Source organism: Streptomyces sp. NPDC053541 (assembly GCF_044544705.1).
In the GTDB taxonomy this organism is placed as follows: domain Bacteria; phylum Actinomycetota; class Actinomycetes; order Streptomycetales; family Streptomycetaceae; genus Streptomyces.
Window position 1 is genome coordinate 157,105 of sequence record NZ_JBITXM010000003.1, and the last position, 227,733, is coordinate 384,837.

Sequence of the window (227,733 nt, forward strand, 5' to 3'; positions counted from 1 at the left end):
GCGACCGGCCGCACCGGCGAGACCGGCTATCCCATCTACGAGGGCCACGGGGTGATGGCCGACATCGACCCCGAGACGCGGACGGTGGAGGCACTGCTCGTGGACGGCAGGGAGCTGGACTACGGCCTGACGGCGCTGGTCAGGGGCCCGGAGACGGACGAGCGGGCGGCCGGGGGCAGCCGCTGACCCTCCCTCCGGCGGTCGGTGTCGCGCCGTGCCGAGGGGGCGTTGACAGGAGGCGCGGCCGGGGCGGAGACTCGGGCGGGCGAGGGCGAAGAAGCCTTCACCAGGCGAACGGGCATCGGTGGCGGTGCCCGTCCGTCCGGGCCGACCGGGCCGTTCCGACACAGGGCATGTGGGAGAGAACCGTGAGCATCCGCGACGTCTACATCGTCGACGCCGTCCGCACTCCGATCGGCAAGTTCGGCGGTGCGCTCTCCTCCGTCCGCCCCGACGACCTCGCGGCCCACGTGGTGAGGTCCCTGGTGGCCCGCACCCCGGACCTCGACCCGGTGCTGATCGACGACGTCTACTTCGGCGACGCCAACGGCGCCGGCGAGGACAACCGCGACGTGGCCCGGATGGCCGTGCTCCTCGCCGGACTGCCGGTATCCGTGCCCGGCGTGACCGTCAACCGGCTCTGCGGCTCCGGCCTGGAGGCCGTCATCCAGGCGGCCCGCGCCATCGCGCTCGGCGACGCCTCGGTGGCCGTCGCCGGCGGCGTCGAGTCGATGTCCCGCGCTCCCTGGGTGCTCCAGAAGCCCGAGCGGGCCTTCCCGGCCGGCCACCAGCAGCTGCACTCCACCACGCTCGGCTGGCGCATGACCAACCCGCGGATGCCCGCCGAGTGGACCGTTGCCCTCGGCGAGGGCGCCGAGCTCGTCGCCGACAAGCACGCCATCGGCCGCGAGGAGCAGGACGCCTTCGCGCTCGCCAGCCACCGCAAGGCCGCCGAGGCCTGGGCCGAGGGCCTCTACGACGCCGAGGTCGTGCCGTACGAGGGCGTCGAGCTGGTACGTGACGAGTGCATCCGCGACAGCACCTCGATGGAGGCGCTGGCCAAGCTGAAGCCCTCCTTCCGCCCTGAGGGCGGCACCGTCACGGCCGGCAACGCCTCCCCGCTCAACGACGGGGCCGCCGCCCTGCTGCTCGTCGACGAGGCCGGGCTGCGCGAGACCGGCCGCGAGCCGCTCGCCCGGATCCGCGCCTCGGCCGTCACCGGCATCGAGCCGCAGCTCTTCGGCCTCGGCCCGGTCGAGGCCGTCCGCCGGGCCCTGGGCAAGGCCGGCCGCGGCTTCGGCGACCTGACCACCTTCGAGCTCAACGAGGCCTTCGCCGCCCAGTCCCTCGGCTGCCTCGCCGAATGGCCGGAACTCGACCCCGCCGTGGTCAACCCGCGCGGCGGCGCCATCGCCCTCGGCCACCCGCTCGGCGCCTCCGGCGCCCGCCTGGCCGGCGCGGTCGCCCACCAGCTCGCGGCGGCCGGCTCCGGGACGGGCCTCGCCGCCCTCTGCATCGGCGTCGGCCAGGGCCTGGCGCTGGTCCTGGAGCGCTGACCGGCCCCCCGCAACCCGCTTGCGCGGGCCCGCGCGCGGACCCACGTCCGTACCCGCCGGAGGGGCGGCCCCCGGTCCACCGGGGCCGCCCCTCCGCGCGCACGCGCCTACTTCTGTCCGCCGGCCTGCGCCTCGGCGACGGACTTGCGCACCTCGTCCATGTCCAGCGCGCGGGCCTGCCCGATCACGTCCTCCAGGGCCGCCTCCGGCAGCGCACCCGGCTGCGCGAACACCGCCACCCGGTCCCGGACGATCATCAGCGTCGGGATCGAGCGGATCTCGAAGGCCGCCGCCAGCTCCTGCTGCGCCTCGGTGTCCACCTTCGCGAAGACCAGGTCCCCGTGGCGCTCCGAGGCGGCCTCGAAGACCGGCGCGAACTGACGGCAGGGACCGCACCAGGAAGCCCAGAAGTCGATGAGAACGAAGTCGTTCTCGCTGACGATCTGGTCGAAGTTGTCCTTGGTGAGCTCTACGGTGCTCATGCTGCCTGCCTTCCGTCTCCTGGCGGTTGCCTCACGGTCCCCTGGGGACTCGTCCCGCACAACGGCGGAACGCGCCGCGCTATTCCGCGCCGATCCGGTCCGCCGCCCGCAGACTGGACTGCATGACACGAGCGGCGGAACACGAGCGGGCAGACGACCGGACGCACGAGCGCGCGTACGACGTGGTGGTCCTGGGGGCGGGACCCGTGGGCGAGAACGTCGCCGACCGGGTCCGGGCGGCCGGGCTCAGCGCGGCGGTGGTCGAGACCGAGCTGGTCGGCGGGGAGTGCTCGTACTGGGCCTGCATGCCCAGCAAGGCGCTGCTCCGCCCCGGCATCGTGCGCTCCGAGGCCCGCAGGGTGGCCGGGCTGCGCACCCACGCCTACGGTCCGCTGGACGCCCAGGACGTGCTGGCCCACCGCGACAAGGTGGTCTCCCACTGGCAGGACGACGGACAGGTGTCCTGGGTGCGCTCCGTCGGCGCCGACCTCTACCGAGGGCAGGGCCGCCTGGCCGGCCCGCGCCGGGTGACGGTCGACGGACCCGAGGGCGACCGGCACCTGCTCACCGCCCGGCACGCCGTCGCCGTCTGCACCGGCAGCCGCGCCGTCCTGCCCGACCTGCCGGGCCTGGCCGGCGCCCGCCCCTGGACCAGCCGGGAGGCCACCAGCGCCGAGCGCGTGCCCGGCCGGCTCGTCGTGGTCGGCGGGGGAGTGGTCGGCGTCGAGATGGCGACCGCCTGGCAGGCGCTCGGCGCGCACGTCACCCTGCTCGTCCGGGGCGACCGGCTGCTCCCGCGCATGGAGCCCTTCGCGGGCGAGCACGTGGCCGCCGCGCTCACCGAGCGGGGCGCCGACGTCCGTACCGGAACCTCCGTCTCCGCCGTCGTACGGGACGGGAGCAGCGGCCCCGTCACCGTGGTCCTGGACGGCGGCGACCACGTCGAGGGCGACGAGGTCCTCTTCGCGACCGGCCGCCGGCCGCGCACCGAGGACATCGGCCTGGAGACGATCGGCCTGGAGCCCGGCTCCTGGCTCGCGGTCGACGACAGCCTGCGGGTCGACGGACACGACTGGCTCTACGCGGTCGGTGACGTCAACCACCGGGCGCTGCTGACCCACCAGGGCAAGTACCAGGCGCGGATCGCGGGCGCCGCGATCGCCGCGCGGGCGAAGGACGGCGCGGAAGGGGACGCCACCGACGGCGCGGCGTGGGGGCCGCACCGGGCCACCGCCGACCACGCGGCCGTCCCCCAGGTCGTGTTCACCGACCCGGAGGCGGCGGCGGTCGGCCTGAGCCTGGCCGAGGCCCGGGCGGCCGGGCACCGGGTGCGCGCCGTCGACCTCGACCTGAGCGGGGTGGCCGGGGCGGGGCTCTACGCCCAGGGCTACAAGGGGCACGCCCGGATGGTCGTCGACCTCGACCGCGACGTGCTCCTCGGCGTCACCTTCGTGGGCCCGGGCATCGGGGAACTCCTGCACTCGGCCACCATCGCCGTCACCGGCGAGGTCCCGATCTCCCGTCTCTGGCACGCGGTCCCCGCCTACCCCACCATCAGCGAGGCCTGGCTCAGGCTCCTGGAGGCCTACCGCGACGGAGCGGGCGACGCATGACCCCCGGCGCCGGGGCCGCCGGGGACCGGGCCAACGACTACGACGCCACCTGCGCCCGGTGCGGCGGCCCGGTTCCCGCGGGCGCCGGCCTGCTCCGCCACGAGGCCCGGGGCTGGCGGGTCTACCACCCCGGACACGCCCCGGCCCCGGGCCCGCCCCCGGCGACCGACCACCCCGGCTGGCACCGGCGCCCCCTGCTCGCCCTGGACATCACCACCACCGGCCACCGCTTCGCCGTCGACCGGATCACCGGGGCGGCGCTGCGGGCGAGCGACGGGACGGAGCGGACCTGGACGGTGGACCCGGGCCGGGACTTCGCCCCGGGCCGGGACTTGGCCCCGGGCCGGGACTTGGCCCCGGGCCGGGACTTGGCCCCGGGCCGGGACTTCGCCCCGGGCCGGGACTTCGCCCCGGGCCGGGACTTGGCCCCAGGCCCAGCCCCAGGCCCTGGCCCAGACCCAGGCCCTGGCCCAGACCCAGGCCGTGGACCGGGCCCAGGCCGTGGACCGGGCTCAGGCCCTGGCCCTGGACCGGACCCGGTCCAGGGCCAGGCCGCCGCCCCCGCGCCCACCGGCGCCCCGGGCCTCCCTACCGCCGTGCCCCCGCCCGCGTCCCCGGAGCGGGCCCTGGACGAGCTCGCGGGCCCGGTCGCCGACCACCTCGCCGCCGGCGAGCTCCTCGTCGTCTGGTTCGCCCCCTACGTGCTGAGCACCCTGCACGCCGAACTCCTCCGGCACGGCCTGCCCCCGCTCACCGCCCGGCTCCCGGCCGGCGTCGCCCCGGTCTGCGACCCCCTCGTGCTCGACCGGCACACCGACCGCTACCGCCCGGGCCGCCGATCCCTCCACGCGGTCGCCCAGTGGTACGGCGTCCCGCACGCCACCCCCGGCGACCCCGCGTGCGACGCCGCGGCCGCCCTCGCCCTGGCCCGGGCGATCCCCGCCTCGTACCCCGCCCTGGCCCGCCTCTCGCGCCCCGCCCTGCACACCGAACAGATCCTCTGGTACGCCGAGCAGACGACCCGTCACCCCGACGCCCCCGGCTGGCCGTTCGAGGAGACGCGGCCACTGCCCTGGCAGCCGCCGCCGGAGCCGGAGGACGCCTGAGACGTCCAGGGCGGCGGCCGTCCAGAGGGGGTGCGCGCCACCCGGGGGAGTGAAGCCCGTCATGTCGGGATCACGCGCCCTGTCGCGCACGGCCGGAACGCCCCACCATGGCCCTCGGCGGGACGCGTCCCGGTCTCCGCCCCCACGCGCGCGTTGAACGAGGGCGGAGATGATGAGCGGCAGCCGCAGGGCGCTCGCCAGAGTGCTGACGATGTGTCTGTTCCTGGGCGGAAGCGGGGGCTTGACGGCCGCGGCGGCGAGCCCGACGGCAGCGGCCCCGCCGCCCCGGCCCCCGGCCGCGTCCCCCGCCGCACCCTCCGGCCCGGCCCGGACCGCCGTGTCCCCGCGCGTGGCAGCAGACCAGACCACCATCTCCCACGACACCTTCCGCACCGGCTGGGACCGCGACGAACCGGGCCTCGCACCCGACCAGGTGTCCAGCTCCGACTTCGGGCAGCAGTTCTCGACCACCGTCGACGGACAGGTCTACGCCCAGCCCGTCGTCGTCGGCTCCACCGTCGTCGTCGCCACCGAGAACAACAAGGTGTACGGCCTCGACGCCGCCTCCGGGAAGATCAACTGGACCCGGAGCACCGGCGCACCCTGGCCCGCCGCCGCCATCTCCTGCGGCGACCTCGTCCCGAACATCGGCATCACCTCCACCCCCGTCTACGACCCGGCGAGCGGCGCGCTCTACCTCACCTCCAAGGTGAACGACGGCGCCGACGACCAGCACCCGAACTGGTACGTGCACGCCCTCGACCCCGCCACCGGAGCCGAGCGCGCCGGCTGGCCCGTCAAGATCGCCGGCGCGCCGGTCAACGACCCCGGGCGCTCCTTCAACCCGTACACCGCGATGCAGCGCCCCGGCCTGCTCCTCATGGGCGGCTCCGTCTACGCCGCCTTCGCCTCCCACTGCGACCACGGTCCCTACGTCGGCTACGTCCTCGGCGTGAACACCGCCACCCGCCGCACCACCCTGTGGGCCACCGAGGACTCCTCCGCCAACGGCATGGCCGGCATCTGGATGAGCGGCGGCGGCCTCGTCTCCGACGGCCCCGGCCGCATCATCTTCTCCACCGGCAACGGCGTGACCCCGGCCCCCGGCCCCGGCACCCCGCCGCCCGGACAGCTCTCCGAGTCCGTCGTCCGGCTCGGCGTCAACAGCGACGGCACGATGTCCGCCCAGGACTTCTTCAGCCCCGCCAACGCCAACCAGCTCGACCTCAACGACACCGACCTCGGCTCCGGCGGCCCCGTCGCCCTCCCCGGCGCCCCCTTCGGGACCAGCGCCCACCCGAACCTCCTCGTCCAGATCGGCAAGGACGGGCGCCTCTTCCTCCTCGACCGAGACGACCTCGGCGGCCGCGCCCAGGGCCCGGGCGGCACCGACAAGGTGCTCGGCGCCCTCGGCCCGTACGAGGGCGTCTGGGGCCACCCCGCCGTCTACGGCGGGCAGGGCGGCTACGTCTACACCATCGGCGCGCGCGGCCCGCTGCGCGCCTTCGCCTACGGACTGACCGGCGACGGCCGGCCCACCCTCAGCAACACCGGCCGCAGCCCCGAGACCTTCGGCTACACCTCCGGCTCGCCCGTCCTCACCTCCACCGGCACCAACCCGGGCTCCGCCCTGGTCTGGGCGGTCGCCGCGGACGGCGCCAACGGCGCCAACGGCCAACTCCGCGCGTACGACGCCGTCCCCGTCAACGGCACCCTCAAGCTCCGCTGGTCCGCGCCCATCGGCACCGCCGCCAAGTTCTCCGTCCCCGCCACCGACGGCGGACGCGTCTACGTCGGCACCCGCGACGGGCACGTCCTCGCCTTCGGCCGCCCCGCCAACACCGCGCTCACCAGCAGCCCCGTCGACCTCGGCCAGGTCCCGGTCGGCTCCACCGGCACCGCGACCGCGACCGTCACCGCCACCCGCGACGTCACCATCAGCGCCGTGACCACCCCCGCCGGCAGCGCCTTCACCACCCGCCCGACCGGACTCCCGCGCACCCTGCGCACCGGCGACACCTACTCCGTGCCCGTCACCTTCGCCCCGACCGCGCCCGGCGCCGACAGCTCCGTGCTCACCTTCGCCACCGACCTCGGCGACAGCGCCGTCGGACTCACCGGCTACGGCACCCGGCCCGGCCTCCTCGCCTCGCCCGCCGCCCTCGACTTCGGCACCGTCCCCACCGGCACCACCAAGTCCCTCGGCGTCACCTTCACCAACACCGGCACCGAGTCCGAGACCGTCACGGCGACCGCACCGCCCGGCGCCCCCTTCACCGCCACCGGACTGCCCGCCGGCGGCACCGTCGTCCCGCCCCAGCAGTCCGTCTCCGCGCAGATCGGCTACGCCCCCACCGCCGCCGGCGACCACACCGCGAGCCTCTCCGTGACCTCCACCCGCGGCACGGCCACCGTCACCCTGAAGGCCACCGCCGTCACCGGCCGGGCCCGGCTCACCATCACCCCGACCTCCACCGACTTCGGCACCGTGAAGGTCGGCCAGTCCGTCACCAGGACCTTCGACATCAGCAACACCGGCAACATCCCGCTCACCCTCACCAAGGCCAAGGCGCCCGCGGCTCCCTTCCACGTCACCGACCCGGTCAGCGAGGGCCAGGTCCTCGGCCCCGAGGACGTCATCCACCAGGCCGTCACCTTCTCGCCCACCTCGCTGGGCACCGCGACCGCCGCCTACCAGCTCACCGCCGACGACGGACAGGGCGCCCTCTCCGAGACCCTGACCGGCACCGGAGCCGCCGGCACCGGAGTCACCGTCCCCGGCCCCGACGCCGGCGGCTGGAAGCTCAACGGCGCCGCCCGCGTCTCCGGCACCGACCTCCAGCTCACCCAGGCCACCGCCACCCAGCGCGGCAGCGCCGTCTGGCCCGTGCCCGTGCTCACCGACGGCCTCAGGGCCACCTTCACCACCGTCATCGGCGGCGGCACCGGCGCCGACGGACTCACCTTCGCCCTGCTCGACCCCGCCAGGACCACCCCGACCGCCCTCGGCACCGCCGGCGGCGGCCTCGGCTACAGCGGACTGCCCGGCACCGCCGTCACCCTCGACACCTACGACAACGGCACCGCCGACCCCTCCGCCAACTTCCTCGGCATCGCCACCGGCGGCACCGGCGACACCCTCGCCTACGCCGCCACCACCACGAACGTCCCCGACCTGCGCTCCGGCACCCACACCGTGGCCGTCGCCGTCACCGGCCGCACCCTCACCGTCTCCGTCGACGGCACCCAGCGGCTCAGCACCTCCGTCGCCTCCCTCCCGCCGACCGCCCTGCTCGCCTTCACCGGCGCCACCGGCGGCCGCACCGACATCCACGCCGTCCGCAAGGCCACCGTCACCGCCACCGCCTACGCCGTCCCGCCGCCCGGCCCCAACGGCTGGACCTACAACGGCAGCGCCACCCTCTCCGGCACCACCCTCCACCTGACCCCCGTCCAGACCTTCCAGCGCGGCTCCGCCCTCCACGGCACCGCCGTCCCCACGGCCCGCCTCAAGGCCCGGTTCACCGCGACCATCGGCGGCGGCACCGGCGCCGACGGACTCGCCCTGCTGCTCCTCGACGCCACCCGCGCCACCCCGCAGTCCCTCGGTGCCACGGGCGGCGGCCTCGGTTTCAGCGGGCTCCCCGGCGTCGCCGTCACCCTCGACACGTACGACAACGGGGCGGGCGACCCCTCCGCCAACTTCGTCGGCGTGGCCACCGGCGGCAGCGGCAGCACCCTCCGCTACGCGGCCACCGCCACCAACGTGCCCACCCTGCGCACCGGCAGCCACACCGTGGACGCCGTCGTCACCGGCACCGGACGCCTCCAGGTCAGCGTCGACGGCACCCGCGTCATCGACGTCGCCGTGACCCTGCCCCCCAACGTCCTGGTCGGCTTCTCCGGCGGCACCGGCGGACGCACCGACCGGCACGCCGTCAGCGGCGTGCGGATCGGCTACTGAACACCGGCGGTCGCCACCGGGCCCGGGGGGCGCCACGAGGCCCGGGGGCTACGGGCCCGCGGTCACGGGGCCGGGGCGACCGCCATCCGCCGGGCGAAGGTACGGCCGCCGTCCGCCGACTCGTACACCCCGTCCCGCGTCGCGACCAGCACCCGGTGCGCGTCCACGGCCGTCAGCGCCTGCGGCGGGCCGCCCGGCAGCCGGGACACCCGGGTCCAGGACACCCCGCCGTCCGCGCTGCGCAGCAACGTCCCCTCCGGGGCGGTGCCGAACAGGGCGTCCGGTGCCGCCCAGGAGACGTGCGCCACGACCCGATCGGAAAGCGGCGCGCCGAAGGAGCGCCCGCCGTCGGTGCTGCGCACCACGCCCTGCTCGGTGGTCGCGAGCACGGCCCCGGCCGGTCCGGCGCCGGGCGCCCCGGGCGGGGCGACGGCGATGTCGAGCGCGCGCAGCGCGGCCCCGTCCCGCCAGGCGGCCTTGTCCCGGCTGACCCGCAGACGGCCGTGGGTGGCGTCGTAGCCGTAGACGGTCGCGTCGGCGGCGGTGTCCAGCGCGTGGAAGTCGACCTCGCCTTCGAGGGACCGGGGCGTCCAGGTCACGCCCCGGTCGGTGGACTCGATCAGCCCGAGATCGGCCGGCCCGTCCCCGCCCGGGGCAGGGTGCCCGCTGGCCAGGAAGGTCCCCCGCGGGGTGACGGTGAAGCCCATGAAGTCGTCCCGGCGCTCGCCGACGAGCACCGGCCGCCCCTCGGGCCCGGGGGAGTAGAGGCCGTCGTGGGTGGCGACGTAGAGCGTGCCGTCGAGCACGCCCACGCCGTGGACGTGGCCGGGGGCGCCGGTGTCCGCGCCGTCGGAGTGCGAGGAGCCGCCGGGGTCGTTCGTGCCGCAGGCGGTGAGGGCGAGGGCCAGCGCGAGGACCGCCGCGGCGGACCGGGCGGAGCGTCGAGGTGTCATGGGGGTGTGCCGTTCCGGAGGTACGAGGTACGAGGTGGGGGGCGCGGGGTGCTCGATGTACGGGCCACGCCTTGCGCGGGGTACGGAGAAGGGGGCGGCCCCGCGCGTGAGGCGCGGGGCCGCCGGGCAGTGGGCCGGGAGCCGGCGGCGGCCCGTCCGGGCCGGACGGGGGCTCAGAGCCGGTCGAGGATCTTCTTCAGCTGCGCGATCTCGGCGGCCTGGGTGCGCACCACGTCGTCGGCGACCTTCTTCGCCTCCGGGTCGGCGCCGCTCTTCTGCTCCGTCTTCGCCATGTCCACCGCGCCCTCGTGGTGCGCGATCATCAGCTCGGCGAAGGCGCGGTCGAAGTCCTTGCCCTTCGCCGCGGCGAGCCTCTTCATGTCGGCGTCCGTCATCATCCCGGCCATGGAGTGGCCGGAGTGGCCCGAGCCGCCCGCCATCTCCTCGGGCTTGCCCCACGCCTTCAGCCAGGACCTCATCTTCTGGATCTCGGGGTCCTGGGCCTTCTCGATCGCCGCGACGATCTTCTTGATCTCCGGGTCCTCGGCGCGCCCGTCGGCGAGCTTCGCCATCTCCAGGGCCTGCTCGTGGTGCGGGATCATCATCTGCGCGAACATCACGTCCGCGTCGTTGAAGGTGCCGGCGGAGGCGCTGGACGGGGCCGCGGCGGAGGCGCTCGCGGAGGCGGAGGTCTTCGCGCCGTGGCCGGTGCCGCTCGACGCGTCGTGGCCGCCGTCGGACCCGCCGCAGGCGGCGAGCAGCAGCCCGGCGGCGGCGACGGCGCCGGACACGGCGAGACGGCGGGTGAGGGAGCGGTTGTTCTTCTGGGCACGCATGGGTGTCACACCTCGTGTGATGTCGGTTCCTGGGAAAGGTCGTTCTGCGCGTCTGCGGGCAGCGCGGAGCGCCCGCGGAGCGGTACGGCCTAGATCCGCAGGATCGACAGGGAGGCGAGGTCGGGCGGCCGGGGCGGCGGCGCGTTCGGGCGCAGGGCCGCGAGGAGCCGGGCGAGCAGGGGGAGCGCCCGGTCCGGGCGGGCGCGCCGCAGGGCGGCGCGGACGAGCGCGGCGAGCAGCCAGGCACCGAGGACGGCCACGCACAGCGTGGTCAGGTCCATTCCGCCGCCGGAGTCGTGCGAGGACGCCGGAGCGGGGGAGCCGGGGCCGTCGTGACCGGCGGCCGCGGGCCCGGGGGTGTGGGCCCGGGCGTGGGCGGAATGATGGGCCGTCGCCCCGGCCGTACCACCGCCGGAGGAGCCCTCCGGGTGCCCGACCGAGTGCATCACGAACACGCCGAGCGCGAGCACGACGACGAGCAGCAGATGCGCGAGGGCACCACGAGCGCCGGCGTGACCGCCGGGGCGTCCCCGTCCCGTCCGCACGTCCGCTCCTCCTCCCCCGCACTCGGCCGGCTCGGCCGGACCCCTGGTCCGGCCCGTTCCCCCGACCTTACCGAATACCCCGGCCGGGTACCGTGCAGGGGCCCCGCGCGTCACCCCCTCGGCGTAGCCCGCCGTCGAACGAGGTGGGGCCGGAACGGGTCCGGCGCCGCCCCGTTGCTCGGGGGCGGCGCCGGACACGCTGTGCGCCAAAGGGCTCAGGGAGCCGTCACTCGACGCTCTCGCCGGACATCGCGGCGGCGAGCCGCAGGTGCGGCGTGGCCTCGTCCGACCGGCCCTGCCGCTCCAGGGTGCGGCCCAGCATGAGCCGGGCGTAGTGCTCGACCGGGTCGCGCTCCAGGAGGGCGCGGAGCTCCGCCTCGGCCTTCGAGAGCTGTGCCGAGTGGAAGTACGCCCGGGCGAGGAGCAGCCGCTGGGCCGTCTGGTCCGGGTGCTCGGCCACCAGACCGCGCAGGATCCGCGCCGCCGTCAGGTACTCCTTGGCCTCGAAGAACAGCTGCGCGCGGCTCCAGCGGTCGGCCGGCGTGCCGAACTCGTAGTAGGTCTCGTCGCTCACTGCTCGCTGCCTCCGTGGTCGGGCTCCTGTGTCGTACGGCGGTGACAACACACCCGGGTGGTTGAACATTCCATCAATATTCCGGGCGTGGGTCCGCCTCCCTCCGCGGCCCCGCGGGAATAGGTTGAGCGCCATGAGCAATCTCGACCGCCAGGCCACCCTCCAGGTCTGCGGGGGCCGGGGATTCGTCGTCGCCGAACCGGTGCGCGAGCTCCTCAGCCCCCGCCACGTCCAGCTCGGCGAATCGACCGAGGTCCGCCGACTGCTCCCCAACCTGGGCCGCCGCATGGTCGGCGCCTGGGCCTTCGTCGACCACTACGGACCCGACGACATCGCCGACGAGCCCGGCATGCAGGTCCCGCCCCACCCGCACATGGGGCTCCAGACCGTCAGCTGGCTGCACGAGGGCGAGGTGCTCCACCGCGACTCCACCGGCAGCCTCCAGACCATCCGCCCGCGCGAGCTGGGCCTGATGACCTCGGGCCGGGCCATCTCCCACTCCGAGGAGAGCCCGAAGCCCCACGCCCGCTTCCTGCACGGCGCCCAGCTGTGGGTCGCGCTCCCCGACGCCCACCGGGACGTCGAGCCCCACTTCCAGCACCACGCGGCCCTGCCCCGGGTCACCGCCCCGGGCCTGACCGCGACCGTCATCCTCGGCACCCTCGACGGCACGACCTCCCCGGGCACCACCTACACCCCTCTGATCGGCGCCGACCTCGCCCTCGCCGCCGGCGCCGAGCACCGCCTCCCGCTCGACCCGGACTTCGAGTACGCCGTCCTCTCCATGTCGGGCGAGGCCCACGTCGACGGCGTCCCCGTCCTCCCCGGCTCGATGCTCTACCTCGGCTGCGGCCGCACCGAACTCCCCCTCCGCGCCACCTCCGACGCCGGCCTGATGCTGCTGGGCGGCGAGCCGTTCGAGGAGGAGATCGTCATGTGGTGGAACTTCGTCGGCCGCACGGACGAGGAGATCCGTGTCGCCCGCGAACAGTGGATGACCGGCGACCGCTTCGGCGAGGTCAAGGGCTACGACGGCGCCCGCCTGGACGCCCCGGAGGTCCCGGCGAACCGGCTCAAGGCGCGGGGGAGGGTGCGCTGACCTGGTGTCTTCTCTGCCGAGGCGATGCGGGCTCGGTGCCACGGGCGGCGGCCTCGGTTTCAGCGGGCTCCCCGGCGTCGCCGTCACCCTCGACACGTACGACAACGAGGCGGGCGACCCACTTGGGGAGGCGACGCGGTCATGGCAGGTGCTGCTCGGTCCGGATCGTGTGCGGTTCGCGCTGGTGACACCGCGCGGCTCTCCTCCCTGACCGGTTGTGCGCTGTCGTGCCAACTCCTGGGCGCAGGGGGTCAACTCGGTCGGGCGGGTCGCTCGTAGCGTGAAGAAGTGCCGAGCCGCGGAGGCGGCGGGCACGTTACCGATGGCTTCGAAAGGACCCCTCATGTTGGACATCGACAAGGTGCAGGCCGCTCCGAGCAAGGACCTGCTCACGCCCGACAACTCGGTCATGCTCTTCGTGGACCACCAGCCTCAGATGTTCTTCGGCGCCGGCAGCGGCGACCGCGCCGCGGTCATCAACAGCACCGTGGGTCTCGCCAAGGCTGCCCAGGTGTTCGACGTTCCGACCGTCCTGACGACGGTGGCCGCCGAGTCCTTCTCCGGCCCCCTGCTGCCGCAGCTCGCCGAGGTGTTCCCGAAGCACGAGATCATCGACCGTACGACCATGAACGCCTGGGAGGACGAGGCGCTCGTCGCGGCGGTCAAGGCGACCGGGCGCAAGAAGATCATCCTCTCCGGTCTGTGGACCGAGGTCTGCCTGGTGCTGCCCGCGCTCTCCGCGCTTGAGCAGGGTTACGAGGTGTACGTCGTCGCCGACGCCTCCGCCGGCGTGACCCCGGCCGCCCACGAGCACGCGCTCCAGCGGATGATCGCCGCCGGCGCGGTGCCGGTGACCTGGGTGCAGGTGCTCCTGGAGCTCCAGCGCGACTGGGCGCGCCAGGAGACGTACGTCCCGGTCACGGAGATCGTCAAGGCCCACGCGGGCGCGTACGGGCTTGGTGTCGTGTACGCCCAGAGCGTCATCGGCGCGCACGCGGCCGGCTGACCTGTCGTGGACACCGGCATTCTGATCCTGCGTCTGCTGGTGGGACTGCTGGTCGCCGGGCACGGCGTGCAGAAGGTCAGTTCGCATCTGGGCGGCAGGGGGCTGGAAGGTGGCACGGAGGAGTTCCGCGCCGACGGGTTCCGCGGCGGGGTCCTCACAGCCCTGGCGGCGGGTGGCGGCCAGATCGGCTCCGGCCTGCTGCTCGCCGCGGGCTTCCTGACCCCGCTCGCCGCGACGGGGGCGATCGGGGTCATGACGGTCGCCCTCACCGTGAAGTGGCGCCACGGCCTCTGGGTGCAGAACGACGGGTACGAGTACCCGCTCGTCCTCATCGGCACCGCCGCCGCCCTCGCCGCCACCGGACCCGGTGCCTGGTCCCTCGACGCGGCCCTCGGCCTCACGCCCTACCCCCTGTGGTGGGCCGCCCTCGCGCTCGCGGCCGGTCTCGGCAGCGGACTCCTCACCCGGCTCGTGCTGCACCGGCGCCCCGCCCCGGCGCACGCCGAGCGCTGAGCGCGAGCCACGCAGACCGGGTCCGGCCGTCCGCGTACCCCCGACCGGGCGGCCGGGCCCTGCCCCCTCTCTCTCCCGAACAGGAGCACCCGATGGACACCCTCACGCCTCCGCACGGCGGCGGCCAGCCGCTGCTGCATCAGAAGGGCGCCGAGACCCAGGAGTTCGGCACGCTCAAGCAGCTGCCGATCGGCCTCGGCCACGACACCCGCATGTACGCCTGCCAGCGGCTGAACCGCGTCCTCGCCGACACGCAGATCCTCCACTCCCTCTACAAGAAGCACCACTGGCTCATGCGCGGAGCGACCTTCTACTCGCTCCACCTGATGCTGGACAAGCACGCCGAGGCCCAACTGGCCATCGTGGACGCGCTGGCCGAGCGGGTCCAGAGCCTCGGCGGCGTCGCCGTCGGAGACCCGCGCCACGTCGCGGAGCTGACGTCGATCCCCCGGCCGCCGGACGGCGTCGAGCCGGTGCCCGTCATGCTGTCGCGGCTCCTCGACGCGCACGAGCGGATCCTGATCGATGCCCGGGACGCCGCCGCCCGGCTCTCCGGGGAGGGCGACGAGGGCAGTGCCGACCTGCTCGTCTCCGATGTCATCCGTACCGGCGAAGCGCAGGTGTGGTTCCTGGCCGAGCACCTCGTGGACACCCCTCTGGTGCGCGGCTGATGGACACGTACGACGTCGTCGTGGTCGGCGGCGGACCGGCCGGCGAGGTCGTCGCCGACCGGACCGTCCGGTCGGGGCTGACCGCCGTCGTCGTCGAGGCCGAGGCGGTCGGCGGCGAGTGCTCCTACCGTGCCTGCGTGCCGAGCAAGGCCCTGCTGCGACCCGGCGCCGCCCGAGCGGAGGCCCGATCGGTCGACGGGGCCCGGCAAACGGTCACGGCGGCACTCGACCCGGCGCGCGTGCTCGCCCGCCGCGACCGCTTCACAGGGCGCGGCGACGACACCGGCCAGACCGACTGGCTCGACGGTGCGGGCATCGCGCTCGTACGAGGCCATGGCCGGCTCGCCGGAGAGCGCCGGGTGGAGGTGACCGGGGCCGACGGCACGGTCCGTACCCTGCGCGCCCGGCGCGCGGTCGTGGTCTGCACCGGAACGGAACCCGCTCTTCCGCCGGTCGAGGGGCTCGACCGGATCGGCGCGTGGACCAACCGGCAGGCCACCACGGCCGATGCGGTGCCCGAGCGGCTCGTCGTCATCGGCGGGGGAGTGGTGGCCTGCGAGATGGCCACCGCCTGGCGCTCGCTCGGCTCCTCCGTCACCCTGCTGGTCCGCGATCAGGCCCTGCTGGCCGGCTGGGAGCCGTGTGCCGCCGAAGAGGTCACCCGGGGGCTGATCGATCTGGGCGTCACCATCCGCTTCGGGGCGTCGGCCGTCCGGGTCGCCCGTGACGACGACACCCGCACGGTGACCGTGGACACCGACGACGGCACGACCCTCGTCTGCGACGAGGTCCTCGCCGCCGTCGGCAGGCGCCCGCGCACCGCGGACCTCGGCCTTGACTCCGTCGGACTGCCGGCGGGCGACTGGCTTCCGGTCGACGACACCTGCCGGGTCGCCGCGGCCGAGGGCGACTGGCTCTACGCCGTCGGCGACGTGAACCACCGTGCGCCACTGACCCACATGGCCAAGTACCAGGCCCGTGCCTGCGCGGCGGCGATCGCCGAGCGAGCCGCCGGGCGCCCGGCCGATACCGGCGGCCGGCAGCCGTGGAGCGCGGAAGCCGACCGTTTCGCCGTCCCGCAGACCGTCTTCACCCGCCCCGAGCTCGCGAGCGTCGGGCTCACCGAACGCGCGGCACGCGAAGCGGGTCTCGCCGTACGCACGGTGGAGTACCGCATCGACGACGTCGCCGGTGCCGCGCTCCACGCGGACGACTACCGCGGCTTCGCCAAGCTCGTCGTCGACGAGACCCGAAGGGTCGTCGTCGGCTGCACGCTCACCGGCCCGATGGCGACCGAGCTGCTCCACACCGCCACCGTGGCCATCGTGGGCGAGGTCCCCCTGGAGCGCCTCTGGCACGCCGTGCCCGCCTTCCCGACGGTGAGCGAGGTCTGGCTCCGGCTCCTGGAGGCGTACGGCCTCTGAGGCGGGACCCCGCCCGGCCGGCACGGCGCACCCTCGCGCCCGGCCGGGCGCACCCGAACGTTTCACCTGTCGAAAAGGAAACCCCATGCATCCCACGAGGCGCACCCTCGCCCTCGGCCTCGCCCTGCCCGCGACGCTGGCCGCCCTGGTCGGCGCCGGACCCGCCGCACCCGCGAGCCGCCCGGTCGCCGACGGCACCGACCGGCACGACCCCAAGCCCACGATCGTCCTGGTCCACGGAGCGTTCGCGGACGCCTCCAGCTGGAGCGGCACGATCCGGCGGCTGCAGCACGCCGGCTACCCCGTCCTGGCCCCCGCGAACCCGCTGCGCGGCCTTGCCGAGGACACCGCCTACCTGCGCAGCGTGCTGGCCGCCGTCGACGGACCCGTCGTCCTGGTCGGCCACTCCTACGGCGGCGCCGTCATCAGCGGCGCCGCCGTGGGCAACAGCGGTGTGAAGGCCCTCGTCTACATCGCCGCGTTCACCCCGGACAAGGGCGAGAGCGCGGCCGAGCTCGCCGCCAAGTTCGCCGGCTCCACCCTCGGCGACACCGTGAACCCGCGGTCGTACCCGCTGCCCGGCGGCGGCACCGGTACCGAACTCGTCATCGAACCCGCCAAGTTCCACCGGCAGTTCGCCGCCGACGTCCCCACCGCCGACGCGGCCGTCATGGCCGTGAGCCAGCGACCGGTCGCCACCACCGCGCTGGAGGAGAAGGCCGGCCAGGCGGCCTGGCGGACGATCCCGTCCTGGGCGCTGATCGCCACCGCCGACAAGAACATCCCTCCGGCCGCCCAGCAGTGGATGGCCCGGCGCGCCGGCTCGCACGTCACCGAAGTGGACGCGTCGCACGCCGTGGCCGTCTCCCGCCCGGCCGTGGTCACCCACGTGATCCTCGCCGCGACGCGGGCGGCCCGCTGAGCCCCCGACCTCACCCTCCCGTACATCCCGAAGGAGAGCCCCTCATGAACAGCCGTCCGGTCCTCGAACCCGCCGCCCAGGCGTTCGCCGACGCCACCGCCCAGCCGCCGTACCTCTACCAGATCCCCGTCGCCGAGGGCCGCAAGGCCGTGGACGACGTCCAGAGCGGCGAGGATGTTTCCCTGCTTGAGGTCGACGAGGAGTGGGTCACCGTCCACGGCGGCCCGACCGGCGACGTCCGGGCCCGGATCGTCCGCCCGCGCGGCGTGACCGGCCCGCTCCCCGTCGTCCTCTACCTCCACGGAGCCGGCTGGGTCTTCGGCAACGCCCACACCCACGACCGGCTCGTCCGCGAACTCGCCGTCGGCACGGGGGCGGCCGTCGTCTTCCCCGAGTACGACCTCTCGCCCGAGGCCCGCTACCCCGTCGCGATCGAACAGAACTACAGCGTCGCCCAGTGGGTCGCCCGCGAGGGACACCACAAGGACCTCGACGGCACGCGGATCGCCGTCGCGGGCGACTCGGTCGGCGGCAACATGAGCGCCGCCCTCACCCTCATGGCCAAGCAGCGCGGCGACGTCACGCTCGTCCAGCAGGTCCTCTTCTACCCGGTCACGGACGCGAGCTTCGACACCGACTCGTACCGCCAGTTCAGTGAGGGCTACTTCCTGCGCCGCGACGCCATGAAGTGGTTCTGGGAGCAGTACACGACTGACGAGGCCGAGCGTGCCCAGATCACCGCCTCGCCGCTGCGCGCCTCCACAGAGCAGCTCACCGGCCTGCCGCCGGCCCTGGTCATCACCGCCGAGGCGGACGTCCTGCGCGACGAGGGCGAGGCGTACGCGGCGAAGCTCCGCGCCGCCGGGGTCCCCGTCACCGCCCTGCGCGTCCAGGGCACCATCCACGACTTCGTGATGCTGAACGCGCTCCGGGACACGTGGGCCGCGGACCTCGCCATCGGCCTCGCGGTCGACACCCTCCGCAAGGCCCTCGCATGAACGGGCCGTCGACCAGCATGCCGGTGGCGGGCCTCGTGCCCGCCCCGCGGCGGGAACGCGAGCACGCCGATCTCCTCGTCCGCAACGCCAAGGTGTTCACGGGTGACCCCGACCGTCCCGAGGCCCGAGCCGTCGCGATCCGCGACGGCCGAGTCGCGGCCCTCGGCGACGACCACGACCTCGCCCACCTCGTCGGGCCCGGCACCAAGGTCGTCGACGCTCTGGGCCGCCGCGTGATTCCCGGACTCAACGACTCGCACCTGCACGTCATCCGGGGCGGCCTCAACTACGTCCTGGAGCTGCGCTGGGACGGCGTACGCAGCCTCCGCCAAGCCCTGGCGATGCTGCGCGAGCAGGCGGGCCGCACCCCCAAGGGGCAGTGGATCCGGGTCGTCGGCGGCTGGACCGCGGAACAGTTCGCCGAGCGCAGGATGCCGACCGTCGCCGAGCTGAACGCGGCTGCCCCCGACACACCGGTGTTCGTCCTTCACCTGTACCAGTCGGCGTTGATGAACCGAGCCGCGGTGAAGGCCGCCGGCTTCACCCGTGACACCCCCGATCCGCGCGGCGGGCAGATCGTCCGCGGCAGGGACGGCGAACCCAACGGCGTCCTCCTCGCCGCGCCGAGCGCTCTCGTCCTGTACTCGACCCTGGCCAAGGCACCCGCCCTCGACGAGGCCGACAGGCGGACGTCGACGCGCCACTTCCTGCGCGAGCTGAACCGCTTCGGCCTGACGTCCGCCGTCGACGCCGCCGGAGGGTTCCAGAACTTCCCCGACAACTACGCGACGGTCGTCGACCTCGCCAGGTCGGGGGAGCTGTCCCTGCGGATCGCCTACCACCTCTTCCCGCAGACGGCCGGGCAGGAGCTCGCCGACCTCAAGCGCTGGGCCGAGACGGTCAAGCCCGGGGAGGGGGACGAGTGGCTCCGGCTGAACGGCGCGGGCGAGAACCTGACCTGGGCCGCCGCCGACTTCGAGAACTTCTCCGAGCCCCGTCCCGAGCTCGCCGCCGGGTACGAGAACGAATTCGAGCAGGCCGTACGGCTCCTGCTCGAGAACGGCTGGGGATTCAGGCTCCACGCGACCTACGACGAGACGATCCGCCGCGACCTGGCCGTCTTCGAGAAGCTTGCCGCGGAGGGACTCTTTCCCGGCGGCAACCGCTGGCTCTTCGATCACGCCGAGACGGTCTCGGCCGGCAGCCTCGACCGGATCGCCGCCCTCGGCGGCGCCGTCTCGGTCCAGAACCGGATGTCCTTCCAAGGCGCCGCCTTCCTCGACCGCTATGGCGCCGAGGCCGCCGCCCACACCCCGCCGGTCCGCGCCATGCTCGACCGGGGCCTGACCGTCGCCGCGGGAACCGACGCCACCCGTGTCTCCTCGTACAACCCGTGGGTCGCCCTCCACTGGCTGGTCACCGGGCGCACCGTCGGCGGCACCCAGCTCTACCCGGCCGGGAACCTGATCGACCGGGAGACCGCCCTCGGCCTCTACACCCGGGGCGGAGCGCAGCTCACCGGCGAGCAGGACGTCAAGGGAAGCCTGCGGGAAGGCTGGTACGGCGACCTCGCGATCCTGTCCGACGACTTCCTGACCGTGTCCGAGGGCGTCATTCCCGACATCGAGTCCGTCCTCACCGTCGTCGGCGGCCGGATCGTCTACGCGACCGCGGAGTACGAGGGACTCGACGAGGCCCTCCCGCCGGTGAGCCCCGCATGGAGCCCGGTGGCCCACTTCGGCGGCTACCAGTCGGGCCAAGGAGGCGCTCACCAGGCATCGCTGGTGGCCGAGGCAGTTGCTGAGTCCGAGCAGCACCGCCGGTGGCGCGTCGCGCGCGGCTCCGTCCCCGAGACGACCCCGTCCTTCGCCGACCCCTGCTTCGACCACTGAAGGAGAGCCACCCGATGACTGCCGCCTCCCCGGCCGCTGACGGCGACGAACAGGACCCGGCCGCGCCCCCCGGACGCCGTTTCGAGCCGGACCTCCGGTCGATGACACGGATCAACCTGCGCCCCATAGCCTCACCCATGCCGCTCGGCTTCTTCACGATCGCCATCGCCTCCGTGATGACCGGATGCCTCCAGCTCGGGATCCTCGGGGAGGAGGCCCGTGCCGCCGTCGCCCTCACGGTGCTGCCGGCCTTCGTCCTCCAACTCCTGGTGAGCTTCCTGGCCTTCGGCGCCCGCGACGTGATCGCGGCGACCCTGATGGCGGTTTTCGCCGGCAGCTGGCTGCCCTACTCGCTCATCATGCTCAGTGGCGCGGCCGACGGCCTGAAGGTCCTCGGCGTCCTGAACTTGGCGCTCCTCTGCTTCGGCGCGCTGATGACCGCTGTGACCGGGCCCAAGCGGGCGCTGTGGCTCGTGCTCGCGGCCTCCCTGCCCCGCTGGGCGGCCACCGGCCTCGCGGGCGTCACCGGCGCCGATTGGCTGACGCGCACGTCCGGGGTGCTCGGGTTCGTGGTGGCGCTGGTCGCGATGTACACGGCGTTCGCCCTGATGCTGGAGGACATGCGCAGCGAGCAGGTCCTGCCCCTCGGCCGCAGCGGCCCCGCCCACCTCGCCGTGGAAGGCGACCTCGCCGTCCAGCTCCGCAACCTGGAACGCCAGGCGGGCGTGCGCCGCACCCTCTGACCCCGGCCACCGGCCCCCGTACCACCGCGACCGGACAGGAGCGCCCATGGAACCCCAAGTGACCGACCGGCCCGAGAAGTCCCGGTACGAGATCCTCGCCGAGGCCGAGACCCACGGCGACGGATCCGAGACCGCCGGCTTCGCCGAGTACCACCTCTCCGAGGGCGAGATCGCCTTCATCCACACCGAGATCGATCCCCGCTTCGGCGGCCGGGGTCTTGGCGGGCTGCTCGCCCGCGGCGCCCTCGACGACGCCCGGGCCCGTGGGCTGCGCGTCCTGCCGTACTGCCCCTTCATCCGGGGCTGGATCGGCAAGAACCCCGAGTACGCCGACCTGGTGCCCGAGGAGCGCCGCGCCCGCTTCGGCCTGTGAGTCGACCCACCACCACCCCTTTCCCCTCCATTCACCGCGGAGTTCCCCCATGTCCCGACACGCCCGCCCCACCGTCGTCCTGGTCCACGGCGCCTTCGCCGATGCCTCCAGCTTCTCCCGCGTCATCCCCGAACTGACCGCCGCCGGCCTGCACGTGGTGGCTCCGGCGGTGCCCAACCGCGGCCTCGTCGACGACGCCGCGTACATCGCCTCGGTGGTCCGTGCCGTCGAAGGCCCCGTGATCCTGGTGGGGCACTCCTACGGTGGCGCCGTCATCACCCTCGCCGGTACGGAGGACAACGTCCGCGCCCTGGTGTACCTCGCGGGATACGCGCTGGAGGAGGGCGAGAGCCTGGGCGAACTGCAGGGCGGTTTCCCCGACTCCGGTCTCGCCGACGCGCTCGTCTACACACCGTTCCCGGTGGCCGGCTCCACCGAGACCGGCACCGACGTCTCGGTGGAGATCGAGAAGTTCCCCGCCCTCTTCGCGGCGGACGTCGACCCCGATCTCGCCGCGGTGCTCGCCGTCTCCCAGCGCCCCCTGGCCGCGCAGGCGTTCTCGGAGGCGGCACCGGTCGCCGCGTGGAGGAACAAGCCCTCGTGGGGCCTGGTCGCCTCCTCCGACCGCACGATCAACCCCGATGTGGAGCGGTACGGGTACGAGCGGGCCGGCATGACCACCGTCGAGGTCGACTCCTCCCACCTGGTCATGCTCTCCCGGCCGAAGGCCGTGGCGGAGCTGATCCTGGAGGCGGCGCGGTCCACGGGTCACTGACCGGGCGCTTGAACATCGAACGATTGGTCTATGTCGTGCGAACCCGGTAGCTTTCCGATACGCCCGCCGAGAACACGCGGCGGGCGATCGGAGGAAGCACACCATGAGGTTCGGCGCGAGGCTCGCGCTCGCCGTCATCACCCTCGCCGTCACCGCCACCGCCTGCGGCACCCCGCAGAACAGCGGTTCGCCGTCGCACATCGCCGCGGACTGTGCACCGTACGCCCGTTACGGCAAGCATCCCGGCACCGAGGTCACCGTGTACGCGGAGAACCGGGACCGGGAAGCCGACCTGTTCGAAGAGACGTGGGCGGACTTCGCCGACTGCACGGGAATCGACGTCCAGTACGAGGGCGACGGGGAGTTCGAGGCTCAGATCCAGCTCCGGGTCGACGGCGGGAGCGCCCCGGACGTGGCGTTCTTCCCCCAGCCCGGACTCATGGCACGCTTCGCGCGGGCGGGGAAGCTCAAGCCCGTGAGCGCCGACGTCGCCGCTCTCACGAAGCAGGGCTGGTCGGCGGACTGGAACGGCTACGCGACCGTGGACGGCACCCTCTACGGCACTCCGCTGGTCGCCAACGTGAAGTCGTTCGTCTGGTACTCCCCGAAGTTCTTCCGTGACAAGGGACTGAGCGTTCCCCGCACGTGGACCGAGCTGATGGCCGTCACCGAGAAGGTCGCGGCGTCGGGCGTCAAGCCGTGGTGCGCGGGCATCGAGTCCGCCGAGGCGACCGGCTGGCCCGTGACGGACTGGATCGAGGACGTCCTGCTGCGTCAGCAGGGTACGGACGTCTACGACCGATGGGTCGCCCACGAGATCCCGTTCAACGACCCGCGGGTGATCCAGGCCATGGACACCGTGGGCTCCGTCCTCAAGAACGACCGGTACGCCAACGGCGGTTTCGGCCCGGCCCGGTCGATGGCGTCGATCTCCTTCCAGGAGGCCGGCACCCCCGTCCTCACCGGCGACTGCGCGATGCACCGCCAGGCCTCGTTCTACGCCGACATGTGGCCGAAGGGCACCGAGATCGGACCGGACAAGGACGTCTACGCCTTCCTCCTGCCGGGAGCCGACCCGGCCGGCCGCCCCGTCCTGGGCGGTGGAGTGTTCACCGCGGCATTCGCCGACCGCCCCGAGGTGCGGGCGTTCCAGGAGTACCTGGCCTCCGCCGACTTCGCGAACGCGCGGATGAGGAAGGGCCCGTTCGTCTCGGCGAACAAGGGCGTCGATCCGGCGAACGCCGCGACCCCGGTCGACAGTCTCTCGATCCAACTGCTCCAGGACCCCAGGACCCAGTTCAGGTTCGACGGTTCGGACCTGATGCCGGCGTCGGTCGGCGCCGGGACGTTCTGGAAGGGAGCGGTCGACTGGATCGGCGGCACGAGCACCCGGCAGGTCGCCGACTCGATCGAACGGTCCTGGCCGAGTCACTGATGTCGTTCGACGCCGTCGCCCAGCAGCCCAAACTGCTGTTCCTGCTCCAGGGCGTCGCCGCCTTCGCGGCGGTGGTCTCCCTGATCCTGCTCGCACTGCACCGGGGGCCGGTACGGAGGAGGGCCGCGGCCCTCGTCCTGCTTGCCCCGGCGCTGTTGCTGCTCACGGTCGGTCTCCTCCTGCCCGGTCTGCGCACACTGGCGCTGTCGTTCACCGACAGCGGGGGAGACACGTGGGCCGGCTTCGACAACTACGAGTGGATGTTCACCGACCACCGGGCGCTTGTGGCGCTGCGCAACACCCTGGCCTGGGTGGTCCTCGTGCCGCTGACGTCCACCGCGGTCGGGCTGCTCTACGCGGCGGCCGTCGCACGGTCGCGGTTCAGAACGTTCGCGCTGTCCCTGGTGCTCCTGCCGATGGCGATCTCCTTCGTCGGCGCGGGTGTCGTCTGGAAGTTCGTCTACGCCTACCGTCCCGCGGAAGCCGGGCAGATCGGACTGCTGAACCAGCTCGTCGTCGCGTTCGGCGGCGAACCGAGGCAATGGCTCGTGGACTCTCCCTGGAACGTCCTGTTCCTCATCGTGGCGATGGTGTGGACACAGACGGGCTTCGCGGCCGTCCTGCTGGCCGGCGCGATCAGAGCCGTACCCGGGGAGCTGACCGAGGCCGCCCGGCTCGACGGTGCGTCCCCCGGCCAGATCTTCCGGCGGATCACCCTGCCGTCGATCAGGCCCACGCTGCTCGTCGTCCTCCTCGCCCAGGCGATCGGCACCTTCAAGGCCTTCGACATCGTCAAGACCATGACCGGCGGACAGTTCGACACGGGCGTCATCGCCCACGCCATGTACGACCAGGCCTTCCGCTACGGTGAGACGGGCCGCGGCGCGGCGCTCGCCGTGCTTCTCTTCCTCCTCGTCACCCCCTTCGTCGCCCACCAGGTCCGGGCGCGGCGGAGGACGGGGTGAGCGGCGTCCGGGAGCGTCTGGCCTCCCGCGCCGTCACGTCGATCGCCGTGGTGATCGCGGTCCTTTGGACGACACCGACCCTGGGTCTCCTGTTCTCCTCGTTCCGCCCCGAGGAGGAGATCAAGACGACGGGCTGGTGGACCGTGTTCGGTACGCCGTACCTCACGCTCGACAACTACGGCGAGGTGCTGTCCGGCGGCGGCAACGGCTCGGGGCGGCTCGCGGAGCACTTCGTCAACTCCGTCGTCATCACCGTGCCCTCGGTTCTGTTCCCGCTCGTCCTGGCCTTCTTCGCGGCGTACGCCCTGGCCTGGATCGACTTCAGGGGGCGCGACGCGCTCGTCGTCGGCATCTTCGCGCTCCAGGTCGTGCCGCTCCAGATGGCGCTGGTCCCGCTCCTGAAGCTGTTCTCCCAGGGCTGGCTGTTCCTGCCCGCGTGGCACCTCACCGGCCCGGCGCGGTTCGGTCAGCTCTGGTTCGCCCACACCGTCTTCGCGATGCCGTTCGCGGTGTTCCTCCTGCACAACTTCCTGGCGGGGCTGCCCCGGGACGTGATCGAGGCCGCCCGCGTCGACGGCGCGTCGCACGGGACGCTGGTGCTCCGGATCGTGCTGCCGCTGGCCCGTCCGGCCCTGGTCAGCTTTGCCGTCATCCAGTTCATCTGGGTGTGGAACGACCTCCTCGTGGCACTGACACTGTCGGGCGGAACGGCCGAGACCGCGCCGATGACGGTCAGACTGGCCAGTCTGGCCGGGACCTACGGCAATGAGTGGCAGCGGCTCACCGCGGGAGCCTTCGTCGCCGCGCTCGTCCCGCTGCTCGTCTTCTTCTCCCTCCGGAAGCACTTCGCACGGGGGCTGCTCGCCGGATCGGTCAAGGGATGAGCCCCGACCGGCCCGATGAGCGGAACGTGTCGACGGGACTGAGCCGCCCCGGGCTGCGGGGCCGTGAACGCGAGCTGGAACGGCTGCGCGCCCTGGTCGAGGCGGTGCGCGACGGCGAGGGGGGAACGATCGCGCTGCTCCTGGGCGAGCCTGGTATCGGGAAGACTGCGCTACTCCAGGAGGCCGTCTCGCTCGCACGGGCCCAGGGGTTCCTCGTCAGCCACGGACGCGCCGAGGAACTGCACGAACTGGCGCCGCTCGCCTCCCTGGCCTCGGGCCTCCTGCACGGTGACCCGCCGCTGCTCTCCAGCACGGACTTCGCGGACCTCGCCGGCCACCACGACCAGCGCATCTGGCTCATCGAACGACTGGCCCAGCTGATCGAGGAACGCTCGGCGGGCACGCCGGTACTGATCGCGGTCGACGACGTCCAATGGGCCGACCCGCTCAGTCGTTTCGCCTTGAGCGTCCTGCCGGCACGGCTGCTCAGCTCCCCGGTCCTCTGGCTGCTCACGAGCAGGGAGTACCCGGAGCTGTGGCAGGGGCCGCTGACGACGACCCTCCCCCTGCGGCCGCTGTCCGAGACGGCCCTGGCCGAGCTGGCACGCGACGTCCTCGGCGGGGACGTGCCGGCGCAGGTCGAGGGGCTCCTCGACGGGGCGGGCGGCAACCCCTTCCTCGCGGCCGAGATGCTCTCGGGCATCAGGTCGACGGGTGTGGACGGGCCGGAACCGCCCGAGCGGCTGGTCCTCGGCGTACGCGGACGACTGGCCGGCCTCCGGCCGGACACCCTGCACTTCCTGCGGATCGGCTCGGTCCTCGGCCGCGCGTTCTCGCTCGCCGACGCCGCCGCCCTGTGCGGCCGGCCCGCCTCCGGACTGAGCGCCGAAGTGGACGAGGCGATCGCCTCCGCTCTCCTCCACGACGACGGCGAGCGCCTTCTGTTCCGCCATGACCTGCTCCGCCAGGCGGTGTACGCCGACCTTGCCCCCTCCGTACGCCGGGCGCTGCACCGGGAGGCCGCGAGCCGGCTCGTCGCGACGGGCCGGAGTTCCGGCGACGCGGTCCCGCATCTGCTGAAGAGCGCCGAACCCGGCGACACGGAGGCGATCGGCCTGCTCCGCACAGCCGCCGAGGACGTGATCGCCGTGATGCCCGACCTCGCCGCCGACCTGGCCGTACGCGCCCTGGAACTCGTACCGCCCCGCGCAGCCATGGCGTACGACGTGGGAGAGGGGGCCATCGTCGCGCTGACCCGCGCGGGCCGGTACACGCAGGCACGGGACACCGGCGACACCCTGCTCGCCCGCCAGCCTCCCCTGGAAGTCTTCGCCCGTCTGCAGTCCGTACTCGGCAACGCGCTCTGGCACCTCGACGACGTCCACGAGCTGGCCCGCCGCACGACGACGGCGCTGGCAGCCGTCACCGACCCGGCGATCCGCGCCCGGCTGACCGCCCGGCAGGCTCTGGCCCGGTCGCGGGGGAGCGACCTCGGGGCCGCTCGCGAGACCGGGGAACGGGCGCTCGCCGAGGCGGAGCGGGCTGGTGACCGGGAGGCGCGCGTCCTCGCGCTGTGGGGTCTCGGAGAGATCGCCCTCAACGCGGGTGACTGTGCTGCCGCCGTCGAGCACCACACGGCGCTGAGCGTGTTCGACTCGGCCTTCCTTCCCGAGGAGGCCGTCGCCCTGATCCACATGGACGACTTCGATGCCGTACGGCGACTGCTCCGTTCGGCGGGCGACGTTCCCCTCCGCCCCGCCATGCTGATCTGGGCCCAGGGAACCCTCAACATGGGGCTGGGGCGGCTCGACGACGCGGACGCCGACTTCGTCACCGCCGAGCGTCTCGAAGCGGATCTCCACGTGCCCGGCAACCTGGTCAACATCCGTGTCAACCGAGGCCTCCTCGCGATGCTGCGCGGCGACCGCGAGGCCGCGCGGGAACACCTGGACGTCGTGCGGGCGGCCGTGGCCGACCGGCCGAACACGGGCAACCACGCCGCGCACCGGTACTTCGAGGCCGTGGTCGCCGACGCCGACGGCGACCACGCGGCAGCGGCCGAACGCGTCCGCTCGGTGCAGCGCGATCACCCCTTCCTCCGGTGGCGGCTCCTGCGCCCTCATGTCGTCCAGGCCGTGCGGATCGCCCTGCGCGGCGGGGACCGGGAACTGGCCGAGGACCTCGCTGCCCAGGCCGTCGCACACGCCGCCCGCAACCCCGCCGTGCCGACCGCCCAGGGGACGGCCGCCCACGCGTCCGCCCTGGTGAACGCCGACCACGGACTTCTGCAGCGGGCGGTGGACATCCTCCTGACCGGCCCCCGGCCGCTGCCCCTCGCCGCCGCGTCCGCCGACCTCGGGCGCGCGCTGCTGGCCTCGGGCGACCCCGCCGCGACACCCGCCCTGACCAGGGCGCACGACCTCTACGCCCAGGCCGGGGCCGACGCCGAGGCCGAACGGGTACGGGCCGAACCGGAACGGGCCACGAGCCGCCCCGGCCGGCGCACCGGACGCCTCCGGCCGCGCACCGACCAGGGCTGGGAGGCGCTCACGGCCTCGGAACGCAAGGTGGCCCGGTTGATCGCCGCGGGTCACACCAACCGGTCGGCCGCGGAGGCCCTCGTCGTGTCCCCGCACACGGTCAACACCCATCTGGCGTCGATCTTCCGCAAGCTCGGGGTGCGTTCCAGGGTTCACCTGGCCCGGATCGTCCTCGCGGAGGACGACGCAGGAACGGCCACCGCCGACTGAGCGAACCGTGCGCCCCCGCGCAAGGTGTGGTGCGCGGTGCGGCAACAGGAGGCGAGGGGCCGGTCCTAGCGTGAAGGGCACACCGCGCCGCCCCGACGCGCGGACCCGTCCACTCGAATCGAGGGAACCCCCATGCCGTACATCACCGTGGGCCAGGAGAACACCACCCCCATCGAGCTGTACTTCGAGGACCAGGGCGCCGGGCAGCCCGTCGTCCTCATCCACGGCTTTCCGCTCGACGGCCACTCCTGGGAGCGCCAGAGCGCCGCACTGCTCGACGCCGGCTACCGGGTGATCACGTACGACCGCCGCGGCTTCGGGCAGTCCTCCCAGCCGACCACCGGCTACGACTACGACACCTTCGCCGCGGACCTGAACACGGTGATGGAGACCCTCGACCTGAAGGACGCCGTCCTTGTCGGCTTCTCCATGGGCACCGGCGAGGTCGCCCGCTACGTGGCCACGTACGGCTCCGGCCGCGTCGCCAAGGTCGCCTTCCTGGCCTCCCTGGAGCCGTGCCTGCTCAAGAGCGACGACAACCCGGGCGGCGTCGCCCCGAAGGACTTCTTCGACGGAGTCGTCGCCGCCGTGAAGGCCGACCGGTACGCCTACTACACCGCCTTCTTCAACGACTTCTACAACCTCGACGAGAACCTGGGGACCCGGATCAGCGAGGAAGCCGTCCGCAACAGCTGGGACACCGCAGCCCGTGGCGGCTCCTTCGCCGCCTCCGCCGCCCCGGCCACCTGGTACACCGACTTCCGCGCCGACATCCCCGCCGTCGACGTGCCGGCCCTGATCCTGCACGGCACCGCCGACCGCATTCTCCCGGCCGAGGGCACCGCGCGCCCCTTCCACAAGGCGCTCCCGTCGGCCGACTACGTCGAGATCGAGGGTGCCCCGCACGGTCTGCTGTGGACTCACGCCGAGGAGGTCAACACCGCCCTCCTCGCCTTCCTCGCGAAGTGACGCCCCCACCGTCGACCCGCCGGGGCGACGCCGGATCCGCCGGCGTCACCCCGGCCCCACGGTTCCCCGGCGAGGGAACCGGACGAGCCCGGGAGCGCAGACCCCCGCGCAGTTCGGCATCTTCATCGTCGGGGACGTGACCCCCGTGTTCGCGGCCTCCGAGGACTGGGGCTCGGGCGGAGACGAGTACACCGGCGGCCCGCCCGGCCGGGTCCGCCGCGCGACGTCACCGTCCTCGAACGGCAACTCGCCGACCTGCGCTTCGACTGAGACGGGCCCCCGAGCCGGGCGACGCCGGGGTGGTTCACTGGTTCATACTGTTCCGCCGTATGAACGTGAACAGAGTGACGACAAGGACCGTGCCCGAGGAGCTCGACGGCATACGGACACCCCTCCGAGGCAGGGACGTCGAACTGGCGTTCATCGAGGAGCGGCTCGACGCGCTCGGCCGGGGCGAAGGCGGGATCGTCCGCGTCGAGGGTCCCGCCGGCATCGGCAGGTCCAGGATCCTCGCCGAGGCCGCGGCGGCCGCACGGCGGCGCGGAACGCGGGTGTTCGAAGGGGCGGCGGACCCCGACGAACAGTTCGTACCGCTCGGCCCGCTCCTCGAAGGCGTGCTCTCCGGCAAGGAGCCGCTGTCGGGCACCCAACGCCTCCGGAACCTCGCCACCACACCCGGCCAGCGGTTCTGGCTGCTCCAGGAGCTGGGAGACCGCCTGCGGGAGGCGGCCCGGAACGGACCCCTGCTCATCGTCCTCGACGACCTCCAGTGGTGCGACGACCTGACCCTCCTCACCTTCCACACCCTCGCGGCGGGACTCTCGTCGCACCCGATCCTGTGGCTGGTCGCCGTGCGTGCCGGCAGCGTGCCGTCCGGGGTGCGCACCACCCTGGACCGGATCCGTCAGGCGGGCGCACGCGAGCTGGTCCTCGGTGCGCTGGAGGACCGGGCGGTCGCGCGGATCACCGAGGACGTTCTGGGCGCCCCTCCCGACACCGGCGTCCTCCGTCTCGCCCACCGGGCCGAGGGGGTCCCCCAGCTGCTGGTCGAGCTGCTCGGCTCGCTGCGCGAGGAGGTGGTGACGATCGAGAACGGCACGGCCAGGCTGTCGGCAGGACCCCCCGCACCACGAGAACTCCCCTCTGTCGTGCGCCGCCTCGACCAGCTGTCCGACGAGGCGCGGGAGCTGGTGCAGACCGCGGCCGCCGTGGGCGGCACGGTCACCGTCGGGCTGCTCGCCGAACTGCTCGGCAGGTCCTCGGCTGCGCTCATCACAGCCGTACGGGAATCCCTCGACGCCGATCTGCTCGCCGAGAGCGGTGATCGCCTCGCCTTCCGCCACGACCTGATCCGCGAGGCGGTGGAAGCCGGCCTCCCCCTGCCCCTGCGTCAGGCCCTGCGCCGCCAGGCCGCCGGGCTGCCGCCGGGGACAGCACCGGCTGATGCCGCGGAGGCCGACCGGCTCCGCACCGAAGCGGCGGAACTCGCCGCCACCGCACCAGGACCCGCTGCGGAGCGCAGCCTCAAGGCCCTGGAACTCGTGGGAGCTGACGCTACGGAGCGGCCGCGGATCATCGCTGAGACGATCCCGCTGCTCTGGCAGACGGGCCGGGCCGCGGAGGCGCGTGAGCTGGGCGCCTCCGCCCTGGCGGCCGACGGTCTCGGACCCGAGGACGAGGCGCTCGTACGCCTCGCCCTGGCACGCCTCACCGTACCGTTCGACTTCTCCGAGGCGGTCCGTCAGGCCCGCGCCGGAGCGGTACTGCCCGGGATCTCCGTGACCACACGGGGACGACTGCTCGCCATGCTCGCCGTCGGCCTGTCGATGTCGGGCGAGCACGCGGCGGCCGAACAGGTCGCCGCGGAGGCGTGGGAGACCGCGGCGGCAGCGGGGGACCGCAGCGCCGAGGCCACCCTGACGACGGTCCGCTCGGCCGTGAGTTTCCACCGCATGGACCTGACCGAGGCGTTCCGGCAGGCCGAGCGGTCCGCCGCGCTGGCCGACGCCCTGGGCGTCAGCACCTCGCTGTGGGTTCCGGAGGCCTTGTGGCACGCCCTCCTGTCGAACACCACCGGACGCACCGCGGAAGCGCTCGCCGTCGCGGAGGAGGGCATTCGGATCACCGGGGAGCAGGGCCGGACGGCCGCCACCCGCATGTGGCTGATGACCCGCTCCCGCATCCTGCTGGAAGCCGGCCGGCTGGGGGACGCCCGGGCCGACTGCGAAGCCGCGTCCGCGAAGGACGATCCCGGCCCGGGCAACCTCGCCGACGTCACGCTCCGGTACGTGATGCTGCGCGTCGCCCTCCACGCCGGCGACCGGCGGACCGCACAGGCGTACGCGGCGGAGGCGAGGCGCATGCGCAGCGACGACGCACCCGTCGTCCGGCACTTCGGCTCCTGGATGCTGGCACTGACGGCCGACTTCGAAGGCCGGCCCGACCGTGCCATGGCCGAACTCGACGAGGTGATGACGTCGCCCGCCGAGGACCGGCCCGCGTACGCCGGCCTGATCGACCCCGCCGACGCCCCCGTGCTCGTCCGTCTGGCCCTGCGGGCGGGCGCGCTCGAACGGGCCGCGCAGGCGGTCGCCCAGGCCGAGCGACGAGCCACACTCAATCCCGAACTCACCTTCCTCGCGGCTACCGCCGCGCACGCCCGGGGGCTCCTCGACAACGACCTCGCCCCTCTCGTACGCGCCGTCCGGCTGTACGAGGGCTGCCCTCGCGTACTGGCCTGGGCGTCGGCACTGGAGGACGCCGGACGCAAGCTGGCGGCCACCCGCAAGGCCGAGGCGGTGCCGTACTTCGAGAAGGCCCTCGCGCTCTACACGCGCGCGGGCGCCGAACGGGACGTCGCACGGTTGCGCCGGCGCCTTCGGGCCGTCGGTGTCCGCCGTCGGCCCTCACCGGCCCGACGCGACGGCGAGTGGCCCGAGTTGACGCCGGCGGAGACACGGGTGGTACGGCTCGTGGCCCGAGGACTGACCAACCGGCAGGCGGCCGAGCAGCTCTCCCTCTCGCCGCACACGGTGAGTTCGCACCTGCGTCGGGCCTTCACCAAGCTGGATGTCCCCTCGCGTGCGGAGCTGACCCGGCTGGTGAGGCTCCGCGACTGCGGAGAGTAGCCGCTTCGTATCACACGTGGCGTCATGGCAATGGACGATTCATGCGATGTGCCGACGTCGTCGTTTCCTCAGACTGATCAAGAATCGCGGACTGCGAAAGTCCGCGTGGGCAGTTGATCGAGAGAGGAACAGCGCATGACCGTAAGGCTCCAGCGAGCCCGCCCCGGCCGCTCCGAGCTCCGGGTACTCGTCGATGAGCTCGCCGAGCCGCTGGTCGTGCCCGAGGTGACGCGGGGGGAGGAGGGGATCGCCTCCATCGCCCGGGCGGCGGACGCCATGTCTGTGCACGGGAAGGAGCCCTTCGGCGCCGTTCTGCGTGGCCTGCGGCAGCGAAGCCGTCTGACGATGGAGGAGCTGGCCGAGGCGTCGGGGGTGAGTGTCCGGGCCATCGGTGACATGGAGCGGGGGCGCAGCCTGGTTCCGCAGCGGCGCACGGTGGTGGCGCTTGCGGAAGGGCTCGGACTCACGGACGACGAGCGGGAGGCGCTGCTGACCACGGCGCGGGCGGCGCGTCCGACGCGCGCGGTCGCGGTGGCGGGAACGGTCGTGCCGCCGCGATCGGTGAGGGACTTCACGGGGCGCGAACCGGAGCTGGCCCTCCTGCGGGTGGCCGCCGAACGCGCCCCGGCCGATGGAGGAGCGTCGGTGTGGGTCGTCTCGGGTCCTCCGGGGTGCGGTAAGACGACACTGGCGCTGAAGGCGGCGGCGGATCTGGCGGAGAGGTTTCCCGACGGCTGTTTCGTGGTGGACCTGCACGGGGTGGACGGCCCCGTGGACGCGGGCGAGGCGCTGCTGAAGCTGCTGAAGGCCCTCGGCGTGTCGGACCGCCGGCTGGCAAAGGAGGATCACCGGGGCCGAGCGGGGCTGCTACGGGCGCTGTTGGGTGACCGCCGGTGCCTGGTTGTCCTGGACAACGCCCGCGAGGAGGGGCAGGTCCGTGCGTTGCTGCCCGCGGGCGGGCGGAGTCTGGTGCTGGTCACCAGTCGGCGCCCCTTGGCCGGCCTCGACGACGTCGAACGCCTCCCGCTGGCGGAGATGGCGCAGGACGAGGCGGTCGAGCTGCTGCGCCGGATCCTGGGCGGGGAGCGCGCGGACGCGGAAGCCGGGGCCGTGGCGCGGGTGGCGGAGCTGTGCGGGCGACTGCCGCTGGCCCTGCGGGTGGCGGGGAACTGGCTGGCGGTACGTTCCGGATGGACCGTCGACCACCTCGTCCGGCGGCTGGCCGACGAGGAACGCCGACTGGGCGCGCTCGCCGCCGGCGATGTACGGGTGGAGGCGGCCTTCGAACTGTCCTACCGCCAGCTGACCGGCCAGGCCGCACGGATGCTGCGGCTGCTGAGCCTGGTCCCGGGCCCGGACATGACCGCCGCCTATGGCGCCGCACTGGCGGCCACCGACGTCTTCGAGGCCGAGGAGGTGATGGAGGAACTCGTCGAGGCCGGTCTGCTGCAGGTCACCTTCACCGGCCGCTACCAGGTGCACGACCTGCTGCGGCTGTTCGCCCGCGCTCGGCTCTTCCGTGAGGAGGAACCGGATGAGCGGGAGGCGGCCGAGGACCGCTTGCGCACCTGGCTCCTCGGGACGGCGGTCGTCGCCGGCCGCTGGTACAAGCCCGAGTACGGGGCGCCGCCGCCCTCCTGGCAAGGGCTTGTTCCGCTGGAGAGCGCCGAGGAGGCCCGTGCCTGGCTGCAGAGCGAAGCCCCCTCCTGGCTGGCCGCGCTGCGCGGCGCCGCTCGTCGGGGTGAGCACGCCCAGGTCGTGGAGACCGCCCATGCCATGGAATGGTTCGTCAACCTGTGGGTCCACTGGGGCCACTGGCCGGAGGTGTTCCGCTTGGCCGTCGTGTCCGCCACCGCGCTTGACGACCCCGACATGCGGGCCTTTCACCTCAACATGCGTTCCTGGTCCCTCTCCTGCGAATCCCGGTACAGGGAGGCCCTCGAACAGGCCACCGAGGGGATGCGCTTCGCCCGACTCGCCCAGAACGTTCCCCAACAGGCCTCGGCACTGACGCTGGCGGCATGGGCCCAATCGGAGCTCGGCGAGGTCCAGGAGGCGGCCGACACGTCGCTCGCCGCGATCGGGCTCTACGAAGAGACCGACGACCGCGAGGGCTGGCTCGGTGCCATGTTCACCCACGGCACCGCTCTGCGCCTGCTGGGTCGTGCCGAGGAAGCCCTGATCCAGCACCAGCGTGTCATCGCCTTCCTGGACATGCCCGACTGCCCGGTTCGCGGGCGCATCGCCGACATGAACCGCGCCAACACGACTCGCGCACTCGGTCGCGGCTACGCCGAAGCACGGCGGTGGCGCGAGGCGGCCGACCACTATCGCGACGCTCTGGCCCTGTCCACCCGCATCGGCATTCCCCACATCGAGGGCAGCACGTTCGTGAACCTGGGAGAGGCGCTGATCGAACTGGGAGAAACCGAGGAAGCCCGCTCCTGTCTCCGTCAGGCCGTCGCCCTCGGTGACGCGATCGACGGCAAGGACCTGAGGACCGCGCAGAAGCTCCTGGACACGCTCCCCGCGCAATGAGCGCGGCGGGCTCAGCCGCAGTGCCGGTGCAGGGCGACGTGCACGGTGTCGAGAGCCTGGACGAGGGCGGCGCGGGCGGCGTCCGTGTCGCGGAGCGGATCGAGCACCATGAAGTCGTGGATCGTCCCGTGGTACCGCATGGACACCACCGGTACACCGGCCGCCCGTAGCTTTGTCGCGTACGCCTCACCCTCGTCGCGCACCACGTCGGCCTCGCTGGTGACCACGAGCGCCGGCGGGAGCCCGGTGAGCTGTTCCAAGGATGCCCGCAGCGGCGACGCGGTGGCCTGGCTGCGGAGTCGTACGTCGGGCAGGTACTGGTCCCAGAACCAGCGCATGGTCTCGCGGCCGAGGAAGTAGCCGTCGGCGAACTCCTCGTACGAGGGAGTGTCGAGGCCCGCGTCGGTGACCGGGCAGAGCAGCACCTGCTGGAGTAGCCGCACCCCTCCGCGCTCCTTGGCGAGCAGGGTCAGTGCCGCCACCAGGTTGCCGCCCGTCGAGTCGCCCACGGCGGCCATCCGGCTTCCGTCCAGGCCGATTTCGCCGCCTCGCTCGCAGACCCACTTCGCGACGGCGAAGCACTGCTCGACGGCGACCGGATACCGCGCCTCGGGGGCGCGCTCGAACTCGACGAAGACCACGGCCGCGTCCGCGCCGAGGGCGAACGCACGCACCAGACGTCCATGGGTGTCGGCGTCGCCCAGAACCCAGCCGAGACCGTGCAGGAACAACACGACGGGGATCTCGCCGACGCTGTCGGCAGGCCTGACCACCTGCACCCGCACGTGGCCGGTCGGCCCGCCCGGCAGGGCGAACCACTCCGTGGAGACGGCTTCCTCGTCGCGAGGGGCGGGGGCGTCCGTGCCCTGGAGGCGTGCGAGGACCAGGCGGGCCCGTTCCTGGTCCTGGTCGTGCGCTGGCGGCGGGCAGGTGTGCTGGGACACGAACGCCAGAGTGGGGCGGTCCAGGACCGGTCGAGGGGACGAGGGGACGAAGTCGGTCACACACGGTCTCCTGCCGAGAGAGGCTGAAGCGGAAAGGCGATTCGGCACACAGGTCCCTGCTCGGGCGGCGGAACGCCGTGCGCCGACTGTCGGGGCCGGGCACTGCCGCCGCAGGGACGGGGCCGCGGGAGCAGGACCTCACCTGCTGGACGGCGCGAGGCCCACCCCGTGCCGGTCGGCACCGTGGACACCGGCGGTGTCCGCGGGGGCGGTCCCGGGCGCCGAAGGGACAGCCGGGGCTCCCCCGAGATCCTCCTGGGCGGTACGCAGGTTGCGCCATTCACGGGGGGAGACGCCGTAGGCGGCGCGGAAGGACCGACTGAAGTGGGCCGGGCTGACGAAGCCCCACCGCTGGGCCACGGCGGACACGGTGGGGGCCGTCCCGCCGCGGCGGCCCAGTTCGCGGCCGCACTCCTCCAGGCGCCGTTGCCGGATGAGCTGGCCGACCGTGGTCCCCTCGCCCTCGAACAACCGATGCAGGTACCGGACGGAGATCCGTTGTGCCCGGGCGATGCGCTCCGGAGACAGGTCCGGGTCGCTCAGGTTCCGGTTGATGTGGTCGCGGACCCGCCGCACCAGATGGCTCGGCGCGTCCGTGTCCGTGCCGCCCGGGTGGGCCCGTTCGGCGACCAGGGTGGCGAACAGCTCGACGACATTGCCGGCCAGCCGGTCCGCGACGGCCGGCGGGTAGCCGTCGGCGGGGGAGGAGGCCAGGGTGTCGAGGAACGGGAGCAGCATCGCGCCGAAGCCGTCCCCGGTGCCGATGGCCCTGCCCGTGACCTGTCGGATGTCGCTGTTCGGCACGCCCAGTGTGCGGCACGGAAGTTGGAAGACGTGCGTGGCGAACCGCTGCGGATAGTCGAAGGAGTACGGCCGGGTCGTGTCGTACACCACCAGGTCACCCTCACGCACCTCGGCCCGCCTGCCGTCCTGGAAGAAGGTGGCCGTGCCGGACATCTGGACAGCGACCGCAACCAGCGCCTCGGACGACCTGGCGATAAGCGCCGGCGTGCGGCTGACCCGCTCGGCGTCGGCCTCCACGGTGGAGACCTGGAGATACCCGAGACGGTCGGTGGCGATCCGGCCGTCGAACGGCCCGTCACCCCGAGGGGCGACCTCCATCGGCACCAGCGTCCTGCTCACCGCGTCGTTCCAGTACGCGACCTTGTCCTGGTCCGGCACGGAGGCGGTCGTCAACACCACGCTCAATTTCTCTCCGCTCAGGGGAAGTGACTCCGGGGCTGCCGCGGGCGGGAACAGGACGCTGCACCCACCCGGAAGACGGGCCGGCGCCCGGCAAGGCCGGACGGCTCGTCGTACGGGCAACGACCTCGCTGACGCGCAACCGGACCGCCTCGGCGAGGTCCGGGTTCTCGCCCGCACCGAACAGCCAAGCAGGGTGCCGTTTCCGTCTCCAGGCAGAACCACAGGCAGGAATCGGCAGAACACGACGTCCGCCAGATGCCCGGGACCAGCCGCCGATGTGCGGGCGGATCGGGCTACCCGGAGGCATGTCCATGCTGACTTGCGCTGACTTTACTGACAGGCCGTCAGGTTCCTTGAGGGGATGGCGCAGGGTGACGGCGCACCGGTTTCGGCACCGTAGCCTGTGCCGTTCGTGGGCCGACGAGGCGTCGTGGGAGACGCAGACCCTGTGCGAGCCCCTTGCTGCGCGCCCTGGGCCGCAGCGGAGACGTCCCACTCGACATCGGCGTGATCGGTGACGAACCGCGAGGGACCTGGCCGATCTGGGCTTGCCTATCAGTCTGGGATCGGCCGGTTCCGTCAGCCGGATCCGTAGGGGTCGTGTGGCGGCTCGGGCCGGTTCTGTCCGCGTGGCGAATGGAGCGCCGACGCACGGCTCCGCACTTCGGCCGACTGCCCGAGCACGACCCGCGCGACATCATGGACGCGATCTTGTATGTCGACCGCACCGGGGTTCAGTGGCGCCATCTCCCGCACGACTTCCCGCAATGGACGATGCCGCGGGAAACCGTCGAGCCTGGTGGCCCGCGGCCCGGGCCTGCCCGGCTGCAGGCCCTCGCCCCGACGGCGGGACGCGGGTCTGGCACTCCGCCGGGCCACCTGGCCGGTCCGCTGCGTGAGCGGACGGCACAGCCGCCGGAGCTGCGGACAAGGACGCCCCGGGGGATGGGCCAGGGAAGACGGGCGTGACCAGGGCGGACCTCGCGGCAGGACAGAAGCGGTCCCGTGCGACAAGCTGGAGGAGCCCCTGACCGAGGGCCTCGCGTGATCACCGAGCGGCCCGGATCCTGTCCGCCGCACCGGCCGAGGGACCGGCGTGGGCCGTCTCGTACGCGTCCCGTGGACACGTTCGCCCCGAGGAGAGAAGCCGTGATCCGTGAAGAGAGCAGGTCCCTTGCCGAGCTGCACGTGGACGCGCTGGCCGAGGGCGGCACGCTGACGGTCTACGCCGGCGGTGACGTCCCGGACCAGCAGGACTACACGGCCGACGGCTTCCGGCAGGCGTTCCCCGACATCGACATCAACATGATCGTCGACTACAGCAAGTACCACGACGTCCGCATCGACCGGCAACTGGACGAGGGCCGGCTCGTGCCGGACGTGACGCACCTGCAGACGTCCTTCGACTTCGACCGGTGGAAGGCGCTCGGTGTGCTGGAGGCGTACAAGCCGGCCGGCTTCGAGCAGGTCCATGACCTGTTCAAGGACCCGGACGGTCACTGGTGCGCGATCGGGGTCTTCGCCTTCAGCTACATGCACGGGCCCGGCGGCGGCCCGGCCACCCCGGAAGACCTCGTGGACTCCCGGTGGAAGGGGCAGATCCTGTCCTCCCATCCCGGGGACGACGACGCCACGCTCTTCCTCTACAAGACATACGCCGACCGGTACGGCTGGGACTGGATCAAGCGCCTGGCCGACCAGGACATCGTCTTCCACCGCGGCACCAACAGCCCCGGCGAGGCGGTCGACGCCGGCACCAAGCAGATCGGCCTGGCCGGCGCCGAGACGGGCGGCGCGGACACCACCACCTGGGTCACCCCCCAAGGTGACCACCCCTTCCTGGCCTGGGGCCAGCGCGCGGCCATGTTCAAGAACGCCCGACACCCCGCGGCCGCCAGGCTCTACCTCAACTGGCTGCTCACACCCGAATGGCAGGCCGCCGGTCAGCACGGCTGGGGCGTACGCACCGACGTCACCCCCACCGGGGAGGGGATCTGGGATGTCCCCAACGCCCACACCCGCGAGTTCGTCGACTTCATGGCAGACCGCGCCACCGTCGAACGCTGGCGCCAGACCATGATTCTGTACTTCGGCGAAGTCACCGGACCGCCTACCCCCGGTTGGCTCGGGCTGTCCCCCAGCCACCACGCCTGAACGGCGTCGGCGCACCTGCTGCCCGTCGTCGCCGACGTGATCACCCCGACGGCGAACTGCCCGACGACGCGAAGGTCACCGCGTGCCTGGCAGCCACGGCCCAGCCTCCCCGCAGGGTGGCTGGGCGCTGTGCCGGGCCTCCGATCGGGTGGTGCTCGTTGACAGGCAGGACTACTCGTCTGATGCTTTAATCAGTTATGTGGAGATGGTCAGTAAGTGGAGGTGGTCACCTTCGGAGGCCGCCACGGCATCCCTTGTCTCGCGAATGGGAAATTCCGCGCCGGCTGACCGTGTGAGCGCCCGATCCCGAGGAGAAGTGCCATGAGTGAGAACGATCTGCAGGCCAGGTTCCAGAAGCTGCCCGAGGCCGTCCGGGAGAAGGTCGACTCGGCGCTGGCGGACGCGAAGATCGCGCTGAAGTTGCGCATCGCCGAGCTTCTGGCCGACAAGGAGGAGATGGCCCAGCACGCCGTCACCACGGCCGGCCGGATCGGTGCCAAGAGCGGCGAGGTGTCCGAGCTGACGACCATCCTGCCGCTGAAGCCGGACGGCGCGAAGCAGCTGCGGAAGTTCTTCAAGCTGGTCGGCGGGAACCTGGCGGGCGCGGGTCAGGTCGGCACGCTGCACAACATGCGGTTCGTGTTCCTGGAGAACGACACGAAGCTGCTGTTCGCGACTGCCTTCGACGGCGAGTGGGACCCCTACATCGACGACTTCGCCACCAAGATCCCCGACTTCATGGACTACCTGTTCAGCAACGTCGAGGGATGGCCCGGCATCACCTCGCCGGACGTGAAGGAGTTCATCGTCAAGCACCAGCTCCCGGCGGAGGCGTGGTACGTCGCGCACCCCGACCTCACCGTCGCGGAGGCCGGTCGGCTCAAGCGGCAGGAGGCCGTCGTGCAGCGGTTCCTGTCCGACCTCAACTGACGGCAGGCGCGCCATGCCTTCTCCGCTGCTCCGGCGTCTGCGCCGCCCGCCCACGCTGGATCTCGACGACATCCAGGCGACCCTGCTGCGGGCCCGGCCCGAGCCCTACTTCGGTACCCACGCGATCCTGGAGATCACCGAGGCCGCAGGGGGCAGGGAGCTGCTGCGCCGGCTGGCCCCGCGGGTGACCTCGGCGGCCCGCTGGGACGAGCCGCAGCCGTCCTGGCTGGCCCTCGCCCTCAGCTACCAGGGGCTGGTGGCGCTCGGCGTGCCGCAGGAGTCACTGGCCTCCTTCCCCGCCAACTTCCGTGCCGGCATGGCCGCCCGCGCCGAGCGGCTGCGGGACACCGGCGTGAACGCCCCGGAGCACTGGGAGTTCCCGTTCGGCACCCCGCGCGTGCACGTCGCCGTCACGGTCTACGCCGCGAACGAGGACGACTGGCGCACAGAAGTCGCCGCCTAAGAGAAGGAGTTGGGCGAGGTTCCGGGGGTGCGGCTGCTGTCGCACCAGGACTTCGCGGCCGACGGGTTCAACGTCTTCGGATACCGGGACGGCTTCAGCCAGCCGGTGATCGAGGGCAGCGGCGCCGAACCGCTGCCCGGCGACGGCCGCCCGATCAAGGCGGGCGAGTTCCTGCTCGGCTACCCGAGCGAGACGGGTGTCCCGCTGCCCGTGCCGGCCCCGGACGTCCTGGGCCGCAACGGCACGTACGTCGTCTTCCGTAAGTACCACTCCCGCGTCGCCGCCTTCAACAAGTGGCTGCACGACAACGCCGGCACCGAGGCCGAACGCGAACTGCTGGCCGCCAAGCTCGTCGGGCGCTGGCGCAGTGGCGCACCGCTGGCCCTGGCCCCGGAGCGCGACGACCCGGCCATCGGCGAGGATCCGAACCGGATCAACGACTTCGACTACTCCGCCGATCCGCGCGGTCTGCGGACCCCTCTGGGCTCCCACATCCGCCGGATGAACCCGCGCGACACGAAACTGACGGTTCTCACCGACGTCAACATCCGCCGGATCATCCGGCGGGGCACCTCCTACGGCACCCCGCTTCCCCCGGACCGGCTGAAGGACGACGGCAAGCCGCGCGGCCTGGACTTCATCGCCCTCGGCGCCCGCGCGATCGACAACGTCGAGTTCCTGCAGAGCGAATGGGTCGGCTCCGGCAACTTCATGGGCCTGGGCAAGGAGAAGGACCCGATGATCTCGCTCCAGGACAAGGGCGCCTACTTCACGGTGCCCGGCACCCCGCCCCGCCGGGTGCGGAACATCCAGTCCTTCAACACCCTGCTCGGCGGCGAATACTTCTTCATGCCCGGCCTTTCCGCCATCCGCTGGCTCAGCGGCAGCTGACCCGAACCCTTCACTGAGGCACTCATGACCTCGTACGTCTCCTACCGGCCCGACCTGGAACAGCCGTTTCCGAACGAGGGGGAACTGATCCGCCAGGTCGTCGAGGCCATGGGCGAGGCCAACCGGCAGGTCGCCGACAAACACCGGCACGGCCTGCGCGACGCCCACGCCAAGAGCCACGGCGTCCTCGCCGGTGAACTGCGCGTCCGGCCCGACCTTCCCGCCCACCTCGCTCAGGGCCTCTTCGCCGAACCGGCCGCCTACCCGGTGATCGTCCGCTTCTCCTCCGCCCCCGGCGACCTGCGCTCCGACCGGGTACCCGTGCAGCGCGGCATCGCGATCAAGGTGATCGGCGCACCCGGACCCCGCGCCCTCGACGACGGCTCCACCACCCAGGACTTCCTCCTGGTCAACCACCCCACGCTGCCCTTCGGCAACATCGCCGAGTACGCCAAGCTCCAGGACCTGCTGGAGAAGCAGCCCCGCCAGAGCGATCAGGAGCTGCGGCTCACCGGAGCGGCCGCCCGCGTGGCCGCCAAGGCCCTCACCAGGGCTGGACGCCCGCTCCCGCCGGCCGTCGAGACCCTGGCCGCCGCCAACGACCACATCCTCGGTGAGACCTTCCACTCCATGGCCGCGCTGCGCTACGGCGACCATGTCGCGAAGATCTCCGCCGCGCCCCGCTCGGCGAACGTGAAGGCTCTCACGGGCAGCCGCGTCGGCAGGAAGGCCGGCGAGTCGGCGCTGCGCGACCTCGTCGTCGACTTCTTCGCACACGACAGCGCCGAGTACGACATCCGGGCCCAGCTGTGCACGGACATCGAACGGATGCCTGTGGAGGACGCGTCGGTCCTGTGGCCCGAGGAGCTGTCACCCCACGAGGTCGTGGCCGTGCTCCACCTGCCCGCCCAGGACGCTTACAGCGACGCCCGCCGCCGCTACGCGGACGACGTTCTCTCCTTCAGCCCCTGGCACGCCCTGGAGGCCCACCGTCCCCTGGGTTCCATCATGCGCTCCCGTCGCGCCGCCTATCCCGCCTCCAGCGACTTCCGCCACCGTCTCAATGGCATCGAGCCCGAGGAGCCGTCCGACATCAAGGAGCTTCCCGCCTGATGAGGCAGGCCGGTTCGTGGACGCGGCCGCGGATCGTGCCGGCGGCGCGCGTGCCAGAATGGTGGTGCCCGTTTTCCGTCCGGTCTCATCGAGGTTCCTTCCGTGCCCCAGCCCGTCGGCCGCGTGCCGCAGCGACGCAACGCACGGTCCAACCGGGCGCGCATCCTCGCCACCGCCCGCCAGGAGCTCGGGCGAAACCCCGACACCACCCTGGAGGAGCTGGCACGCGCCGCCGGTGTCGTCAGGCGAACGCTCTTCGGGCACTTCCCGGGACGCGCCGCGCTCCTGGAGGCGCTGGCCGAGGAGGCCGCCGAGGCTCTGCAGGGCGCCGTCGCAGGCGCGGCGGAGGCGAGGGAGCCGGCCGAGCGGGCACTCGCGCGCTTCTCGTTGGTGATGTGGCCGGTGGGAGACCGGTACCGGATGCTCCTGGCGCTCGCCCAGCGCGACCTCGGCGTCGAAAGGGTCGCCGAGATCCTCGAACCCGCCCGTGCCAGAGCGACGGTCGTCGTGGAGCGGGGGCAGCGGGACGGCGTCTTCCACTCCCATCTGCCGCCCGCGGTGCTCAGCGCCGCCCTGGAGGCGATGGCGCTCGCCCTGCTGGAAGAGGTCAACACCGGGGCTCTGGAGGACGACGGCACCCGGGTGGCCGTCACCACGCTCATCGCGGCGGGCGTGCCGGAGGAGCGGGCGCGCGTTGTCGTGGAAGAGGTGGCGGCCTCGGTCGCCCAGGAGGCCGGCGGCGACGGCTGAGTCGCGGCCCGGCCGATGTGGGCGACGGCTGAGTCGGGGCCCGGCTCACTGGGGCGAGTGCGAGCGGACCCGGTGACAAGACGCTGAGTCCGCTCGACTTCCTGCCCGGCGCACCCCTTCCGTCGCACCGGGAAGTCCCCAGCCGAGGGGCCACCGGGGCTTTCCGGTCGGCACCCTGGACGCACGCAGCAAGAGGACGGTGCCGGCTGTCCCTTCCGACACCGTCCGGGGCCGTGCACCGCTCAGGCACGGCCCGTCCTCGGGGGAGGAGGCCGGAAGGAACGCCGTCCGGGCTCCGGTCGGCGGCCACGGGCCGCGGTCATGCCGTGGGGTTCAGGCGGCGCCCACGGTCTCGGTCTGCCTCGCCGTCCCGTCCGTCTGATCCTGACGGTGCTGCGCGACGCGCTTGCGGCCGGGCAGGACGGCGATGACGATCAGCGTGCCGGCGGCCATGATGACGCCGCCGATGAGGCTGGTGTGGGCGATGGAGTGGGCGAAGGACTCGTGCACCGCGCCGAGCAGGGCCTGGGCCTGCTGGGCGCCGCCCTGGGGGTTCAGGGCGACCTGTTCGGCGACCGCGATGCCGCCGCCGACCGAGTCCTGGGCGGTGTCCATCGCGGCGGCCGGAAGGTGGCCGCCGACGAGCTCGGTCAGCTTGTCCTTGTAGGACGTGGCCAGCAGCGAGCCGAGGACGGCGATGCCCAGGGCGCAGCCGAGCTCCAGCGCGGTGTCGTTGGCGCCGCCGCCGACGCCGAGCTCCGATTCGGGGAAGGCGCCCATGATGGTGTCGGTGGCCGGGGACAGGCTCAGGCCGATCGCGAAGCCGAGCAGGAGCAGGGGCGTCAGGAAGTCGGTGTACGTCGAGCCCGACTCGATCTGCGTCAGCAGGAGGACGCCTGCGGTGCCGATGGCCATGCCGGTGCCGACCATCAGCTTCACGCCCAGCTTCGGGGCCAGCTTGCCGGTCACGGCGGCACCGACGAAGACGGCTCCGGCGAGCGGCAGCAGTCGTATGCCGGTCTCCAGCGCGTCGTAGCCGAGGACGAACTGCAGGAACTGGGTGGAGTAGTAGATCGAGCCGAAGGTGCCGAAGAAGAAGAACAGCACCGCGAGCATCGAGCCGCTGAAGGGGCGCTCCTTGAACTTCCGCACATTCAGCATGGGGTTGGGGTGGCGCAGCTCCCAGACGACGAAGGCAGCCAGACCCAGGCCGGCGACCACGGCCGCGGTGATCGGGCCGGCGCCCCAGCCGAAGTGAGGGCCTTCGATGGTGGCGTAGACGAGGCTGCCGACCGAGACGATCGACAGCAGACCGCCGACGTAGTCGATGCGGCCCATGTCCTTCGCCTTGGACGGCGGCACCAGTACCAGCGCTCCGGCGACGCCGAGGACGGCGATGGGCACGTTCATGAGGAAGGTGGAGCCCCAGGCGTGGTCCTGCAGCAGCCAGCCGGCGGCCACCGGTCCGGCGGCGATGGCGAGACCGGAGGTGGCACTCCAGGCCGTGATGGCCTTGGCGCGCTCTGCCCTCGGGAAGATCGCGACCAGCAGGGAGAGGGTGGCCGGCATGACCACGGCGGCGCCCACGCCCATGATCGCGCGGGCGGTGACGACCAGGCCGGTCTCGTCGACCAGGCCGCCCATCACCGAACCGGCCGCGAAGACCAGCAGGCCCAGGATCAGCGCGCCCCGGCGGCTGTACTTGTCGCCGATCGCTCCCAGCACCAGCATCAGCGCCGCGTACGGGACGGTGTAGCCGTCGATGACCCACTGCAGGTCGCTGCTGGAGAGGCCCAGGTCCTTGGTCAGGTCCGGCGCGGCCACGACCAGCGACGTGTTGGCCATCACGACGATCAGCAGGCTGAGGCAGAGCACGAGCAAGGCCCACCAGCGGCGTGGGTAGGGCTCGGTCGTCTTCTCGGCGGGTGTGTGGGCAAAGAGCGGCATCGGGAGCTCCTCGGGGGTGGGGGAAGCGGATGCTTCGGAGCGGGGGATCGGTGCGGGCGGGGCCGTCGGGCCTGCGAGGCACGATCGACAGTTAATTGCCCATCCATGTGCAGGTTAGTTACTTGCTCACGGATGTGCAACTATTGGGGCCGGTCATCGTCGGCCGGCCTCTTGGCCCGCCCTGTACGCGGTCGTGGCGCGTCGCGCGGTGTCCGGGGCATGCCAACGGTCGATCCGACCCGGCCCGCCGGGCTGGGGTGCTGGAGGGGCATCCGCTGGGCCTCGGGGGGTACGGGAACGCCGGGGCTCGGCCCGACGGCGGCACGCCGCAGCGCGACCGCCGCGCTGATCGCGTGGGGTGCGGACGGTGACTGAGCCGCCACCTGCGACCGAGGGCTCGACTGCCGGCCCGAGTGCATCGGCGCCCACGTCTCGGACGCCCTCGTCTCGGACGCCTACTCCGAGAACTTCCTGACCGCCTTCTGGAGAGGGCCCCCATGCACCGGTCCCCGCCCGATGGCGGACGCGCCGGCGAGGCCTATCGCGTCGATCCCTTGTTCATGGGCTCCTCGGCCCCGGGGGGCCTGATCGTCGTCGCCGCTTCCATGGCGGCGCCGGCCGGTGGCGCCGTGGTCGACCGGATCGCGGCGGCCCGTGCGGAGAGCCGTACGGCCGAGGCGTTCCAGGAGGGCAGGGGAACCGTGGATCGGCCGTCGGTGCGCGTCAGCGGCTTCCCCGTGCTCACCCAGCTGGCGAGGGGCAGCCTCCGGCGCGTCGGCCTGGCCGCCCATGACATGCCCGCGCACGGCTCGACGCCGCCTTCACCGGCCGCTCGGTCGCCTTTCGGCGGGGTTCTTCCTCCGCCGGGTGGGAGTGGTCGTCTCAGGCGGGGTCGGGGAGGGGGCGCCGGGCGACCTCGTGGGCGTCGCCCGGTGGTACGCCCAGCATGCGCAGGACCATCTCGGCCAGGTTCACCGCCGCCTCGTCGCCGTCCAGGTCGGGGCGCGCGAACCTCAGCTCCACCAGGGACAGCAGGGTGCCGCCCAGTGCCGACAGGGCCACGGTCGGGTCGGCGACGGTGAAGCGGCCGGAGGCCGTGCCGACCTCGATGTCACGCAGCGCCCGCCGGGCCAGGCCGTTGTCCGAGTGGATGTGACCGAGGCCCCGACGGCGCAGGACCTGCATCAGTTCCGGGTGGGAGTCGGCCATGCGGGCGCTGAGGCGGAAGCCCGCCGCGACGAGCTCCGCAGGGTCGTCGATCTCCGCCAGGCGCTGGTCGAAGTTCCGGCCGTACTCCTCCAGGGCGTCCACCACCGCCGCCTCGAACAGCTCGGCCTTCGACTCGAAGTGGTTGTAGAAGGAGCCGAAGCCCACGTCGGCGCGCTCGGCGATCGCCTGGATGCTGATGCCGGTGTCCCCGCTGTCGGCGAGTATCTGCCGGGCGGCGCGAACGAGCGCGCTACGGGTCTCGGCGCGCCGTCGCTCGAATCGGTTGCTGGGCGGGGCTGACGTAGGCATGCGCCCAAGTCTAACCCCGCAGGCGATGACGACTGCAGTTCTGATGAATCCATCATTTCCAGCCGGGAGCATCTTGACGACGTAACTGTCAAAGTTGATGATTTCCTCATTACGGCAATGTTGCTCGGAGGGCACCATGTCTGAAACCCGCGTCCACGGGCCCGATGCCACGACGGCCCACCAGGACCTGCACAGCGAACGGGGAGCCCTGCGGGGCGAGCGTCCCGGCCGCTCCCGGAATCCCGTGATCAAGGTCGCGGACCTGGCCTGGCTGGAGTTCGAGAAGCCCGACCTGGAGCGAGCCGAGGTCTTCGCCCGGGACTTCGGCTTCCAGATCGCCGCGCGCACCGACAGCGAACTGTGGCTGCGCGGCACGTTCGCCGGCCCGCCGTGCATGGTGATCCGGCGCGGGCGTACGTCCCGCTTCATCGGCCCGGCGTTCCGCGCGGCGGAGCGGCCCGATCTGGACCGGCTGGCGCGCGCCACCGGGACCGACGTGCGTGACGCGGACGTACCCGGCGGCGGAAAGACGGTCGACCTGCTCGATCCGTCCGGCTTCCCGGTGCGGGTGGTGCACTGCGGCGAGCAACTGCCGGCGCTGCCCGAGCAGCCGCCGCTGCTGCTCAACTTCGGCACGGATCACCGCCGTACGAACGCCACGCAGCGCCCGCCGCGCGAGCCGTCCCGGATCCAGCGGCTGGGCCATGTCGTCCTGGAGACCCGCGTGTTCGGCCGGGCCCTGGACTGGTACCTGGACACGCTGGGGATGATCGTGTCCGACTTCCTCTTCCTGGACGGGCAGCGCGACCGTGGCCCGACCATGGCGTTCATCCGCTGCGACCTCGGCAGCGTGCCGGCCGACCACCACACCCTGGCCATGCACCTGGGGCCGGGGACCGGGTATGTCCACTCCGCCTACCAGGTCACCGACCTGGACTCGATCGCCGTCGGCGGCGAATACCTCAAAGAGCGCGGATACCAGCGCAGCTGGGGCGTCGGCCGGCACATCCAGGGCAGCCAGCTCTTCGACTACTGGCGTGACCCCGACCGCTTCATGCTGGAGCACTTCGCCGACGGCGACCTGTTCTCCAGCGACGTCGAGCCCGGGTGGGCGCCCATGTCGACCAGCGGTCTCGCCCAGTGGGGTCCACCGGCCACCCGTGACTTCCTCGGTGCGAGCCCCTCCCCGCAACGGGTCCGCGACGTCATCCAGGCCCTGCGCGGCGACAACGAGATGGACCCGGCGCGCCTGCTGGGCCTGCTCAAAGCCGCCAAGTCCTGAATCCTCAATCCCCTCACGAAGGTACTGACATGAGCACCAACGTCCTGCGCACCGCCGACGGATGGTGGGTCGTCCGTCCCCAAGCTCTCGACTCCGTTCGAGCAGGGGAGCCCCCGATCCACCGGGCCATCCCCGTCGACACCAAGGCCACCACCACCGCCGAGCTGATCGCCGACCGTGACGCCGTACGAGAGGCGGCACGCTCGACCGAGGCGGGCACGCCCGTTGCCGACCTGGCCGTCCTCTCGCCGGTCACCACCCCCTGCCGGGTGGTCGCCCAGATGGTCAACTACCGCAGCCACGCCCGTGACTCGGGCTTCACGGGCGACATCCCGCCCGCCTTCTTCCGCAAGGCGTCCGGCTCGGTCAGCGGGCCCGGCGACACCGTCGTACGGCCCTCGCACGTGAAGTTCCTCGACTACGAGGTCGAACTCGGGCTCGTCATGGGCGCCACCCTGCCCGTCGGCACCACGGTCGACGAGCGGGACCTGCCGTCGTACGTCGCCGGGCTCGTCGTCACCGACGACGTCAGCGCACGCGACGTCCAGCTGACCAAGACGCAGTTCTACGAGAGCAAGTCCTACCCGACCTTCACGCCGACCGGCCCGTACCTCGCCCTGCTGGAGCCGGAGGACTTCGCCCATCTCCTCGACCTCAGGCTGAAGCTGTCCGTCAACGGCGAGCTGCGCCAGGACCGCACCCTCGCCGACATGATCGTCCGCCCGGCGCAGGCGCTGACCCTGCTCGCTCGTTTCCAGACCCTCGACCCCGGCGACCTGCTGCTGACCGGCACGCCCGGCGGCACGGCCCTCAAGGCCCCGCCGAAACCGGTCGAGAAGATCGGCGCGCTGCTGCCGCCCGCCCTGAAGTGGAAGGCGTTCTTCACGTCCCAGGCGAAGAACCCGCACTACCTGCAGGCGGGAGACGTGATCACAGCGACGATCGCGACCCCGGACGGCCGGATCGACCTCGGCGAGCAGCGCACCCCCGTCACGGACGCGAAGTAGGGACCTCAGGTGAGCCGCACCGAACAGCAGGTACCCGTGGTGATCATCGGCGCGGGACCGGTGGGCGTGACCGCCGCCCTCCTCCTCGCCCGGCACGGAGTCCGCACCGTCGTCCTGGAACGCCACCGGGACGTCTACCCGCTCCCGCGCGCCGTCGCCACCGACGACGAGGTCCGCAGGATCCTCCAGGCCGCGGGCGTGGGGGAGGAGTTCGCCGCGATCGCCCGCCCGGCGAACGGACTGCGGCTCCTGGACGCCCGGCACCGGGTGATGGCCGAGTTCCGCCGTACCGAGCACGGCCGTCACGGCTACCCGCAGACCAGCATGTTCGACCAGCCCGAACTGGAACGACTGCTCCGTGACGCACTCGCCCGGAACCCGCGGTGCGCACTGCGCTGCGGCGTGGAGGTCACCGGGGTCGCCCCGGACACCGCCGGCCCCGTGCGCGTGACCTACCGCGACGACGACGGAGAGCACGAACTGTGGGCCGAGGCGGTCCTCGGCTGCGACGGGGCGAACAGCCTCACCCGCGACGCCATCGGCGCCGTGTGGGAGGACCTGCGCTTCGAGGAACGCTGGACCGTCGTCGACGTCCGCACGAACGCCGACGTCCGCTGCTGGGAAGGCGTCGACCAGGTCTGCGACCCACACCGCCCGGCGACCTTCATGCGCGTCGGCGAGGACCGCTACCGCTGGGAGTTCCGGCTCCAGGGCGGCGACGAGCCGGTCCGCGATCTGGTCGCGCCATGGCTGCCGCCCTCCTACGACGGTGACTTCGAGGTCGTCCGCGAGACCCAGTACACCTTCCGGGCGCGCATCGCCGACCGGTGGCGCAGCGGACGGGTCTTCCTCCTCGGCGACGCCGCCCACCTCACCCCGCCGTTCATCGGACAGGGGCTGTGCGCGGGACTGCGGGACGCCCACAACCTCACCTGGAAGCTCGCCCGCGTCCTGGGCCAGGGCGGCGACGAGCGGCTCCTGGACACGTACGAGAACGAACGCAAGCCGCACGCCCGCCACGTCATACGGCTCGCGGTCGCGATGGGGTGGGCCATGACCGGCGGCCAGGACAGCGCCGCGGCACTGCGCCGCAGACTCCTGGCCGCGGCCTGCCGCATACCCGGCCTCACGCAGCTGGCCGGCCGCGACCTCAGCCCGCCCCTGACCGCCGGACCGCTCGTCCGACGCCGCAACCGCAGGGGCCTGGCGGGCACCCACTGCCCACAACCGTGGACCACCACCGACGGACAGCGCACCCGCCTCGACGAGCTGCTCGGCGACTCCTTCACCATCCTCACCGCCACCGAACCCTGGCCCGCACTGAACGCCCTCGCCCACGCGCTCGGCGCCCGGACGATCTCCGCCACCGGCCTCGGCGACGACGGCACCCTCGCGGCCTGGCTGCGCGGTGGCCGGGCGGATGCCGTACTGCTGCGCCCCGACCGCGTCGTCGCGGACGTCGTCCCGGCAGGGGGCAGCGACTTCACCGACACCGCCACCTGGGCGGCCCTCCTGCACACCACGCGCAGCACCCTCCCCCTCCAACAGACCGCCGAGAAGAGCCTGCTGAGGAGCGCCACACGATGACCAGGCCGGACCCCTTCACGACCCCTGACGCCAAGGCCGTCGCGAACAGCCGCATCATGGACTTCGCCCGCCACACCGGAAGGGACGGCACCGACTACACCGCCCTGCACCACTGGTCGGTCACCGACCTGGAAGGCTTCTGGCGCGCGGTGTGGGACTACTTCGACATCGAGTCCGACACCCCGTACGAGCAGGTCCTGGCCGAGGAGCGGATGCCCGGCGCCCGCTGGTTCCCCGGCGCCACCCTCAACTACACCCACCACGCCCTGCGCAACCTCGCCGACGACGACGTGGCGATCATCGCCCTCGACGAGACCGGCTCCTGCTACGAGGTGACCGGGGGCCGCCTGCGCGCCCAGGTCGCCTCGGTGGCCGCGACCCTGCGCGAGCTGGGGGTGGGCCAAGGCGACCGGGTCGTCGGCTACCTGCCCAACACCCCGCACGCGATCGTCGCGTTCCTCGCCGCCGCGAGCCTCGGCGCCGTGTGGTCGGTCTGCGGGCAGGACTACGCGCCCCAGGCGGCCGCCGACCGCTTCGCCCAGCTCGAACCCACCGTCCTGATCGCCGCCGACGGCTACCTCTTCAACGGCACCACCCACGACCGCCGCGCGGCCGTCGGTGAACTGGGCGCGCACCTCCCGACGTTGAAGGCGACGCTGCTGGTGGACCACGTGGGCCTGCCGCGGCCGTCACACGCGTCCCCCTCGGTCGTGGTGCCGTGGGAGGACGCCTCCACCCGCGCCGAGGAACTCACCTGCACCCCGGTGCCGTTCGACCACCCGCTGTGGGTCGTGTTCTCCTCGGGCACCACCGGTCTGCCCAAGGGCATCGTCCACGGCCACGGCGGCGTCCTGCTCGAACACCTCAAGACCCTCGGACTGCACTCGGACCTCGGCCCCGGCGACCGCCTCCTGTGGTACACCACCACCCACTGGATGATGTGGAACCTGGTCGCCTCCACGCTCCTCACCGGCGCCACCACGTGCACCTACGACGGCAGCCCGGCGCCCTTCGCCCAGCTCGACGTCCTGTGGGAGCTGGCCGCGCGCCATCGGGCGACCGTCTTCGGCACCAGCCCCCAGTACCTGCTGGGCATGGCCAAGTACGGCATCGACCCCTCGGCGCACGACCTGTCGTCGATCCGCGTGGTCGGCTGCACCGGCTCCGCCCTGCCGGCCTCCGCCTACCCCTGGGTCCGCGAGCACGTCGGCGACCACGTCCTGCTCGCGTCCATCAGCGGCGGCACGGACGTGGTGTCCGGCTTCGCGGGCAGCGCGCCCACCACTCCCGTCTGGGCCGGGGAGCTGTCCGCACCCCATCTCGGCGTGGCGCTCGCCGCGTACGACGGCGAGGGCCTCCCGGTCGTGGATCAGGTGGGCGAGCTGGTCGTCACCCGTCCGATGCCGTCGATGCCGCTGTACTTCTGGAACGACCCCGACGGCACCCGCTACCGCGACGCCTACTTCTCCTCCTACCCGGGCGTGTGGCGGCACGGTGACTGGATCACGGTCACCGGTCACGGCTCGGTGATCGTCCACGGCCGCTCCGACAGCACCCTGAACCGCAACGGCGTCCGCCTGGGCAGCGCCGACATCCACGACGTCGTCGAACACCTCCCCGAGATCACGGAAGCGCTCGTCATCGGAGCGGAGGAACCCGACGGCGGCTACTGGATGCCCCTGTTCGTGGTCCTCGCCGCCGGGGTGACCCTGGACGACGCCCTCCGCGAGAAGATCAAGGAAGCGATCCGGGCCGGCGCCTCACCCCGCCACGTCCCCGACGAGATCATCGAGGTGCCGGGCATCCCGCACACCCGCACCGGCAAGAAACTCGAAGTCCCCGTCAAACGCCTCCTCCAAGGCGCCCCCGTCGAGCAGGTCGTCGACCCGGCAGGCGTGGACGTCCCCGACCTCATCGACCACTTCGCCCGCCTGAGCGCCGAACGCCGCAGGCGGCCGGCGTGACCACCGCACAGATCGCCCTCGCCGCCGCGTTGTCCCTCGTCTTCCTCCCGCTGGGACTGGGGAAGATCGCCGCGGCGCCGTTCATGCGCCGGGCGGCAGCGCACCTCGGCATGTCACGGGGCCTCTACCGCGTCGTCGGCGCCCTGGAGGTGGCCGGAGCCGTCGGACTGCTGCTCGGACCGGCCTCCGCCCCGCTCGGGGTGGCCGCCGGCATCGGGCTGGCGCTGCTGATGACCGCGGCCGCGGTTGTCCACCTGCGCCACGGCGACCCGCCCGTGCGGGCCCTGCCGGCCGCCGTGGTCGCCCTGACGGCGGCGGCGTACGCCGGGGCGACGGTCGCAGCCGGCTGACGCCACACCATCGGTTCACGCTCGCCGGGAACGCCTTGCCGGTCGATCCGCAGGTCACGCGTCACGCCGCGCTCGGACCCTTCTACCGGGAGTACAACCACCTTTGCGTCCCCGAACGGCACGTCCCCGGCAGGTACGGCTGACAGCGCCACCAGGTCCCGCCCGAGCCCCCGGTTCGCGTCGCCGCCCGTCGCCGACGGCCGGCGACGGGCGGCGCCCGCCTCACCTCGTCCCGGCGGCGGTGCACCCGATCGTCAGACGCAGGTCAGCTTCGGTCCCGGCAGCATGCCGCCGGTGTAGAGGGCCTGGCCGTCCGGCATCCAGTAGCCGAGCTTCGACACCACCGTGGAGCACTCGGGACCCAGGGAGATCCGGACCGTCACCGTCTCGGGGTGGCCGGGCTGGAGCGTGGTGAGGGCGCAGTCGAGGGCGTGGGGGAGGCGGGTCGTGGCCGGGTAGCGGCCGATGAGGGGGTTGACGCAGCGGGGGTCGGTGGTGGAGATCCGTACGCCGGACGTCTCCTCGCCGATCAGTCCGAAGCGCGCGCTGCCGTCCCCGTCGTCGCTGTCGCGCCGCACGGTGTAGGTGACGGTGGTCGTGGTGTCCCGGCGCAGGGTCGTGCGGTCCGCCGTGACGGTGTGGGTGGGCCGGGGCCGGGGAGCCGTCAGCGGCATGGTGGCGCGGACCGTGCCGTGGAGGTCGACGCCTGCCGGTTCCGACCGGACGTGCACGGAGGCGGTGACGTCGTAGCGGCCGGGGCCGGGGTACTCGGCCGGGCCGGGCAGGGTTCCGGCGAGCGTGGTCCCGGCGTGCCGGGCCGTCCAGGTGCCGGTGGTGCGGCAGCCGTAGGGGGTGCGGGATCCGGCGCGCCCGCAGGAGGCCGGGGCCGAGACGGTGAGCCGCGGGCCGCCGCTGTCCGCACAGAGGCCGACCTCCGCGTACGCGCCGTCCGGGCCGCGCAGGGTCCCGGCCGGCACGCAGAGCGTGCCGGGCCCCGCGGCCGCCGGGGCCGGCGGCGCGGCGGGCGGCCGGCCCCAGGAGCCCGGGCCGGCCGGCGCGAGGAGCGGCAGCGCCGCCGCCCCGGCCAGTAGCTTCACGACGGTGGTCGGACGCATCGGCACCGTGTTCCTCCCCGACGGACCGGCCCGGTGCCGGTCACCCGTCCGAGGATGGGGGCTCGGTCCATCCCTGCGCCGGATTCCCCACCGGATGTCCCCCGAGCGCAGTAACCACCGGCCGTCGCCCGCGCGAGGGCGGCGAGCGGGCCGCGGTGCGCGGGTCGTCATCTATGCTTCTCAGCGGCCACGAGGCGATGGCCCGTTCTTCCGGGAGGCGCCCGCGCGGCGGCCTGTGGGGCCGGCCGTGGACGGGCGGCCCGCGTGGGTCGCCCGGCGCTCGCCGCGAGCAGAAGTCCCAGGGAGAAGTGAGGTATGTCAGTGATCTGCGTCGGAGGCATGATCGGGATCGGCAAGACGAGCGTTGCCGAGCTGCTCGCCAAGGAGCTGGGCAGCGACGTCTTCTACGAGAGCGTGGACGACAACCCGATCCTGCCGCTCTTCTACACGGCGAGCCCCGAGGAGATACAGGCGAAGCGCTACCCCTTCCTGCTCCAGCTGTACTTCCTGCAGACGCGGTTCGCCGCGATCAAGGAGGCGTACAAGAGGGGGGACAACGTCCTCGACCGGTCCATCTACGAGGACTGGTACTTCGCCAAGGTCAACCACGACCTGGGCCGCATCAGCTCGCTGGAGATGCAGGTCTACGAGGGCCTGCTGAACGAGATGATGCGCGAGATCGACGGGCTGCCGTACCGCAAGGCGCCCGACCTCATGGTCTACCTGAAGGCGGACTTCGAGACCGTGCTGCACCGCATCGGGCTGCGCGGGCGCGACTTCGAGCAGGACGAGGCGCTCGTCGAGTACTACCGCACGCTGTGGTCCGGTTACGACGACTGGGTGCACAAGCACTACTCGGCCAGCGAGGTCCTGGTCATCGACATGAACCGCACCGACGTGGTGAACAACCCGGCGGACGCGGCCCGCGTGGTCCGGGAGGTCCAGGACGCCCTGGACGCCGCCAGGAGCCGCGCCTAGGACGAGGAGCCGCGGCTAGGGCAGCGGCCGCCCGCCCGTGGCGTTGACGATCTCCCCGGTGATGTACGAGGCCTGGGGCGAGGCCAGGAAGACGTACGCGGGCGCCATCTCCGCCGGCTGGGCGGGGCGACCCAAGGCGGACTGCTCGCCGAACTTCGTCGGGTCCGGCATCGTCGCCGGGATCAGCGGCGTCCAGACCGGTCCGGGGGCCACGGCGTTGACCCGGATGCCCCGCTCGGCGAGCATCTGCGCCAGGCCGTGGGTGAAGGAGATGATCGCGGACTTGGTCATCGCGTAGTCGAGCAGGGGCGGGCTGGGCTGGTAGCCCTGCACCGAGGTGGTGTTGATGACCGAGCCGCCGCGCGGCATGTGGGCCAGCGCGGCGCGGGTCAGCCAGAACATCCCGTACAGGTTGGTCTTCATCACCCGGTCGAACTGCTCCGTGGTGATCGCCTCGATCCCGTCGGGCTGTGCCATCTGGTACGCGGCGTTGTTGACGAGCAGGTCGATCCGGCCCAGTTCGCGCACCGCCTGCTCCACCAGGTCGTCGCACTGCTCCTCGTACCGGATGTCGCACGGGACGGGCACCGCCGTCCGCCCCGCCTCCCGGACCAGGCGGGCGGTCTCCGCCGCCTCGTCCGCCTCCTCCGGCAGATGGGTGAGGACGACGTCGGCGCCTTCCCGGGCGAAGGCCAGGCAGACGGCCCGCCCGATCCCGGAGTCCCCTCCGGTGACGAGCGCCCTGCGGTCGCGCAGCAGGCCGTGGCCGCGGTAGCTCTCCTCGCCGTGGTCGGGGCGCGGCCGCATCTCCTCGGTGTGGCCCGGGTGGTCCTGGTCCTGCTCGGGGAAGGGCGGGGTGGGATGGAGCTCCGCCGGGTCGGTGAGGCGGGGGCCGGGAGCGTCGGGGGACTGCATGGGGATCACCGTCCGTTCGGGGGTCTGCGGCGGCCGTCAGGAAGAGGGTGGGTACGGGGCGGACTTGAGGCGGCGGGCCAGGTGCGCCGTGTTGGCGGCGAGGGTCCGGGTCGTGGCGGCGGTCTTCTCGGGCGTCGATTCCAGGTCCTGGTAGTCGGTGCCCTGCATGGCCTCGCCGACCCAGTAGGTGACGGCGTTCGGGGCGAGGGAGAAGCCGACGTCGTTGAGGCCCTGGTACAGGTCGGCGCTGACCTTGTGCGCGCCGTCCTCGTTGCCGACCACGCAGACCGCGGCGACCTTGCCGTACGTGAGCATCCGGCCCTCGTCGTCGGACTCGGACAGCTCCGCGTCCAGCCGCTCCAGGACGCGCTGGGCGACGCTCGACGGGTGTCCGAGCCAGATCGGGGTGGCGAGGACCAGGATGTCCGCGTCGAGCATCGCCTGCCGGATCTCCGGCCAGGCGTCGCCGTCGCCCAGGTCGGTCTTCACCCCGGGTTTCACGTCGTGGTCGACGACCCGGACGGTCCGTCCGGTGACTCCGTGCTCGGAGAGGGCCGCCATCGTCTGGTCCGCGAGCAGCTGCGAGCTGGACCGCGCCGGGCCGGGGGAGAGGGTGCAGACCAGGGCGAGGGCGCGGAGCGGTGTCGAGGCATCGGTGTCCATGACGTCCGGCTACCCCGAATGCGGCGGAATGTGCCACCTTTCACCCGAATACGGACGCACGCGGTGCGGCCGCCACGGCCGGCGGAGGAACCGCGGGCCGTGGCGGCGCGCGCCGCGGGGTGTCAGGCCTTGACGTTCACCCCCGCCCAGGCGGCGGCCACGGCGCCCGCCTCGGCGCTGCCCGCCCCGTAGAGGTCGGCGGCCGCCTTCAGGGTGCCCTCGCGGGCGCCGTGGTAGTCGGTGGTGGAGGTGAAGTACGTGGTCAGCGCGCGGTACCAGATCTGCACGGCCTTGTCGCGGCCGATGCCCGTGACGGTGGAGCCGTCGACGGTCGGGCTGTCGTAGTGCACGCCGTTGATGTCCTTCGCGCCGCTGCCCTCGGACAGCAGGTAGAAGAAGTGGTTGGCGACGCCGGAGGAGTAGTGCACGTTGAGGTTGCCGACGCCGGCGCTCCAGTAGTCGGCCGAGCCGCGTCCGTCCTTGCTGGGCTGGTCCTGGTAGCGCAGCGGCTTGCCGTTGCCGAAGATGTCGATCTTCTCGCCGAGCAGGTAGTCGCCCGGGTCCTGGGCGTTGTTCGCGTTCCACTCGACCGCGGTGCCGAAGATGTCCGAGGTGGCCTCGTTGAGGCCGCCGGACTCGCCGGAGTACTGCAGGTTCGCGGTGGCGGAGGTGACGCCGTGGCTGAACTCGTGGCCGGCCACGTCGAGCTGGGTCAGCGGGTGCTGGTCGTTCGCGCCGTCGCCGTAGGTGATGGCGAAGGAGCGGTCGTCCCAGAAGGCGTTCTGGTAGGCGTTGCCGTAGTGGACCCGGGAGACGGGGGCGCGGCCGTCGTTCTTGATGCCGTTGCGGTGCAGGACGTCCTTGTAGAAGTCCCAGGTCTCGGCGGCGCCGTAGGCGGCGTCCACGGCGGCGGTCTGGTGGTGGGCGGGGGTGCCGTCGCCCCAGGCGTTGTCGGCGTCGGTGAACAGGACGCCCTTGCCGCCGGTGCGGTGCTGGAGGTCGACGGTGCTCGCGCCGCCGCGCCCGCCGTCGACCAGCTCGTACCCCTTCGACGAGGTGGTGGTGCCGAGGGTGACCGTGCCGCTGTACTGGCCGGCGCCGGTGCCGAGCGCGCCGGCCTGCGGGCTGCCCGGGCGGGCGGCGTCGGCCCCGGCCTTCGCTCCGGTGCCGGCCCGGGCGGTGACGCCGTCGGCTATGCCGTCGATCAGCTGGGCCTCGTAGAGCTTGCGGCCCGTGTCGGCGTCCGTCACCACGCGCAGCAGGCTCGGGGTGACACCGTCGTCCTGGGTGCCGGTGACGAGGGTCTCGTAGGCGAGGACCGGCGTGCCGCCGGCGGCCCAGACGACCTGGCGCGGGGTCTCGCCGGCGGGGGCCGTGGTCTTCGCCGCCTTCGCGGCCCTGACCGCGGCCGACCGGGCGGCGGCCGGCGTCTGCTTCGGAGTGAGGGAGGCGACCCGGATCGCGGCCCGCACGGCCTTGGTGACGTCCTTGACCGTGCCGTTCGGGGCCCGGTGGACGACGAGGTCGCCGCCGAGCACCGGCAGGCCGGCGTAGGTGCGCTCGTAACGGGTGTGGACGCTTCCGTCCGCGTCCCGGACGACGTCCTTGACGACCAGCTCCTCCTGGGCGCCGAGGCCGAGCGCCCGGGCGGTGGCCGCGACGGAGGTGTCGTCCCGGCGCTCCGGGGCGGAGCCCGCCGACGCGGTGGCGGCGGCGGTGGCGAGCAGGGTGCCGGTGAGGACGGCGGCGCCGGAGGTGAGGGCGAGACGGCGCGCCCGGCCGCCGAGCGGGGAGAGCGAGAACATGTGGTTTCTCCTGGGGTTGACGGGGATTCGGGCGGGATCGCCGCCCTTCGCACCGGGGCGCCCCGACGGGACGTCCCGGACGGCCCCGGACACTCCCAGTCCGTCGCGCTCATGTCACGGGGGACATAGGGGGATTCGCCCGCGCGCGTCGGATTCGCCGGGCGGGGCTTCACGTGAACGACAAGCCGGCGATATGCGAGGTCACGGTGGTGCGTGCGGCCGCAACACGCGCGCAAGGAGTGCGGCGGGCGCGGTCGCGCCGGGGTGCGGGCTGTGATGCTCGTCTCCCGTGATAGGGCGATTCGTGATGCTTTGCCCCGTCTCCTGTTGCAAGCGGATGAACGGTGCAACATTCTGGAAAGCGAAGCTCAATTGAGGCGTTGACCTTGGAATCCGAGGCCTTGCGCCGAGCTGATCTTTCGATCTAATGTCCGGGTGTCCGGAGCGGCGACCCCGTCTCCGATCAGAACCAGGGCGCCCCTCCACAGTCGGAGCGCCCGTGACGACCCGGGAGAGCGGTGGCGTGGCAGCGGTATCGGTAGGGGACGCGTTCCGGCGGGACCGGGTCGGGATCGTCTCGCTGTGCGTCGTCGGCCTCTTCGTCCTCCTGGCCGTCGCGGCGCCCCTCGTCACGGCCCTCTACGGCAAGAACCCGACCGAGCACTACGGGCAGAACGCGCCCGGTCTGCTCAGCCCGGAGGGCCTGCCCGTGCTGCCCAACGGCGGCATATCGGCCGAGCACTGGTTCGGCATCGAACCCGGCCTCGGCCGCGACGTCCTCGCCCAGCTCGTGCACGGCATCCGCACCTCCCTGCTGATCGCATTCGCCTCGGCGGCCGTCGTCGCCGTCGTCGGCGTGGCCGTCGGCGTCACCGTCGGATACCTCAGCGGCCTCGTGGACCGGGCGTTCACCTTCCTCTGCGACGTCCTGCTCGCCTTCCCGGCCCTGCTGTTCCTGATCACGCTGGGCCCGATCGTCCAGACCCGCCTGGTCGGGCCGGGCGAGAACGAGCCCGCCTGGATGCAGTTCCTGGTGCTCGTGCTCGTCTTCTCCGCCTTCGGCTGGGTGCCCCTCGCGATGGTGCTGCGCACCCTCGTACGGTCCCTGCGCGAAAGGGAGTTCGTGGCCGCTGCCCGGGCCCTCGGCGCGAGCCGGCGGCACGTCGTCCTCCGGGAACTGCTGCCGAACGTCTGGGCCCCGGTCCTGGTGCACATCACCCTCGCCGTGCCCGCCATGGTCACGACCGAGGCCGCCCTGTCCTTCCTCGGCGTCGGCATCAGCGAACCCGTCCCGGACTGGGGCCGCATGATCTCCCGGGGCGCCGACGTCGTCCACGACGACCCCACCTACATGGTCTTCCCCGGGGTCTCGCTCCTCGTCTTCGTCCTCGCCTTCAACCTCCTCGGCGACGCCGTGCGGGACGCCCTCGACCCGCACACCCTCCGCTGAGCGACCCCGCTCATCTCACTCGTAACCATCAGCAACCCACGCACCACACAACGGAGTTCGTCATGCCCGCAGTCACCCCGCGCGCCGCGGCCCTCCCGGCCCTCGTCACCGCCGCCGCCCTGCTGCTGTGCTCCTGCTCCGCCGGCGCGGGCGCGGACACCGGCACCGGACGCGACAAGAACAGCACCGCGGCACGCAGCGGCCAGCGGCTGACCACCACCCTCGGCACCGCGAAGGACAGCCGGGGCCCCGCCCCCGAGGTCCCCGGCGCCCGCAGGGGCGGCACCGTCACCGTCGCCAACCAGGCCGACTTCCGCCACCTCGACCCGCAGAAGATCTACGCCGGCGAGACCTACAGCACCTCGCTCCTGTGGGGCCGGCAGCTGACGCAGTACCAGCTCGTCGACGGCAGACCCAAGCTGGTCGGCGACCTCGCCACCGACACCGGCACCCCCTCCGACGGCGGCCGCACCTGGACCTACCACCTGAAGGACGGCATCGCCTGGGAGGACGGCAAGCCCGTCACCGCCCAGCAGGTCAAGTACGGCATCGAGCGCACCTTCGCACCCGGCTTCGAAGTCGGCCCCGTCTACTGGCCGCAGTGGCTCACCGGCTCCAAGGACCGCACCGAGGCCGTCAAGAAGTACGGCGGCCCGAAGAAGGACGGCCACCTCGCGGCCATCGAGACGCCCGACGACAAGACGCTCGTCCTGCACTTCCCCGAACCGCAGTCCGACGTCCCGTACATGGCCGCCCAGTCCTCCTCCTCGCCGGTGCGCGAGGACAAGGACACCGGCACCGGCTACGACCTGCGGCCCTTCGCCACCGGCCCGTACCGCATCGTCGAGCACAAGCAGAACCAGAGCCTCACCCTGGAGCGCAACCCGCACTGGAAGCCCGAGACGGACTCCATCCGGCACGCCTACCCGGACCGATTCGAGTTCACCTTCGGCAAGGCCGCCCTCAACACCGCACAGGAGGTCTTCAACGGGCAGGGCGCCGGCGCCACCACCCTCACCACCAAGGACAAGCTGCCGCCGGAACTGATCTCCACCGTCGAACGCGACCCCGCCAAGCGGAAACTGGTCGTCTCCGGCAGCCAGGGCGCCTACACCTCGGACCTCTACATCAGGAACGACCGGGTCACCGACCCCGAGGTCCGCAAGGCCATCCACTACCTCTTCCCGCGCGAGCAGGCCCGCCAGGTCCTCGGCGGCCGGCACGCCGGCGACCTCGCGACCACCCTCTCCTCACCCGCCGTCGTCGGCTGGCGGAAGTACGACCTCTACCCCGTCGCCCCCACCGGCGACATCGCCAAGGCCAAGGAACACCTGGCCCGGGCGAAGACCAAGGTCACCAAGCTGACCTACGCCTACCCCACCGACAGCCCGCAGGACGAACAGGTCGCCCAGGTCCTCGCCGACGCCTTCGCCAGGGCCGGCGTCGAACTCGTCGTCAAGGGTCTGCCGCCCGCCACCTTCTACGACCTGGTCTTCGGCCCGGACAACCCGTACGACCTGTTCCTGTCCACCAACTCCGTGGACTGGCCCACCCCTTCGACCCTGCTGCCGCTCGGCTACGAGAGCCACCTGGACGCGGTGTCCAACCCCATCCACTACGCCAACCCGCTGGTGGACCGGGAACTCGCCCGCATCGCCAGGATCGGCGACGCCCAGCAGAAGGCCGAGGAACTGATCACCCTGGAGGAGACGGTCATGAAGGACGTCCCCCTGGTTCCCTTCCTCTACAAGAGCACCAGCCAGTTCCGCGGCGAGCACATCGGCGGCGCCGCCATCCACCCGATCTACGGCGTCCCGGCCCTGGCCGACGTCTACGTCGCCCGCCCCTGACACCCGACCCCTCCGATGACCCGATACCTCCTCAAGAGGCTCGCGCAGGCCGTGGCGGTGCTCGTCGCGATCACCGCCACCGCCTTCGCGCTCTTCCACGCCGCCCCCGCCGACCCGGCCCGGACCGCCTGCGGCCCCAAGTGCGACTCCGCCCAACTCGCCGCCGTCCGCACCAGCATGGGCCTCGACCGGCCGATCGTCGCCCAGTTCACCGACTACGTCGGCGGCGTCGTCGCCGGCCGCACGATCACCGACGTCGACGGCCTCCCGATCCCCTGCCCCGCACCCTGCCTCGGCTACTCCTACACCCTCCACCAGCCCGTGCTCGCCGCCATCGAGGACCGCCTCCCGGTCACCGTCTCCCTCGCGGCCGGCGCCCTTGCCGTGATCCTCGTCCTCGGCATCGGATCCGGCCTCACGGCGGCGCTGCACCGGGGCAGGCCCACCGACCGCCTGCTGTCCGGCTTCAACCTGCTCGGCGCCAGCGTCCAGATCGCCTTCCTCGGTTATCTGCTCCAGATGCTGCTCGTCTACTCCACGGGCCTGTTCGCACCCCCGCACTACGTGCCCCTCACCGAACACCCGGGCCGGTGGGCGCTCGGCCTGGTGCTGCCCTGGCTGGTCCTGGGCTTCGTCAACGCGGCCGTGTACGCCCGGCTGACCCGCTCCCAAATGCTGGAGACCATGCACCACGGGTACGTCCGCACCGCCCGCGCAAAGGGCCTGGGCACCCTGCGCACCCACCTGAAGTACACCGCGCGCGGCGCGGCCGGCCCGCTGGTGCAACTCCTCGGCCTGGAGACCGGGGCGCTCCTCGGCGGCGCGTTCATCACCGAGACCGTGTTCGGGCTCGGCGGCGTCGGCAAGCTCGCCGTCGACGCCGTGACCGGCAACGACCTGCCCACGGTCGTCGGCACCGTCCTCGTCGCCGCCTTCTTCGTCGTCGTGTTCGTCGCCCTGGCCGACCTCGTCGTGGCCTGGCTGGACCCCCGGGTGAGGCTCGCATGAACGCACCGTCCGCACTGCGCGTCCGTGAGCTCTCGGTCGCCTTCCGCACCGCCCGCGGCACCGTCCCCGCCGTCCGCGACGTCTCCTTCGACCTGGCCCCCGGCGAAGTCCTCGGCCTCGTCGGCGAATCGGGCTCCGGCAAGTCCACCATCGGGCTCGCCGCCCTGGCCCTGCACGACCCGGCCCGCACCCGCGTCCGGGGCAGCATCCGGCTCGGCGCCGACGGCACCGAACTGGTCGACGCGCCCGAGAAGGTCCTGAAGGAGATCAGGGGCTCCCGCGTCGCCATGGTGTTCCAGGACGCCCTGGACGCGCTGTCGCCGTACCACACCATCGGCGCCCAGGTCGCCGAGGCCTACCGCGTCCACCACCCCCGCGCCGGCCGCGCGGAGGCACGCGAACGGGCGGCGGCGATGCTCGAACGCGTCGGCATCCCGGCCGCCCGGGCCTCCGACCACCCCCACCGCCTCTCGGGCGGCATGCGCCAGCGCGTCGTCATCGCCATGGCCCTGGTCAACGACCCCGCCGTACTCGTCGCCGACGAACCCACCACCGCCCTGGACGCCCGCGTCCAGCACCAGGTCCTCGACCTCCTCCACGCACTGCGGGAGGAATCCGGTACGGCCATGCTCCTCGTCACCCACGACGTGGGCGTGGTCGCCCGGACCTGCGACCGCACGCTCGTCCTGCGGCACGGCGAGGTCCTCGAAGAAGGTCCCACCGCCCGCCTCCTGACCGCACCCGCCCACCCCTACACCAAGGCCCTCGTCGGAGCGGCCCCGTCCCTGCGCACCGTGCCCGGCTCCCGGCTGCCCACCGTCGACGACCCCGAGCCGAAGCAGCCCGCCCGGACCCGCCTCCGCCCCGCCCGGGAACCCGGCGTCCTCGCCGAGGTGCGCGCGCTCCGCGTGGACTACCCGGGCCGGCGCCGCGACCGGCCGCACCCGGCGCTCAAGGGAGTGAGCCTGCACGTGGCCCACGGGGAGACCCTCGGCCTGGTGGGCGAGTCCGGTTCGGGCAAGTCCACGCTCGCCCGCGTCCTGACCGGACTGCGCCGCCCCACCGGCGGCGAGGTCCGCTTCGACGGACGCGACGTCTCGGACGCGGCGACGCGCACCCGCCTGCGCCGCGAGCTGAGCCGCGACGTCCAGCTCGTCTTCCAGGACCCGTACGCCTCGCTCAACCCCCGGCACACGGTGGAGCGGATCGTCACCACGCCACTGCGCATCCACACCGACCTGGACCGGCACGCGCGCCGGAGGCGGGCGGCCGAACTCCTGGAACAGGTGGGCCTGTCCGACGCCGATCTCCGGCGCCACCCCCACGAGTTCTCCGGCGGCCAGCGGCAGCGCATCGGCATCGCCCGCGCGCTGGCCGTCCGGCCGCGCCTGGTCATCGCCGACGAGCCGGTCTCCGCGCTCGACGTGTCGGTGCAGGCACAGGTCCTCAACCTGCTGATGGACCTGCGCGACGAGCTCGGCCTGTCGCTGCTCTTCATCTCCCACGACCTCGCGGTCGTACGGCACTTCTGCGACCGCGTCGCGGTCCTGAAGGACGGCGAGCTGGTCGAGACGGGCCCGCGCGACGCCGTCTTCGACGCCCCCGCCGCCCCGTACACGAGGGAACTCCTCGCCGCCTTCCCCCAGCACCACACCCCGCACCCCGCACCGTCCCACTGACCCCCCCGAGACCACAGGAGAGCACCCCATGACGCAGCCACCGACCGGACCCGACGAGATCCCCGCACTGCCCGACAAGCCGACGGGCCGGAGAACCGGCCTGGTCACCGCGGTCTCGATCGCCGCCGTGGCCTTCCTCGTGGCGGCGGCGGTCCTCGTCTCCCACCTGACCGGCACCGGCTCGCGCGCCGACGCGGCCGGGCGGGTCACCGTGAAGATCGGCACCACCGACCAGAGTTCGGACTTCTGGCCCGTGCTCACCCGGCGCGCGGCCGAGGAGGGCATCGACATCGAACTCGTCAACTTCACCGACTACACGCAGGCGAACCCCGCCCTCGCGCAGAAGCAGATCGACCTCAACCTCTTCCAGCACCTGCTGTTCCTGGCCAACCACAACGTCGCCGACCACGACACCCTCACCCCGATCGGGTCGACGGTCGTCGTCCCGCTCAGCCTCTACTCGAAGAAGCACACCGCCGTGGCGCAGATCCCGCGCAACGGCCGGATCGCCATCCCCAACGACCCCACCAACCAGGCCCGGGCGCTGCTGGTGCTCCAGCAGGCCGGCCTGCTGAAGCTGAAGGGCGGCGGGTCGGTGCTCGCGACGCCCGCGGACGTGGACACCGCGGCCTCGAAGGTCCGTGTGACGCCCGTCGACGCCGCCCAGACCGTCGCCTCACTGCCGTCCGTCGACGCGGCCGTGATCAACAACAACTTCGCCCTCGACGCCGCGCTCGACCCGTCCAAGGCCCTGTACGGCGACGACCCGTCGAAGCCCGAGGCCGAGCCGTACATCAACGTCTTCGTCGCCCGCGCGGCCGACAAGGACAACCCCACCTACCGGAAGGTCGCCGCCCTCTACCACGAGGAAGCGGTGAAGAAGGCGGCGATCGACGCCTCCAAGGGAACGGCCGTGGCCGTGGACCGGCCCCGGGCCGACCTGGAACGCATCCTGGCCTCCCTGGAGAAGACCGTCCGCGCCGCACACTGACGACCCCACCCGGAGGGGGCGTCCCCGCGGACGCCCCCTCGCACCCGGGTCCGACCCGAAGCAGGAACCCATGGCACCACTCATCGCACTGCGCGAGGTCAGCAAGAGCTTCACCGCACGCTCCGGCACCGTCACGGCGCTCGACTCGATCGACCTGGACATCGAGGCGGGGGAGATCTTCGCGATCATCGGGCACTCCGGAGCCGGGAAGAGCACCCTGGTCCGACTCATCAACGGACTCGAACACGCCACGTCCGGCACGGTCACGGTCGACGGAGTGGTGATCGGCGAACAGAGCGAACGGGAGATGCGCCGGCTCCGCTCGCGCATCGGCATGATCTTCCAGCAGTTCCACCTCTTCCGCTCCCGCACGGTCTACGGCAACGTCGCCTACCCCCTGAAGCTCGCGGGCCTGCCCAGGGAACGGCAGCGGGACCGGGTCGCCGAACTCCTCGCCTTCGTCGGCCTCACCGACAAGGCGTGGGCCCGTCCCGACCAGCTCAGCGGCGGCCAGAAGCAGCGCGTCGCGATCGCCCGGGCCCTCGCGAACGACCCCGCGATCCTGCTGGCGGACGAGTCCACCAGCGCCCTGGACCCCGAGACCACGCGGGACGTCCTGCGCCTGCTCCGGCGCGTCAACGCCGAACTGGGCGTCACCGTCGTGGTCGTCACCCACGAGATGGACGTGGTGCGGAGCATCGCCGACCGCGTCGCCGTCCTCGAAGCGGGCCGGCTCGTCGAGGTCGGCACCGTCTTCGACGTCTTCTCCGCGCCCCGGACCGAGACCAGCCGCCGCTTCGCCGCGACCGTCCTCAGGAACCGCCCCGGCGCGGACGACCTGACCCGGCTGCGGAAACGGCACGACGGCACGCTCGTCTCCGTCACCGTCGACGACGACGACGTGCTCGGACCGGTCCTCACCGAGGCCGTACGAGAGCACGACCTGCGCTTCGAGATCGTGCACGGCGGCATCGACACCCTGCAGGGCCGCTCGTTCGGCAGCGTCACCCTGGCGCTGACCGGTGCCGAGCGGGACATCGAGACGACGGTGGACCGACTGCGCGCGGTCGCCCCGGTGGAGGTGCACGCATGACCAGCGACTGGAACACCCTCTGGCCGGTCTTCACGGCCTCCGTCGGCCAGACCCTGTGGATGGTCGCCGCGACCATGCTCTGCGGAGGCGTCCTCGGCCTGCTCCTCGGCATCCTGCTCTACACGACGCGGCGCGGCGGACTGCTGCCCAACGCCCCGCTCCACACCGCCCTCAACCTCGTGGTGAACGTCGTCCGGCCCATCCCCTTCATCGTCTTCATCACCGCCGTGGGCCCGCTGACCCTCAAGGTCGTGGGCACCACCATCGGCACCGCCGCCGCGACCTTCCCCCTGGTCCTCGCCGCCACCTTCGGCATCTCCCGCATCGTCGAGCAGAACCTGGTCACCATCGACCCCGGGGTGATCGAGGCGGCCCGCGCCATGGGCGCAGGCCCGCTGCGCATCATCACCACCCTCCTCGTCCCCGAGGCGCTGGGCCCGCTGATCCTCGGCTACACCTTCGTCTTCGTCTCCGTGGTCGACGCCACCGCCATCGCCGGCGCGGTCGGCGGCGGCGGACTCGGCAACTTCGCCATCGCCTACGGCTACCAGCGGTTCGACTGGACCGTGACCTGGACCGCCGTCCTCGCCATCGTGCTCCTCGTGCAACTCGCCCAGTTCCTGGGCAACCGGCTGGCCCGCAGGGCGCTGCGCTCGTGACGGCCCGCGCGCCCCGGCGCGGCTTCATCGGGCGTTCACACGTGAACCCTGGTGCCCCGCGCGGGAGTCGTGGTCTCCTGAAGCCATGAGCCTGCTGGTGACGCGCCGACACGTGGACTACGCGCGCGTCACCACCATGGGCTGTTCCGGCTGACCCCGAGGCCCCGTCCCGGCGTCCGGACACCGACGCGCGACTCCGGCGGCTCCCGCGCGCCCCGCCCCACGACGGCCTCGTTCCCCCGCCCGCGCCCACGGCTTCCCGTGGGCGCAGCACCCGTTCGCAGCACCAGGAGGAGACGACGCATGAGCGTTCACGACATCCCCGGCACCGTCGACGTCCGGGATCCGGCGGTCTTCGCCGCCGAGTGGGAGGAGTGGCACCGGGACAAGGACGCCCGGCTCGCCTCCGAGCACGGCTTCCTCGCGGTGACCGGACTGCACTGGCTGTCCGCCGAGCCCCGGCGGGTTCCCGGCGCGCCCGGCAGCTGGTCGACCGGGCCCGAGGGGGTCCTCGTCGAGCTCGACGAGGGGGAGGAGCTCCTCGTCGACGACGCGCCGGTGCGCGGCCGGCACCTCTTCGGCGTCATCCCGGAGCGCGGCGGAGTCGACGCCGTCTGGGGCGACACCGTGATCGAGGTCGCCAAGCGCGGCGGCAACGACGTTGTGCGCCCGCGCCACCCCGAGCACCCGCTGCGCACCGGATTCACCGGCACGCCCGCGTACGAGCCCGATCCGCGCTGGGTGGTCACGGGCCGCTACGAGGCCTTCGACGCGCCGCGGCCGACCACCGTCGGCGCCTCCGTGGAGGGGCTGCGGCACGTGTACGACGCACCCGGCCGGGTGGTCTTCCACCTGGACGGGCGGGAGCTGAGCCTCACCGCTTTCAACGGGAACGCGCCCGGCACCCTCACGGTGCTGTTCACCGACGCGACCTCGGGCGTCACCACGTACGCGGCCAACCGCCACCTCGCCGTCGCCGCGCCCGGGCCCGACGGCACCGTCGTGCTCGACTTCAATCGCGCGACCAACCTGCCCTGCGCCTACACCGACTTCGCGACCTGCCCGCTGCCGCCTGCCGAGAACCGGCTGCCGGTCGCGATCGAGGCCGGCGAGAAGATCCCCCACGAGCGCGGCCCGGTGTCCTGACCGGACCCGGCGGGGAGCGAACCGGCGGGGGAGCGGCGCCGTCCGTCAGGGACCCGGGTCCTGGCGGACGGCCAGCAGGGCGACGTCGTCGTCGTTGTCCGGCGGGCGCGTGCGGGACAGGACCTCGTCCGCGAAGGACTCCAGGGGGCGGTGCGCCAGGGCCGCGGCGTGCCGGCGCAGGCGCTCCAAGCCCTCGGTGAGGTCGTGGCGCGGGGACTCGACCAGGCCGTCGGTGTAGAGCAGCAGCGTCGCGCCGGGCGGGAACTCCGTCGTCGCGTCCGGACGGTCCTCGTCCGGCGAGACGCCGAGCAGCATGCCGTGGGCCTCGGTCAGGTACCGGGCGATGCCGTCGTGGGTGACCAGCAGCGGCGGCGGATGGCCGGCGTTCGTCCAGGACAGTTCGCAGCGCTCGCCGTGCCGCTTCATCCGGGCGAAGACCAGGGTGGCCATGGACACCTCGGCCACGTCCAGGGTCGCCCGGTCCAGCCACTCGACGATCTTGCTCGCCGGCCTCTCCTGCGACAGCGCGTAGGCGCGCAGCATGTTGCGCAGCTGCGCCATGCCGGCCGCGGCGTCCACGTCGTGCCCGACGACGTCGCCGATGGCCAGCGCCGTCGCGCCGTCCGTGAGCGTGAACGCGTCGTACCAGTCCCCGCCCACCTGGGAGGCGTGCGGCGCGGGCAGGTAGCGGGCCGTCATCGTGTGGCCCGGGGTGTACGGCAGCCGGGGCAGCAGGTGGCGCTGCATGGTCTCGGCGACCTTGCGCTGCCGCTGGTACAGCCGGGCGTTCTCCAGTGCGAAGCCCGCGCGGCGCGCGATGTCCTCCAGGAGGACGCCGTCGGCCGTGGTGAACGGCTGGGGCTGCTCCGCGCGCCCCAGGGTGAGGGCGCCCAGCACCTCGTGCAGGGTGCGCAGCGGCACCATGATCGCCGAGTGCATGCCGGTCTCCTCGAACAGGCGCCGCTGCTCGACCGCCACGCCGGAGTCCGGCGGCCCCTGGTACGTCTCGGGCCCGGCCAGCGAGGACGCCACCCCGCGCAGCGCCCGGGCCAGCGGCATCGAGGACTCCTGTGGCACCGGCGGCATCGGCCCCTGGAGGTCCTCGCGGAAGGTCACGCCCTCCTTCCCGGCACGGGCGACGGCGAAGCGCCACACGTCGCCCCCCTCGCCGATCAGGTCGATGACCGCCCAGTCGGCGAGCCGGGGCACCACGAGGTCGATCAGCCGCCGGAGCGCCTCGTGGATGTCGAGCGTCGAGGTCAGCAGGGTCGTCGTCTCGGCCAGCAGCGCGAGCCGCTCCAGCTCCGAGAGCCCCGCACCGCCGACGGCCCGCCGCGCGGTCCCGCCGGCGGGCGCGGCGGCGTGGAACAGCACGAGCGTGCTGACCGGCAGGGCGTCCACCTGGCAGGACGTGGCCAGCCAGGCCACCGGGAGCAGCGTGCCGTCGCCGCGCTCCAGCCACTCCTCCTCGCCCTGCGCGGTCCGCCCGTCGAGGACGCTCTCGCGCATCCGGCACTGGGCCCGCGGCACGGGATCGCCCGCCCGGGTGCGGTGCAGCAGGTCGTGGGCGTCCTGCCCCAGCAGCTCGGCGACCGGGCGCCCGAGCAGACGCGCGCCGTGGCTGTTCACGGCCAGGATCCGGCCCTGCTCGTCCGCCAGGTAGGCGCCCGAGCCCAGGCCGTCCAGCGTCGCGGTCACGGAACCGTACGGACCGTCCGCACCCGTCATCGCCTGCGCCTTTCGTCGGGGACACGCCTCGTCCCCTGCGAGTGCCCCGCGGGGCACTCGCTGATGCGCGGGGGCGGCCCCGAGGCGCCGTGGGGCCCGTGAACGCCCCGAGGAACGCGGACGGCCGGTGCCGGCGTGTGGAGAGCCCCGAACCCGCCCTCACGACCCGGATCTGCACGTGGTGATGTGCCGTGCGCTGTGCACCTTCACTTGTACGCGGTGCTGGGCTGCGGTGTGTGAGGGGAATCGAACCCCCGCGCTGCCCTTCGCGCGCCAAGAAAGGGGCTGGAAAACCGCCAGCCCTCGGTGTGTGCACGCCTCCGAGGCCGCTACCTGCTCCACACGAGCACCGGCCGGCCGGCCGGCCGGACCCGGTCAGTCCAGCAGATCGACCTCCCAGTTCGTGCGCTGGATCGTCACGTCGACCTCGCGGATCTCGCGGGCGATCAGGTCCGCCTGTCCGCGCAGCTCGGCGACCGGCAGCGCGGACAGCATCATCAGCTCGGACCGCAGCTGCCGCCCGTACCCGCGCTCGTTGCTCCCCGCCGCCGCGTCGGCGGCGGCCGTGATCACGGCGTGCCGCAGCCTGAGGACGTCACGGCGGGCGAGGAGGTCGGTGAGGGTGTGCTCGCCGTCGACGGACACCGAGGCGTTGGTCCGGTTGATCCGCCGGATCAGGGACTCCAGGGAGTCCAGCACCTCGGCGGTCTCGGCCAGCAGCTGTGCCGCGTCCTCGGCGGGCGTCTCGCCCTCCTGGTACCGCGCGCTGCCGACGACCCGCGCCCGCAGCTGCTCCACGCGGCGCGTCGCCTCCGCCCGTTCGGCCAGTGCCTCGGCCAGCTTCATCGTCACTGCCTCCCCTCGTGATCCGGCCCGAGCATACGGCCACGGGCGGGCCCGACCGGCGCCGGGGTCAGGCGCCCGCCCTGCGCTTGTTCCACACGTCGAAGCCGACGGCGGCGAGCAGCACCAGGCCCTTGATGACCTGCTGCCAGTCGGTCCCCACGCCGACCAGGTTCATGCCGTTGTTGAGGACGCCGAGCACGAGTCCGCCGATGATGGCGCCGAGGATGGTGCCGACGCCGCCGCTCATCGACGCCCCGCCGATGAACGCGGCGGCGATGGCCTCCAGTTCGAAGTTCACGCCGGCCTTCGGCGAGGCCGCGTTGAAGCGCGCGGCGAAGACCAGGCCGGCGAGCGCCGCGAGCATCCCCATGTTGAGGAACACCGCGAAGGTCACCTTCCGGTCCTTCACGCCGGACAGCTTCGCGGCCGCCAGGTTGCCGCCGATCGCGTACACGTGCCGCCCGATCACCGCGTTGCGCATCACGTAGCCGAAGCCGACCAGCAGCACGGCCAGGATCAGCAGCACCACGGGCGCGCCCTTGTAGCTGGCCAGCAGCAGGGTGCTGACCAGGACCGCGGCGACCAGCGCCGTCACCTTCAGCGCGAACAGGCCGGTCGGCAGCGTCTCCAGGGCGAACTCCCGCTGCCTGCGACGGTCCCGTACCTCCTGGAACACCACGTACGCGATCAGGCCGAGCCCGAGGAGCAGGGTCAGGTTGTGGTAGTTCGTGTGCGGCCCGACCTCAGGCAGGAAGCCGTTGGCGACCTTCTGCAGACCGCTCGGGAACGGGCCGAGCGTCTGCCCCTTGAGGAAGATCTCGGTGAGCCCGCGGAACAGCAGCATGCCGGCGAGGGTGACGATGAACGACGGTATGCCGACGTACGCGATGAAGAAGCCCTGGAGGGCGCCGGCGACGGCGCCGAGGAGCAGCGTCAGCAGCACGGCGACCGGCCAGGACACCTGGTGCTCGACCATGAGCACCGCCCCGGTGCCGCCGACCAGCGCCATCAGGGAGCCCACCGACAGGTCGATGTGCCCGGAGACGATGACGATCATCATGCCGATGGCCAGGATGAGGATGTAGCTGTTCTGCAGCACCAGGTTGGAGACGTTGCGCGGCAGCAGCAGGTCGCCGCCCGTCCAGACCTGGAACAGCAGCACGATCAGACCGAGCGCGAACAGCATCCCGTACTGGCGCATGTTGCGCCGGATCCCGTCCAGGAGCACCCCGGCCAGCGGTGTGCCGCGCGTCGTCGTGCCGGCGGCGCCCGGGGGAGCCGGGGCGCTCTTGTCCATGCCGATGTCGGTGCTCATGCCTGGTGTCCTTCGTCGGGGTCGGTGCTCGGTGCGCCGGGGCCGGGGCCGGGGCCGGGGCTCGGGGTTCCGGCGGGCGGGATGGGGGAGTCCTGGGTCATGTGCCGCATCAGGAGCTCCTGGGTGGCCTCCGCGCGTCCGACCTCGCCGGTCAGCCGCCCCGCCGCCATGGTGTAGACGCGGTCGCACAGGCCCAGGAGTTCGGGCAGCTCGGAGGAGATGAGGAGGATCGCCCGGCCCTCGGCGGCGAGCCGGTCGATCACGGTGTAGATCTCGAACTTGGCTCCCACGTCGACCCCGCGGGTGGGCTCGTCGAGGACGAGCACCTCCGGGTCGGCGAGGATCCACTTGCTGAGCACGACCTTCTGCTGGTTGCCGCCGGAGAGCCGGCCGACCCGCTCCAGGACGTTCGGCGTCTTGATGTTCATGGTCCGCCGGAAGCGCTCGGCCACCCGGCGCTCCTCGTGCCCGTCGACGATCCCGCGCCGGGCGAGCGCGCCCAGCGAGGTGAGCGAGATGTTCCGGCTGACCGAGTCGTCGAGGTGGAGCCCGTACTGCTTGCGGTCCTCGGTGACGTACGCGATGCCCTGGGCGACCGCCTCGGGCACCGTACGGGTGCGCACCTCGCGTCCGTTCCTGAGCACGGTGCCCCGCTCGTAACGCCCGTACGAGCGCCCGAAGACGCTCATCGCGAGTTCCGTGCGGCCGGCCCCCATGAGGCCGGCGATCCCGACGATCTCGCCGCGGCCGACCCGCAGCGAGACCCCGTCGACCACCTTGCGGGCGCGGTCGAGCGGATGGCGCACGGTCCAGTCGCGGATCTCCAGGACGGGCTCGCCGGCGTCCGGGCCCTCGTACGGGGTGCGGTCCGGGAAGCGGCTGTCGAGGTCACGGCCCACCATGCCGCGGATGATGCGCTCCTCGGTGGTGGCCGGGTCCCGCACGTCCAGCGTCTCGATCGAGCGCCCGTCGCGCAGGATGGTGACCGAGTCGGCGATCCGGGCGATCTCGTTCAGCTTGTGCGAGATCAGGATCGAGGTGATGCCCTCGCCCTTCAGCTCGCCCATCAGCCGCAGCAGCTTCGCGCTGTCCTCGTCGTTGAGCGCCGCGGTCGGCTCGTCGAGGATGAGCAGGCGCACGTTCTTCGCCAGCGCCTTCGCGATCTCCACGAGCTGCTGCTTGCCCACGCCGATGTCGGCGACCCGGGTCTCGGGGTGCTCGTCGAGGCCGACCCGGCGGAGCAGTCCGGCCGCGCGGCGCAGGGCCTCGCGCCAGTCGACGACGCCGCGCCGGGCGGGCTCGTTGCCGAGGAAGATGTTCTCGGCGATCGAGAGGTGGGGTACGAGCGCCAGCTCCTGGTGGATGATGACGATGCCCCGCTCCTCGCTGGCCCTGATGTCCCTGAAGCGGCAGGGCTCGCCGTCGAAGAGGATCTCGCCCTCGTAACTCCCGTGCGGGTGGACGCCGGACAGCACCTTCATCAGGGTGGACTTCCCGGCCCCGTTCTCCCCGCACAGCGCGTGCACCTCCCCGCGCGCCACGGACAGGGTCACGTCGGACAGCGCCCTGACGCCGGGGAAGGTCTTGACGATGGAGCGCATCTGGAGGACGGGGGTCATCGCAGCGCCCCGGCGTCGATGTAGCCGGAGTCGACCAGGACCTTCTGGTAGTTGGACTTGTCGACGCTGACCGGGTCGAGCAGATAGGCCGGGACGACCTTCTTGCCGTTGTCGTAGGTGTGGTCGTCGTTGATCTTCGGCTTCTTGCCGTCGAGGACGGCGGCCACCATGTCCGCGGCGACCTGGGCGAGGGCGCGGGTGTCCTTGTAGACGGTCTGGGTCTGCTCGCCCGCGATGATCGACTTCACGGAGGCGACCTCCGCGTCCTGGCCGGTGACGACCGGCAGCGGCTTGGCCGGGCTGCCGTAGTCGTCGGACTTGAGGGCGGACAGGATGCCGATGGAGATGCCGTCGTAGGGGGAGAGCACGGCGTCCACCCGGGCCGTGGAGTACGCGGACGTCAGCAGGTCGTCCATGCGCTTCTGGGCCGTCCCGCCGTCCCAGCGCAGGGTGGTGACCTGGTTGAGCTGGGTCTGGCCGGAGCGCACGACCAGCTGCTTCTTGTCGAGGTAGGGCTTGAGCACCTTCATGGCGCCGCTGAAGAAGTACCGAGTGTTGTTGTCGTCGTTGGAGCCGGCGAACAGCTCGATGTTGAACGGGCCCTTCTTCGCGCCGCCCTTGAGGCCCAGCTTGTCCACGATGTACGTGGCCTGGAGCTCGCCGACCCGCTCGTTGTCGAAGGAGGCGTAGTAGTCCACGTGCGGGGAGCCCAGGATGAGGCGGTCGTAGGAGATCACCGGGATGTGGGCGTCCGCCGCCTGCTGGAGGACGTTGGACAGGGCCTCGCCGTTGATGGCGGCCACGACGAGGGCGTCCACGCCCTGGGTGATCATGTTCTCGATCTGCGCGACCTGCTGGTCGGGGTCGTCCTCGCCGTACTGCAGGGTGGTGGCGAAGCCGGCCTTCTCCAGGCTGGCGGTCATGTTCCGGCCGTCGGCGATCCACCGCTCGGAGGACTTGGTGGGCATCGCGATGCCGATGGTGAGGTCCTTCTTGTCCTTCGACTCCTGGCTGCCCCCTTCGCTGTTCTGCCCGCAGCCGGTCAGGAGCAGGGCGCAGCCGGTGGTCACGGCCAGGAGGGCGGATGCGGAGCGGAACTTCTTCATGGGCGTTACCCCAATTCCCGTCGTCGAGGGCGGCTCCGACCGGGTTCGGGTTCGACGGCGGCGCGTGTCCTCGCACCACCGGGAGGACTCCGTTCCGGCGGGGTGGGCGGGGCGTCGGCGCCCCGGTCGAGCTAGATTGTTAGCGCTCACAATGGAGTGATACAAGAGGCGCTAAGGTTTTTCTCGCATCGAGGCACAGTCGTGATCACGGGAAGGAGGCAGACGTGGCACATCCCGCCGAGGACGTCCGCCCGCCGACGATGGCCGACGTCGCACGGGAGGCGGGCGTCTCCCACCAGACCGTCTCCCGTGTACTGAGCGGGCACCCCAACGTGCGCGAGGCCACCCGGGAGCAGGTCACCCGGGCCATCGAGCGCCTCGGCTACCGCCGCAACTCCGCCGCGCGCGCCCTGGTCACCCGCCGGACGCGGACACTGGGCGTCATCGCGGTCAACACCACCCTGTACGGCCCCGCCAGCACCCTCACCGGCCTCCAGGAGGCGGCCCGGGAGGAGGGCTACCTCGTCTCCACCGTCAATCTGCGCACCGGCGAGGGGCAGGGCCTCAAGGACGCCATCGACCACCTCGCGGCCTGGGGCGTGGAGGGCGTCGTCGCCATCACCCCGCAGCGCTCCCACGTCCGGGCCCTCGCCGAACTCGACGCGCCCTTCCCCGTGGTCACCGTGGAGGGCGGCCACCGGCTCGACCTGCCCGGCGTCTCCCTCGACCAGGAACTCGGCGCCCGGATGGTCACCGAGCACCTGCTCGCCGCCGGCCACGCCACCGTCTGGCACGTCGCCGGTCCCGAGGACTGGCTGGAGAGCGAGGCCCGCACGGCGGGCTGGCGCGCCGTCCTGGAGGAGAGCGGCATCCGGCCGCCGCGGGTGCTCACCGGAGACTGGAGCCCGCTCTCCGGCTACCACGCAGGACAGGAACTCGCCGGACTCGCCCTGGCCCGCCGCGGCGCCGCCCCCGTGACGGCCGTCTTCGTCGCCAACGACCAGATGGCGCTCGGCGTCCTGCGCGCCCTGCGCGAGGCGGGCATCCGCACCCCCGCCCAGGTCGCGGTCGCCGGCTTCGACGACATCCCGGAGGCCGAGTACTTCCCGCCCCCGCTCACGACGGTCCGTCAGGACTTCGCCGCCATCGGCCGCCGCAGCATCGGCCTCCTCGTCGACCACATCGAGGGCCGCGCCACACGGGTGGAACACCTCCTGGTCGAACCCCAGCTCATCATGCGCGCGAGCACGCGGCCTTCGGGCGAGGCATGAGGGGCGGCCTCGGGCCGGGTTCGAGGCGCGGCGCGGGGGCGGGCCTGATGCCTCGCCGGAGGGGTGGGGCGGGGACCGGGCCTGAGGCGCGGCGCGGGGGCGGGCCTGAGGCGCGCCGCCCTGGTGCCGGGCGCCGCTGACCGGACGGCTCGGCGGGCCCGGCATCGGCGCGGCCCCAGGGCCCGGCGGGCTGCTGAGCGGGCCCGGTGATCGGGCCCGCGGTCGGGTGCGGGCTGATCCGGTGTGCCGACCGGCGCCCGGGTGCCCCTGGGTGCCCGGTGCGGCTGCGGCCTCCGGCGCTTGGCGCCGACCGGCGCGGCCTTCGGGCCGCAGGCGGCCCTGCCCGGCGGGGCCGGGGGGCCTGACGCCGGCCTGCCCGGCCGTTGGCCGGGTCCGTGGTCGGGTGCGGGTTGATGCGGTCTGTGGGCCGGGGTTGTCGCCTGGTCGTGGTCGGCGCGCGCGCCCTGAGGACGGCTGGGGGTCCGGGTGCCCCTGGGTGCCCGGTGCGGCTGCTGCCTCCGAGGCCTGCCGGTGCGGGTTCTCGGCCGGTAGGCGGCCCGCCCGGTGGGCCCGCTGCCGTCGGCGCCCGGTCCGCCGTCCGGGCCCGGCGCCGTCCGCGCTGTCCTGCGGTCGTACGCGGGCCTCGTGCCGTAGCCGCCCGAGGGCTGGTTCGCCGCCGCGCTCCGGGCGGCGCCCGGGCGCGGGCACCCGTGCGCTCGCCGCCCCGCGCTGCCGCTTCCGGGGCCCGGCGCCCACCGGCGCGGCCCCAGGCCCGCCTGCCCCGGTCGCCCGGCACCGCCCCGCCCCCGCCCCCGCGTGAGCGCTCATCTCCGCGCCCACCCCCGTCCCCGAATCTTTCGCAGAAGCGCACGCAGCTCTTGTCGTGCCGCGTTGTTAGCGTTAACAATCAAGCTGCCTCCGCCCGCCCATGAAGAGAGAGAACGCCACCGTGACCGCACACACCCCCTCCGGCTCCGCAGCCCCGCACCACCCCGAGGCCTGCACCATCGGTGTCGACTTCGGCACGCTCTCCGGGCGCGCCGTGGTGGTCAGGGTGCGGGACGGGGCCGAGCTCGGGGCGGCGGTGCATCCGTACCGGCACGGCGTCATCGAGGAGCACCTGCCGTCCACCGGCGCCCCGCTGCCCCCCGACTGGGCCCTGCAGCACCCGGAGGACTGGTGCGAGGTGCTGCGCACGGCCGTGCCGGCGGCGGTCGCCGACGCCGGGATCGACCCCGCCCTCGTCATCGGCATCGGCACCGACTTCACCGCCTGCACCGTCCTGCCGACCACGCCGGACGGCACCCCGCTCGCCCTCACCGACGACTGGGCCGCCCGCCCGCACGCCTGGCCCAAGCTCTGGAAGCACCACGCGGCCCAGGAACAGGCCGACCGCATCAACGCCCTCGCCCGGGCGCGCGGCGAGAAGTGGCTCGCGCGCTACGGCGGGCGGATCTCCGCCGAGTGGCAGTACGCCAAGGCCCTCCAGGTCCTGGAGGAGGACCCCGCCGTCTACGCCGCCTGCGCCCGCTGGATCGAGGCGGCCGACTGGATCGTCTGGCAGCTCACCGGCGCCGAGTCCCGCAACACCTGCACCGCCGGCTACAAGGGCATCCACCAGGACGGCGGCTACCCCTCGCCCGGCTTCCTCGCCGGACTCCACCCGGACTTCGCCGACTTCCCCGCCACCCGCCTGGAGCACCCGCTGTCCCCGCTCGGCTCCCGCGTCGGCTCGCTGAGCAGCCGGGCGGCGGGCTGGACCGGCCTGCCCGAGGGCATCGCCGTCGCCGCCGGCAACGTCGACGCCCACGTCGCCGCGCCCGCGGCCGGCGCCGTCGAGAACGGGCGGATGCTCGCCATCATGGGCACCTCCACCTGCCACGTCCTCAACGGCGCCGCCCTCGCCGAGATCCCCGGCATCTGCGGGGTCGTCGACGGTGGCATCGTCGAGGGCGCCTACGGCTACGAGGCCGGCCAGAGCGCGGTCGGCGACATCTTCGCCTGGTGGCTCCGGCAGGGCGTCCCGGACTCCTACCGCGCCGAGGCCGAGGCGAGCGGCGAGGACCTCCACCAGCTCCTGACCCGCAAGGCCGCCGGCCAGCCGGTCGGCGCGCACGGTCTGGTCGCCCTGGACTGGCTGGGCGGCAACCGTTCTCCGCTGGTCGACCACCACCTCTCCGGCGTCGTCGCCGGCCTCACCCTCGACACCCGGCCCGAGGACGTCTACCGCGCCCTGCTCGAATCCACCGCCTACGGCACCCGGTTGATCGTCGAGGCCTTCGAGGACGGCGGGATCCCGGTCGAGGAGTTCATCGTCACCGGCGGACTGAGGAAGAACGCCCTGCTCATGCAGATCCACGCCGACGTGCTCCGCCGCCCCGTCTCCCTCGGCACCTCCGAACAGGGCCCGGCGCTCGGCTCGGCCATCCACGCCGCCGTCGCCGCCGGCGCCCACCCCGACGTCCGTTCCGCCGCCGCCGTCATGGGCAGCGTCCACCGGCACGCCTATCTGCCCGACCCGGCCCGCGCCGACGCGTACGACGCCCTGTACGCCGAATACCGCGCCCTGCACACGCACTTCGGCACCGGAGCCGACCTCCTCCTGCACCGCCTGCGCCGCATCCGCAACACCGCGCGCCGCACCACCGCCGGCTGACCCGAAGCCCCCCCCAGCCCTCCCCAGCACACCCAAGGAGCACACCGCCATGACGCCCGCCCCGCCCGACCGCGAGATCTGGTTCCTCACCGGCAGCCAGGCCCTCTACGGCGAGGACACCCTGGCCCAGGTCGCCGCGCAGTCCCGCACCCTCTGCGCCATCCTCGCCGACCAGCCGCAGCTGACCGTCCGCCTCGTGTGGCGGCCGGTGCTCACCGACGCCGACGCCATCCGCAGGGTCTGCCTGGAGGCCAACGCCGACGACCGCTGCGTCGGCCTGATCGCCTGGATGCACACGTTCTCCCCGGCCAAGATGTGGATCGCCGGACTGGACGCGCTCACCAAGCCGCTGCTCCACCTGCACACCCAGGCCAACCGCGCACTGCCCTGGTCCACCATCGACATGGACTTCATGAACCTGAACCAGGCCGCCCACGGCGACCGGGAGTTCGGCTTCGTCCAGACCCGCCTCGGCGTCCCGCGCAAGACCGTCGCCGGCCACGTCTCCACCCCCGAGGTCGTCGAGCGGATCGCCGGCTGGGCCCGCGCCGCCGTCGGCCGCGCCGAGCTCGCCGGCCTCCGGCTGGCCCGCTTCGGCGACAACATGCGGGACGTCGCCGTCACCGAGGGCGACAAGGTCGAGGCGCAGCTGCGGTTCGGGGTCTCCGTCAACACCTACGGCGTCAACGACCTCGTCGCCGCGGTCGACGCCGCCCCCGAGGACACCGTCACCGCCCTCGTGAAGGAGTACGAGGACCGCTACGCCCTCGCCCCCGAACTGCGGCCCGGCGGCGAGCGCCACGCCTCCCTGCGCTACGCCGCCCGCATCGAGGCGGGACTGCGCGCCTTCCTCACCGAGGGCGGCTTCCGCGCCTTCACCACCAACTTCGAGGACCTCGGCGGCCTGCGCCAGCTCCCCGGCCTCGCCGTGCAGCGCCTGATGGCCGACGGCTACGGCTTCGGCGGCGAGGGCGACTGGAAGACCGCCACCCTGCTGCGCACCCTGAAGGCGATGGCCGACGGCCGGCCCGGCGGCACCTCCTTCATGGAGGACTACACCTACGACCTCACGCCCGGCCGCGAACTCATCCTCGGCGCCCACATGCTGGAGGTCTGCCCCTCCCTCACGACGGCCACGCCGAGCTGTGAGATCCACCCGCTCGGCATCGGCGGCCGCGAGGCCCCGGTCCGCCTCGTCTTCGACGCCGACCCCGGCCCCGCCGTCGTCGTCGGACTCGCCGACATGGGCGACCGGTTCCGGCTCGTCGCCAACCACATCGACGTCGTCACCCCGCCCGAGCCGCTGCCCAAGCTCCCCGTCGCCCGCGCCGTCTGGCGCCCCCGCCCCGATCTGCGCACCTCCACCGAGGCCTGGCTGACCGCCGGGGCACCGCACCACACCGTCCTCACCACCGCCCTCGGCGGCGAGGAGCTCGACGACCTCGCCGAGATGCTGCGCACCGAACTCGCCGTCATCGACGAGGACACCACCGTCCGGCGCTTCACCCACGAGCTGCGCTGGAACCAGGCCTACCACCGACTGGCCCAGAGCCTGTGAACCCCGGGACGGAACCCGCCGTGAACATGCCCGCCCCCCGGCCCTCGCCCTCGGCCGTGTCGCAGGAGCTGCGCCGCGAGGTCCTCGAAGCCAACCTCCGCATCCCGCGGGCCGGACTCGCCACCCTCACCTGGGGCAATGTCAGCGGGGTGGACCGGCAGGCCGGCGTCTTCGTGATCAAGCCCTCCGGAGTGGCCTACGAGGACCTGCGCGAGGAGGACCTGGTCGTCGTCTCGCTGGCCGACGGAAGCGTCGTGGAGGGCCGGCTGCGCCCCTCCACCGACACGGAGACGCACCGCAGCCTCTACCTCGCCTTCCCCTCCATCGGCGGCGTGACCCACACCCACTCCACCCACGCCGTCGCCTTCGCCCAGGCCCGGCGCCCGATCCCGGTGCTCGGCACCACCCACGCCGACACCTTCAACGGCCCCGTGCCCGTCACCGCGCCGCTCACCGCCGAACAGTGCGCCGCGGACTACGAGTACAACACCGGCCAGGTCATCGTGGACCTGCTGGACCGCGACGACACCCGGGCCCGGGAGGTCCCCGGCGCCCTGGTCGCCCATCACGGCCCCTTCACCTGGGGCGCCGACGCCACCGCCTCCCTGGAGCACGCCGTCATCTGCGAGGCGGTCGCGGAGATGGCCCTGCACACCCTCGCCCTGGGCCCGGTGGACCCCCCGCGGCACCTCCTGGACCGCCACTACACCCGCAAGCACGGCCCGGACGCCTACTACGGCAACCCGCCGGCCCGGTGAGCCCCCGCGCCGGCCCGCCTCTCCGGGGCGGGCCGGCGCGGGAGCCCCGCCGTGGGCGTCAGTTCTGCCCGCCCGGGGCCAGGACGACGAAGTCCGCGTTCGACGGGTCCAGACACACGGCGAGCCGGCCCACGCCCTCCGCGTCCTCCGGGCCCATCTGGACCGTGCCGCCGTTGGCGGTGACGGCGGCGACCGCCGCGTCGCAGTCCTCGACCGCGAACACCGGGTGCCAGTACGGGCGTCCGCCGGTCAGGGCGAGGTCCTCCTTCGACACCTGCATCAGACCGCCCTGCATCCGCTCCTCGGGCAGCCCGGCCGGCGTGATGAGGGTGTACGTGCCCTCACCGCCGCCGCCCGGGAGCGGCATGTCACCGAAGGTCCAGCCGAGGACGGTCCCGTAGAACTCCTTCGCCGCGGCGGCGTCGCTCGTGTACAGCTCGGTCCAGTTCAGCGAGCCCGGCTCGTCCACCAGCTCGACGCCCGTGGTGGCCCCCGGCTGCCAGACCGCGAACTGCCCGCCGAGCGGGTCGCTGTACTGGGCCATCCGGCCCCACTCGCCGAGGTCCCGCGGCGGCACCCGCACCGTGCCGCCGGCACGCTCGACGGCCACGGTGGTCGCGGCGGCGTCGGTGACCGTGTAGTAGATCATCCAGGCGGAGCGGGCCCCCGCCTCGGTGAGCTTGCCCAGCCCGGCGACGGTCCTGCCGTCCTTCCGGAAGACGCCGCCCTCCATCTCGCCGTCGTCCTCGCCGCCCCCCATCGGCTCGTAGTCCCAGCCGAGGACGGCGCCGTAGAAGGCCGCGGCGGCGCCCACGTCCGGCGCGCCCAGGTCGAGCCAGCAGGGGGTGCCGGGATCGAAGTCAGTGGTGATCATGGCCCTTGCCTTTCACGGGGCCCGGCGCGCGAGCCGCGACCGGCGGGCGCACGGGGTCCCCACGGGTGGATTCCGTACCACCCGACAGCCTGACACCCGGCACTGACAGCCGCCGCCCGGCCGCCGGGAAAGGGCGGGCGCACGGGTGACCCGGCGCGATACGGTCCCGGCATGTCCGCCACCACCGCCACAGGCGCCGCGCAGCTCGCCGCCGACGACCTCCACCAGGTCGTACGGCTCGCCGTCAGCACGCTCCGGGAGGCGCCCGAGTCCGCCTGGGAGGGCAGGGCCGGGAGCCTGGAGTGGAACTGCTGGGAGACGGTCGAGCACCTGGCCGACGACCTGTTCGCCTACGCCGTGCAACTGGGCCCCGCCGCACCGCCGACGGACGGCGAGGTGCCGTTCGTCTGGGAGGCCCGGCGTCCCGGCGGGCCCGCCAACGCCGTCCATGCCGACCGCTCCGCCGGCCCCGCCGGTCTGCTCCAGGTCCTGGAGGCCTGTGGCGCGCTGCTCGTCGCCATGGTCCGCACCGCCGCCCCGGAGACCCGCGCCTACCACCCCTACGGGGTGTCCGACCCCGTGGGCTTCGCCGCGATGGGCCTGGTGGAGACCCTGGTGCACACCCACGACCTCGCCGCCGGCCACGGCCTGGCCTGGGAGCCGCCCGCCGGGCCCTGCGCCCGCGCCCTGGCCCGCCTCTTCCCGGAGGCTCCGGCCGGCACGCCGCCCTGGCCCACCCTGCTCTGGGCGACCGGCCGCACGGAGCTGCCCGGCCACCCGCGGCGCACGAGCTGGCGCTGGGACGGCACGGTCCGGGCCGGGGACGCCGCCCTCGGCTGACTGTCAGACCCCCCTCGTACCGTCAAGGGAGACGGGTCCGGCAGGGGCCGGACCCCCGGAGCGAGGGAGCGGGCATGGGTGAGATCAGTGTGGACCGGCGGCGGCTCGACCATCTGCTCGCGGACAGCCGCAGCGGATACGCCGTGCCGTACCAGGAGGCCTTCGCCGGGCTCGCCGACTCCTACCGGGGACGGCCGGTCGAGGTGATCGTGCCGCTCCTGAGAGAGGCGGCCGAGCGGGCGCTGCTCGGCTTCACCGCGGCCGATCTGCTGGACCAGGCCCGGGCGATCAGCAGCGGCGCCCCGTACGAGCTGCGGATCCGGGTGACCGGAAGGTAGCCGCGCGCGCCGCGGCGGCGCCCGCCGGGCGCCGCCGGTTCAGCGGGCGGAACGCAGGCGTTCGCGGTCGATGCCCAGTTCGCGCACCAGCGCCTCGTCCACCCACTCCAGCATGGTGGTCCGGGAGAGCGGTCCAGCGTACGAGGTCATCTGCACGGCGAGCCCGTCGAGCAGGGCGGTGAGCCGCCAGGCGGCGTCCTCGGGGCGCTCGCAGCGGAACTCGCCGGCGGCGACGCCCTCGGTGATCACCTCGGCGATCGCGGCCTTCCACTGCCGGTCGAGGTCATGGGTGACGTCGCGGAGCACCGGCTCGCGCAGCGCCGCCGCCCAGCCCTCGATCCACAGCCGCCAGCCCTTGGCCTGCCCGGTCGGCGCGTACCAGCGCACGGCCGAGCGCAGCCGGCGGGTGGCGCTGCCGCGCGCGCCGAGGAGTTCGCGGAGCCGGGCGAGGTCGCCGCGGGCGGCGTGCGCGAAGGCCTCGGCGACGAGGAGTTCCTTCGTGGAGAAGTGGTAGAGCACCAGGGAGCTGCTGACGCCGAGCTCCTGGGCGACGTCCGCGATGCGCACGTTGCCGACGCCGCGGGCCCCGATCTGTTCCACGGCGACGCGCAGGATCTCCGCGCGCCGCTCCTCCACGCTCAACCGGACTCTGGCCACGGCCTCACCCTATACACAGGCCCGGCAGCCCCCTCGGGAGTGCGCTGTGGCGGGGCTCACAGCCCCACCCGTCACCCGTCACCCCGGCGAGCCGGCCGCGACGGCGACCGCCGGCCGAACGGGGCGGCCGGACTCACGCGTACCAGCCGAAGCGCTCGGAGATCACCGGCAGCCGGTCGGCGACCAGCCGGTGCGCCGCCACCCGCGCCGTGGTCCCGTCCCGCTCGGCCCGGGTCAGCACCTGCTCGACCAGCGCCCGCATCGAGCGCCGGATGTGCGCGAAGGCCTCGTCCGGGTCGGCGCCGATGTCGCCGAACAGCGTCCACCACCACCAGGCGTTGGTGGCCGAGTTGACCACCACGTCCGGCAGCACCGCGATGCCGCGCGCGGCCAGCAGCTCCTCGGCCTCCGGCAGCACCGGCATGTTGGCCGCCTCGACCACCCAGCGGGCCGTGATCCGGGCCTGGTTCCCCGCGTCGACCGCGTACGAGACGGCGGCCGGCACCAGCACGTCCGCGTCCGCCGACAGCCAGGCGTCGCCGGCCAGTTCGAGGTCGCCGGGCCGCAGCGCCGAGCGGTCCACCGTGCCGTACGCGTCCCGCGCGGCGAGCAGCGCCTCCACGTCCAGGCCCTCGGCGTTCGCGACGGTGCCCTTCACGTCGGCCACGGCCACCACCCGCAGCCCGGCCCGGGCCAGGAAGCGGGCCGTCGCGCCGCCCATGGTGCCGAAGCCCTGCACCGCGACCCGGGTGCCGGCGTGCGGCACGCCCGCCCGGTCGAGGGCGGTCAGCACCGACTCGGCGACCCCGCAGCCGCCCGCCAGCTCGTCCAGGCCGATGCCGTCGACCTCGACCGCGAACGCGTCGGCGAGCCGCCGCCGCGCCTCCGCCTCGTCGTCGAGCAGCGGGTACACCGCCTGCACCGAGGACGTCAGTCCGGCCTCCGCGACCGCCCGGTCCACCAGGTCCTGGGTGAGCCCCAGGTCCTCGCCGGTGGTCCAGAACCGCTCGACGTACGGGCGCATCGCGCGCAGATAGCGCACCAGGACGCCGTACGCCTCGGGGTCGCGCGGGTCGCAGTCGATGCCGCCCTTGGCGCCGCCCAGCGGCACGTACCGCGCGCTCGGGTCGTAGTGCAGGGCCTCCTTCATCGTCATCCCGCGGGCGAGTCCGGCCACCTCGTCGAGCGTGCAGCCGGCCCGCATCCGCAGCCCGCCGCTCGCCACCCCGCGCACCAGGCGGTCGATGACCAGATGGCCTTGGCGGCCGGTCACGTGGTCGGTCCAGCTGACCGACACCAGCGGCGCGGGGGAGGCGGAGGCGGGGGGATTCACAGGGGGCATCGGGGGGACTCCTCGGACACGGTGCCTCCGGGCGGGTACGGCAGGGCACGATACTGACTGAACCGTCAGTCAGTATCGGAAGGGTGTCCGGCACTGTCAACGTCCCTGGAGCGGCCCTTCCGGGAGGCGCGCGGCGCGGGCCCGGGGCGCCGGGGCGGTACGGGGGCGCGAGGCGGGGCGCGGACGCGGTCGCCGCACATCCCTTAGGGTCGGAAAATGGCCAAGTACTTCGACGTGCACCCGCAGTCCCCGCAGCCGCGCACCATCGGCACCGTGGTCGAGAGCCTCCGGGCCGGAGCCCTCATCGCCTATCCGACCGACTCCTGCTTCGCGCTGGGCTGCCGGATCGACAACCACGAGGGCGTCGAGCGGATCAAGGCGATCCGCAAGCTCGACGACCGGCACCACTTCACCCTGGTCTGCGAGAACTTCGCCCAGCTCGGGCAGTTCGTCCAGGTCGACAACAACGTCTTCCGCGCGGTGAAGTCGGCGACCCCCGGCAACTACACCTTCATCCTGCCGGCCACCCGCGAGGTCCCGCGCCGCCTGCTGCACCCCAAGAAGAAGACGGTCGGCGTCCGCATCCCGGACCACCCCGTGGCCCGCGCCCTGCTCGCCGAACTCGGCGAACCCCTGCTGTCGAGCACCCTCCTGCTGCCCGACGAGGACGAGCCGCTGACCCAGGGCTGGGAGATCAAGGACCGCCTCGACCACCTCGTCGACGCGGTCGTGGACTCCGGCGACTGCGGCACCGAGCCGACGACGGTCGTCGACTTCTCCGGCGGCGAGCCCGAGATCGTCCGGCGCGGCGCGGGCGACCCGTCCCGCTTCGAGTGACCGGACCGGGTGCCCGTACGCCCCCGGTCCGCCCTCCGGGGCCACCCGACCTGCTGCGATGTCGGTGGGGCGGGTTAGTGTGCCCTGACAGGACCAGTGGATCGACAGGACGACAAGCCGACAAGGCGCCGCGGCAGGCGCCGGCGACACGGAAGAACGGAGGCCGACCATGGGCAGACCCCGTGCCGGCCGGCCGCCGGGCACCCGGATCAACCACGACGGGCTGACCCAGCGCCAGCAGCAGATCCTCGACATCATCCGCACCCACACCCGGCGGCACGGCTTCCCGCCCTCCATGCGGGAGATCGCCGCCGGCGCCGGCCTGCTCAGCACCTCCAGCGTCTCGCACCAGATCCGGGCCCTGGAGAAGAAGGGCTTCCTACGGCAGGACCCACAGCGGCCCCGCGCCTATGTGATCGCCGAGCGGCCCGAGGACGAGTCGGCCGAGGGCGCCCGCGAGCGCCGCCTGGAGCAGGAGGGCGAGCGCCAGGCGGTGACCGTGCCGCTGGTCGGACGCATCGCGGCCGGTGTGCCGATCACCGCCGAGGAGATGGTCGAGGACACCCTGGTGCTGCCCGCCCAGGTGGTCGGCGCGGGCCGGCTGTTCGCCGTGACCGTCGTCGGCGACTCCATGCGCGACGCGCACATCGAGGACGGCGACGTGGTGGTCGTGCGCGCCCAGGACACCGCCGACGACGGGGACATCGTGGCCGCCATGCTGGACGGCGAGGCCACCGTGAAGCGCCTCGCCCACGAGGGCCCGCACGTCTGGCTCAAGCCGGCCAATCCCGACTACGAGCCGATCCCCGGCGACGAGGCGGTCGTCCTCGGCAAGGTGGTCTCCGTCCTGCGCCGCCTCTGAGGCCCCACGCGCCGCCCGCCCCGTGCCGGCGCCGGCGCGGGGCTCAGCCCAGCGCCGCGGTGTCCGGCACCACCACGCCGTACAGGTCGCCGATGGTGGCCAGCGCGCCCAGGTGCAGCTGCTCGGCCGGGACCGTGCCCTCCGGGGCGGGCAGCGCCCGGGTGGCGCAGGCGGCGGCGACGACCGTCGGGCGGTTGCCGCGCAGGAAGGCGCCGGCGGTCGTGAAGGCCACGCACATGTGGGTCATGAAGCCGGCGATCACCACGTCCTGGTGGCCGGCCGCGTCGAGCAGCTCGCCCAGCTCGGTGCCGACGAAGGCGTCCGGGGCGGTCTTCACCACGACCGGCTCGCCCTCCACCGGCGCCACGCGCGGGTGGATCCGCCCGATCTCAGCCCGGATGTCGTACGGGGTGCCCTCGCCGCCGTCGTTGACGACGTGGACGACCTTCGCGCCGGCGGCCCGGGCCTTCCCCAGCAGCTCCTCGGCGGCGTCGAGCGCCGCCTCCCAGCCCTCCAGCTCCATCACGCCCCGGGTGTAGGTGTTCTGGTAGTCGACGAGGACCAGGGTCGAACCGGCCAGCGAGGCCGGCGCCTGCTCGAAGCCGCTGAGCTCGCGCAGGGTGGTGGACGGCGTGGTGGCGGACATGGCGATCCCCTTCTCAGGGTCGTGGACGGAGGCTGTGGTCCAGTCGTGAACGGGGCCGCGCACGCGGCCCGGTGACTGTGCCTCCACGCTACGAACCCCGCCCCGATGGCGGCAATGTCATCCGAGTTGCAGATCCGGACATCGCCGCCGAGGGGGCGGGGTTCGTGCGGCCCGAGCGTGCTCAGCGGCCCCCGGCCGCGCCCTCGCCGACCGGGTCGAGCCGCTCCTCCTGCGGGCCGCCTCCATGGGCCTCCACGGCACCGGACCCGGCCGCCACCGCCGCGGACGTTCCGGCCGCCGGCGAGCGCCGCCGGCGCAGGCCGGTGAGGCGGGTGGCGAGCGGCTCGGTCCAGCGGGCCGTCAGCGGGCCCAGGACGACCAGGATCAGCACGTACGCGGTGGCCAGCGGCCCGAGCGAGGGCTCGATGCCCGCCGTGACCGCGAGTCCCGCGATGACGATGGAGAACTCGCCGCGCGCCACCAGGGTGCCGCCCGCCCGCCAGCGCCCGCGCGCGGAGATCCCGGCCCGGCGGGCCGCCCAGTACCCGGTGGCGATCTTCGTACCGGCCGTGACGACGGCCAGCGCGAGCGCCGGCAGCAGCACCGGCGGGATGCTCGCCGGATTGGTGTGGAGCCCGAAGAACACGAAGAACACCGCGGCGAACAGGTCCCGCAACGGGCTCAGCAGATGGTGCGCGCCCTCCGCGACCTCGCCGGACAGCGCGATGCCGACCAGGAACGCGCCGACGGCGGCGGACACCTGGAGCTGCTGGGCGACGCCCGCGACGAGCAGGGTCAGACCGAGCACCACGAGGAGCAGCTTCTCCGGGTCGTCGCTGGAGACGAAGCGGGAGATCAGGCGTCCGTAACGGAGCGCGAGGAACAGCACGAGCCCGGCCACGCCCAGCGCGATCGCCAGCGTCACGCTGCCGGCCGCCAGCCCGACGCCGGCGAGCAGGGCGGTGACGATCGGCAGGTAGACGGCCATGGCCAGGTCCTCGAGGACCAGGATGCTGAGCACCACCGGCGTCTCGCGGTTGCCGAGCCGGCCGAGGTCGCCGAGCACCTTGGCGATGACGCCCGAGGAGGAGATCCAGGTGACGCCGGCGAGCACCACGGCCGCGACCGGGCCCCAGCCGAGCAGCAGTGCCATGGCGGCGCCGGGCAGGGCGTTGAGGGCGGCGTCGACGAGTCCGGCGGGGTACTGCGTCTTCAGATTGGTGACCAGGTCCGTCGCGGTGTACTCCAGGCCCAGCATCAGCAGGAGCAGGATGACGCCGATCTCGGCGCCGATGGCGACGAACTCCTCGCTGGCGCCGAGCGGGAGCAGCCCGCCCTCGCCGAAGGCGAGGCCGGCGAGCAGATAGAGGGGGATCGGGGAGAACTTCAGCCGTCCGGCGATCCGGCCGAGGAGGCCGAGACCGAGGATGATCGCTCCGAACTCGATGAGGAAGACGGCGGACGAGTGCATGGATCACTCCCTTTCGAGTATCAGGGCGGCGGCGTCGACCCCTTCGCGGGTGCCGATCACGATGAGGGTGTCGCCCCCGGCGAGGCGGAAGTCGGGGCCGGGGGAGGGGATGGCGTCGGCGCGGCGCAGCACGGCCACGATGGAGACGCCGGTCTCGGTCCGCATCCGGGTGTCGCCGAGGTGGCGGCCGTTCCAGTGGGAGCCGGAGGACAGTTCGATCCGCTCGGCGACCAGGCCGAGGTCGGTGGTGGAGAGCAGGCTGGGGCTGTGGTGCGCGGGCATCAGGGCGTCGATGAGGGCCTCCGACTCGGCGGCGGTCAGCCGGACCGACAAGGAGCATTCGTCGGGGTCGTCCCGGTGGTAGGCGCTGAGGGTCCGGCTGCCATCGCGGCCGGCGACCACGGAGAGCCGCCGGTCCTCACGGGTCGTCAGGTCGTAGCGGACGCCGATGCCGGGCAGCGGGGTGCGGCTCATGCGGGTCGCGGTCACGGGGGGAACTCCTCGCAGGGGGACGGGAAGCGGGCACGCGGAAGGAAGGCGTCCGGGGACACGGGCGTCTTGGTAATTACTTTACCCAGGCGACAAAAGGGTCGATCGGCGGCCAAAGGTCACGAGCAGGGGCATCCGCGGCCGGGATCGGGACGAACCGGTACGCTGCCGCGCGTACCAGCGGCAACCGGAGGGAACGATTCGGCTCATGGGGCGTCAGAAGCACAGGCACATATCGGCATTGGCGGCCGCGGCGGCGCTGCTGCTCGGCACCGTCACGGGCTGCGCCGCCCAGGACGGCCCCGGCGGCGGCCCCGGCCGGGACGCCAAGGGAACGGCCACCGCCACCCCCGGCCACGGCGGCGGCACGGAGCGGCCCGGCGGCGCACCCGGCGGCGCGGGCGCCGACGCCGGCACCCTCCCCGGGCTGCCGGGCGCCGCAGAGGCCCGCGCCCGGCTCGCCGCGCTCAAGGTCGCGCCCCGGGGCTCGATGACCGGATACGACCGCGACAAGTTCCCGCACTGGGCCGAACAGGGCGAGAACTGCAACACCCGCGAGACCGTCCTCGAACGCGACGGCACCGGCGTCCGCCGCGACTCCCAGTGCCGCGCCGTCTCCGGCACCTGGTTCAGCGTCTACGACGGAAAGACCGTCACCAAGGCCTCCGGCCTCGACATCGACCACATGGTGCCGCTCGCCAACGCCTGGCGCTCCGGCGCGAGCGCCTGGACCCAGGAGAAGCGCCGGGCCTTCGCCAACGACCTCACCCACCCCCAGCTCCTCGCGGTGTCCGCCGTGACCAACCGCTCCAAGGGAGACCAGGGCCCGGACGAGTGGCAGCCGCCCTCCCGCGGCTACTGGTGCGTCTACGCCCGGGCCTGGACCTCGGTGAAGGCCACCTACGGCCTCACCGTCACCCGCGCGGAGAAGGCCGAACTCGCCACCATGCTGGACACCTGCCGCTCCTGACGGAAACCCGGCCCCCCACCCGGCCGAACCGGACCACGGCCCCCGTCCCCCACCATTCGCGGGGGACGGGGGCCGCCGGATTATGGGGGCGGAACTCCCATGTGCGGGTGCGGCGGATGGCGTTGACTGGCGCATGCCGAACGGCCGGCCGGTACGGACACCACCCACCGTGTGCGCCCAGGCGCACCCGCCACGAAGGAGACGAACCTCATGAGCAGCGTTCTCAAGCTCCAGAACCTCGAGGCCACCGCCGCCACCAACAGCGCCGCCGTGGTCAGCCTCACCAGCTCCAGCAGCACCTGCTGCTCCACCAAGCCCGAGGCCTCCTGACCCAGCGGCCGGCGGTCCGCGCGGGGGTGCACGGGGCACCCCCGCGCGGACCCCGCGCCCCACGGTCCACCCCGATCACTCCCGGTCCTTCCCGGCCGTCGGCGGGCGGCGGCCTCCGGACGAACGCAGAGGCTGAGCTGAGGCTGAGATGCGCAACGAACGATGGGTCAACCGGTTCCTCTTCGCCTGGAACGACACGCTGTTCTTCGATCCCCTCGACGTCGACTACGTCCCGCGCGAGGACCACTTCCTCGCCGGCCTGGACCGGCCGACCCGGGACCGCTTCGTCCGCAGCGGCATCTGGTGGAGCCACCGCCACGACCCCGAACTGCCCGCCCAGGGATGGAAGATCCACGTCTCGGCGGACCACCGCAACGTGCGCGAGATCGCCGCGACCGTGATCGGCTACCTCACCTCCCACGGGCACGACTTCAAGATCGCGCTCGACCTCAACATCTTCGAGATGCTCAACTCCAAGGGCATGGCACGCGGCAGCGGCGGCAAACTCGTCACCGTCTACCCCCGCGACGAGCAGCGCTTCCGCGACTGCCTCGCCGGCCTCGCCCGCCTCCTCGACGGCGCCGAGGGCCCGTACATCCTGTCCGACCTGCGCTACAAGGACTGCAAGGCGCTCTACTTCCGGTACGGACAGTTCCTCGACACCCACACCGTCGACGTCCTCGGCCGCCGCGTCCCGCACATCACCGGGCCCGACGGCACTCCCGTACCCGACGACCGGCGTCCCGGCCGGGCCCACCCCGCGTGGGTGCCGTGGCCCTTCGACGACTGGAAGCCCCAGGACCACGAGGACGACGACCCGGGCGACGGACTGCTCGGCGGGCGCTTCCGGGTGACCGGCGCCATCCAGTTCTCCAACAGCGGCGGCGTCTACACCGCCGAGGACACCGCCGACGGCGACCGCAAGGTGGTCCTCAAGGAGGCCCGCCCGCACACCAACCCCAACCCGCGCCGGGACCACGACGCCGTCGACATCCTCGCCCGCGAGTGGACCTTCCTCAACCGCCTCGCCGGCACCGGCCGCTTCCCCGCCCCCGTCGCCGCCTTCACGCACTGGGAACACCACTACATCGCCGAGTCCTTCGTCGAGGGCTCCGACATCCGCTCGGTGCTCCTGGAGCGCAACCCGCTGGCCCGCCCCGGCTTCGACGTCGAGCAGTCCAAGGACTTCCTGCGGATCTTCCTCACCGTCTTCCGCAGCCTCGCCCACGCCGTCGCGGCCGCCCACGAGCGGCACGTCGTGCTCGGCGACCTCACCGCCGCCAACCTCCTCATCGACCCCGACACCCACGAGGTGACCGTGGTCGACCTGGAGGCCTGCCGGCTCGCCGAGGACGCCCCGGACGCCGACGCCAACGCCCCCGACCAGGGCACCGACGCCGCCAAGCACGGCCTCGCCCAGCCCGTCGAGCTGTTCACCCCGGGCTTCAGCCTGTCCCGGCACATCTACCGGACCTTCGGCTACGAGGGCGACCTCTTCGCCCTCGCCACGACCATGGCCTACTTCGTCTTCCCGGTCGCGGCCATGTCCTATCTGCGCGAGAACGTCCTCGACAGCTACCGGCTGTACCTGGACTCCCTCGGCTGGCCCCGCTCCCTGCACACCCTCATCACCGAGCTGGCCGCCGCCCGGATCGGGCTGCCCGAGGTCCTCGACGCCCTCGCCGACCCCGAGGCCCTGATCGACCAGGTGCGCGCCCCCGCGCCCCGTACCGTCGACCCGGCCCCGCTCGCCGCGGCCGCCGACGGCGTCGCCGCCTTCATCACCGCCGCCGCCGACACCGGCCGCGCCACCCTCTTCCCGACCGACCCCTTCGCCCACGTCACCAACCCGCTCAGCCTCGGCTTCGGGGCGAGCGGCGTGCTGTGGGCCCTGCACGCCTCCGGACACCAGGTGCGGCCCGAGTGGCGCGCCTGGCTGCGCGAGAAACTGGCCGGAATCGACCACCGGGCCTACGCCGACGGGCTGATGAACGGCCTCGCCGGCATCGCCTGGGCCGCCGACACCCTCGGCCTGCACGCCGAGGCGCGCGACCTGCTCGACCAGGCCAACGCACGGGTCCGCGCCGCCGGCCACGAGAACGCCGACCCCACCTACTACTACGGCCTCGCCGGACTCGGCCTCACCAACCTCCGCTTCCACCTGCACGGCTCCGGACCGACCCACCTCGCCGCCGCCCGCGCCTGCGCCGAGGCCCTGCACGCCACCGCCCGGTGGGACGGCCCCCGCGCCCACTGGCTCAGCCCGTCCTCGCCCGGCACGCCGCTCACCGGCCTCGGCTTCGGCCAGGCCGGCCCCGCCCTCTTCCTGCTGCGCATGCACCAGGTCACCGGCGAGGAACGGCACCTGCGGCTCGGCCGGGCCGCCCTCGACCACGAGATGGCCCACGCCCGGCCCCTCGACGACGCCGGCGGCCCGCTCATGTTCGAGCACGAGGGCACCATGGAGCCCTATCTGGAGGTGGGCTCCGCCGGAGTGCTGCGGGTGCTGCTGCGGTACGGCGACCTGGACGCCGCCCGGACCGTGCTGCGCGGCCTCGACGTCGGCCACTCCGTCCTGCCCGGCTACTCCTTCGGCATGAGCGGCATCGCCGACGCCCTGCTCGACGCCGCCGCCTACACCGGCGACCCCACCCACCGCGCCACCGCGCTGCGCCAACTCGACGTCGTCCGCCAGGTGTTCCTCTTCGAACCCGAGCCGCGCTTCAACATCCCGCGCGACCCCGCCGGACCCGCCCCGCTCGGCGTCCCCGGCGAGGGGCTGCTGCGCTGCGCCACCGACTACCTCACCGGCTCGGCCGGCGTGCTGCGCGTCCTGCACCGGGTCCGGCACGGCGGCCCCGCCGACTTCCTCCTGGACGAGGTGGCCCGGTGAACCAGCTCTGGCACACCCTGCGCGGGCACCGCGGCCCCTTCACCGCCCTCCTCGCCGCCGAGGCGCTCACCGGCGGCACCGAGGCCCTGGTGCACCCGCTGCTCCTCAAGGCCCTGTTCGACCAGGCCATCCTCACCGCCGACTTCCGGCGCTTCCTGCTCCTCGGCGGCTGCTACCTCGCCCTCGGCCTCGGCCTCAACCTGGCCGGCTACGGCGCCACCCTGTGGCGCAAGCGCTTCGAGAACGGCTTCGTCCTCGCCCTGGAGACGGAACTCCTCGCCCGCACCCTGGAGTCGGACGGCCGCAGGATCGCCGGGCCGGGCAGCGCCTCGTACGTCAGCCGCATCCACAACGACGTGCGCGAGGGCGTCCTGCCGGCCGTCGACGTCGCCCTGCGCATCGCCCGCCAGGCCGTCGCCTCCGCCGTCTTCCTCGGCGTCCTGCTCTACCTCTCCTGGCAGGCCAGCCTGGTCCTCCTGGTGATCGTGCCGCCGCTGGTCCTCGCCAGCAACCGGCTCGCCCGGCGCATCGCCCGCAACACCGACGCCGAGCGCGAGGCCGAGGCGCACTACGTCCACGTCCTCACCCGCACCCTCGCCGCCTTCCACGCCCTGCGCGGACTGCCCGCCCTGCTGCCCGGCACCCGGTCCGCCAACCGCGAGGCGCTCGGCGGCTTCCTCGGCATCACCTACGCCAACCACCGGCTGACCCAGCGCCAACGCACCCTCAGCGACCTGGTGATGAACCTGTCCGACACCGCGTCCATGGTCATCGGCGCCTTCTTCGTCTTCTCCGGCCGGATGTCCTTCGGCAGCTTCCTCGCCTTCGTCAACTCCCTGTGGCGGGCGGTCACCGGCATCTTCGACCTGGTCAACATGATCCCGCAGACCCGCCGCAGCACCGCCGTCCTGCTCCGCGTCGAGGCCCTGCGCGCCACCCCGCCCGCCCCCGGCCACCAGGAGGACCCGCTCATCCGGGTGCACGAGGCCCGCGTCCGGTACGGCGAGGGGGACGAGCGCCCGGCCCCGCTCGCCCTGCCCGAGCTCGTCCAGCGGCCCGGCGAGCACCTGCTCCTGCGCGGCCCCAACGGCTGCGGCAAGACCACCCTGCTGCACGTCCTGGCCGGCACCCTCGCCGCCGACTCCGGCCAGGTCACCCGGCCCGCCCGGGTCGCCGCCCTCACCGCCCCCGTCGAACTGCCCCCGCTGCCGGTCCGCGAACTCGTCCCCGACCCCGGCCTGCGCACCGCCCTCGACCTCGACGCGCTCGCCGACCGGCTGCCCGCCGACCTCTCCTCCGGGCAGCGCCAACGCGCCGGCCTCGGCGCCCTGCTGTCCGAGGACGCCGAGGCCTACCTCGCCGACGAACCCTTCGCCAACCTCGACGACCACAGCCGCGCCCGCGCCCTGAAGCTCCTCCACGAGCGCACCGCGGGCCGCGCCCTGCTCGTCGTCCACCACGGGGACGAGGCCGTCGACACCACCTTCGACCGGGTCGTACGGGCCGGGGCACCGGCCCAGGAACGGGCCGGCACCCGCTCGGCCTGACCGGCCGGAAGCGGCCTCACGGAGCCGAGCCCGTCACCAGGTCCCGGGCGGCCGACGCGAACGCCGCCCGGTTCGGGTGCCCGGTCTTCTGCAGGAGGCTCGACACGTGCTTCTCCACCGTGCGCGGCGAGATGTGCAGCCGGCCCGCGATGTCCCGGTTGCCGAAGCGCTCCGCGAGCAGCCGGGCCACCTCGAACTCCCGCACCGTGATCCCGCACCGGCGCAGCGGCGCCGGCACCCGGTCCGTGCCCGAGCGCCGCTGCCGCACCGGGACGCCCATCGCGCGCAGCAGGCCCCGGCAGGCACCGGCCACCGCCGGCAGGCCGGTCGCGTGGAAGAACTCCTCGGCCTCCCGCGCCCACTCCGCCGGCGCGCCCCAGCCGTCCTCGTACGCGACGGGCGCCACCAGCCGCATGCCGAGCCGCCCCGCCAGCGGATACGGGGCCGCCGCGACCAGCGCCGCCCCGGCCGCCGCCGTCGCCTCGGCCGCCCGGCCCTCGCGGCCGAGCAGCACCGCGTCGGCGAGCCCGGCGAACGGGCGGTTCCAGCGGGCCGCCGCCGCGCCCGCGGCGAGGGCCAGGTCGTGGTGGCGCCGGCCCGCCCGCCCGGCGAGCACCCCGCACAGCAGCGCCACCCCGTGCCGGCCGAAGTCGCACGCCACCGGGTTCTCCGCGTCGTACGCGAGGGCCTGCGCGAACTCCCGCTCGGCCGCCTCGTGGTCCTCCTGGAGCAGCGAGCAGAAGCCGCGCGCGAGCCCGAACTCCATCGCCCGCAGCCCCGGCGCCGCGTCCAGCACCGGCCCGAGCCGCCCCAGCGCCTCCCGCAGCTCCTCCGGGCGCCCCCGGTGCGCGACCCGCACCGCCTCCGCGAGCCGCCACAGCGCCACCGCCCGGCCCATGCCCCGGTGGGCCGCGTCCCGCTCCCCGTCCCGGATCAGCTCCGCGGCCGGACCGGACCGCCCGCGGCGCACCGCGTCGAGCGCCAGCGCGAACCCCGTCTCGTGCGCCTGCGGGGCGAGCCCCGCGCGCTCCGCCGCCCGCCGGGTCTCCTCCACGGCCGCCGTCAGCCCGTCCCGCCGCATCGCGAACCGCGCCAGACAGCCCTCGGCCGCGATCCGCAGCGCCGGATCCCCCGGCTCGGCCGAGGCCAGTGCCCGCGCCCGGGAGAACCGTTCCGCCGCACCCTGCCCGTCCGCGTCCTGGGTGAGCCGCCCGAGCGCCAGCAGCGCCCACCCGGTGAGCCCCGGCAGCCCCGCGGCGTGCCCGGCGTCCACCGCCCGGCGCGCGGCCGCGGTGGCGGTGCGCAGCCGCTCGGGCGCGAGCCGGGCCGGTTCGACGCGCGCGGCGGCCAGCTCGACCAGGGCGGTGGCGGCCCGGTCGTCCGCCGTGCCCAGCGTCCAGCGCGCCAGGTCGAGACGGCGCAGCGCCTCCTCGGGCCGGCCCGCCAGGGCGTGCACCTGGGCGATCCGGGCGTGCAGCCCGGCCCGCCGGGCCGCCGGAAGTCCGTGCCCGTCGCCCGGCAGCTCCAACGCGTCCGCCGGGAGACCGGCCACCCGGCCGGTCAGCAGCACCGCGTCCAGCAGCCCCTCCCGGCACCGGGCCCGCAACTCGGCCGGAACGGCCGGGGACAGCAGCCCGTGCGCGGTGGTGAGCAGCGCGAGCGCCCGGTCCGGGTCGCCCTCGGCGACGGCCCGCCGCGCCGCCTCCGCGTACCGCCGCAGCGCCCCCGCCGGGTCGCCGGCGCGCTCGTGCAGCCGGGCCGCCCGGGCGCACCAGGGCCCGGGCAGCCCCGGGTGCAGCTCGGCCACCGCCCGCACCGCCCGCCGGGCGGCCCGCAGCCGGTCGGCCGGGGACAGCTCCGCCCCCAGCACCCGGGCCGCGAGGGGATGCCGGAAGACGTACGCGCCGGGGTCCTCCGGGTCCGGCACCACCAGGTGTGCCTCGGCCGCCGCCCGCAGCAGCCCGGCCGTCACCGCCTCCTCGGCGCCCGCGGCGCGCGCCACCTCCGGCACTCCGAACCGCTCGCCGAACAGGGCGGCCGCCCCGAGGAGTCGCCCGGCGTCCGGCCCCAACCGCCCGGCCCGCCGGCGCACATCGGCCGCGACCGCCTCCGGCACCGCCGCCGCGTCGCCCCCGGGCTCGTACGCGCGGACCAGTTCCCGGACGAGGAAGGGCAGTCCGGCCGACTCGGCGAGCACCCGGCGCAGCAGCTCCGGCGGCAGCGCGGCCGATCCGTGCTCGGCTGCCGCGAGGCGCCGCACGTCCTCCGGGCCCAGCGGCGCGAGGTCGATCCGGTGCCGGGCGCGGGCGGCGAGGGCCGCCACCGGGCCGGGACCGGGCGAGACGGTGGCGAGGAGCACCACCGGCAGGGACGGCAGGTGGTCGAGCAGGTGGTCGACCACGGCCAGGGTGCCCGGATCGGCCTCGTGGAGGTCGTCCAGGACCAGCAGGAAGCCCCGCCGGTCGGCGGCCGAGGCGACGGTGCGGAGGACCGCCTCGGCCGCCACCAGGGGCGGCACGCCGCTCCTTCCCCCGACGAGCCGGGCGAGGATCCGCCCGTGGCCGCCCGGTCCCCCCGTCGCGGGCAGCCCCTCGGTCCGGGCCAGCGCGAGCAGCGCCTGGGCCAGCGGGCGGTAGGGGACGGCCGGGCCCACGGTCCCCGTCCGCCCGTGGGCCGCGCCCATCCCCGCCGCCCGCGCCGCGGCGACGGCCGCCGCCGCGAACCGGGTCCTCCCCACGCCCGGTTCGCCGCTGACGAACACCGCCGCGCCCCGCCCCGAGCGGGCCTCCCCGAGGGCCCGGGCGACGCGGCTCGACCCCTCGCCCCGGCCCACGAGTCCGCCGGGTCCCGGATCGGTACAGGCGTGCGGCTCCGTCATCTGCGCCCTCCCCTCGGGCCGCCCGGCGGCGGCGTGCCGGGCACGACGATAGGAAGGGCGGCGGTGCCCCCTGCAGCCGTCCGTTTGGGGGGCTTGTGCCGGGGGTCAGCCGGCGTCGAGGCTGTCCTCGCGGACCCGCCGGGCCAGGTCGATCTTGGTGTAGGCGGGGCGGCCGGCCTGGCGGTACTTGGCCTTGACCCGGTCGAGGTAGTCCTTCGCGGTGTGCACGGTGATCCCGGCGCGCCGGGCGGCGGACTTGAGCGTCATGCCCGACGCGTAGTCGAGCAGGATCTGGCGCTCGCGGGGCGAGAGGCTCGGCCGGGAGGGACTGCTGTCGTGGGCGCAGGCGAAGGCGAGTTCGGGGGAGTGGGCGCCGTGCCCGGCGACGATGTCCCGGACGGCGGCGACCAGGGTGGGCAGGTCGTTGTCCTTGGTCAGATAGCCGTCGGCGCCGGCCCGCACGGACTCGATGATCCGGGTGCGGTCGGGCACCGTGCTGATCACCAGGACCCGGGTGCCGGTGGCGAGCAGCCGCCGGATGTTGTCGGTGGGCGTGGAGCCGTCGCGCAGCAGCAGGTCGAGCAGCACGATGTCCGGGGGCGCGGCGCCGGACGCGGCCTGCCGGGCCAGGAGTCCGTCCACGGTGGACACCGTGGCGACCACCTCGATGCCGGGCGCGCCGCTGAGCCAGGACCGCATGCCGTCGAGCAGCATCCGGTCGTCGTCGACCACGGCCACCCGGATCACGCCGGCCATCGCAGCTCCACCCGTACGCCCTCGCCCGGTGCGGTGTCGACCACGGCCAGGCCGCCGACCTCGCTCATCCGGCTCTGGATCGAGCCGCGCAGCCCGAAGCCGGGCACGTGCGCGGCCGGGTCGAAGCCGGGGCCGCGGTCGACCACGGTGACCACGGCCCCGGGGCCCTCGGTCTCGCCGGTCGCGGTGAGCCAGGCCCGGCCGGTGCCGGCGTGCCGGCGCACGTTGTTGAGGGCCTCGCGGGCGGCGTCGGCGAAGGCGCCGGCGACGGCCGGCGGCACCTCGGGCAGCCGGTGGTACTGCGCGGTGATCCGCAGCCCGAGGCTCTCCACGGAGCCGGCCGCCTCCTCCAGGGCGGCGCCCAGGCCCGGGTGGTGGACCTCCTCGGCGGTCTGCTGCACGAGCCGCCGCAGATAGGCGGCCTCGCGGGCGCAGCGTTCGCGCACCTCGGGGGCGTTGGCGTCGACGCCGCCGGCCGCCAGGGTGGTGAGGGTGGCGAGCACGGTGTCGTGCAGTGCGCGGTGGTGGTCGAGCCGCTCGGCGTAGCGCGCCTTCTGCGTCTCGGCGGCGAGCGCCCGGGCGTTGGCCTCGTCCAGGAGCCGGCCCTGCCGGCGCAGGTACCACCACATCACCCAGGCCATCGCGGCCGAGGAGAGCAGCGAGTTGAGGTGTCCGCCGAGGACCGCGCGGCCGGCGCCGACCAGGTGGTAGCCGGCGAGGTGGGTCGCGACGAGGAGGGCGAGACCGGTCAGGGCCTCGACGCGGGGGAGGGCCACGGCGGCGACGGCGCTGGCCGAGCCGCCCAGCAGCATCGCCCAGCCGATCGCCGGGGTCTGCCGGACCCCGCCCCAGGCGTAGAGCGCGAGCGGCAGCAGGCAGCCGGTGACCAGGACGTCGGCCCGCACGTGCCGCGGGTCGAACCAGCCGCGGCGCAGTCCGCCGCCGTAGGTGAGGACGCTGAGCCCGAGGGCGGCGGCGATGCCCAGGTACGGGAGGGGGTGCCCGTCCCGGCGCTGGGCGACGGCGAGCACGCCGACGGTCAGATGGCTCGCCCGGTAGAGCAGGGTGGTGAGCATCATGAAGGACCGGGCGCGCTGGAGCGCCGAGCCGACGCCCTCCGGTCTGCGCAGCGCGCGCCGCCACCCTGTCGATAAGGACCACTCCGGCAAGACCGTGCCTCCCGTACCACCGTGCCCGACTGCCCCCGTCGCCCCGCATTGTGCCCGAGCGGGGAGCCGTCGGCAGGGCCGCTACCAGCCGTTTCGCAGACGGTGTGAAGGCGCTGTGCGCGCGGTGTGGCGGCGGCCCGTACTCGGGGGTAATAGGGGGCTTCCGAGGGCTTGTTGAGCGCGCCGGGTCCGTGCTTCCCTCGGGAGGTCCGCATCACTTACCGCGGGTAATGCCTGTCCGGAGCCGGAAGAAGGAACCCCCATGCCCTCTCCCCGTGAGCCCCGCCCCCAGCCCCGCCCCGGGTCCCCGCGCGGCCGGGCCCGCCGGCGTCTCGGCGGCTCCCTCGCCGCCGCGCTCGCCCTGCTCGCCGCCGTCGCGGGCTCCGGCGCCACCGCCGCCCCGGCCGCCGCGAGCCCCGCGCCCGCGGCCGCCTCAGAGGGGCTGCGCGAGGTGATGTTCGTCGGCAACAACTGGGACGGCACCGCCGATGTCATCGAGTCCCGGGGCGAGTTCCGCCGGATCGGCCGGGTGAACGTGATACCGGACCGCGAGGAGCGGATGCGCGAGATCTCCCTCGATCCGATCAAGCTCGCCTTCTTCCTCGGCGTGCGCAACGGGCCGGGCGAGGGCCACGACCAGTTCGTCGACGACATGTACGCCACCCCCGACGGCTCCGCCATGGTGGTCTCCCGGCCCAGCTTCGCCGACGTGGTCTCCGTCGACCTGCGCACCGGCCGCGTCAACTGGCGCTTCCCCGTGGCTGGTTACCGCTCCGACCACATGGCGGTCTCGCCCGACGGCACCCGGGTCGCGGTGTCCGCCTCCACCGCGAACACCGTGCACGTCCTCGACGTCGTCACCGGCCGGCAGCTCGGCTCCTTCAAGACCGGCGACAAGCCCCACGAGAACGTCTTCACCTCCGACGGACTGCTGTGGAACATGTCCATCGGCGAGGTCACCACCGCCCTCGACGCGCCCTGGCTCGACTGGACCAAGGGCGACCGCCGGATCACCGTGGTGGACGCCACCACCTTCCGCACCGTCCGCGTGGTCGACATGCGCGAACGGCTCGACGCCTTCGGCCGCGGCGACCTCTCCGACGCCGTGCGCCCGCTCGTCTTCACCCCGGACGAGCGGAAGATCTACTTCCAGGTCTCCTTCTTCAACGGCTTCCTCGAGTACGACGTCGCCACCGACCGGATCACCCGGCTGAAGACCCTGCCCGGCAACCCGGCCACCGACCCCGACCGCACCACCTGGGTCAACGACTCCCGTCACCACGGCCTGTCGATGAGCCCCGACGGGCGCAAGCTGTGCGTCGCCGGGACCATGGACGACTACACCACCGTCGTCGACCGCGCCACCCTCCAGGAGGGCCCGCTGGTCGAGACCGCCAAGCCCTACTGGGCCACCGTCAGCGGTGACGGACGCTCCTGCGTGGTCTCCGAGAGCGGCGCCGACCGGGTCAGCGCCATCGACTTCGGCACCGGGCAGCGGGTCGCCTCCGTGCAGGTCGGCGACCACCCTCAGCGGGTCCGGCTCGCCCGGGTGCCCGCCGACTGGACCGGCCCCACCACCCCCTGACCTCCCTCCCGACCCGAAGGACACCGTGAAGAGAACCCTCCTGGGGGCCGCGCTCGCCGCGGCCCTCCTGGCTACCGGAGCACCGGCCGCCCCCGCCGCCGAGCCCGCTCCCGCGTCCGCCGCCGTGTCCGCCCCGGCGACCGCCACGGACGGCGTCAGCGCGGCCGGCCAGGCCCTCGCCGACAGCTGGCAGCCCCCGCTGAGCACCCGCGGCCGCTACGTCGTGGACGCCCGCGGCAACCGCTTCAAGCTCAGGTCCGGCAACTGGCACGGCGCCCAGGGCTCCTGGACCGGCTCCGGCGACAGCACCGACCCCGCGAACCACCACGACGCCGAGAAGTCCGACCAGCTTCCCCTCGGACTCGACCGCAAACCCCTCGCCGGAATTCTGGCCGACTTCCATGCCCTCGGCCTCAACAGCCTCCGTCTGCCCTTCTCCAACGAGATGCTCCACGACACCCGGCCGGTCCCGGACGCCGCCGTCGCCGCCAATCCCGCCCTGCGCGGCCGCACCCCGCTCCAGGTCTTCGACGCGGTGATCGCCGCCGCCACCGCCGAGGGCTTCGCCGTCATCCTCAACAACCACACCAACACCTCCCGCTGGTGCTGCGGCCTCGACGGCAACGAACGCTGGAACACCAGCCAGTCCACCGCCCAGTGGGAGGCCGACTGGCTCTTCCTCGCCCGGCGCTACCGGGACAACCAGCGGGTCGTCGGCGCCGACCTCTACAACGAGGTCCGCCGCACCGTCACCGACGACGCCAACTGGGGCCTGGGCGACGCCCACGACTGGTGGACCGCCACCCAGCGCCTCGGCGACCGGCTCCTGACCGAGGCCGACCCCGACCTGCTCGTCATCGTCGAGGGCATCAACTGGCAGGGCATCCCCGCCGACGGCTTCTTCCACTGGCGCCCCACCCTGGAACCCGCCCGCACCCTCTCGCACACCCTGGTCGCCTCCGACAAGCTGGTCTACTCGGCCCACTTCTACGGCTACACCGGGCCGAACCACACCGGCGCCACCGGCCTGGGCGAGACCCACGACCTGCGCTACCAGGAGCTCTCCCCCGAGGAGCTCGTCGCCACCCTGAACCGCCAGGCCTTCTTCGTCACCGCCGACACCGCGCGGCACTACACCGCACCCGTCTGGATCAGCGAGTTCGGCATCGGCGCCGACGAGACCGACCCCCAGGCCCGCGCCTGGTTCACCCGCTTCGTCGACCAGCTCGTCGCCACGGACGCCGACTTCGCCTACTGGCCGCTCGTCGGATTCACCGGCCACGGACACTGGAAGCTGCTCGACTACGACCCCGAGGGCCGGCGCACCGGCATCCTCGACGACGCCGACTGGCGCGCCCCCGACTGGCGGCGCCTGGTCACCGCCCCGGCCGCGAGCGGCCCCGTGCCCGTGACCGACACCTGGGACATGCTGAACCTGGACCACGCCGACGCCGTCCAGTCCCTGCGCACCCGGGCCGGCGGCGACTGGGACCCGGGCGCCCGCAAGGGCGTCTGCCCGGACGGACAGCGGCTCATCGGACTGGCCCACCGGGACGGGCGCGGTCTGTGCACCGACAGCGGTGCGCACGGGCTCACCGCCCCCGCCGGCCCGGTCACACAGGTCCGCGACGAACGGTACGTGACGGAGGGCGACTGGGCCGGCGGTTACACCAAACTCCAGTGCCCGCGAGGCCAGTTCGCGATCGGCTACAGCCTCCGCGGCCAGGCCGTCTCCGCCCTGCTGTGCACCGGGGCGAGCCGCGCCCTGCCGGTCGCCGGCCGTACCCTCTGGTTCGACCGCGGCGACAACCGGCCCCCGGGCGCCCCCGGCGGCGAGTACGCCGAGGGTGCCTACAAGGGCCAGTGCGGCACCGGCGAGTACGTCGCCGGCCTCGCCTTCACCGGCGCCTGGCTGAAGGGCAAGACCCCGGACGCGCTCCTCTGCCGCACCCTCTGAACAGCGCGGAAGGGGCCCGCCGGACGCTCTCCGGCGGGCCCCTTCCCGTGCGCGCGGTCAGCCGGTCAGGACCGGGTGACCTTCACCTCGTACAGTGAGTAGCCCCAGCCGGTGCCCCGCTTCTCGCCGTACACCCGCACGTAACGCGCCTGCTGCGAGGGGAACTCGGCGGTGTCGTAGCCGCCGTCCCCGGAGTCCGTGGACCACACGGAGCGCCAGGTGGTGCCGTCGTCGGACAGCTCGATCCGGTAGGCCCGCGCGTAGGCGGCCTCCCAGTCCAGGGTGACCCGGCCGACCCGGCGGGCCTCGCCGAGGTCCACCTGCCACCACTGGTCGTCCGACCACTCGCTGGCCCAGCGGGTGCCGGTGTCGCCGTCGGTGGCGAGACCGGGGGAGTAGTCGACGAACGGGTTCCACCACTGGGTGGTGGAGGCCCTGGTCGGGCCGCCGGCCGCCAGGTTGACGCCCATCTCGTGCCGCTCGGTCGCCTTCCAGGTCCGCAGGTACGACTCCGCTCCCTTCGCCAGCTCGTCCACGACGCCCGGGCCGCCCGGCGTGAGGCGGATCTGCTCGACCCAGTCGGGCACCAGGCCGTTGTGCGCGGCGCCGTCCTTGTTCAGGTCCCAGGTGCGCTCGCCCGTCACCTGCCGGTCGAGGGTGGTGCCGCCGTCGAAGCTCTTGAACGGGTACCGCACCGCGTTCGGCGCGCCCTCGCCGACCGGGCCGGGCCAGCCGCCGACGCCGTTCATGTCGGTGCCGTAGCCGAGGCCGACGCCGTACTTCCGCCGCAGGTCGGCCTTCTGCGCGGCCTCGCCGATGAAGCCCTCGGCGCCGTGCATGTACGCGGCGACGAAGCCGCCCAGGCGGTAGACCCGCTCCGTCCAGTCCAGGTCCATCCAGCTGTGGCTGGAGATGACGCCCGGGTACTCCTCGGCCTCCAGGATGTCGAGCGCCCGGCCCGCCGCCTTCACGCTCATGTGGTCGAGCTCCAGCATCATCCCGCGCTGCATCATGCCCTTCAGGGCGTACTCCCCGAGCCGGGTCAGGCCGCGGGTGTTGCACCGGGCGTCCGCGGCGTACGAGGGCACGGTCACCCCCGGCGGCAGCTTCTCGGCCATCGCGGCGGGCGCCGCCGCGAGCCCGATCGGGTTGTCGTGCTGCGGACCCGCGCACGGCTCGGTCGCCCAGAAGGTGCCGGTCGACAGGAACTGGCCGATGTTCACCGCGACGCCGGTCGTGCCGCTGTCGAAGCGCACGCCGCACAGCGCGTTGTCGAACTTGTGGCACAGGAACATGCTGCGCACCCCGAGCCCGTACAGCTCGTCCAGGCCCTTGTCGATGTCCGCCTGGCCGCACTGCGGCACGTCCAGGATCATCTTGCAGCCGAAGGGCTCGGAGGTCTCCACGCCCAGCACCACCGCGAGCTTGCCCTGCTGGATCACCGAGCGGGCCTGCGCCGCGTCCGTGACGATGCGGAACCAGCCCTTGCCGGGGCCGCCGTACATCCGGTCCACGTAGTCCTGCAGCTCGTAGGACTTGCGGGCCTCCAGCCGGATCGCGTCCATCTCGTCGCAGCCGCGGTCGCGCGGCAGCAGGGAGCAGATCAGACCGTTGGTCACCAGGTCGTTGACCAGCACCCGCTGACCGCCGCGCCAGGCGCGCTCGACCCAGGCGTAGTAGTTCTGCTGGTGGCTCAGCGAGTCGTGGGCGGGCCAGTCCTTGAAGGTGGGCCAGCCGACCGGGTCGTGGGTGCCGTCGTCACCGCCGGTGAGGTGCTCGAAGAGGGCGCCGGAGCCGTCGGGGTAGTGCTCGGGGCAGTCCTTGAGCGCGTCGGCGACACCGGCGGTGGAGAAGGTCTGGCCGCAGATCATGCGCCCGCCGAAGCCCTCGTTGGACATCAGGTGGTTGTGCGCGTCGACGAAGCCGCGCACGTTGCCGGCGGCGTCCGTTCCCGTGAACGGGGTGCCGGTGACGTTGAGCCGGGAGTCGGGGGCCGGCCGGGCGGTGGGCTCCCACCACGGTCCGCCGGCGTCGGCGGCGGGCACCGGACCGGCGCCGAAGAGGAGCGTGGCCAGCGCGATGAACAGGGCCACGAGGGCGAACCGGCCGCCCGCCCCGCGTGTGGATGGTCGAGTCATGGTCAGCGATGCCTTCGGTCATGGGGGATACCGGGCTGAGCCGTCCTGGGTGTATCTGGCGGTAACAGTGGGCTCGCGCCGAGGATCGCGGCGATGCGGCAGTGAGTCAATAGTCCGGGTCAAATGACCTGTTGACGTTTCCGTCCCGCCCCTCAGCCCTCGATCAGCGCCACCAGCTGATCCGCCGTCGCGTCGAGCAGCGCCTCGGCGGCCGGCTCGTCACCGAGCACCAGATACTGCAGCGTGAGCCCGTCGATCGTCGCCGCGAGCACCCGCGCCACCAGCTCCACCGGCACCTTCGGCGTCACCCCGCGCACCGCGCACACCTGCTCCACCAGCACCGTCGCCGAGGCCACGTACCGCTCGTACTGTGCCCGGGCCAGGTGCTCGAAGCCCTCCTCGCGCAGCGCGTACTGGGTCAGCTCGTAGGTCAGCATGTGCTCGGCCGGACGGGCCACCACGTGCTCCCAGTACGTGCCGAGCGCGCCCCGCACCGTCTCGCGCAGCGTCGCCCGCGGCTCGACCGCCGACATCACCCGGGCCACGTAGCTCCCGGTGATCGCGCCGATGGCCGCCTCCAGGAGCTCCTGCTTGGAGTCGAAGCAGTAGTGGAAGACGCTCAGTGACACCTCCGCCTCGGCGCAGATCGCCCGCGTCGTCGCCCGCCCCACGCCGTCCCTGGCCATGACCCGGACCGCCGCCTCCACCAACTGCCGGCGCCGCTCCGCCGACGGCATCCGTGCCATGCTGCCTCCTCGCGTAGAGGCGCCAGGGTATCCGCCCGGCGCGCGCGACAACGGCCACGGCCCCGGGTGCGCCGCCCGCCCGTCCGGCACGGCCGATCAGCGGCGGATCAACTCCGCCACCAGGGCTCGCGGATGACCGGGTCCTCGTCGGCCGCGCAGTGCACACCGTTGACCACGCCTCCCTCCGCGACCGCCCAGCCGACCACGCCGTCGCCCTGCCGCTCCAGCTCGACGAGCCGGGTCCGCGCCGGGCCCGAGCCCGTGTCGACGTCGCAGTCGACCACGCTGGTCCAGGACCGCCCGTCCAGCGCCGCGGCCACCGCGAGCACGGGAAGCACGAGGAGCGCGAGCGCCAGACTCACCGCCCACACCACGTCCGCCCCGCGCTGCAGGGCGCTCTCGGCGCGCTTGCGGCCGGGGTGGCCCGAGGCTCGCGGGACGTAGCGTCCGGTGCGGTGGTCGACGAGGACGCCGAGCCGCATCAGGTACGCGAGGAGACCGGCCCCGAGGCCCCATGCCCAGCCGCTGAAGGCGCCGATGACCAGGGCGAGCGCGCCCGGCACGATGGCGGCGGCGGCCGCGAGCTGCGCGGCGCTGCGGTCCCGGTGGGCGGCCGCGCCTCCGCGGGCGGCGACGAGCGCGTAGGCGGCGCGGACGAGGACCACGCCGAGCACGGTGGACAGCAGCGGCTCGAAGAGGAACATCCCGATCACCACGTCGAGCCAGTTCCTCGGTCCCATGGTGTCCAGCGCGTCCCGCGCCTGGCCGCCTCCGCCGAGCGTCCAGGACAGCTTCAGCATCGGGACCGCGAACAGCACCGCCGTCACCATCACGTGCGCCGCACTGGAACGCCAGTCGGTCTCTTCGCGCTCGCTCACGCGGCGAGCGTAGGCGGCCCCCGGTTCACCCGGCGGTTGCCCCGCCGTGAACTGACGGGTGCACAACCCTTGTCAGTGCAATTTCACATTACTATTTTACTGCTCACGCGGTGAACCCGACATCCGTCAACTCCCCTTTGACCCAGGGGAGTTCACCGTGCGTCAGCCCCCACACTCCAGGAGCCCAGGTGTCCCAGCGCAGACTTGTGCGTACCTCCCTCCTCGCCACCGCCGTCGCGGTGACCCTCCTCGCCACCGCCGGACAGGCCGCCACCCAGGCCGCCGCACCCCCGGCAGCCCCGGCGCCGGCCACCGCCCCGCTCCCCGCCGCCTTCGGCGCGCCCGGGCAGAACCCCTTCGACGAGGTCGAGCACCTCGCCCGCCCCCGGACCGCCAAGCCCGCCCCGGCCCCCGCCCCCGGCGGCACCGGAGCCGCGGCCCGCGTCCCCGGACCCGCGCCCAAGGCCAAGGGCGCCCAGGCCCGTACCGCCTTCGCCGCCGGCGTCCCCTGCACCCTCGACGGCATCACCGGCCTCGCGCCCGAGCGGTTCGCCGACTTCCTCTCCGACCCCGCCGTCACCGCCGACGGCTGTCTGCGCGACCTGATCTGGACCTGGGACGCCCGCCTCGCACCCGTCATGTCCGACGCCCACGTGCAGGCCGTCGCCCGCCGCGTCTCCTCCCTCGCCGCGACCCACGACGGGCGCAACTCCACCCACCTGGAGGAGATGTTCACCTACCTCCACGCGGTCGCCTACCACGACTTCTCGCGCCCCGAGATCGACATCACCGACGCGCCCACCGTCGACGCCGTGCGCCGCGCCATCGCCGACTACGGCAACGCCGCCCGCACCTTCGACGTCACCGCCGCCAACGCCCGCACCCTGCGCGAGGCCCTCTACATCGGCAGCGCCCCCGGGCTGCGCCAGCACCAGCTCGGCCTGATCGTCAAGGTGCTCGCCACCATGGACGCCGCGCACCCCGCGACCAACCAGGACCCCACCTGGGCGGGTGCCGCCCTCGCCGCGCTCTCGGTCAACTACCTCGGCGTCTACCCGGGCAACCAGGACACCGCCTTCCACGCCGCCGTCACGGCCGACCCCGCCTACCGCGCCGCGTTCAAGGCCTTCGCCGGCCACACCCACCTCAAGGGCACCGCCAACGCCTGGGTGGCCCGCGACGCCCTCTCCGAATACGGCCGCTTCGGCCAGATAACCGGCCTCCGGACCGCCGTCGTCGCCGACCTCGGCGCCCTCCTCGGCACGGTCGAGTCCGGCTTCGGTTACGGCAGCCCGCAGTGGGCCAAGATCGTCACCTGGCTGAACTTCTACGAGGCCTGCGCGCCCTACGGCGTCTGCAAGGCCGACATCGAGAAGCGCCTCTTCCCGTACACGTACGGCTACGACAACGGCGGCATCAAGGTCCGCACCGCCCTCGACCGGGCCACCGTCGACCAGCTGTACTACGCGAGCAAGCAGGTCAAGGCGCAGTACCACCGCGTGCTCGGCACCGACACGCCGCTGGCCGGGGACCCCAACAGCACCCTGAACATCGTGCTCTACGCCTCCCGCGCCGACTACGAGAACTACCACCCGCTCCTCACCGGGTACGACACCAACAACGGCGGCATCTACATCGAGAACGGCGCGACCTTCTACACCTACCAGCGCCGCGTCCCGCAGGACTCCACCCTCACCCTCGAAGAGCTCTTCCGGCACGAGTACACCCACTACCTCAACGGGCGCTTCGCCGTCCCCGGCTTCTTCGGCGAGGGCCCCTGGTACCAGGGGGACCGCACCACCGCCATGGACGAGGGCACCGCCGAGTTCTTCGACGGCGCCACCCGCGACGACGGCATCGCCGTCCGCAAGTCCCTGGTCCGCGGCATCATCAACGACACCGCCGGCGGCCGCCCCCGCATGAGCGTCCGGCAGCTCCTGCACGCCACCTACGACGGCGACGGCTTCCGCTTCTACAACTACGCGGGCACCTTCTTCGAGTTCCTGTGGACCGAACGCCCGAGCCTGCTGCGCGAGATGTACGGCCGGCTGCGCGCGAACGACGTCGCCGGCTTCGACGCCTGGCGGGAGCGCCTCAGCGCCGACCCCGGCCTCCAGAGCGCCTACGACCGCTTCCTCGACACCCAGATCGCCCAGGTCGACCGGCTGTTCGTGCCCGACACCGCGTTCACGCCCGACGAGCAGCTCACCTACTCGACCGTCGTCGGCGTGAAGACCGCCTTCGCCAACGCCACCTACAACACCCCCGACTGCGTCGAGAACGGCGACCCCGGCAAGCGGCGCTTCGTCTGCACCGGCCGGATCACCGCGAACCTGTCCAACGCCAACAGCGAGGACCAGGTCTTCAAGGACATGTCCGAGACGGTCGACTACTTCCTCCTCGACCGCGCCGCCGAGTCCCGCCTCAACAACCTGGCCGACATGAACTGCAGCTTCGGGCCGGTCGAGATCTGGTCCACCCGGGTCGCCGGCACGTCGAGCTACCGCTGCGAAGGCCCGCTCCGCAGCTGATCCGCCGCCCGTCCGTGCCCGGGGGCCGAGAACCCCTGGGCACGGCCTGAAGAATGTGACATATTACTGCCGTGCCCAAGAGACACTCCCTGGACGTCGTGATCATCGGCGCCGGCGTGATCGGAGCAGCCTGCGCCCACGCCGCGGCCCGCTCCGGACTCTCCGTCGCCGTCGTCGACCGCGGTCCCGTCGCGGGCGGCACCACCGGTGCCGGGGAAGGGAACCTGCTCGTCTCCGACAAGGGGGCGGGCCCCGAGCTCGACCTCGCGCTGCTGTCCACGAGACTCTGGCGCGAACTGTCCGACGCACTCCCGCCGGACATCGAGTACGAGCCGAAGGGCGGGCTCGTCGTGGCGCGCGACGAGCCCACCCTGAAGGCGCTCCGCGCGTTCGCCGAGTCCCAGCGCGCCTGCGGCGTCACCGCCGAGGAGATCCCGGCCGAGGAACTGCGCGCGCTCGAACCCCATCTGACACCCGACCAGGCCGGTGGATTCCGCTACCCGCAGGACGCCCAGGTCCAGCCCGCCAAGGCGGCCGCACGGCTCCTGGCGGCCGCCCGGGTCCCCGCCTACCTCGGCGAGGAGGTCACCGCGATCCTCCGCGCCCCCGACGGCCGCGTCACCGGCGTCCGCACCCCCCGCCGCGAACTCCTCGCGCCCGCCGTGGTCAACGCGGCCGGCACCTGGGGCGGCGAGGTCGCCGCGCTGGCCGGCGCGCACCTTCCCGTGCTGCCCCGCCGCGGGTTCGTGCTCGTCACCGAACCCCTGCCGCCCCTGGTCCGGCACAAGGTGTACGCCGCCGACTACGTGGCCGACGTGGCCAGCGACTCCGCGGCCCTCCAGTCCTCGGCCGTCGTCGAGGGCACCCCGGCGGGCCCGGTCCTCATCGGCGCCACCCGCGAACGCGTCGGCTTCGACCGCACGCTCTCCACCGAGGCCCTGCGCCGCCTCGCCGCCCAGGCCGCCGCGCTCTTCCCGGTCCTGGCCGACGTGGACGTCCTCCGCGCCTACCACGGCTTCCGCCCCTACCTCCCGGACCACCTGCCGGCCATCGGCCCCGACGCGCGGGTGCCCGGACTCCTCCACGCCTGCGGCCACGAGGGCGCGGGCATCGGACTGGCCCCGGCGACGGCCGCGCTGATCGCGGCCGCGCTCACCGGAGCCGAACCCCCGCTGGACCCGGCCCCTTTCGCCCCGTCCCGGGACTTCGGGGCGCACGACGGGGGAGCGGAATGAGAAACGGGAGCGGGGGCCACCAAAGCGGCCACCACGCACCCACCCCATCGCCCGTCCCCTGTCCCCCCCCCCGGAGCTTCCCCGTGTCCTACACGCTGACCTTTGACGGCCGTGAACTCCCGGCCCGGGAGGGCCAGTCCGTCGCCGCCGTCCTCTGGTCGGCCGGCATCGTCTCCTGGCGCACCACCCGGCACGGAAACGCCCCGCGCGGGGTCTTCTGCGGCATCGGGCAGTGCTACGACTGCCTCGTCACCGTCAACGGCCGCCCGAACCAGCGCGCCTGCCTGCTGCCCGCCCGCCCCGGCGACACCGTCACCACCCAGGAGGGAACGGGCCGTGCCGCACGCGACCACTGACCCCACGGCCCGCCCCGACGCCGCCGCGCCCGCGGACCTCGCCGTCGTCGGCGCCGGCCCGGCCGGCCTCGCCGCCGCCGTCACCGCCGCCGACCTCGGCCTGACCGTGACCCTGCTCGACGCCGGCGCCCGCCCCGGCGGCCAGTACTACCGGCACCCCGCGCCCGCCCTCGACGCCGCCCGCGCGCGGGCCCTGCACCACGACTGGCCCACGTTCGCCGCTCTGCTGCGCCGCCTGCGCGCCCACCAGGCCGCGGGCCGCGTCCACTACGCGCCCCACCGGCACGTCTGGGCGGTCCACCGCGCGGACCGGGCCTGGACCCTGCACGCCCGCACCGTCGAATCCGCCCCGGCCGCGCAGCCGCCCGCCGGCCCCGTCACGGCCCGCGCCCTGCTGCTCGCCACCGGCTCGTACGAGCGCCACCTGCCCTTCCCCGGCTGGACCCTGCCCGGCGTGCTCGGCGCCGGCGGCGCCCAGGCCATGCTGAAGGGCGGCCTGGTGCTCCCCGGCCGGCGGATCGTCGTGGCGGGCAGCGGCCCGCTGCTCCTCGCCGTCGCCGGCTCGCTGGCCGGCGCCGGGGCCCGGGTCCCCGCCGTCGTGGAGGCCGCCTCCTACACCGGATACGCCGGCAGCGCGGCCACCCTGCTCCGCAACCCGGCGAAGCTGGCCGAGGGCGCCCGGCACGGCGCGGCACTCCTGCGCGCGCACACCCGCCTGCTCACCCGGCACGCGGTCGTCGAGGCGCACGGCACCGACCGGGTGACGGCGGTGACGGTCGCCCGCCTGGACCGCGACTGGCGCCCGGTCCCGGGCACCGCCCGGCGCATCCCGTGCGACGCGCTGGCCGTCGGCCACGGCCTGGTGCCCGAACTCTCCCTGGCCACCGCCCTGGGCTGCGCCACCCGCACGGCCCCGGACGGCACGGCCGCCCTCATGCTCGACCAGGAGCTGCGCACCTCGGTGCCGGGCGTCTGGTCGGCGGGGGAGACCGGCGGCATCGGCGGCGCACCATTGGCCCTCGCGGAGGGCGCCCTGGCGGCCCACTCCGTCGCGGCCGTCCCGGCGCCGGCCGCCCTCCGGCGGTCCCGCGCCCGCCTGCGCGCCTTCGCCGACACGATGGGCGCCGCCCACCGCCCCGGTACCGGCTGGCCGGAGTGGCTCCCGGACGCGACCGACGTCTGCCGCTGCGAGGAGGTCCCGGCGGGCCGGGTCCGGGAGGCCCTGGCGGAGCTGGGCGCGCGCGACGCACGGACCGTCAAACTGCTGACCCGCGCGGGCATGGGCTGGTGCCAGGGCCGGATGTGCGGCCCGGCCGTGGCGGCCCTCTGCGCGGGCTCCGCCGGATCCCTCGGCGAGGCCGTGCCCGACCGCCGTCCCCTCGCCTGCCCGGTCCCGCTCCGCGAGTTCGCCGAACTCCCCGAGCACGCCGAGGACTAGCGTCGGACCAGGAGGGCGGACGCCCGTCGTCCGCCCCCTTGTGGCCGCCCCGCGCCCACCAATAAAATGTCACACACTACTAAGGAGAGCTGCTGATGAGCGTCACCACCTCGCACTGGAGCCCCACCCGCCCCTGGCGCGGCATCATGGTCGCCACCACCCTTCCCCTCCGCCCGGACCTCTCCGTCGACTACGACGCCTACGCCGAGCACGTCCGCCGCCTGATCGACAACGGCTGCGACGGCGTCGTCCCCAACGGCTCGCTGGGGGAGTACCAGACCCTCACCCCCGAGGAGCGCGCCCGGGTGGTCCGCACCGCCGTCGAGGCCGCCGGCGACGGGGCCCGGGTCATGCCCGGCGTCGCCGCCTACGGAAGCGCCGAGTCCCGCCGCTGGGCCGAGCAGGCCGCCGAGGCCGGCGCCGGATCCGTCCTCCTCCTGCCGCCGAACGCCTACCGCGCCGACGAGCCGGCCGTGCTCGCGCACTACGCGGAGGTCGCCGGCGTGGGCCTGCCCGTGGTCGCGTACAACAACCCCATCGACACCAAGGTCGACCTGACCCCGCCCCTCCTCGCCGCGCTGCACGCCGCCGGACACATCGTGGCCGTCAAGGAGTTCAGCGGTGACGTCCGCCGGGCCTACGAGATCTCCGAACTCGCCCCGGAACTCGACCTGTTGATCGGCGCCGACGACGTACTGCTCGAACTGGCCCTGGCCGGGGCCGTCGGCTGGGTCGCCGGCTACCCCAACGCCCTGCCCGCCTCCTGCGCCACCCTCTACCGCGCCGCCGTCGCGGGCGACCTCGACACCGCCCTGCCGCTCTACCGGGCGCTCCACCCGCTGCTGCGCTGGGACTCCAAGACCGAGTTCGTCCAGGCCATCAAGGCCTCGATGGACCTCGCCGGACTCCCCGGCGGACCGACCCGGCCGCCGCGGCTCCCGCTCACCGGCGCCACCGCGGCCGCCGTGCGCGCCGCGACCGAGAAGGCCCTGGCCGACGGCCACCACTGAACCGGGGGAAACCGATGCGCACCCGTCACGTCTTCCACGCGGTGGACTCGCACACCGAGGGCATGCCCACCCGCGTCATCACCGGCGGCGTCGGGGTGATCCCCGGCGCCACCATGTCCGAGAAGCGGCAGCACTTCGTCGAGCACCTCGACCACCTCCGCACGCTCCTCGTGTACGAGCCGCGCGGGCACGCCGCCATGAGCGGAGCGATCCTCCAGCCGCCCACCCGCCCCGACGCCGACTACGGAGTCCTCTTCATCGAGGTGTCCGGCCTGCTCCCGATGTGCGGCCACGGCACCATCGGCGTCGCCACCGTGCTCGTCGAGACCGGCATGGTGCCGGTCACCGAACCCGTCACCACCGTCCGCCTCGACACCCCGGCCGGCCTCGTCGCCGTCGACGTGCGCGTGGCGGACGGCGCCGCCACCGCCGTCACCCTCACCAACGTGCCCGCCTTCTGCGTCGGCCTGGACCTCAAGGCCGAGGTCCCCGGCCTCGGCACCGTCACCTACGACCTCGCCTACGGCGGCAACTTCTACGCCTTCGTCGAACTCGACGCCCTCGGCCTGCCCTTCGACCGGGCCCGCAAGCAGGAGCTGCTCGCCGCCGGACTCGCCCTGATGGACGCGGTGAACGCGGGCCCCGACCGCCCGGTGCACCCCGAGGACCCGGCCGTGGCCGGCCTCAAGCACGTCTACCTCGCCGCCCCCGGCTCCGACGCCCGCCGCTCCCGGCACGCGATGGCCATCCACCCCGGCTGGTTCGACCGCTCCCCGTGCGGCACCGGCACCAGCGCCCGGATGGCACAGCTGCACGCGCGCGGACTCCTGCCGCTCGACACGGACTTCGTCAACGAGTCCTTCATCGGCACCGAGTTCACCGGCCGGCTGGTCCGCGAGACCACGGTCGGCGGACGGCCCGCCGTCGTCCCCACCGTCACCGGGCGCGCCTGGCTCACCGGCACCGCCCAGTACTTCCTCGACCCCACCGACCCCTTCCCCGCGGGATTCCTGCTGTGAGCGCCGCCCCCGCCCGCCGCATCCGGGTGCGCACCACCGACTACCACACCGCCGGGGAGCCCTTCCGGATCGTCGACCTCGGCGCCTCCGGCCTGCCGCCGGTGCCCGGCGACACGGTCGCCGAGCGGCGCGCCACCCTCCTCGCCCCGCCCCGGCCGGGCGACGGCGAGGCCGGCGGCGGGGGCACGAACCCCCGCCCCGGCCCGCACGACGAGCTGCGCCGGCTGCTCGTCAACGAACCGCGCGGACACGCGGGGATGTACGGCGGGCTCGTCGTCCCGCCCGACGACGACGGCGCCCACCTGGGCGTCCTCTTCTGGCACAAGGACGGCTGGTCCACCGCCTGCGGGCACGGCACCATCGCGCTCGGCGCCTGGGCCGTCGACTCCGGCCGGGTCCCCGCGCCGGACGACGGCACCGCCCAGGTCCGCATCGACGTGCCGTCCGGCCGGGTCACCGCGCTCGTGCACCGCACGGCGGGCCGCACCACCGGGATCACCTTCCGGAACGTGCCCGCCCGCGTCGCCGCCCGCCGGGTGCGCGTCACCACGAGCCTCGGCACGGTGGAGGTGGACCTCGCGCACGCCGGCGCCTGCTACGCCTCCCTGCCCGCCGCCGCGCTCGGCCTCGCCGTCGCCCCGGACCGGCTCGACGCCCTGATCCGGGTCGGCCGGGAGATCCGCACGGCCCTCGCCGGCCACCCGGCGACCCGCGACCCCGCGGACCCGCGCCTGTCCGGGGTGTACGGCGTGATCCTCCACGAGGACCTGCCCGACACCCCGCGCGGACCGCACCAGCGCAGCGTGACGGTCTTCGCCGACGGCCAGGTCGACCGCTCCCCGTGCGGCTCCGGCACCTCCGCCAGGCTCGTCCTGCTCGCCGACGAGGGCCGCCTGACGGAGGACCGGGAACTGACCCACGCCTCGATCGTGGACACGGTCTTCACCGCCCGCGTCCTCCCGCCCCGCCCGGGCGACACGGCCCGCCCCACCGAGGTCACCGGCACCGCCCATCGCACCGGCGAACACCTCTTCGTCCACGACCCGGACGACACCCTCGGCACGGGGTTCACCCTGTGAGCGGCGAAGTCCCCGTGACGGCAGGGAACTTGGGGTCGGCTCCAGGGGTGGCGCCCGGCCCGGGGCCCGCCCCGGCTCCCGACGCGCCGGCCCGTCCGGCGCCCGGCGGGGCGCCGGGCCCGGCGCTTGGTCCCGCCTTCGGTGCGGCGCCCGGCCCGCCGCCCCACCCCCTCTTCCTGGACGCCGCCGCCGTGTCCCGGCTGCTGTCCCCGGCCGCCGCGGCCGACGCGCTCGCCGCGGTCCTGCGCGAGGGCCTGGACCCGGAGGCCGCCCCGCCGCGCACCGCCGTGCCGGTGCCGGCCGGCGAGCTGCTGCTGATGCCGGCCGCGTCCGCGGCCTGGGCGGGGGTGAAGGTCGCCGGGGTGGCGCCCGGCAATCCGGCCCGGGGCCTGGCCCGGATCACCGGGAGCTATCTGCTCCTGGACGGCCCGAGCCTGTGCCCGGTCGCCGTGCTCGACGGCGCCGCGCTCACCGCGCTGCGCACCCCGGCGGTCTCCGCGCTGGCGATCCGGCTGCTCGTCGGGCCGGGCCGTCCGGTGCGGCGGCTGCTGCTGTTCGGCGCGGGACCGCAGGCGTACGGCCACCTGGCGGCGGTGTGCGCCGAACGGGAGGTCGCCGAGGTCGTGGTGGTGGCCCGCGACCCCGGCCGCGCGGCCGGGCCGGCCGCGTACGCCCGGGACCTGGGCGTGCCGAAGGCCCGTACCGGAACGGTGGCGGACGTGCCGGACGCGGACCTCGTGGTGTGCTGCACCACCGCCCGCACCCCGCTGTTCGACGGGCGGCTGGTCGCGCCCGGCGCCACGGTGGTCGCCGTCGGCTCGCACGAGCCGGACGCCCGTGAGACCGACACGGAGCTGGTGCGCCGGTCCGCCGTCTACGTCGAGTCGCGGGCCGCGGCCGCCCGCGAGGCGGGGGACCTGCTGATCCCCGAGGCGGAGGGCGCGATCGGGCCCGGACACGCGGCCGGCACCCTGGCCGACCTGGTCACCGGCCGGGTGGCGCCCCCCGACACAGCCGTCCCGCGCCTGTTCAAGAGCGTCGGCATGGCCTGGGAGGACCTGGCCGTGGCCGTCGCCGTCCACGAGGCCGCCCGCGCCGCGGGCCTCGGCGGCACCGACGCCGCCCGCACCCTCGGCCTCACTGGCCTCACTGGCGAAACGTGACATTGTACGCTGTCCTCCGGCGATTTCTCGGAGGATCAGCGTGGGTGACCTGAAGCAGCACAGTCTCATCAAGGCCCAGGAGCGGCTTCGCGACCAGGTCGGCCACGCCCTGCGCGCCGCCCTGATAGCGGGCGAGCTGCGCCCGGGCAGCATCTACTCGGCACCGGGCCTCGCCGCCGAACTCGGCGTGTCGGCCACGCCGGTGCGCGAGGCGATGCTCGACCTGGCCCGCGAGGGCCTGGTCGAGCCCGTCCGCAACAAGGGCTTCCGCATCACCGAGGTCAGCGAGCGCGAACTCGACCAGTGCACCGAACTGCGCACCCTGATCGAGGTCCCCACGGTCGGCCGGGTCACCGAGACCGCCGCCCGCGAGGAGCTGGAGGCGCTGCGCCCGCTCGCCGAGGAGATCGTCACCAACGCGCGCGAGCACAACCTCATCGGCTATCTGGAGGCCGACCGCCGCTTCCACCTCACCCTGCTCGGCCTGGCCGGGAACGACCGCCTCGTCGAGACCGTCGGCGACCTGCGCAAGCGCTCCCGGCTCTACGGCCTCACCGGGCTCGACGAGGCCGGCAAGCTGGTCTCCTCGGCCGAGGAGCACGTGGAACTGCTCGACCTGATGATCGCCGGCGACCGCGAGGGCGCCGAGGCGTGCATGCTGCGCCACCTCGGGCACGTGCGCTCGCTGTGGGCCGAGGCCCGCGACGAGCCGGTCGAGCGCCCCGCCGGCCGCCTCGGCCCGGTCCGCAAGAACTGACCGGGCCGGGTCCGGCCGGACCGCCGCGCCCGGGACTCAGCGCAGCGACTGTCCGTACACGTGGTCCACGGACATCCGCATCAGCACCCGGCGGTCGGCGACCATCGCCGCCCGGTACTCCTCCCAGTCCGGGTGCTCCCCGGCGGCCAGCCGGTAGTAGTCGACGAGCGCCTCGACCTCCGGGCCGTACGGATCGGTGCCCGGACCGGTCAGGGTGACCGTGCCCTCCGCGGTCGCCCACGCGCGCCCGTCCGCGCTGGTCACCTCCAGGGCGGCGCGCGGGTCGCGGCGCAGATTGGCCGTCTTCGCGCGGCCCTCGGTCATCGACACGTACAGCGTCTCGGTCTTGGGGTCGTAGAACGGCATCACGGGGGAGAGCTGCGGGCGCCCGTCGGCCTTCAGGGTCGCGAGGACGCCGAGCCGGCTCTCGGCCAGCAGGGTGCGGGTGTCGAACGAAGAGGTCGTCATGTCCTTCTTCAAGTGCGGTCGGGAGCCCGGTTGTTCCCGCGTCGGTTCCCGGGTCCGTCCCGGGTGTGCTCCCCGGTCCGGTCCGGTACGGGGCAGGGCCCGGTCGTTCCGGTCGGCGCCGGTCACCGGGCCGGCGGCAGCAGGGACTCGGTCAGGGCCAGCGAGGTCACCGCGGCGGCCAGACCGAGCACCGAGCCCGCGACCACGTCCCCCGGATAGTGGACGCCCGTGTGGACCCGCGAGTAGCCCACGGCACCCGCGAGCAGTCCCAGCGGCACCGCCGTCGGCGGCAGCACCACGCCCACCGCGGTGGCGAAGGCGACCGCCGAGGCCGTGTGCCCCGACGGGAACGAGGCCGAGGTGGGCATCGGCACGTGCCGCGCCATGACCACCCGGGCCGCCTCCCGGTCCGGCCGCCGGCGCCGTACCAGCCGCTTGCCCAGCAGGTTCGCCGCGACCGAGGCGATCGCGACCGCGCCCGTCCCGGCGATCGCCGCCCGCCGCGCCCGGCCGCCCGCGAGGGCGAGGCCCGTCGCCACCGCGAACGAGACCTTGGAGTGGTCGGCGGCCGAGGACAGCAGCCGCAGCGCCCGGTCCAGGGTCGGCGTGGGGGTCGCCGCGACCGCCGCGTACAGCGCGCCGTCCACCGCGCGCAGATCGGCGAGCACCGCGCGGACGGTCTCGGGGGGAGCGAGGTCAGGCATGGGAGTTCCTTCCTGGGCGCCGGCCGAGGGCGAGCGCGACGACCCGGCGCCAGCTGAGCGGCGGCGCGGCCGGCAGGGTGCCCGGCCGGTCGCGCGGCACCAGCACCCGCAGCGCCCTCGGCCGCAGGGTGCACACGACCGGCGTCGGCAGCGTCAGGGCCTCGCCGTCGACGGCGACCGGGAGTTCGGAGGCGGTGGACGTGACCTCGACCCGGCGGGCCGTCAGCACGTTCAGACCGGCCGACATCGCCCCGCGCACGGCCAGGTCGGCCGCCTGCGCCGGGCCGTCCACCCGGACCGCGACCACGCCGAGCCTGCCGCCGTCGAGCCGGGGCCGCCGGCCACCGCCCAGGGGATCGGGGGAGTTGTAGGGATTGTTGCTGACGAGGAGCGCCTGCTGGTCGGACAGCTCGGTGGTGTCGGCCCGGGCGTCGAGGCGCCGTCCCGCCTCGCCGGTGAGCAGGTCCGGCAGCATGCTCAGCGCCGTCTCCGCCTTGGCGTCGCGGTATTCGGGGTGCTGCACCACGTCCGCGTAGACCCCGAAGGAGACCGTGTTGACGAACGGGCGGCCGGCCACGTCGCCGAGGTCCACCCGCAGTTCCTCGCCGTCCGTCAGCGCGTTCAGACAGCGCGAGGGGTCGGCGCGGTCCAGACCGAGGTCCATCGCGAAGTGGTTCCGGGTGCCCGCGCTGATCACCAGGAACGGCAGGCCGTGCTCGGCGGCCACGGCCGCCACCAGAGCCTGGGTGCCGTCGCCGCCGGCCACCCCCAGCAGGTCCGCGCCCCCGGCGACGGCCTCGCGGGCCAGCGCGGCCGGGTCCGGGAACTCCCCGCCCGGCTCGGCCGGGGCCAGTAGCAGCACCCGCGCGCCCAGCCGCTCCGCCTTCTCGACCAGACCGAACTTCACGACCTTGCCGTCACCGGACTTCGGGTTCATCAGCAGCACCGGCCGCACGGGCCGCCTCGCGGGCCGCGCCCGGTGACCGAGGCCCCGCCGGTGCAGGGCCCGGCGGGCGCAGAACAGCGCCACGGCCCACAGCACGAGCGCGGTCAGCGCCGAGGACCACAGCCCGCTCGCCACGTACAGCAGCAGCACCCCCACCGGCGTGCCGGCCGCGAGCAGCGCGCCCAGCAGCCGCACCGGCCCCCGGTGCGCCAGGAACCACCAGACGCCCGCCGCGGCCAGCGCGAGCCCGGCGAGCCCGCTGAGGACGATCAGCACGCCGCCGTCGCCGAACGGCAGGAACAGCGAGAGCACCGCGGCGACGGCCGCGAGGAGCGCGCAGCGCGCGAGCAGCCGGGACCGGGCGGCGGTCCTGGCCCGCCGCCCGGAAACGTCCGTACTCACCGGCAGCCTCCCCGTGTCGACGGTCCCAGCCTGCGGCGGCCCGGCGGCGCGCACCGCCCCGGTAACCCGTTCGAGTGATGCCTTGGCACGATGCCTCCGCGTGTCCGACCGGATACCGATTGTGGCACGGACGGATAGGCGACAGGATCGCTCGGGTGCGTGATGAAGCCAAGCTCTCGGACGGGGTCGTCACCCTGTCCCCCGCCGGCCCCGACCAGCCGGCCCTGCCCCCCGCCCCCCACCCCTGGGAGCCGTGGCGCGCCCACGGTCCCGTACGGACCTTCGGCATCCGCGCCGGCCGGCTCGTCGGTACCGTCGAACTGCGCCCGTCGGCCGCCGGGTTCGCCCGCGGCGACGTCGACCTGTGCTTCTCCCTCCACCCGGAGGCCCGCGGCCGCGGCCTCGCCACCCGGGCCGTGCTGCTCGCCTGCGCCCACGCCCGCGCGTCCGGAGCCCGCCGCGCGGTGCTCCTCGCCCCCACCGCCACCCCGGCGGCCGGCGCGGTGGCCCGCCGGGCCGGCTTCGTCCGCCGCGGCCAGATCAGCCGCGCCGACGGCACCGTCCTCGACTGGCACGTGAAGCCCCTCGACGCGGACTAGACCGCTCCCGGACCCTGCGGGCCCCGGCCGCCCGGCACCGCTGCGTGGTCCCGGTCGGCGAGGGCTCCCGGGGCTTCGCCCCGGGGTGCCCCGGTGGAGCCTGGGCGAGTACCTCCAGCACCACTCCTTGCCGTGGTGTCGTCGGTCGCCGACGGCCCTTGGGCTTCGTCCGGGCGGGGGTGCCCCCGGGCGGAGCCCAGGGTGAGTGCCCCGCGCATCGCGTCCGCCCCCCCGCCTGGGGCCGGGGAGGCGCCTCTGCCCGGGCGGGTCCTTCCCCCTGGGCCCTGGCGGGCCGGGAGGCCCCGTGCACCGGAGGCCCGCCCACCGCGCACCCCTCCGGGCACGGGAGGTGTCCCTGTAAAACCCCAGCCCTGGCCCTGGCGGGCCCAGAGGCCCACCTCTCGGCCCTGACCGGGCGGTGGGCCACGTGCACCGGACGCCCGCCCACCCCGTAGCCCTCCGAGCACGGGAGGTGCCCCGGAGCCGGCCTGCGGCCCGCCCCGCGGCCCAGCCCCGGCCCCGCCCCGCCGCCTCAGGCCAGGATCCCGCTGCCGTGCGGGGCGTAGAGGTCGAGCAGGCGGACCCGGGTGACCTGGAGGCGGTGGGCGAGGATCTGGCCGACCCAGAACATCACCGAGGAGCCGAACTCCGGGTCCGTGCGGACCATCGACCGGACCGCGGCGCCGTCGAACTCGTGGGCCCGGACCGGGGTCATCGCCTCCGCTCCGGACTGGCAGAGGTACGGCGGGAACAGCCAGGACAGGCCCACCAGCTCGCCGTGGCGCAGCGTCTCGATGACCGGGGCGCCGCGCCCCGGCACCCTCGCGTCCAGGGTGACCGCGCCGGTCTTGACGATCCAGAAGCGGTCGGCCCGGTCCTGCTCCTCGAACAAGCGGTGGCCCGCCTCGAAGTACACGTCCTCGGCGAAGGCCATCAGGCGTTCCCGGTGCTCCGGCGGCAGCGTGCTGACCTTGGGTGCGGCGGTGCTCATGGCGGCCTCCTGTGCGCGGCGGCGTGCGTCCCGCCTCCAGTGTCCGCCGCCCGCGCCCGCCGCGCAGTCACCGGCCCCGCGCCCCGCCCGAAGCCCCCCGAACGGCCGGTGGCGGGCCGGTCACGGCGCGCATACGGTGCGGGCGTCCGCCACCCGGCCCGCCGGACCCGGCCCGGCTCACTCGGACTGCCGCACCAGCTCCCCGTACGCCTCCGCGAGGCGCAGCGTCGTCTTGCCCACCGCGAACGCGCGGGCGTCGACCGCGCGGACCGGCTGCACCTCGTACGCGGTGCCGGTGAGGAACACCTCGTCCGCCAGGGTGAGTTCGGCCGGGTCGATGTCCCGGGTCCGTACCGTCAGGCCCAACTCGGCGGCGAGGGCGATCACCGTCTGGCGGGTGATGCCGTCGAGGAAGGACTCCGGCACCGGGGTGTGCAGCTCGCCGTCGATCACCAGGAAGAGGTTGGCGCCGGTCGCCTCGGCGAGCCGGCCCCGGTGGTCCAGGAGCAGGGCGTCGTCGAAGCCGGCGGCCTCCGCCTCGTCGCGGGCCAGGGTGCCGATCGCGTACAGCGAGGCCGCCTTCGCCCGTACCGGCGCGGTGTCCGGCGAGGGGCGGCGCCAGCGGGAGGTCCGCAGCCGGATGCCGTGCCGCTGCGCGCCGTCCGCGAAGACGTGCGGCCACTCCCAGGCGGCGACGGCGACGTGCACGCTGTTGCCGGTGCCGGAGACGCTGATCTGCTCGGCGCCGCGCCAGGCCACCGGCCGCACATAGCCGTCGGAGATGCCCGCCCGGGCCACCACCTCGCGGGTGACGGCGTCGAGTTCGGCCACCGCGTACGGGATCGTGTAGTTCAGCTCGCGGGCCGAGGCCCGCAGCCGCTCCGCGTGCTCGCGGGACTTGAAGGGCCGTCCGCCGTACACTCGGACGCCCTCGAACACCGCCCCGCCGTAGTGCAGTCCGTGCGACAGGACGTGCAGCCGGGCCTCCCGCCACGGCACGAAGGCGCCGTCCAGCCAGACGGTGCCGTCCCGGTCATCGAAGGGTGCGGCGCTCACGCGGTCTCCTCCTCGGCGTAGTCGACGCGGACCGACCGGTCGAGCAGGGCGTGGAACTCCTCGGCCTCGGCCGTGCCGCCGTGCCGGGAGAGCACGAAGGCCGGATAGCCGGTGAAGTCGGGGTACGGGCGGACCTCGTCGCCCGGGAACAGCATCTGCACCACGTGGTCGACCCGCGGGTCCTCCCGCAGCGCGTCCAGGCCGTGCACGGCGCTGATCCGGCCGTGCCCGCCGCACGGCACGATGTAGTTGGCCGCGGCCCCCACCGGCTCCGCGAGGCCCTCCCCGTACCCGCCGGCCGGCGCGCCGCCCACCGCGATCCGCAGCGCCTCGGCGGCCAGGTCGACCCCGCTCACGTGCGAGGCCACGTAGTGCGAGACCCCCGAGCCGCCGATCCGCGCCCCCATCTCCAGGAGGTACGGGCGGGTGCCGCCGCGCAGCCGCAGCTCGGTGTGGGTGGGGCCGTCGGTGATGCCGAGGGCCGCGTGGGCGGCGGTCACCTCGCGCACCACCGCGTCCCGCACCGCCTCCGGAAGGGCGGCCGGCGCCCGGTAGACGCTCTCCTCGAAGTAGGGGCCCACCGGCTCGCCCTTGTAGCCGACCGACAGGACCCGCACCCTGCCGCCGGACGCCAGGGACTCCACGGCGAACTCGGGTCCGTCCAGATACTCCTCGACCACCAGCGCCGCGTCCGCCGCCCCCAGCTTGGCGGCGCACACCCGGCGCACCTCGGCGACCGTCCCGCGCAGCGCCTCCGGCGAGTCGGCGCGGGTCACGCCCAGGCTGGAGAAGCCGTGCGCGGGCTTCACCACCACCGGGAAGTCCAGCTCGGCGGCGGCCGCGAGGCCCGGCTCCGGGTCCGGGCCGTCGATCCGTACGAACCGCGGCACGTTGAGCCCGGCCGCCGTCAGGCGCTCCCGCATCACCCGCTTGTCCTGCGCGCCGAGTGCGGTGTCCCGGCCGATGCCGGGCAGCCCGAGCAGCTCGGCGGTCTCCGCCGCGAACGGCACCAGCGGGTCGTACAGGGTGGTCACGCCCTGGAACGGGCGGGCCTCGTGGCGCTTGCGCAGCGCTTCGAGCGCCCCGGCGGGGTCGCCCTCCACGTCGAGCGGCAGCAGCTCGACGACGGCCGGCGGCAGCCGGTCTGCGCGCACCTCCTCGTCGGGCCGGGGGACGAGCACCACGTCGATGCCGGCCCGGGCGGCGCCCTCGAAGATCCAGGGGAGCGAGGTCCGCTGGTAGAGCAGGACGACGGTGGGGCGGGGGAGTGCGGTCATGAACGGTTTCCTCGGCTCGGTGCGGGGGTGTCGGTGGCCGGGAGGGGTTTCCCGGCCGGTACGGGGCGGGGCGCGGCGGGCCCGCCGACGGTCAGCCAGACCCCGGCCGCGCAGACCGCGATGAGCGCCACGACCAGCGGCCCGGGCGGCCCGGCGGTGCCGAGCGCCCACTCGCCGAGCCGCACCAGGAACGGCACGGCCAGCGCCACCGCCGAGGTGAACAGCGGCCCCTTGCGCAGGATCAGCTCGTGCGAGATCACGAAGACCGGTGCGGTCAGCACCGCGCCGAGCACCCCGATCCCGGCCCAGTCGGCCGCGTCCACGGAGCCCAGCGGCACGAGCAGGAGGGTCGCGGCGCCCAGCATCACGGTGCCGGCTCCGGTGATCGCGGGCAGCGCGGCCAGCGGCGGCACGTCCGCCATCCGCTGCCGGTACACGTACCCGTACAGCGCGTACGTGAAGGTGCCGCCGAGGGCCATCAGCCCGCCGGTCAGCAGTGCGCCGGTGCCGACCGCCCCGCCGCCGGCCCGCCCGTCGGCAACCGCGTAGCCGCAGGCGGCGGCCACCGCGAGCAGTGTGCCGAGCAGCTTGCGGCGGGTCGACGGCTCGCGGAAGGCGGCGATCCCGATGAGGAAGGTCAGACAGGGCAGCAGGGACACGATCAGACCGACCCGGGACGCCCCGATCCGGCTGGTGCCGAGCAGCGTGCCCGAGTAGTACGCGAAGAAGCCCAGGAAGGCCAGCACGGCGACCGCGCCCGGGCGGGCCGTCGCGGTGCGCACCCCGGCCCAGGTGCGCGGCAGCAGCGCCGCGAGCGCCGTGATGACCACGAAGCTCGCCGCCGTCCGGCCGGCCGCCACCGCGAGGGCGGGCGCGCCGCTCACCAGGTGCCCGGACAGCAGCCAGCCGGTGGCGAGCAGCAGCACCATCAGGGTGGCGAGCACCGGGACGGCGAGTCGCCCGCCCGGCCCGGCCGGCCCGGCGTCCCCGGGCCCCGTCACCACTCCGCCCGCGCGAACTCGAGCGGCGGCAGCCGGTCGAGCCCGCCCTTGGCGCGCCGCAGCACCTCCTGGTCGGCGGTGAAGGCATAGCGCAGGCGGCGCCCGGACGCGTCCCGGTCCGTCTCCGGCGCCGGCAGGTGACGGCGCACCAGTTCCTTGGCCCGGGCCCGGTACTCGGCGTCCGTGGTGACCTCCGCCTCCAGCTTCTCCACGGTGGTGACATAGGCGCGCAGCGCCTCGACCGCCCGGTCCGGGTCGAGCCGCAGCAGTCCGCCGCCGGCCGGGTCGCCGGTGAGCGCGCCGTGCTCGCGGAACCACGCGTAGAGGAACACCCCGGTGCCGGAGTCGAAGTTGCCGGTGGCGTCGTCGGCCTGCGGATAGCGGAAGACCCGCTCCAGGAGGATCATCGCGATCTGCTCGGCGGCGTACGGCACGAGCCCGCTGTCCGCGCAGGCGAGCACGGTCTTCGCGTCGACCTTGATCTCCTCCAGGAGGCCGACGAACCAGTTCATCTTCAGCGCGATGTGCTCGTCGAAGGGCCACAGGCCCTGGTAGTGCATGGCGTCGTGGAGATAGCCCCAGATCGCCCGGGCCTCGAAGCACACGTCGGGGTCGAGCCCGCTCGACGCGCGCGGCAGCGAGTCCGGGGTGAGCACCGCGGCGGCGGCCGGCAGCGCGTACGTCTCGTGGATCTTCCGCATCTTGTTGAAGAAGAACATCGCGTACGGCTGCTCGGTGACCTTGTCGTGGGCGGCCACGTTCTCCGGGAAGAACACGATGCAGTTGCCGTGCGCGAAGCCGGCGCTGCCGGCCAGCAGGACCAGCGACTGGCAGTTGTTCTTGGGGTGCGGGAAGGACTCGGCGAGCACCGGCAGCGCGTCGGGCTCCTTGCGCAGCGCGAAGAAGCAGTCCAGCCGCTTGCCGACCGGCGGGGCGCTGTTCGTGGTCTGCACCGGGGCCAGGAAGAAGGTCGTCTCGCCGTCGGCGGGGGCCGCCAGCGCGTCCCGGGAGCGCCCGAAGTGCGGGCGGCTGTCGAGGCCCGCGGCCAGCCAGCCGGCCACGTCGGCCTCCAGGGCCTCGGCCTGCCCGTCCAGCGCGTGCCGCCGGTACCAGGCCGCGCCCTCGTCCCGTATCCGGGCCAGCAGCTCCCGGTCCTCCGGCCGCGGGTCGGGCACCGTGCCGTCGTCGGCCTGGCGCGTCCGGAAGCGGTTCACCAGCGGGATCAGCGAGTCCGTGAGCACCGTCGCCTCGGCGAGCAGGCACTCCGGTACGGGGGCGGTGGCGGGCCGTCCGGCCGGCGCCGTGCGGGGGCTCATCGGGCGGCCCCCGCGAGCGGGGCGGCGGCGCCGGCCGCCGGGTCCACGGCGCGCACCTGGTGCACGGTGAAGACCATCGGCACCGGGCCGAAGTCCCGCAGCACGCGCAGCCCGTGGCGCTCGGCGGCGACGATGGTGGTGATGCAGCCGTCCACCCGGCCCTCGGCGCAGTCGATGGCGGCCTGCGCGTTGCTCAGCACCTCGCGCACCTCGGCGCTGGCCGGGGCGAGCGCGCCGGGCACCAGACCGCGGGGCGCCGGGTGCGAGGCGACCACGGCCGGGGTGTCCGTACCCCGGCTGGCGAGCACCATGTTGTGGGTCGGCATCACGAAGCTGTCGATCATGTGCAGCCGGTGCAGGTTGGAGAAGACCAGCGTGTGCAGGGCCGGGTAGACGGCGCACGCGGTGAGCGCGTGCCGGCCGTCGTCGGGCACGGCCTCCAGGGCCTCCTCGATGGAGGCGTGCAGGGTCACCGAGCCGCCGGTGACCCCGCGGCGGCGCAGCCACTCGTGGGAGGCGGCCTCCAGGTTGGTCCCGTGCGGGCCGAGGGTGTGCAGGTGGCGTACTTCGTCGGGTCGCGCGTGCATCGGTGTGGGGGAGCCTTTCGGTGGGCTGCGTGTGGGCACCGGACGGATCGTGCGCTGTTCCTGTGAGCGGGCAAGATCCAAGCAACTGGCCACCGGCCGGGGCAAGGAGTTCCGGGCGAGTCCCTCAGGTCGAGATACGGACGTCGTGCCTCCGCAGCACCCCGTTCATCCTCGGCGGGGCGCACCGCGCGGGCCCCGCCCGCCACGCTCCGTGGCCGCCGGGGGCGCGGCCCGGCGTGCGTCTTCCGGGCGGAAGGCGGAGCATGAACGTGGGGAGGAAGCGGCGATACGGGGGCGGTGACCCAGGAGGGTGTCATGGCCGTCCCGGACGGAGACGACGCACTCGTCGTCCTGAAAGACGTCGACAAGCACTTCGGGCCGCTGCACGTGCTCCAGTCGGTCGACCTGACCGTCCACCGCGGCGAGGTGGTGGTCGTCATCGGGCCCTCCGGCTCCGGCAAGTCCACGCTCTGCCGGGCGATCAACCGCCTGGAGACCATCGACTCCGGCGAGATCCTCATCGACGGGCGCCCGCTGCCCGCCGAGGGCAAGGCGCTGGCCGCGCTGCGCGCCGACGTCGGCATGGTCTTCCAGTCGTTCAACCTCTTCGCCCACAAGACGGTGCTCGCCAACGTCACGCTGGGCCAGATCAAGGTCCGCAAGAAGGACCGCAGGAAGGCCGAGGAACGCGCCCGCACGCTCCTGGAGCGGGTCGGCGTCGCCAACCAGGCCGACAAGTACCCGGCGCAGCTCTCCGGCGGGCAGCAGCAGCGCGTGGCCATCGCCCGCGCGCTGGCGATGGACCCGAAGGTGATGCTGTTCGACGAGCCGACCTCGGCGCTCGACCCGGAGATGATCAACGAGGTCCTGGAGGTGATGCGGCAGCTCGCGCGGGACGGCATGACGATGGTGGTGGTCACCCACGAGATGGGCTTCGCCCGCTCCGCGGCCAACCGCGTCGTGTTCATGGCCGACGGCCGGATCGTCGAATCGGCCACCCCCGACACCTTCTTCGCCCACCCGAGCAGCGAGCGCGCCCGGGACTTCCTGTCGAAGATCCTCAAGCACTGACCCACCGACGACCACCCACCCGGTGACGGCCCCGACGGCCCACCGGCCCTTCCGCCCTCCCGTTCCCACCGTGGGGTGATGACCATGAACCCGCTCACGAACCGCAGGATCGTCCTCGCCGCGGCCGCCGCGGTCGTGCTCTCCTTCACGGGCGCGGCCTGCGGCGACGACGACGGCAACGGAAACGGCGGCGGCAACGGCGGATCCGGCGGCGACAAGATCACCGTCGGCATCAAGTTCGACCAGCCCGGCATCGGCCTGAAGACGCCCGACGGCAAGTACACCGGCCTCGACGTCGACGTCGCCACGTACGTCGCGAAGCAACTCGGCCACGACCCCTCCGACATCGTGTGGAAGGAGGCCAAGAGCGCCGACCGCGAGACGCTGCTCCAGCGCGGCGACGTGGACTTCATCGCGGCCTCCTACTCGATCAACGACAAGCGCCTGGAGAAGGTCGACTTCGCCGGTCCCTATCTGCTCGCCCACCAGGACGTGCTGATCCGGGCCGACGACGACTCGATCAAGAAGCCCTCCGACCTCAACAACAAGAAGCTGTGCTCGGTCACCGGCTCGACCTCCGCCCAGAACGTCAAGACGAAGATCGCCCCCAAGGCCCAGCTCCAGGAGTACGGCGGCTATTCCGAGTGCCTGACCGGCCTGGAGAACGGCGTGATCGACGCGCTCACCACCGACGACTCGATCCTGGCCGGCTATGCCGCGCAGCCCGAGTTCAAGGGCAAGTTCAAGCTCGGCGGCTTCAAGCTGAGCAACGAGAACTACGGCATCGGCGTGCAGAAGGGCAGCGAGCTCAAGGCGAAGATCAACAAGGCCCTGGAGAAGATGGTCGCGGACGGCTCCTGGCAGGCCGCCGTCGACAAGAACCTCGGCCCGGCCGGCTACCACAACGAACCGGCGCCGAAGATCGGCGTGGTCGTGCAGTGAGCGGGCCGTCGTGTTCGACTTCCTCGAGGGCTACGACATCCTGGGAGCCTTCTGGACCACCGTCCAGCTGACCGTCTACTCCGCGATCGGCTCCCTGGTCTGGGGGACGCTGCTGGCCGCCATGCGGGTCAGCCCCGTCCCCCTCATGCGGGGCTTCGGCACCGTCTACGTCAACATCGTCCGCAACATCCCGCTCACCGTCATCATCGTCTTCACCTCGCTCGGCCTCTTCCAGACCCTCGGCGTCAGCCTCGGCGCCAAGGACTTCACCACCATCAACTTCCGGCTCGCCGTCCTCGGACTCACCGCCTACACCTCCGCGTTCGTCTGCGAGGCGCTGCGCTCGGGCATCAACACCGTGCCCCTCGGGCAGGTCGAGGCCGCCCGCGCCATCGGCCTCAACTTCACCCAGACGCTGCGGCTCGTCGTGCTGCCCCAGGCCTTCCGCTCGGTCGTCGGCCCCCTCACCAACGTCCTCATCGCCCTCACCAAGAACACCACCGTCGCCGCCGCCATCGGCGTCGCCGAAGCCGCCCTGCTGATGCGGGAGATGATCGAGAACGAGGCACAACTCCTGCTCATCTCCGCGATCTTCGCCTTCGGCTTCATCTGCCTCACCCTGCCCACCGGTCTCCTCCTCGGCTGGATCGCCAAGAAGGTGGCGGTGAAGCGATGAAGACCAGGACCACCGTCCTCTACGACGTCCCCGGGCCGCGCGCCCGCCGCCGCAACCTCATCTACACGGCGGTCTTCCTGCTCGCGCTGGCCGCGGTCGTCTGGTGGGTGGTGCAGAGCCTCGCCGACAAGGACCAGCTCGCCTGGGAGAAGTGGGCCCCCTTCTTCACCGACTCCCGGGTCTGGACCACCTACGTCCTGCCCGCCCTGCAGAACACCGTCATCGGCGCCGCCCTCGCCATGGTCATCGCCCTGCCCCTCGGCGCGCTCTTCGGCATCGCCCGGCTCTCCGACCACACCTGGGTACGGGGCGCGGCCGGCACGGTCGTGGAGTTCTTCCGCGCCATCCCGGTGCTCATCCTCATGCTCTTCGCCAACGCCGCGTACGCGGAGTTCACCGACGTCAGCCCGGAGAACCGCCCGCTGTACGCGGTCGTCACCGGCCTCGTCCTCTACAACTCCTCCGTGCTCGCGGAGGTCGTCCGGGCCGGCATCCTCGCCCTGCCCGCCGGCCAGACCGACGCCGCCAAGGCCATCGGCATGCGCAAGGGCCAGACCATGGCCCACGTGCTGCTCCCGCAGTCCGTCACCGCGATGCTGCCCGCCCTGGTCAGCCAGCTCGTCGTGATCGTCAAGGACACCGCGCTCGGCGGCGCGATGCTCGGCTTCTCCGAGCTCCTCGCCTCGGTCCGCCCGATGAGCGCCAACTACGGCGCGAACACCATCGCCTCCTTCACCGTCGTGGCCGTCATCTTCGTGATCCTCAACTTCCTCCTCACCACCTTCGCCTCCTGGCTGGAGGCCCGGCTGCGCCGCGGCAAGAAGACCACCGGCGCGGTCGTCGGCGCCGACACCGTCGAGGAGCTCGCCGTCCCCGGCGAGCACCCGCCGGGCGGCGACACCGATCGGACCTGAGCCTTACGTCTCCGTGACGTCCCGCCCCGGATGCTCGGCGGGGCCGCCCCTCGTGCCGAGAATCAAGGGCATGACCGCCCACCCGCCCCCGCCCCCGGGACCGCCGTCCGACCGTCCGGACCAGCCCGAGCAGCCCGGCCGTCCCGACCGGCCGGCGAGCTCACGGCCCGGACCCGCGCGCCCCGGACCCACCGTCACCGACCGGCTGCTCGCCGCCCTCGCCGGGATCCTCGCCGGATACGGCGGACTCGCCGTCGCCGCCCTCGTGGCCGTCCTCGTGCGCCCCGAGGCCGGGCCGGTGCCCGCCGTCGGCGACGCCGTCGTCGACCGCACCCCGGCCGCCGTCAAGGACTGGGCGATCCGCACCTTCGGCGAGAGCGACAAGGCCGTCCTGGAGGCCGGCATCCTGGTGCTGCTCGCCCTCCTCGCCGTCGCCCTCGGCCTGCTCGCCCTGCGCCGCAGGGCCGCCGCCCTCACCGGCGTGGCCCTGCTCGGCGCCCTCGGGGCGCTCGCCGCCGTCACCCGCCCCGACTCCACCTCGGCCGCCGACGCGCTGCCCTCACTGCTCGGCGCGGCCACCGCCGCCGCCGTCCTGTACGTCCTCGCCACCCGGCTCACCCGGCCGCGCCCCGCCACCACCGGCACCGCCGCCGTCCGCTCCGACCGGCGCGGCTTCCTGCTCGCCGGGGCCGGCGTGACCGTCGGCGCCACCGCGGCCACCCTCGCCGCGCGCGGCCTCGGCTCCACCCGCTCCGAGCACGCCGCCGCCTCCCGCAGCGCCCTCCGGCTGCCCCGGCCCGCCTCGCCGGCCCCCGCCGTACCGCCCGGCGTCCGGCTCCCCGTCGAGGGCATCAGCCCCTTCGTCACCCCGAACAAGGACTTCTACCGCGTCGACACCGCGCTGGTCGTCCCGCGCGTCGACGCCGACACCTGGCGGCTGCGGATCCACGGCACCGGAGTGCCCGGGGAACGCTCCTTCACCCTGCCCGAGCTGATGCGCCGCCAGGTCGTCGAGCGCGACATCACCCTCGCCTGCGTCTCCAACGAGGTCGGCGGCCCGCTCGTGGGCAACGCCCGCTGGCTCGGCGTCCGCCTCGCCGACCTGCTGCGCGCGTGCGGGGTCCGCCCGCCCTCCGAAGGCGGCCGGGCCGACCAGCTCGTCGCCCGTTCCGTGGACGGCATGACCATCGGCACCCCCGTCGAGGACGTCATGGACGGCCGCGACGCGCTCCTCGCCTTCGGCATGAACGGCGAACCGCTGCCCTTCGCGCACGGCTTCCCCGTCCGCATGGTCGTCCCCGGCCTCTACGGCTACGTCTCCGCCTGCAAGTGGCTCTCCTCCCTGGAGCTCACCACCTTCGCCGCCTACGACGCCTACTGGGTGCCGCGCGGCTGGTCCGCGCGGGCGCCGGTCAAGACCCAGTCCCGGATCGACACCCCCCGCCCCTTCGCCCGGATCGCCGCGGGCCCCCGCCCGGTCGCCGTCGCCGGCGTCGCCTGGGCCCAGCACCGCGGCGTCTCCCGGGTCGAGGTACGGGTCGACGACGGACCCTGGCAGGAGGCCGAGCTCGGCGCCGAGGACAGCCGCGACACCTGGCGCCAGTGGGTCTTCCGCTGGCCCGCCACGCCCGGCCGGCACGTCCTCACCGTGCGGGCCACCGACGGCACCGGCGCCGTGCAGACCGGTCGCCGCGCCGACGTCATGCCGGACGGCGCGACCGGATGGCACGCGGTCGAGGTCACCGTCGCCGCGGACTGAACGACGCCGCCGGGGCCCGGGCGCCCGGGCCCGCCCGGATGCCGCCCCGGCCCCGGCGGCGCACCATGAGAACCATGGAGCGCACCGCCGGACTCGGCGAGGTCAGCGCGCCGGGCCGGGTCGCCGGACCCGACGAGGGGATCAGCACCGCCGAGCTCGCCCTCGCCGCCCGCAACCACGGCCTCCCGCTCGAAGCCCTCCGCCACGACACCAGCCCGCCCGGTCTCCACTACGTCCTGGTGCACTACGACATCCCCGCCGCCGACCCCGACCACTGGCGGCTCGACCTCGACGGGCTCGTCGAGCGCCCGCTCGCGCTCGGCCTCGCCGAGCTGCGCGCCCGCCCCGCCGTCACCCACCGGGTCACCCTGGAGTGCGCCGGGAACGGCCGGGCCCGCCTCACCCCCCGCCCGGTCAGCCAGCCCTGGCTCACCGAGGCCGTCGGCACCGCCGACTGGACCGGCGTCCCGCTGGCCGAGCTGCTCGCCGAGGCCGGCCCGCGCCCCGGCGCCGTCGACACCGTCTTCACCGGCGCCGACCACGGCGTGGAACGCGGCACCGAACAGGACTACCGGCGCAGCCTCCCGCTCGGCCTCGCCGCCGACCCGGCCCACGGCGTCCTCGTCGCGTACGCCATGAACGGCGCCCCGCTGCCGCCCCAGCACGGCCACCCGCTGCGCCTGGTCGTGCCCGGCTGGTACGGCATGGCCTCGGTCAAGTGGCTCCGCTCGGTCACCGTCACCGACACCCCCTTCACCGGCTTCCAGCAGGCTGTCGCCTACCGCTACCGGCGGGCCGGCGACGCCCCGGACGACCCCGGCGAGCCCGTGACCCTGATCGCCCCGCGCGCCCTGATGGTGCCGCCCGGCTTCCCCGACTTCATGACCCGCGCCCGGGTGGTCCGCCCCGGCCCGGTCCCGCTGACCGGCCGCGCCTGGTCCGGGCACGGCCCCGTGGTCCGGGTCGAGCTCAGCACCGACGGCGCGGAGAGCTGGACGGACGCCGAGGTCACCGCCGACCCGGACCGGCCCTGGGCCTGGGCCGCCTGGCGCGCGGACTGGACCGCGCGCCCCGGCACGTACCTGCTGAGCGTCCGCGCCACCGACGCCACCGGCCGCACCCAGCCGCTCACCGCCCCCTGGAACCGCGGCGGCTTCGGGAACAACGAGGTCCAGCGCGTCGAGGTGCACTGCCTGCCGGAGCGAGCCCCTGCCCGGGAGTGACCCGTCCCACCCGGCCGCCGCCCCGGCGACGTCCGGGCGGCCGGATAGAGTCGACCGGGACGCACCGTCACCGCAGGACCGATCGCACGACCGAGGAGCATTCCGTGACCGACCCGGAGACCACCGCCCTGCAGCAGCAGATCGCCCGGGAGCTGGAGGTCGGCGAGACCTTCGACCCGAAGACGGAGATCGAGCGCCGGGTGGCCTTCCTCACCGAGCGGCTCACCTCCACCGGGCTGCGCAGCCTGGTCCTCGGCATCAGCGGCGGCGTGGACTCCACCACCGCGGGCCGGCTCTGCCAGCTCGCCGTCGAGCGCGCCCGGGCCGCCGGCCACGAGGCCACCTTCTACGCGATGCGCCTGCCCTACGGCGTCCAGGCCGACGAGCACGACGCCCAGCTCGCCCTCGGCTTCATCCGCGCCGACCAGGTCCTCACCGTGGACGTGAAGCCGGCCAGCGACGCCGCCCTCGACGCGGCCCTGGCCGCCGGCGTCACCTTCCGCGACGCCCACCACCAGGACTTCGTGCAGGGCAACATCAAGGCCCGCCAGCGCATGATCGCCCAGTACGCGGTGGCCGGCGCCCACGACGGCCTGGTGGTCGGCACCGACCACGCCGCCGAGGCGGTCTCCGGCTTCTTCACCAAGTACGGCGACGGCGCCGCCGACCTCGTCCCGCTCACCGGCCTCACCAAGCGCCGGGTGCGTGCCGTCGCGGCCGAGCTCGGCGCCCCCGCCGAGCTGGTCTGGAAGACCCCGACCGCCGACCTGGAGACCCTGGACCCGGGCAAGCCCGACGAGGACGCGCTCGGCGTGACGTACGACGAGATCGACGACTTCCTGGAGGGCAAGCCGGTCGGCGAGGCCGCCTTCGCCGCCATCGTGCGCCGCTACCGCCTCACCGACCACAAGCGCCGCCTGCCCATCGCGCCCTGAGGCCCGGTCCCGCCCCCGGCCACCGCCGGGTGACAGCCGGGGGACCATCCGGCCGTTTCCGCGTGGCGGGGGCGGCCGGGCACCCGGGCCGTGGTGTGCCCTGAGGGGACGTCAGCAGACGCCCACCGAAGGGAGAAACCCCCGTGTTGTTCGGCAGCACCACGGCATTCAGCAGCTTCTCGGTCGACGACCTCGACGCGGCCCGCGCCTTCTACGGCGACACCCTCGGCCTGCAGGCCGAGGCGGAGGGCTCCGGGGAGATGCGGATGCTGACGCTCACCCTCGCCGGCGGCGCCAAGGTCATGGTCTACCCCAAGGGCGACCGGCACAGCCCGGCCAGCTTCACCGTCCTGAACTTCCAGGTCGACGACATCGAGACGGCCGTCGACGCGCTCACCGACAAGGGCGTCAAGTTCCAGCGCTACCCCGGCTTCGAGTTCGACGCCAAGGGCATCTGCCGGGACGAGCGCGGACCGGCCATCGCCTGGTTCACCGACCCCGCGAAGAACGTCATCGCCGTCATGGAGCGCTGACCCCGCGGCCCCACCACCCTCGCGCCGCACCCTCCGCTCCCTCCTACCGGCCGGTACGGCCCCCGCGCGGTGCGCGCCCCCGCCATGTGATCCACTGTCCTGGCGGGGGCGCACACGAACAGGAGCCGCACGCCGTGTCCACCTACCGTCAGCCGGGACTCGTCCTCACCGACCGCCGCTTCACCGTCCCCCTCGACCACGCCCGCCCGGACGGCGAGACGATCGAGCTGTACGGACGCGAGGTCGTCGCCGGCGACCAGGCCCACCGCACCGACCTGCCCTGGCTGCTCTACCTGGAGGGCGGCCCCGGCTTCGGCGCCCGCCGCTTCATCGGCCCGCAGGCCTGGCTCGGACGCGCCGTCCGCGAGTTCCGCGTACTGCTCCTGGACCAGCGCGGCACCGGCCGCTCCACCCCCGCGAACCGGCAGACCCTGCCGCTCCGCGGCACCCCGCGCGAACAGGCCGACTACCTGGCCCACTTCCGCGCCGACTCCATCGTCAAGGACTGCGAGCTGATCCGCCGCGAGCTGACCGGCGGCGCCCCCTGGACCGTCCTCGGCCAGAGCTTCGGCGGCTTCTGCGCCACCCACTACCTCTCCACCGCGCCCGAGGGCCTCGCCACCGTCCTCATCACCGGCGGCCTGCCCTCCCTGGACGCCCCCGCCGACGAGGTCTACCGGGCCGCGTACCCGCGGATCCTGCGCAAGAACGAGGCGCACTACGCCCGTTACCCCGAGGACGTCGAGCGGGTCCGCGCCGTCGCCGCCCACCTCCAGGAGCGGCCCGCGACCCTGCCCGGCGGCGGCACCCTCACCCCCGAGGCCTTCCAGTCCCTCGGCATCCTGCTCGGCACCGGCCAGGGCACCCACCAGCTCCACCTGCTCCTGGAGGACGCCTTCGTCCCCACCCCCGGCGGACCCGCGCTCTCCGACGCCTTCCTCGAAGCCGTCCAGGCCCAGCTCTCCTTCGCCGGACACCCGCTCTACGCCGTGCTCCACGAGGCCATCTACGCCCAGGGTCCCGGCCTCGGCCACGGACCGACCGCCTGGGCCGCCGAGCGGGTCCGCGCCGAGTTCCCCGACTTCGACGCGGCCAAGGCGCTCGCCGGCTCCGGCCCCGTCGCGCTCACCGGCGAGAGCATCCACCCCTGGCACTTCACCACCGACCCGGCACTGCGCCCGCTGCGCGAGACCGCCGAGCACCTGGCCGCCCGCGCCGACTGGGCGCCGCTCTACGACCCGGCCCGGCTCGCCGCCAACGAGGTGCCGGTCGCCGCCGCCGTCTACCACGACGACATGTACGTGGACACCGCCCACTCACTGCGCACCGCCCGGGCGATCCGGGGCCTGCGCACCTGGGTCACCGACGAGTTCGAGCACGACGGCGTCCGGGCCGGCGGCCCGCGCGTCCTCGACCGGCTCCTCGCCCTGGTCCGCGACGAGATCTGAGCGGCCCCGGGGCAGGCGGCGGAACCGGTCCCTCCGGACCGGGGTCCGCCGCCCGCGCCCGGGGATAGGATGCGCGCGCAATCGGTGAGCAATCGGCGCTCGCCCGCCGCCCGTTCGAGCACCAGGGGGGACCGTTGGCAGCAGGGGGACCGAGGACACCCGGCGGCATGCCCACGCCCTCCTCCGGACGCGAGCTGAAGTTCCGCGCCCTCACCGCCCGCCTGCGCCAGGGCATGCTCGACGGCACCTGGCCGCCCGGCAGCAAACTGCCCACCGAACGCGCCCTCGCCGCCGAGACCGGGGTCTCCGTGACCACCGTCCGCCGGGCCTACGAGGACCTCGTCGCCCTCGGCCTGGTCGAACGCCGCCAGGGCGCGGGCACCTTCGCCGCCGCCCACCCCGAGGAACCGCGCACCGGCCGTACCGCGGTCGGCGTCCTCGTCCCCGACACCGCCTTCTACTACCCCCGGGTCCTGCACGGCATCGAGCAGGAACTCACCGCCGCCGGCGCCCGCCTGCTCCTCGCCTGCTCCCACTACGACCCCGCCGAGGAGGACGCCGCCGTCACCCGGCTGCTCGGCGCAGGCGTCCACGGACTGCTCCTCGTGCCCACCCTGCACACCGCCACCGATCCCGGCCGGCGCGCCGAGGAACTGCTCGCGCTGCCCGTGCCCGCCGTCCTCGTCGAACGGCGGCTCGCCGCCCACGGCCCCGGCGACCCCACCGAGCACGTCTGCACCGACCACGAGGGCGGCGCCTACGACGCCGTGCGCCACCTGCGCGCCCTCGGCCACCGCAGGCTCGGCCTGGTCGTCCGCTCCGACGCCCCCACCACCGCCCCCATCGAGTCCGGCTTCGCCCGCGCCGTCGCCGACCTGGAGCTGCCCCGGCCCCGCCACGAGCGCGAGACCATGGCGGAGTGGGACGCCGCCCGCGCCGACGCCGCCGTCGCCGCGCTGCGCGCCGCCCGGGTCACCGCCGCCCTCTGCTTCGGCGACCGCGAGGCCGCGCTGGTGCTCGCCGCCGCCCGCCGGGCCGGCCTGCGCGTCCCCGACGACCTGGCCCTGATCTCGTACGACAACGAGTTCGCCGACGTCGCCGAGACACCCCTGACCGCCGTCTCCCCGCCCAAGTTCCAGGTCGGCCGGCTCGCCGCGCGGATCCTGCTGCGCCGGCTCGCCGAGGGCGACGCCTCCCCGCTGCACCAGGTGCAGTTGCGGCCCCGGCTCGTGGTCCGCGCCTCCTGCGGAGCCGCGAGCGGACCCGGCCCCGGAGCGGACGCGCACAAAAGTCCAAGCGGTGCTCACTGATTGCTCATGGTGCGCTCCCGTCCGCCGGGATAGAAATCCGTCCGGGCCCCCCGGTCCCTCAGGGGGCGGCTCACCGCGCCGAGAGAGGACGGACATGACCACCCACGTCGAGAACGAGATCGCGAGCCAGCCCGACTGCTGGCGGCGGGCCGCCGCGCTCGCCGCCGAACGGGCCGACCTGCTGCCGCGCACCGGCGAGCGGATCGCCGTCGTCGGCTGCGGCACCTCGTACTTCATCGCCCGGGCCTACGCCGCCCTGCGCGAGTCCCTCGGCGCCGGCGAGACCGACGCCTTCCCGGCCTCCGACCCCACCCCGCTCGGCCGCCGCTACGACCGCGTCGTCGCCCTCACCCGCTCCGGCACCACCACCGAGGTCGCCGAACTCCTCGCCCGCGCCGCCGGACGGGTCCCCACCGTCGCCCTCACCGGCGTCCCCGACAGCCCGGCCGGACACCACGCCGACGCCGTCGTCGACCTCGGCTTCGCCGACGAACGCTCCGTCGTCCAGACCCGGTTCGCCACCACCGCGCTGCAACTCCTGCGCGCCGGGCTCGGCGTCGACCTCGAACCCTCGATCACCGACGCCGAACTCGCCCTGTACGAGCCGCTGCCCACCGCCTGGGAGCAGCACGGGCAGTTCACCTTCCTCGGCACCGGCTGGACCGTCGGCCTCGCCGACGAGGCCGCGCTCAAGCTGCGCGAGGCGGCCCGCGCCTGGACGGAGTCGTACCCGGCGATGGAGTACCGCCACGGCCCCATCAGCATCAGCGACCCCGGCAGCCTGGTCTGGTGCCTCGGCCCGGTCCCGCCGGGCCTCGCCGACGAAGTCAACGCCACCGGAGCCCAGTTCGTCGCCGACGCCGTCGACCCGGTGGCCGCCCTGGTCCGCGCCCAGCGCCTCGCCGTCGCCCTGGCCGGCCGCCGCGGCCTCAACCCCGACCGCCCGCGCAACCTCACCCGCTCGGTGATCCTCGCCGGGGCGCGGTAGGGCGCTTCCTCCGGACCGGGGCCGGACCCGGCTCGTATCCTGCCCGCATGAGCGAGAACACCGAACAGGCCCCGCCGCTGGCCGAGATGCCCGCCGACTGGCAGCGCGCGCTCGCCGTCGTCGCCCACCCCGACGACCTGGAGTACGGCTGCGCCGCCGCCGTCGCGGGCTGGACCGACCAGGGCAAGGAGGTCGCCTATCTGCTCGTCACCCGCGGCGAGGCCGGCATCGACACCCTGGATCCGGCCGCCTGCGCCCCGCTGCGCGAGCGCGAGCAGCGGGAGAGCGCGGCGGTCGTCGGCGTGCGGACCGTGGAGTTCCTCGACCACCGCGACGGCGTGATCGAGTACGGGCTCGGGCTGCGCCGCGACATCGCCGCCGCGATCCGCCGGCACCGCCCGGAGCTCGTCATCACCCTCAACCACCGCGACACCTGGGGCCCGGAGCCCGGCGGCTTCTGGAACACCCCCGACCACCGCGCGGTCGGCCGGGCCACCCTGGACGCGGCGGCGGACGCGGGCAACCGCTGGATCTTCCCCGAGCTCACCGAGCAGGGCCTCGACCCCTGGAACGGCGTCCGCTGGGTCGCCGTCGCCGGCTCGAACCTGCCCACCCACGCCGCCGACGCGAGCCCCGGCCTGGACCGCGCCGTGCGGTCGCTGCGCGCCCACCGCACCTACATCGAGGCGCTCACCGACCAGGACGTCGACTCCTACTGCCGCTCCTTCGTCGCCGAGTCCACCGGCCGCGCCGCGGCCCGCTTCGGCGGCCGCCCGGCGGTCGCCTTCGAGCTGTTCCCGCGCTAGCCGGACGGGACGCGGCGGGACGGGCCCCGCTGGGACGGGTCCTTCCGCCGCACCCGTACGGACCCGCCGGTCCTACATGTCCGGGTCGGGCCGCAGGATCGCGAACGGGGCGCCGAAGGGGTCCGCGAACCAGGCGAGCCGCCCGACCTCCGGCACGTCGGAGGGCGGCAGCAGCACCGAGCCGCCGTTCTCCTGGACCGTCACGGAGGTGCGGTCGGCGTCGGCCACCATGAAGTACGGCACCCACATCGAGCGCTCCATGCCCTCCTGGCGGGGCGCCGCGCCGCCGAAGGAGGCGTCCTTCGGATCGCCCTCGGCGGTCAGCAGCACCCGGTAGGTCATCCCGGCGGTGTCCATCTCCTGCCAGCGCCAGCCGAACAGGCCCTGGTAGAAGCCGAGGACGCGCTCCGGGTCCGGCACGTGCAGTTCGACCCAGACCAGCGTGTCGTTCCGCGAGGTGCGCTCCAGGCCCTTGACCGTGCCCGGCTGCCACACCGCGAACTCGGCGCCCGCCGGGTCGGTGAGCGCCGCCATCCGGCCCGCGTCCATCACGTCGAAGGCCGCCGCCCGCACGGTGCCGCCGGCCTTCTCGGCGGCCTGCGCGGTGGCCTCCGCGTCCGGGGTCTGGAAGTAGACCGTCCAGGCGCTGTGCGCGCCCTCCTCGGTGAGCGGGCCGAGCGCGGCGACGGTCTCGCCGTCCTGCTGGAAGAAGCCGTAGCCGCCGGCGTCGGGCCCCGCCGAGGCGAAGTCCCAGCCGAAGACCCGGCCGTAGAAGCGGGCGGCGGCGTCCGTGTCCGGGCTGCCGAGGTCGAGCCAGTCGGGGGAGCCGGTGATGAAGTCCGTACCGAGCATGGGGTGGATCGTCCTTCCGGGTGGGGAGGCCGTGCCGTCACGGCGGATGCCGGGTGGTGCGCCGCCGGGGGAGCGGTGCGCCACCGGGCCGTCGGGCCCCGGGCGTCCGGGGTCCCGCGGTGGCGGGGCGCCCGACGCCGGACGGTCTCCGGAGCGGATGCCCGGAGCGGGGCACGGCATCGGGTTTCCGGCCACCATGGCCGATCCTCGCCTTCGGGCGGGCCGGGCGCAGCCCCGTCCGGCGGGTTTCATCCGCACGGCGCAGCGCCCGCGCCCGGCGCACGCCCGTTTCTCAGGCCCCCGCCGCAGACGTACCGGCCGCGACCCGGCGGTCCAGGTCCGTCATGAGCAGGTCGCCGTTGACGGCGACCGCCGCCCGGTAGCCGCCGCTCGCCGCGTTCACGACCTGCTCGTGCGCGCCGATGGCGTTGCCGGCGGCCCAGACGCCGGGGACCGAGGTCCGGCCGGTCTCGTCGACCGTCACGAACCGCCCCTGCGGGGTCTGCCGGGTCTCGGCGCCCAGCGCGGTGAGCAGCCCGTCGCGGGGCACGGTCCGGGTGCCGACGAACAGCACCTCGCGCGGCACCACCCGCCCGTCCGCCATCCGTACGCCGGTCAGCCGGTCGTCCTCGGTCACCACCCCGGCGACCTCGCCGGTCACCACCGTGACCCCGGCCGCCGCGAGCCGGGCCCGGTCCTCGGCGCGGGGCTCCGGGGCGGTGTGCAGGAAGAGGGTCACGTCCGGGGACCACTGGGAGACCATCAGGGCCTGGTGGGCGGGCAGCACGGGGTGGGCGAGCACGCCGAAGGCCCGGTCGCGCACCTCCCAGCCGTGGCAGTACGGGCAGTGCAGGACGTCCCGGCCCCAGCGCTCGGCCAGCCCCGCCAGGTCCGGCAGCTCGTCCACCAGACCGGTCGTGACCACGAGGCGCCGCGCGTGCACCCGGCGCCCGTCCGCGAGGTCCAGGACGAAGCCCCCGCCCGCTCCGGGCCCGTTCACCGGCTCCGCTCCCGCCTCGGTCCCGGAATCCGGCTCCGGCCGCGCGGCCGTGACCAGGCCCTCGGTCCACTCCACCCCGTACCCGGCGATCTCCCGCCGCCCGGCCGCCAGCAGATCCGCCGGGCTCGTGCCGTCCAGGCCGAGATAGCCCTGCATGTGGGCGGCGGGAGCGTTGCGCGGCGCCCCCGCGTCGATCACCAGGGTGCGGCGCCGGGCCCGTCCCAGGACCAGGGCCGCGCTCAGGCCGGCCGCGCCGCCGCCGACCACCACCACGTCGAATGCGCTCCGCGAGCTGTGTGCGTTCATACGGCGAGGGTCGCCCGGCCTCCCGCCATTGACAAACGAAGTTGCCGTTTCTGCAATGGATCCATGACGAAGCACCACGCCCACGCCCACTCCGACGGCTCCTCCGGCGACGGCGCGCCCGCCGGGGACGACGACCGGGTCGAGGCCGTCCTCAGCGAGGTCGGACCCCGGCTGCGCCGCATCCGCCGCGAGCGCGGCGCGACCCTGGCGGACCTCTCCGCCTCCACCGGCATCTCGGTGAGCACCCTGTCCCGACTGGAGTCCGGGCAGCGCAAGCCCAGCCTGGAGCTGCTGCTGCCGATCGCCCGCGCCCACCAGGTGCCGCTGGACGAGCTGGTCGGTGCCCCGCCGGCCGGCGACCCCCGGGTGCGGGCCCGCCCGATCCGCCGCCACGGCCGCACCCTCTACCCGCTCACCCGGCAGCCGGGCGGCCTCCAGGCCTACAAGGTGGTCCAGGAGCCCACCGCCGAGGCCCCCGACCCCCGGGTCCACGAGGGATACGAGTGGCTGTACGTGCTGGCCGGGCGGCTGCGCCTGGTGCTCGGCGACCACGACGTGGAGCTGGGCGCCGGGGAGGCGGCCGAGTTCGACACCCGGGTGCCGCACTGGTTCGGCCCGGCGGGGGACCGGCCGGTGGAGTTCCTGAGCCTGTTCGGCCCGCAGGGCGAGCGGATGCACGTACGGGCGAAGCCGAAGCGCTCCTGAGGCCCCGGGCCGCCGCATCCGGCGCCCTCACCGGCGGCCGGGCGGAAGTGGAAGCGCGCGGCAGGTTCCGCTCGTCCAAGCGACCGCTTAGTATGCCGTCGACCGCGCAGGACGCACGACGGCACGTGGAGGCCCCGGATGCAGGCATGGCGAGTGCACGAGAACGGCGAGCCGGGCGAGGTGATGCAGCTCGACGAGGTCCCGGCGCCCGCCCCCGGGCCCGGGCAGGTGCTGCTCAAGGTCCGGGCCACCGGCCTCAACTTCCCCGACGCGCTGCTCTGCCGCGGCCAGTACCAGGTGCGGCCGCCGCTCCCCTTCACCCCCGGCGTGGAGATCTGCGCCGAGACCGAGGACGGGCGCCGGGTCATCGCCACCCCCGCCCTGCCGCACGGCGGCCTCGCCGAGTACGCGGTCGCCGACGCCGCCGCGCTGCTGCCCGCGCCCGAGGCGCTCGACGACGCCGAGGCCGCGGCCCTGCACATCGGCTACCAGACCGGCTGGTTCGGTCTGCACCGCAGGGCCGCCCTGAAGGAGGGCGAGACGCTGCTCGTGCACGCCGCCGCCGGCGGCGTCGGCAGCGCCGCCGTCCAGCTCGGCAAGGCCGCCGGCGCCACCGTCATCGGCGTCGTCGGCGGCCCCGACAAGGCGGCCGCGGCCCGCGCGCTCGGCTGCGACACCGTCGTCGACCGGCACGCCGAGGACGTCATCGCCGCCGTCAAGGAGGCCACCGGCGGCCGCGGCGCCGACGTGATCTACGACCCGGTCGGCGGCGCCGCCTACCAGCAGTCCGCCAAACTCGTCGCCTTCGAGGGCCGGATCGTCGTCGTCGGCTTCGCCAGCGGCACCGTACCCGCCCCCGCCCTCAACCACGCCCTGGTGAAGAACTACTCGATCCTGGGCCTGCACTGGGGCCTCTACAACCTCAAGGACCCGGCGGCCGTGCTGCGCTGCCACGAGACCCTCACCGAGCTCGCCGCCAAGGGCCTGATCAAGCCGTACGTCAGCGAGCGGGTGCCCTTCGCGGGCGCGGCCGACGCCGTGCAGCGGCTCTCCGAGGGCGTCACCACCGGCCGGCTCGTCGTCCTCCCGGAAGGAGCCCGCGCATGACCGGGAACCCCGCCCCCACGCCCGCCGCCGGGGCGCTCGACGCCGCCGGACTGCGCGACCGGGTGCGCCGGCTGCTCGCCGAGCACCCGCCCGCGACCACCGACCGCCTCGACTTCCTGCGCGCCCGCTTCGACGCCGGCCTCGCCTGGGTGCACTACCCGGTGGGCCTCGGCGGGCTCGGCGCACCGCGCGCCCTCCAGGCCGTCGTCGACGCCGAACTCGCCGCCGCCGGCGCCCCCGACAACGACCCGCGGCGGATCGGCATCGGCCTCGGCATGGCCGCCCCCACCCTCCTCGCCTACGGCTCCGAGGAGGTCAAGGAGCGCTTCCTGAAGCCGCTCTGGGTCGGCGAGGAGGTCTGGTGCCAGCTGTTCAGCGAGCCCGGCGCCGGCTCCGACCTGGCCGCGCTCGGCACCCGTGCCGTGCGCGACGGGACGGACTGGGTGGTCAACGGGCAGAAGGTGTGGACCTCCAGCGCCCATGTCGCCCGCTGGGCCATCCTCATCGCCCGCACCGACCCCGACCTGCCCAAGCACCGCGGCATCACCTACTTCGTCTGCGACATGACCGACCCGGGCGTCGAGGTCCGGCCGCTGCGCCAGATCACCGGCGAGGCCGAGTTCAACGAGGTCTTCCTCACGAACGTGCGCATCCCCGACGCCCACCGGCTCGGCGAGGTCGGCGACGGCTGGCGGGTCGCCCAGACCACCCTGATGAACGAGCGGGTCTCCATCGGCGGCGCCCGCATCCCCCGCGAGGGCGGCATGATCGGCAAGGCCGCCACCACCTGGCGGACCCGGCCCGAGCTGCGCACCCACGAGCTGCACCGGCGGCTGCTCGACCTGTGGGTGGACGCCGAGGTCGCCCGGCTGACCGGAGAGCGCCTGCGCCAGCAGCTGGTGGCCGGCCAGCCGGGACCCGAGGGCAGCGCGATGAAGCTCGGCTTCGCCCGGCTCAACCAGGCCATCAGCGCCCTGGAGGTCGAACTCCTCGGCGACGAGGGCCTGTTGTACGGCGACTGGACCATGGTCCGGCCCGAGCGCGTGGACTTCACCGGCCGTGACGCGGGCTACCGCTATCTGCGCTCCAAGGGCAACTCGATCGAGGGCGGCACCACCGAGGTGCTGCTCAACATCGTGGCCGAACGGGTCCTCGGCCTGCCGCCCGAGCCCCGCAACGACAAGGACGTCGCCTGGAAGGACCTCGCCCGATGACCGAGACCCCCGACACGGCGGCCGTGACGCCCGAGGCCACGGACGCGCCGCTGGACCTGCTCTACTCCGAGGCCGAGGAGGACCTGCGTGCCGCCGTCCGCTCGCTGCTCGCCGACCGGGCCGACCCGCAGGCGCTGCTCGCCCGGATCGAGGGCGGGGACCCGTACGTCCCCGGCCTGTGGGACGCCCTCGCGGGCGGCATCGGCGCCGCCGGACTGCTCGTGCCCGAGAAGCTGGGCGGCCAGGGCGCGAGCCACCGCGAGGCCGCGGTGGTCCTGGAGGAGCTGGGCCGGGCCGTGACCCCCGCCCCGTACCTCACGAGCGCCGTCGTCGCGACCGAGACCCTGCTCGCGCTCGGTGCGGACGAGGGCCCGGTCGCGGAACTCCTCGGGGCACTGGCCTCGGGGGAGCGGACCGCCGTGCTCGCCGTGCCGCTGTCCGCCGCCCCGGGCGGCGAGCCGGTGGCCGAGGGCCCGGTGCCCGCCGTCGCCGACGCGGCCGCCGCCGACGTGCTGCTCGTGCCGCGCGCCGACGGGCTGTACGCCGTGCAGGCCGCCGAGGCCCGGATCACCCCGCGGGTGCCGCTCGACCTCACCCGCCCGCTCGCCGTCGTCGACGCCACCGGCGCCCCGGGCACCCGGCTGGCCGGTCCGGAGGAGGGCCGCGCCGCGGTCCGGCGCGGACTGCTCGCCGGCGCCGGGCTGCTCGCCTCCGAGCAGCTGGGGCTGGCCTCCTGGTGCCTGGAGGAGACGGTCCGGCACACCAAGGAGCGCCACCAGTTCAACCGGCCGGTCGGCTCCTTCCAGGCTCTCAAGCACCGGATGGCGCAGCTGTGGCTGGAACTGGTCGGCGCCCGGGCGGCGGCCCGTGCCGCCGCCGACGCCCTGGCCACCGGGGCGCCGGACACCGAGCTGACCGTGGCCGTGGCCCAGGCCTACTGCGCCAGGGTCGCCGTGCACGCCGCCGAGGAGTGCGTCCAGCTGCACGGCGGCATCGGGATGACCTGGGAGCACCCGGCGCACCTCGCGCTGAAGCGGGCCAAGTCCGCGCAGACCGCGCTCGGTTCGCCCGGCCGTCACCAGGACGTGATCGCCGCCCTGGTGGACCTGCCCGCTCCCGCGTAAGGGGCCCCTGCGTCCACACCCCTCTACATCCTGTTTAATTGCGAGGACTTCGCAATAACAGTTGATCATCAAGAGGGGTGTGGACACCATGGCCGTCCGACACGTCCGCCGCGCGACCGCCGCGATCCTCGCGGGGGCGACCGCCCTCGCCGCGGCGGCCTGCTCGAACCCCGGCGCCGCCGGTGCGGGCTCCGGCGGCCCGCGGGACTCCGTCGTCGTCGGCATCGCCGCCGAACCCGACACCCTCAGCCCGCTCCTCGGCTACGGCAAGGACGGCAACTCCAAGATCTTCGACGGACTCCTCGCCCTCGACGCCGACATGCGGCTCACCCCCGCCCTCGCCACCGCACTGCCCCGGGTCAGCGACGACGGCCTCACCTACACGTACACCCTCCGCAAGGGCGTCACCTTCAGCGACGGCCGGCCCTTCACCGCCCGCGACGTCGTCTTCACCTACCGGACGGTGCTCGACCCGCGCACCAACAACCCCTCCCGCAGCGAGCTCGACGCCCTGAAGGACGTCCGCGCCGTCGGCGACCACACCGTCGTCTTCACCCTCAAGTACCCCTACGCGCCCTTCGCCCGGCGCACCGTCCTCGCCATCGCCCCCGAACACGTCGCCGGCACACAGGACGTCAACAGCGGCCCCTTCACCACCCGGCCCGTCGGCACCGGCCCCTACGTCCTCACCGACTGGTCCAAGGGCGAGAAGCTCAGCTTCCGCGCCAACCCCCACTACTGGGGCGGCGCACCGGCCGTGCGGAAGTTCACCATGGCCGTCGTCAAGGACGACGACGTGCGCGCCACCCGGCTGCGCGCCGGCGACCTCGACGCCGCGATCCTGCCGCCCGCGCTCGCCGCCGGATTCAAGGACGACCCGCACCGCACCACGTACACCGCCACCACCTTCGACTACCGCACCGTCACCCTCCCCACCCACCACAAGGTGACCGGCGACATCGCGGTGCGCCGCGCCCTCGACCTCGCCGTCGACCGGCAGACCATGGTCGACACGATCCTCGAAGGCGCCGGCCGCCCCGCCTACGGCCCCGTGCCCACCGACAGCCCCTGGTTCACCCGCGGCACCGAACGCCGCCACGACCCCGCCGGCGCCGCGAAGATCCTCGACGAGGCCGGCTGGAAGCCCGGACCCGACGGCATCCGCGTGAAGAACGGCGTCCGCGCCGCCTTCCCCCTCTGGTACCTCTCCGGCGACAAGCTCCGCCAGGACCACGCCCTCGCCTACGCCTCCGACGCCAAGAAGGCCGGCATCGAGATCACCACCCAGGCCGGCACCTGGGAGGTCATCGAACCCCGGATGAAGACCGACGCCGTCCTCGCCGGCGGCGGCTCGCCCGGCGACCCCGACTTCGACCAGTACCTCCTCCTCAAGTCCGAACTCGCCGGCGACGGCTTCAACAACATGGCGTGGTACGCCGACCCCACCGTCGACCGGGCCCTGGAGGACGGCCGCCGCACCGACGACCCCGCCCGGCGCCGCGCCGCCTACGACACCGTGCAGCGCGCCCTGGTGAGGAACCCCGGCTACACCTTCCTCACCCACGTCGACCACGTCTACGTCGTCGCCGACCGCTGGACCACCGCCGCCGGCCGGCTCACCACCCAGGTCGAACCGCACGAGCACGGACTCGGCTCCGGCCCCTGGTGGAACATCGAGGACTGGACCCCGAAGCAGTGACCCCCGCACCCCGCCGGCGCCTCCCCTGGGGCGCCATGGCCCGCATGAGCGGGCGGCGCGCCCTCGCCGCCCTCCCCGTCCTCCTCTGCGTCACCCTCGCGGTCTTCGCCGTCGCCGCCGCCTCCCCCTTCGACCCCGTCAAGGCCTACGCCGGCGGCGCCGGACTCACCGCCTCCCAGGAGAACCTCGACCAGCTGCGCGCCAACCTCGGCGCCGACCGGCCCTGGTACAGCCGCTGGTGGGACTGGCTCGGCCACGCCCTGCGCGGCGACCTCGGCGACTCCGCGGTGATGCGCCAGCCCGTCGCCGACGTCATCGCCGAACGCATCGGCTGGTCCGTGCTCCTCGCCGCCACCGCCTTCCTCCTCGCGATCACCCTCGGCACCCTCCTCGGCGTCCTCGCCGGCCGCCGCCGCGGCGGCCTCCTCGACCGGACGGTGTCCGCCCTCGCGTACACCCTGGAAGCCGCCCCCGCCTTCTGGCTCGGCCTGCTCGCCCTCTGGTTCCTCTCCCTCGAACTCGGCGCGCTGCCGCCCGGCGGCCTCACCGACACGGCGAGCGACACCGTCACCGCCGGCCAGGTCGCGCACCACCTCGTGCTGCCCGCCCTCGTCCTCGGCCTCTCCCAACTGCCCTGGTTCTTCCTGTACGTACGCCAGGGCGTCGGCGACGCCCTGGACGAGGACCCGGTGCGCGGCGCCCGCGCCCGCGGCCTCGCCGAACGCACCGTGCTCACCGGCCACGCCCTGCGCTCCGGCATGCTCCCGACGCTCACCCTCGTCGGCTCCCGCGTCCCCGAACTCATCACCGGAGCCCTCCTCGTGGAGACCGTCTTCAGCTGGCCCGGCATCGCCGCCGCCACCGTCCAGGCCGCTCTCTCCGTCGACTTCCCGCTGCTCGCCGCGCTCACCGTGCTCGCCACCGCCGCCGTGCTGCTCGGCAACCTCCTCTCCGACCTGCTGTACGGACTCGCCGACCCGAGGGTGGGCTTCGATGGCTGACCCGCGCACCCGGCGCCTGCGCCTGTGGACCTCCGCCCTCACCACCGGCGCCCTCGCCCTCGCCGTCCTCCTCGTGCCACCGCTGGTCCCCCTCGACCAGCAGGCCGTCGACCTCGGCGGCAGACTCCTCGCGCCCTCGTGGCGGCACCCCTTCGGCACCGACGACGTCGGCCGCGACCTGCTTCTGCGCTGCGTCCACGGACTGCGCGTCTCCCTCCTCGTCGGTCTCGTCGCCGCCCTCGTCGCCACGGTCGTCGGCACCGCCGTCGGCGCGGCGGCCGGAGCGCTCGGCGGACGCGCCGACCGCCTCGTCATGCGGATCGTCGACGGCTTCTCCGCCGTGCCGCACCTGCTGCTCGGCATCTTCGTGGTCGCCCTGTTCCGGCCCGGCGTCTGGCCGGTGATCGCCTCCGTGGCCCTCACCCACTGGCTCTCCACCGCCCGCATCGTGCGCTCCGAGGTGCTCTCGCTGCGCTCCCGCCCCTTCGTCGACGCGGCGATCTCCGGCGGCGCCGGACGGTGGCGCGTCGCCGTCCGCCACCTGCTCCCCGCCGTCCTCCCGCAGGCCGGGCTCGCCGCCGTCCTGATGATCCCGCACGCCATGTGGCACGAGTCCGCCCTCTCCTTCCTCGGACTCGGCCTCCCCAGCCACCAGGCCAGCCTCGGCAACCTCGTCCAGACCGCCCGCTCCTCCCTGCTCACCGGCCACTGGTGGCCCACCCTCTTCCCCGGCCTGCTCCTCGTCGTCCCCACCCTCGCGATCGCGGGCCTGGCCGGCGTCTGGCGCGACCGGCTCCACCCGCGCCGCCGATCGGAGCTGATGCTGTGACCGCCGAGAACGTCCTCCGCGCCCTGCGGGCGGTCTCCGCCGAACGGGCCGAGGGCGCCCTGCTCCGCGTGCGCGGGCTCACCGTCCGCTTCCGGCTGCGCGGCGGCCGGACCGTCGCCGCCGTCACCGACGCCGACTTCGACCTCGCGGCGGGGGAGTGCCTCGCCCTGGTCGGCGAGAGCGGCTGCGGCAAGTCCGTCCTCGCCTCCGCCCTCCTCGGACTGCTCCCCGCCAACGCCGAGACCTCCGGCACCGCCCTCCTCGACGGCACCGACCTGCTCGCCGCCGACGAGAAGACCCTCGCCCGCACCGTACGGGGCCGGCGCGTCGGACTCGTCCCGCAGAGCCCCGCCGCCCACCTCACCCCGGTGCGCACCGTCCGCGCCCACCTGGAGGAGACCGTACGGGCCCTCACCCGCACCCCACGGGCCGAGCGGCGCGCCGCGGCCGAGGCCGCGGCCGAGCGGGCCGCGTTCCCCGCCGGACACCTCGACCGCCACCCGCACGAACTGTCCGGCGGCCTCGCCCAGCGCGCCGCCACCGCGCTCGCCCTGATCGGCGACGCGCCCCTGCTGCTCGCCGACGAACCCACCACGGGACTCGACCGCGCGCTCGTCGAGCGCACCGCCGACGAACTGCGCCGGCACACCGACGAGGGCCGCGCCCTGCTCCTCATCACCCACGACCTCGCCGCCGCCCACCGGGTGGCCGACCGCGTCGCCGTCATGTACGCCGGCCGGATCGTCGAAATGGCCCCCGCGACCCGCTTCTTCGGCACGCCCGGACCCCGCCACCCGTATGCGCGCGGACTCCTGAACGCCCTCCCGGAACGGGACTTCACCCCCGTCCCCGGACTGCCGCCCGAACTGTCCGACCTCCCCCCGGGCTGCGCCTTCGCCCCCCGCTGCGCCCGCGCCGCCCAGGAGTGCGCCGAACGCCCCGCCCTCCGGGCCGGCGTCGCCTGCCACCACCCGCACGAAGCCCCGGGAGCCTCCCGTGCTTGAACTCCACCGCGTCACCGCCGGATACGAGCGCCGGGCGCCCGTGGTCCGCGAGGTCTCCCTCACCGTCGCCGCCGGCACCTCCGTCGGCCTGCTCGGCCCCAGCGGCTGCGGCAAGTCCACCCTGGCCCGGGTCGCCGCCCTGCTGCACCGCCCCGACGCCGGCCGGGTCCTGATCGACGGCACCGAGGTGCGCGGCTGGCGCCACCGTGCCCCGCGCGCCCTGCGCACCGCCGTCGGCGTGGTGTTCCAGCAGCCCCGGCTCTCCGCCGACCCGCGGCTCCGGCTCTCCGACCTCATCGCCGAACCGCTGCGCGCGACCGGCCGCCGCGCCGAGATCCCCGACCGGCTCGCCGAGCTGACCCCCGCCGTCGGCCTCACCCCCGACCTCCTCGGCCGCCGCCCCCACGAGGTCAGCGACGGCCAGCTGCAACGCGCCTGCCTGGCCCGGGCCCTGGTGCTCCGCCCGCGCTGGCTGATCTGCGACGAGATGACCGCGATGCTCGACGCCTCGACCACCGCCGCCCTCGTCGCCGCCGTCGAGACCTACCGCGCCCGGACCGGCGCCGGCCTGCTCGCGATCGGCCACGACCGCGTCCTCCTCGAACGCTGGACCGACCGCACGGTGGAATGGGCGGAACTGGGCGCGGGCACGACGACCCGAGCCCTGGCCAAGGGCTGAGGAACGGCCTGCGCCGGAACGTCACCCGGATGGCCGCCACGCCATACCGCCGTCCGGATCGCCCCTTACGTCACACTGTCCGCCGAACGCCGCAATTCCGGCGCGGCGCAAGGAGGGTGATCCCGGTGGCCATTTCCGTATCCGTCGTCCTGCTGCTGCTGATCCTGGCCGTGATCTTCCTCCGCAACGGCGGACTGAAGTTCTCGCACGCCGTCGTCTGCGCCCTGCTCGGCTTCTTCCTGGCCGGCACCAGCATGGCGCCGACCATCCAGAACGGCGTCGCCGCCACCGCCAACGTGGTCTCCAGCCTCAAGCCCTGAGCCCGGCACCGGAGTTCCCGGCCCCCGGCCCCCCGGGTCCCCGGTCCGTCCGTACGTTGCGCGCCCGTGAAACGGGCGTGAAACGGCAAGCGCGCCCCTGTACTTCTCGCGGACGCGGACCTAGCTTCTCGACCGGCGCGACCCGTCCGGACGGATCCGAGGAGCCGCATTGACCACCCCACCCCGCGACCGGCGGGCCCGCGCACGCGCGCTGGCCGCCGTGGCGAGCGCGATCCTGCTCGCGCTCACCGCACCCGTCGCCCTCGCCGACGAGATCCCGCTCGCCCCGGGGCACCGCCTGGTCGACGCCTACACCGGTGCCCCCGCCACCGCCCGGCCGGTGCCCGCCGAGGCCCCGCCCCAGCACCCGTACCTCGCGCCCAACGGGCGCAGCGGCATGCACGCCGACGCCGCCGGCAGCGGCACCCACCCCTACCCGGGGCCGCTCGGCCGCGACCCCGAGGTCTCCAGCGAAAAGATCGCCGCGCTCGGCGGCGAGTGCGCCACCGCCACCTTCGACGCCGGAGGGCGGCTGGTCACCGTGTGCGGCACCTTCAGCGGCTTCCTGCTCAAGCTGCTCGACCCGCGCACCCTCGCCACCCTCGCCGAGTACCGACTGCCGCAGCGCTCCTCCACCGTGGAGGCCATCACCCGCCTCGACTTCGAGAAGATCTTCAAGGACACCTCCGGCGGCGCCTACTTCTACCTCGACCACCGCGACCGGGTCGTCCTCGCCGACTCCCGCCAGCACGTGCTGCGCCTCGCCCACCGGCAACGCGGCGACGGCTCTTGGGAGTTCACGGTCGAGGAGGACTGGGACCTCACCCCGCTCGTCCCGCACGACTGCGTCAGCTGGACCAACCTGTACCCGAGCGGCGTCTGCGACCCGGTCACCTCGGTGATGCCCGACTGGCAGGGCCGCATCTGGTGGGTCACCCGCCTCGGCCGGATCGGCACCCTCGACCCCGCCACCGGCGCCCTGCGGGCGATCCGCCTGGACGGCGAGGAGATCCAGAACTCCTTCTCCGTCGCCGAGGACGGCGTGTCCGTCGTCTCCGACCACGCCCTCTACAGCCTCCGCGCCGACGCCGACGGCACCCCGCTGATCCAGTGGCGGCAGACCTACGACCGCGGCACCGGCACCAAACCCGGCTCCGTGAACCAGGGTTCGGGCACCACCCCCGACCTGTTCGGGCAGAACGGCGCTCGCTACGTCGCCATCACCGACAACGCCGACGACCGCATGAACGTGCTGGTCTACCGGCGCGGCACCGACGTCGCCCCCGCCGACCGCCTGGTCTGCAAGGTGCCCGTCTTCGGCGCCGGCGCCTCCACCACCGACAACTCCCTGATCAGCTGGGGCAACAGCCTCGTCGTCGAGAACAACTACGGCTACGAGAACCCCACCAGCCTCACCTTCGGGCGCAGCGTCGTCGGCGGCGTCACCCGCGTCGACGTGCGCCCCGACGGCAGCGGCTGCGACACCGTCTGGGAGAGCGACGTCCGCTCGCCCTCCACCGTCCCCAAGCTCTCCACCGCCAACGGGCTGCTCTACTTCTACGAGAAGCGGCCGAACGCCCTCGGCGTCGACGCCTGGTACCTGACCGCCGTCGACTTCCGCACCGGCGCCCGGGCCTGGTCCCGGCTCACCGGGACCGGCCCCGGCTACGACAACAACTGGGCGCCGATCACGATCGGCCCCGACGGCACCGCGTACGTCGGCGTCTTCAACGGCATCGTCGCCGTCCGCGACGGCGCCTGACCGCACCCCGCCCGCGGCACGAGGAGCTGCCCGGGACCGCGTCGCTCCGCGGTCCCGGGCAGCCGTCGCGCCACGCGCTCCGTCACTCCATCTCGGGCATCTCGCCGACCGTGGTCCGCACGTCGATCACCGCGAACGCCGCGCCCTGCGGGTCGAGCAGCGCCGCGAACCGCCCGAAGGGGCTGTCCATCGGGCCGAAGACCTTGCGCCCGCCGGCCCGTTCGGCCGCCTCGACGGCCTTGTCGCAGTTGTCCACGGCGAAATAGACCTGGATGTACGAGGGGATCTCCGGCGGGAAGTCCTCCGCCGTCATCACCATCCGGCCGAGCAGCGGATCGCCACCGAGGTCGAAGACCCGGTAGTCCATGTGCTCGTCCTTGATCTTCTTCGAGCGGAAGCCGAACACCGCCGTGTAGAAGGCGTCCGCCTTCTCCGGCTCGCGGGTGAACACCTCCGCCCACACATAGCTGCCCGGCTCGCCCTGCAGCTCGAAGCCCTCGTGGACACCGGCCTGCCAGACGCCGAACACCGTGCCCGTCGGGTCCTGCGCGAGACACATCGAACCGAAGTCGCCGACCTGCATCGGCTCCATCAGCAGCGTGCCGCCCGCACTCTTGATCTTCTCGGCGGTGGCGGCCACGTCGGGCGAGGCGAAGTACAGACACCAGGCCGACTGGGCCTCGCCGTCCTGGCCGGGCATCGGGGGCACCACGGCCGCGACCGCCTTGCCGTTCTTGAGCGCCTGCGTGTAGTTGCCGAACTCCGAGGACGCCTCGCCGAAGGTCCAGCCCAGCACGTCGCCGTAGAACTCCTTGGCTCCCTCGAGATCGGTGAACATCGCGTCGGTCCAGACCGGCGTGCCTTCAGGTCGTGAGGCCATGACGAGACTCTCTCTTCCGCTCGATGACGTCCGCTCGATCGAGGACGTCGTTGTCCCGCCTGCCACGCTAACCAGCTCCGGCCCGGCCCGCTCGGTGACCCACCGTGACCGGATCCGGCGTCCGTGCTCAGCGGCGGGAGAGCACCCCGATGCCGTTCGGCACCGGCCGCTCGACGCCCCCGCTGGGATGGTTGCGCACCGTCACCGCCGGATCTCCCGGCGCCCGCCCCACCAGCGTCGACGAGCCGCCGCCGTCCAGCGAGAACCCCTCGCTCGCCCCCGACGCGGCCAGCAGCCCGGCCACCTCGGCCATCGTCATTCCCGCCCGCAGCCCCGGTGCGCCGTCCAGGGCCATCAGGAGCAGCCCACGCCCGCCGTGGGTGATCCCGGCCGCCGTGCGGACCGCCGCCGTCACCGTGTCCAGACCGGGCAGCGCGGCCCCGTCGCGGAGCACCGGGAACCCGCCCACCGCGAAGCGGTACGGCACCCCCGAGCCCTCCTCGACCAGCCGGTGCCGCACCCGCACCCGGTCGCCGACCGCCAGCTCGCGCAGCCGCCGCGCACCGGCCTCCCGGCCCACGAGGACCTCGGTGCCCTCCGCCACCGGTCCGCGCCCGGGCCGCTCCGCGACCTCGACCACCCGCCCGCCGCGCACCGTCACCTCGTACGTCTCCGAGGCGCACGGAGCCGCCCGGTCGGCGTCCGTCCCGCACACCGCCCGCCCGCGCGAGGCCCCGCCCCAGTCGGCCGTGAACACGCCGACCGCGCCCACCGGCAGCGCGTACTGGTTCAGCCCGCCCAGCGGGAACGAACCCGCCGGGTCCGTCACCGTGCCGTCCAGCGCCAGCCGGCCCATCCGCGCCCGGTGGTCCACACCCACCCCGAACACCTCACGGGTGCCGGTGCCCGGCGGCAGCGCCGGACCGAACCGCTGCCCCGTCGGCACGGCCGCCTTCAGCTCGCGCCCGCCGCCGATCGCCGGACCGACCGGCGCGCCGGTCGCCTCGACGCCCGGGTGCTGGACCTCCGAGATGTTGAAGAAGTCCCCGTTCACCCCGGCTATCGCCCCGCGTGCGTCCGCGAGCCGCGACAACGGCTCCCGCGCCGCCACAGCACCCGGGTACAGCAGGTCCACCTCCACGCCCTCGGCCCGCAGGTCGACCGACACCAGATGCACCCGCACCGGGCCGTGCGAGGCGGTCCTCTCGAAGCTGCGGTACGCCACCCCCGGCGCCAGCTCCTCCCAGACCGCCGGGTCCGTCGCGGCCCCCGCGCCGGGCGCGAGGCCCAGGGCCAGCGCGCACCAGGCGAGCAGCAGCGCCGCCACCGTGCGCGAACGTGCGAGTGGAACCGTCACGGTGCCCCCCCGGGTCCTCTGCCGTCCCCTCAAATGTCCCAAGTCGAAAGCCCGTTGACCAGACACTCGTTCGGGTGAACGATCGGTGGCAGTGCCGGCGGCGGTATCAGCGACGGTGCTCCCGGGCCTGCGGGAACAGCTCCCTCACCAGCGTCCAGAACACCGGGAAGTCGGGGATGTCCTTCGCCTCCCGCGCCCACCGGCCCGCGCCCGCCGTGCGCACCACCACCAGTCCGTCCCCGCGCCACTCGACGTCCCGCACCCGCTCCCACGGCGCCGACCCCGATGGCAGTGCGATCCCCTCCCCGGCGAGTGCCACCTCGCCGAACGCCACCCGCTCGCCGGCCTCAAGAGCGGTCACGGCGGGCGCCAGGGCCCGGCGCACGGTCTCGTCCAGGACGATCTGCGCCAGCTCGCGGATCTGCGAGTCCGCCGGACGCGGCACCGTCTCCTCGTTCAGGAAGCCCCCCACCGTCACTCCCGTCCGCCCCTCCGTCAGCAACCGGTAGGCGTAGTGGGTGCCGGTGTAGCCGCCGTTCACATAGGTGCGCGTGACGTCCTGGTGCATCGCGGTGACGGACCGCCAGGGCACCGCCCGCGCCGCGCCCGCCCCGCCCGGGCACACCAGGCCCCGCTCGTACAGGTACACGTACTCGCCCGGGCGCAGCGGGGCGGCCGGCGGCCGGCGGAAGGAGCGCCGCAGGAACCAGCCGAGCGCCCCGAACGGCACCAGCAGCAGCGGGATCCCCAGTCCCGGCCCCGCCCACCGGGTGACCAGTGCGGGCAGCGCAAGCCCGGCCGCCGCGAGCAGCAGCACCGGCAGGGCGTGCCTGCCCCGCACCCGTAACTCCCGCGTCTCGTCCCCGTGCCGCGCGCGGAGCCCGCGCAGATACACCCCGAGGCCCGCCTCGCGCGCGGCCCGCGTCGCCGCCTCGTCCGGCGGCGGCACCGTCACCCGGTCGATCCGCTCCATCGCGCATCCCCCCGGCGCCATGATGTCAGCGCCCACCGTCCGCTGTCAGGATCCCGGCCACGCTCCGCCGGAAGTCGAGGTCCGCACCGCCGTCCTCACGGGTCCGGAGGCGCTCCCTCTGATCGCCGCCCTCGGGGCCGGGCCGACTCCCGATGCTCCTGGCCACGGGCGCCCGCCCGGTCCGGTCACCACTTCCTCTCGATGTGTGCGCACAATCCTCACACATTCAACAAGATCTGTAGGGTGGGCGAACTCAACGTTCCCTCACCGCTCGGGAGTTCCCCATGGGCATATCGCTCGGCAGCCGTACGAAGGCCGCGAGGAGACGCCACGCCGGCGTCCTCACCGTCATCGCCGCCGCCCTGACGCTCGCCGCCTGCGGTCCGGCCACACCCCCGAGCGCCCCGAGCACCAGCGCCACGCCCGCCGCGAGCACCACCACCGCGGTGACTCCGACCACCACCACCCCGAGCCCGACCGAGACCCCCACCCCCAGCCCCAGCCCCACCACGGAAGCGCCGTCCCCGTCGCCCACCACCAAGGCCCCGGTCCGGTCCACCACCAAGCCCGCCCCCGCCCCGCCGGCGCCCACCCGCACCCGGACCCCGGCCCCCGAGCCGACCACGGCGGCGGCCGCCGACTGCTACCCGCTCTCCAACGCCGGCAACTGCTACCGGGCCGGCCAGATCTGCCGCAAGGCCGACATCGGCACCTCCGGCCGCGACGCCAGGGGCCGCGCGATTTACTGCCGTCAGGACGACGGCGTCGGGCAGCGCTGGGGCTACTAGGCCCTGTCCGGAAAGTTTCGCCTGGCTCGGCGGGGACCTAGGGGGTGTCTCCCGATCATGCCGGGCTCTCGTCGCCCGGCACCGCGCCTCGCCGCGTCGTCGTCGGTCGCCGATGGCCCCCTGGGCTTCGCCCGGGAGGTACCCCCACCGCATCGCTTCCCTCCTCCGCCTTGCGATCCACGGCACCGGACGCCGCTCGCTCGTCCGGCCTGATCGACAGGACACCCCCTAGGCCCGACGCACGGTCAGCACCACCGCGTGTGGCGGCAGAGGTGCCAGCCGTCGCCGTCGCCGTCGCCCGAGCTGCCGCTCGTGGCGTCCGGGATTCCGTTCGGGAACAGGCGCGTGCGGTTGCGGTCGCGGGGATACGGGTCGAGGTAGTCCGGGTCGCCGTCGTCGTCGCGGTCGGGCAGGTAGGCGTCCCGGCCGCGGTCCGGGGCGGGGCAGCCGTGGGCGGGGGAGGAGAGGGCGAGGCGCACGGAGTAGACGTCGTCGGTGAGGGGGTCGCCGCTCGCCGGGTCCTGCCGGCACACGCGCCAGTCCTCGTACTCGCCCTCCTCGGGGAGCCGGTCGTTGAGGTACGCGGCCTCGGCGCGCACGTCCTCCTCGGGCACGCCCGCGGCCGTCACCTTCGGGACGGCGGCGTGCCAGGTCAGCCCCACCACGTCGGGCATCTTCGGCCACGGCACCGTCCTGCCCTCGGCCGCGGGGCACGGCTCCTCGCGGCGGACGACGCCGAAGTCCACGATCGGCTCCTCCGGCGAGCCGCCGGTCACCTGGAAGCAGACCTTCCACAGCGAACGCCCCGTCACCTCGCGCCCCTGGTCCGAGGCGTCGTGCTGGAGGACGGTGAAGCCCTTCCGCCGCGACTTCGGGAAGGCCAGGTCCAGTGAATCGCCCGTGAAGTCGGGCAGCGCGGGCATCGTGGCCTCGGGGGTGGCCCGCGAGGTGGGCGAGCCGCCCGGCCCGGCGGGCGGTTTCACCGCCCCGGCGTTCGCGGCCCGGCCCGGGGTGTCGCGGGGCTGATCGGGGAGCACCGCCCCGAGGAGGGCCATCGCCGCGACCGTGGCGACGATCCGGCCGGCCCTGGGCCAGGGGTTGCGCCACCACAGGAGCACCAGCGCGACGAGGAGCGCCACCCCGCCGAGCCGGTCGTTCACCAGCCCCAGCAGGGGGACGGCGGCGATGGCGCCCACGCGTGCCGCGCCCGTCTGCCACCAGGGGCCGGGCGCGGAGGCGGGGGAGGGCGAGGAATCGTGGCTCTGGGGGCCGGACATGGTGGCGCGGGGCCCTCCCTCTCTACGTGCGGAAGCTGAACGCCCGCATCGTACGCAGAGGCGGAGGCCACCCTTCCGGCGGTACCCCACCGATGCGCGGCCCGGAGGAGACGGCTCGGAGCAGGCGGCCCGCGCCTCAGCTCGCCGGGCTCCCTTCCGCTGCCATCGGGTAGCGGTGGAACGGGCCCTCCGCGAGCGGTACTTCGGGGTACGCGAAGGCGAGGGTCTGGGCCGAGGGGTGGAAGAGCGGGGTGGGGAGGGCGGTCGGGAGGAACCAGGACCAGCGGGCGATCTTGTCCGGTTCGGTGACCGTCGGGGTGCCCCGGTGGCCGCGGACGGCCGTGGCCACCGTCACCCGGGTGAGGGCGGTGGAGCTCGCGGTGTCGAGGACCAGGCCGAGGACGGAGACCTCGGCGGGGTCGGCGACCAGGCCGGTCTCCTCGGCGAGTTCGCGGACCGCCGCGGCCTCCAGGGACTCGCCCGGCTCGACCTTCCCGCCCGGCAGCTCCCAGACGCCGGAGTGGTGCAGTCCGAGCAGCACCCGGCCGTCCGGGTCGGTCACGACGACGCCCGCGCCGAGGGAGGCGTGGGCGGTCGGCGGGGTGGCGTTGCGGTCGGCGGTGCTCTTCGGACCGGTGTTCATCGGACTCCTCGGCCGGGGACGGGTGCGTACGTCCCCAGCCAACACCATGCCCCGGCCACCACCATGCCCCGGCCACCACCATGCCGCCGTCACAGCACGGCGATGCCCAGCGGCCGGGAGCCCGCCGCGAGGCGGTGGGTGTCGCCGGTGCGCAGATCGACGATCGTGAGTCCGTCCCAGGAGCCGTCGCGGGTGAAGCCGCCCGTGACGTACGCGGTGCGCCCGTCCTTCGAGACGGCGACGTCCTCGTGCGGGCCGTCGAGGGGGAAGACCCGCTCGGTGCCGTCGGGAGAGCGGACGGTCAGGGACGGGCCGCGGTCGGTGGCCGGGTCGATCGGACCGGTGCCGACGGTGAGCAGGGTGCCGTCCGGGGTGATCGTGGTGCCGTGCTGGTGGGTGTCGGCCGTCATCCGCTGGATCTCCGAGCGGCCGGTGCGCGGGTCGACCACGACGAGCCGCTCGCCCTCGAAGGGCAGCAGCAGCCGCCCGTCCGACGGGCGCACGGCCGCGTAGTGCGGCTTCAGCCAGGAGCCGAGGCCGCCCTCCGTGCCGTACGGGGCCACCTCGATCCGCCGGGTCGTCAGGTCGCCGGTCCGGACCACGGTGACGTCGAAGGAGTCGTGGTTCGTGGCGTACACCTCGGAGCCGTCCCGCGACACGTCCACGTCGAAGGGCCGCCGGCCGACCGGAACGCGGTCGACGACCTTCAGGGACGCGGTGTCGATCACCTCCAGGGTGCCGTTGCCGCCGGGCACGTTGACGCCCACGTACACCCGGCGCCCGTCGGGGGCGAGTGCGATGCCCATGCCGCCGCCGCGGTACTCGCCGGTGGTGGCCGGGCCGCTCGCGGTGCGGTACGGGACGAGCGCGAGGCGCGTGCGGGCCCTGGTGTCCACCACGGCGACGCCCTCGGCGGTGGCGACCCAGGCGCGCCCGTCGGCGCCGACCGCCAGGCCGTAGGGGGCGGTGCCGACCTCCACCGAGGCGAAGGCGCCGCGGGCCGGGTCGACGAAGCTCACCGTGTCCGCGCCGAAGTCGGCGACGAGCAGGGTGCCGGGCGGTGTGCCCTCCGCGGCGGGCGCCGGGACGGGGGACGGAGCCGTCGTGGCCGGCGCGACCGGAGTGCCGGCCACGGCACCGGCCGGGCGGCTCTCGGCGGACCGGGCGGGCGCGCCGCCGCCCTGCGCGCAGCCGGCGAGCAGGGCGACGGAGGCGGCCAGCACGGCGAGGGCACGGGGTCGGTTCATCGGCGGGCTCCCAGCAGGCAGGGGTCGGACGGACGGGCGCGGTGAGCGGGGGCGGACCGGGCGGACGGTCCGCCCCCACGCCCATGCTCCGTCCGGTCCCGCCCCGCCCGGGTCAACCGATCGGCCGACCCGCCCGTCCGCCGTCGGGCGCCTCCCTGCCGCCGTACGCCACCCCTGCGGCATACTGACGCCGTCTTGATCAACAAACTGTTGAAATCTTGGAAACCGTCGAAGCAACCCGTCGGAACAACCGCCGAAGCAACCGCCGAAGCAACCGTCGAAGGAGAAGTCTTGGCCGCCAGCTTCAGGACCGTCATCGAGGTGGGCCCCGCCCACCGCGCCCAGGCCGAGGGCCTGGCCCGCGCCTTCCAGGACGCGATCGCCCCCGCCACCGTCAACTTCGACTTCGAGCACATCCACACCGCCGCCGCGGCGCTGCCCGACAGCACCGTCGTGCGGATGGTGCGCGGCTGGGGCCTCCAGGAGGAGGCGCCGGTCCTGGTCATGGTGCTCTCCCTGAAGGAAGCCGTTCGCCAGGCGCTGCCGCCGGAGGCGGCCGAGGCCGGGTTCTGGGACACCATCGAGCGCGAGCTGGTGGCCGCCTTCACCGGCCTCGCCGGACAGGAGGGCCTGCCGGGCCTCGCGTACTACGAGGAGGGCCCGGACCGCACCCGCTACTACCGCGACCTGTTCTTCGCCCTCCAGGACGAGGAGACCGGCGCGTACCTCTACGCCGTCGCCTTCTGCGCCGACGTCACCGTCGGCCTCGACAAGGCCCGGGTCGGCACCCTCGCCATGACCGACGTGGTGCCCTTCGCGCTCCGGCTCAACGCCATCGTCGTACGCCAGGAGCTCGCGCTCGCCGCGGCCTGACCCCCGCTTCCGCGGGGACACCTCCGCGTGGCCACCCCCACGTGACCGCCCCCGTCACGGCCCGCCGTCCCGGGCCATGGCCAAGGGTCGTACCGGACGGTAGCCTCCCGCTCCGGGAGACCCGGACGGCAGGCACGGGGCGCAGGGGAGGAGCACGATGAACCAGCGGTTCGGCGACTACCAGAACGAGATCTACCTGAACGGACTCTTCGGCACCCTGCCGAAGCTCCCCATGGACTTCGCCGGACTCGAGGCCCGTGCCGAGGCCGCGCTCCCGCCCTCCGTCCGGTCCTACGTCGCCGGCGGCGCGGGCGACGAGCACACCCAGCGCGCCAACGCCGAGGCCTTCCACCAGTGGGGCCTCGTGCCCCGGATGATGGTCGGCGCCACCGAGCGCGACCTCTCCGTCGACCTCTTCGGAACGACGCTGCCCACCCCGCTGCTCATGGCGCCCATCGGCGTCATCGGCCTGTGCGCCCAGGACGGCCACGGCGACCTCGCCACCGCGCGCGCCGCCGCCCGGACCGGGGTCCCGATGATCGCCTCGACGCTGAGCGTCGACCCCCTGGAGGAGGTCGCCGGCGCCCTCGGCGAGACCCCCGGCTTCTTCCAGCTCTACACCCCGACCGACCGGGCGCTCGCCGAGAGCCTGGTGCGGCGCGCCGAGGAGGCGGGATACCGCGGCATCGTCGTCACCCTCGACACCTGGGTGACCGGCTGGCGGCCCCGGGACCTCGCCACCGGCAACTTCCCCCAGCTGCGCGGCCACTGCCTCGCCAACTACACCTCCGACCCGGTCTTCCGGGCCCGGCTCGCCACGTCCCCCGAGGAGGACCCGCAGGCCGCCGTCCTGGAGTGGACCGGGATCTTCGGCAACCCGCTGACCTGGGACGACCTTCCCTGGCTGCGTTCGCTCACCCGGCTGCCGCTGATCCTCAAGGGCCTCTGCCACCCCGAGGACGTGCGGCGCGCCCGGGACGGCGGAGTCGACGGGATCTACTGCTCCAACCACGGCGGCCGGCAGGCCAACGGCGGTCTGCCGGCCCTGGCCGCGCTCCCCGAGGTGGTCGCCGCCGCCGACGGACTGCCCGTGCTCTTCGACTCCGGCGTCCGCAGCGGCGCCGACGTCGTCAAGGCGCTGGCCCTCGGCGCCACCGCCGTGGCCGTCGGCCGCCCGTACGCCTACGGTCTCGCCCTCGACGGCACCGACGGCATCGTCCACGTGCTGCGCTCCCTGCTCGCCGAGGCCGACCTCGTCATGGCCGTGGACGGCTATCCGTCCCTCGCCGACCTGCGCGCGGAAGGCGCCCTGCGGCGCCTCCCGTGAGCGGAAGAGCGGGGCCGGAGCGGGACCGGGGAAGCGGGGCCGAGGGCCGAGGCGTCAGCGCCGGCCGAGGACCTCGGCGATCCGGGAGAAGCCGTCCGCGCCGTGCCCGAGGGCGACCGTGCGACGGGCCAGACCCTCGGCCGCGCGCATCACGCCCGAGTCGATGCCGTGAGCCTCGGCCGCGTGCACGATGTGCGCCATCGTGGAGACGGCCGAGGTCAGCGGGTTGCCCTCGCCGGTGAAGCCGCCGTCCTGCACGTCTCCGGCCAACTCCTCGAACAGCGGCGGCAGGATCGCGCCGATGCCCTGGGCGAACGGGGCCAGTTCGCGCGGGGTGACGCCCTCCGCGCCCGCCAGCGCGAGGGCGTGCACATAGCCGGCCATCGCGGTCCAGAAGACGTCCAGCAGCGCGATGTCGTACGCGGCGGCCCGGCCGCTGTCCTCGCCCAGGTGGGTGTGGGTGCCGCCGAGCAGGTCGAGCACGGGGCGGTGGGTGCGGTACAGCGCCTCGGGCCCGCTGTGCAGGAACACCGCGTGCGGGGTGCCGATGGTGGGCGTCGGGGTCATGATGGCGCCGTCGAGGTAGTCGATGCCGTGCTCGCCGGCCCAGCGGGCGGTGTCCCGCGCCCGCTGGGGGACGTCGGCGCTCAGATTGACCAGGGTGCGGCCCTTGAGCGCCGCCGTGACGTCCTCCTGGCGCAGCACGGCGTCCGTGGCGTCGTAGTTGACCAGGCAGATCACGGTCAGCGGGCTCGCGGCGACCGCCTCGGCGGCGCTCGCCGCACCCGTGGCGCCCCGCTCGACCAGCTCGCGGTCGCGGCCCGGCGTGCGGTTCCACACGGTCGTGCGCACTCCGGCGGCGAGGAACGCGCCGGCCAGGGCGCGACCCATGGGGCCGAGGCCGAGCACCGTGACGGCGGCGGGGGCGGACGGGGTGGTGGCGGGGGTGGCGGGCTGCGGGGAAGAAGACATGGCGGAACTCCCTTGTAAACATGGAAGGCTGGGAAACGGCACGGTCGTACGACGGAGGGACGGGACGGATGACGCGCGGACGGGCGAGGGACACCGAGGTGTGCGGGGTGACCGCCGCCGTCGCGGTGATCGACGGCAAGTGGAAGACCCTGCTGCTCTGGCTGCTCGAGTCCGGCCCGCGGCGGCCCGGCGAGCTGCGCCGGATGATCCCGGGCATCAGCGAGAAGGTGCTGACCCAGGCGCTGCGCGAGATGGAGTCCGACGAGCTGGTGCACCGCGAGGTGCACGACGTGGTGCCGCCGAAGACGGTCTACTCGCTGACCGGGGAGGGCCGTGCGCTCTCGGAAGCGCTGGCCCCGGTCGCCGCGTGGGGCCACCGCCGGCTCGACCGGCTGGTGGCGGAGGGCGCCGTGCCCTCCTGAGGTCTTTCGGGTGTCGCGGGTGTCCCTTCGTCCGTCCGTCGTCCGGTGCGTTCCCCCGGACTGCTCCCAGCCTCTCCCGGGCGCGGTGGGGCGACAAGTACCCACTTATTGGTGGGTACCTGTCGCCGCGTCACTCCGCTGCCGGGGCCGCCGCGGCGGTTCCGGATCCGGTACGGGTGTCGGTACGGGTTTCGGTACGGGCACGGTTCCGGCGCAGCCACCGGCGGCGGCGCGGCCGGTCCGGCAGCCAGCCGAACGCCAGCGAGCTGCCGACGAGGCCGAGGAGCATGCCGAGGAAGAAGCCGCCCAGGTTCGAGGTGACCCAGGTGGCGAGCGAGGCGAGCACGCCGATCACCGAATAGAACAGCCGCTGGCCCGGGTTGAACACGATGAGCAGCCCGCAGACCAGCATGACGATCGGCAGCACGTAACCCGCCAGGCTGTCGGCGCCGGCGGCGAGGACCACCGAGACGCTGGCCCGCTGGGTCAGCAGGATCTCCGCGCCGCCGAGCGCCAGGGCGAGGCCCGCCCCGAAGGGCCGCCGGTGCCGCCAGCGCCGGAAGGCCCGCCAGGGATGCCGCCGGCCGTCCCCGGCCGGCCCCGTCGGCGTGGGCTGTCCGACGGCCTCGTCCGTGCCCCGTGCCATGGTCAGCAGCCCTCCGAGCTGAAGTTCATGTGCAGGTCGGGCAGGGTGAAGCGGACCGCCGTGGTGGCGTAGTTGGTCTGCCGCAGATCGCGCAGCTTGACCGTGTCCGCCTGCTGGCCGAAGGAGCCCAGCGGACCCTTGACCGGCGGCTTGTCGAAGGTGCTCGCGTCCCCGCCGATCTCGATGTTGTCGAAGTCGGCGAGCTTGCCGGTGATGTCGGTCGAGTCGGTGGTGAGCCCGGAGGCCTTCACCGGGGTGCCCTTGTCGCCGGCGGTGATGTGCAGATAGGTGCCGCCGAGCTCCACGCTCTGGCACAGGTTGGTGAGCTTCGCCTCGCGGATCGCGGTGACGATGGTGAGCACCTGGCCGCCGGTGTCGCCCGCGTTGGGGCTGCCCTCGGGCATGTTGTCGAGCGCGCCGAACTGGCCGAAGCCGGTGCCCTCCAGGGAGTCCGCGGAGACCACGAACGGCATGCCGGAGATGGCGAACTGGGCGGCGAGCGCGCCCTGGGCGGTGAGCACCACCAGGGTGGAGGCGGCGATCAGGGCGGGGACGCCCATGAAGGCGGCGCGGCGGTAGCGCACCCCGCCGCGTCTGTCGGATGAGGTGGCGCGCTCGGGCTGCGCGCCGGTGTCGGTGGTGCCTTCGGGCAGGGCCATGCGTTGCTCCTGACATGGATGAGGAAACGGAGCGCGGCGTCCTGGCGCGGACGGTTCCCCGTCCACCTGGGTCTTCCCGGGTCGTGCGGAGGCGGCGGTGCCGCAGGGAACCGAAACGGACCGTACGCGCCGTTATAAGGCGCGTCAACTACCCAGTAACGAATGCTTGTTGACGATCATTCAGGAGGGTTCGGGGAGCCGGTGAAGCGGTCGGTCGGGCCACCCGAAGGGCGCCACGACCACGTGTACGAGCACGTCGAGCAGCGATCCGACCCCGGCGCCCGACCCGGCGGCCGCGTCCCCGGCGTCCTCCGCCCCGCTCCGCCCCGCGCATCCGAACCGCCCCTCGTCCACCGCCCGCAGCAGCGCCGCGTGCACCGCGCCCACGACCGTGTCCACCAGCTCGTCCCGCGGCACCCCCGGCGGACCCGCCGGCGCGTCGGCGAAGAACCGTCGAAAACTGGCCAGAAGTTCGGCGCGCGCCCGGCGCCCCGCGGGGCCCACCGACTCGATCTCCGCCACCATCGTGGCGAAGGCCGGATTGCGCGCGAGGAGCCCGAGCAGCACTCCGAGGCCGCCCCGCACCGCGCCCGGCCAGTCGACCGCGCCGCCGGTCTCCTCGTACGCCCGCTGCATGGCCCGCAGCACCGTCTCGGTGCCGCCCCGGAAGGCCGCGAGAACGGCGTCCTCCTTGCCGGAGAACAGCTCGTAGAAGACCGGGCGGGTCACTCCGGCGGCCCGGCAGATGTCGCTGATCCGCGCTCCCGTGTAGCCGTTGGCCGCGACCGTGCGCGCCACCCCGTCGAGCAGCCGCTCCCGCTGCCGGGAGGCCACCTGCTCCGGGGTCAGCCGGCGCGGCCCGGGGCGCAGCGAGCGCTCGGGCTCGCGGCCCGTGCGGGCTCCCGGCAGGACCAGTTCCTCCTCGGCGCCCCGAACGCTCGTCATCGGCCACTTCCTCCGGCGGTTGTTGACGTCACATACCCGGCAGGATTACAACCCTCGTGGGTTTTCCTCTCGGTGCTCCGGGCGAACTCCGGTGGGACCGCACCCCCGTGGGACGGGATGCGGCACCGCCGCGCACCGCACACCGAGTATTACGCTCCACCCCGTATCGCGACACCGCTGTCGGAGATCCGTGGCGCCGGATCGTTCCGGCGGCGGCCGTCGACGCTCGACGCCGCCGCGTCACCACGTCCGCGCACCGACGCCCCGCCACGGCCGGGCCCACCCGCGTGCGACGTGATCCCCCGCGCGGCGCGTCCCCTTCGCACCCCCCGGTGCGCACGTCCCCCCGTGCGCCCGGCCCGCGCAGCCACGCAATCCGCCGAGTTCTCACTCACCCTCCGCCTTCGTGCGAAAGGAACCCCCATGGACAAGCGTGCTCTCTCCGCTGCCTTCGGTGCCGCCGTCGCCGCCGTCCTCGCGGTGACCGCCTCCGCCTCCGCGACCGCCTCGGCCGGCGAGGTGCTCACCACCGGCAGCGCCGGCGGACCGGGCGTCGCCGTCGGCGACGTCCTCTCCGCCTCGCTGGCCACGGGCACCCAGGCCCGGATCGCCACCACCTCGGGCGGCAGCACCGGCATCACCTGCAACACCTCGGCCTTCACCGCCACGGCCACCGCCAACCCGGCCGCGCCCGGCACCGCCACCGAGACCGTCACCGCGCACACCCTGAGCAACTGCACCACCAACATCACCGGCGCCACCGGCGTGCAGAGCATCACCGTCAACAACCTGCCCTACAACGCGGCCGTCACCTCCGGCGGCGGCCTCACCGTGACGGCCGGCGCGGCCGGCCCGATCCAGACCACCCTCAAGGTCAGCACGATCCTGGGCACGTCCACCTGCGTCTACCGGGCCGGCAGCCTGTCCGCCACCCCGAACAACGCCGACAACTCCCTCAGCTTCAGCAACCAGCTCTTCACCAAGTACAGCGGCCCCGGCACCTGCCCGGCCAGCGGCTACTTCACCGCCAAGTACGGCCCGGTGCTCGACACCAGCCAGGCCGGCAGCCCGGCCGTGTTCGTGAACTGACCGACCCGGCGCCGCGCCAGGCGCTCCCGCCGAAAGGGGCGGCCCCGGGTCCACGGACCCGGGGCCGCCCCCTCGGCACGCCCGCCCGCCGGGCGTCCGGCGCGCGGCTCCCGTCTACTGCCGGGCGGCGGCCTGCTCGTCCCGGGCCGTCACGGTCGCGGGCCCGCCGTCCTGGAGCTGCTGGAGGCGCTTGAGCGTGGCGGCGAGCACGGCCTGCGTGCCGGAGGGGTCGCCGGCGGTGCCGCCCTCGGTCCGGACCCGGATGTTGACCTTCCCCGAGCGGAGGTAGCCGTAGACGGCGTCCTCGCTGAGCCCGGGGTTCACGACCAGGGTGTTCTCGTCCCCCAGCGGCGTGCGCGGCCGCTGCTCCTTGCTCGGCTCGGTGCCCTTCCAGGCCGTGTACTCGCGGTGGGCGGCCTCGGGCGAGTCGAAGAGGCAGATCATCACGTGCGTCATGTTCACCGTGGAGCCGTCGTACTCGTACGAGGAGTCGCTGCCGCGCACCCAGCCCTTCGGCGCCGAGTCGGCGCCGTCCGCGCCGTTGCAGTACTCCCCGTCCGTCGCCGACTTGTCGCCGTGCAGGGTCCAGCCGGGCAGGGTCTCGCCGTCGCCGAGCAGGGCCTGTGCGAGGTGTGCCTGGCTGAGCTCCTCGGTGATCGGGCGCGGGGCGGGCGCCGGCTTCTCGTCCGTCTTCCGCGCGCTGTCGGTCGGATCGGGCCCGGCGCCGCCGGACGAGCAGGCGGTGAGTGCGGCGATCCCGGCGAGCGCGGTGGCGAGGGTCAAACGTACGCGTGACATGCACACACCCTATCCATGGATGATCATGGAACGCGCCCGTCGCGCCCCTGCACCCCCCGCGCCCGCCGCCCGGATCCTCCGGACGCCCGGACCAACGGCCCTGACCTGCCGTCAGTGGCGGCCGTCAGGTGCCTGCCGTGAGGTGCCGTACGACCGAGCCGGCGGCCCGGAGTACCGCGGCGCGGGTCTCGGGAAGGTCGTCGATCGCCTCGAAACCGTGGTGGCCGAGCGGCACGTCGATCAGCTCGACCGGGGCGCCGGCCCGTCCGGCGGCGGCCAGGAAGGCGTCGACGGTCCCCTGGAACGGCGGATGCTCCAGCCCCGCCCGGGTCAGCACGACCGGCGGGCTCGCCGCCGACAGCACCTGTGCCGGACGGAAACGCGGGTCCACCTGGCGCCAGTCCGGCAGCGGCGCCAGCACCGGGTAGTTCAGCGCCACGCAGCGCAGCCACGGCGGGGGCGCGGCGAGCCAGTCCGCCGCGAGCAGGCCGCCGCCCGAGAAGAACCACAGCGCGATCCGCTCCGGGTCCACGCGCGGGTGCGCCCGGACCAGGTCCAGTGCCCCGGCCACGTCCTCGGCGGCCGCCGGGTAGTCCGCGAGCCCGTGCAGCCGGTGGTCCAGAGTGACGCCCACGACGCCGAGACCCGCCAGATGGGACCCGTACCCCCGGTAGAAGGCGGTGTCGCGGGGCCTCGGCCGCTGGTCCGCCGGTACCGGCCCGCCGTGCACGAACAGGACGGCCGGCCGCGGCCCCGCCTCCTCCGGGGGGTACAGGTCGACCGGACCGCGCCGCTCGTGCGGACGCTCCGGCACGTCGAGCAGGAAGCCCGCGCCCTCGAAGGCCGAATCCCGCTCCGGTGCGGAGAGCCGCACGCCCTCGTCGGCCGCCGCGCGCAGCAGCACCTCGGCGAGCGCACCGGGCGCGGACAGCATCGGCCAGTGACCGGTGGCCAGTTCGAAGAAGCCGACCGTGGGGGAGGCGAGCACCCGGAACCTCGGCGGCCCCGAGGCGAGCAGCAGCTCCACCGACGCGATCCCGGCCCCGCCGGCGGTGCACAGCACCCCGGTCACCGGCCGGTCGAACGGGTCCCGGGCCAGCCGCAGCGGCTCGGTCAGGGTGCGCAGCGGTTGCGGCGCCGCCAGCCCGTCGAGCCGCGCCAGGTCCGCCGCCGAGAGTCCCTCCGTACTGCCCCACCGCTCCCACCCGGCCCCCGCCGGCGGCGGTACGAGCCCGTCGGCGCCGGCCCGCCCGACGGCGGTGGGGTCCGCCAGGAACGCGCTCGCCGGATCCCCGTCACCCGGCAGCCCCGCGTCCAGGTACACCACCCGCACCCCGTCGCCGTCCCACCGGTCGGCGGCCCCGAGCACCGGGTGGATGCCGTAGGCGTGTCCGACCAGGACGACCCCGTCCGCGCCCGCGCCCTCGCGGGCGACGCGGTCCAGCGTCCGCAGCACGTCCGCGACATGGGTCGCGAGGCCGGTCTCCGCGTCGGCCGGCGGTCCGCCGGCCGTGCCGGTCAGCTCCACCGGGTACGCGGCGGCCCCGGCCTTCCGCAGCCGCTCGGCCACCTCCTCCCAGATCCCGCCCCCGGTGAAGGGCCCGGACACCAGCACGAAAGCGGTCATCGCTCTCTCCTCGTCCCGTCTCGCCTCGTCGTCTCGTGGCGTTGCCGCATGGACGGTAGGAACTCCCCCCGGGGGAGGTTCAACACGGGGCCGGGACATCCCCTAGGGTCGGAGCGTGGGGGCCGCGGACGAGGTGTGGAGCATCGGGGAGCTCGCCGAACGGGCGGGCGTCTCCGTCAAGACCGTGCGCTACTACTCCGAGCGCGGACTGCTGCCGGAGGCGGGCCGGACCGGTGGCGGCCACCGGCGGTACGGGCCGGGGGCGCTGGAGCGGCTCCGCTCGATCCGGGCGCTGCGCGCCCTGGAGCTGCCGGTCACCGACGTGGGCCGGGTGCTCGACCAGGGGTCGGCCTGGGAGGACGTCGTCACCGGCCGGCTGCGCGAGGTCGAGCGGCGGATGACCGCGCTGCGCTGGCACGAGGCCTCGCTGCGGCTGCTGCGCGACGCGCCGGCGGCCGAGCGGGCCGAGCGGCTGCGGCTGCTCGGCGGTCTGGCCGCGCCGCCCGACACCACGGTGCTCGCCCGGTTCTGGCGGCGGACCCTGCCCGTACGGTTCCCGGCGCGGCTCGCGGCCGCCGTGGTGGACGCGGCGGTGCCGAGGCCGCCCGCCGATCCGACGCCCGCTCAGGTGCTGGCGTACGCACGGCTGCACGCCCTGGTCGCCGCGGCGCCCGCGCCGCCGGTCCACCTGGCCGGCGTGCCGCACCGGGCGGAGGCGCTGTACGAGGGACTCGCCGAGGCGTACGACCTGGCGGCGACGGGGCCGGGCGACCGGGGCGAGGCACTGGAGCGCTTCGTGGGCGCCTACGCGGACGCGCTCGCGACCCGCGACACCCCGGCCTTCCGGCGCCGGCTCGCCCGGCTCCTGGTGGCCGGCGCGGACCCGGTGATCGGGAGCTACTGGCAGCTCGCCGGCGCCCTGCGCGACCCCGGCGACGGTCCCACGGCCGGCGCCCTGCACGGACGCCTGTGCCTGGCCCTCAAACGCGCGCTCACCGACGGGACGGCGCCCGGGCCGGAGCCGGGGGCCGGGCCCGCCTGGGGAGAGTGAGACCGGCCCGCGCCCCTCACGCGCTCCCCGGCACGCCCCCGACGGCCGCCCGGAGCCGGCGCAGTTCCGCGTCCGCCCGCTCGACCGTTTCCTTGTGGCCGTGGGACAGGCCCAGTTCGCGGGCGAGGGTGAGCGCGGTCTCGGCGGCGGCGTGCTCGCCGAGGTCGAGCAGGGCGGCGCCCATGGTGGCGGTGAGCATGCTGTGACGGACGCCGAGGAGTCCGTTGACGGTGTCGCCGTCGAGGGCGAGACCCCGGCGGGCGCAGTCGAGGGAGCCGGCCGGGTCGCCGGCGGCGAGCAGCTGCTGCGCCCGGTGCTCCAGGGCGAGGAGTTCGGTGATGACGTCGTCGCCGCCCTGGACGAGGGCGATCGCGCGGGCGGTGTGCGCGAGGGACTCCGCGGTGACGCCGGAGGTGGTGTCGAGCGCGATCGCCAGGTTCACCAGGGCGGTCGCCTCGCTGGACGGCTCGCCCGCCCGGGCCGCCAGATCGGGGGCGAGCCGGAGGTGGACCAGCGCCTCGCGCAGGCGCCCGTCCTGGGTGAGGAGCCAGCCGAGCAGCGCGCGGGCCCGGGACTCGGCGTCCGGGTCGTCCTCGCGGGCGGCCGAGTCGACCGCCGACTCCAGGAGCGGCACCCAGCCGTCGTGGCTGTTCCACAGCATGTACGGCCACTGGAGCAGGGCCAGGCGCCAGGCCCGGTCGTGGTGCCCGGCCGCCCGGGCGGCGGCGACCGCCGCGGCGAGGTTGTCCCGCTCGGCCGCGTACCAGAGCAGGGCCGCGTCCCGCCCCGCGAAGTGTGGTGTGGCGGGCGGGCGCCGGGCGCCCTCGGGCAGCGTGCAGCACGGCAGGTCGTCCGGCTCGGCGGTCTTGGTCGCCGCCATCGCGGTGACCATGTAGTGGTCGAGCAGCCGCAGCAGCGCCTCGTCGTCGGGGCGCAGGCCCCGGGCGTAGAGCCGGACCAGGTCGTGCAGGGTGTGCCGGCCGGGCGCGTACTCGGTGAGCAGGTGCGCGTCGCACAGGCGCTCCAGGGCCTCCGCGGCGACCGCGGGCGGGCGTTCCAGGAGCGCCGCCGCCGCGTTGCGGTCCAGGTCCGGGCCCGGCAGCGCGCCGATCTGCCGGAACAGCCGGGCCGCCTCCGGGGGCAGCCCGTGCACGGTGAGGTGCAGCGCGGCGGCCACGCCCTGCCCGTCGGGGCCCGCGCAGCCCACCGAGAGCAGAGCGAGCCGCCGCTGCTCGTCGGCGAGTTCGGCGGCCAGGTCGGCCAGCCGCCAGTGCGGGCGGGCGGCCAGCTGCGCCGCCGTGACCCGCAGCGCGAGCGGCAGCCCGTCGCAGAGGGAGGCGAGCAGCCTCGCCGCCGCAGGTTCGGCGGCCACCCGGTCGGCGCCGACCGCGGCCGCGAGCAGCACGGCCGACTCGTCGACGCCGAGCACGCCCAGCGGCACCGGCCGGGCCAGCTCGCTCACCACCAGGCCGCCGAGCCGCAGCCGCGAGGTCACCACGGCGGCGCTGCGCGCCCCGGCCGGCAGCAGCGGCCCGGCCCGGTCGGCGGCCCGCACGTTGTCGAGGACGACGAGCAGCGCCCGGTCCTCCGTCAGCGAGCGGTACAGCGCGGCGGCGGCGGTCGGCGACTCCGGCACCCGGCCCGGCGGCACGCCGAGGGCGTGCAGGAACTCCCGCAGGACGTCGACGGTGTCCAGGCCCTCGTCGGTGCTGAAGCCGCGCAGGTCGGCGTAGAGCACCCCGTCCGGGTACCGGGGCGCGCTCAGGTGCGCCCACTGGAGGGCCAGCGCCGTCTTGCCGACCCCGGCGGGACCGGTGACGATCGCCACCCGGGCGTCGGCCACGGCCGCGTCCAGCTCGTCGAGTTCGCGCTCGCGGCCGAGGAAGCCGCGCGGGGTGCGGGGGAGCAGGTCCGGAGCGGGCCACTCCGGCGTGCCCCCGCGCGGGAGGCCCGGGCCGATGGCGGTCCCGGCGAAGGGAGGCTCGGCGGCCGGGACGCCGGCCCCCGGGCCCGGGACGCCGGGGTGACCGGCCGCCTCGGCGGCGTCACCGGGCCCGGTGACCGCGGGTCGCCCGGCGGTCCGCGCAGGGCTGGCGCCCGCGCCCCGGCGCGGTGCCGCGGAGGGCGTGAATTCGCCGGTCGGAGCGGTCCCGTCGGTGCCGGCGGCGGGCCGGTCCGACCGTTCGCCCCGGTCCGGGCCCTCGGCGATGGCGACGGTCTGCGGGCCCGCCGTGGGCAGGCCGCGCAGCACCGCCTCGTACGCGGCACGCAGCGCCGGGCCCGGGTCCACGCCGAGTTCGTCGGCGAGCAGGCCGCGGGTGCGGTGGTAGCAGTCGAGCGCGTCCGACTGGTGGCCCGCGCGGTACAGGGACAGCATCAGGGCCGCGGTCAGGGACTCGCGCAGCGGGTTCGCGGCGGCCTCGGCGCGCAGCACGGCGGCGGCTTTGGTGTGCTCGCCGAGCCGCCCGTAGGCCGCGGCGAGCTGCTCGACCGTGACGAGCCGGGTCTCCTCCAGGGCCTGCGCGGCGACGAGCAGCGGCTCGCTGGCCACGGTCCCGGTCAGCGCGGGGCCGCGCCACAGCGCCAGCGCCTCGCGCAGCATCAGGACCGCGTCGCCCGGGTGCTTCTGGTGCCCGGCGAGCTGGACCAGCTCCTCGAAGCGGTGGGTGTCGAGGAGCTGGTCCGGCATGCGCAGCTCGTAGGCCTGGGAGCGGGTGGCGAGCTCCACCCCGTAGTCGTCCGCGCCGCCCTGCTCGAACAGTGCGCGCAGCCGGGAGACGTGGCCCTGGACGACCGTGCGGGCCCGGGCGGGCGGGTCCTCCGCCCACACCGTGTCGATCAGGCGGTCGACGGGCACGACGGAGTTGGCGCGCAGCAGCAGCGCCGCGAGCACGCTTCTGCGCTTGGCGGGGCCGAGCGGCAGCTCACCCGCCTCGGCCGTGATGGACACCGTCCCGAGCAGGCGGAACTCCACCCGGCCCTCCCTGTCGCCTCGATCCCGTGGGCCCACCAGTATCCCCAATGCCGGGAGCGGCCCGTGCGGCAGGCGGCCGGTTTCGGACCCTTCGGTGCGGGTCGGGCGGGTCAGGCGTTCGGGTCGAAGGGGATGCCGGTCGGCTTGGCCCGGGCGAGGGCGGAGGCGAAGTCGGAGTCGCGGATCTTGAGGGTGGCCGACCCGAAGTCGGCGCCGGTCAGCCGGTCCCGGAGCCCGGCCGGGTAGCCGTTCCAGCCGACGAGGCGCGGGTGGAACCAGCTGCCGGTGGAGTTCTCGATCTGGTCGTCGGTGGTGTTGGCGAAGCGGTAGCAGTGGGTCGAGAGGCCGTCCTTGTGGTAGACGATCTTGGGGTGGGTGCCGTCGAAGCGCACGGCCGTGCGGTCGGCGATCTGGTAGCCGCTGTGCTGCGAGACCGAGACGTACTTCACCTGGTTCTCGCTGATCCACACCACCACGTGCTCCCAGTCGTGGGTGTGGCCGATCGCCAGCGGGCCCCACGTCGCCTGGTCCTTCTCGTAGTAGCCGGCGTAGACGATGCCGCACCAGCCGTTGTTGCACTTGGCGCGGGAGTAGCTGTTGGCGGCGGCCAGCTGCGCCGGGTCGTGGCACTGGCCGTTGACGGCGCCGCCGAGCTTGAGGCCGGGGTTGAGCGTGCCGTCGGAACCGATGGCGGCCGTCATGTAGCAGCCGTCGGTGTCGAAGTCGTAGGCCGGGGCGAAGGTCTGGTCGAGGCCGTCGGCGTTCTGCGGGAGCGGCGGGAGCACGGCGGCGTGCGCGGTGGCCGGGACGCCGAGGACGAGGCCGAGGGCGCACAGCAGGCCGGCGAGCGCCGTACGGCGGCGCCCCGGCGCGGAAGTCAGGTGCACGTCAACTCCTTGGGTGGGGGTGGGCCAGACCTTCGCAGCCGCCCGCCCGAGCGTCAACCACCCGGGAAAGAAAGGGGAGTTAATGCTCCGGGTGCGTCGCCCGGGCCCCGTGGGGTTCGCCCGTCCGGCGGGCGCGCGCGGCGGCCCCCGCGGCGTCAAGGCCCGCCCCGGGGCGTCCCCGGATCGGGTGGGAGAGGCCCGTCGATCAAGGAACCGCGCGCCGGGGCGCGGCAGGATCGGAGGCGTCGGGGCCGCTTCCGAACGAGAGCCGTGGGGGCTCTCGGGCCCCGTGCGAGCGTCGTGCGCCGACACCGCCGCTCACCGCCGCCCCCGGACGAGGCTCCGCTCCGGGGGCGGCCCGGCACCCGGGCCGCCTCCACCACCCTGCGACCCGCCGGCCACGTGACCGGCCGGTTCCCGTGACCCCCTGCGCACCCCGCCGCTCTTCGGCATCCTGGTGGCCTGAAGTGCGCCCCGGGCGGGTGCGTCGGGGTGTGACGGGGCGATCCGCGGCGGGGGCCGCGGAGGGGGGAGGGTGCCGCCGTGAGCGTGCACGAGGAGCGGGAAGAGATCCGGGAGGCCGGGGCGGAGTCGCCCGCCGAGGAGCCGAGAAAGCGGCGCGGGCCCAAGGGGCGGACGGTGCTGCTCGGCGCCCTCGCCCTCTTCGTCACGGCGGTGCTGCTGACCGCCGGCGCCGGCTACTGGGCGTACCAGCACTACACCGGCCGGGTGCAGCGCATCCCGCAGACCTTCCCCACGAACGCGCCGGTCCCCGCCGCGTCCAAGGGCGGGCAGAACTTCCTGCTCATGGGCCTCGACTCGCGCTCCGACGTGCCCACCACCGGCAGCGACGCCAAGGGGAAGCTCTGGAGCTACGGCGACCAGCGCAGCGACGCGATGATGCTGGTGCACATCCCGGCCGACCACTCCGCTGCCTACGTCGTCTCGCTGCCCCGCGACTCCTGGGTGGACATCCCCGGCCGGGGCCGGGCGAAGCTCAACGCGGCCTTCTCCTGGGGCGGTCCGCCGCTGCTCATCGACACCGTGCAGCGACTCACCGACGTGCGCGTCGACCACTTCGCCGTCATCGACTGGAACGGCTTCCGCAAGCTCACCGACGCCGTCGGCGGCGTCGACATCATCATGTCGGACGGCGAGCGCCGGCACATGAACGGCGCCCAGGCCCTCGACTACGTGGGGGAGCGCAAGGACCTGCCCAACGGCGACTTCGACCGCACCCACCGGCAGCAGAACTACCTGCGCACCGTCCTGGAGAAGGTGATGGACTCGGCCTCCCTGAAGGATCCGCTCCGGCTGAAGAAGACCCTCGACATCTTCACCGAGACGGTCTCGGTCGACGAGCGCCTCGACGACCACGAACTGCGCGAACTGGTCTGGAACATGCGGGAGGTGCGCTCCGGCGACATGACCTTCATGAACGCCCCCGTGAAGGGCACCGGCACGGAGCGGGGTCAGTCGGTGGTCTACCTCGACCGGGCGCGCTGTGCCGCCCTCTGGCAGGCCTACAAGAGCGACGAGGTCGGTGCCTACGTCGACACCCACCCGATCGACCGCCTGCGCCCCGCACCCAACTAGAAGCATCCGCGCGGGAGTTGTTCGACGGAGGCGCGGGGGCCGTGCGAGGTCCGTCGAGGGGGCGTGGGGCGGGGTGGGGGCTTGACGAACGCATTGGTCCAGTCCAATCTGTGACGCGCTCGTCCTCGCGCCACCCCCCGCACTCCCCGCACGTCCCCGCCCCCCCCACAACTCCCCCTGGAGGTACGGTGCTCGTCCGCAACCGCCTGGTGGCGACGCTCGGCGCGTCGCTCCTCGGCGCGGCGGCCCTGGTCGCCCTGCCCGCCCCCGCCCAGGCCGCCGAACTGCTGGCCAACCCGGGCTTCGAGTCCGGCACCCTGTCCGGCTGGAGCTGCTCCGGCGGCACCGGCTCGATCGTCACCACCCCCGTGCACAGCGGCACCAAGGCCCTGGCCGGCGCCGCGAGCGCCTCCGACACCGCCCGCTGCGCCCAGACCGTCGCCGTCCAGCCCAACACCACCTACACCCTGTCCGGCTGGGTGCGCGGCAGCTACGTCTACCTCGGTGTCGACGGCGGCGCCTCCACCTGGACCCCGTCCGCGTCCGCGTACCAGCGCCTCTCCCTCAGCTTCACCACCGGCGCGAGCCAGACCAGCGCCACCGTCTACACCCACGGCTGGTACGGACAGGGCACCTACTACGCCGACGACATCAGCCTCGACGGCCCCGGCGGCGGGGGCGGCGGCACCGACACCCAGGCGCCGAGCGCACCCACCGGCCTCCAGGCCACCTCCAGGACCTCCTCCTCGGTGACCCTCGCCTGGACCGCGGCCACCGACAACGTCGGCGTCACCGGCTACGAGGTCTACCAGGGCGCCACCAAGGTCAGCACGGTCACCGGCACCACGGCCACCGTCTCCGGACTGGCCGCGAGCACCTCGTACACCTTCACCGTGAAGGCCCGCGACGCCGCCGGGAACGTGTCCGGCGCGTCCAACGGCGTCTCGGTCACCACCGAGGCCGGCGGCGGAGGCGGCGGCACGGGCTTCAAGCAGGCGGCGCCCTACCTCTACCTCGGCTGGGGCAACCCGCCGGCCCCCGCCACCGTCATGAACGCGACCGGGATCAAGACCTTCACCATGGCCTTCATCCTCTCCTCCGGCGGCTGCAACCCGGCCTGGGACGGCCAGCGCCCGCTCACCGGCGGCGTCGACCAGTCCACCATCGCCGCCGTCCGCGCGGCCGGCGGCGACATCGTCCCGTCCGTCGGCGGCTGGTCCGGTAACAAGCTCGGCCCGAACTGCGCCACCCCCGAGGCCCTGGCCGGCGCCTACCAGAAGGTCATCGACGCCTACGGCCTGAAGTCCATCGACGTCGACATCGAGAACACCGACGAGTTCGAGAACGCCGCCGTCCAGGACCGCATCCTCGGCGCCCTGAAGATCGTCAAGGCCAACAACCCCGGCCTGCGCACCATCCTCACCTTCGGCACCTCGACCACCGGCCCCACCTCCTGGGGCAACCGGCTCATCGAGCAGTCCAAGGCGCTGAACGCGAACATCGACGTCTTCACCATCATGCCCTTCGACTTCGGCGGCGGCGCCGACATGTACGGCAACACCGTCAACGCCGCCAACGGCCTGAAGAACAAGCTGAAGGCGGTCTACGGCTGGGACGACGCCACCGCCTACGCCCACATCGGCATCTCCGGCATGAACGGCCTCTCCGACCAGCAGGAGGTCACCACCCAGCAGATCTGGACCCGGATCCGCGACTGGGCCAACGCCAACCACATCGCGCGGCTCGCCTTCTGGTCCGTCAACCGCGACCGCGGCTGTGCGGGCGGCGGCGTGACCGAGACCTGCTCCGGCATCGCGCAGAGCGACTGGGAGTTCACCCGGATCACCGCCGGCTTCACCGGCTGACGGCCACCGCCCCCTCCGTCCCCTCCGACTCCGGGAAGTGGCAGGCCACTTCCCGGACCTCCCCCGCCGCGGCGATCCGCAGCGGGGGAGTCTCCGTACGGCACAGCTCCCGCGCCTTCGGACAGCGCGGATGGAAGGCGCAGCCCGGCGGCGGAGCGGCCGGGCTGGGCGGGTCGCCCCGCAGGGTGATCCGCTCCCGGGCCCGCTCGGCCGCCGGGTCCGGCAGCGGCACCGCCGACAGCAGGGCCCGGGTGTAGGGGTGCGCCGGCGCCCCGTACACCCGCTCCTTCGGCCCGATCTCCACGATCCGGCCCAGATACATCACCGCCACCCGGTCGCAGACCCGCTTCACCACCGACAGGTCGTGCGCCACGAAGAGAAACGCGAGCCCCAGCTCGCGCCGGAGCCGTTCCAGCAGGTTGACGATCTGCGCCTGCACCGACACGTCCAGGGCCGACACCGGCTCGTCGGCCACCACCAGACGCGGCCCCGTCGCCAGCGCCCTGGCGATGCCGATCCGCTGCGCCTGGCCGCCCGAGAACTCGTGCGGATACCGGTCCAGATGCTCCGGGAGCAGCCCCACGAGCTCCATCAGCTCGGCCGCCCGCGCCCGTGCCCCGGCGGCCGAACTCCCCTGGACCAGCAGGGGATCGGCGATGATCCGGGACACCGTGCGGCGCGGGTTGAGCGAGGAGTGCGGATCCTGGAACACCATCTGGATCTCCCGGCGCAGCGGCCCCAGCGCCCGCGGGGACAGCCGGGTGATGTCCCGCCCGTCGTACGTGACGGTGCCGGAGGACGGTTCGAGCAGCCGGACGATCATCCGCCCGGTGGTCGACTTGCCGCAGCCGGACTCCCCGACCAGGCCCAGGGTCTCGCCCGCGGCGATGTCGAAGGAGACCCCGTCCACCGCCCTGATCGGGGCGGCTCGGGACCGCCCGGGGAAGGTCATCGTCAGATCGCGGACGGAGAGGAGGGGGCGAGGAGTGCTCATCGGGCGACGCCTTCGTACGTGGGGAAGTGACAGGCCGTCGGGTGCTCCGCCGGGCCGCCGAGCACCGGTTGCTCCTGACGGCAGCGGGCCCGGGCGTGCGCGCAGCGCGGTGCGAAGGCGCAGCCCGGGGCGGGGGCGAGCAGGGACGGCGGGGAGCCCGGGATCGCCCGGAGCGGGGTGTCGTCCGGGTCGTCGAGCCGGGGCAGCGAGTCCAGCAGGCCCCGGGTGTAGGGGTGCGCGGGCCGCGCGAAGAGGGCGTCCACCGGCGCCCGTTCGACGGCCCGGCCGGCGTACATCACCAGGACCTCGTGGGCCACCCGGGCCACCACCCCCAGATCGTGGGTGATCATGACGACGGCCAGGCCGCGGTCCTGCTGCACCCGCGCGATCAGCTCCAGGATCTGCGCCTGCACGGTGACGTCGAGCGCGGTGGTCGGCTCGTCCGCGATCAGCAGGTCCGGCTCGCACACCAGGGCCGTCGCGATCATCACCCGCTGCCGCATGCCGCCGGAGAACTGGTGCGGGTACTCCCCGGCCCGCCGCCGCGGCTCCGGGATGCCGACCTCGGCGAGCGCGTCGACCGCGAGCCGGCGGGCGACGGCCCGCCGCGAGCCGAAGTGCACCCGGTGGTGCTCGGCGATCTGCTCGCCGACCGTGTAGTACGGGTGCAGGCTGGACAGCGGGTCCTGGAAGATCATCGCCATCCGCCGGCCGCGCAGCCGGTTCAGCTCCCGCTCCGGCCGACCGAGCAGCTCCCGCCCGTCGAGGGCCACGGAACCGGTCACCTCGGCGCCGGTGTGCAGGCCCAGCACGGCCAGCGACGTCACGGACTTCCCGGAGCCGGACTCGCCGACGATGCCGAGCGTCCGCCCGCGCGGCACGTCGAAGGAGAGGCGGTCCACGGCGCGCACCGGTCCGCGCCGGGTCGGGAACACCACCGACAGCTCGCGCACGGACAGCAGGGGCTCCGCCCCGCCGCAGGTCGATGACTGGTCCATCAGTACCTCACTCGCGGGTCGACGACGGCATAGAGCAGGTCGACGCAGAGGTTGGCGACGACGATGAAGACGGCGGCGAGCAGGGTCACTCCGAGGATCACCGGCTGGTCGCCGCCGACCAGCGCCCCGTAGAACAGCCGCCCGACCCCGGGGAGACCGAAGAGGGACTCGGTGATCACCGCCCCGGCGAGCAGTCCGCCCAGGTCCATGCCGAAGATCGTGAGGACCGGGGTCAGTCCGGCCCGCAGACCGTGCTTGACGACCACGGTCCGCCGCGGCAGGCCCTTGGCCCGGGCGGTGCGGATGTACGGCTCCGCCATCGACTCGATCATCGAACTCCGGCTCTGCCGGGCGTACATGGCCGCGTACAGGACCGCGAGCGCCAGCCAGGGCAGCAGCAGGTTGCGCGCCCAGCCGAGCGGGTCCGAGCCGAACGGCACGTACTGCGGATAGGGCAGCAGACCGGTCGCCCGGATCAGGCCGTGGATCAGCAGCACGGAGGTGAAGTAGACGGGCAGCGACGCGGCGGCGACCGCGCCGACCATCAGCGCCCGGTCGGTGAGCGTGTCCTTGCGCAGGGCGGCGGTGACCCCCGCGCCCAGGCCGAGCACCAGCCAGATCACGGCCGCGCCCACGGCGAGCGAGGCGGAGACCGGCAACCGGTCGACGAGCAGGTCCCAGACGGGCTGGCTGTTCTCGTACGAGTAGCCCAGGCAGGGGAAGGAGCACCGCAGGGCGTACGGGCCGGAGCCGACCGTGCGCCCGGTGAAGACGCCGGTCACGAACTCGCCGAACTGCCGCCACAGCGGCTGGTCCAGGCCCATGTGGGCCCGGATCGCGGCGAGCCGTTCGGCGCTGCACGCCTTGCCGCAGGCGGCCGCGGCCGGGTCGGAGGGCAGCACGTAGAAGATGACGAAGGTGATCGCGGCGACGGCCAGGAGCACCCCGAGCATGCCGAGGAGCCGGCGTCCGAGATAGGCGAGGAGTCGGGTCACGGCCGCCCTCCGCGGGGGTCGAGGACGTCCCGCAGCGCGTCCCCGAGCAGGGTGAAGGCGAGGACGGTGAGGAACAGGCAGAGGCTCGGGACCAGGAAGTACACCGGGTCCGTGTCGTAGAAGGCCACGCTCTCGGCGATCATCTGCCCCCAGGACGGGGTCGGCGGGCGCACGCCGACGCCGAGGTAGCTCAGCGCGGCCTCGGTCGCGATCATCCCCGGCACGATCAGGGTGGTGTACGCGATGACCGGTCCGGCCACGCCGGGCAGCACCTCCCGGGTGAGGATGCGCCAGTCGGAGGCGCCGCCGACCCGGGCCGCGTCCACGTACTCGCGGTGCCTGAGCGAGAGGGTCTGGCCGCGCACCACGCGGGCGATGCCGGGCCAGCCGAAGAGGCCGATGACGAGGACCATGAGGAGGACCCGGTTGACGTCCCTGGCCACCGACATCATCGCGATCATGAAGATGAGGGAGGGGAAGGACAGGGTGAGGTCCATCAGCCGGGACAGCACGGTGTCGACGCGGCCGCCGAAGTAGCCGGCGGCGACGCCCGCCGCGACCCCGGCGACGACCACGATCGCGGTGGCGGCGAAGGCGATGAGCAGGGAGACCTGGGCCCCGTGCACGACCCGGGCGAACAGGTCGCGGCCGGTGACCGGTTCGACGCCGAGCCAGTGTTCGGCGGAGATCCCGCCGAGCGGGCCGAGCGGCAGTCCGCCGAGGTAGGGGTCGACGGCCGACTTGTCGAACTCGTCGGGCCGCCAGCCCCCGAGCGCGCTGAGCAGCGGGGCGGTCAGGGCCGTCAGGGCGAAGAAGGCGACGACGGCGAGCGCGATCAGGGCGGAGGGGCGGCGGCGCAGTCCGGCCCGGGCGAGCCGCCAGGGGCTGCCGGGGGCGGTGCCGGCGGTGGTGTGGGTGGTGGTCACGGTGGTTCAGCTCCCGCTCTTCGCGGGGTCCTTGAGGCCGATCGTCGCGTAGTCGAGCTGGCCGCCGAAGGAGGTGTGGCCGAAGGCGCCGGCGATGTTGGGGCCGACGAGGAGGGGCATCCGTTCGATGACGGCGGGCGCGGCCGGGGCCTTGGCGAGGATCTGCCCGTCGAGCTCCTGCCAGGCCTTGGTGGCCTCGGCGGCGTCGGTCATGGCGGCGATCTCGTCCATCCGCTTCATCGTGGCCGGGTCGCGGAAGAGGGAGTGGTTGCCGGAGTTGCCCTTCTCCTTGATGTAGCGGCCGTCGAAGACGAAGGGGAGGAAGGTCGAGCCGGAGGGGTAGTCGGGACACCAGCCGGTGTAGACGAGGTCGGTGCGGTTCGCGGTGTCGCCGATGGTGTCGTAGAAGGCGGAGGGGTCGACGGTCTCGATGACGACCGTGATGCCGGCCCGGCCGAGGGACTGCTGGACGGCCTCGGCGACGCCCTTGTCGCCGGTGGAGACGGTGAGCCGGGTGGTGAGGCCGCCGGCCTTGCCGGCTTCCCGGAGCAGCTGCCTGGCCTTGTCGACGTCGCCGGTGAGCGGGATCCTCAGGGTGTCGGGCTGTTTGCCGCCGGTGAAGAGGGAGCCGGGCATCAGCGCGGTGGCCGGGTCGCCCAGGGCCGGTCCGCCGGAGGCGGTGAGGACCGCCTCGCGGTCGAGGGCGTACTGCACGGCCTTGCGCACGCGCACGTCGTCGAAGGGCGCCCGGCCGGTGTGCATCTGCACCATCTCGGTGCAGTTCTTGGACTCGGCGAGCAGCCGGGCGCGGACCTCGGGCCGGGTGAGCACCTTGGGCACGGACTCGGGACGCAGGCCGGCCCAGGGGACGGCGGAGGCGTCGGCGCCGGCGCCCGCGACGAGCCGGTCGTCCACCTGGCCGCCCTTGAGGCCCATGGTGACGACGATCCGGTCCGGGTAGGCCTTGCGCACCGGGTCGGTGGCGGGGTCCCAGTGCGGGTTGCGCACCAGGACGAGCCGCTTGTCGCGGGCGTACGACTCGATCTTGTACGGCCCCGAGGAGAACGGGCGGTTGTCGTACCGCGGGCCCTCGTCCCGGGCGGCGGGCACGGGGGCGAAGGTGGGCAGGACCGTGGCGTAGCGGAACTCGGCGAAGGGCTTGCGGAGTTCGAAGACGATCGTGCGGGCGTCGGGGGTCCTGATGGAGGCGAGGTGCTTGCCGCCGGCCGGGCCCCGGTAGCCCTCGGCGCCGGCGAGGTAGCGGGCCGCGTAGTCGGGGCCGCCCGGCAGGTCGGGGGAGAAGGAGCGCTCGACGTTGTACTTCACGTCCTGGGCGGTGACGGGGGAGCCGTCCTCGTACGTCAGGCCCTTCTTGAGGCGGAAGGTCCAGGTCCTGGCGCCGTTCGAGGAGGTGCCGAGGTCCTCGGCGAGGTCCGGCGTCAGCTCGCCGCCCCCGGCGCCGGGTTCGGCCTTGTAGGTCAGCAGGGTGCGGTAGAGCAGCCGGGTGCCGAAGTCCATGTCGCCCATGACCCAGTTGCGGGCGGGGTCGAGATGGGTGAAGTCCTGGTTGGACAGCACGTTCAGGGTGCCGCCCTTCACCGGGGTGCCGCCGACGACCCGGCCGAGGTTGCCGGTCGCGGGGTTGGCACCGGAACGGCCCGGGCCCGTGCCGCCTCCGGAACCGGATCCGGAGCAGGCGGTGGCGCCGAGGGCGAGGGCCGTCACCAGGCCGAGGGCGCGGGTGGTGCGGGGGTGCTTGTCCATCAGGAGTCACTTCCGAGTGGGGAGTCCGTGTGGGGAATCCGTGTGGGGAGTCCAAGCAGAAAATGTGACCCGTAAAATAGTAATGTGAAATTGTACTGCGCAAGCCCTTGAACACCACCGATCCTCCGGTCCGGGGGCCGCGATCCCCCGGCGCGACCACGAAGGTGCACCGCATGACCGTCCTCTCCCGCAACCCCGCCGACCCCTCCGACGTCCTCCTCGAACTCCCCTCCTCCGGCGCGCACTTCACCGCCGGTGCGGTCGCGGGCGCCCGCACCGCGCAGACCGGCTGGCTGCGTGCCGGGGCCGCCGCGCGCTCCGCCGCGCTCACCGCCGTCGCCGCCGCCGTCGAGGCCGCGAGCCCCGAACTCGCCGCCCTCGCCGTACGGGAGGTGGGCAAGCCGCTCGCCGAGGCGCGCGCCGAGCTCGCCCGTACCGCCGCCGTCTGGCGCTACTACGCGCAGGCGCCCTACGAGCCGTCCGGCGCCGTCCACGAGACCGCCGCCGGCCCCGGGCTGCTGCTCACCCGGCGCCGCCCGCACGGTGTGGCCGGCCTCATCACCCCCTGGAACTTCCCCTTCGCGATCCCCAGTTGGAAGGCCGCCCCGGCCCTCGCCGCCGGCAACGCCGTCGTCCTCAAGCCCGCACCCGAGGCCACCGCCTGCGCCCTGCGCCTCGCCGAACTCGTCCAGGGCGCCCTGCCCGAGGGCGTGTTCACGGTGGTGCCCGGCGGCGCTGCCGAGGGCGCCGCCCTGGTCGGCGCCGCCGACGCGGTCTCCTTCACCGGTTCCACCGGCGTCGGCCGCGAAGTGGTCCGCACCGCAACCGCCCGGGGCATCCCGGTCCAGGCCGAGACCGGCGGACTCAACGCGGCGATCGTGCTGCCGGACGCCGACATCGAGCGGGCCGCCGCGGACCTCGCGGCCGCCGTCGCCGGCTACGCGGGCCAGAAGTGCACCGCCACCAGCCGCGTCATCGCCGTCGGCGCGGCCCTGGACCCCCTGCGCGAGGCGCTGGCCGAGGCCCTGCGGGCGGTCCCCGTCGGCGACCCCGCCGAGGAGGGCACCGTCTGCGGCCCGCTCATCGGCGAGCCCGCCCGCGCGACCGTCGCCGACGCCTGGCAGGACCTGCCCGTGCTGGCCGGCGGCGCCGTCCCGGACCGGCCCGGCTGGTACGCGGCCCCCACCCTGGTGGAGAAGGCCCCGCCCGGCCACCGGCTGCTCACCGAGGAGGTCTTCGGTCCGGTCGCCGCCCTGCTGCCGGCCCGGGACCTCGACGAGGCGGTCCGCATCGCCAACGGCACCCGCTACGGCCTGGTCACCTCCGTGCACACCGGCGACCTCGGCGCGGCCCTGGACGCCCTCGACCGGCTCGACACCGGCATGATCCGGATCAACGCCCCCACCACCGGCGTCGACTTCCACCTGCCCTTCGGCGGTGCCAAGGCCTCCGGCTCCGGCCCCCGCGAACAGGGCAAGGCCGCCCTCGACTTCTACACCTCCTCCCGGACCTACACCCTCACGCCCGGCTGACCCCGCGCCCCGGCCCGCGCACACGCGGGCGCGCGGGCGTGCGCCCGGCGGGCCGGCGGGGTCGAATGGGAGGCGGGCCCCGGCGCGGGGTCACGGCGGAAGGGCAGGACATGAGCGAGATCGTCGCGGTCACCGGGGCCACCGGCCGGATCGGACGGCGCGTGGTGCGCCGGCTCGCCGAGGCGGGCGCCACCGTCCGCGCCCTGGGGCGCGACCCGGAGAAGCTGGCCGCGCTGGCCACCGGCGACACCCGGGCCGCCGCCTACGACGACGAGGCGGCCATGCGGGCCGCCCTCGACGGCGCGGCCACGCTCTTCCTGGTCTCCGCCCACGAGGCCCCGGGCCGGGTCCGGCTGCACGCCGGCGCCGTGGACGCGGCCGTCGCCGCCGGGGTGCGGCGGATCGTCTACCTCTCGTACCTGAACGCCGCACCCCACGCGACCTTCACCTATGCCCGCGACCACTGGCACACCGAGCAGCACATCCGCTCCACCGGCCTCGACTTCACCTTCCTGCGCGACAGCACCTACCAGGCCGACCTGGCCGCGATGACCTCGCCCGAGGGCGTGCTGCGCGGACCCGCGGGCGACGGGCGGGTCGGCGCCGTCACCCACGACGACATCGCCGACTCGGCCGCCGCCGTGCTGCTGGAGCCCGGCGGCCGGCACGACGGCGCCACCTACGACATGACCGGCCCCGAGGCGCTCGGCTTCGAGGAGATCGCCGCGGCGCTCACCCGGGCGAGCGGACGCCCGGTGGTCTACGTGCCCGAGACCCGCGAGGAGGCCTACGCCTCGCGGGCGGTCTACGAGGCGCCGGACTGGGAGGTCGAGGGCTGGGTCACCTCGTACGAGGCGGTGGCGGCCGGCGAGATGGCCGACGTCTCCGACGACGTGCGGATGCTCACCGGGCACCCGCCGCAGGCCTTCGCCGATTTCCTCGCCGCGCACCCCGAGTGCTACCGCCATCTGGTCCCGCACTGAGCGGCCCCCGTGGCATCGATTCGCTCACCTGTTCGGTTTCTGGTCTAGGCTGGACCCATGACCACGGCACGACCCGACATCCCCGGACTCCAGGGCTCCCTCTTCGACCAGGGCACCGAGATCGGACCCGGACCCCTCACGGGCCTGCGGCGCACCGTGCTCGGCGCGGGCGCCTGGGTCGACCACCTGCCCGGCTGGCTGCACGGCGCCGACGCGCTCTTCGAGGAGCTCGCCGCCACGGTGCCCTGGCAGGCCGAGGAGCGCCGGATGTACGAGAACGTGGTCGCCGTGCCGCGCCTCCTCGCCCACTACCGGGAGGGCGCCCCGCTGCCGCACCCCGCGCTCGCCCGGGCCCGCGACGCGCTCGGCGCGCACTACGCCCGCGAGCTCGGCGAGCCCTTCGCCACCGCCGGGCTCTGCCTCTACCGCGACGGCCGGGACAGCGTCGCCTGGCACGGTGACCGCACCGGCCGCTCCGCCACCCACGACACGATGGTGGCCATCCTCTCCCTCGGCGACCCCCGCGACCTCGCCTTCCGGCCACGCGGCGGCGGCCCGGTGGCGCTGCGCCTCCCGTCCGGCCACGGCGACCTGCTCGTGATGGGCGGCTCCTGTCAGCGCACCTGGGAACACGCGGTCCCGAAGACCACCCGGGCCGTCGGCCCCCGCATCAGCGTCCAGTTCCGGCCCCGCGGGGTGCGCTGAAGGGCGCGCGGCGGCACGGACGGGCCCCGGGCGCCCCCTCGCGCTCAGTCCTCCTCGAAGCCCCGGAAGGTCCCGTCGCCCTCGTCGGCGGCGTCGGCGAACTCGGCGAAGTCCATGTTGCCCAGCGACAGGTTGGCCGAGACGTGGGGGAACCAGCGCACCGGCACCCGGAACGCGCGCCCCGGCTCGTCCGCCAGGTCCATGGCGAGCAGCGGGTGGGCGGGATCGGCCAGAGTCGCGGCGTCCGCCAGGAAGACGTGGAAGACCCGCTCCTCGGCCGGCGCGGCGCCGTCCAGCGCGACCAGCTCCGCCGCCCCGGCGTCCGCGTACCGCCGGTCGGCCACGCAGGTCGCGTGCGGGTGGTCGTCCAGGGCGTCGAGGGCCGCGCGGACGGCCTCCCAGGCCGGCTCGTCGGCGAAGTGCGTGCACAGCACGAGGGAGGTCAGGTCGTCCGGTTCGGGAAGAGGCATGACCAAGATCCTCTCATTTCGAACGCCTGCACGGGTCCTGCTCGCTCCGGCGGGCCGCGGTCAGGTCAGCTGGCGTCGCACCAGCTCGTGGAACAGGCCCGTCGGGTCCGCGAGCAGGTCGGCCGGCGGGCCCTGCTGGACCACCCGGCCGTCCGCCAGGGCGATCACCCGGTCCGCGCCCATCACGGTGGACAGCCGGTGGGCGATCACCACCCGGGTGGTGCGCAGGGCCCGGGTGGACTCGATGACCACCCGCTGGGCCTCGTTGTCCAGGGCGCTGGTCGCCTCGTCCAGGAAGAGCACCCGGGGCTTGCGGATCAGCGCCCGGGCGATCATCAGCCGCTGGCGCTGCCCGCCCGAGACGGTGCCGCCGCCCTCCGAGAGCATCGTGTGCAGGCCCATCGGCATCGCCCCCACGTCCTCGGCCAGACCGGCCAGGGCGAGGGCCTCGGCGACCTCCTCCAGGGTGTACGCCTCCGCCCCGCGCACACAGTCCAGGATCGAGCCGGCCAGCGGCCGGGCGTCCTGGAGCACCACACCGCACTGGCGGCGCACGGCCGCCCGGTCGAGCGCCGCCAGGTCCTGCCCGTCGTAACGGACGCTGCCCTCGGTCGGGCGGTCGAAACCGATGAGCAGACGGAGCAGGGTCGACTTGCCCGAGCCGCTCGCGCCGACGATCGCGACGAACTCCCCGGGACGGATGCTCAGATCGACCCCGTCCAGGACCAGCGGCCCGTCCTCCGTGTAGCGGTACGAGACCTGGCGGGCCTCGATCGCCCCGCTCAGCACGCCCGGGCGCACCGTCCCGGCCCGCACTTCGGGCTCCGCCGCCAGGATCGGCGCCACCTGCTCGTACACCGGAAGGACCGCCGCCACCGACAGCAGCGCGCCGGTCAGCTGGTTCAGCGAGGACAGCAGCAGGGTCAGCGCGGTGGCGAAGGTGAGGAAGCCCGCCGCCGACATCGCGCCCCGGGCCGGGCCCGCGAGCAGCGCGAACATCACCAGCGTGCACAGCGGCAGGGCCACCGAGCCGAGCACCGCCGCCGCGTTCTGGATCCGGCCCGCCCGCTGCTGGAGCACCCGGGTGCGGGCGAACTCCCGGGCCCAGGCCGCGTACGCGAAGCTCTCCGCCGCCGCGACCCGCAGCTTCGGCAGCCCGCGCAGGGTCTGGAACGCCTGGTTGTCCAGCCGGTTGCCGAGCTCCACCAGACGCCGCTGGCACCGCAGTTGCCACAGCCCGAGGCCGAGCAGCACCGCGCCCAGCACGAGCAGCATCGCCAGGGCCAGCAGCCCGAGCCGCACGCTGTGCGCGAGCAGCAGCACCAGGTTCACCGCGCCGACCGCCGTCGACTGCAGGCACACCGGAGCGATCCCGGACAGCATCCGCCGGATCACCCCGATGCCGAGGGCGGCGTTCGCGAGCTCGCCGGTGGAGCGGCCCGCGAAGAAGGTCGCCGGCAGCCGCAACAGCCGGTCCCAGACCGCCGGCTGCAAGGTGGCCTCGATCCGGCCCTCCATCCGCAGCAGCGCCACGTTCTGCAGCAGCATGAACGCGGCCTGGAGAACGGCCGCCGCGCCGAGCGCCACCGCCGTCTGCACGATCAGACCGCTCTCGCCCGCCGGCACGTACGCGCCGAGGATCCGGCCGGTCGCCAGCGGCACGGTCGCCCCGAGCACCACCGACACCACTCCGCCGAGCAGCAGCGCCCGCAGCTCCCGCCGGGTGCCGCCGGCGCTGAAGCGCAGCAGCCGCGGCAGCGTCGGCGGGCCCTCCGGCAGCGGCCGGTAGAACATCACGGCCTGCCGCTCGAAGCGCCCCTCGTTGTCCGCGCCGACCCGCTCCCGGCGTCCTCCCGGCCGGTCCACCGCCACATAGCCGCCGCGCCGCCACAACAGCGCCACCGGAGCCCCGTCGGCCTCCCGCCGGCCCACCAGCGGCCCGCAGTCCTCGCGCCACCAGCGGCCGCGCAGCCCCACCTCCCGGGTGCGCACCCGGGACGCCAGGGCGATCCGCTCGACCGGGTCGAGCCGCTCGCCGTCCACACCGGCACCGGCCGCGACCCCGGCCACCGACTCCGCGAGCACCACCCCGGCGTCCGCCGCGACCAGCCGGCACACCGCCAGCGTCGCGTCGACCGCGGCCGTGCCGCTTCCGGCCCCGCGCCGGCCGCCGCGCCCGCCGGCACCGCCGAGCGCGGCCAGCAGCGTCCGGTCCGCCTCGCTGCCGGCCGCCCGGCCCGCCGCGAGACCCGCGGCCGTGCGGTCCTCCTGGGCGCGCTCGCGCTCCTCGATCCAGTCGTCGAGCGCGTACAGCAGCCGGTACTGCTGCTCCACCATGCCCTGCCACAGGGTCCCGTCGACCAGGAGCCCGCCGGCCGTGCCCGCCTCGTAGGCGGCGCCGTACGCCACGCTGCCCGGCGGGACCCGCATCCACATGACCTCGTCGTCACCGGCAGGCCGCTCCTCGCCGGGCCGGGCGTCGAGCGGCGCCTCGTACAGGACCCGCAGGCCCCGGCCGACACCGAGGGCGAAGGCGTCCTCCAGCGGGCTCGCGGCGGGCGCCTGCCCGTACCCGGGGCCGTACCCGAAGTCGTGCCCGTGCCCCTGTCCGTACCCGAAGCCGTCCTCGTACCCGTACCCGTAGCCGTATTCCTGCCCGTACGCCTGGCCGTGGGCGCCGGGGACGGGCTCCGGCCGGTGCAGCTCGCCGAGTTCGATCCGGCGCAGCAGGCACTCCCGCGAGGGGCGGCCGACCAGGGTGTGCCGGGGCCCCTCGGCCGGGCCGAGCAGCAGCGCGCCGCTCTCCACCCGCCCGAGGAAGTGCCAGGCGCCGTCCTGCTCCGCGGCCACCGCGAACAGGTCGAGGCTGCCGTGCACCACCAGCCACAGCACCGAGGGCCCTTCGAGGGACAGGCTGCGCAGCCCCGAGCAGTCCAGCGGGGCGCCCAGGCCGCCGAGCGCGACGAGCACCGGATCGGGGGCGCCGGCCGGGTCGGCCACGGGGGACACCGGGGCCACGGGCCCGGGGGAGGCGGGGACGGCGGGGGTGAAGGGGGTGCTCACCTCAGTGCTCCTTGACCAGTTCGGCGTACGGGCCGCCCGCCGCCACCAGTTCCGCGTGCCGTCCGCGCTCCACGACCGTGCCCCGGTCCAGGACCAGGATCTCGTCGCTGTCGCGGACGGTGCTCAGCCGGTGGGCGATCACCACGCAGGCGCAGCCGCGCCGCCGCAGGTTGTCGATGACCTCGCGCTCGGTGACCGCGTCCAGTGCGCTGGTCACCTCGTCCAGGACCAGGACGCTCGGATCGCGCACCAGCGCCCGGGCCAGTTCGAGCCGCTGGCGCTGCCCGCCGGAGAAGTTCCGGCCGTCCTGCTCGACCCGGCTGTGGATGCCGCCCGGCCGCCGCGACACCACGTCGAGGACGGCGGCGTCCGCGAGCGCCGCGCGCACCGCCTCGTCCGGCACCGAGGGGTCCCACAGCGCCACGTTGTCGCGGACCGTGCCCTCGAAGAGGAAGACGTCCTGGTCGACGAAGGCCACCGAGGCGGCGAGCGCGCCCCGCGGCACGTCCGCGAGCCGCATCCCGTCGATCCGGACCGTGCCCTCCCACGGCGCGTAGAGCCCCGCGATCAGCCGGGACACGGTCGACTTGCCGCTGCCCGAACCGCCGACCAGCGCCACCTGCCGGCCCGGGCCCACCGTCAGCGAGAAGCCGGACAGCAGCGGCGCGTCCAGCGGGTTGTAGCCGAAGGTGACGTCGGACAGCTCCACATGGCCGGTGAGCCGGCGCGTGCCCGCCGCCGGCTCGCGCCGGGTGTGCACCGGGTCGACGGGGAAGTCCTCCACGTCCCGCAGCCGCGCCACGTCCGCGCCGAGCTCCTGGATCCGGCCCGCGACCCCGCCGAGCCGCGCCACCGGGGCGGTGAACCCGGTCACCAGCGACTGGAAGGCCACCAGCAGACCGACCGTCAGATGCCCGTCCACCGCCCGCAGTCCGCCGACCAGCAGGATCATCGCGCTGTTCAGCGCGGCCAGGGTGGGGGCGACGATCGCCAGCCACGCGCCCGGCACCCCGAGCCGCTGCTGCACGTCCAGGGTGGCCGCGTGCTGCCCCGACCAGCGCCGGAAGAAGCCGTCCTCGCCGCCGGTCGCCTTGATCGTCTCGATGGTCTGCAGACCGCCGTACGAGGTGTTGGTCAGGCGCGCGCTCTCGGCCCGCAGCTTGTGCGCACCGGTGGCCCGCACCCGCACCGTGATCCGCAGCGCCACCACGTTCAGCAGGGCCACGCCGACGCCGACCAGGGTCAGCTGCGGGTCGTAGCTCCACAGCAGGAAGGCGTAGAGCAGCACGACGACCGCGTCCACGCCGGCCGCCGACAGGTCGCGGGCCAGGGTCTCGGCGACCTGGTCGTTGGAGCGCAGCCGCTGCACCAGGTCGGCCGGGCTGCGCTGGGCGTAGAACGCCACCGGCAGGCGCAGCAGGTGCCGCAGGAAGCGGGCCCCGCCCAGGGTCGAGGAGACGATCCGGCCGCGCAGCAGATTGCCCTGCTGGAGCGCGGTCAGCACCGCCGTGAGCAGCAGCGCGCCGGCCATCGCCGCGAACAGCACGCCGAGCAGCGAGGACTGTCCGCCGATCAGGAAGGTGTCGATGTAGGTGCGGCTCAGCGCCGGCACCCACGCGCCGACGGCCACGAGCAGCACGCTCGCCACGATCGCCGCCGCCATGGTGCCGGAGGTGCCGCGCAGCCGGACCGAGGCCCCGCCGAGCACGCCCGGGCGCTGCCCGCCGCGCCGGAAGCCGGGCCCCGGCTCCATGACCAGGACGATGCCGGTGAAGGAGCCGTCGAACTCCTCCATCGGCACGAAACGGCGCCCCTTCGCCGGGTCGTTGACGTACACGCCCGGCCGCCCGAGGCGCCGCCCCATGCCCTCGTACACGACGTAGTGGTTGAACTCCCAGAACAGCACCGCGGGACCGCGCACCTCGGCGAGCGCCGCCAGGTCCATCTGCATGCCCTTGGCCGCGAGGCCGTAACCGCGCGCCGCCTTCAGCAGGTTGCTGGCGCGCGAACCGTCCCGGGACACCCCGCAGGCGATCCGCAGCTCCTCCAGCGGCACGAACCGCCCGTGGTGCCCGAGCACGGTCGCGAGCGCCGCGGCCCCGCACTCCACCGCCTCCATCTGGAGCACCACGGGGGTACGAACCGGGCGCGGCCGGCGGCCCTTCGGCAGCGTGGCGGCCCGGGCCGGGCGGCGCCGGGCGCGACTGTTCTTCTTGCGCGGGTTCACGGGAGGAGCCAGTCGATCGGGCGCTCGGCGGCGAGGTGGACGGAGCCGGTCACCGGAGTGCCGGAGTCGGCGGGGGCGGGGCCGGCCGGGGGCGCCGGGAGGCGGACGAGCACCGCGACCGGGTTGCCCCGCCGGGTGAACTCGGCGGCGAGCCCGTCGTCGCCGAGGAAGCCGCCGATCTGGGCCCGCGACTGCGGCGTCCGGCCCACCGCCTCGACCCGGCCGCGCAGCGCGCCGTCCCGCCCCTGGCCGGTGGTGCGGGTGACGTCGACCGCGGCGCCCGGGCGGATCCCGGCGGCGCCGCCGGCCGGCACGTACAGCACCGCCACCAGCGGCTCGTCGGGATCGGTGCCGCGCTCGACGGCGGCCACGTCGGCGCCGGCCGTCACGACGGCGCCGGTCCGGGCCAGGAGGACGGCGAGCCGGCCGGGGGCCACGGCCCGCACCGGCCGGTCGCCGTCCGCCGTGCGGACCACGATCAGCGGGTCACCGGCGGCCACGGTCCGGCCCTCGGCGGCCAGGACCTCGGTCACCTGGCCCGCCACCGGACTCTGCAGCAGATAGCGCCCCTCGGCGCGGGTGAGGATGCCCGTCGCGGGCAGCTTGGACGTCACCGTCCCGGCGAACGCCCAGTACGCGGCGGCCGCCGTCACGAGCACCGTGACGGCGAGCACCAGCCGCCCCTGCGGGCGCGCGAAACGCACCGGCAGATCGAGTTCCTCGGGCGATTGCAGCTTGGAAAGAGCCTTTTGGCGAAACTGCATGGACTATTCCTTCGACTGCTTTCGACCGCGTTTCTCCGCCGGCGCGCAAAGCGCCTTCCGGCGGTGCCGGGCACCCCGGGGCGCACACGCCCCGGAATGCCCGGCGGGGCCTTCGGGCCCGGGTCCTCCCCGGGCCCTCGGGAATCGATCAGAGGCCGGCGAGGCCGGTGATCGCGCCGGTGTTCACCGAGACGCCGGTGACACCCTGGACCAGGGCGGGGGCGCCGTTCACGAGGCCCTCGGCGTTCTGCACGGTCTGCAGGTTGCCGACGGTGCCGAGCAGGTTGGTGACGTCGCCGGCCACGGCGCCGACGAGACCGCCCTGCACGCTGACCAGACCGCCGGAGACGGCGTCCAGCTCGGTGTCGGCGATCTCACGGGTCTCGAGGTTGTTACGCATGAAAGCGCACCTTTCATCTGATGGGGGGAATCCACTGCCGCGGCGGGCCAGATCAAAGCACGCGAACGGCTTTGCGAGCCAATTCCGTTGACGCCTGGTCGGCACCGGAACAACACCGCGGCGGGCCCCGCGTGCAGCATGTTTCACGGAACGCCGACAGGTTCTCCGCAGAACGGGGTAACAAAGTGCGGCGCCCCGCGCGCCCGGCCGGACGAACCGGGGTGAAAACCGGCAGGACGCCCGCCGGCTTGTGCACGGGCGGGGAACGCCCGGGGAGGCCCGCACCGGCTCACGTACACAATGTGCAGGTTCCCGGCGGGACCGCGCCGCCCCGCGGACCCGCCCGGCACCCCTCCGCTACAGCCACCCCGCCCGCTGCGCCTGCAACGCCAGCTGGAAGCGGTTGGCCGCGCCGAGCCGGGCCATCAGGACCTGCAGACGCCGGAACAGGGTGCGGCGGCTGACGCCGAGTTCGCGCGCGACGACCTCGTCGCTCGCCCCGCCCGCGAGCAGCCGCAGCAGCCGCCGGTCGGCCGGCGGCAGTCCGGCCGGCCGGGCCGCGCCGCCGTGCAGCGGCAGCGCCGTGCTCCAGCACTGCTCGAACAGCGCCACCAGCGCCGAGAGCAGCCCGCACGGCTGCACCACCAGCACCGAGTTCACGACGTCCGCCTCCCGGATCGACAGCGACACCAGCGCGTACGCCTCGTCGATGATCAGCAGCTTCACCGGCACCGACGGCAGCACCCGCGCCTGCTCGCCCGCCGCCACCGCCGGCTCGATCGCGTCCCGCAGGTGCCCCGGGTGCTCCAGTGACTCCCGCGCGTAGACGACCCGCTGCCGCACCCCGCGCGCCAGGGTGGCCAGCGCGTCCTGCGTCGCACCGGGCAGCGGCACGTACGGCGGCGACTCGAACTGCCGGATCTGCTCCCGCGCGCTCGCCCAGGCCTGCCGCATCCGCGGCCCGATCGCGTCGCCCGTCACGACCTCCACCAGGTCGTCGTTGTACGCGGCGAGCCGGTGCCGCCGGAACGACTCGAAGGCGCCGCCCACCGCGATCCGCGACTCCTCCAGGGCCGCCGCCCGGTGCCGGGCCAGCACCTCCAGACCCGCCGCCGGCGGCACCGGCGCCACCACCTCGTCCTCGTCCCGGGCGGCGCTCGCCAGCCCCGCGTCCACCAGCTCCGCGTACGCCGCCGCCAGCTCCGTCCCGGCCATGCCCGCCGCCCGCCCGACCGCGCCGAGCGGCGCCGGGGCCGCGTCGAGCAGCGCCGCGTACACCCGCCCGGCGTCCGCGCCGAGCCCCAGCTGCCGCAGCGCCTCGCCGAGCTTCCCGGGCGCCGCGCCCCCGTCCGTACCGTTTCCGTGCCTCATGCCCCCATTCTCGGCGCCGTCCGGGCCGCCGCGTGTCCGATCAGTGCCACTGGCACTCCTGTGCACCCGAAGGCCGCTCGGCGCGCTACCGTCCGGGACGGACCGCGCACCCACCGGAGCGGTCCCTCCACCCGGAACGAAGGGGTACGACGTGGCCAAGGCCCGCAAGAACGGTCTCTACACGGGCATCTCCGAGGAGCTGTCCGCCCTCATGCGCACCGGCTGGGCGGACACCGAGCGGCACGACCTGACGCCCGACCCGCAGGCCCCCTACGCGGCCCGCCGCCGGGCCGCGCTCTCCGCCCGCTTCCCCGGCGAGCGCCTGGTGATCCCGTCGGGCAACCTCAAGACCCGCTCCAACGACGACACCTACCCCTTCCGCCCGTACACCGGCTACGTGCACCTGACCGGCGACCAGGCCCGCGACGGCGCCCTGGTGCTCGAACCCCGCGCCGACGGCGGCCACGACGCCTACTGCTTCCAGCTGCCGCGCGACTCCCGCGACAACGACGAGTTCTGGGTCGGCTACACCGCCGAGCTGTGGATGGGCCGCCGCCGCTCCCTCGCCGAGGCCGCGACCGTCCTCGGACTGCCCTGCCGCGACGTGCGCACCGCCGCCGCCGACCTGGCCGCCGCCCCGGCCGCCCCCACCCGGATCGTCCGCGGCGTCGACCCGGCCCTGGAGGCCGCCGTCACCACCGACCCCGAGCGCGACGACGAGCTGGAGGAGTTCCTCAGCGAGCTGCGCCTGGTCAAGGACGCCTGGGAGATCGGCGAGATGCGCCGGGCCGTCGACTCCACCGTCCGCGGCTTCACCGACGCGATCGCCGAGCTGTCCCGCGCCGTCGAGACCTCCGAGCGCTGGATCGAGGGCACCTTCTACCGGCGCGCCCGACTGGAGGGCAACTCCGTCGGCTACGGCTCCATCTGCGCGGCCGGCGAGCACGCCACGATCATGCACTGGACCACCAACGACGGCCCGGTCCGCCCCGGCGACCTGCTGCTCTTCGACGCCGGCGTGGAGACCACCAGCCTCTACACCGCCGACGTCACCCGCACCCTGCCCATCAGCGGCACCTTCACCGAGGTCCAGCGCAGGGTCTACGACGCCGTGTACGAGGCCCAGGAGGCCGGCATGGCCGCCGTGAAGCCCGGCGCCGCCTACCGCGACTTCCACGAGGCCGCCCAGCGCCACCTCGCCGCCCGGCTCGTCGAATGGGGCTTCATCGAGGGCCCCGCCGACCGCGCCTACGAGCTCGGCCTCCAGCGCCGCTTCACCATGGCCGGCACCGGCCACATGCTCGGCCTGGACGTCCACGACTGCGCCCACGCCCGCAACGAGGAGTACGTCGACGGCGTCCTGGAGCCCGGCATGGTGCTCACCGTCGAGCCGGGCCTCTACTTCCAGCCGGACGACCTGACCGTCCCCGAGGAGTGGCGCGGCATCGGCGTCCGGATCGAGGACGACCTCCTGGTCACCGAGGACGGCCACGAGAACCTCTCCGCCGCACTGCCCCGCTCCGCCGACGAGGTCGAGGCCTGGATGGCCCGCGTCGCCGGCTGACCCGGCGGGAGCCCGCCGCTCGCGGCGCCGCGCCACGGGGGCGCGGCGCCGTGAATGGTCGCCGCCACGGGTTGGGGCTAATGTCGATACATAGGCCATAGGTGCGCCGACGCTCCCGCGGTCGGGCGGTTCCCGTAGCCCCGACGTCCCGTGGTGGAGGTGTGGAAGGCGCCCGGAAGGAGCCTGCCATGACCCGTACATTGCGAGCGGCGATCGCCCTCGCGGGCACCGCGGCACTGTCCCTCAGCGCACTCCTCACCACCGGCGTCGCCCAGGCGACGTCCGGCCAGGCGGCGAAACAGCAGGTGAGGATCGGGCTGTTGCTCCCGGAGAGCAAGACCACCCGGTACGAGAAGTTCGACCGGCCCTACATCGAGGCCAAGATCAAGGAGCTGGCGCCCGACGCCCGCATCGACTACTACAACGCGGCCGAGAGCGCCACCACCCAGCAGCAGCAGGTCAACACCGCGCTCGCCAAGGGCGACAAGGTGCTCATCCTCGACGCCGTGGACTCCAAGTCGATCCAGTCCTCCGTGGAGAAGGCCAACGCCGCCGGCGTGAAGGTCGTCGCCTACGACCGCCTCGCCCAGGGCCCGGTCGACGCCTACGTCTCGTACGACAACAAGAAGGTCGGCCAACTCCAGGGCCAGGCCCTGCTCGACGCGCTCGGCGACAAGGCGAAGACCGGACAGATCGTGATGCACAACGGGTCGCCCACCGACCCCAACGCGGCCGAGTTCAAGGCCGGCGCACACTCCGTCCTGGACGGCAAGGTGAAGATCGGCAAGGAGTACGACACCCCCAACTGGGACCCCAACAACGCCAATCAGCAGATGTCCGGCGCCATCGCCGCCCTCGGCAAGAACAACATCGTCGGCGTCTACTCGGCCAACGACGGACTGGCCGCGGGCATCTCCACCGCCCTGAAGGCCTCCGGCCTGAGCGTGCCGCTCACCGGACAGGACGCCCAACTCGACGCCATCCAGCGGATCCTGGCGGGCACGCAGACCATCACCGTCGAGAAGCCGTACAAGCCGGAGGCGGACATCGCCGCCACCATGGCCGTGAACCTCGCCGAGGGCAAGAAGCTCACCAAGGACCTGACCCCGACCACCGTCACCAGCGGCAGCGGCGAGAAGGTGCCCGCGACCCTGCTGACCCCGGTCGTCGTGAACAAGGACAACATCAAGGACACGGTCGTCAAGGACGGGCTCTACACCGTCAAGGAGATCTGCACGCCCGCCTACGCCGACGCCTGCAAGAAGGCCGGCCTGGAGTAGCGGACACGTCGGGTGACGGACCCGCGCCCGCGGGTCGTGAGCGTGGTCGGAGGCGGTCGCCGTGCCGGAAGCACCAGTGCTGTCACTGCGGGGGATCTCCAAGCGCTTCGGCGCGGTCCAGGCCCTGTCGGGCTTCGACCTGGACGTGAGCGCCGGCGAGGTGGTCGCCCTGGTGGGCGACAACGGCGCCGGCAAGTCGACCGCCATCAAGGCGATCGCCGGGGTCAACCCGCCCGACGAGGGCGTCATCGCCTGGGAGGGCCGGCGGGTCTCCATCAACCGGCCCCACGACGCCCAGCACCTCGGGATCGCCACGGTCTACCAGGACCTCGCGCTGTGCGACAACCTCGACGTGGTCGGCAACCTGTTCCTCGGCCGGGAACTGCGCCGCTTCGGGGTGCTGGACGAGGTGCGCATGGAGCAGCGCTCCCGTGAACTGCTCGACACCCTGTCCATCCGCATCCCCTCGGTCCGCATCCCGGTCGCCTCCCTCTCCGGCGGCCAGCGGCAGACCGTGGCCATCGCCCGCTCGCTGATCGGCGACCCCCGGGTGGTCCTCCTCGACGAGCCCACCGCGGCGCTCGGCGTCGAGCAGACCGCCGAGGTGCTCGACCTCGTCGAACGGCTCCGGGACCACGGCCTCGGCACCATCCTCATCAGCCACAACATGGTCGACGTGATGGCCGTCGCCGACCGCATCGCCGTGCTCCGGCTCGGCCGCAACAACGGCGTCTTCGACCGCCGGTCCACCACCACCGAGGAGATCATCTCGGCCATCACCGGAGCCACCGACAGCGCCGTCACCCGCCGCCAGGCCCGCAAACGCGAGGAACGCGAGGCACGAGGGGAGGAGGGGCTGCCATGACCGGCGACCGTGACCGTGACCGGGACACCGGCGACCGGGGGACCGGGCGCTTCGGGCGCCCCGCCGAAGGCGGCGCACAGGCCCCCGCGCCCGAGTCCCTGCCCGCCGTCGACACCCGGCTGATCGTCCGGGAGGAGGGCTTCCGCGGCTACCTCGGCGAGTTCCGGCGCAAGATGCGCAGCGGCGAACTCGGCTCGCTGCCCGTCATCGTGGCCGTCATCGTCATCTGGACCGTCTTCGGCAGCCTGGACAGCACCTTCCTGTCCGCGCAGAACCTCTCCGACCTCAGCCAGCAGATCGTCGGCACCGGGATGATCGCCGTCGGCATCGTCTTCGTGCTGCTGCTCGGCGAGATTGACCTGTCCGTCGGCTCGGTCAGCGGCCTGTGCGCGGCCCTCTTCGCCGTGCTCAACGTCAACAACGGGATGAACCAGTGGCTGGCGCTGCTCGTCGCCCTGGCCGGCGGGGCCGCCGTCGGACTCATCCACGGCTTCTTCTTCGCCAAGGTCGGCGTGCCCGCCTTCGTCGTCACCCTGGCCGGCAACCTCGCCTGGAACGGTCTGATGCTCCAGGTCCTCGGCTCCACCGGCACCGTCAACATCCCCAGCGAGAGCGTGGTCTCCAAGCTCTACTCGACCCTCTTCCACAGCCCGGCCGCCGCCTATGTCACCGCGGCCGTCGGCGTCGGCCTCTTCCTGCTGGCCTCGCTGCTCGACGCCCGGCGCCGGCAGGCGGCCCGGGTGCCGTACCGGCCGATCGCCGAGATCCTGCTGCGCACGTTCGTCATCGCGGCCATCGCCTTCGCCGCCGCGTACATCCTCAACCGCTACCAGGGCCTGCCGCTCGCCCTGCTGATCTTCCTGATCCTGCTGGTCGTGCTCGACTTCGTGCTGCGCCGCACCCGCTACGGGCGGCAGATCTTCGCTGTCGGCGGCAACATCGAGGGCGCCCGCCGGGCCGGCATCAGCGTGCCTTTCGTCCGCATGAGCGTCTTCACCATCGCGGGCACGATGGCCGCCGTCGGCGGGCTCTTCCTCGCCGGACAGATCCAGTCCGCCAGCCAGACCTCGGGCGGCGGCAACCTCCTGATGAACGTCATCGCCGCCGCGGTCATCGGCGGCACCAGCCTCTTCGGCGGACGCGGCTCCGTGTGGTCCGCGCTGCTCGGCGCGCTGGTCATCGGCTCGATCCAGTCCGGCATGAACATCATGGGCGTCAGCAACGCCGTCCAGTTCATGATCACCGGATCGGTGCTGCTGGCCGCCGTGGTCGTCGACTCCCTGTCCCGGCGCAGCCAGAAGGCCGCGGGGCGGGCCTGAGCGGCCCCACCCCGCGGCCCGTGCCGCGTCACGGCTGCTGGAAGTGCACCTCCGGGTTCAGCGGGCTCGGGCCCGCGAGCAGCGGCTGCGGACGGCCCCGCAGCTGCTGGTCGAAGAAGGCCGTGACGTACGCGCGGGTCACCGCCAGCGCCCGGCCGGCCGGGATCGGCCCGGCGGGCAGCCCGAAGTGGGCCTGGATCACCGGCGCGTCGCTGAAGGTGAAGTGGTCGGCGCCGGTCACCGTCAGCCAGCGCTTCCACCCGTCGAGGCCCGGCCAGGTGGCGTCCCAGCTGCGGTCCACACCGCCCGGACGGTGCATCTCGTCATCGGTGCCCAGCATCAGGAACGGGCGCCCGCCGAGGCCGCCCGCCGGCAGCCCGTCCCAGAACGCGCCGTCCATGTTCACCCCGGCGTCCACCCGCCGGTCGGCCAGCATCGTGCTCAGGGCCGCCGCCCCGCCGATCGAGTGCCCGGCCATGCCGATCCGGCCGCGGTCGATGCTCCGCGCGTACGCCCAGGCCGGGTGCGGTCCGGTCAGCCGGTCGAGCAGGAAGCGCACGTCCGCCGCCCGCGCGGCCGTGACGTCGGAGCCCTTGATCCGGCCCTCCTCCAGGGCCGTACAGGCCACGCAGCCGAGCAGCCGCCCGTCGGGCAGGGCGATCGCCGAGGCCTCGTAGGCGTGGTCGACCGAGGCCACCGCGTAGCCCCGCGAGGCCAGCTCGGTCGCCAGGCTCGTCAGGGTGAAGCGCGGCACCCCGAAGCCGGGGGACAGGACCACCAGCGGGTGCCGGCCGGGCGCCGGGCGCACGTCGAGACGGCTGTGCGCGTCCATCCCGGCCACGGCCTTCACCGCCGCCGGATCCGTCACCCCGACGCCCGCGAGGGCGGCCCTGGCCACCGCCTCGTGCGCGTACGGCGCGGGCGGCCCCTGCGCCCCGCGGGCCGCCGGGTAGTGCAGGGTCACCATCAGTTCCCGGCCGTCCGCGGCGGGCACCCACGGGTCGGGGCGGGAACGGTCGACGAGGTGGAGCACGGAGCTGCCGACCGCGAAACGGCCGGTCGGGGCGGGCAGTTCGAGGGCCGGTACGGAAGCGTTGGCGGCGGTCCGGAGCGCGGCCGGGGCCGAGGCGACGGGTCCGGCGGCCTGGGCGGGGAGGGCGGTGGCGGGTAAGGCGACCGCGCAGGCGAGGAGGGCGGTCACGGCCGCCCGGGTGAAGGTGATCATGCGAAGGACGCTACGGCGCCGGGTCCCCGCGCCGCGTCCGACCACGGTCGGACCTCCGCGCCCCGGCGTAGACCCCCGGTCGGAGCGTCCCCTCCGCCCTGCGGATGCGTGCCACCGGCGGGTCCGGGATGCTGGGACGGACCAGGGGGGCCGTCCGAGGAGGGCCGCGATGTCCATGATGGACAAGCTCAAGCAGATGCTCAAGGGGCATGAGGACCAGGCCGGAAAGGCCGTCGACAAGGCCGGCGACATGGTCGACCAGAGGACCCAGGGCAAGTACGCCCGTCACGTCGACACCGCCCAGGACCGGCTCAAGCAGCAGTTCGGCGGCTCCGGCACGGGTACGGGTACCGGCCCCGGCACCAGTCCCGGTACGGATGCCGGCACCGAGCGCCGGGAGCCCCCGCCGCAGCAGTGAACCGCGCCCCCACCGCCCGGCCGGGCTTCGTCGCCCGGCCGGGCGGGCGCGTTTCCGGCCGGAGACCGAACACCATCTTCTTCGTGTCAAACCGGCACAAAAGGGAATCCTTTCTTCAGGACGCTCGACCGACGACCCCGCCGCACGCCCACCGGCGCGGCGGAGGCCCATCGCCACCGTCGAAGGAGCCTCATGTCCACCTCAGCCGCCCGGACCCCGGCACACGCCGCGGCCCCCGACCCGAAGCCCCCCGAACCGACGCCCGGCCACCCGGCGACGACCTCTCCGGCCGCGCCCGATCCGGCCTGCGAGCCGGCGGCGCCGCTGCCGGACGCCGGCAGCTCCGCCGCCGAGACGCGGCGGGCCGCCCTCGCCGGACTGCCCGAGATCGACCGGCCCACCCGGGTCTCCACCGACGACGCCCAGACCCTCTCCGTCGCGCTGCTCGCCCGCCTGCGCGAGCTGGAACCGGGCACGCCCGCGCACGCCTACGTGCGCAACACCCTGGTCGAGCTCAACCTCAGCCTGGTGCGCTTCGCCGCCCGCCGCTTCCGCAACCGGCCCGAGCAGCGCGAGGACATCGTCCAGGTCGGCATCATCGGCCTGATCAAGGCCATCGACCGGTTCGAGCCGGAACGCGGCATCGAGTTCTCCGCCTTCGCGCTGCCCACCGTCGTGGGCGAGATGAAGCGCTTCTTCCGCGACACCAGCTGGGCCGTACGGGTGCCCCGCAGGCTCCAGGAGCTGCGCATCGACCTGGCCCGCACCGGCGACCTGCTGGAGCAGCGCCACGGCCACCGGCCCAGCCGCGCCGAGGTCGCCGCACACCTCCACCTCAGCGAGGAGCGGGTCGCCGAGGGCGAGCTCGCCGCCCGCGGCTACACCGCCCGCTCCCTGGACGTCTCCTTCTCCGAGGACGACGACGCCCCGCCGCTGGTCAGCCGCCGGCTCGCCGCGCCGGAACCCTCGTACGAGCTCATCGAGGACCTCGCCGCGCTGAAGCCGCTCATCGCCCGACTGGGTGAACGCGACCGGCGCATCCTGTCCATGCGCTTCGGGCAGGAGCTCACCCAGGCCGAGATAGGCGAACGCCTGGGCCTCTCGCAGATGCACATCTCCCGGCTGCTGAACCGGATCCTGGCGGAACTGCGGGCCGGACTGCTCGCCGACGACGGCCCGGTTCCCCCGCCGCACCCGGCCTGACCGCCCCCGGGGCGCCACGCGCCCCCGGGCGGTTCCCGGCGCCGTGCGCCGTCTCCCGACACGCCGCACGAAAGGGTGCAACCGGCATCCTTCTCCGCATACTGGGTGAGCCGCCGTCTGCCCCGCTCATGCCGTCCGGCATGCCGCGAGGCGGGGGCGGCCACCGGGCGGCGGAAGGAGATCGTCATGCTCATCAGCCACGCCTTCGAGGACGGCGTCCTGCACCTGTCGTTCCTGCGCGACCTCGACGTCACCAGCCGGGCCGCGGCCTTCCTGGAGACCGAGGCACTGCTGCTGTCCCACCGGCCACGCCTGGTCCGGATCCAGCTGCCCACCGCCGACCCGTCCCCGGCCTCCCTCAGCGCCCTCTCCCGGGCGCGCAGGCTCTGTGAGCGCCTCGGCGTCCCGCTGACCGTCGTCGGCCCGGTCCGCGTCGCCCGCACCCCGCCCCGCCCCACGGCGGCCTAGCGGCGCGGAAGCGGGGCGGGACGGACGCCGCGACCGGGCGCCGGGACGGCGGGTGTGGCCGGCTCAGGCCAGGAACTCGCCGTCCCGGGCGACCACCCGGCCCCCGTGCACCACCAGGTCGCGGCGCGGCATGTCGACCACGACCTGCGGCAGGCACTCGCCGCGCACCAGCACGAAGTCGGCCGGCGAGCCGGGCGTGAGGTCCGCGTGCGGCAGGTGCATCACGTCCGCGCCGCCGTGCGCGGCCGTGGTGTAGCAGTCGGCCAGCTCGTCGTCGAGCCGGATGTCCGTCACCCAGCCGAGGATGTGCGCGCGGTGCAGCATGTCCGCGTCGCCGAACGGGCTCCACGAGTCGCGCACCCCGTCCGAGCCCAGACCGACCCGCACCCCGTGCTCGCGCAGCCGCGCGACGGGCAGCACCAGCGAGTCGGACGGCGCCACGGTGGTCAGCGCGATGTCCTGCTCGCCCAGGTCGGCCGCGATCGCGCCCAGCTCGCGGTCCGGGAGGCCGGGCAGGCAGAAGACGTGGCTCACGGTGACCCGGCCGGCCAGGGACAGCGCCCGGGTCCGGTCGATGATCCCGCGCATCGCCGCGAGGCCCTTCTCGCCGCGGTCGTGCAGGTGGATGTCCACCCCGACGCCGTGCCGGTCCGCGATCCCGAAGACCAGGTCGAGCTGCTCGTCCAGGGCCTGGTCGAAGCCGATCGGGTCGATGCCGCCGATCATGTCGGCGCCGCTGCGGGCCGCGTCCTCCAGGAGCCGCGCGGTGCCCGGCGTGCGCACCACCCCGTGCTGCGGGAAGGCCACGATCTGCACGTCCAGCGCGTGCCGCAGCCGCCGGCGCGCCTCGACCAGGCCCTCGACGCCCGCCAGTCCGTAGGCCGGTGCCACGTCGGCGTGCGCACGCATGGCCCGGGTGCCGCGCGCGACGGCGTGCGACATCAGCCCGTAGGCGCGCTCGGCGACCGGACGGGTCTGGGCGCGGAACAGCTGCACGTCCTGCTCCACGTAGTCGGCGATGCCGCTCGCCGGGCGGCGCGACACCCAGGAGCCGCCCCACGTGGTCTTGTCCGGGTGGATGTGCGCGTCCACGAGCGACGGCAACGCGATCCGCCCGCCGCCCTCGACGACCCGCGCCCCGTGCGGCGCCGGCCCCTCGGCGATCCGGCCGTCGACCACCACCAGATCCGTGGCCTTCGCGGCCCCGAACGGCCGCACGTCACGGAAGACGACCGCCTTCGCCGGCCGCCCGTCGCCACCACCGTGCGCGTCCGGCGCCGACGGCGCGGCCTGCGCGGCGCCGGCCCCGGCGGCCGTGGCGGCCGTCGTGCCCGCCAGGGCGGCGGCACCGGCGAGCATGGTGCGACGGGAGAGCTGCATGGGGACTCCTTGAGGTCGGGACGCGGAGGCTTCCCGATTTTGTATACCAAGCTCTCCGTGGTGAACAAGGGTGGTGATCGGAAGGTGAGAAATTCCGGGGAAAGGCCATGGAGCGGCGGGCGGAGGTAAGCCCCGGGGGCTTCCTGGTATACAAATATCCGTGGGTGGGATGGGCGGCCCACGGCTGCCCGACCAGCCGGACGCCCGGCGGAACGCACGTTCCGCCGGACGTCCGGTCCAGCCGCGCCGGGACCCGGTGCGGGACGCCGCTCCGGCGCCCCGTCACTCCCCGCCGAACAGGCTCCGCAGCGCCACCGCCCGGCTGTCCCGCACGTGCAGCAGCGTGCTCGCCGCCGCGGCCTCCTCGTCACCGGCCGCGATGTGCCGGTGCATCTCCGCGTGCTGCGCCCGCATGTGCTCCGGCTCCGCCCGCAGCCCGAACAGCAGCCGCAGCTGCCAACTCAGCTGCTCCATCATGCGCGCGAGCAGCGGATTGCCCGACATCGCCACGACCTCCTCGTGGAAGGCCGTGTGCGCGGCCACCTCCCGGGTCGCCTCGTCCGCCGCGGCCGCCGACTCGGCCTGTCGCAGCGCCGCGGCCAGCGCCTCCAGGCCCGCGTCGTCGCCCGCCGCCGCGGCCCGCGCCGCCAGCCGCGCGGCCTGCACGGACAGCGGCTCCCACACCTCGTACAGATGCTCCACGTCGGCCCGCTCAAGCCGCCGCACCCGGACACCGCTGTGCGGGAGCAGTTCCAGCAGCCCCTCGGCGACCAGCGCCCGCAGGGCCTCGCGCACCGGGACCCGGGACATGCTCAGCTCCTCGGCGACCTCCCGCTCGACCAGCCGCGCGCCCTGCGCGTACCGCCGGTCGACGATCCGCTGGAGCACCTCCTCGCGCGCCCGCGCGCTGAGCGGCGCCGCCGCGCCCGGGCCCGCACCCGGCCCCGTGCCCGTACCGGTGGCCCGTGCTCCGCCGCTCTTCCCGCCGTCCGCCACCGGCTCCGACCTCTTCACGTCCGCCCACCGTCCCTCGCCGCGCCACCCGCGCCTGTCCGCGCCGGTCCGCGCCGAGGATACGTCGGGCGCGCGGCCCGCACCGCTCGCGGAACGCGGCCGGGTCACCAGCCGAAGCGGCGGTTCACCAGCGCGGCGAACTCCTCGAAGCTGAGCACCCGGTCGCCGTTCGCGTCGGCCTCGTCGAAGAGCGCCGAGGAGGCCTCCGCGTCCCCGAGGCCCCAGACCGGGATCACCCCCTGCGCCACCAGGGTCGGCCCCTTGGCGCGCAGCGCGGCGATCACCTCGGCGCGCGTCAGGGTGCCGTCGCGGTCGAGGTCGAGCGCGTCGAAGAGAATCCGGGCCCTGTCGCTCATCGCGTGTCCGTCCTGTCCCCGGCCGCCGTCCGTCGCCGCCGGCGTTCGTCTGCCTGCTGTCGTACGGAAAGGACGCCGGGAGCGCCCCGCGAGTTTGCCCCCGGCGCCCCCGGCGTCCACACGCCACGAGTCGCTGTTACGAGGCGTCCCGCACGGTCCCCGTGACCTCGGCGCCCGGCACCTGACGCCACTCCGCGTCGTACACGAAGGGCACCGCCCGCAGCGCCTCCACCGGCTCGGCGATCCCGTCCTTCACGGTCGGCACCCGCACCTCGGTGACCGTCTCACCGGCCGGCACGGCGAACGCCGCGTAGGAGTCCGGGTACTCGGGCCGGGACAGCGGCCGCGCCGGGTCCGGCACCGAGCCGTAGGTGTCCCGCACCCACTCCGGGTCGAGGTCCGCCGTCGACAGCTCCGGCGCGCCACCGGCCGGGGCCAGGAAGGAGAAGCCGCCCATCACGTCGGCGTCGGCCGGCTGCGACAGCGTGACCCGCCACACCAGCGCCTGCCCCTCGCCGACCGCGTCGGCCACCGGCGTCACGCGCGCCACCGGCATCGGGTCGTCGTTCCGCGCCGTCACCCCGCCCCGGTGCGCGCCGACCACCGCGCCGCGCACCGCCTTCACGAACACGTCGCGGGTCACGTCCCAGCCGTAGCGCGTGTTGCCCTCCACCGGCACCTTCACGTCGATGTCCCGGTGCCCCGGACGGACCGTCACCACCCGGGAGGTGAAGCCCTCGCCGCCCGGCGCCGGCGAGAACACCCGCACCTGCCCGCTGCCCGTGCCCGAGACCGTGACCGGAACGCGGTAGGTCCGCAGCCCCGAGTCGCCCTCGTCGACCGTCAGCCGGCCCAGGTCCACCCGCGGCAGCGCCGCCGGACGCACCGCCGGCAGACCCGGCCGGAAGCCCCAGGAGTCCACCAGCCAGGCCCGGCCCGCGGCGGTGCGCGGGGTCAGCTCCAGGGCCGCGGCCCGCTTCAGGTCCAGGCCCGCCCGGACCGCGGGCGCCAGCGGCACCCGCACCTCCCGCGCCCAGTAGGAGGCGGTGCGCTCACTGCCCGGCAGCCCGTCCACCCGCACCCGGCCGAGCGCCGCGCGGCGGCCGGAGGCGTCGGTCACCGTCACGTCCAGCTCCGTGCCCCGGCTGTTCGGCGGCACGATCACCCGCAGGGCCAGCGACTCGGCACCCGCCAGGGACACCGGCCGCGCCGTGCGCACGGTCACCGGCGTGCCCGCCCGTGTCCAGCGGAGCGCGACCGCGTCCCGCCCCGGCTCGGGCGAGGTCTCCCAGAACGCGAAGTGCGGCGAGCGCCCGCTCTCGTCGGGGGCCAGGCACGAGCGGGCCGCGTCCTCGTCGATCTGCGCGCACAGCCGGCCCGCACCGGACACGGTCAGCGCCGCCCCGGCGTGCGCCGAGCCCGGCACGAACGCCGGGGTGCGGGCGGCCCCGACCGCGTGCGCGAGCACCCGCGCCGGACCCGCCGACGGCGCCCGGCGGCCGGTGCCGTCGAGCAGCGGCCGCACCCGGTCGTCGCCCGCGACGAACAGGCGCGCGGCGGCCGCGATGTAGGCGGCGCCCGCGGTCTGCTGCTGCGGGGCGGTCAGCCGGGTCGCCGTGCCCGGCGAGCAGACCGGGTCCGGCTGCTCGCCGTCGGACCAGAAGTCGTCCACGGCCGGCGCCTGCGCCTGGCCCGGAGTCCACTCGCTGTTGAAGAAGTTGTGGTTCGCGCCCACCACGTACACCGCACTGTGCAGCGCCGTGCCCCGGCCGACGCCGCGCGTCGCGTCCAGGTACATCTGCCCCTGCAGATCGGACACGTCGCCGTCACAGCCGGGCAGGACCGTCAACGACGGCACATCGGGCACCGGGTTCTGGCCGAAGATCGTCGGTCCGATGAGGACGGTGCCGCGGATCTTCCACCGCACCGGGCCCCGGTACGCGTCCTGGGCGGCGGGCGGCGCCGACAGGCTGTCGAGCGCGGCCCGGTTCACGCCCTCGCCGCCCCGCGAGTGCCCCACCAGCAGGACCCGGGACAGATCGGCCGCGGCCGCGGCCTTCCGCACCGCCGCCGGCGCCTTCTCCGGGCGCGCGCCCCACTCGGCCCACCGGGCCAGGTGCAGCCGCACCAGCGAGGAACGCGCCTGCGCGCCGCCGTCCTCCGCGGCGTGGTCCTGCCCGTTGACGCCGTTCGCGGACACCGAGAGCGTCACGTACCCCTGCGAGGCGAGCAGCCGCTGCGCCGCCCCGTACCCCTGATGGCTCGGGATCGGGCGCATCCCCGCCGGGCAGGGCCACGCGCCCGAGTCCTCCTCGCTCCCCGCCGTGTAGCAGGTGCCGTGCCGCCCGTGCAGGAACAGCGCCACCGGCCGCTTCCCCGGGGCGTCCCTCGGCGCCGTCACGGCGGCGCGCATCTCGACGGGCGCGGGGAAGCCGGGCAGCCGGACCGACGCCAGCGCGTACTCGCCGGAGGTGGTGCGGTACGGGCCGGGCACACCCGGGTCCACGGGGTTGGCCGGCAGCGGCGCCTCCGGGCGCGCCACCGGGGCGCCGGGCGTCGCCGGCCGCAGCCGGGGCGCGCGGGCCGGCTCCTCGGCGTCGAGGCGCCGGCCACCGGCCGTCACGCTCAACGCGGCGCCGCCGTCGACCCGTTCGTCCCCGAGCGGGAGCCGGAACGACCGCCCGTCCGGTGCGGCCACCGGATGGCCGAGCAGCCTCCCGCCGGCCCGGAACTCCACCCGGGCGTCCCCCATCGGCACGGCCCGGTCGGCCGTCCACACCAACTGCCGCCCGGCCCCGCTCCCGACGATCCGCCACCCCTCGGGCAGCTCCGTCCCGTTCACGGCCGCGCCGCCGGCGCGGGCACCCGCACCGCCGGGCTGCGCGTACGCGAGCCCCGGCGACGCACCCGCCAGGGCCAGCAGCGTCACGGCGGTGGTCACGCCGCGTGTGACACGTATCAAGGCGTTCATCCTCACGATCGGTCTCGTCCAGCACGCTTGCGGACGCCCCGCGTTCCCCCGGGGGGCGTCCCTCTTGATCCCGGAGGACGGAGGAGGGAGGGACGGGGTTGCCCGGCGGCGGAGGGGTGGCCGGTTCTGATGCCCGCCCGGCCGGGGCCCACGGCGTGGGACCCGGTGGCCCGCCGACGGGTGGAGGGGGCGCCGCACCGCGCCCGGAGGGCCGGGCACGGGCCGGGTCGGGCGGCGCCGTTGGGTCGTGACTTTCGGGTCGGGCCGGATGAGCGGGCGCACCTCCCGTGCCCGAAGGGCTAGGGGGGAGAGCGGCGGCCGGTGCATGGGGTCTCCGCGGGCCCGCCGGGGTCCGGGGGAAGAGCACACGGCGGAGGTGGGCCACCCACCTCCCCGGCCGCCAGGCCGAGGGGGCGGACGCGACGCGGGGCCCATGGGTGAAGCCCAGGGGGCCGTCGGCGACCGGCGACGACGCGTCGAGCGCGGTGCTGGGGGCGCCCTCCCAGGCTCCGCCGGGGACCCCCACCCAGGGGAAGCTCTGGGGGAGCCGGCAGCCCGGCAAGACCCGGAAGGGACGGCCTAAGGTCGGGTACGGGTCGGCGCACCGCCGACCGCCCGTGGACCGCCGAAGGGATTCCGCCATGCCGGCCGACGCCGTCACGCCCGCCACCGCCGGCCCGCTCGCGCGCTTCGGACTCGGGACCGCCGCCGTCGGGCGGCCCGGCTACATCACGCTCGGGCGAGAGCTGGACCTTCCCGGCGAGCGGAGCGTCGCGGCGCTCCGGGACCGCACGCACGCCCTCCTCGACGCCGCGTACGCGGCCGGCGTGCGCTACTTCGACACGGCCCGCTCCTACGGGCGTGCCGAGGAGTTCCTCGCCGGCTGGCTGGACGCGCGCCCGGAGGCGGCCGCGGCGGTCACGGTCGGCAGCAAGTGGGGCTACACCTACACCGCCGACTGGCGCGTCTCCGGCGTCGCCGCGCACGAGGTGAAGGAACACTCCGTGGCCGTGTTCGAGCGCCAGGCAGCGGAGACCCGCGCCCTGCTCGGGCGCCGTCTCGACGTGTACCTGGTCCACTCGGTCACCCCGGACAGTCCCGCGCTCACGGACCCGGCACTGCACGCCCGGCTCGCGGACCTCGCCGCCGAGGGGGTACGGGTCGGGCTGTCCACCAGCGGCCCGGCGCAGGCCGGGACGATCCGGGCGGCGCGGAAGGTGAGCGTCGCGGGCCGGCCGCTCTTCACCGCCGTGCAGGCCACCTGGAACCTGCTCGAACCCTCCGCGGGCCCGGCGCTCGCCGAGGCGCACGAGGCCGGCTGGCTCGTGGTGGTGAAGGAGGCGCTGGCCAACGGCCGGCTCGCCGGGCGCAACGCCACCGGCGCGGACACCGCCGCGCTCCGTGCGGTCGCCGCCCGCACCGGGGCCGGCGCCGACGCCGTGGCCCTGGCCGCGGCGGCCGCGCGCCCCTGGGCCGACGTGGTGCTCTCGGGCGCCGCGACCGAGGAGCAGCTGGCCTCCAACCTCACCGCCGCCCGGCTCTCCCTCGGCCCGGCGGACCTCGCCGCGCTCGACGCCCTGGCGGGAGAGCCCGGCGTCTACTGGCGGCACCGCGCCCGACTCGCCTGGTCCTGAGTCCGGCCCCGGGACCGCCGGGCCGATAGCTGGCAAAACGGGCGATGTCCGCTTATTGCCCTGCAATGCCGAAATGCCGAAGTGATTCCTGAAGGGGGCCATTCGAGGGGAAAAGGCGAACGGTGCGGCACGGCGCGGAGCGGGGTGAGGTGGGTCACTCCGCGCCCTTCCCCGGGAAGGCCCGCGAAGGCTGCCGGGACGTCAGGAAGGCCCGTGCCGCGAAGAATTGGGGAAGGGGTCCGGAGCGGGTGGAATGATCCTTTCGAATTCCCCGGCCGATCAATTCGGTGGAATGAATTCGCGTCTTGTTTTCGATATTTGTCTTCGCATACGGTCGCCCGGAAACCGGACGGAAACGCCGAATCCTGCCGCCGCCCGGTCGACCGCACTCACCACCCTTCCGGCAGGAGCGGGGGACCCACGTTCTCCGCCGGCCCCGGTCCTCCGGGGACGGCTCGGGGTGAAGCCGCGCGCAGCGGCCGGGCATCTCCTGCCCGAACCCGACAGCTCACCTCGCAGGCGAAGGAGAGGACTCGCCATGCGTGGAACCGGCAAGCACCGCCGTCCGAAGAACACCCCGCTCACCCGTGGCATCGCCGCCGTCGGCCTCACCGGCAGCGCCGCCCTCGCCCTGCCGCTGGCCGCCGCCGGCACGGCGGGCGCGGCCACTCCGCAGACCGCCCCGACCGTCGCCCAGACCGTCGCAGTGGCAAAGCAGGTGGCCCGCACGGCTCCCGCCGCGGCCCCCGCGTCCGTGCACGGGGCGCCGGTGAAGTATTCCGTCGTGGCCGGTGACTCGCTGTCGAAGATCGCCGGGAAGTACGGGGTGCGCGGCGGCTGGAAGAAGCTCTACAAGGACAACCGCCACGTCGTGGGCGGCGACCCGCGGCTGATCCACCCCGGCCAGCGGCTCACCGTCGCCGCGGGCGGGAGCGGAGCCACCAAGGCCGCCACCAAGGCCGCCACCAAGGCCGCCCCCAGGACCGCGGCCAAGGCCGCCACCGCCACGAGCGGCGGCGCCGCCGCCTCCGCGAAGGCCGCGCAGCCGAAGGCGGTCCAGGCCGTCGCGACCTCGGCCGGTTCCGCCTCCTCCGCCGGCTACACGTACGCGGACAACCTGGAGGGCTGGATCCGCGAGTCCCTGGACATCATGGCCCGCGAGGGCATCCCCGGCAGCTTCGACGGCATCTACCGCAACATCATGCGCGAGTCCTCCGGCAACCCCCAGGCCATCAACAACTGGGACTCCAACGCCGCCGCCGGCACCCCGTCCAAGGGCCTGCTCCAGGTGATCGACCCCACCTTCCGTGCCTACCACGTGGCCGGCACCTCCTTCGACCCGTACGACCCGGTCGCCAACATCACCGCGGCCTGCAACTACGCCGCCGACCGCTACGGCTCCATCGACAACGTCTTCGGCGCCTACTGACGCACCGTCCGCGGATGCCGCACCCGGCATCCGCGGACACGGCAAGCCGCGCTCGCCCACCTGACGACTCATCTCACTCGATCAGGTGAAACCTTCTCGGCCTTTCGTCCGTCCTCTCCAGCGGGATCCGTCGGGAGAGACACGGGGAGTGGGCACCACATGGGGCTGAAGGGCACGTACAAGCCGCAGATAGCAGCGGTCGCTTCGGCGATCGCGCTGAGTCTGGCCGCCTGGGGGGCCGCCGTGCTGTCGGACACGGAGGCGGAGGCGCGTGCGGACGCGGGCGGGGGCGCCGGCGCGGGCTCGCGCCAGGAGCAGCCGGCTCCGCCCGCGCAGGACGGCAAGGGCCCGGCCCAGGTGAAGCCCGCGAAGGTGCCGGAGAGCATCGCGCACGCCACCGAGGCCGGCGGGACGTCGGTGAGCATCACCATCGACGACGGTCCCGACCCGCGCTGGACGCCCCGGATGCTCGACATCCTCAAGGAGAACGGCGTCAAGGCCACCTTCTGCATGGTCGGGCCCCACGCCCAGGAGCACCCGCAGCTGGTGAAGCGGGTCGTCGCCGAGGGCCACCGGCTGTGCGACCACACCATGGACCACGACACCACCATGGACAAGAAGCCGGTCGCGTACCAGAAGCAGCAGATCCTCGACGCCAAGCGCCTGATCGAGGAGGCGGCCGGCGGCGCGAAGGTCGAGTACTACCGTGCCCCCGGCGGCGCCTTCACCCCGGACAGCCGGAAGATCGCCGCGGCCGAGGGCATGCGCCCGCTCGGCTGGAACGTGGACACCAAGGACTTCGAGCTGCCCGGCACCGCGGCCATCGTCAACACCGTGAAGAGCGAGCTCTCCAACGGCCCGACGATCCTCTTCCACGACGGCGGCGGCGACCGCACCCAGACCGTCGAGGCCCTCCGGCAGATCCTGCCCTGGCTCAAGGAGCAGGGTCACCCGGCCAGCTTCCCCGTCCGCACCACGCCCTGACGGCCCGTACGGGCCGGCCCTGATCGGTCCTGTTCAGCCCTGACCGGCTCCGGTCAGGGCTGCTGGAAGCCGGCCTCCCGGAGGATCTTCTGTGCCTCGGGCGAGGACAGCCAGGCGACGAACGCGGCGGCGGCCTCCGCGTGCCGCGAGTCCTTGAGCGTCGCGGCGGGGTACCGGGCGACGGCGTTCTGCGCGTCCGGGATGTCGACGGCGTCGACCTTGTCCGCGGCGCTCTCGGCGTCCGTCCGGTAGACGAGACCGGCGTCGGCCTCGCCGAGCTCGACCTTGCTCAGGACGGCCCGCACGTTGGGCTCCTGGGAGACGGGCTTCACCGTCAGCCGCTGCCGGTCCAGGATCTGCTTGCTGTACTTGCCCGCCGGCACCTCGGGCGCGGCGAGCACCACCTTGACCCCGGCGTCGGCGAGGTCCTTCAGCTCGTCGATCTTGAGCGGGTTGCCCTCGCCGGTGGCGATGACGAGCCGGTTCCCGGCGATGACGGACGGCGTTCCGGTGTCGCCCTTCACCTTGTCCATGCTCGTGGTGTCCGCGGTGACCAGGACGTCGGCGGGCGAGCCCTGCGAGACCTGGGCGACGAGCTCCTGCGAGCCGGCGAAGGAGAAGGTCAGGCGGGTACCGGGGTGGGACTTCTCGTACGCCGCCCCGGCCGTCCGGAACGCGTCGGTGAGGGAGGCCGCGGCGAGCACGGTCAGCCGCGTGGAACCGGAGGCGGCGCCCGAGCCGCCGCTGTTCCCGGCGCCGTCGCCGCTCCCGCCGCAGGCGGCGGTGAGCGGAAGCAGAAGGGCCGTGCCGACGGCGCCGAGTCTGAGGGTGCCGAGTCCGAGGGTGCGGGACATGGTCTGAACTCCTGGGGGCGAACGGACGAGGGTGGAAGGCGAACGGCATGAGGGGTTCAGGGGCGGGCCGCGCCCTGCATGTGCGTCACGGTAGAGGCGTCCGGCTCTCATCTGCAACAAACATGTGCGACCGTCCATCGCGGATGCGAGTTCGATAGGAGGAACGCACGAAGGGGCCGTCCATGACTTGCCGATTTTCGCAATTCATGAGGCTGCTCATAGACTCGTGGCGTGAACGAGAACCTTCCCCCGTGTCCCGAGTGCTCCGGCGTCTACACCTACGAGATGGGCTCGCTGCTCGTCTGCCCCGAGTGCGGGCACGAGTGGGCGGCCTCCGCCGCCGGGGCGGACTCCGCTGACGCCGACGGCGGCGCGAAGGTGATCCGGGACTCCGTCGGCAACGTCCTCGCCGACGGCGACACGGTGACCGTCGTCAAGACCCTCAAGGTCAAGGGCAGCCCCAGCGGCATCAAGGCCGGCACCAAGGTCCGCAACATCCGCCTGGTCGACGGCGTCGACGGCCACGACATCGACTGCAAGGTCGACGGCTTCGGCCCCATGCAGCTCAAGTCCAGCGTGGTGAAGAAGGCCTGACCACCGGGGGCGGTTCGGCGGCCCGCCGCCGACACGCGAGGATGGACCCATGACGACGAGTTCCGGCAGCGCGCGATCCACCTGGCGAGGGAGCGGACGTCCGGGCGGCGACACGCCCGCGGCGCCGTCCGGGGACGGGTGGTGGACGCCGTGAGCACGCCGCTCTACCAGCTCAAGGCGGAGTTCTTCAAGACGCTCGGCCATCCCGTCCGCATCCGCGTCCTGGAGCTGCTCAGCATCCGCGAGCACGCGGTCTCCGAGATGCTGCCCGAGGTCGGCGTCGAGCCCGCGCACCTGTCCCAGCAGCTCGCCGTGCTGCGGCGGGCCAATCTCGTCGTGGCGCGCCGCGAGGGCTCCGCCGTCCACTACACCCTCACCGACCCGCAGGTCGCCGAGCTCCTGCGGGTAGCCCGCTCGATCCTCTCCGGCGTCCTCGCCGGACAGGCAGAACTGCTCGCCGACCTCCGCGCCGGCGGCCCCGCGCCCGTACCGCCCGCCCCGCCCGAATAGCCCGGGCCCGGGCCCCGGCCCGGAGCCCGCGCCGCGGCCACCCTCGGCGGCCCCGCTGTCAGTGGCGACCGGCATGCTGGACGGCATGACCACGCCCTGGAACCTCCTCGACCTCGACGCCGCCCTGCGGGCCGCATGGGCCGCCGACACCAGCTCGCCCCACTACCGCTCCCAGTGGACGCCGGACAACCCGGCCTGGGGCCACTGCGACCTCACCGCCCTGGTCGTGAACGACGTCTTCGGCGGCGACCTCGTCGTCGGCGAAGTGCACCGGGAGGGGCGGCAGTACGGCTACCACTGGTGGAACCGGCTGCCCAGCGGCGTCGAACTCGACCTGACCCGCGAGCAGTTCCGTCAGGGCGAGGTGATCAGCGCGGCCCGCACCGTCGAGCGCCCGCCGGGTCGGCCGGCCCACCGCTGGGAGGACTACCTGCTGCTGCGCACCCGCGTCGCCGCACGCCTCGGGGAGCTGCCCGAGCCCGCGTGAGGCACCCGGCGGGCGGCCCGGCGCCGAACCCAAGGGTCCGGCGCCACGGCCCTGTTAGCCTGACCGGCATGATCACGACACGCCGCGAGCGGCCCGGATCCGGCGAGCCGGACCGCGGTGCGCGGCGGCCGTCGTGCGGCCTCCGGCCCGAGCTCCGGCCCGAGCTCCGGCCCGAGCTCCGCCCCGGCCTGTGGCCCGAACCGGCGCGCGCCCTCCACGCGCCCGCCGATTCACCCGCCCGTACGCCGGGTGGCACGGACCCGCCCGACGGTGTAGAGGCGTCGGCGGTGCCCCGCGGGCCGCTGTGGCGCCCCGTCCGTCACGCCCGTCCCGTACACCCTGTCGCGGCTCAGCGCACGCGCACGGAACGGGCAGCTTCTGACCGCTTGCAGGCAAGTGCGGTTGGAATAAGGCCACTTGGGGTTGCAGTTCGGCCAAGGTGGGCAGGTTTGGGGTTCGGACCCAGGGGAAAGGTCGGGCGTCAGTGGTAGTGGCGACGGAGATCGATCCGGTGGAGCGGACGTCCCGGGAGCGAGAACGACGCGAGGTGGTCCGCACAGTGGAACGGGCCGAAGAACGAAGGAGGTTGGTCCCATGACCGTGCGTGCCGTCGAGCTCCCCGAGCTGTGGATGCCCCACCCGCTCAGGGTGAACCCGTATCTGCCGGGCCTGCGCGCGGAGACCGAGACCTGGGCGCGCGAGATGGGCATGCTGCACGGCGACGGAGGACGCGGGGCGTACCGGGGGATATGGACCCGCTCCCAGTTCCACGCCATGACCGTGGACCAGCTGACCGCCTGGTGCCTGCCCGACGCCGCGCCCGCCGACCTGCGGCTCAACCACCGCTTCAACATCTGGGCGCTCGCCTGGGACGACTACTTCGCCCATGCCTTCAAACAGACCGGCGACCTGCCCGGCGCGCTCGCCTTCACGGCCCGGCTGCACGACTTCCTCCGGCCCGAGCCCGGCGCCCGGCTACCCAGTCCGGAGAACCCGGTCGAACGCGGAATCGCCGATCTCCAGGAACAGTTCTTCCCGCCCCGGCTCGCGCACTGGCGCAGGGAATTCAACCGCGCCCTCGCCCGCTACATCGACGCGGGAGTGACCGAACTCGCCAACAGCCTGGCCGGCCGGGTGCCCAGCCTCATCGAATACGCGCCCTTCCGCCGGGAGAGTTTCGCCGCCCACACCGCGCCCTATTCCGTGGAACTCTCCACGCGGGCACGAATACCCACGGCGATCAGCGACAGCGGCACCGTCCGCGGTCTGCTCGACGCCTTCATGGACTTCATGGGCCTCGCCAACGACCTCGCCTCCTACGAACGGGAGGTGCACGAGGAGCACGACGTCAACAACCTGGTCGTCGTCATCGGCGAGTCCCTCGGACTGCCCCTGCACGACGCCGTGCCCGCCTCCGTCCACCTGGTGAACTCCCGCCTCCGTGACTTCGAGTACCTGCGGACCCACGAACTCCCCCTCCTCGTACGCCAGGTGGGCCTGCACGAGGACGAGCGCGCCGAACTCGACGCGTGGCTGCGCGGCGCCTGCGGCTTCCTCTCCGGACTGCACGCCTGGTACACCGGCGCCCCCCGCTACGCACCCGCCGACCCGACCGTCCCGGAGCAGCGCGGGCTCGACGAGCGCTACCCGCCGAGCGCCTGAGCCCCCGCCGCACCGGACCCGGATCCCCGCACCGGACCCGGACCCGGACCCGGACGGGAACCCGGACCCGGTCACGGCCCCGGGTCCGGCGGAGGACACCGTCAGCGGCGCAGCAGCCGCAGCAGCCGGGCCCACCAGGAGGCGGGCGCCGGCGCGGGCCGCGGCTCGGCGACCGGGTCGGCCTCCGGCCACGGGCCGGCGGCCGGCTCCATCCCGCTGCTCTGCGTCGGCGGCGCCGGCAGCGGGGCCGGCACGTCCTGCGCCCGCGGCTGCCGGGGCGCGAACCGCACCGGAAGCGCCGTCAGGTGCCGGGCCCAGGTGGACGAACGCCAGGACAGCTCCTCCTCCGGCACGGACAGCGCGATGTCCGGCAGCCGGGTGAGCAGGATGTCGATGCCGGTGTCGGCGATGATGCGGCCGATGTCCTGGCCCGGGCACTCGTGACTGCCCGCGCTGAAGGACAGGTGCGCCCGGTTGTGGTGCACCGGCGTCGCCGGGTCCGGCCGGATCGTCTGGTCCACGTTGCCCGCGGCCAGGCCGAGCAGCAGCATGTCGCCGGCCCTGATCCGCTGCCCGCCGAGCGTGGTGTCCCCGTTGGCCCAGCGTCCCGGGCACACCATCAGCGGCGGCTCGTCCCACAGCACCTGCTCGACGGCCTCCGGCAGGGTCATCTGACCGCCGGCCAGCGAGCCGCGGAAGCGGTGGTCGGTGACCACCATGCGCATCACGTTGGACATCAGGTTGGCCGTCGTCTCGTAACCGGCGAGCAGGATCAGCCGCAGGTGGTGCTGCACCTCCTCGTCCGAGAGCCGGGCCGGGTGGGCCATCAGCGCCGACGCGATGTCGTGCCCCGGCCGCGTCCGCTTGACCGCCACCAGCTCCTCCAGCGCCTTCAGCACGAAGGCGTTGCTGGCGAGCGAGGTCTCGGTGCCCTTGAACAGGTCGCGCGCGGCGTGCACCAGCTCGGGGCCCGCCTCGTCGGACATGCCGAGCAGATGGATCAGCGTGAGCATCGGCAGGTGCTCGGTGAACTGGTTGACCAGCTCCGCCTCGCCGTTCTCGCAGAACCCGTCGATCAGCTGGTGCGCGAAGCGGGTGATGTGCCGGCGCAGTCCGCGGTGGTCGAACTGGTCCAGGCTCGCCGTGACCGCCCCGCGCAGCCGCTGGTGCTCCTCGCCGTCGGCGCACACGCAGTCCGGCCGCCAGCCGATCATGGGGACGAGCGGCGAGGTCGCGGGGTCGATCTCGCCGCTGCGCCAGCCGTGCCAGACCCGCGGGTCGCGCGAGTACTGGGTGGCGCGGGTGGCGACGTCGCGGTTCTCGGTGTAGCCGAGGACGAGCCAGGCGCGCACGTCGCCGTCGAGCAGGACGGGCGCGACCGGGCCGTGCTCGGCGCGCAGCTTCTCGTACAGGCCCATCGGATCGGTGGCGGCGGCGGGGCCGTACAGCCGGGTGGTGCCGTCGGGGCCGGTGGCCGCCGCGTGGGCCGGGCAGCCGGGCGGCGGCAGCAGGTCGGTCTCCGGGCCGGGGTGGTCGGAGGGCGGGACGGTCATACGGGGGTCTCCTGGGCGGCGAGGGTGCACAGGTAGACCATCAGCGAGAGCAGCGCGTCACGGCAGGACGCCCGGTCGCGGGCGTCGCAGGTGACGATGGGGACGGACTCGCCGAGGGCCAGCGCGGTGCGCAGTTCGGGCAGGGGGTACTGCGGTGCCTCCGGGAAGGCGTTGACGGCCACCACGAAGGGGACGCGGCGGTCCTCGAGGCGGGTGATGACCTCGAAGCACACCTCGATCCGGCGGGTGTCGACGAGCACGACCGCGCCGAGCGCGCCTTCGAAGATGCCGTTCCACAGGAACCAGAAGCGTTCCTGGCCGGGGGTTCCGAAGAGGTAGAGGACGAGTTCCTCGTTGATGCTGATCCGGCCGAAGTCCATCGCGACGGTCGTGGTGCTCTTCCCCGAGGCGCCGGGGTTGTGGTCGATCCCCACTCCCGCCTGGGTCATCCTCTCCTCGGTGGTCAGCGGCGGGATCTCGCTCACCGCCCCCACCATGGTGGTCTTGCCGACGCCGAATCCGCCGACGACCACCACCTTGACGCCCCGGGCACCGTGCGGCAGCAGCACGTCGGTGTCGCGGGGGGCCACCAGGGGGGCCTCAGAGCTTGCGTAGTCCATGGATCACCGCCTCCAACAGGCCGCGTTCGGGATAGGCCGCGACGGGCACGGGTGCGATCGCCTCGACCCGCTCCTCCTCGACGAGCTGGGAGAGCAGCACCGTGACGACGCTGAAGGGAAGGCTGAGGTGGGCCGAGAGTTCGGCCACCGACAGCGGGTACTGGCACATGGTGAGGATGGCGGCCTGCTCGGGCTGCATCGAGGGCTCGGGCGCGGACCGCGACGCGATCAGCGTCACGAGGTTGAAGGTCTCCGCCGAGGAACCCTGGCCACCGGTGATGACGTAGAGCGGAACGGGAGTGCCTTCGTCCCAAGGGCCGTGGTTCTCAGAGGTCACATCGCCTGCCGCACGTCATCACGGGGCGGACTCGTCATGTGCTGGCCGATCCGGACCACCAGGGTGCGCATCCGGTCGCCGAGCAGGCCGGCGTCCACCTCCTCGTCGGCGAGGACCGCGAGGTAGGCGCCGGGGCCGGCCGCCATCAGGGAGAAGTACCCGCCGTCGGCCTCGATGCCGACCATCCGCGTGGAGCCGTCGCCGTGCGGGAACATCTGGGCGATGGCCTTGGCCAGGCTCTGGATGCCCGAACAGGCGGCCGCGATCGCGTCGGCGCTGTCGGGGGTGGTGTTCGCCTGGCCGATGCACAGGCCGTCCGAGGAGAGGACGACCACGTGACGCACGTACGGAACGCTGCCCACGAGCTCCGTGAGCATCCAGTCAATGTTGGGCAGTGGCTGCATGGTTACTCGACCTCATCTGACGGATCGCTGTGGGGAGTGGAGGAATCGGCGGAGGCCCGCTTGTCTCCGTTGAACGCCTCCCACATCAGTCCCGGCTGGCGCGGCGTGCCGTTGCGCCGGGGGAGGGCGGGCGTCTGCGGGGGAGTGGGGCCGGTGCGGACGACCGGGGTGGGGACCGGCGACACGCGGCGGCGCTGCGGCAGCCCGTTGGCGGTCTTCCCGGGCGTGCCGGGGTCCGGTGTGCCGTTGCTCGCCGCCGGCGGGACGGCCGGAGGGACCGGGGCTGCCGGGGGGACCGGGACGGCCGGAGAGGCCGGGGCGGCGGCGTGCCGGGGGGAGGAGGTCCGGGCGGCGGGCGCGGGGGCCGGCACGGACGCGGGCTCGGGCATCGGGGCCGGCGCGGGCGGGATGATCGTGGGGGGCGGCGGCGGAGGCGTCGACGGCGGGAAGCTCGGGCCGCGGGAGCGCTTCCGGTGGGGCTCGGGGGTTCTCATGACAGGCTGCTGCACCGTGGTGATCAGGCGTCGGGGTACGAGGATGACGGCCCGCACGCCGCCGTACGCGGAGGTGCGCAGATCGACCTCGCAGCCGTGCTCGCGGGCCAGCCGGCTCACGACGGGCAGGCCGAGCTGGGTGACCTCGCCGAGGCCCGCGAGGAACTTTCCGGTGGCGGACTGCGTCATGACGCGGTTGATGCGCTGCCGGACCTCCTCGGTCAGGCCGACGCCGCGGTCCTCGATCTCGATCGCGATGCCGGAGGGCACCTCGCTCGCGGTGACCTCCACCGGGGTGTGCGGCGGGGAGAAGGTCGTGGCGTTGTCGAGGAGTTCGGCGAGCAGGTGGATCAGCGGTTCGGCGCCGGGGCCGATGACGGCCACCTCGGTCACCGCCTGCAGCCGCACGCGGGGGTAGTCGACGATGCGGGACATGGCGCCGCGCAGCACGTCGTAGAGGGGGATCGGCTTGGACCACTGGCGGCCGGGCCGGGCGTCGCCGAGCACGGCGATGCTGGCCGCGAGGCGCCCGATCAGCGCGTTGCGGTGGTCGATGTCCTGCAGACCGCGCGAGACGACGATGTCGGTGCCGTGCAGGATCTGCATCGCGTGCAGGTCCTTGGCCAGCTGGTGGACGATCGCCTGGACGCGGCGGGCGACCGCGACCAGCGCCCGCTGGGAGGAGTCGCGGGTGCTCTCCTCGGCCTCGACGGCCTCCAGGAGGGTGCGCAGGGCGTCCTTCAGGGCCTCGCCGAACTCCGGGTCGATGTGGTCGCCGAGGGAGACGGAGTGCATGATGTCGCCCGCGCTCTCGCCCCGCTGGAGCCGGGCCACCGCCGCCGGCAGCAGCTCGTCGGCCATCCACCGGGTGGTGGAGCGCTGGTCCGCGAGCCGGCCGAGCAGCGCGGCCTCGCGCCGGGCGTAGTACTCCCGCGCCTCGGTGGCCGCCTGGGTGCGGCGGGCCGCGTCCGAGGCGAGCAGCCGGCGCGTGGTCACGGCCGAGGCGACGGCCGTGACGGCGACGGCCGCCAGCCCGTACCAGGCGAGCGAGGCCCGTATCTGCGCGGAGGAGAAGACCAGCCCTATGGCGAGGAGACCGGCCAGGGCTCCGGGGGGAATGAGCCACACCGGAGCCGCTTTCCGCGGCCTGGCTCTGGAGGTCGAAGCTGCACGAACCATCAAAGGGTCCCTCGACAGACGGAAATGAGCGGACTGATGAACGGGGTGAACACGAACAGGTGAATGACGGAAAGGGGGCGGTGCGAACGGCTCAGCCAAAGAGGCCGACTATGCGCTTCGCGGCCGGGTTTCGCCCATGCCCCTTTCCGCGCGCGTGACTCTGCGTGAGCGCGTCGCAACACATGTGGGGAGCATAGTCAGTTCGGGATTGGCATGTGCCCTGGATGAAGCGGAAGCCCTCTTCGGTCCCGGTGACCCGATAAAGAGAAATAAACTCGAACTGAAAATGCCCTGAAGCGATCAGAAGTTGTCGTCAGCTGGCAGGAATGCGCTACGGGTGGCGTAGGGGGCGCACGCGGGGGCGCGGGCCGCGCCGCAATGCCGCGGCCGCCCACGGCACGGTCCCGGACGGGCGCCGGCACGGCACGCGTCGGGGGCCGGCCGGGGCGGCCGTGGGAAAGGCGGAGGTCAGGACGGGGTGGCGGCCCGCTCGGCCGCGCTGCGCAGGACGCAGAACTCGTTGCCCTCCGGGTCGGCGAGGACCGCCCAGCCGGAGCCGTCGGGATTCCGGCGGTCGGCGACCAGAGTGGCGCCGAGGGCGAGCAGTCGTGTCACCTCCTCGTCACGGGAGCCCTCCGGACGCAGGCACAGATGGAGCCGGTTCTTGACCGTCTTCGGCTCGGGCACCTGGTTGAAGTGGAGGACCGGGCCCTCCGCGAGCAGCACCTGCACCTCCGGGTCGCCCGGCCGGTCCTCCGGACCCAGCGGACGGCCGGTCACCGCGCTCCAGAAGCGGGCCAGTTCATACGCGTCCGCGCAGTCGATCGCCATGTTCTGCACTACTGAGACCATGCCCGGGAGCCTCGCGCACTTTCCCCGCCCGCGCCACCGGCCGCAGCCCCGGCAGGGCCGTGAGCAGCACCGCGGTCAGCGTGCCCGCGACCACCCCGCTGCCCAGCACCGCGCGCGCCGGCGCGGGGAAGCCCGCGTACAGCTCCGGGACGAGCAGCGGCAGCAGGCCCGCCGCGAGCGCGAGCGCCGCCACGAGCGTGCCCCGGCCCGCACCCGTACCCGCGTCCGTGCCCCCGAGTTCGGCCCGGCGCAGCATCTCCACGCCCATGACCGCGATCACGGCGTACACGACGAGCGAGGAACCGCCCACCACGGGCGCCGGGATGCCGGCGAGGAGGCGGGAGACGGGCGCGGCGAGCCCCAGGGCGACGAGCAGCACCCCGGCCCCGGCCGTCACGAAGCGGCTGCGGACCCCGCTCAGGCGCCCGATGCCGATGTTCTCGGCGCTGGTCACCATCAGCGAGGTGCCGAACAGGCCGCCGGCCAGCGACACCAGGGCGTCGGCGCGCGCCACCCGCGGCACGTCACGGCCGGGGTCCGGGGCGCGCCCCACCGTCTCGCTGTTGAGGACCGTCTGCCCGGTGATCTCCGCGAGGGTGGTCAGCGCGAACACCAGCAGCGGGAGGGCGGCGAGCAGGTCGAACCGGGGGCTGCCGTACGGCAGGAGCACGGGTGGCGCGAAGCCGCCGCCGGCCGCCGGGGCGAAGCCGCCGAGTCCGGTCAGGGCGGCCAGCCCGGTGCCCGCGGCCATGCCGATGAGGACCGAGGTCTGCCGCCAGACCCCGCGCAGCAGCACGTACGCGCCGCACGTCGCGGCGACGGTGAGGGCGGCGAGCAGCACCGCGCGCGGCTCGCCCGTGCCGTCCGGGCCGGTCACGAGCCGGGCCGCGACCCGGATCATCGCGATGCCGATGAGCAGCACCGTCACGCCCATCACCAGCGGCGGGAAGAGCCGCACCACGCGCGCGTAGAGCGGGAGCACGGCGAGCAGCAGGGCCGCCGCGAGCAGCACCGAGCCGACGGCCGTCGGCGCCCCGTGCTCCTCCGCGATCTGCAGGAAGAGCGCCGTCGCCGCCCCGCCCGGCAGCATCACGAACGGCAGCCGGCCGCCGAACCGCCACAGTCCGAGCGACTGCAGCAGCGTGCCCGCCCCGCACATCAGCAGCACCGCGCTCAGCAGCGAGGCCGTGGCCGCCGGGGCCAGCCGGAGCGTGCCGCCCACCAGGAAGACGGTGGACACGGGCGCGGCGATCATCGCCAGGACGTGCTGGGCCGCCAGCGGGGCCAGCCGGCGCACCGGCACCCGCTCGTCGACCGTGTCGACCGCGTCGACCGCGCGCGTCACGCCCCGGCCCCCAGCCACGGAATGTCCTGGGCCGCGTAACGGTAGGCCCGGAACACCGCGTTCGGCTCGGACGGGAACAGACCGCGGACCTCGCTCTCGCGGTAGGCCGCGAACTGCGGCACCACGTACTCCCAGCACAGATAGCCCTCGCGGGTCACCTCGAAGAGGCGCCCGGACGGGGAGTCGGTGACCAGGGTGTTCCCGTTCGGCAGCCGCTGCGCCGAGCCCATGAAGGGCGCGAAGAAGAACTCGCGCGCCGGGTCGTGGTACTCCCACACCACCTCGCCGCTCGCCCGGTCCAGCTCGACCACGCGCGAGTACGGCACGTCGTGCCCGGGCCGGAACACGCCGTTGTCGAACACGAGCAGCCGCCCGTCGGCGAGTTCGGTGGGCGCGTGCTGCTGGCTCACGCTGCCCGGGCGGCTGCGCCAGAGGATCTCGCCGGTCGCGCGGCTGATCACGACGACCGCGGAGACGCTGCGCAGACTGGCCAGGACGTTGCCGTCGCGCAGCGGGGTGACGCTGTTGATCAGCGGCCAGTGCTCGCGGGCGTACGCCTCGTGCAACGGGTACGCCTCCCGGTCCAGGTGCTCGGCGGCCCGCCAGGACCACAGGAGTTCGCCGTCCGGACCCACCTCGCGGATCGTGTCGGCCCACACGGTGCCGCCCGCGGCCTCGGAGCCGGGCACCCCGCCCCGTACCGCCGCCGCGTCCGCGCCGGTGAGCGGTTCCAGCGCGGAGTAGAGGACCCGCCCGTCGTCGAGGTGGTGGGCGTCGTGGTGCTGGAGCGGGTCGCGCAGCTCGCGCAGCACCGTGCCGTCCGGCCCGACCCGCAGCATCAGCCCGCCCCGGTACTTGTGCCACATCGGGAAGAGGGCGGGCTCGCCCGGCAGCACGCCGTTGAAGGCGAGCGTGCCGTCGGCGAGCAGCCGGGCGTGCCGGCCCGGCCGGTAGGGCAGCTCCCAGCGGTGCACCTCGCGACCGTGCAGGTCGACGAGATGGACCTGGCCGGTGCCGGTGAGCGGCGCGTAGAGGGTGAGACCGGGGAAGGCGGCGGACTCGTCGAGGGCGAGGAGACCGGTGGGGCGGCGGCGCCGGGAGTTCTGGTCGACGGTGGGCATGGCTGAGCTCCTGTCGGAGACGATGGGGAGGGAGCCGCTCTCGTCAAACTTTCTTTGATGAGAGCAACCGGCTTTGAAACTAGGGCCGTCGTGTGACGTGCGTGTGTCAGCAGTGCGAAACCGTCTCGGTGGGCCGGGCGAAGGCCGCGTAGGGTGCAGGGGGACACGGCGCCGACCGGCGGGAACGCGCGGCGCGCGCGGCACAGGACGGCGACGGGGAGGGGGCGGCGATGACGGACGAGGGCCCGAGGACACCGCGGGTCGGCGCGGCCGTGCGCCGCCGGCGCCGCGCGCTCGACCTCACCCTCGCCGAGGTGGCCGCGCGCAGCGGCCTCTCCTCGCCCTTCCTCAGCCAGATCGAGAACGACCGGGCGCGCCCCAGCATGCGCTCGCTCCAGCGGATCGCGGACGCCCTGGACACGACGGCGGTACGACTCCTCGCCGCCTCCGACGAGTCCCGCACGGTCGACCTCGTGCGCGCCGACGACGACAGCGGACTGCGCCCCGACGCCCGGGTCCGCCCGGTGGTCCGCGGCCGGCACCAGCTGCACGCCCTGGAGTTCACCGGCGAGCAGGAGGCGCACCGCGAGTACCGGCACCGCAACGACGAGCTGATGTACGTGGCGGACGGCGCCGTGGAGGTCGAGGCGGACGGGCGGATGCACCGCCTCGGGCGCGGCGACTCGCTGCTGCTCTCGGGCGGGGTCCGGCACCGCTGGCGGACCACCGAACCCGGCACCCGGGTCCTGGTGGTCGCGGTCGCCGAGCACATGGAGGTCCTCGGCCCCTGAGCGCTCCGGCCGGGCGGGAGCGGCCGGACGAGGGGCGTGCGGGGCGTAGGAGCCGCCTCCGGCGGGAAGGGCGTGATCATGACAGAGTCGCCAGCGAACCCCCCGACCCCGCCGACCCCGCCCACGCCGTCCGGCGCAGCGGCCCCGTCCGCCACCACCGCACCGGCCGGACCGCCGTCACCACCCGGACCGCACCCGACCGCCCGGCCGTTACGCCAGCTGCTCGCCGCCTCCGTGGGCAACGCCGTGGAGTGGTACGACTGGTACGCGTACACCTTCCTGGCCGCCTACATCGCGCGCCAGGTCTTCCCGCCCGGCACCGGCAACTCCCTGGTCCCGCTGCTCTCCACCTTCGCCGTCTTCGCCGTCGGCTTCTTCATGCGGCCCGTCGGCGGCCTGCTCATGGGCGCCGTCGCCGACCGGCGCGGCCGGCGCACCGCGCTCACCGTCACCATCCTGCTGATGGGCGCCAGCAGCCTGCTCGTCGGCATCACCCCCAGCTACGCGACCGCCGGCGTCCTCGCCCCCGTCGTGCTCGTCACCGCCCGACTGCTCCAAGGCCTCTCGGTGGGCGGCGAGTTCGCCGCCTCCACCACCTTCCTGGTGGAGTCCGCCGGACCCGGCCGGCGCGGACTGTTCTCCTCCTTCCAGTACGTCTCCACCTCGATCGGCCAGCTCGCCGCCTCCGGCGTGGCCGCGCTGCTCGTCGCGAACCTGTCCGGACCCGCCATGGACGGCTGGGGCTGGCGGCTGCCGTTCCTGCTCGGCGCCGTGCTCAGCCTGGCCGGCTTCTGGATCCGGCGCGGCGCCGAGGAGACCCGCGCCGAACGGCCCGCCGGCGAACGCCGGCCCGGCCTCCTCGACGCGATCCGCCACCACCCGCGCGCCTCCCTGCTGATCGGCGGCATCACCGCCGGCGGCACCCTCGCCTACTACACCTGGACCTCCTACCTGCCGACCTATGCCGAGCTCAACACCGGCATCGCCAAGGAGGACGCGCTGCTCGCGGGCACCCTGTCGCTCGCCTTCTTCACCCTCCTCCAGCCGCTCGGCGGCCTGCTCTCCGACCGCTTCGGCCGCAAACCGAGCCTGCTCTTCTTCGGCCTCGGCTTCGCCGTCCTCGTCGTCCCGCTCCTCAAGGCGCTCGACGGCTCCTTCCTCACCCTGCTCCTCGTCCAGTGCGCCGGCATGGTGCTGCTCACCGGCTTCACCTCGATCTCCGCCGCCGTCAACGCGGAGACCTTCCCGGCCCGGGTCCGCGCCGCCGGCATCGGCTTCCCGTACTCCCTCACCGTCGC

The 227,733-nt window shown here is 74.1% G+C and carries 197 protein-coding genes, 2 pseudogenes and 1 riboswitch (2 of these 200 cut by a window edge); of the genes and pseudogenes, 119 read left to right on the forward strand and 80 right to left on the reverse strand.

The annotated features are described in order from the left end of the window. Together ACIGW2_RS07945 and ACIGW2_RS07950 are read left to right on the forward strand one after the other, a co-directional pair. On the forward strand, positions 1-186 hold the 3' portion of the coding sequence (locus ACIGW2_RS07945; RefSeq protein WP_391652192.1) for a hypothetical protein. It extends 108 nt beyond the left edge of the window; the window shows 186 of its 294 coding nt (coding positions 109-294); its start codon lies beyond the left edge, outside the window; it ends in the stop codon at positions 184-186. A gap of 167 nt (positions 187-353) precedes the next feature. Beyond that, entirely contained in the window at positions 354-1,556 is a 1,203-nt protein-coding gene (locus ACIGW2_RS07950; protein WP_391652191.1) for a thiolase family protein, read from the forward strand. A 107-nt stretch (positions 1,557-1,663) separates the two neighbouring features. Here the strand turns inward: ACIGW2_RS07950 and trxA are convergent, their stop codons facing one another. Next, complete coding sequence (gene trxA, locus ACIGW2_RS07955) at positions 1,664-2,038, reverse strand: thioredoxin (RefSeq protein WP_361576179.1); 375 nt, start codon at positions 2,036-2,038, stop codon at positions 1,664-1,666. 122 nt (positions 2,039-2,160) lie between these two features. Here trxA and ACIGW2_RS07960 point away from each other — a divergent pair, with 122 nt between their 5' ends. From ACIGW2_RS07960 to ACIGW2_RS07970, 3 genes are all read left to right on the forward strand, one after another. Further along, on the forward strand, positions 2,161-3,651 hold the full coding sequence (locus tag ACIGW2_RS07960; protein WP_391652190.1) for a dihydrolipoyl dehydrogenase family protein: 1,491 nt from the start codon (positions 2,161-2,163) through the stop codon (positions 3,649-3,651). Between the two features lie 596 nt (positions 3,652-4,247). Next, positions 4,248-4,757 carry a hypothetical protein gene (locus ACIGW2_RS07965; protein WP_399841948.1) on the forward strand — a complete coding sequence of 170 codons (510 nt, stop codon included), beginning with the start codon at positions 4,248-4,250 and terminating at the stop codon, positions 4,755-4,757. A gap of 349 nt (positions 4,758-5,106) precedes the next feature. Further along, positions 5,107-8,721, forward strand: coding sequence for a choice-of-anchor D domain-containing protein (locus ACIGW2_RS07970; protein ID WP_399841950.1), 3,615 nt, complete (start codon positions 5,107-5,109; stop codon positions 8,719-8,721). 62 nt (positions 8,722-8,783) lie between these two features. Here ACIGW2_RS07970 and ACIGW2_RS07975 read toward each other — a convergent pair whose 3' ends face one another. The 4 genes from ACIGW2_RS07975 to ACIGW2_RS07990 all read right to left on the reverse strand — a co-directional run bounded on the left by ACIGW2_RS07975 (position 8,784) and on the right by ACIGW2_RS07990 (position 11,629). Further along, entirely contained in the window at positions 8,784-9,674 is an 891-nt protein-coding gene (locus ACIGW2_RS07975) for a F510_1955 family glycosylhydrolase (RefSeq protein ID WP_399841953.1), read from the reverse strand. Positions 9,675-9,847: 173 nt separating this feature from the next. Next, a complete protein-coding gene (locus ACIGW2_RS07980; protein ID WP_399841955.1) occupies positions 9,848-10,510 on the reverse strand; it encodes a DUF305 domain-containing protein in 663 nt (220 codons plus the stop codon). Positions 10,511-10,599: 89 nt separating this feature from the next. After that, positions 10,600-11,055, reverse strand: a complete 456-nt coding sequence (locus ACIGW2_RS07985; protein ID WP_391652185.1) for a DUF6153 family protein — start codon at positions 11,053-11,055, stop codon at positions 10,600-10,602. 226 nt (positions 11,056-11,281) lie between these two features. Beyond that, positions 11,282-11,629, reverse strand: a complete 348-nt coding sequence (locus ACIGW2_RS07990; RefSeq protein WP_391652184.1) for a tetratricopeptide repeat protein — start codon at positions 11,627-11,629, stop codon at positions 11,282-11,284. A gap of 133 nt (positions 11,630-11,762) precedes the next feature. Between ACIGW2_RS07990 and ACIGW2_RS07995 the strand changes: the two genes are divergently transcribed. The 18 genes from ACIGW2_RS07995 to ACIGW2_RS08080 all read left to right on the forward strand — a co-directional run bounded on the left by ACIGW2_RS07995 (position 11,763) and on the right by ACIGW2_RS08080 (position 34,714). Beyond that, positions 11,763-12,728: a pirin family protein gene (locus ACIGW2_RS07995; protein WP_399841959.1), complete on the forward strand. Its 966-nt coding sequence runs from the start codon at positions 11,763-11,765 to the stop codon at positions 12,726-12,728. Between the two features lie 343 nt (positions 12,729-13,071). Then, on the forward strand, positions 13,072-13,734 hold the full coding sequence (locus tag ACIGW2_RS08000) for a hydrolase (protein WP_399841962.1): 663 nt from the start codon (positions 13,072-13,074) through the stop codon (positions 13,732-13,734). Positions 13,735-13,740: 6 nt separating this feature from the next. Then, on the forward strand, positions 13,741-14,247 hold the full coding sequence (locus ACIGW2_RS08005) for a DoxX family protein (RefSeq protein ID WP_391652181.1): 507 nt from the start codon (positions 13,741-13,743) through the stop codon (positions 14,245-14,247). A gap of 92 nt (positions 14,248-14,339) precedes the next feature. Beyond that, positions 14,340-14,918: a Dps family protein gene (locus ACIGW2_RS08010; protein ID WP_399841966.1), complete on the forward strand. Its 579-nt coding sequence runs from the start codon at positions 14,340-14,342 to the stop codon at positions 14,916-14,918. After that, complete coding sequence (locus ACIGW2_RS08015) at positions 14,918-16,342, forward strand: dihydrolipoyl dehydrogenase family protein (protein WP_399841969.1); 1,425 nt, start codon at positions 14,918-14,920, stop codon at positions 16,340-16,342. Before ACIGW2_RS08010 ends, ACIGW2_RS08015 begins: the two co-directional genes overlap by 1 nt. An 85-nt stretch (positions 16,343-16,427) precedes the next feature. After that, positions 16,428-17,264, forward strand: a complete 837-nt coding sequence (locus tag ACIGW2_RS08020) for an alpha/beta fold hydrolase (RefSeq protein ID WP_399841972.1) — start codon at positions 16,428-16,430, stop codon at positions 17,262-17,264. A gap of 44 nt (positions 17,265-17,308) precedes the next feature. Then, positions 17,309-18,262: an alpha/beta hydrolase gene (locus ACIGW2_RS08025; RefSeq protein ID WP_399841974.1), complete on the forward strand. Its 954-nt coding sequence runs from the start codon at positions 17,309-17,311 to the stop codon at positions 18,260-18,262. Continuing rightward, on the forward strand, positions 18,259-20,154 hold the full coding sequence (locus tag ACIGW2_RS08030) for an amidohydrolase (protein ID WP_391652176.1): 1,896 nt from the start codon (positions 18,259-18,261) through the stop codon (positions 20,152-20,154). The genes ACIGW2_RS08025 and ACIGW2_RS08030 overlap by 4 nt, the downstream gene beginning before the upstream one ends. A 14-nt stretch (positions 20,155-20,168) precedes the next feature. Further along, entirely contained in the window at positions 20,169-20,897 is a 729-nt protein-coding gene (locus ACIGW2_RS08035; RefSeq protein WP_391652175.1) for a GPR1/FUN34/YaaH family transporter, read from the forward strand. A 46-nt stretch (positions 20,898-20,943) separates the two neighbouring features. Further along, a complete protein-coding gene (locus tag ACIGW2_RS08040; protein ID WP_399841978.1) occupies positions 20,944-21,270 on the forward strand; it encodes a GNAT family N-acetyltransferase in 327 nt (108 codons plus the stop codon). A 49-nt stretch (positions 21,271-21,319) separates the two neighbouring features. Then, the gene (locus ACIGW2_RS08045) at positions 21,320-22,045 is read left to right on the forward strand and encodes an alpha/beta fold hydrolase (protein ID WP_399841980.1); all 726 of its coding nucleotides are present in this window, start codon (positions 21,320-21,322) and stop codon (positions 22,043-22,045) included. Positions 22,046-22,148: 103 nt separating this feature from the next. Then, positions 22,149-23,480, forward strand: a complete 1,332-nt coding sequence (locus ACIGW2_RS08050; RefSeq protein WP_399841983.1) for an ABC transporter substrate-binding protein — start codon at positions 22,149-22,151, stop codon at positions 23,478-23,480. Next, positions 23,480-24,445 carry a carbohydrate ABC transporter permease gene (locus ACIGW2_RS08055; RefSeq protein WP_391652171.1) on the forward strand — a complete coding sequence of 322 codons (966 nt, stop codon included), beginning with the start codon at positions 23,480-23,482 and terminating at the stop codon, positions 24,443-24,445. Before ACIGW2_RS08050 ends, ACIGW2_RS08055 begins: the two co-directional genes overlap by 1 nt. Beyond that, positions 24,442-25,329 (forward strand): carbohydrate ABC transporter permease, encoded by an 888-nt coding sequence (locus ACIGW2_RS08060; protein ID WP_399841986.1) that lies wholly within the window; start codon positions 24,442-24,444, stop codon positions 25,327-25,329. Before ACIGW2_RS08055 ends, ACIGW2_RS08060 begins: the two co-directional genes overlap by 4 nt. Continuing rightward, positions 25,326-28,079: an AAA family ATPase gene (locus tag ACIGW2_RS08065; protein ID WP_399841989.1), complete on the forward strand. Its 2,754-nt coding sequence runs from the start codon at positions 25,326-25,328 to the stop codon at positions 28,077-28,079. Before ACIGW2_RS08060 ends, ACIGW2_RS08065 begins: the two co-directional genes overlap by 4 nt. A 132-nt stretch (positions 28,080-28,211) precedes the next feature. Then, positions 28,212-29,048: an alpha/beta fold hydrolase gene (locus tag ACIGW2_RS08070; RefSeq protein WP_399841990.1), complete on the forward strand. Its 837-nt coding sequence runs from the start codon at positions 28,212-28,214 to the stop codon at positions 29,046-29,048. Between the two features lie 329 nt (positions 29,049-29,377). After that, complete coding sequence (locus ACIGW2_RS08075; protein ID WP_399841992.1) at positions 29,378-32,176, forward strand: AAA family ATPase; 2,799 nt, start codon at positions 29,378-29,380, stop codon at positions 32,174-32,176. A 135-nt stretch (positions 32,177-32,311) separates the two neighbouring features. Then, positions 32,312-34,714 (forward strand): ATP-binding protein, encoded by a 2,403-nt coding sequence (locus ACIGW2_RS08080; RefSeq protein ID WP_391652166.1) that lies wholly within the window; start codon positions 32,312-32,314, stop codon positions 34,712-34,714. Positions 34,715-34,725: 11 nt separating this feature from the next. Here the strand turns inward: ACIGW2_RS08080 and ACIGW2_RS08085 are convergent, their stop codons facing one another. Together ACIGW2_RS08085 and ACIGW2_RS08090 are read right to left on the reverse strand one after the other, a co-directional pair. Then, a complete protein-coding gene (locus ACIGW2_RS08085; protein WP_399841993.1) occupies positions 34,726-35,658 on the reverse strand; it encodes an alpha/beta hydrolase in 933 nt (310 codons plus the stop codon). Between the two features lie 198 nt (positions 35,659-35,856). Next, positions 35,857-36,927: a helix-turn-helix domain-containing protein gene (locus tag ACIGW2_RS08090; RefSeq protein WP_399841995.1), complete on the reverse strand. Its 1,071-nt coding sequence runs from the start codon at positions 36,925-36,927 to the stop codon at positions 35,857-35,859. A 597-nt stretch (positions 36,928-37,524) separates the two neighbouring features. Here ACIGW2_RS08090 and ACIGW2_RS08095 point away from each other — a divergent pair. The 7 genes and pseudogenes from ACIGW2_RS08095 to ACIGW2_RS08125 form a co-directional block, all read left to right on the forward strand. Beyond that, positions 37,525-37,695 (forward strand): annotated as a pseudogene (locus ACIGW2_RS08095) (transposase); the annotation flags it as partial. Positions 37,696-38,073: 378 nt separating this feature from the next. Then, a complete protein-coding gene (locus ACIGW2_RS08100; RefSeq protein WP_399841998.1) occupies positions 38,074-39,078 on the forward strand; it encodes an ABC transporter substrate-binding protein in 1,005 nt (334 codons plus the stop codon). A 321-nt stretch (positions 39,079-39,399) separates the two neighbouring features. Further along, positions 39,400-40,008, forward strand: coding sequence for a hypothetical protein (locus ACIGW2_RS08105; RefSeq protein WP_391652162.1), 609 nt, complete (start codon positions 39,400-39,402; stop codon positions 40,006-40,008). Positions 40,009-40,021: 13 nt separating this feature from the next. Beyond that, the gene (locus ACIGW2_RS08110) at positions 40,022-40,471 is read left to right on the forward strand and encodes a hypothetical protein (RefSeq protein ID WP_399842001.1); all 450 of its coding nucleotides are present in this window, start codon (positions 40,022-40,024) and stop codon (positions 40,469-40,471) included. Positions 40,472-40,480: 9 nt separating this feature from the next. Continuing rightward, positions 40,481-41,362 carry a Dyp-type peroxidase gene (locus tag ACIGW2_RS08115; protein WP_399842004.1) on the forward strand — a complete coding sequence of 294 codons (882 nt, stop codon included), beginning with the start codon at positions 40,481-40,483 and terminating at the stop codon, positions 41,360-41,362. A gap of 24 nt (positions 41,363-41,386) precedes the next feature. After that, the gene (locus ACIGW2_RS08120) at positions 41,387-42,475 is read left to right on the forward strand and encodes a catalase family protein (protein ID WP_399842006.1); all 1,089 of its coding nucleotides are present in this window, start codon (positions 41,387-41,389) and stop codon (positions 42,473-42,475) included. A gap of 102 nt (positions 42,476-42,577) precedes the next feature. Next, a complete protein-coding gene (locus ACIGW2_RS08125) occupies positions 42,578-43,225 on the forward strand; it encodes a TetR/AcrR family transcriptional regulator (RefSeq protein ID WP_391652159.1) in 648 nt (215 codons plus the stop codon). A gap of 333 nt (positions 43,226-43,558) precedes the next feature. Here ACIGW2_RS08125 and ACIGW2_RS08130 read toward each other — a convergent pair whose 3' ends face one another. After that, a complete protein-coding gene (locus ACIGW2_RS08130; protein ID WP_399842009.1) occupies positions 43,559-45,172 on the reverse strand; it encodes an MFS transporter in 1,614 nt (537 codons plus the stop codon). A gap of 605 nt (positions 45,173-45,777) precedes the next feature. On the opposite strand from ACIGW2_RS08130, the pseudogene ACIGW2_RS08135 reads away from it, so the two are divergent. Next, positions 45,778-45,963 (forward strand): annotated as a pseudogene (locus tag ACIGW2_RS08135) (LmeA family phospholipid-binding protein); the annotation flags it as partial. 91 nt (positions 45,964-46,054) lie between these two features. Here the strand turns inward: ACIGW2_RS08135 and ACIGW2_RS08140 are convergent. Continuing rightward, positions 46,055-46,690, reverse strand: a complete 636-nt coding sequence (locus ACIGW2_RS08140) for a TetR/AcrR family transcriptional regulator (protein WP_391652157.1) — start codon at positions 46,688-46,690, stop codon at positions 46,055-46,057. 136 nt (positions 46,691-46,826) lie between these two features. On the opposite strand from ACIGW2_RS08140, the gene ACIGW2_RS08145 reads away from it, so the two are divergent. From ACIGW2_RS08145 to ACIGW2_RS08165, 5 genes are read left to right on the forward strand one after another with little or no spacing between them, the layout of a single operon-like run. Continuing rightward, positions 46,827-47,972: a VOC family protein gene (locus ACIGW2_RS08145; RefSeq protein WP_391652156.1), complete on the forward strand. Its 1,146-nt coding sequence runs from the start codon at positions 46,827-46,829 to the stop codon at positions 47,970-47,972. Between the two features lie 29 nt (positions 47,973-48,001). Beyond that, positions 48,002-48,979 (forward strand): fumarylacetoacetate hydrolase family protein, encoded by a 978-nt coding sequence (locus ACIGW2_RS08150; protein ID WP_391652155.1) that lies wholly within the window; start codon positions 48,002-48,004, stop codon positions 48,977-48,979. 9 nt (positions 48,980-48,988) lie between these two features. Then, positions 48,989-50,566, forward strand: coding sequence for a bifunctional 3-(3-hydroxy-phenyl)propionate/3-hydroxycinnamic acid hydroxylase (locus tag ACIGW2_RS08155; RefSeq protein WP_399842014.1), 1,578 nt, complete (start codon positions 48,989-48,991; stop codon positions 50,564-50,566). Further along, complete coding sequence (locus ACIGW2_RS08160) at positions 50,563-52,530, forward strand: acetoacetate--CoA ligase (RefSeq protein WP_399842017.1); 1,968 nt, start codon at positions 50,563-50,565, stop codon at positions 52,528-52,530. Before ACIGW2_RS08155 ends, ACIGW2_RS08160 begins: the two co-directional genes overlap by 4 nt. Continuing rightward, positions 52,527-52,880 (forward strand): DoxX family protein, encoded by a 354-nt coding sequence (locus ACIGW2_RS08165; protein ID WP_399842020.1) that lies wholly within the window; start codon positions 52,527-52,529, stop codon positions 52,878-52,880. The genes ACIGW2_RS08160 and ACIGW2_RS08165 overlap by 4 nt, the downstream gene beginning before the upstream one ends. A 254-nt stretch (positions 52,881-53,134) precedes the next feature. Here the strand turns inward: ACIGW2_RS08165 and ACIGW2_RS08170 are convergent, their stop codons facing one another. After that, entirely contained in the window at positions 53,135-53,995 is an 861-nt protein-coding gene (locus tag ACIGW2_RS08170; protein WP_399842023.1) for a hypothetical protein, read from the reverse strand. Positions 53,996-54,310: 315 nt separating this feature from the next. On the opposite strand from ACIGW2_RS08170, the gene ACIGW2_RS08175 reads away from it, so the two are divergent. After that, the gene (locus ACIGW2_RS08175; protein WP_391652150.1) at positions 54,311-54,973 is read left to right on the forward strand and encodes a deoxynucleoside kinase; all 663 of its coding nucleotides are present in this window, start codon (positions 54,311-54,313) and stop codon (positions 54,971-54,973) included. A 15-nt stretch (positions 54,974-54,988) separates the two neighbouring features. Here the strand turns inward: ACIGW2_RS08175 and ACIGW2_RS08180 are convergent, their stop codons facing one another. The 3 genes from ACIGW2_RS08180 to ACIGW2_RS08190 all read right to left on the reverse strand — a co-directional run bounded on the left by ACIGW2_RS08180 (position 54,989) and on the right by ACIGW2_RS08190 (position 58,356). Further along, entirely contained in the window at positions 54,989-55,888 is a 900-nt protein-coding gene (locus tag ACIGW2_RS08180) for an SDR family oxidoreductase (RefSeq protein ID WP_391652149.1), read from the reverse strand. Positions 55,889-55,924: 36 nt separating this feature from the next. Next, on the reverse strand, positions 55,925-56,551 hold the full coding sequence (locus tag ACIGW2_RS08185; RefSeq protein ID WP_391652148.1) for a flavodoxin family protein: 627 nt from the start codon (positions 56,549-56,551) through the stop codon (positions 55,925-55,927). A gap of 122 nt (positions 56,552-56,673) precedes the next feature. Further along, the gene (locus tag ACIGW2_RS08190; RefSeq protein WP_391652147.1) at positions 56,674-58,356 is read right to left on the reverse strand and encodes a M4 family metallopeptidase; all 1,683 of its coding nucleotides are present in this window, start codon (positions 58,354-58,356) and stop codon (positions 56,674-56,676) included. A gap of 523 nt (positions 58,357-58,879) precedes the next feature. Here ACIGW2_RS08190 and ACIGW2_RS08195 point away from each other — a divergent pair. From ACIGW2_RS08195 to ACIGW2_RS08230, 8 genes are all read left to right on the forward strand, one after another. Then, entirely contained in the window at positions 58,880-59,806 is a 927-nt protein-coding gene (locus ACIGW2_RS08195; RefSeq protein WP_391652146.1) for an ABC transporter permease, read from the forward strand. A 62-nt stretch (positions 59,807-59,868) separates the two neighbouring features. After that, positions 59,869-61,656 carry an ABC transporter substrate-binding protein gene (locus tag ACIGW2_RS08200; protein WP_391652145.1) on the forward strand — a complete coding sequence of 596 codons (1,788 nt, stop codon included), beginning with the start codon at positions 59,869-59,871 and terminating at the stop codon, positions 61,654-61,656. Between the two features lie 15 nt (positions 61,657-61,671). After that, a complete protein-coding gene (locus tag ACIGW2_RS08205; protein ID WP_399842027.1) occupies positions 61,672-62,664 on the forward strand; it encodes an ABC transporter permease in 993 nt (330 codons plus the stop codon). Continuing rightward, the gene (locus ACIGW2_RS08210) at positions 62,661-64,343 is read left to right on the forward strand and encodes a dipeptide ABC transporter ATP-binding protein (protein WP_399842029.1); all 1,683 of its coding nucleotides are present in this window, start codon (positions 62,661-62,663) and stop codon (positions 64,341-64,343) included. The genes ACIGW2_RS08205 and ACIGW2_RS08210 overlap by 4 nt, the downstream gene beginning before the upstream one ends. A 28-nt stretch (positions 64,344-64,371) precedes the next feature. Further along, the gene (locus ACIGW2_RS08215) at positions 64,372-65,334 is read left to right on the forward strand and encodes a MetQ/NlpA family ABC transporter substrate-binding protein (RefSeq protein WP_399842030.1); all 963 of its coding nucleotides are present in this window, start codon (positions 64,372-64,374) and stop codon (positions 65,332-65,334) included. Positions 65,335-65,404: 70 nt separating this feature from the next. Beyond that, on the forward strand, positions 65,405-66,427 hold the full coding sequence (locus ACIGW2_RS08220; RefSeq protein ID WP_399842032.1) for a methionine ABC transporter ATP-binding protein: 1,023 nt from the start codon (positions 65,405-65,407) through the stop codon (positions 66,425-66,427). Further along, positions 66,424-67,086: a methionine ABC transporter permease gene (locus ACIGW2_RS08225; RefSeq protein ID WP_391652140.1), complete on the forward strand. Its 663-nt coding sequence runs from the start codon at positions 66,424-66,426 to the stop codon at positions 67,084-67,086. The genes ACIGW2_RS08220 and ACIGW2_RS08225 overlap by 4 nt, the downstream gene beginning before the upstream one ends. 303 nt (positions 67,087-67,389) lie before the next feature. Continuing rightward, on the forward strand, positions 67,390-68,232 hold the full coding sequence (locus ACIGW2_RS08230) for a DUF1684 domain-containing protein (RefSeq protein ID WP_391652139.1): 843 nt from the start codon (positions 67,390-67,392) through the stop codon (positions 68,230-68,232). Positions 68,233-68,277: 45 nt separating this feature from the next. Here the strand turns inward: ACIGW2_RS08230 and ACIGW2_RS08235 are convergent, their stop codons facing one another. From ACIGW2_RS08235 to chvE, 5 genes are all read right to left on the reverse strand, one after another. Further along, on the reverse strand, positions 68,278-69,960 hold the full coding sequence (locus ACIGW2_RS08235) for a SpoIIE family protein phosphatase (protein WP_391652138.1): 1,683 nt from the start codon (positions 69,958-69,960) through the stop codon (positions 68,278-68,280). A 375-nt stretch (positions 69,961-70,335) separates the two neighbouring features. Beyond that, a complete protein-coding gene (locus ACIGW2_RS08240) occupies positions 70,336-70,806 on the reverse strand; it encodes a DIP1984 family protein (RefSeq protein ID WP_391652467.1) in 471 nt (156 codons plus the stop codon). Between the two features lie 67 nt (positions 70,807-70,873). Further along, positions 70,874-72,103, reverse strand: coding sequence for a multiple monosaccharide ABC transporter permease (gene mmsB / locus ACIGW2_RS08245; RefSeq protein WP_391652466.1), 1,230 nt, complete (start codon positions 72,101-72,103; stop codon positions 70,874-70,876). Positions 72,104-72,117: 14 nt separating this feature from the next. After that, positions 72,118-73,740, reverse strand: coding sequence for a multiple monosaccharide ABC transporter ATP-binding protein (gene mmsA, locus ACIGW2_RS08250; RefSeq protein ID WP_399842037.1), 1,623 nt, complete (start codon positions 73,738-73,740; stop codon positions 72,118-72,120). Then, the gene (chvE, locus tag ACIGW2_RS08255; protein ID WP_361576265.1) at positions 73,737-74,846 is read right to left on the reverse strand and encodes a multiple monosaccharide ABC transporter substrate-binding protein; all 1,110 of its coding nucleotides are present in this window, start codon (positions 74,844-74,846) and stop codon (positions 73,737-73,739) included. Before chvE ends, mmsA begins: the two co-directional genes overlap by 4 nt. A gap of 224 nt (positions 74,847-75,070) precedes the next feature. Here chvE and ACIGW2_RS08260 point away from each other — a divergent pair, with 224 nt between their 5' ends. The 4 genes from ACIGW2_RS08260 (at position 75,071) to araD (ending at position 81,089) form a co-directional block, all read left to right on the forward strand. Next, entirely contained in the window at positions 75,071-76,117 is a 1,047-nt protein-coding gene (locus ACIGW2_RS08260; RefSeq protein ID WP_391652136.1) for a LacI family DNA-binding transcriptional regulator, read from the forward strand. Between the two features lie 949 nt (positions 76,118-77,066). Continuing rightward, positions 77,067-78,773, forward strand: a complete 1,707-nt coding sequence (gene araB / locus ACIGW2_RS08265; RefSeq protein WP_391652135.1) for a ribulokinase — start codon at positions 77,067-77,069, stop codon at positions 78,771-78,773. Between the two features lie 49 nt (positions 78,774-78,822). Beyond that, entirely contained in the window at positions 78,823-80,331 is a 1,509-nt protein-coding gene (gene araA, locus ACIGW2_RS08270; protein ID WP_399842043.1) for an L-arabinose isomerase, read from the forward strand. A 26-nt stretch (positions 80,332-80,357) separates the two neighbouring features. Beyond that, positions 80,358-81,089, forward strand: a complete 732-nt coding sequence (araD, locus tag ACIGW2_RS08275; RefSeq protein ID WP_399842723.1) for an L-ribulose-5-phosphate 4-epimerase AraD — start codon at positions 80,358-80,360, stop codon at positions 81,087-81,089. A 58-nt stretch (positions 81,090-81,147) separates the two neighbouring features. Here araD and ACIGW2_RS08280 read toward each other — a convergent pair whose 3' ends face one another. Further along, a complete protein-coding gene (locus ACIGW2_RS08280; protein WP_391652133.1) occupies positions 81,148-81,963 on the reverse strand; it encodes a VOC family protein in 816 nt (271 codons plus the stop codon). 171 nt (positions 81,964-82,134) lie between these two features. On the opposite strand from ACIGW2_RS08280, the gene ACIGW2_RS08285 reads away from it, so the two are divergent. Together ACIGW2_RS08285 and ACIGW2_RS08290 are read left to right on the forward strand one after the other, a co-directional pair. Continuing rightward, on the forward strand, positions 82,135-82,803 hold the full coding sequence (locus tag ACIGW2_RS08285) for a hypothetical protein (RefSeq protein ID WP_399842047.1): 669 nt from the start codon (positions 82,135-82,137) through the stop codon (positions 82,801-82,803). Between the two features lie 74 nt (positions 82,804-82,877). After that, positions 82,878-83,141, forward strand: a complete 264-nt coding sequence (locus tag ACIGW2_RS08290; protein WP_361576283.1) for a hypothetical protein — start codon at positions 82,878-82,880, stop codon at positions 83,139-83,141. Between the two features lie 39 nt (positions 83,142-83,180). On the opposite strand, the gene ACIGW2_RS08295 is transcribed toward ACIGW2_RS08290, so the two are convergent. Beyond that, entirely contained in the window at positions 83,181-83,798 is a 618-nt protein-coding gene (locus tag ACIGW2_RS08295) for a TetR/AcrR family transcriptional regulator (protein WP_361576286.1), read from the reverse strand. Positions 83,799-83,931: 133 nt separating this feature from the next. Then, positions 83,932-85,140 carry a Glu/Leu/Phe/Val dehydrogenase dimerization domain-containing protein gene (locus tag ACIGW2_RS08300; protein WP_399842052.1) on the reverse strand — a complete coding sequence of 403 codons (1,209 nt, stop codon included), beginning with the start codon at positions 85,138-85,140 and terminating at the stop codon, positions 83,932-83,934. A gap of 216 nt (positions 85,141-85,356) precedes the next feature. Between ACIGW2_RS08300 and ACIGW2_RS08305 the strand changes: the two genes are divergently transcribed. After that, on the forward strand, positions 85,357-85,977 hold the full coding sequence (locus ACIGW2_RS08305) for an L-threonylcarbamoyladenylate synthase (RefSeq protein ID WP_356070963.1): 621 nt from the start codon (positions 85,357-85,359) through the stop codon (positions 85,975-85,977). A 169-nt stretch (positions 85,978-86,146) separates the two neighbouring features. Beyond that, entirely contained in the window at positions 86,147-86,839 is a 693-nt protein-coding gene (gene lexA / locus ACIGW2_RS08310; RefSeq protein ID WP_361576292.1) for a transcriptional repressor LexA, read from the forward strand. 43 nt (positions 86,840-86,882) lie between these two features. Here the strand turns inward: lexA and ACIGW2_RS08315 are convergent, their stop codons facing one another. From ACIGW2_RS08315 to ACIGW2_RS08325, 3 genes are all read right to left on the reverse strand, one after another. Next, positions 86,883-87,485, reverse strand: coding sequence for a cysteine hydrolase family protein (locus tag ACIGW2_RS08315; RefSeq protein ID WP_399842056.1), 603 nt, complete (start codon positions 87,483-87,485; stop codon positions 86,883-86,885). A gap of 181 nt (positions 87,486-87,666) precedes the next feature. Then, entirely contained in the window at positions 87,667-88,956 is a 1,290-nt protein-coding gene (locus ACIGW2_RS08320) for a cation:proton antiporter (protein WP_399842059.1), read from the reverse strand. 3 nt (positions 88,957-88,959) lie between these two features. Further along, positions 88,960-89,430 carry a cation:proton antiporter regulatory subunit gene (locus tag ACIGW2_RS08325; protein ID WP_391652464.1) on the reverse strand — a complete coding sequence of 157 codons (471 nt, stop codon included), beginning with the start codon at positions 89,428-89,430 and terminating at the stop codon, positions 88,960-88,962. 223 nt (positions 89,431-89,653) lie between these two features. Here ACIGW2_RS08325 and ACIGW2_RS08330 point away from each other — a divergent pair, with 223 nt between their 5' ends. From ACIGW2_RS08330 to ACIGW2_RS08345, 4 genes are all read left to right on the forward strand, one after another. Continuing rightward, positions 89,654-90,415 carry an HNH endonuclease family protein gene (locus tag ACIGW2_RS08330; RefSeq protein WP_391652128.1) on the forward strand — a complete coding sequence of 254 codons (762 nt, stop codon included), beginning with the start codon at positions 89,654-89,656 and terminating at the stop codon, positions 90,413-90,415. 210 nt (positions 90,416-90,625) lie between these two features. Further along, on the forward strand, positions 90,626-90,745 hold the full coding sequence (locus tag ACIGW2_RS08335; RefSeq protein WP_356070950.1) for a class III lanthipeptide: 120 nt from the start codon (positions 90,626-90,628) through the stop codon (positions 90,743-90,745). A gap of 148 nt (positions 90,746-90,893) precedes the next feature. Next, positions 90,894-93,638, forward strand: a complete 2,745-nt coding sequence (gene lanKC / locus ACIGW2_RS08340; protein WP_391652127.1) for a class III lanthionine synthetase LanKC — start codon at positions 90,894-90,896, stop codon at positions 93,636-93,638. Beyond that, positions 93,635-95,185 carry an ATP-binding cassette domain-containing protein gene (locus tag ACIGW2_RS08345; RefSeq protein ID WP_399842064.1) on the forward strand — a complete coding sequence of 517 codons (1,551 nt, stop codon included), beginning with the start codon at positions 93,635-93,637 and terminating at the stop codon, positions 95,183-95,185. Before lanKC ends, ACIGW2_RS08345 begins: the two co-directional genes overlap by 4 nt. Positions 95,186-95,201: 16 nt before the next feature. On the opposite strand, the gene ACIGW2_RS08350 is transcribed toward ACIGW2_RS08345, so the two are convergent. From ACIGW2_RS08350 to ACIGW2_RS08360, 3 genes are all read right to left on the reverse strand, one after another. Then, positions 95,202-98,063, reverse strand: a complete 2,862-nt coding sequence (locus tag ACIGW2_RS08350; protein ID WP_399842067.1) for an AAA family ATPase — start codon at positions 98,061-98,063, stop codon at positions 95,202-95,204. A gap of 105 nt (positions 98,064-98,168) precedes the next feature. Next, positions 98,169-98,819: a response regulator transcription factor gene (locus ACIGW2_RS08355; RefSeq protein WP_399842070.1), complete on the reverse strand. Its 651-nt coding sequence runs from the start codon at positions 98,817-98,819 to the stop codon at positions 98,169-98,171. Continuing rightward, complete coding sequence (locus ACIGW2_RS08360; protein WP_391652124.1) at positions 98,807-99,898, reverse strand: sensor histidine kinase; 1,092 nt, start codon at positions 99,896-99,898, stop codon at positions 98,807-98,809. The genes ACIGW2_RS08355 and ACIGW2_RS08360 overlap by 13 nt, the downstream gene beginning before the upstream one ends. 352 nt (positions 99,899-100,250) lie before the next feature. On the opposite strand from ACIGW2_RS08360, the gene ACIGW2_RS08365 reads away from it, so the two are divergent. Next, a complete protein-coding gene (locus ACIGW2_RS08365) occupies positions 100,251-101,573 on the forward strand; it encodes a YncE family protein (protein ID WP_391652123.1) in 1,323 nt (440 codons plus the stop codon). Positions 101,574-101,598: 25 nt separating this feature from the next. Continuing rightward, positions 101,599-103,530, forward strand: a complete 1,932-nt coding sequence (locus ACIGW2_RS08370) for a glycoside hydrolase family 5 protein (protein ID WP_399842073.1) — start codon at positions 101,599-101,601, stop codon at positions 103,528-103,530. A gap of 65 nt (positions 103,531-103,595) precedes the next feature. Here the strand turns inward: ACIGW2_RS08370 and ACIGW2_RS08375 are convergent, their stop codons facing one another. From ACIGW2_RS08375 to ACIGW2_RS08385, 3 genes are all read right to left on the reverse strand, one after another. Beyond that, complete coding sequence (locus ACIGW2_RS08375; RefSeq protein WP_399842076.1) at positions 103,596-105,668, reverse strand: discoidin domain-containing protein; 2,073 nt, start codon at positions 105,666-105,668, stop codon at positions 103,596-103,598. Positions 105,669-105,820: 152 nt separating this feature from the next. Beyond that, complete coding sequence (locus ACIGW2_RS08380; protein ID WP_361576328.1) at positions 105,821-106,414, reverse strand: TetR family transcriptional regulator C-terminal domain-containing protein; 594 nt, start codon at positions 106,412-106,414, stop codon at positions 105,821-105,823. A 107-nt stretch (positions 106,415-106,521) separates the two neighbouring features. Further along, positions 106,522-107,292, reverse strand: coding sequence for a hypothetical protein (locus ACIGW2_RS08385; protein WP_391652120.1), 771 nt, complete (start codon positions 107,290-107,292; stop codon positions 106,522-106,524). 188 nt (positions 107,293-107,480) lie between these two features. Here ACIGW2_RS08385 and ACIGW2_RS08390 point away from each other — a divergent pair, with 188 nt between their 5' ends. From ACIGW2_RS08390 to ACIGW2_RS08430, 9 genes are all read left to right on the forward strand, one after another. Next, positions 107,481-109,823, forward strand: a complete 2,343-nt coding sequence (locus ACIGW2_RS08390; protein ID WP_399842079.1) for a collagenase — start codon at positions 107,481-107,483, stop codon at positions 109,821-109,823. 71 nt (positions 109,824-109,894) lie between these two features. Next, positions 109,895-111,058, forward strand: coding sequence for an NAD(P)/FAD-dependent oxidoreductase (locus ACIGW2_RS08395; RefSeq protein ID WP_391652118.1), 1,164 nt, complete (start codon positions 109,895-109,897; stop codon positions 111,056-111,058). 83 nt (positions 111,059-111,141) lie between these two features. Next, complete coding sequence (locus tag ACIGW2_RS08400; RefSeq protein ID WP_391652117.1) at positions 111,142-111,414, forward strand: (2Fe-2S)-binding protein; 273 nt, start codon at positions 111,142-111,144, stop codon at positions 111,412-111,414. After that, positions 111,395-112,852, forward strand: a complete 1,458-nt coding sequence (locus tag ACIGW2_RS08405; RefSeq protein WP_399842082.1) for an NAD(P)/FAD-dependent oxidoreductase — start codon at positions 111,395-111,397, stop codon at positions 112,850-112,852. The genes ACIGW2_RS08400 and ACIGW2_RS08405 overlap by 20 nt, the downstream gene beginning before the upstream one ends. A 95-nt stretch (positions 112,853-112,947) precedes the next feature. Next, positions 112,948-113,862 carry a dihydrodipicolinate synthase family protein gene (locus ACIGW2_RS08410; protein ID WP_391652115.1) on the forward strand — a complete coding sequence of 305 codons (915 nt, stop codon included), beginning with the start codon at positions 112,948-112,950 and terminating at the stop codon, positions 113,860-113,862. Between the two features lie 14 nt (positions 113,863-113,876). Beyond that, positions 113,877-114,881 (forward strand): proline racemase family protein, encoded by a 1,005-nt coding sequence (locus ACIGW2_RS08415; protein WP_399842083.1) that lies wholly within the window; start codon positions 113,877-113,879, stop codon positions 114,879-114,881. Next, positions 114,869-115,960 (forward strand): proline racemase family protein, encoded by a 1,092-nt coding sequence (locus tag ACIGW2_RS08420; protein ID WP_399842725.1) that lies wholly within the window; start codon positions 114,869-114,871, stop codon positions 115,958-115,960. Before ACIGW2_RS08415 ends, ACIGW2_RS08420 begins: the two co-directional genes overlap by 13 nt. Positions 115,961-116,151: 191 nt before the next feature. Then, positions 116,152-117,123: an ornithine cyclodeaminase family protein gene (locus ACIGW2_RS08425; RefSeq protein WP_399842085.1), complete on the forward strand. Its 972-nt coding sequence runs from the start codon at positions 116,152-116,154 to the stop codon at positions 117,121-117,123. Between the two features lie 40 nt (positions 117,124-117,163). Next, entirely contained in the window at positions 117,164-117,880 is a 717-nt protein-coding gene (locus ACIGW2_RS08430) for a GntR family transcriptional regulator (protein WP_361576355.1), read from the forward strand. Positions 117,881-117,916: 36 nt separating this feature from the next. On the opposite strand, the gene ACIGW2_RS08435 is transcribed toward ACIGW2_RS08430, so the two are convergent. The 3 genes from ACIGW2_RS08435 to ACIGW2_RS08445 form a co-directional block, all read right to left on the reverse strand. Then, positions 117,917-118,348 carry a PPOX class F420-dependent oxidoreductase gene (locus ACIGW2_RS08435; protein WP_361576358.1) on the reverse strand — a complete coding sequence of 144 codons (432 nt, stop codon included), beginning with the start codon at positions 118,346-118,348 and terminating at the stop codon, positions 117,917-117,919. Between the two features lie 122 nt (positions 118,349-118,470). Next, positions 118,471-119,052 carry a phosphatase PAP2 family protein gene (locus ACIGW2_RS08440; RefSeq protein ID WP_399842088.1) on the reverse strand — a complete coding sequence of 194 codons (582 nt, stop codon included), beginning with the start codon at positions 119,050-119,052 and terminating at the stop codon, positions 118,471-118,473. Further along, a complete protein-coding gene (locus ACIGW2_RS08445; protein WP_391652111.1) occupies positions 119,045-120,400 on the reverse strand; it encodes a diacylglycerol/lipid kinase family protein in 1,356 nt (451 codons plus the stop codon). The genes ACIGW2_RS08440 and ACIGW2_RS08445 overlap by 8 nt, the downstream gene beginning before the upstream one ends. A 155-nt stretch (positions 120,401-120,555) precedes the next feature. Between ACIGW2_RS08445 and ACIGW2_RS08450 the strand changes: the two genes are divergently transcribed. Further along, on the forward strand, positions 120,556-120,999 hold the full coding sequence (locus ACIGW2_RS08450) for a GNAT family N-acetyltransferase (protein WP_391652110.1): 444 nt from the start codon (positions 120,556-120,558) through the stop codon (positions 120,997-120,999). Between the two features lie 532 nt (positions 121,000-121,531). Here ACIGW2_RS08450 and ACIGW2_RS08455 read toward each other — a convergent pair. From ACIGW2_RS08455 to ACIGW2_RS08480, 6 genes are all read right to left on the reverse strand, one after another. Then, positions 121,532-121,990 carry a cyclic nucleotide-binding domain-containing protein gene (locus ACIGW2_RS08455; protein WP_361576370.1) on the reverse strand — a complete coding sequence of 153 codons (459 nt, stop codon included), beginning with the start codon at positions 121,988-121,990 and terminating at the stop codon, positions 121,532-121,534. Between the two features lie 177 nt (positions 121,991-122,167). Then, a complete protein-coding gene (locus tag ACIGW2_RS08460) occupies positions 122,168-123,046 on the reverse strand; it encodes a branched-chain amino acid aminotransferase (RefSeq protein ID WP_399842093.1) in 879 nt (292 codons plus the stop codon). Further along, a complete protein-coding gene (locus ACIGW2_RS08465; RefSeq protein WP_391652108.1) occupies positions 123,043-124,323 on the reverse strand; it encodes an ATP-grasp domain-containing protein in 1,281 nt (426 codons plus the stop codon). The genes ACIGW2_RS08460 and ACIGW2_RS08465 overlap by 4 nt, the downstream gene beginning before the upstream one ends. Continuing rightward, the gene (locus ACIGW2_RS08470) at positions 124,320-125,324 is read right to left on the reverse strand and encodes a DMT family transporter (RefSeq protein WP_399842096.1); all 1,005 of its coding nucleotides are present in this window, start codon (positions 125,322-125,324) and stop codon (positions 124,320-124,322) included. Before ACIGW2_RS08470 ends, ACIGW2_RS08465 begins: the two co-directional genes overlap by 4 nt. Then, a complete protein-coding gene (locus ACIGW2_RS08475) occupies positions 125,321-126,640 on the reverse strand; it encodes a DUF6421 family protein (RefSeq protein ID WP_399842099.1) in 1,320 nt (439 codons plus the stop codon). The genes ACIGW2_RS08470 and ACIGW2_RS08475 overlap by 4 nt, the downstream gene beginning before the upstream one ends. Then, the gene (locus ACIGW2_RS08480; RefSeq protein WP_356068805.1) at positions 126,637-127,227 is read right to left on the reverse strand and encodes a prephenate dehydratase domain-containing protein; all 591 of its coding nucleotides are present in this window, start codon (positions 127,225-127,227) and stop codon (positions 126,637-126,639) included. Before ACIGW2_RS08480 ends, ACIGW2_RS08475 begins: the two co-directional genes overlap by 4 nt. A gap of 315 nt (positions 127,228-127,542) precedes the next feature. Here ACIGW2_RS08480 and ACIGW2_RS08485 point away from each other — a divergent pair, with 315 nt between their 5' ends. From ACIGW2_RS08485 to ACIGW2_RS08540, 12 genes are all read left to right on the forward strand, one after another. Beyond that, positions 127,543-128,298: an amino acid ABC transporter ATP-binding protein gene (locus ACIGW2_RS08485; RefSeq protein WP_399842103.1), complete on the forward strand. Its 756-nt coding sequence runs from the start codon at positions 127,543-127,545 to the stop codon at positions 128,296-128,298. A gap of 78 nt (positions 128,299-128,376) precedes the next feature. Further along, positions 128,377-129,240, forward strand: a complete 864-nt coding sequence (locus ACIGW2_RS08490; protein WP_356068799.1) for a glutamate ABC transporter substrate-binding protein — start codon at positions 128,377-128,379, stop codon at positions 129,238-129,240. A 10-nt stretch (positions 129,241-129,250) separates the two neighbouring features. Beyond that, positions 129,251-129,916, forward strand: a complete 666-nt coding sequence (locus ACIGW2_RS08495) for an amino acid ABC transporter permease (protein ID WP_361576391.1) — start codon at positions 129,251-129,253, stop codon at positions 129,914-129,916. Next, a complete protein-coding gene (locus tag ACIGW2_RS08500) occupies positions 129,913-130,830 on the forward strand; it encodes an amino acid ABC transporter permease (RefSeq protein WP_399842107.1) in 918 nt (305 codons plus the stop codon). The genes ACIGW2_RS08495 and ACIGW2_RS08500 overlap by 4 nt, the downstream gene beginning before the upstream one ends. 70 nt (positions 130,831-130,900) lie before the next feature. Continuing rightward, positions 130,901-132,589, forward strand: coding sequence for a molybdopterin-dependent oxidoreductase (locus ACIGW2_RS08505; protein ID WP_399842110.1), 1,689 nt, complete (start codon positions 130,901-130,903; stop codon positions 132,587-132,589). A gap of 74 nt (positions 132,590-132,663) precedes the next feature. Next, a complete protein-coding gene (locus ACIGW2_RS08510; RefSeq protein WP_391652101.1) occupies positions 132,664-133,812 on the forward strand; it encodes a sulfite oxidase in 1,149 nt (382 codons plus the stop codon). Between the two features lie 104 nt (positions 133,813-133,916). Further along, complete coding sequence (gene nadE, locus ACIGW2_RS08515) at positions 133,917-134,747, forward strand: ammonia-dependent NAD(+) synthetase (RefSeq protein ID WP_391652100.1); 831 nt, start codon at positions 133,917-133,919, stop codon at positions 134,745-134,747. A 146-nt stretch (positions 134,748-134,893) separates the two neighbouring features. Continuing rightward, positions 134,894-135,280 carry a VOC family protein gene (locus tag ACIGW2_RS08520; RefSeq protein ID WP_391652461.1) on the forward strand — a complete coding sequence of 129 codons (387 nt, stop codon included), beginning with the start codon at positions 134,894-134,896 and terminating at the stop codon, positions 135,278-135,280. A 134-nt stretch (positions 135,281-135,414) separates the two neighbouring features. Beyond that, the gene (locus tag ACIGW2_RS08525) at positions 135,415-136,728 is read left to right on the forward strand and encodes an alpha/beta fold hydrolase (protein WP_399842113.1); all 1,314 of its coding nucleotides are present in this window, start codon (positions 135,415-135,417) and stop codon (positions 136,726-136,728) included. 167 nt (positions 136,729-136,895) lie between these two features. Next, the gene (locus tag ACIGW2_RS08530) at positions 136,896-138,038 is read left to right on the forward strand and encodes a substrate-binding domain-containing protein (RefSeq protein ID WP_399842117.1); all 1,143 of its coding nucleotides are present in this window, start codon (positions 136,896-136,898) and stop codon (positions 138,036-138,038) included. A 94-nt stretch (positions 138,039-138,132) separates the two neighbouring features. Continuing rightward, positions 138,133-139,026, forward strand: coding sequence for an SIS domain-containing protein (locus ACIGW2_RS08535; protein ID WP_391652097.1), 894 nt, complete (start codon positions 138,133-138,135; stop codon positions 139,024-139,026). A 47-nt stretch (positions 139,027-139,073) separates the two neighbouring features. Continuing rightward, positions 139,074-139,832 (forward strand): PIG-L deacetylase family protein, encoded by a 759-nt coding sequence (locus tag ACIGW2_RS08540; RefSeq protein ID WP_391652096.1) that lies wholly within the window; start codon positions 139,074-139,076, stop codon positions 139,830-139,832. A 72-nt stretch (positions 139,833-139,904) separates the two neighbouring features. Here the strand turns inward: ACIGW2_RS08540 and ACIGW2_RS08545 are convergent, their stop codons facing one another. Both ACIGW2_RS08545 and ACIGW2_RS08550 read right to left on the reverse strand, forming a co-directional pair. Beyond that, positions 139,905-140,684, reverse strand: coding sequence for a VOC family protein (locus ACIGW2_RS08545; protein ID WP_391652095.1), 780 nt, complete (start codon positions 140,682-140,684; stop codon positions 139,905-139,907). Between the two features lie 292 nt (positions 140,685-140,976). After that, the gene (locus ACIGW2_RS08550) at positions 140,977-141,990 is read right to left on the reverse strand and encodes an NAD(P)/FAD-dependent oxidoreductase (RefSeq protein WP_399842121.1); all 1,014 of its coding nucleotides are present in this window, start codon (positions 141,988-141,990) and stop codon (positions 140,977-140,979) included. Between the two features lie 63 nt (positions 141,991-142,053). Here ACIGW2_RS08550 and ACIGW2_RS08555 point away from each other — a divergent pair, with 63 nt between their 5' ends. The 11 genes from ACIGW2_RS08555 (at position 142,054) to ACIGW2_RS08605 (ending at position 153,434) form a co-directional block, all read left to right on the forward strand. After that, positions 142,054-142,695: a helix-turn-helix domain-containing protein gene (locus ACIGW2_RS08555; protein ID WP_391652093.1), complete on the forward strand. Its 642-nt coding sequence runs from the start codon at positions 142,054-142,056 to the stop codon at positions 142,693-142,695. Between the two features lie 138 nt (positions 142,696-142,833). Further along, a complete protein-coding gene (locus ACIGW2_RS08560) occupies positions 142,834-143,802 on the forward strand; it encodes an NADPH:quinone oxidoreductase family protein (RefSeq protein ID WP_361576427.1) in 969 nt (322 codons plus the stop codon). Then, positions 143,799-145,016: an acyl-CoA dehydrogenase family protein gene (locus tag ACIGW2_RS08565; RefSeq protein WP_399842125.1), complete on the forward strand. Its 1,218-nt coding sequence runs from the start codon at positions 143,799-143,801 to the stop codon at positions 145,014-145,016. Before ACIGW2_RS08560 ends, ACIGW2_RS08565 begins: the two co-directional genes overlap by 4 nt. After that, complete coding sequence (locus ACIGW2_RS08570) at positions 145,013-146,140, forward strand: acyl-CoA dehydrogenase family protein (protein ID WP_391652091.1); 1,128 nt, start codon at positions 145,013-145,015, stop codon at positions 146,138-146,140. Before ACIGW2_RS08565 ends, ACIGW2_RS08570 begins: the two co-directional genes overlap by 4 nt. Positions 146,141-146,228: 88 nt before the next feature. Continuing rightward, positions 146,229-147,839 (forward strand): ABC transporter substrate-binding protein, encoded by a 1,611-nt coding sequence (locus ACIGW2_RS08575; protein ID WP_391652090.1) that lies wholly within the window; start codon positions 146,229-146,231, stop codon positions 147,837-147,839. Positions 147,840-147,874: 35 nt separating this feature from the next. Continuing rightward, positions 147,875-148,840: an ABC transporter permease gene (locus ACIGW2_RS08580; protein ID WP_391652460.1), complete on the forward strand. Its 966-nt coding sequence runs from the start codon at positions 147,875-147,877 to the stop codon at positions 148,838-148,840. Next, complete coding sequence (locus ACIGW2_RS08585) at positions 148,833-149,669, forward strand: ABC transporter permease (protein WP_391652089.1); 837 nt, start codon at positions 148,833-148,835, stop codon at positions 149,667-149,669. Before ACIGW2_RS08580 ends, ACIGW2_RS08585 begins: the two co-directional genes overlap by 8 nt. Beyond that, the gene (locus ACIGW2_RS08590; RefSeq protein WP_391652088.1) at positions 149,666-150,673 is read left to right on the forward strand and encodes an ABC transporter ATP-binding protein; all 1,008 of its coding nucleotides are present in this window, start codon (positions 149,666-149,668) and stop codon (positions 150,671-150,673) included. The genes ACIGW2_RS08585 and ACIGW2_RS08590 overlap by 4 nt, the downstream gene beginning before the upstream one ends. Further along, positions 150,666-151,352 (forward strand): ABC transporter ATP-binding protein, encoded by a 687-nt coding sequence (locus ACIGW2_RS08595; protein ID WP_399842128.1) that lies wholly within the window; start codon positions 150,666-150,668, stop codon positions 151,350-151,352. The genes ACIGW2_RS08590 and ACIGW2_RS08595 overlap by 8 nt, the downstream gene beginning before the upstream one ends. Positions 151,353-151,477: 125 nt before the next feature. Continuing rightward, positions 151,478-151,672 carry a hypothetical protein gene (locus ACIGW2_RS08600; protein WP_356068745.1) on the forward strand — a complete coding sequence of 65 codons (195 nt, stop codon included), beginning with the start codon at positions 151,478-151,480 and terminating at the stop codon, positions 151,670-151,672. Between the two features lie 169 nt (positions 151,673-151,841). Next, positions 151,842-153,434, forward strand: a complete 1,593-nt coding sequence (locus ACIGW2_RS08605; protein ID WP_399842132.1) for a hypothetical protein — start codon at positions 151,842-151,844, stop codon at positions 153,432-153,434. 82 nt (positions 153,435-153,516) lie between these two features. Here ACIGW2_RS08605 and ACIGW2_RS08610 read toward each other — a convergent pair whose 3' ends face one another. The 3 genes from ACIGW2_RS08610 to ACIGW2_RS08620 form a co-directional block, all read right to left on the reverse strand. Continuing rightward, positions 153,517-154,314, reverse strand: coding sequence for a VOC family protein (locus tag ACIGW2_RS08610; protein WP_361576449.1), 798 nt, complete (start codon positions 154,312-154,314; stop codon positions 153,517-153,519). A 127-nt stretch (positions 154,315-154,441) separates the two neighbouring features. After that, positions 154,442-155,671, reverse strand: coding sequence for a phosphodiester glycosidase family protein (locus ACIGW2_RS08615; RefSeq protein WP_399842136.1), 1,230 nt, complete (start codon positions 155,669-155,671; stop codon positions 154,442-154,444). Positions 155,672-155,777: 106 nt separating this feature from the next. Beyond that, complete coding sequence (locus ACIGW2_RS08620; RefSeq protein ID WP_399842138.1) at positions 155,778-156,644, reverse strand: DUF6585 family protein; 867 nt, start codon at positions 156,642-156,644, stop codon at positions 155,778-155,780. Positions 156,645-156,928: 284 nt separating this feature from the next. Here ACIGW2_RS08620 and ACIGW2_RS08625 point away from each other — a divergent pair, with 284 nt between their 5' ends. Continuing rightward, complete coding sequence (locus ACIGW2_RS08625) at positions 156,929-157,432, forward strand: hypothetical protein (protein WP_399842139.1); 504 nt, start codon at positions 156,929-156,931, stop codon at positions 157,430-157,432. Positions 157,433-157,677: 245 nt separating this feature from the next. Here ACIGW2_RS08625 and ACIGW2_RS08630 read toward each other — a convergent pair whose 3' ends face one another. From ACIGW2_RS08630 to ACIGW2_RS08640, 3 genes are all read right to left on the reverse strand, one after another. After that, positions 157,678-158,709, reverse strand: coding sequence for a hypothetical protein (locus ACIGW2_RS08630; RefSeq protein ID WP_399842141.1), 1,032 nt, complete (start codon positions 158,707-158,709; stop codon positions 157,678-157,680). 136 nt (positions 158,710-158,845) lie between these two features. Further along, the gene (locus ACIGW2_RS08635) at positions 158,846-159,352 is read right to left on the reverse strand and encodes an NUDIX hydrolase (protein ID WP_399842144.1); all 507 of its coding nucleotides are present in this window, start codon (positions 159,350-159,352) and stop codon (positions 158,846-158,848) included. 89 nt (positions 159,353-159,441) lie between these two features. Continuing rightward, entirely contained in the window at positions 159,442-160,599 is a 1,158-nt protein-coding gene (locus ACIGW2_RS08640) for a hypothetical protein (RefSeq protein ID WP_399842147.1), read from the reverse strand. 291 nt (positions 160,600-160,890) lie between these two features. Here ACIGW2_RS08640 and ACIGW2_RS08645 point away from each other — a divergent pair, with 291 nt between their 5' ends. Both ACIGW2_RS08645 and ACIGW2_RS08650 read left to right on the forward strand, forming a co-directional pair. Beyond that, positions 160,891-161,472 (forward strand): Type-2Aa cytolytic delta-endotoxin, encoded by a 582-nt coding sequence (locus tag ACIGW2_RS08645; RefSeq protein WP_399842149.1) that lies wholly within the window; start codon positions 160,891-160,893, stop codon positions 161,470-161,472. Positions 161,473-161,629: 157 nt separating this feature from the next. After that, on the forward strand, positions 161,630-162,799 hold the full coding sequence (locus ACIGW2_RS08650; RefSeq protein WP_391652077.1) for an alpha-hydroxy-acid oxidizing protein: 1,170 nt from the start codon (positions 161,630-161,632) through the stop codon (positions 162,797-162,799). Between the two features lie 54 nt (positions 162,800-162,853). Here the strand turns inward: ACIGW2_RS08650 and ACIGW2_RS08655 are convergent, their stop codons facing one another. Further along, the gene (locus ACIGW2_RS08655; RefSeq protein ID WP_399842151.1) at positions 162,854-163,771 is read right to left on the reverse strand and encodes an NAD(P)-dependent oxidoreductase; all 918 of its coding nucleotides are present in this window, start codon (positions 163,769-163,771) and stop codon (positions 162,854-162,856) included. Positions 163,772-163,839: 68 nt separating this feature from the next. Here ACIGW2_RS08655 and ACIGW2_RS08660 point away from each other — a divergent pair, with 68 nt between their 5' ends. Next, entirely contained in the window at positions 163,840-164,193 is a 354-nt protein-coding gene (locus ACIGW2_RS08660; RefSeq protein ID WP_361576476.1) for a helix-turn-helix domain-containing protein, read from the forward strand. Positions 164,194-164,323: 130 nt separating this feature from the next. Here ACIGW2_RS08660 and ACIGW2_RS08665 read toward each other — a convergent pair whose 3' ends face one another. The 3 genes from ACIGW2_RS08665 to ACIGW2_RS08675 form a co-directional block, all read right to left on the reverse strand. Beyond that, the gene (locus tag ACIGW2_RS08665) at positions 164,324-164,839 is read right to left on the reverse strand and encodes a DUF6114 domain-containing protein (protein ID WP_399842154.1); all 516 of its coding nucleotides are present in this window, start codon (positions 164,837-164,839) and stop codon (positions 164,324-164,326) included. Between the two features lie 2 nt (positions 164,840-164,841). Further along, positions 164,842-165,498 carry a DUF6230 family protein gene (locus ACIGW2_RS08670; protein WP_399842155.1) on the reverse strand — a complete coding sequence of 219 codons (657 nt, stop codon included), beginning with the start codon at positions 165,496-165,498 and terminating at the stop codon, positions 164,842-164,844. Positions 165,499-165,678: 180 nt separating this feature from the next. Beyond that, the gene (locus ACIGW2_RS08675; RefSeq protein ID WP_391652073.1) at positions 165,679-166,443 is read right to left on the reverse strand and encodes a TetR/AcrR family transcriptional regulator; all 765 of its coding nucleotides are present in this window, start codon (positions 166,441-166,443) and stop codon (positions 165,679-165,681) included. Positions 166,444-166,866: 423 nt separating this feature from the next. Between ACIGW2_RS08675 and ACIGW2_RS08680 the strand changes: the two genes are divergently transcribed. Beyond that, complete coding sequence (locus ACIGW2_RS08680; protein WP_391652072.1) at positions 166,867-167,532, forward strand: Tat pathway signal sequence domain protein; 666 nt, start codon at positions 166,867-166,869, stop codon at positions 167,530-167,532. Between the two features lie 114 nt (positions 167,533-167,646). Here ACIGW2_RS08680 and ACIGW2_RS08685 read toward each other — a convergent pair whose 3' ends face one another. Together ACIGW2_RS08685 and ACIGW2_RS08690 are read right to left on the reverse strand one after the other, a co-directional pair. Next, positions 167,647-168,330 (reverse strand): hypothetical protein, encoded by a 684-nt coding sequence (locus ACIGW2_RS08685; RefSeq protein ID WP_391652071.1) that lies wholly within the window; start codon positions 168,328-168,330, stop codon positions 167,647-167,649. 124 nt (positions 168,331-168,454) lie between these two features. Continuing rightward, entirely contained in the window at positions 168,455-169,957 is a 1,503-nt protein-coding gene (locus ACIGW2_RS08690; RefSeq protein ID WP_399842160.1) for an alpha/beta fold hydrolase, read from the reverse strand. Between the two features lie 115 nt (positions 169,958-170,072). Here ACIGW2_RS08690 and ACIGW2_RS08695 point away from each other — a divergent pair, with 115 nt between their 5' ends. Then, positions 170,073-171,008, forward strand: a complete 936-nt coding sequence (locus ACIGW2_RS08695) for a MerR family transcriptional regulator (RefSeq protein WP_399842162.1) — start codon at positions 170,073-170,075, stop codon at positions 171,006-171,008. 16 nt (positions 171,009-171,024) lie between these two features. On the opposite strand, the gene ACIGW2_RS08700 is transcribed toward ACIGW2_RS08695, so the two are convergent. Beyond that, positions 171,025-173,982 carry an AfsR/SARP family transcriptional regulator gene (locus tag ACIGW2_RS08700; RefSeq protein WP_399842164.1) on the reverse strand — a complete coding sequence of 986 codons (2,958 nt, stop codon included), beginning with the start codon at positions 173,980-173,982 and terminating at the stop codon, positions 171,025-171,027. A gap of 110 nt (positions 173,983-174,092) precedes the next feature. Then, on the reverse strand, positions 174,093-174,869 hold the full coding sequence (locus tag ACIGW2_RS08705) for an NPP1 family protein (protein WP_399842167.1): 777 nt from the start codon (positions 174,867-174,869) through the stop codon (positions 174,093-174,095). Between the two features lie 543 nt (positions 174,870-175,412). Between ACIGW2_RS08705 and ACIGW2_RS08710 the strand changes: the two genes are divergently transcribed. Together ACIGW2_RS08710 and ACIGW2_RS08715 are read left to right on the forward strand one after the other, a co-directional pair. Further along, positions 175,413-176,465, forward strand: a complete 1,053-nt coding sequence (locus ACIGW2_RS08710) for an LCP family protein (RefSeq protein ID WP_399842169.1) — start codon at positions 175,413-175,415, stop codon at positions 176,463-176,465. Positions 176,466-176,653: 188 nt separating this feature from the next. After that, the gene (locus ACIGW2_RS08715; RefSeq protein ID WP_391652065.1) at positions 176,654-178,330 is read left to right on the forward strand and encodes a fibronectin type III domain-containing protein; all 1,677 of its coding nucleotides are present in this window, start codon (positions 176,654-176,656) and stop codon (positions 178,328-178,330) included. Here the strand turns inward: ACIGW2_RS08715 and ACIGW2_RS08720 are convergent. Genes ACIGW2_RS08720 through ACIGW2_RS08740 form a run of 5 tightly spaced genes read right to left on the reverse strand, consistent with a single transcriptional unit; the run spans position 178,320 to position 184,007 of the window. Further along, entirely contained in the window at positions 178,320-179,324 is a 1,005-nt protein-coding gene (locus ACIGW2_RS08720; protein ID WP_399842171.1) for an ABC transporter ATP-binding protein, read from the reverse strand. The genes ACIGW2_RS08715 and ACIGW2_RS08720 overlap by 11 nt on opposite strands. After that, positions 179,321-180,322: an ABC transporter ATP-binding protein gene (locus tag ACIGW2_RS08725; protein ID WP_391652063.1), complete on the reverse strand. Its 1,002-nt coding sequence runs from the start codon at positions 180,320-180,322 to the stop codon at positions 179,321-179,323. Before ACIGW2_RS08725 ends, ACIGW2_RS08720 begins: the two co-directional genes overlap by 4 nt. Then, positions 180,322-181,317 (reverse strand): ABC transporter permease, encoded by a 996-nt coding sequence (locus ACIGW2_RS08730; protein ID WP_399842174.1) that lies wholly within the window; start codon positions 181,315-181,317, stop codon positions 180,322-180,324. Before ACIGW2_RS08730 ends, ACIGW2_RS08725 begins: the two co-directional genes overlap by 1 nt. Beyond that, complete coding sequence (locus ACIGW2_RS08735; RefSeq protein WP_391652061.1) at positions 181,314-182,243, reverse strand: ABC transporter permease; 930 nt, start codon at positions 182,241-182,243, stop codon at positions 181,314-181,316. The genes ACIGW2_RS08730 and ACIGW2_RS08735 overlap by 4 nt, the downstream gene beginning before the upstream one ends. Before the next feature lie 6 nt (positions 182,244-182,249). Further along, a complete protein-coding gene (locus ACIGW2_RS08740) occupies positions 182,250-184,007 on the reverse strand; it encodes an ABC transporter substrate-binding protein (protein ID WP_399842177.1) in 1,758 nt (585 codons plus the stop codon). Between the two features lie 173 nt (positions 184,008-184,180). On the opposite strand from ACIGW2_RS08740, the gene ACIGW2_RS08745 reads away from it, so the two are divergent. The 3 genes from ACIGW2_RS08745 (at position 184,181) to ACIGW2_RS08755 (ending at position 187,227) form a co-directional block, all read left to right on the forward strand. Continuing rightward, positions 184,181-185,539, forward strand: coding sequence for an aldehyde dehydrogenase family protein (locus ACIGW2_RS08745; RefSeq protein ID WP_399842179.1), 1,359 nt, complete (start codon positions 184,181-184,183; stop codon positions 185,537-185,539). A 110-nt stretch (positions 185,540-185,649) separates the two neighbouring features. Continuing rightward, positions 185,650-186,522 (forward strand): NAD(P)H-binding protein, encoded by an 873-nt coding sequence (locus ACIGW2_RS08750; protein WP_391652058.1) that lies wholly within the window; start codon positions 185,650-185,652, stop codon positions 186,520-186,522. A 57-nt stretch (positions 186,523-186,579) separates the two neighbouring features. Next, a complete protein-coding gene (locus ACIGW2_RS08755) occupies positions 186,580-187,227 on the forward strand; it encodes an alpha-ketoglutarate-dependent dioxygenase AlkB (RefSeq protein ID WP_391652057.1) in 648 nt (215 codons plus the stop codon). A gap of 44 nt (positions 187,228-187,271) precedes the next feature. Here ACIGW2_RS08755 and ACIGW2_RS08760 read toward each other — a convergent pair whose 3' ends face one another. From ACIGW2_RS08760 to ACIGW2_RS08785, 6 genes are all read right to left on the reverse strand, one after another. Further along, complete coding sequence (locus ACIGW2_RS08760) at positions 187,272-187,697, reverse strand: DUF6924 domain-containing protein (protein WP_361576519.1); 426 nt, start codon at positions 187,695-187,697, stop codon at positions 187,272-187,274. Between the two features lie 60 nt (positions 187,698-187,757). Next, on the reverse strand, positions 187,758-190,760 hold the full coding sequence (locus ACIGW2_RS08765) for an NHLP bacteriocin export ABC transporter permease/ATPase subunit (RefSeq protein ID WP_399842184.1): 3,003 nt from the start codon (positions 190,758-190,760) through the stop codon (positions 187,758-187,760). Between the two features lies 1 nt (position 190,761). Further along, positions 190,762-192,987: an NHLP family bacteriocin export ABC transporter peptidase/permease/ATPase subunit gene (locus tag ACIGW2_RS08770; RefSeq protein ID WP_391652055.1), complete on the reverse strand. Its 2,226-nt coding sequence runs from the start codon at positions 192,985-192,987 to the stop codon at positions 190,762-190,764. Next, complete coding sequence (locus ACIGW2_RS08775; RefSeq protein ID WP_399842186.1) at positions 192,984-193,751, reverse strand: HlyD family efflux transporter periplasmic adaptor subunit; 768 nt, start codon at positions 193,749-193,751, stop codon at positions 192,984-192,986. The genes ACIGW2_RS08770 and ACIGW2_RS08775 overlap by 4 nt, the downstream gene beginning before the upstream one ends. Positions 193,752-193,899: 148 nt before the next feature. Beyond that, the gene (locus tag ACIGW2_RS08780) at positions 193,900-194,151 is read right to left on the reverse strand and encodes a hypothetical protein (RefSeq protein ID WP_356076480.1); all 252 of its coding nucleotides are present in this window, start codon (positions 194,149-194,151) and stop codon (positions 193,900-193,902) included. A 357-nt stretch (positions 194,152-194,508) separates the two neighbouring features. Next, a complete protein-coding gene (locus ACIGW2_RS08785) occupies positions 194,509-195,522 on the reverse strand; it encodes a LuxR family transcriptional regulator (RefSeq protein ID WP_391652053.1) in 1,014 nt (337 codons plus the stop codon). A 151-nt stretch (positions 195,523-195,673) separates the two neighbouring features. On the opposite strand from ACIGW2_RS08785, the gene ACIGW2_RS08790 reads away from it, so the two are divergent. The 4 genes from ACIGW2_RS08790 to ACIGW2_RS08805 all read left to right on the forward strand — a co-directional run bounded on the left by ACIGW2_RS08790 (position 195,674) and on the right by ACIGW2_RS08805 (position 200,550). Beyond that, on the forward strand, positions 195,674-197,086 hold the full coding sequence (locus ACIGW2_RS08790; protein ID WP_399842191.1) for an aminopeptidase P family protein: 1,413 nt from the start codon (positions 195,674-195,676) through the stop codon (positions 197,084-197,086). 188 nt (positions 197,087-197,274) lie between these two features. Then, complete coding sequence (locus tag ACIGW2_RS08795; protein WP_391652051.1) at positions 197,275-198,366, forward strand: substrate-binding domain-containing protein; 1,092 nt, start codon at positions 197,275-197,277, stop codon at positions 198,364-198,366. Between the two features lie 61 nt (positions 198,367-198,427). Then, positions 198,428-199,231 (forward strand): ATP-binding cassette domain-containing protein, encoded by an 804-nt coding sequence (locus tag ACIGW2_RS08800; protein WP_356076492.1) that lies wholly within the window; start codon positions 198,428-198,430, stop codon positions 199,229-199,231. Further along, a complete protein-coding gene (locus tag ACIGW2_RS08805; protein WP_391652050.1) occupies positions 199,228-200,550 on the forward strand; it encodes a sugar ABC transporter permease in 1,323 nt (440 codons plus the stop codon). The genes ACIGW2_RS08800 and ACIGW2_RS08805 overlap by 4 nt, the downstream gene beginning before the upstream one ends. A gap of 28 nt (positions 200,551-200,578) precedes the next feature. Here ACIGW2_RS08805 and ACIGW2_RS08810 read toward each other — a convergent pair whose 3' ends face one another. After that, a complete protein-coding gene (locus tag ACIGW2_RS08810; RefSeq protein ID WP_399842195.1) occupies positions 200,579-201,775 on the reverse strand; it encodes an alpha/beta hydrolase family protein in 1,197 nt (398 codons plus the stop codon). Positions 201,776-201,944: 169 nt separating this feature from the next. On the opposite strand from ACIGW2_RS08810, the gene ACIGW2_RS08815 reads away from it, so the two are divergent. From ACIGW2_RS08815 to ACIGW2_RS08825, 3 genes are all read left to right on the forward strand, one after another. Next, positions 201,945-202,193: an antitoxin gene (locus ACIGW2_RS08815; RefSeq protein ID WP_391652048.1), complete on the forward strand. Its 249-nt coding sequence runs from the start codon at positions 201,945-201,947 to the stop codon at positions 202,191-202,193. Between the two features lie 192 nt (positions 202,194-202,385). Further along, entirely contained in the window at positions 202,386-203,396 is a 1,011-nt protein-coding gene (locus ACIGW2_RS08820; RefSeq protein ID WP_399842197.1) for a SigB/SigF/SigG family RNA polymerase sigma factor, read from the forward strand. Between the two features lie 186 nt (positions 203,397-203,582). Then, positions 203,583-203,864 carry a hypothetical protein gene (locus ACIGW2_RS08825; RefSeq protein WP_356076507.1) on the forward strand — a complete coding sequence of 94 codons (282 nt, stop codon included), beginning with the start codon at positions 203,583-203,585 and terminating at the stop codon, positions 203,862-203,864. A gap of 63 nt (positions 203,865-203,927) precedes the next feature. Here ACIGW2_RS08825 and ACIGW2_RS08830 read toward each other — a convergent pair whose 3' ends face one another. The 4 genes from ACIGW2_RS08830 to ACIGW2_RS08845 form a co-directional block, all read right to left on the reverse strand. Beyond that, positions 203,928-205,244, reverse strand: coding sequence for an amidohydrolase family protein (locus ACIGW2_RS08830; RefSeq protein WP_399842200.1), 1,317 nt, complete (start codon positions 205,242-205,244; stop codon positions 203,928-203,930). A 282-nt stretch (positions 205,245-205,526) separates the two neighbouring features. Continuing rightward, positions 205,527-206,240 (reverse strand): GntR family transcriptional regulator, encoded by a 714-nt coding sequence (locus ACIGW2_RS08835; RefSeq protein WP_391652459.1) that lies wholly within the window; start codon positions 206,238-206,240, stop codon positions 205,527-205,529. A 122-nt stretch (positions 206,241-206,362) separates the two neighbouring features. After that, entirely contained in the window at positions 206,363-206,614 is a 252-nt protein-coding gene (locus ACIGW2_RS08840; protein WP_391652045.1) for an EF-hand domain-containing protein, read from the reverse strand. Between the two features lie 136 nt (positions 206,615-206,750). Further along, complete coding sequence (locus ACIGW2_RS08845) at positions 206,751-209,576, reverse strand: hypothetical protein (protein WP_399842203.1); 2,826 nt, start codon at positions 209,574-209,576, stop codon at positions 206,751-206,753. Positions 209,577-210,226: 650 nt separating this feature from the next. Here ACIGW2_RS08845 and ACIGW2_RS08850 point away from each other — a divergent pair. From ACIGW2_RS08850 to ACIGW2_RS08860, 3 genes are all read left to right on the forward strand, one after another. Beyond that, positions 210,227-211,219 (forward strand): aldo/keto reductase, encoded by a 993-nt coding sequence (locus ACIGW2_RS08850; RefSeq protein WP_399842206.1) that lies wholly within the window; start codon positions 210,227-210,229, stop codon positions 211,217-211,219. 380 nt (positions 211,220-211,599) lie between these two features. Further along, a riboswitch (cyclic di-AMP (ydaO/yuaA leader) is annotated at positions 211,600-211,754 on the forward strand. A gap of 3 nt (positions 211,755-211,757) precedes the next feature. Then, positions 211,758-212,648: a transglycosylase SLT domain-containing protein gene (locus ACIGW2_RS08855; RefSeq protein WP_399842208.1), complete on the forward strand. Its 891-nt coding sequence runs from the start codon at positions 211,758-211,760 to the stop codon at positions 212,646-212,648. 159 nt (positions 212,649-212,807) lie between these two features. Continuing rightward, a complete protein-coding gene (locus tag ACIGW2_RS08860; protein ID WP_399842210.1) occupies positions 212,808-213,632 on the forward strand; it encodes a polysaccharide deacetylase family protein in 825 nt (274 codons plus the stop codon). 53 nt (positions 213,633-213,685) lie between these two features. Here ACIGW2_RS08860 and modA read toward each other — a convergent pair whose 3' ends face one another. Then, the gene (gene modA, locus ACIGW2_RS08865; RefSeq protein ID WP_399842212.1) at positions 213,686-214,486 is read right to left on the reverse strand and encodes a molybdate ABC transporter substrate-binding protein; all 801 of its coding nucleotides are present in this window, start codon (positions 214,484-214,486) and stop codon (positions 213,686-213,688) included. Between the two features lie 231 nt (positions 214,487-214,717). On the opposite strand from modA, the gene ACIGW2_RS08870 reads away from it, so the two are divergent. The 4 genes from ACIGW2_RS08870 to ACIGW2_RS08885 all read left to right on the forward strand — a co-directional run bounded on the left by ACIGW2_RS08870 (position 214,718) and on the right by ACIGW2_RS08885 (position 217,739). Continuing rightward, entirely contained in the window at positions 214,718-215,080 is a 363-nt protein-coding gene (locus tag ACIGW2_RS08870; RefSeq protein WP_391652039.1) for a zinc ribbon domain-containing protein YjdM, read from the forward strand. 150 nt (positions 215,081-215,230) lie between these two features. Further along, complete coding sequence (locus ACIGW2_RS08875) at positions 215,231-215,590, forward strand: metalloregulator ArsR/SmtB family transcription factor (protein ID WP_361576567.1); 360 nt, start codon at positions 215,231-215,233, stop codon at positions 215,588-215,590. Positions 215,591-215,675: 85 nt separating this feature from the next. Then, a complete protein-coding gene (locus ACIGW2_RS08880; RefSeq protein WP_399842217.1) occupies positions 215,676-216,077 on the forward strand; it encodes a hypothetical protein in 402 nt (133 codons plus the stop codon). 594 nt (positions 216,078-216,671) lie between these two features. After that, positions 216,672-217,739: a hypothetical protein gene (locus ACIGW2_RS08885; protein ID WP_391652037.1), complete on the forward strand. Its 1,068-nt coding sequence runs from the start codon at positions 216,672-216,674 to the stop codon at positions 217,737-217,739. A 101-nt stretch (positions 217,740-217,840) separates the two neighbouring features. Here the strand turns inward: ACIGW2_RS08885 and ACIGW2_RS08890 are convergent, their stop codons facing one another. From ACIGW2_RS08890 to ACIGW2_RS08925, 8 genes are all read right to left on the reverse strand, one after another. Next, entirely contained in the window at positions 217,841-219,292 is a 1,452-nt protein-coding gene (locus ACIGW2_RS08890) for a cytochrome P450 (protein WP_391652036.1), read from the reverse strand. Beyond that, on the reverse strand, positions 219,289-219,912 hold the full coding sequence (locus ACIGW2_RS08895; protein WP_391652035.1) for an ATP/GTP-binding protein: 624 nt from the start codon (positions 219,910-219,912) through the stop codon (positions 219,289-219,291). Before ACIGW2_RS08895 ends, ACIGW2_RS08890 begins: the two co-directional genes overlap by 4 nt. Next, positions 219,893-220,249: a DUF742 domain-containing protein gene (locus ACIGW2_RS08900; protein ID WP_356074154.1), complete on the reverse strand. Its 357-nt coding sequence runs from the start codon at positions 220,247-220,249 to the stop codon at positions 219,893-219,895. Before ACIGW2_RS08900 ends, ACIGW2_RS08895 begins: the two co-directional genes overlap by 20 nt. Then, a complete protein-coding gene (locus tag ACIGW2_RS08905; RefSeq protein WP_356074156.1) occupies positions 220,246-220,626 on the reverse strand; it encodes a roadblock/LC7 domain-containing protein in 381 nt (126 codons plus the stop codon). Before ACIGW2_RS08905 ends, ACIGW2_RS08900 begins: the two co-directional genes overlap by 4 nt. A 29-nt stretch (positions 220,627-220,655) precedes the next feature. After that, on the reverse strand, positions 220,656-222,275 hold the full coding sequence (locus tag ACIGW2_RS08910; protein ID WP_399842221.1) for a sensor histidine kinase: 1,620 nt from the start codon (positions 222,273-222,275) through the stop codon (positions 220,656-220,658). A gap of 519 nt (positions 222,276-222,794) precedes the next feature. Then, a complete protein-coding gene (locus ACIGW2_RS08915) occupies positions 222,795-223,178 on the reverse strand; it encodes a VOC family protein (RefSeq protein ID WP_399842224.1) in 384 nt (127 codons plus the stop codon). Next, positions 223,129-224,523: a uracil-xanthine permease family protein gene (locus tag ACIGW2_RS08920; protein WP_399842226.1), complete on the reverse strand. Its 1,395-nt coding sequence runs from the start codon at positions 224,521-224,523 to the stop codon at positions 223,129-223,131. Before ACIGW2_RS08920 ends, ACIGW2_RS08915 begins: the two co-directional genes overlap by 50 nt. After that, positions 224,520-225,644, reverse strand: coding sequence for an aryl-sulfate sulfotransferase (locus ACIGW2_RS08925; protein ID WP_391652031.1), 1,125 nt, complete (start codon positions 225,642-225,644; stop codon positions 224,520-224,522). Before ACIGW2_RS08925 ends, ACIGW2_RS08920 begins: the two co-directional genes overlap by 4 nt. Before the next feature lie 230 nt (positions 225,645-225,874). On the opposite strand from ACIGW2_RS08925, the gene ACIGW2_RS08930 reads away from it, so the two are divergent. Together ACIGW2_RS08930 and ACIGW2_RS08935 are read left to right on the forward strand one after the other, a co-directional pair. After that, positions 225,875-226,435, forward strand: coding sequence for a helix-turn-helix domain-containing protein (locus tag ACIGW2_RS08930; RefSeq protein WP_361576593.1), 561 nt, complete (start codon positions 225,875-225,877; stop codon positions 226,433-226,435). 78 nt (positions 226,436-226,513) lie between these two features. Further along, positions 226,514-227,733, forward strand: the 5' portion of a protein-coding gene (locus ACIGW2_RS08935; RefSeq protein WP_399842229.1) for an MFS transporter. 154 nt of this gene lie beyond the right edge of the window; 1,220 of the gene's 1,374 nt are visible here — the first part of the coding sequence; the start codon lies at positions 226,514-226,516; its stop codon lies off the right edge, out of view.

Excerpts from the sequence above, each read along its gene's own strand:
- ACIGW2_RS08205 (WP_399842027.1), top strand. The coding sequence starts at position 61,672 with ATGACCCGATACCTCCTCAAGAGGCTCGCGCAGGCCGTGGCGGTGCTC.
- ACIGW2_RS08820 (WP_399842197.1), top strand. The coding sequence starts at position 202,386 with ATGTCCACCTCAGCCGCCCGGACCCCGGCACACGCCGCGGCCCCCGAC.
- ACIGW2_RS08505 (WP_399842110.1), top strand. The coding sequence starts at position 130,901 with ATGACCGCCCACCCGCCCCCGCCCCCGGGACCGCCGTCCGACCGTCCG.
- ACIGW2_RS08690 (WP_399842160.1), bottom strand. The coding sequence starts at position 169,957 with ATGACCGCTTTCGTGCTGGTGTCCGGGCCCTTCACCGGGGGCGGGATC.
- ACIGW2_RS08000 (WP_399841962.1), top strand. The coding sequence starts at position 13,072 with ATGTTGGACATCGACAAGGTGCAGGCCGCTCCGAGCAAGGACCTGCTC.
- ACIGW2_RS08030 (WP_391652176.1), top strand. The coding sequence starts at position 18,259 with ATGAACGGGCCGTCGACCAGCATGCCGGTGGCGGGCCTCGTGCCCGCC.
- ACIGW2_RS08630 (WP_399842141.1), bottom strand. The coding sequence starts at position 158,709 with ATGTCCGGCCCCCAGAGCCACGATTCCTCGCCCTCCCCCGCCTCCGCG.
- ACIGW2_RS08455 (WP_361576370.1), bottom strand. The coding sequence starts at position 121,990 with ATGAGCACCGCCGCACCCAAGGTCAGCACGCTGCCGCCGGAGCACCGG.
- ACIGW2_RS08145 (WP_391652156.1), top strand. The coding sequence starts at position 46,827 with ATGTCTGAAACCCGCGTCCACGGGCCCGATGCCACGACGGCCCACCAG.
- ACIGW2_RS08580 (WP_391652460.1), top strand. The coding sequence starts at position 147,875 with ATGGCCCGCATGAGCGGGCGGCGCGCCCTCGCCGCCCTCCCCGTCCTC.
- ACIGW2_RS08360 (WP_391652124.1), bottom strand. The coding sequence starts at position 99,898 with ATGATGCTCACCACCCTGCTCTACCGGGCGAGCCATCTGACCGTCGGC.
- ACIGW2_RS08020 (WP_399841972.1), top strand. The coding sequence starts at position 16,428 with ATGCATCCCACGAGGCGCACCCTCGCCCTCGGCCTCGCCCTGCCCGCG.
- ACIGW2_RS08160 (WP_399842017.1), top strand. The coding sequence starts at position 50,563 with ATGACCAGGCCGGACCCCTTCACGACCCCTGACGCCAAGGCCGTCGCG.
- ACIGW2_RS08675 (WP_391652073.1), bottom strand. The coding sequence starts at position 166,443 with ATGACGAGCGTTCGGGGCGCCGAGGAGGAACTGGTCCTGCCGGGAGCC.
- ACIGW2_RS08885 (WP_391652037.1), top strand. The coding sequence starts at position 216,672 with ATGACCGTGCGTGCCGTCGAGCTCCCCGAGCTGTGGATGCCCCACCCG.
- ACIGW2_RS08375 (WP_399842076.1), bottom strand. The coding sequence starts at position 105,668 with ATGACTCGACCATCCACACGCGGGGCGGGCGGCCGGTTCGCCCTCGTG.
- ACIGW2_RS08610 (WP_361576449.1), bottom strand. The coding sequence starts at position 154,314 with ATGGCCTCACGACCTGAAGGCACGCCGGTCTGGACCGACGCGATGTTC.
- ACIGW2_RS08905 (WP_356074156.1), bottom strand. The coding sequence starts at position 220,626 with ATGCTCACGGAGCTCGTGGGCAGCGTTCCGTACGTGCGTCACGTGGTC.
- ACIGW2_RS08440 (WP_399842088.1), bottom strand. The coding sequence starts at position 119,052 with ATGCCTGACCTCGCTCCCCCCGAGACCGTCCGCGCGGTGCTCGCCGAT.
- ACIGW2_RS08640 (WP_399842147.1), bottom strand. The coding sequence starts at position 160,599 with ATGAACCGACCCCGTGCCCTCGCCGTGCTGGCCGCCTCCGTCGCCCTG.
- ACIGW2_RS08380 (WP_361576328.1), bottom strand. The coding sequence starts at position 106,414 with ATGGCACGGATGCCGTCGGCGGAGCGGCGCCGGCAGTTGGTGGAGGCG.
- ACIGW2_RS08785 (WP_391652053.1), bottom strand. The coding sequence starts at position 195,522 with ATGAGGCACGGAAACGGTACGGACGGGGGCGCGGCGCCCGGGAAGCTC.
- ACIGW2_RS08220 (WP_399842032.1), top strand. The coding sequence starts at position 65,405 with ATGGCACCACTCATCGCACTGCGCGAGGTCAGCAAGAGCTTCACCGCA.
- ACIGW2_RS08560 (WP_361576427.1), top strand. The coding sequence starts at position 142,834 with ATGCAGGCATGGCGAGTGCACGAGAACGGCGAGCCGGGCGAGGTGATG.
- ACIGW2_RS08350 (WP_399842067.1), bottom strand. The coding sequence starts at position 98,063 with ATGACGGAGCCGCACGCCTGTACCGATCCGGGACCCGGCGGACTCGTG.
- ACIGW2_RS08485 (WP_399842103.1), top strand. The coding sequence starts at position 127,543 with ATGGCCGTCCCGGACGGAGACGACGCACTCGTCGTCCTGAAAGACGTC.
- ACIGW2_RS08805 (WP_391652050.1), top strand. The coding sequence starts at position 199,228 with ATGACCGGCGACCGTGACCGTGACCGGGACACCGGCGACCGGGGGACC.
- ACIGW2_RS08120 (WP_399842006.1), top strand. The coding sequence starts at position 41,387 with ATGACCTCGTACGTCTCCTACCGGCCCGACCTGGAACAGCCGTTTCCG.
- ACIGW2_RS08200 (WP_391652145.1), top strand. The coding sequence starts at position 59,869 with ATGCCCGCAGTCACCCCGCGCGCCGCGGCCCTCCCGGCCCTCGTCACC.
- ACIGW2_RS08435 (WP_361576358.1), bottom strand. The coding sequence starts at position 118,348 with ATGACGACCTCTTCGTTCGACACCCGCACCCTGCTGGCCGAGAGCCGG.
- ACIGW2_RS08725 (WP_391652063.1), bottom strand. The coding sequence starts at position 180,322 with ATGGACCAGTCATCGACCTGCGGCGGGGCGGAGCCCCTGCTGTCCGTG.
- ACIGW2_RS07960 (WP_391652190.1), top strand. The coding sequence starts at position 2,161 with ATGACACGAGCGGCGGAACACGAGCGGGCAGACGACCGGACGCACGAG.
- ACIGW2_RS08575 (WP_391652090.1), top strand. The coding sequence starts at position 146,229 with ATGGCCGTCCGACACGTCCGCCGCGCGACCGCCGCGATCCTCGCGGGG.
- ACIGW2_RS08760 (WP_361576519.1), bottom strand. The coding sequence starts at position 187,697 with ATGCCTCTTCCCGAACCGGACGACCTGACCTCCCTCGTGCTGTGCACG.
- ACIGW2_RS08325 (WP_391652464.1), bottom strand. The coding sequence starts at position 89,430 with ATGAGCCGCACCCCGCTGCCCGGCATCGGCGTCCGCTACGACCTGACG.
- ACIGW2_RS08025 (WP_399841974.1), top strand. The coding sequence starts at position 17,309 with ATGAACAGCCGTCCGGTCCTCGAACCCGCCGCCCAGGCGTTCGCCGAC.
- ACIGW2_RS08565 (WP_399842125.1), top strand. The coding sequence starts at position 143,799 with ATGACCGGGAACCCCGCCCCCACGCCCGCCGCCGGGGCGCTCGACGCC.
- ACIGW2_RS08465 (WP_391652108.1), bottom strand. The coding sequence starts at position 124,323 with ATGACCGCACTCCCCCGCCCCACCGTCGTCCTGCTCTACCAGCGGACC.
- ACIGW2_RS08545 (WP_391652095.1), bottom strand. The coding sequence starts at position 140,684 with ATGCTCGGTACGGACTTCATCACCGGCTCCCCCGACTGGCTCGACCTC.
- ACIGW2_RS08740 (WP_399842177.1), bottom strand. The coding sequence starts at position 184,007 with ATGGACAAGCACCCCCGCACCACCCGCGCCCTCGGCCTGGTGACGGCC.
- ACIGW2_RS08235 (WP_391652138.1), bottom strand. The coding sequence starts at position 69,960 with ATGACGGGTGCGGACGGTCCGTACGGTTCCGTGACCGCGACGCTGGAC.
- ACIGW2_RS08650 (WP_391652077.1), top strand. The coding sequence starts at position 161,630 with ATGAACCAGCGGTTCGGCGACTACCAGAACGAGATCTACCTGAACGGA.
- ACIGW2_RS08750 (WP_391652058.1), top strand. The coding sequence starts at position 185,650 with ATGAGCGAGATCGTCGCGGTCACCGGGGCCACCGGCCGGATCGGACGG.
- ACIGW2_RS07975 (WP_399841953.1), bottom strand. The coding sequence starts at position 9,674 with ATGACACCTCGACGCTCCGCCCGGTCCGCCGCGGCGGTCCTCGCGCTG.
- ACIGW2_RS08240 (WP_391652467.1), bottom strand. The coding sequence starts at position 70,806 with ATGAAGCTGGCCGAGGCACTGGCCGAACGGGCGGAGGCGACGCGCCGC.
- ACIGW2_RS08210 (WP_399842029.1), top strand. The coding sequence starts at position 62,661 with ATGAACGCACCGTCCGCACTGCGCGTCCGTGAGCTCTCGGTCGCCTTC.
- ACIGW2_RS08285 (WP_399842047.1), top strand. The coding sequence starts at position 82,135 with ATGTCCGCCACCACCGCCACAGGCGCCGCGCAGCTCGCCGCCGACGAC.
- ACIGW2_RS08500 (WP_399842107.1), top strand. The coding sequence starts at position 129,913 with ATGAAGACCAGGACCACCGTCCTCTACGACGTCCCCGGGCCGCGCGCC.
- ACIGW2_RS08320 (WP_399842059.1), bottom strand. The coding sequence starts at position 88,956 with ATGCACTCGTCCGCCGTCTTCCTCATCGAGTTCGGAGCGATCATCCTC.
- ACIGW2_RS08480 (WP_356068805.1), bottom strand. The coding sequence starts at position 127,227 with ATGCACGCGCGACCCGACGAAGTACGCCACCTGCACACCCTCGGCCCG.
- ACIGW2_RS08780 (WP_356076480.1), bottom strand. The coding sequence starts at position 194,151 with ATGCGTAACAACCTCGAGACCCGTGAGATCGCCGACACCGAGCTGGAC.
- ACIGW2_RS08170 (WP_399842023.1), bottom strand. The coding sequence starts at position 53,995 with ATGCGTCCGACCACCGTCGTGAAGCTACTGGCCGGGGCGGCGGCGCTG.
- ACIGW2_RS08315 (WP_399842056.1), bottom strand. The coding sequence starts at position 87,485 with ATGTCCGCCACCACGCCGTCCACCACCCTGCGCGAGCTCAGCGGCTTC.
- ACIGW2_RS08045 (WP_399841980.1), top strand. The coding sequence starts at position 21,320 with ATGTCCCGACACGCCCGCCCCACCGTCGTCCTGGTCCACGGCGCCTTC.
- ACIGW2_RS08850 (WP_399842206.1), top strand. The coding sequence starts at position 210,227 with ATGCCGGCCGACGCCGTCACGCCCGCCACCGCCGGCCCGCTCGCGCGC.
- ACIGW2_RS08915 (WP_399842224.1), bottom strand. The coding sequence starts at position 223,178 with ATGGTCTCAGTAGTGCAGAACATGGCGATCGACTGCGCGGACGCGTAT.
- ACIGW2_RS08755 (WP_391652057.1), top strand. The coding sequence starts at position 186,580 with ATGACCACGGCACGACCCGACATCCCCGGACTCCAGGGCTCCCTCTTC.
- ACIGW2_RS08300 (WP_399842052.1), bottom strand. The coding sequence starts at position 85,140 with ATGCCCCCTGTGAATCCCCCCGCCTCCGCCTCCCCCGCGCCGCTGGTG.
- chvE (WP_361576265.1), bottom strand. The coding sequence starts at position 74,846 with ATGAAGAAGTTCCGCTCCGCATCCGCCCTCCTGGCCGTGACCACCGGC.
- araD (WP_399842723.1), top strand. The coding sequence starts at position 80,358 with ATGCCCGCCCCCCGGCCCTCGCCCTCGGCCGTGTCGCAGGAGCTGCGC.
- ACIGW2_RS08305 (WP_356070963.1), top strand. The coding sequence starts at position 85,357 with ATGGCCAAGTACTTCGACGTGCACCCGCAGTCCCCGCAGCCGCGCACC.
- ACIGW2_RS08840 (WP_391652045.1), bottom strand. The coding sequence starts at position 206,614 with ATGAGCGACAGGGCCCGGATTCTCTTCGACGCGCTCGACCTCGACCGC.
- ACIGW2_RS08880 (WP_399842217.1), top strand. The coding sequence starts at position 215,676 with ATGACCACGCCCTGGAACCTCCTCGACCTCGACGCCGCCCTGCGGGCC.
- ACIGW2_RS08055 (WP_391652171.1), top strand. The coding sequence starts at position 23,480 with ATGTCGTTCGACGCCGTCGCCCAGCAGCCCAAACTGCTGTTCCTGCTC.
- ACIGW2_RS08290 (WP_361576283.1), top strand. The coding sequence starts at position 82,878 with ATGGGTGAGATCAGTGTGGACCGGCGGCGGCTCGACCATCTGCTCGCG.
- ACIGW2_RS08330 (WP_391652128.1), top strand. The coding sequence starts at position 89,654 with ATGGGGCGTCAGAAGCACAGGCACATATCGGCATTGGCGGCCGCGGCG.
- ACIGW2_RS08105 (WP_391652162.1), top strand. The coding sequence starts at position 39,400 with ATGAGTGAGAACGATCTGCAGGCCAGGTTCCAGAAGCTGCCCGAGGCC.
- ACIGW2_RS08860 (WP_399842210.1), top strand. The coding sequence starts at position 212,808 with ATGGGGCTGAAGGGCACGTACAAGCCGCAGATAGCAGCGGTCGCTTCG.
- ACIGW2_RS08530 (WP_399842117.1), top strand. The coding sequence starts at position 136,896 with ATGCCCACGCCCTCCTCCGGACGCGAGCTGAAGTTCCGCGCCCTCACC.
- ACIGW2_RS08655 (WP_399842151.1), bottom strand. The coding sequence starts at position 163,771 with ATGTCTTCTTCCCCGCAGCCCGCCACCCCCGCCACCACCCCGTCCGCC.
- mmsB (WP_391652466.1), bottom strand. The coding sequence starts at position 72,103 with ATGGACAAGAGCGCCCCGGCTCCCCCGGGCGCCGCCGGCACGACGACG.
- ACIGW2_RS08550 (WP_399842121.1), bottom strand. The coding sequence starts at position 141,990 with ATGAACGCACACAGCTCGCGGAGCGCATTCGACGTGGTGGTGGTCGGC.
- ACIGW2_RS08490 (WP_356068799.1), top strand. The coding sequence starts at position 128,377 with ATGACCATGAACCCGCTCACGAACCGCAGGATCGTCCTCGCCGCGGCC.
- ACIGW2_RS08035 (WP_391652175.1), top strand. The coding sequence starts at position 20,169 with ATGACTGCCGCCTCCCCGGCCGCTGACGGCGACGAACAGGACCCGGCC.
- ACIGW2_RS08190 (WP_391652147.1), bottom strand. The coding sequence starts at position 58,356 with ATGTTCTCGCTCTCCCCGCTCGGCGGCCGGGCGCGCCGTCTCGCCCTC.
- ACIGW2_RS08365 (WP_391652123.1), top strand. The coding sequence starts at position 100,251 with ATGCCCTCTCCCCGTGAGCCCCGCCCCCAGCCCCGCCCCGGGTCCCCG.
- ACIGW2_RS08680 (WP_391652072.1), top strand. The coding sequence starts at position 166,867 with ATGGACAAGCGTGCTCTCTCCGCTGCCTTCGGTGCCGCCGTCGCCGCC.
- ACIGW2_RS08745 (WP_399842179.1), top strand. The coding sequence starts at position 184,181 with ATGACCGTCCTCTCCCGCAACCCCGCCGACCCCTCCGACGTCCTCCTC.
- ACIGW2_RS08775 (WP_399842186.1), bottom strand. The coding sequence starts at position 193,751 with ATGCAGTTTCGCCAAAAGGCTCTTTCCAAGCTGCAATCGCCCGAGGAA.
- ACIGW2_RS08230 (WP_391652139.1), top strand. The coding sequence starts at position 67,390 with ATGAGCGTTCACGACATCCCCGGCACCGTCGACGTCCGGGATCCGGCG.
- ACIGW2_RS08075 (WP_399841992.1), top strand. The coding sequence starts at position 29,378 with ATGAACGTGAACAGAGTGACGACAAGGACCGTGCCCGAGGAGCTCGAC.
- ACIGW2_RS08180 (WP_391652149.1), bottom strand. The coding sequence starts at position 55,888 with ATGCAGTCCCCCGACGCTCCCGGCCCCCGCCTCACCGACCCGGCGGAG.
- ACIGW2_RS08830 (WP_399842200.1), bottom strand. The coding sequence starts at position 205,244 with ATGCAGCTCTCCCGTCGCACCATGCTCGCCGGTGCCGCCGCCCTGGCG.
- ACIGW2_RS08635 (WP_399842144.1), bottom strand. The coding sequence starts at position 159,352 with ATGAACACCGGTCCGAAGAGCACCGCCGACCGCAACGCCACCCCGCCG.
- ACIGW2_RS08585 (WP_391652089.1), top strand. The coding sequence starts at position 148,833 with ATGGCTGACCCGCGCACCCGGCGCCTGCGCCTGTGGACCTCCGCCCTC.
- ACIGW2_RS08665 (WP_399842154.1), bottom strand. The coding sequence starts at position 164,839 with ATGGCACGGGGCACGGACGAGGCCGTCGGACAGCCCACGCCGACGGGG.
- ACIGW2_RS08280 (WP_391652133.1), bottom strand. The coding sequence starts at position 81,963 with ATGATCACCACTGACTTCGATCCCGGCACCCCCTGCTGGCTCGACCTG.
- ACIGW2_RS08535 (WP_391652097.1), top strand. The coding sequence starts at position 138,133 with ATGACCACCCACGTCGAGAACGAGATCGCGAGCCAGCCCGACTGCTGG.
- ACIGW2_RS08150 (WP_391652155.1), top strand. The coding sequence starts at position 48,002 with ATGAGCACCAACGTCCTGCGCACCGCCGACGGATGGTGGGTCGTCCGT.
- ACIGW2_RS08925 (WP_391652031.1), bottom strand. The coding sequence starts at position 225,644 with ATGCCCACCGTCGACCAGAACTCCCGGCGCCGCCGCCCCACCGGTCTC.
- ACIGW2_RS07995 (WP_399841959.1), top strand. The coding sequence starts at position 11,763 with ATGAGCAATCTCGACCGCCAGGCCACCCTCCAGGTCTGCGGGGGCCGG.
- mmsA (WP_399842037.1), bottom strand. The coding sequence starts at position 73,740 with ATGACCCCCGTCCTCCAGATGCGCTCCATCGTCAAGACCTTCCCCGGC.
- ACIGW2_RS08810 (WP_399842195.1), bottom strand. The coding sequence starts at position 201,775 with ATGATCACCTTCACCCGGGCGGCCGTGACCGCCCTCCTCGCCTGCGCG.
- ACIGW2_RS08890 (WP_391652036.1), bottom strand. The coding sequence starts at position 219,292 with ATGACCGTCCCGCCCTCCGACCACCCCGGCCCGGAGACCGACCTGCTG.
- ACIGW2_RS08625 (WP_399842139.1), top strand. The coding sequence starts at position 156,929 with ATGGGCATATCGCTCGGCAGCCGTACGAAGGCCGCGAGGAGACGCCAC.
- ACIGW2_RS08050 (WP_399841983.1), top strand. The coding sequence starts at position 22,149 with ATGAGGTTCGGCGCGAGGCTCGCGCTCGCCGTCATCACCCTCGCCGTC.
- lexA (WP_361576292.1), top strand. The coding sequence starts at position 86,147 with ATGGGCAGACCCCGTGCCGGCCGGCCGCCGGGCACCCGGATCAACCAC.
- ACIGW2_RS08130 (WP_399842009.1), bottom strand. The coding sequence starts at position 45,172 with ATGCCGCTCTTTGCCCACACACCCGCCGAGAAGACGACCGAGCCCTAC.
- ACIGW2_RS08570 (WP_391652091.1), top strand. The coding sequence starts at position 145,013 with ATGACCGAGACCCCCGACACGGCGGCCGTGACGCCCGAGGCCACGGAC.
- ACIGW2_RS08685 (WP_391652071.1), bottom strand. The coding sequence starts at position 168,330 with ATGTCACGCGTACGTTTGACCCTCGCCACCGCGCTCGCCGGGATCGCC.
- ACIGW2_RS08895 (WP_391652035.1), bottom strand. The coding sequence starts at position 219,912 with ATGGACTACGCAAGCTCTGAGGCCCCCCTGGTGGCCCCCCGCGACACC.
- ACIGW2_RS08795 (WP_391652051.1), top strand. The coding sequence starts at position 197,275 with ATGACCCGTACATTGCGAGCGGCGATCGCCCTCGCGGGCACCGCGGCA.
- ACIGW2_RS08930 (WP_361576593.1), top strand. The coding sequence starts at position 225,875 with ATGACGGACGAGGGCCCGAGGACACCGCGGGTCGGCGCGGCCGTGCGC.
- ACIGW2_RS08555 (WP_391652093.1), top strand. The coding sequence starts at position 142,054 with ATGACGAAGCACCACGCCCACGCCCACTCCGACGGCTCCTCCGGCGAC.
- ACIGW2_RS08140 (WP_391652157.1), bottom strand. The coding sequence starts at position 46,690 with ATGCCTACGTCAGCCCCGCCCAGCAACCGATTCGAGCGACGGCGCGCC.
- ACIGW2_RS08070 (WP_399841990.1), top strand. The coding sequence starts at position 28,212 with ATGCCGTACATCACCGTGGGCCAGGAGAACACCACCCCCATCGAGCTG.
- ACIGW2_RS08065 (WP_399841989.1), top strand. The coding sequence starts at position 25,326 with ATGAGCCCCGACCGGCCCGATGAGCGGAACGTGTCGACGGGACTGAGC.
- ACIGW2_RS08110 (WP_399842001.1), top strand. The coding sequence starts at position 40,022 with ATGCCTTCTCCGCTGCTCCGGCGTCTGCGCCGCCCGCCCACGCTGGAT.
- ACIGW2_RS08670 (WP_399842155.1), bottom strand. The coding sequence starts at position 165,498 with ATGGCCCTGCCCGAAGGCACCACCGACACCGGCGCGCAGCCCGAGCGC.
- ACIGW2_RS08660 (WP_361576476.1), top strand. The coding sequence starts at position 163,840 with ATGACGCGCGGACGGGCGAGGGACACCGAGGTGTGCGGGGTGACCGCC.
- ACIGW2_RS08620 (WP_399842138.1), bottom strand. The coding sequence starts at position 156,644 with ATGGAGCGGATCGACCGGGTGACGGTGCCGCCGCCGGACGAGGCGGCG.
- ACIGW2_RS08185 (WP_391652148.1), bottom strand. The coding sequence starts at position 56,551 with ATGGACACCGATGCCTCGACACCGCTCCGCGCCCTCGCCCTGGTCTGC.
- ACIGW2_RS08510 (WP_391652101.1), top strand. The coding sequence starts at position 132,664 with ATGGAGCGCACCGCCGGACTCGGCGAGGTCAGCGCGCCGGGCCGGGTC.
- ACIGW2_RS07980 (WP_399841955.1), bottom strand. The coding sequence starts at position 10,510 with ATGCGTGCCCAGAAGAACAACCGCTCCCTCACCCGCCGTCTCGCCGTG.
- trxA (WP_361576179.1), bottom strand. The coding sequence starts at position 2,038 with ATGAGCACCGTAGAGCTCACCAAGGACAACTTCGACCAGATCGTCAGC.
- ACIGW2_RS08215 (WP_399842030.1), top strand. The coding sequence starts at position 64,372 with ATGACGCAGCCACCGACCGGACCCGACGAGATCCCCGCACTGCCCGAC.
- ACIGW2_RS08080 (WP_391652166.1), top strand. The coding sequence starts at position 32,312 with ATGACCGTAAGGCTCCAGCGAGCCCGCCCCGGCCGCTCCGAGCTCCGG.
- ACIGW2_RS08855 (WP_399842208.1), top strand. The coding sequence starts at position 211,758 with ATGCGTGGAACCGGCAAGCACCGCCGTCCGAAGAACACCCCGCTCACC.
- ACIGW2_RS08010 (WP_399841966.1), top strand. The coding sequence starts at position 14,340 with ATGGACACCCTCACGCCTCCGCACGGCGGCGGCCAGCCGCTGCTGCAT.
- ACIGW2_RS08355 (WP_399842070.1), bottom strand. The coding sequence starts at position 98,819 with ATGGCCGGCGTGATCCGGGTGGCCGTGGTCGACGACGACCGGATGCTG.
- ACIGW2_RS08825 (WP_356076507.1), top strand. The coding sequence starts at position 203,583 with ATGCTCATCAGCCACGCCTTCGAGGACGGCGTCCTGCACCTGTCGTTC.
- ACIGW2_RS07950 (WP_391652191.1), top strand. The coding sequence starts at position 354 with ATGTGGGAGAGAACCGTGAGCATCCGCGACGTCTACATCGTCGACGCC.
- ACIGW2_RS08540 (WP_391652096.1), top strand. The coding sequence starts at position 139,074 with ATGAGCGAGAACACCGAACAGGCCCCGCCGCTGGCCGAGATGCCCGCC.
- ACIGW2_RS08815 (WP_391652048.1), top strand. The coding sequence starts at position 201,945 with ATGTCCATGATGGACAAGCTCAAGCAGATGCTCAAGGGGCATGAGGAC.
- ACIGW2_RS08335 (WP_356070950.1), top strand. The coding sequence starts at position 90,626 with ATGAGCAGCGTTCTCAAGCTCCAGAACCTCGAGGCCACCGCCGCCACC.
- ACIGW2_RS08225 (WP_391652140.1), top strand. The coding sequence starts at position 66,424 with ATGACCAGCGACTGGAACACCCTCTGGCCGGTCTTCACGGCCTCCGTC.
- ACIGW2_RS08475 (WP_399842099.1), bottom strand. The coding sequence starts at position 126,640 with ATGAGCCCCCGCACGGCGCCGGCCGGACGGCCCGCCACCGCCCCCGTA.
- araA (WP_399842043.1), top strand. The coding sequence starts at position 78,823 with ATGACGCCCGCCCCGCCCGACCGCGAGATCTGGTTCCTCACCGGCAGC.
- ACIGW2_RS08415 (WP_399842083.1), top strand. The coding sequence starts at position 113,877 with ATGCGCACCCGTCACGTCTTCCACGCGGTGGACTCGCACACCGAGGGC.
- modA (WP_399842212.1), bottom strand. The coding sequence starts at position 214,486 with ATGTCCCGCACCCTCGGACTCGGCACCCTCAGACTCGGCGCCGTCGGC.
- ACIGW2_RS08720 (WP_399842171.1), bottom strand. The coding sequence starts at position 179,324 with ATGAGCACTCCTCGCCCCCTCCTCTCCGTCCGCGATCTGACGATGACC.
- ACIGW2_RS08410 (WP_391652115.1), top strand. The coding sequence starts at position 112,948 with ATGAGCGTCACCACCTCGCACTGGAGCCCCACCCGCCCCTGGCGCGGC.
- lanKC (WP_391652127.1), top strand. The coding sequence starts at position 90,894 with ATGCGCAACGAACGATGGGTCAACCGGTTCCTCTTCGCCTGGAACGAC.
- ACIGW2_RS08015 (WP_399841969.1), top strand. The coding sequence starts at position 14,918 with ATGGACACGTACGACGTCGTCGTGGTCGGCGGCGGACCGGCCGGCGAG.
- ACIGW2_RS08040 (WP_399841978.1), top strand. The coding sequence starts at position 20,944 with ATGGAACCCCAAGTGACCGACCGGCCCGAGAAGTCCCGGTACGAGATC.
- ACIGW2_RS08175 (WP_391652150.1), top strand. The coding sequence starts at position 54,311 with ATGTCAGTGATCTGCGTCGGAGGCATGATCGGGATCGGCAAGACGAGC.